This is a genomic window from Methylobacterium sp. Gmos1, from assembly GCF_053764715.1.
On sequence record NZ_JBSNCC010000001.1, the window covers coordinates 166,480 to 392,980 of the forward strand.

195 protein-coding genes and 5 tRNA genes (1 of these 200 cut by a window edge) are annotated in these 226,501 nt (G+C 72.1%); 81 read left to right on the forward strand and 119 right to left on the reverse strand.

The window, feature by feature from the left end:
- Window positions 1–26 precede the first annotated feature (26 nt).
- Window positions 27–2,045, reverse strand: coding sequence for a protein meaA (locus tag ACS5PV_RS00795; RefSeq protein WP_455393486.1), 2,019 nt, complete (start codon window positions 2,043–2,045; stop codon window positions 27–29).
- A gap of 201 nt (window positions 2,046–2,246) precedes the next feature.
- Here ACS5PV_RS00795 and ccrA point away from each other — a divergent pair, with 201 nt between their 5' ends.
- From ccrA to ACS5PV_RS00810, 3 genes are all read left to right on the forward strand, one after another.
- On the forward strand, window positions 2,247–3,557 hold the full coding sequence (ccrA, locus tag ACS5PV_RS00800; protein WP_455393487.1) for a crotonyl-CoA carboxylase/reductase: 1,311 nt from the start codon (window positions 2,247–2,249) through the stop codon (window positions 3,555–3,557).
- Between the two features lie 137 nt (window positions 3,558–3,694).
- Window positions 3,695–4,297, forward strand: coding sequence for a 3-isopropylmalate dehydratase small subunit (gene leuD, locus ACS5PV_RS00805; protein ID WP_455393488.1), 603 nt, complete (start codon window positions 3,695–3,697; stop codon window positions 4,295–4,297).
- A 260-nt stretch (window positions 4,298–4,557) separates the two neighbouring features.
- On the forward strand, window positions 4,558–5,757 hold the full coding sequence (locus ACS5PV_RS00810) for a lytic murein transglycosylase (protein ID WP_455393489.1): 1,200 nt from the start codon (window positions 4,558–4,560) through the stop codon (window positions 5,755–5,757).
- A 337-nt stretch (window positions 5,758–6,094) separates the two neighbouring features.
- On the opposite strand, the gene ACS5PV_RS00815 is transcribed toward ACS5PV_RS00810, so the two are convergent.
- The 12 genes from ACS5PV_RS00815 to ACS5PV_RS00870 all read right to left on the reverse strand — a co-directional run bounded on the left by ACS5PV_RS00815 (window position 6,095) and on the right by ACS5PV_RS00870 (window position 17,742).
- A complete protein-coding gene (locus tag ACS5PV_RS00815) occupies window positions 6,095–7,315 on the reverse strand; it encodes an MFS transporter (RefSeq protein WP_455393490.1) in 1,221 nt (406 codons plus the stop codon).
- 138 nt (window positions 7,316–7,453) lie between these two features.
- A complete protein-coding gene (locus ACS5PV_RS00820; RefSeq protein ID WP_455393491.1) occupies window positions 7,454–7,882 on the reverse strand; it encodes a helix-turn-helix domain-containing protein in 429 nt (142 codons plus the stop codon).
- Entirely contained in the window at window positions 7,879–9,579 is a 1,701-nt protein-coding gene (gene lnt / locus ACS5PV_RS00825) for an apolipoprotein N-acyltransferase (protein WP_455393492.1), read from the reverse strand. The genes ACS5PV_RS00820 and lnt overlap by 4 nt, the downstream gene beginning before the upstream one ends.
- 105 nt (window positions 9,580–9,684) lie before the next feature.
- Window positions 9,685–10,722 carry a hemolysin family protein gene (locus ACS5PV_RS00830; RefSeq protein WP_455393493.1) on the reverse strand — a complete coding sequence of 346 codons (1,038 nt, stop codon included), beginning with the start codon at window positions 10,720–10,722 and terminating at the stop codon, window positions 9,685–9,687.
- A gap of 33 nt (window positions 10,723–10,755) precedes the next feature.
- Complete coding sequence (ybeY, locus tag ACS5PV_RS00835) at window positions 10,756–11,241, reverse strand: rRNA maturation RNase YbeY (RefSeq protein WP_455393494.1); 486 nt, start codon at window positions 11,239–11,241, stop codon at window positions 10,756–10,758.
- Window positions 11,238–12,368 (reverse strand): PhoH family protein, encoded by a 1,131-nt coding sequence (locus ACS5PV_RS00840; protein ID WP_455393495.1) that lies wholly within the window; start codon window positions 12,366–12,368, stop codon window positions 11,238–11,240. The genes ybeY and ACS5PV_RS00840 overlap by 4 nt, the downstream gene beginning before the upstream one ends.
- 11 nt (window positions 12,369–12,379) lie before the next feature.
- Window positions 12,380–13,753, reverse strand: a complete 1,374-nt coding sequence (gene miaB / locus ACS5PV_RS00845) for a tRNA (N6-isopentenyl adenosine(37)-C2)-methylthiotransferase MiaB (protein ID WP_455393496.1) — start codon at window positions 13,751–13,753, stop codon at window positions 12,380–12,382.
- A 72-nt stretch (window positions 13,754–13,825) separates the two neighbouring features.
- Complete coding sequence (locus ACS5PV_RS00850; protein ID WP_455393497.1) at window positions 13,826–14,701, reverse strand: lysophospholipid acyltransferase family protein; 876 nt, start codon at window positions 14,699–14,701, stop codon at window positions 13,826–13,828.
- Window positions 14,702–15,104: 403 nt separating this feature from the next.
- Window positions 15,105–15,587 carry a GNAT family N-acetyltransferase gene (locus tag ACS5PV_RS00855; RefSeq protein ID WP_455393498.1) on the reverse strand — a complete coding sequence of 161 codons (483 nt, stop codon included), beginning with the start codon at window positions 15,585–15,587 and terminating at the stop codon, window positions 15,105–15,107.
- 11 nt (window positions 15,588–15,598) lie between these two features.
- Complete coding sequence (tsaB, locus tag ACS5PV_RS00860; RefSeq protein ID WP_455393499.1) at window positions 15,599–16,297, reverse strand: tRNA (adenosine(37)-N6)-threonylcarbamoyltransferase complex dimerization subunit type 1 TsaB; 699 nt, start codon at window positions 16,295–16,297, stop codon at window positions 15,599–15,601.
- 249 nt (window positions 16,298–16,546) lie between these two features.
- The gene (locus ACS5PV_RS00865; protein WP_455393500.1) at window positions 16,547–17,113 is read right to left on the reverse strand and encodes a NifU family protein; all 567 of its coding nucleotides are present in this window, start codon (window positions 17,111–17,113) and stop codon (window positions 16,547–16,549) included.
- A 125-nt stretch (window positions 17,114–17,238) separates the two neighbouring features.
- Complete coding sequence (locus ACS5PV_RS00870; protein WP_455393501.1) at window positions 17,239–17,742, reverse strand: universal stress protein; 504 nt, start codon at window positions 17,740–17,742, stop codon at window positions 17,239–17,241.
- 437 nt (window positions 17,743–18,179) lie between these two features.
- On the opposite strand from ACS5PV_RS00870, the gene ACS5PV_RS00875 reads away from it, so the two are divergent.
- From ACS5PV_RS00875 to ACS5PV_RS00890, 4 genes are read left to right on the forward strand one after another with little or no spacing between them, the layout of a single operon-like run.
- Entirely contained in the window at window positions 18,180–18,734 is a 555-nt protein-coding gene (locus ACS5PV_RS00875; RefSeq protein WP_455393502.1) for a SiaB family protein kinase, read from the forward strand.
- Between the two features lie 11 nt (window positions 18,735–18,745).
- Window positions 18,746–19,132, forward strand: a complete 387-nt coding sequence (locus tag ACS5PV_RS00880) for a DUF1987 domain-containing protein (RefSeq protein ID WP_455393503.1) — start codon at window positions 18,746–18,748, stop codon at window positions 19,130–19,132.
- Window positions 19,129–20,022 carry a GGDEF domain-containing protein gene (locus tag ACS5PV_RS00885; protein ID WP_455393504.1) on the forward strand — a complete coding sequence of 298 codons (894 nt, stop codon included), beginning with the start codon at window positions 19,129–19,131 and terminating at the stop codon, window positions 20,020–20,022. Before ACS5PV_RS00880 ends, ACS5PV_RS00885 begins: the two co-directional genes overlap by 4 nt.
- Window positions 20,019–21,683, forward strand: a complete 1,665-nt coding sequence (locus ACS5PV_RS00890) for a SpoIIE family protein phosphatase (protein WP_455393505.1) — start codon at window positions 20,019–20,021, stop codon at window positions 21,681–21,683. Before ACS5PV_RS00885 ends, ACS5PV_RS00890 begins: the two co-directional genes overlap by 4 nt.
- Before the next feature lie 98 nt (window positions 21,684–21,781).
- Here ACS5PV_RS00890 and ACS5PV_RS00895 read toward each other — a convergent pair whose 3' ends face one another.
- Genes ACS5PV_RS00895 through ACS5PV_RS00910 form a run of 4 tightly spaced genes read right to left on the reverse strand, consistent with a single transcriptional unit; the run spans window position 21,782 to window position 24,823 of the window.
- Window positions 21,782–22,618, reverse strand: coding sequence for a class I SAM-dependent methyltransferase (locus tag ACS5PV_RS00895; protein ID WP_455393506.1), 837 nt, complete (start codon window positions 22,616–22,618; stop codon window positions 21,782–21,784).
- A 40-nt stretch (window positions 22,619–22,658) separates the two neighbouring features.
- Window positions 22,659–23,060, reverse strand: a complete 402-nt coding sequence (locus ACS5PV_RS00900; RefSeq protein ID WP_455393507.1) for a GFA family protein — start codon at window positions 23,058–23,060, stop codon at window positions 22,659–22,661.
- Entirely contained in the window at window positions 23,057–24,430 is a 1,374-nt protein-coding gene (locus ACS5PV_RS00905) for an MATE family efflux transporter (RefSeq protein ID WP_455393508.1), read from the reverse strand. Before ACS5PV_RS00905 ends, ACS5PV_RS00900 begins: the two co-directional genes overlap by 4 nt.
- A 6-nt stretch (window positions 24,431–24,436) precedes the next feature.
- On the reverse strand, window positions 24,437–24,823 hold the full coding sequence (locus tag ACS5PV_RS00910) for a DUF6460 domain-containing protein (protein WP_455393509.1): 387 nt from the start codon (window positions 24,821–24,823) through the stop codon (window positions 24,437–24,439).
- 270 nt (window positions 24,824–25,093) lie between these two features.
- Between ACS5PV_RS00910 and ACS5PV_RS00915 the strand changes: the two genes are divergently transcribed.
- Entirely contained in the window at window positions 25,094–26,044 is a 951-nt protein-coding gene (locus tag ACS5PV_RS00915; RefSeq protein ID WP_455393510.1) for an alpha/beta hydrolase, read from the forward strand.
- Window positions 26,041–26,943 carry a DMT family transporter gene (locus tag ACS5PV_RS00920; RefSeq protein ID WP_455393511.1) on the forward strand — a complete coding sequence of 301 codons (903 nt, stop codon included), beginning with the start codon at window positions 26,041–26,043 and terminating at the stop codon, window positions 26,941–26,943. The genes ACS5PV_RS00915 and ACS5PV_RS00920 overlap by 4 nt, the downstream gene beginning before the upstream one ends.
- Before the next feature lie 120 nt (window positions 26,944–27,063).
- Here ACS5PV_RS00920 and ACS5PV_RS00925 read toward each other — a convergent pair whose 3' ends face one another.
- The 3 genes from ACS5PV_RS00925 to ACS5PV_RS00935 all read right to left on the reverse strand — a co-directional run bounded on the left by ACS5PV_RS00925 (window position 27,064) and on the right by ACS5PV_RS00935 (window position 32,906).
- Window positions 27,064–29,724, reverse strand: a complete 2,661-nt coding sequence (locus ACS5PV_RS00925; RefSeq protein ID WP_455393512.1) for an MHYT domain-containing protein — start codon at window positions 29,722–29,724, stop codon at window positions 27,064–27,066.
- A gap of 166 nt (window positions 29,725–29,890) precedes the next feature.
- Entirely contained in the window at window positions 29,891–30,937 is a 1,047-nt protein-coding gene (locus ACS5PV_RS00930; RefSeq protein WP_455393513.1) for a CorA family divalent cation transporter, read from the reverse strand.
- A gap of 100 nt (window positions 30,938–31,037) precedes the next feature.
- The gene (locus tag ACS5PV_RS00935) at window positions 31,038–32,906 is read right to left on the reverse strand and encodes a M3 family oligoendopeptidase (RefSeq protein WP_455393514.1); all 1,869 of its coding nucleotides are present in this window, start codon (window positions 32,904–32,906) and stop codon (window positions 31,038–31,040) included.
- Window positions 32,907–33,173: 267 nt separating this feature from the next.
- Here ACS5PV_RS00935 and ACS5PV_RS00940 point away from each other — a divergent pair, with 267 nt between their 5' ends.
- From ACS5PV_RS00940 to ACS5PV_RS00960, 5 genes are all read left to right on the forward strand, one after another.
- Complete coding sequence (locus tag ACS5PV_RS00940; protein WP_455393515.1) at window positions 33,174–34,661, forward strand: sigma-54-dependent transcriptional regulator; 1,488 nt, start codon at window positions 33,174–33,176, stop codon at window positions 34,659–34,661.
- A 254-nt stretch (window positions 34,662–34,915) separates the two neighbouring features.
- Complete coding sequence (locus ACS5PV_RS00945; RefSeq protein ID WP_455393516.1) at window positions 34,916–37,006, forward strand: L,D-transpeptidase family protein; 2,091 nt, start codon at window positions 34,916–34,918, stop codon at window positions 37,004–37,006.
- Window positions 37,007–37,198: 192 nt separating this feature from the next.
- Window positions 37,199–37,609 carry a response regulator gene (locus ACS5PV_RS00950; RefSeq protein ID WP_455393517.1) on the forward strand — a complete coding sequence of 137 codons (411 nt, stop codon included), beginning with the start codon at window positions 37,199–37,201 and terminating at the stop codon, window positions 37,607–37,609.
- A complete protein-coding gene (locus ACS5PV_RS00955) occupies window positions 37,606–38,262 on the forward strand; it encodes a chemotaxis protein CheX (RefSeq protein WP_455393518.1) in 657 nt (218 codons plus the stop codon). The genes ACS5PV_RS00950 and ACS5PV_RS00955 overlap by 4 nt, the downstream gene beginning before the upstream one ends.
- Before the next feature lie 28 nt (window positions 38,263–38,290).
- Complete coding sequence (locus ACS5PV_RS00960) at window positions 38,291–40,744, forward strand: PAS domain S-box protein (protein ID WP_455393519.1); 2,454 nt, start codon at window positions 38,291–38,293, stop codon at window positions 40,742–40,744.
- Between the two features lie 305 nt (window positions 40,745–41,049).
- Here the strand turns inward: ACS5PV_RS00960 and ACS5PV_RS00965 are convergent, their stop codons facing one another.
- A complete protein-coding gene (locus ACS5PV_RS00965; protein WP_455393875.1) occupies window positions 41,050–42,633 on the reverse strand; it encodes a DUF882 domain-containing protein in 1,584 nt (527 codons plus the stop codon).
- 367 nt (window positions 42,634–43,000) lie between these two features.
- Here ACS5PV_RS00965 and ACS5PV_RS00970 point away from each other — a divergent pair, with 367 nt between their 5' ends.
- On the forward strand, window positions 43,001–44,104 hold the full coding sequence (locus ACS5PV_RS00970) for an extracellular catalytic domain type 2 short-chain-length polyhydroxyalkanoate depolymerase (RefSeq protein ID WP_455393520.1): 1,104 nt from the start codon (window positions 43,001–43,003) through the stop codon (window positions 44,102–44,104).
- A 45-nt stretch (window positions 44,105–44,149) separates the two neighbouring features.
- Window positions 44,150–44,659, forward strand: a complete 510-nt coding sequence (locus ACS5PV_RS00975; RefSeq protein WP_455393521.1) for a hypothetical protein — start codon at window positions 44,150–44,152, stop codon at window positions 44,657–44,659.
- 22 nt (window positions 44,660–44,681) lie between these two features.
- Here ACS5PV_RS00975 and ACS5PV_RS00980 read toward each other — a convergent pair whose 3' ends face one another.
- The 6 genes from ACS5PV_RS00980 to ACS5PV_RS01005 are packed head-to-tail and all read right to left on the reverse strand — an operon-like array spanning window position 44,682 to window position 52,165.
- Window positions 44,682–44,945: a hypothetical protein gene (locus ACS5PV_RS00980; RefSeq protein ID WP_455393522.1), complete on the reverse strand. Its 264-nt coding sequence runs from the start codon at window positions 44,943–44,945 to the stop codon at window positions 44,682–44,684.
- Window positions 44,942–46,972: a chemotaxis protein CheA gene (locus ACS5PV_RS00985; RefSeq protein ID WP_455393523.1), complete on the reverse strand. Its 2,031-nt coding sequence runs from the start codon at window positions 46,970–46,972 to the stop codon at window positions 44,942–44,944. Before ACS5PV_RS00985 ends, ACS5PV_RS00980 begins: the two co-directional genes overlap by 4 nt.
- Window positions 46,965–47,831, reverse strand: coding sequence for a CheR family methyltransferase (locus ACS5PV_RS00990; RefSeq protein WP_455393524.1), 867 nt, complete (start codon window positions 47,829–47,831; stop codon window positions 46,965–46,967). Before ACS5PV_RS00990 ends, ACS5PV_RS00985 begins: the two co-directional genes overlap by 8 nt.
- Window positions 47,828–48,928, reverse strand: a complete 1,101-nt coding sequence (cheB, locus tag ACS5PV_RS00995; protein WP_455393525.1) for a chemotaxis-specific protein-glutamate methyltransferase CheB — start codon at window positions 48,926–48,928, stop codon at window positions 47,828–47,830. Before cheB ends, ACS5PV_RS00990 begins: the two co-directional genes overlap by 4 nt.
- Window positions 48,925–50,214: a chemotaxis protein CheW gene (locus ACS5PV_RS01000; protein ID WP_455393526.1), complete on the reverse strand. Its 1,290-nt coding sequence runs from the start codon at window positions 50,212–50,214 to the stop codon at window positions 48,925–48,927. The genes cheB and ACS5PV_RS01000 overlap by 4 nt, the downstream gene beginning before the upstream one ends.
- A complete protein-coding gene (locus ACS5PV_RS01005; RefSeq protein WP_455393527.1) occupies window positions 50,207–52,165 on the reverse strand; it encodes a methyl-accepting chemotaxis protein in 1,959 nt (652 codons plus the stop codon). Before ACS5PV_RS01005 ends, ACS5PV_RS01000 begins: the two co-directional genes overlap by 8 nt.
- 200 nt (window positions 52,166–52,365) lie before the next feature.
- On the opposite strand from ACS5PV_RS01005, the gene ACS5PV_RS01010 reads away from it, so the two are divergent.
- Complete coding sequence (locus tag ACS5PV_RS01010) at window positions 52,366–52,677, forward strand: DUF2934 domain-containing protein (RefSeq protein ID WP_455393528.1); 312 nt, start codon at window positions 52,366–52,368, stop codon at window positions 52,675–52,677.
- A gap of 165 nt (window positions 52,678–52,842) precedes the next feature.
- Here the strand turns inward: ACS5PV_RS01010 and ACS5PV_RS01015 are convergent, their stop codons facing one another.
- Complete coding sequence (locus tag ACS5PV_RS01015; RefSeq protein ID WP_455393529.1) at window positions 52,843–54,066, reverse strand: MFS transporter; 1,224 nt, start codon at window positions 54,064–54,066, stop codon at window positions 52,843–52,845.
- Between the two features lie 301 nt (window positions 54,067–54,367).
- Here ACS5PV_RS01015 and gyrA point away from each other — a divergent pair, with 301 nt between their 5' ends.
- Window positions 54,368–57,127, forward strand: coding sequence for a DNA gyrase subunit A (gene gyrA / locus ACS5PV_RS01020; RefSeq protein WP_455393530.1), 2,760 nt, complete (start codon window positions 54,368–54,370; stop codon window positions 57,125–57,127).
- A gap of 251 nt (window positions 57,128–57,378) precedes the next feature.
- Here gyrA and ACS5PV_RS01025 read toward each other — a convergent pair whose 3' ends face one another.
- Both ACS5PV_RS01025 and ACS5PV_RS01030 read right to left on the reverse strand, forming a co-directional pair.
- Window positions 57,379–58,470, reverse strand: coding sequence for a L,D-transpeptidase family protein (locus ACS5PV_RS01025; protein ID WP_455393531.1), 1,092 nt, complete (start codon window positions 58,468–58,470; stop codon window positions 57,379–57,381).
- Between the two features lie 125 nt (window positions 58,471–58,595).
- Window positions 58,596–59,465 (reverse strand): extensin-like domain-containing protein, encoded by an 870-nt coding sequence (locus ACS5PV_RS01030; RefSeq protein ID WP_455393532.1) that lies wholly within the window; start codon window positions 59,463–59,465, stop codon window positions 58,596–58,598.
- Window positions 59,466–59,638: 173 nt separating this feature from the next.
- Here ACS5PV_RS01030 and ACS5PV_RS01035 point away from each other — a divergent pair, with 173 nt between their 5' ends.
- On the forward strand, window positions 59,639–61,696 hold the full coding sequence (locus tag ACS5PV_RS01035; protein ID WP_455393533.1) for a M3 family metallopeptidase: 2,058 nt from the start codon (window positions 59,639–59,641) through the stop codon (window positions 61,694–61,696).
- A gap of 3 nt (window positions 61,697–61,699) precedes the next feature.
- Here the strand turns inward: ACS5PV_RS01035 and ACS5PV_RS01040 are convergent, their stop codons facing one another.
- Genes ACS5PV_RS01040 through ACS5PV_RS01050 form a run of 3 tightly spaced genes read right to left on the reverse strand, consistent with a single transcriptional unit; the run spans window position 61,700 to window position 64,499 of the window.
- The gene (locus tag ACS5PV_RS01040) at window positions 61,700–62,422 is read right to left on the reverse strand and encodes an ABC transporter permease subunit (protein ID WP_455393876.1); all 723 of its coding nucleotides are present in this window, start codon (window positions 62,420–62,422) and stop codon (window positions 61,700–61,702) included.
- Window positions 62,423–62,433: 11 nt separating this feature from the next.
- The gene (locus ACS5PV_RS01045) at window positions 62,434–63,600 is read right to left on the reverse strand and encodes an ABC transporter permease subunit (protein WP_455393534.1); all 1,167 of its coding nucleotides are present in this window, start codon (window positions 63,598–63,600) and stop codon (window positions 62,434–62,436) included.
- Window positions 63,597–64,499, reverse strand: coding sequence for a glycine betaine ABC transporter substrate-binding protein (locus ACS5PV_RS01050; protein WP_455393535.1), 903 nt, complete (start codon window positions 64,497–64,499; stop codon window positions 63,597–63,599). Before ACS5PV_RS01050 ends, ACS5PV_RS01045 begins: the two co-directional genes overlap by 4 nt.
- A gap of 221 nt (window positions 64,500–64,720) precedes the next feature.
- Between ACS5PV_RS01050 and ACS5PV_RS01055 the strand changes: the two genes are divergently transcribed.
- On the forward strand, window positions 64,721–65,107 hold the full coding sequence (locus ACS5PV_RS01055) for a response regulator (RefSeq protein WP_093564427.1): 387 nt from the start codon (window positions 64,721–64,723) through the stop codon (window positions 65,105–65,107).
- Between the two features lie 205 nt (window positions 65,108–65,312).
- Here ACS5PV_RS01055 and ACS5PV_RS01060 read toward each other — a convergent pair whose 3' ends face one another.
- The 3 genes from ACS5PV_RS01060 to rsmI all read right to left on the reverse strand — a co-directional run bounded on the left by ACS5PV_RS01060 (window position 65,313) and on the right by rsmI (window position 67,055).
- A complete protein-coding gene (locus ACS5PV_RS01060) occupies window positions 65,313–65,528 on the reverse strand; it encodes a hypothetical protein (RefSeq protein WP_455393536.1) in 216 nt (71 codons plus the stop codon).
- A 191-nt stretch (window positions 65,529–65,719) separates the two neighbouring features.
- Window positions 65,720–66,106, reverse strand: coding sequence for a YraN family protein (locus tag ACS5PV_RS01065; protein WP_455393537.1), 387 nt, complete (start codon window positions 66,104–66,106; stop codon window positions 65,720–65,722).
- Window positions 66,090–67,055, reverse strand: coding sequence for a 16S rRNA (cytidine(1402)-2'-O)-methyltransferase (gene rsmI / locus ACS5PV_RS01070; protein ID WP_455393538.1), 966 nt, complete (start codon window positions 67,053–67,055; stop codon window positions 66,090–66,092). The genes ACS5PV_RS01065 and rsmI overlap by 17 nt, the downstream gene beginning before the upstream one ends.
- A 150-nt stretch (window positions 67,056–67,205) precedes the next feature.
- On the opposite strand from rsmI, the gene ACS5PV_RS01075 reads away from it, so the two are divergent.
- Window positions 67,206–68,444 (forward strand): penicillin-binding protein activator, encoded by a 1,239-nt coding sequence (locus ACS5PV_RS01075; RefSeq protein ID WP_455393539.1) that lies wholly within the window; start codon window positions 67,206–67,208, stop codon window positions 68,442–68,444.
- A gap of 115 nt (window positions 68,445–68,559) precedes the next feature.
- Here ACS5PV_RS01075 and hemW read toward each other — a convergent pair whose 3' ends face one another.
- The 3 genes from hemW to yciA all read right to left on the reverse strand — a co-directional run bounded on the left by hemW (window position 68,560) and on the right by yciA (window position 70,635).
- Window positions 68,560–69,723, reverse strand: a complete 1,164-nt coding sequence (gene hemW, locus ACS5PV_RS01080) for a radical SAM family heme chaperone HemW (RefSeq protein ID WP_455393540.1) — start codon at window positions 69,721–69,723, stop codon at window positions 68,560–68,562.
- 169 nt (window positions 69,724–69,892) lie between these two features.
- A complete protein-coding gene (locus tag ACS5PV_RS01085) occupies window positions 69,893–70,219 on the reverse strand; it encodes a YkgJ family cysteine cluster protein (protein WP_455393541.1) in 327 nt (108 codons plus the stop codon).
- Window positions 70,216–70,635, reverse strand: coding sequence for an acyl-CoA thioester hydrolase YciA (gene yciA, locus ACS5PV_RS01090; RefSeq protein ID WP_455393542.1), 420 nt, complete (start codon window positions 70,633–70,635; stop codon window positions 70,216–70,218). The genes ACS5PV_RS01085 and yciA overlap by 4 nt, the downstream gene beginning before the upstream one ends.
- A 146-nt stretch (window positions 70,636–70,781) precedes the next feature.
- On the opposite strand from yciA, the gene ACS5PV_RS01095 reads away from it, so the two are divergent.
- Window positions 70,782–71,150, forward strand: coding sequence for a hypothetical protein (locus ACS5PV_RS01095; RefSeq protein ID WP_455393543.1), 369 nt, complete (start codon window positions 70,782–70,784; stop codon window positions 71,148–71,150).
- 51 nt (window positions 71,151–71,201) lie between these two features.
- On the opposite strand, the gene ACS5PV_RS01100 is transcribed toward ACS5PV_RS01095, so the two are convergent.
- The gene (locus tag ACS5PV_RS01100; protein WP_455393544.1) at window positions 71,202–72,485 is read right to left on the reverse strand and encodes an ArgE/DapE family deacylase; all 1,284 of its coding nucleotides are present in this window, start codon (window positions 72,483–72,485) and stop codon (window positions 71,202–71,204) included.
- A gap of 256 nt (window positions 72,486–72,741) precedes the next feature.
- On the opposite strand from ACS5PV_RS01100, the gene ACS5PV_RS01105 reads away from it, so the two are divergent.
- A complete protein-coding gene (locus tag ACS5PV_RS01105; protein ID WP_455393545.1) occupies window positions 72,742–74,028 on the forward strand; it encodes a c-type cytochrome in 1,287 nt (428 codons plus the stop codon).
- Window positions 74,029–74,059: 31 nt separating this feature from the next.
- Here ACS5PV_RS01105 and ACS5PV_RS01110 read toward each other — a convergent pair whose 3' ends face one another.
- The 3 genes from ACS5PV_RS01110 to ACS5PV_RS01120 all read right to left on the reverse strand — a co-directional run bounded on the left by ACS5PV_RS01110 (window position 74,060) and on the right by ACS5PV_RS01120 (window position 77,332).
- Window positions 74,060–74,524: a hypothetical protein gene (locus ACS5PV_RS01110; RefSeq protein WP_455393546.1), complete on the reverse strand. Its 465-nt coding sequence runs from the start codon at window positions 74,522–74,524 to the stop codon at window positions 74,060–74,062.
- Window positions 74,521–75,222 carry a hypothetical protein gene (locus ACS5PV_RS01115; RefSeq protein ID WP_455393547.1) on the reverse strand — a complete coding sequence of 234 codons (702 nt, stop codon included), beginning with the start codon at window positions 75,220–75,222 and terminating at the stop codon, window positions 74,521–74,523. The genes ACS5PV_RS01110 and ACS5PV_RS01115 overlap by 4 nt, the downstream gene beginning before the upstream one ends.
- 130 nt (window positions 75,223–75,352) lie before the next feature.
- Complete coding sequence (locus tag ACS5PV_RS01120; RefSeq protein ID WP_455393877.1) at window positions 75,353–77,332, reverse strand: 4Fe-4S binding protein; 1,980 nt, start codon at window positions 77,330–77,332, stop codon at window positions 75,353–75,355.
- Between the two features lie 216 nt (window positions 77,333–77,548).
- Here ACS5PV_RS01120 and ACS5PV_RS01125 point away from each other — a divergent pair, with 216 nt between their 5' ends.
- From ACS5PV_RS01125 to ACS5PV_RS01180, 12 genes are all read left to right on the forward strand, one after another.
- Window positions 77,549–78,184, forward strand: a complete 636-nt coding sequence (locus ACS5PV_RS01125; RefSeq protein ID WP_455393548.1) for a biotin/lipoate--protein ligase family protein — start codon at window positions 77,549–77,551, stop codon at window positions 78,182–78,184.
- Window positions 78,181–78,741 (forward strand): DUF6505 family protein, encoded by a 561-nt coding sequence (locus ACS5PV_RS01130; RefSeq protein ID WP_455393549.1) that lies wholly within the window; start codon window positions 78,181–78,183, stop codon window positions 78,739–78,741. The genes ACS5PV_RS01125 and ACS5PV_RS01130 overlap by 4 nt, the downstream gene beginning before the upstream one ends.
- On the forward strand, window positions 78,738–79,745 hold the full coding sequence (locus tag ACS5PV_RS01135) for a DUF6352 family protein (RefSeq protein ID WP_455393550.1): 1,008 nt from the start codon (window positions 78,738–78,740) through the stop codon (window positions 79,743–79,745). Before ACS5PV_RS01130 ends, ACS5PV_RS01135 begins: the two co-directional genes overlap by 4 nt.
- On the forward strand, window positions 79,745–80,266 hold the full coding sequence (locus ACS5PV_RS01140; RefSeq protein WP_455393551.1) for a DUF3305 domain-containing protein: 522 nt from the start codon (window positions 79,745–79,747) through the stop codon (window positions 80,264–80,266). Before ACS5PV_RS01135 ends, ACS5PV_RS01140 begins: the two co-directional genes overlap by 1 nt.
- Window positions 80,263–81,093, forward strand: coding sequence for a DUF3306 domain-containing protein (locus ACS5PV_RS01145; RefSeq protein ID WP_455393552.1), 831 nt, complete (start codon window positions 80,263–80,265; stop codon window positions 81,091–81,093). The genes ACS5PV_RS01140 and ACS5PV_RS01145 overlap by 4 nt, the downstream gene beginning before the upstream one ends.
- A gap of 132 nt (window positions 81,094–81,225) precedes the next feature.
- Window positions 81,226–81,822 carry a TorD/DmsD family molecular chaperone gene (locus ACS5PV_RS01150; protein WP_455393878.1) on the forward strand — a complete coding sequence of 199 codons (597 nt, stop codon included), beginning with the start codon at window positions 81,226–81,228 and terminating at the stop codon, window positions 81,820–81,822.
- A gap of 34 nt (window positions 81,823–81,856) precedes the next feature.
- On the forward strand, window positions 81,857–82,093 hold the full coding sequence (locus ACS5PV_RS01155) for a formate dehydrogenase (protein ID WP_455393553.1): 237 nt from the start codon (window positions 81,857–81,859) through the stop codon (window positions 82,091–82,093).
- Between the two features lie 8 nt (window positions 82,094–82,101).
- Window positions 82,102–85,044, forward strand: coding sequence for a formate dehydrogenase subunit alpha (locus ACS5PV_RS01160; RefSeq protein ID WP_455393554.1), 2,943 nt, complete (start codon window positions 82,102–82,104; stop codon window positions 85,042–85,044).
- A 15-nt stretch (window positions 85,045–85,059) separates the two neighbouring features.
- Entirely contained in the window at window positions 85,060–85,656 is a 597-nt protein-coding gene (fdh3B, locus tag ACS5PV_RS01165; RefSeq protein ID WP_048442646.1) for a formate dehydrogenase FDH3 subunit beta, read from the forward strand.
- A gap of 9 nt (window positions 85,657–85,665) precedes the next feature.
- Window positions 85,666–86,667: a formate dehydrogenase subunit gamma gene (locus ACS5PV_RS01170; RefSeq protein ID WP_455393555.1), complete on the forward strand. Its 1,002-nt coding sequence runs from the start codon at window positions 85,666–85,668 to the stop codon at window positions 86,665–86,667.
- A 21-nt stretch (window positions 86,668–86,688) separates the two neighbouring features.
- Window positions 86,689–86,916 carry a hypothetical protein gene (locus tag ACS5PV_RS01175; RefSeq protein ID WP_455393556.1) on the forward strand — a complete coding sequence of 76 codons (228 nt, stop codon included), beginning with the start codon at window positions 86,689–86,691 and terminating at the stop codon, window positions 86,914–86,916.
- Entirely contained in the window at window positions 86,913–87,425 is a 513-nt protein-coding gene (locus ACS5PV_RS01180; protein ID WP_455393557.1) for a hypothetical protein, read from the forward strand. The genes ACS5PV_RS01175 and ACS5PV_RS01180 overlap by 4 nt, the downstream gene beginning before the upstream one ends.
- A gap of 269 nt (window positions 87,426–87,694) precedes the next feature.
- Here ACS5PV_RS01180 and ACS5PV_RS01185 read toward each other — a convergent pair whose 3' ends face one another.
- Window positions 87,695–89,554: an ABC transporter ATP-binding protein gene (locus ACS5PV_RS01185; RefSeq protein ID WP_455393558.1), complete on the reverse strand. Its 1,860-nt coding sequence runs from the start codon at window positions 89,552–89,554 to the stop codon at window positions 87,695–87,697.
- A 123-nt stretch (window positions 89,555–89,677) separates the two neighbouring features.
- Here ACS5PV_RS01185 and ACS5PV_RS01190 point away from each other — a divergent pair, with 123 nt between their 5' ends.
- From ACS5PV_RS01190 to ACS5PV_RS01205, 4 genes are all read left to right on the forward strand, one after another.
- Complete coding sequence (locus ACS5PV_RS01190; RefSeq protein WP_455393559.1) at window positions 89,678–90,133, forward strand: tRNA (cytidine(34)-2'-O)-methyltransferase; 456 nt, start codon at window positions 89,678–89,680, stop codon at window positions 90,131–90,133.
- A gap of 90 nt (window positions 90,134–90,223) precedes the next feature.
- A complete protein-coding gene (gene hemF, locus ACS5PV_RS01195) occupies window positions 90,224–91,120 on the forward strand; it encodes an oxygen-dependent coproporphyrinogen oxidase (protein WP_455393560.1) in 897 nt (298 codons plus the stop codon).
- A gap of 7 nt (window positions 91,121–91,127) precedes the next feature.
- Window positions 91,128–92,024, forward strand: a complete 897-nt coding sequence (locus ACS5PV_RS01200; protein WP_455393561.1) for a DMT family transporter — start codon at window positions 91,128–91,130, stop codon at window positions 92,022–92,024.
- Window positions 92,025–92,056: 32 nt separating this feature from the next.
- Window positions 92,057–93,232, forward strand: a complete 1,176-nt coding sequence (locus ACS5PV_RS01205; RefSeq protein ID WP_455393879.1) for a vWA domain-containing protein — start codon at window positions 92,057–92,059, stop codon at window positions 93,230–93,232.
- Between the two features lie 4 nt (window positions 93,233–93,236).
- Here ACS5PV_RS01205 and ACS5PV_RS01210 read toward each other — a convergent pair whose 3' ends face one another.
- The 3 genes from ACS5PV_RS01210 to ACS5PV_RS01220 all read right to left on the reverse strand — a co-directional run bounded on the left by ACS5PV_RS01210 (window position 93,237) and on the right by ACS5PV_RS01220 (window position 95,316).
- Entirely contained in the window at window positions 93,237–94,289 is a 1,053-nt protein-coding gene (locus ACS5PV_RS01210) for a methyl-accepting chemotaxis protein (protein WP_455393880.1), read from the reverse strand.
- A gap of 246 nt (window positions 94,290–94,535) precedes the next feature.
- Window positions 94,536–94,856, reverse strand: coding sequence for a 2Fe-2S iron-sulfur cluster-binding protein (locus ACS5PV_RS01215; RefSeq protein ID WP_455393562.1), 321 nt, complete (start codon window positions 94,854–94,856; stop codon window positions 94,536–94,538).
- Window positions 94,857–94,998: 142 nt separating this feature from the next.
- A complete protein-coding gene (locus tag ACS5PV_RS01220; protein WP_455393563.1) occupies window positions 94,999–95,316 on the reverse strand; it encodes an Hpt domain-containing protein in 318 nt (105 codons plus the stop codon).
- Between the two features lie 433 nt (window positions 95,317–95,749).
- Here ACS5PV_RS01220 and ACS5PV_RS01225 point away from each other — a divergent pair, with 433 nt between their 5' ends.
- Window positions 95,750–105,799 carry an apolipoprotein A-IV repeat region-like domain-containing protein gene (locus ACS5PV_RS01225; RefSeq protein WP_455393564.1) on the forward strand — a complete coding sequence of 3,350 codons (10,050 nt, stop codon included), beginning with the start codon at window positions 95,750–95,752 and terminating at the stop codon, window positions 105,797–105,799.
- A gap of 146 nt (window positions 105,800–105,945) precedes the next feature.
- Here ACS5PV_RS01225 and ACS5PV_RS01230 read toward each other — a convergent pair whose 3' ends face one another.
- Window positions 105,946–107,136, reverse strand: a complete 1,191-nt coding sequence (locus ACS5PV_RS01230) for a glycosyltransferase family 2 protein (RefSeq protein WP_455393565.1) — start codon at window positions 107,134–107,136, stop codon at window positions 105,946–105,948.
- A gap of 61 nt (window positions 107,137–107,197) precedes the next feature.
- On the reverse strand, window positions 107,198–107,956 hold the full coding sequence (locus ACS5PV_RS01235) for an exopolysaccharide biosynthesis polyprenyl glycosylphosphotransferase (RefSeq protein WP_455393566.1): 759 nt from the start codon (window positions 107,954–107,956) through the stop codon (window positions 107,198–107,200).
- A gap of 368 nt (window positions 107,957–108,324) precedes the next feature.
- Between ACS5PV_RS01235 and ACS5PV_RS01240 the strand changes: the two genes are divergently transcribed.
- The gene (locus tag ACS5PV_RS01240) at window positions 108,325–109,713 is read left to right on the forward strand and encodes a polysaccharide biosynthesis/export family protein (RefSeq protein WP_455393567.1); all 1,389 of its coding nucleotides are present in this window, start codon (window positions 108,325–108,327) and stop codon (window positions 109,711–109,713) included.
- A gap of 11 nt (window positions 109,714–109,724) precedes the next feature.
- On the opposite strand, the gene ACS5PV_RS01245 is transcribed toward ACS5PV_RS01240, so the two are convergent.
- Complete coding sequence (locus tag ACS5PV_RS01245) at window positions 109,725–110,057, reverse strand: hypothetical protein (protein ID WP_455393568.1); 333 nt, start codon at window positions 110,055–110,057, stop codon at window positions 109,725–109,727.
- Between the two features lie 153 nt (window positions 110,058–110,210).
- Between ACS5PV_RS01245 and ACS5PV_RS01250 the strand changes: the two genes are divergently transcribed.
- The 3 genes from ACS5PV_RS01250 (at window position 110,211) to ACS5PV_RS01260 (ending at window position 113,316) form a co-directional block, all read left to right on the forward strand.
- Entirely contained in the window at window positions 110,211–111,431 is a 1,221-nt protein-coding gene (locus ACS5PV_RS01250) for a GNAT family N-acetyltransferase (RefSeq protein ID WP_455393569.1), read from the forward strand.
- A gap of 130 nt (window positions 111,432–111,561) precedes the next feature.
- A complete protein-coding gene (locus tag ACS5PV_RS01255) occupies window positions 111,562–112,731 on the forward strand; it encodes a M20 aminoacylase family protein (protein WP_455393570.1) in 1,170 nt (389 codons plus the stop codon).
- A gap of 153 nt (window positions 112,732–112,884) precedes the next feature.
- Window positions 112,885–113,316 carry an HIT family protein gene (locus tag ACS5PV_RS01260; RefSeq protein WP_455393571.1) on the forward strand — a complete coding sequence of 144 codons (432 nt, stop codon included), beginning with the start codon at window positions 112,885–112,887 and terminating at the stop codon, window positions 113,314–113,316.
- A 165-nt stretch (window positions 113,317–113,481) separates the two neighbouring features.
- On the opposite strand, the gene rpsD is transcribed toward ACS5PV_RS01260, so the two are convergent.
- From rpsD to murI, 3 genes are all read right to left on the reverse strand, one after another.
- The gene (rpsD, locus tag ACS5PV_RS01265; protein WP_048433566.1) at window positions 113,482–114,099 is read right to left on the reverse strand and encodes a 30S ribosomal protein S4; all 618 of its coding nucleotides are present in this window, start codon (window positions 114,097–114,099) and stop codon (window positions 113,482–113,484) included.
- 181 nt (window positions 114,100–114,280) lie between these two features.
- Window positions 114,281–115,084 carry an alpha/beta hydrolase gene (locus ACS5PV_RS01270; RefSeq protein WP_455393881.1) on the reverse strand — a complete coding sequence of 268 codons (804 nt, stop codon included), beginning with the start codon at window positions 115,082–115,084 and terminating at the stop codon, window positions 114,281–114,283.
- Between the two features lie 19 nt (window positions 115,085–115,103).
- Complete coding sequence (murI, locus tag ACS5PV_RS01275) at window positions 115,104–115,994, reverse strand: glutamate racemase (RefSeq protein ID WP_455393572.1); 891 nt, start codon at window positions 115,992–115,994, stop codon at window positions 115,104–115,106.
- Between the two features lie 213 nt (window positions 115,995–116,207).
- Between murI and egtB the strand changes: the two genes are divergently transcribed.
- The 4 genes from egtB (at window position 116,208) to ACS5PV_RS01295 (ending at window position 120,009) form a co-directional block, all read left to right on the forward strand.
- Entirely contained in the window at window positions 116,208–117,461 is a 1,254-nt protein-coding gene (gene egtB, locus ACS5PV_RS01280) for an ergothioneine biosynthesis protein EgtB (RefSeq protein WP_455393573.1), read from the forward strand.
- A 67-nt stretch (window positions 117,462–117,528) separates the two neighbouring features.
- Window positions 117,529–118,515 (forward strand): L-histidine N(alpha)-methyltransferase, encoded by a 987-nt coding sequence (gene egtD, locus ACS5PV_RS01285; protein WP_455393574.1) that lies wholly within the window; start codon window positions 117,529–117,531, stop codon window positions 118,513–118,515.
- A gap of 7 nt (window positions 118,516–118,522) precedes the next feature.
- Window positions 118,523–119,221: a VWA domain-containing protein gene (locus ACS5PV_RS01290; protein WP_455393575.1), complete on the forward strand. Its 699-nt coding sequence runs from the start codon at window positions 118,523–118,525 to the stop codon at window positions 119,219–119,221.
- 41 nt (window positions 119,222–119,262) lie between these two features.
- Complete coding sequence (locus tag ACS5PV_RS01295) at window positions 119,263–120,009, forward strand: DnaJ domain-containing protein (RefSeq protein ID WP_455393576.1); 747 nt, start codon at window positions 119,263–119,265, stop codon at window positions 120,007–120,009.
- Between the two features lie 290 nt (window positions 120,010–120,299).
- Here ACS5PV_RS01295 and ACS5PV_RS01300 read toward each other — a convergent pair whose 3' ends face one another.
- Window positions 120,300–121,787, reverse strand: coding sequence for an SPOR domain-containing protein (locus ACS5PV_RS01300; RefSeq protein WP_455393577.1), 1,488 nt, complete (start codon window positions 121,785–121,787; stop codon window positions 120,300–120,302).
- A 312-nt stretch (window positions 121,788–122,099) separates the two neighbouring features.
- Between ACS5PV_RS01300 and ACS5PV_RS01305 the strand changes: the two genes are divergently transcribed.
- The 4 genes from ACS5PV_RS01305 (at window position 122,100) to ACS5PV_RS01320 (ending at window position 126,267) form a co-directional block, all read left to right on the forward strand.
- Window positions 122,100–122,552 carry a phasin family protein gene (locus ACS5PV_RS01305; RefSeq protein ID WP_455393578.1) on the forward strand — a complete coding sequence of 151 codons (453 nt, stop codon included), beginning with the start codon at window positions 122,100–122,102 and terminating at the stop codon, window positions 122,550–122,552.
- A 325-nt stretch (window positions 122,553–122,877) separates the two neighbouring features.
- On the forward strand, window positions 122,878–123,255 hold the full coding sequence (clpS, locus tag ACS5PV_RS01310) for an ATP-dependent Clp protease adapter ClpS (RefSeq protein WP_048433572.1): 378 nt from the start codon (window positions 122,878–122,880) through the stop codon (window positions 123,253–123,255).
- A 69-nt stretch (window positions 123,256–123,324) separates the two neighbouring features.
- Window positions 123,325–125,802, forward strand: a complete 2,478-nt coding sequence (gene clpA / locus ACS5PV_RS01315) for an ATP-dependent Clp protease ATP-binding subunit ClpA (RefSeq protein ID WP_455393579.1) — start codon at window positions 123,325–123,327, stop codon at window positions 125,800–125,802.
- Between the two features lie 192 nt (window positions 125,803–125,994).
- Window positions 125,995–126,267, forward strand: coding sequence for a hypothetical protein (locus ACS5PV_RS01320; protein ID WP_455393580.1), 273 nt, complete (start codon window positions 125,995–125,997; stop codon window positions 126,265–126,267).
- Window positions 126,268–126,526: 259 nt separating this feature from the next.
- Here the strand turns inward: ACS5PV_RS01320 and ACS5PV_RS01325 are convergent, their stop codons facing one another.
- Both ACS5PV_RS01325 and ACS5PV_RS01330 read right to left on the reverse strand, forming a co-directional pair.
- On the reverse strand, window positions 126,527–127,225 hold the full coding sequence (locus ACS5PV_RS01325) for a class I SAM-dependent methyltransferase (RefSeq protein WP_455393581.1): 699 nt from the start codon (window positions 127,223–127,225) through the stop codon (window positions 126,527–126,529).
- Between the two features lie 277 nt (window positions 127,226–127,502).
- Entirely contained in the window at window positions 127,503–128,315 is an 813-nt protein-coding gene (locus ACS5PV_RS01330) for an inositol monophosphatase family protein (protein ID WP_455393582.1), read from the reverse strand.
- Window positions 128,316–128,697: 382 nt separating this feature from the next.
- Here ACS5PV_RS01330 and ACS5PV_RS01335 point away from each other — a divergent pair, with 382 nt between their 5' ends.
- A complete protein-coding gene (locus ACS5PV_RS01335; RefSeq protein ID WP_455393583.1) occupies window positions 128,698–129,231 on the forward strand; it encodes a DUF6101 family protein in 534 nt (177 codons plus the stop codon).
- Between the two features lie 16 nt (window positions 129,232–129,247).
- On the opposite strand, the gene ubiA is transcribed toward ACS5PV_RS01335, so the two are convergent.
- A complete protein-coding gene (gene ubiA / locus ACS5PV_RS01340; RefSeq protein ID WP_455393584.1) occupies window positions 129,248–130,189 on the reverse strand; it encodes a 4-hydroxybenzoate octaprenyltransferase in 942 nt (313 codons plus the stop codon).
- Window positions 130,190–130,229: 40 nt separating this feature from the next.
- Window positions 130,230–130,712, reverse strand: a complete 483-nt coding sequence (locus ACS5PV_RS01345; protein WP_455393585.1) for a hypothetical protein — start codon at window positions 130,710–130,712, stop codon at window positions 130,230–130,232.
- 273 nt (window positions 130,713–130,985) lie between these two features.
- Here ACS5PV_RS01345 and ACS5PV_RS01350 point away from each other — a divergent pair, with 273 nt between their 5' ends.
- Together ACS5PV_RS01350 and ACS5PV_RS01355 are read left to right on the forward strand one after the other, a co-directional pair.
- Entirely contained in the window at window positions 130,986–131,747 is a 762-nt protein-coding gene (locus ACS5PV_RS01350) for a 16S rRNA (uracil(1498)-N(3))-methyltransferase (RefSeq protein ID WP_455393586.1), read from the forward strand.
- 159 nt (window positions 131,748–131,906) lie between these two features.
- Complete coding sequence (locus ACS5PV_RS01355; protein ID WP_455393587.1) at window positions 131,907–133,046, forward strand: carboxylate-amine ligase; 1,140 nt, start codon at window positions 131,907–131,909, stop codon at window positions 133,044–133,046.
- 208 nt (window positions 133,047–133,254) lie between these two features.
- On the opposite strand, the gene pucL is transcribed toward ACS5PV_RS01355, so the two are convergent.
- Both pucL and ACS5PV_RS01365 read right to left on the reverse strand, forming a co-directional pair.
- A complete protein-coding gene (gene pucL, locus ACS5PV_RS01360; RefSeq protein ID WP_455393588.1) occupies window positions 133,255–134,091 on the reverse strand; it encodes a factor-independent urate hydroxylase in 837 nt (278 codons plus the stop codon).
- Between the two features lie 15 nt (window positions 134,092–134,106).
- Window positions 134,107–135,507 (reverse strand): nucleobase:cation symporter-2 family protein, encoded by a 1,401-nt coding sequence (locus tag ACS5PV_RS01365; RefSeq protein WP_455393589.1) that lies wholly within the window; start codon window positions 135,505–135,507, stop codon window positions 134,107–134,109.
- A 250-nt stretch (window positions 135,508–135,757) separates the two neighbouring features.
- On the opposite strand from ACS5PV_RS01365, the gene rnhA reads away from it, so the two are divergent.
- Window positions 135,758–136,456, forward strand: a complete 699-nt coding sequence (gene rnhA, locus ACS5PV_RS01370) for a ribonuclease HI (protein WP_455393590.1) — start codon at window positions 135,758–135,760, stop codon at window positions 136,454–136,456.
- A gap of 236 nt (window positions 136,457–136,692) precedes the next feature.
- Here rnhA and ACS5PV_RS01375 read toward each other — a convergent pair whose 3' ends face one another.
- The 5 genes from ACS5PV_RS01375 to ACS5PV_RS01395 form a co-directional block, all read right to left on the reverse strand.
- Entirely contained in the window at window positions 136,693–138,993 is a 2,301-nt protein-coding gene (locus ACS5PV_RS01375) for an MHYT domain-containing protein (RefSeq protein ID WP_455393591.1), read from the reverse strand.
- Between the two features lie 196 nt (window positions 138,994–139,189).
- A complete protein-coding gene (locus ACS5PV_RS01380; RefSeq protein WP_455393592.1) occupies window positions 139,190–140,218 on the reverse strand; it encodes an aldo/keto reductase in 1,029 nt (342 codons plus the stop codon).
- Window positions 140,219–140,349: 131 nt separating this feature from the next.
- The gene (locus ACS5PV_RS01385; RefSeq protein WP_455393593.1) at window positions 140,350–141,504 is read right to left on the reverse strand and encodes a GGDEF domain-containing protein; all 1,155 of its coding nucleotides are present in this window, start codon (window positions 141,502–141,504) and stop codon (window positions 140,350–140,352) included.
- Window positions 141,505–141,772: 268 nt separating this feature from the next.
- Window positions 141,773–143,485, reverse strand: a complete 1,713-nt coding sequence (locus ACS5PV_RS01390; protein WP_455393594.1) for a heparinase II/III family protein — start codon at window positions 143,483–143,485, stop codon at window positions 141,773–141,775.
- Between the two features lie 236 nt (window positions 143,486–143,721).
- Window positions 143,722–145,071, reverse strand: a complete 1,350-nt coding sequence (locus tag ACS5PV_RS01395) for an RsmB/NOP family class I SAM-dependent RNA methyltransferase (RefSeq protein ID WP_455393882.1) — start codon at window positions 145,069–145,071, stop codon at window positions 143,722–143,724.
- A 200-nt stretch (window positions 145,072–145,271) separates the two neighbouring features.
- Between ACS5PV_RS01395 and ACS5PV_RS01400 the strand changes: the two genes are divergently transcribed.
- The 3 genes from ACS5PV_RS01400 to ACS5PV_RS01410 all read left to right on the forward strand — a co-directional run bounded on the left by ACS5PV_RS01400 (window position 145,272) and on the right by ACS5PV_RS01410 (window position 146,269).
- Window positions 145,272–145,478, forward strand: coding sequence for a DUF1674 domain-containing protein (locus ACS5PV_RS01400; RefSeq protein WP_455393883.1), 207 nt, complete (start codon window positions 145,272–145,274; stop codon window positions 145,476–145,478).
- A gap of 12 nt (window positions 145,479–145,490) precedes the next feature.
- A complete protein-coding gene (locus tag ACS5PV_RS01405) occupies window positions 145,491–145,865 on the forward strand; it encodes a PH domain-containing protein (RefSeq protein WP_455393595.1) in 375 nt (124 codons plus the stop codon).
- Window positions 145,866–145,930: 65 nt separating this feature from the next.
- Complete coding sequence (locus ACS5PV_RS01410; RefSeq protein WP_455393596.1) at window positions 145,931–146,269, forward strand: cupin domain-containing protein; 339 nt, start codon at window positions 145,931–145,933, stop codon at window positions 146,267–146,269.
- 4 nt (window positions 146,270–146,273) lie between these two features.
- On the opposite strand, the gene ACS5PV_RS01415 is transcribed toward ACS5PV_RS01410, so the two are convergent.
- From ACS5PV_RS01415 to ACS5PV_RS01425, 3 genes are all read right to left on the reverse strand, one after another.
- Entirely contained in the window at window positions 146,274–146,780 is a 507-nt protein-coding gene (locus tag ACS5PV_RS01415) for a L,D-transpeptidase (protein ID WP_455393597.1), read from the reverse strand.
- A 211-nt stretch (window positions 146,781–146,991) separates the two neighbouring features.
- On the reverse strand, window positions 146,992–148,068 hold the full coding sequence (locus ACS5PV_RS01420) for an alkene reductase (protein WP_455393598.1): 1,077 nt from the start codon (window positions 148,066–148,068) through the stop codon (window positions 146,992–146,994).
- Window positions 148,069–148,105: 37 nt separating this feature from the next.
- Window positions 148,106–149,521: a phosphatase PAP2 family protein gene (locus ACS5PV_RS01425; protein WP_455393599.1), complete on the reverse strand. Its 1,416-nt coding sequence runs from the start codon at window positions 149,519–149,521 to the stop codon at window positions 148,106–148,108.
- Between the two features lie 254 nt (window positions 149,522–149,775).
- On the opposite strand from ACS5PV_RS01425, the gene ACS5PV_RS01430 reads away from it, so the two are divergent.
- Window positions 149,776–150,966 (forward strand): Fic family protein, encoded by a 1,191-nt coding sequence (locus tag ACS5PV_RS01430; RefSeq protein WP_455393600.1) that lies wholly within the window; start codon window positions 149,776–149,778, stop codon window positions 150,964–150,966.
- On the opposite strand, the gene ACS5PV_RS01435 is transcribed toward ACS5PV_RS01430, so the two are convergent.
- Window positions 150,947–152,179 carry an NAD(P)/FAD-dependent oxidoreductase gene (locus ACS5PV_RS01435; RefSeq protein WP_455393601.1) on the reverse strand — a complete coding sequence of 411 codons (1,233 nt, stop codon included), beginning with the start codon at window positions 152,177–152,179 and terminating at the stop codon, window positions 150,947–150,949. The two genes, ACS5PV_RS01430 and ACS5PV_RS01435, sit on opposite strands and share 20 nt — an antisense overlap.
- Window positions 152,180–152,331: 152 nt before the next feature.
- Between ACS5PV_RS01435 and ACS5PV_RS01440 the strand changes: the two genes are divergently transcribed.
- The 3 genes from ACS5PV_RS01440 to ACS5PV_RS01450 all read left to right on the forward strand — a co-directional run bounded on the left by ACS5PV_RS01440 (window position 152,332) and on the right by ACS5PV_RS01450 (window position 153,592).
- On the forward strand, window positions 152,332–152,844 hold the full coding sequence (locus ACS5PV_RS01440) for a metallophosphoesterase family protein (protein WP_455393602.1): 513 nt from the start codon (window positions 152,332–152,334) through the stop codon (window positions 152,842–152,844).
- A 187-nt stretch (window positions 152,845–153,031) separates the two neighbouring features.
- The gene (locus ACS5PV_RS01445) at window positions 153,032–153,352 is read left to right on the forward strand and encodes a hypothetical protein (protein ID WP_455393603.1); all 321 of its coding nucleotides are present in this window, start codon (window positions 153,032–153,034) and stop codon (window positions 153,350–153,352) included.
- Between the two features lie 96 nt (window positions 153,353–153,448).
- Window positions 153,449–153,592, forward strand: coding sequence for a hypothetical protein (locus ACS5PV_RS01450; protein WP_203154909.1), 144 nt, complete (start codon window positions 153,449–153,451; stop codon window positions 153,590–153,592).
- A 22-nt stretch (window positions 153,593–153,614) separates the two neighbouring features.
- On the opposite strand, the gene ACS5PV_RS01455 is transcribed toward ACS5PV_RS01450, so the two are convergent.
- A complete protein-coding gene (locus tag ACS5PV_RS01455; protein WP_455393604.1) occupies window positions 153,615–153,872 on the reverse strand; it encodes a hypothetical protein in 258 nt (85 codons plus the stop codon).
- A 166-nt stretch (window positions 153,873–154,038) separates the two neighbouring features.
- Here ACS5PV_RS01455 and flaF point away from each other — a divergent pair, with 166 nt between their 5' ends.
- Entirely contained in the window at window positions 154,039–154,404 is a 366-nt protein-coding gene (flaF, locus tag ACS5PV_RS01460; RefSeq protein ID WP_455393605.1) for a flagellar biosynthesis regulator FlaF, read from the forward strand.
- Between the two features lie 162 nt (window positions 154,405–154,566).
- Here the strand turns inward: flaF and ACS5PV_RS01465 are convergent, their stop codons facing one another.
- The 3 genes from ACS5PV_RS01465 to ACS5PV_RS01475 all read right to left on the reverse strand — a co-directional run bounded on the left by ACS5PV_RS01465 (window position 154,567) and on the right by ACS5PV_RS01475 (window position 156,437).
- Entirely contained in the window at window positions 154,567–154,899 is a 333-nt protein-coding gene (locus tag ACS5PV_RS01465; RefSeq protein WP_455393884.1) for a hypothetical protein, read from the reverse strand.
- A gap of 248 nt (window positions 154,900–155,147) precedes the next feature.
- Window positions 155,148–155,525 carry a Rap1a/Tai family immunity protein gene (locus tag ACS5PV_RS01470; protein WP_455393606.1) on the reverse strand — a complete coding sequence of 126 codons (378 nt, stop codon included), beginning with the start codon at window positions 155,523–155,525 and terminating at the stop codon, window positions 155,148–155,150.
- A gap of 237 nt (window positions 155,526–155,762) precedes the next feature.
- Window positions 155,763–156,437: a hypothetical protein gene (locus ACS5PV_RS01475; RefSeq protein WP_455393607.1), complete on the reverse strand. Its 675-nt coding sequence runs from the start codon at window positions 156,435–156,437 to the stop codon at window positions 155,763–155,765.
- Window positions 156,438–156,726: 289 nt separating this feature from the next.
- On the opposite strand from ACS5PV_RS01475, the gene ACS5PV_RS01480 reads away from it, so the two are divergent.
- Window positions 156,727–157,566 carry a trypsin-like serine peptidase gene (locus ACS5PV_RS01480; RefSeq protein ID WP_455393608.1) on the forward strand — a complete coding sequence of 280 codons (840 nt, stop codon included), beginning with the start codon at window positions 156,727–156,729 and terminating at the stop codon, window positions 157,564–157,566.
- Here ACS5PV_RS01480 and rsmD read toward each other — a convergent pair.
- Window positions 157,556–158,113, reverse strand: a complete 558-nt coding sequence (gene rsmD / locus ACS5PV_RS01485; RefSeq protein WP_455393609.1) for a 16S rRNA (guanine(966)-N(2))-methyltransferase RsmD — start codon at window positions 158,111–158,113, stop codon at window positions 157,556–157,558. The two genes, ACS5PV_RS01480 and rsmD, sit on opposite strands and share 11 nt — an antisense overlap.
- Window positions 158,114–158,122: 9 nt before the next feature.
- On the reverse strand, window positions 158,123–160,141 hold the full coding sequence (locus ACS5PV_RS01490) for a pseudouridine synthase (protein WP_455393610.1): 2,019 nt from the start codon (window positions 160,139–160,141) through the stop codon (window positions 158,123–158,125).
- Between the two features lie 86 nt (window positions 160,142–160,227).
- Here ACS5PV_RS01490 and ACS5PV_RS01495 point away from each other — a divergent pair, with 86 nt between their 5' ends.
- The 3 genes from ACS5PV_RS01495 to ACS5PV_RS01505 all read left to right on the forward strand — a co-directional run bounded on the left by ACS5PV_RS01495 (window position 160,228) and on the right by ACS5PV_RS01505 (window position 163,136).
- Window positions 160,228–160,692, forward strand: a complete 465-nt coding sequence (locus tag ACS5PV_RS01495; RefSeq protein WP_455393611.1) for a nucleoside deaminase — start codon at window positions 160,228–160,230, stop codon at window positions 160,690–160,692.
- Between the two features lie 90 nt (window positions 160,693–160,782).
- A complete protein-coding gene (locus ACS5PV_RS01500; protein WP_455393612.1) occupies window positions 160,783–162,117 on the forward strand; it encodes an Nramp family divalent metal transporter in 1,335 nt (444 codons plus the stop codon).
- A 161-nt stretch (window positions 162,118–162,278) separates the two neighbouring features.
- Window positions 162,279–163,136: a transglutaminase-like domain-containing protein gene (locus ACS5PV_RS01505; protein WP_455393613.1), complete on the forward strand. Its 858-nt coding sequence runs from the start codon at window positions 162,279–162,281 to the stop codon at window positions 163,134–163,136.
- Window positions 163,137–163,574: 438 nt separating this feature from the next.
- On the opposite strand, the gene ACS5PV_RS01510 is transcribed toward ACS5PV_RS01505, so the two are convergent.
- The 3 genes from ACS5PV_RS01510 to ACS5PV_RS01520 all read right to left on the reverse strand — a co-directional run bounded on the left by ACS5PV_RS01510 (window position 163,575) and on the right by ACS5PV_RS01520 (window position 166,611).
- Entirely contained in the window at window positions 163,575–163,937 is a 363-nt protein-coding gene (locus ACS5PV_RS01510; protein WP_109974604.1) for a DUF2794 domain-containing protein, read from the reverse strand.
- Between the two features lie 698 nt (window positions 163,938–164,635).
- Window positions 164,636–165,796, reverse strand: a complete 1,161-nt coding sequence (locus ACS5PV_RS01515) for a YihY/virulence factor BrkB family protein (protein ID WP_455393614.1) — start codon at window positions 165,794–165,796, stop codon at window positions 164,636–164,638.
- A 131-nt stretch (window positions 165,797–165,927) separates the two neighbouring features.
- The gene (locus ACS5PV_RS01520) at window positions 165,928–166,611 is read right to left on the reverse strand and encodes a GntR family transcriptional regulator (protein WP_455393615.1); all 684 of its coding nucleotides are present in this window, start codon (window positions 166,609–166,611) and stop codon (window positions 165,928–165,930) included.
- A gap of 171 nt (window positions 166,612–166,782) precedes the next feature.
- Between ACS5PV_RS01520 and dctP the strand changes: the two genes are divergently transcribed.
- The 5 genes from dctP (at window position 166,783) to ACS5PV_RS01545 (ending at window position 173,145) form a co-directional block, all read left to right on the forward strand.
- On the forward strand, window positions 166,783–167,802 hold the full coding sequence (gene dctP, locus ACS5PV_RS01525; protein ID WP_455393616.1) for a TRAP transporter substrate-binding protein DctP: 1,020 nt from the start codon (window positions 166,783–166,785) through the stop codon (window positions 167,800–167,802).
- Complete coding sequence (locus ACS5PV_RS01530) at window positions 167,799–168,437, forward strand: TRAP transporter small permease (RefSeq protein WP_455393617.1); 639 nt, start codon at window positions 167,799–167,801, stop codon at window positions 168,435–168,437. The genes dctP and ACS5PV_RS01530 overlap by 4 nt, the downstream gene beginning before the upstream one ends.
- On the forward strand, window positions 168,434–169,786 hold the full coding sequence (locus tag ACS5PV_RS01535; protein WP_455393618.1) for a TRAP transporter large permease: 1,353 nt from the start codon (window positions 168,434–168,436) through the stop codon (window positions 169,784–169,786). The genes ACS5PV_RS01530 and ACS5PV_RS01535 overlap by 4 nt, the downstream gene beginning before the upstream one ends.
- 166 nt (window positions 169,787–169,952) lie before the next feature.
- Entirely contained in the window at window positions 169,953–171,359 is a 1,407-nt protein-coding gene (locus tag ACS5PV_RS01540) for a malonyl-CoA decarboxylase (protein ID WP_455393619.1), read from the forward strand.
- A 262-nt stretch (window positions 171,360–171,621) separates the two neighbouring features.
- Window positions 171,622–173,145 carry a malonate--CoA ligase gene (locus ACS5PV_RS01545; RefSeq protein WP_455393620.1) on the forward strand — a complete coding sequence of 508 codons (1,524 nt, stop codon included), beginning with the start codon at window positions 171,622–171,624 and terminating at the stop codon, window positions 173,143–173,145.
- A gap of 205 nt (window positions 173,146–173,350) precedes the next feature.
- Here ACS5PV_RS01545 and ACS5PV_RS01550 read toward each other — a convergent pair whose 3' ends face one another.
- Entirely contained in the window at window positions 173,351–174,259 is a 909-nt protein-coding gene (locus tag ACS5PV_RS01550; RefSeq protein WP_455393621.1) for a LysR family transcriptional regulator, read from the reverse strand.
- A 117-nt stretch (window positions 174,260–174,376) separates the two neighbouring features.
- Between ACS5PV_RS01550 and ACS5PV_RS01555 the strand changes: the two genes are divergently transcribed.
- The 4 genes from ACS5PV_RS01555 to ACS5PV_RS01570 all read left to right on the forward strand — a co-directional run bounded on the left by ACS5PV_RS01555 (window position 174,377) and on the right by ACS5PV_RS01570 (window position 178,624).
- Window positions 174,377–175,687 (forward strand): CitMHS family transporter, encoded by a 1,311-nt coding sequence (locus ACS5PV_RS01555; protein ID WP_455393622.1) that lies wholly within the window; start codon window positions 174,377–174,379, stop codon window positions 175,685–175,687.
- Between the two features lie 103 nt (window positions 175,688–175,790).
- Complete coding sequence (locus ACS5PV_RS01560; RefSeq protein WP_455393623.1) at window positions 175,791–177,149, forward strand: acyclic terpene utilization AtuA family protein; 1,359 nt, start codon at window positions 175,791–175,793, stop codon at window positions 177,147–177,149.
- 11 nt (window positions 177,150–177,160) lie between these two features.
- A complete protein-coding gene (locus ACS5PV_RS01565; RefSeq protein WP_455393624.1) occupies window positions 177,161–177,466 on the forward strand; it encodes an AtuA-related protein in 306 nt (101 codons plus the stop codon).
- Between the two features lie 330 nt (window positions 177,467–177,796).
- A complete protein-coding gene (locus tag ACS5PV_RS01570; protein WP_455393625.1) occupies window positions 177,797–178,624 on the forward strand; it encodes an SGNH/GDSL hydrolase family protein in 828 nt (275 codons plus the stop codon).
- Between the two features lie 162 nt (window positions 178,625–178,786).
- Here ACS5PV_RS01570 and ACS5PV_RS01575 read toward each other — a convergent pair whose 3' ends face one another.
- The 6 genes from ACS5PV_RS01575 to ACS5PV_RS01600 form a co-directional block, all read right to left on the reverse strand.
- On the reverse strand, window positions 178,787–180,172 hold the full coding sequence (locus tag ACS5PV_RS01575; protein ID WP_455393626.1) for an amidase: 1,386 nt from the start codon (window positions 180,170–180,172) through the stop codon (window positions 178,787–178,789).
- 10 nt (window positions 180,173–180,182) lie between these two features.
- Complete coding sequence (locus ACS5PV_RS01580) at window positions 180,183–181,799, reverse strand: ABC transporter substrate-binding protein (RefSeq protein WP_455393627.1); 1,617 nt, start codon at window positions 181,797–181,799, stop codon at window positions 180,183–180,185.
- 73 nt (window positions 181,800–181,872) lie between these two features.
- Window positions 181,873–182,634, reverse strand: a complete 762-nt coding sequence (locus tag ACS5PV_RS01585) for an ABC transporter permease (protein WP_455393628.1) — start codon at window positions 182,632–182,634, stop codon at window positions 181,873–181,875.
- On the reverse strand, window positions 182,631–183,557 hold the full coding sequence (locus tag ACS5PV_RS01590) for an ABC transporter ATP-binding protein (RefSeq protein ID WP_455393629.1): 927 nt from the start codon (window positions 183,555–183,557) through the stop codon (window positions 182,631–182,633). Before ACS5PV_RS01590 ends, ACS5PV_RS01585 begins: the two co-directional genes overlap by 4 nt.
- A 266-nt stretch (window positions 183,558–183,823) precedes the next feature.
- Window positions 183,824–184,354, reverse strand: a complete 531-nt coding sequence (locus ACS5PV_RS01595) for a hypothetical protein (protein ID WP_455393630.1) — start codon at window positions 184,352–184,354, stop codon at window positions 183,824–183,826.
- A gap of 332 nt (window positions 184,355–184,686) precedes the next feature.
- Window positions 184,687–184,762, reverse strand: a tRNA-Lys gene (locus ACS5PV_RS01600).
- A 129-nt stretch (window positions 184,763–184,891) separates the two neighbouring features.
- Between ACS5PV_RS01600 and ACS5PV_RS01605 the strand changes: the two genes are divergently transcribed.
- The gene (locus tag ACS5PV_RS01605) at window positions 184,892–185,956 is read left to right on the forward strand and encodes a hypothetical protein (protein ID WP_455393631.1); all 1,065 of its coding nucleotides are present in this window, start codon (window positions 184,892–184,894) and stop codon (window positions 185,954–185,956) included.
- Window positions 185,957–185,999: 43 nt separating this feature from the next.
- Here ACS5PV_RS01605 and tgt read toward each other — a convergent pair whose 3' ends face one another.
- A complete protein-coding gene (tgt, locus tag ACS5PV_RS01610) occupies window positions 186,000–187,133 on the reverse strand; it encodes a tRNA guanosine(34) transglycosylase Tgt (protein ID WP_455393632.1) in 1,134 nt (377 codons plus the stop codon).
- Window positions 187,130–188,218, reverse strand: coding sequence for a tRNA preQ1(34) S-adenosylmethionine ribosyltransferase-isomerase QueA (queA, locus tag ACS5PV_RS01615; RefSeq protein WP_455393633.1), 1,089 nt, complete (start codon window positions 188,216–188,218; stop codon window positions 187,130–187,132). Before queA ends, tgt begins: the two co-directional genes overlap by 4 nt.
- Before the next feature lie 204 nt (window positions 188,219–188,422).
- Between queA and ACS5PV_RS01620 the strand changes: the two genes are divergently transcribed.
- Entirely contained in the window at window positions 188,423–188,626 is a 204-nt protein-coding gene (locus ACS5PV_RS01620; protein ID WP_455393634.1) for a hypothetical protein, read from the forward strand.
- Between the two features lie 23 nt (window positions 188,627–188,649).
- On the opposite strand, the gene acuI is transcribed toward ACS5PV_RS01620, so the two are convergent.
- The 31 genes from acuI to ACS5PV_RS01775 all read right to left on the reverse strand — a co-directional run bounded on the left by acuI (window position 188,650) and on the right by ACS5PV_RS01775 (window position 223,524).
- Window positions 188,650–189,639, reverse strand: coding sequence for an acrylyl-CoA reductase (NADPH) (gene acuI / locus ACS5PV_RS01625; RefSeq protein ID WP_455393635.1), 990 nt, complete (start codon window positions 189,637–189,639; stop codon window positions 188,650–188,652).
- A gap of 222 nt (window positions 189,640–189,861) precedes the next feature.
- A complete protein-coding gene (locus ACS5PV_RS01630) occupies window positions 189,862–190,479 on the reverse strand; it encodes a hypothetical protein (protein WP_455393636.1) in 618 nt (205 codons plus the stop codon).
- A 471-nt stretch (window positions 190,480–190,950) separates the two neighbouring features.
- The gene (locus ACS5PV_RS01635) at window positions 190,951–192,156 is read right to left on the reverse strand and encodes a cell wall hydrolase (RefSeq protein ID WP_455393637.1); all 1,206 of its coding nucleotides are present in this window, start codon (window positions 192,154–192,156) and stop codon (window positions 190,951–190,953) included.
- A gap of 147 nt (window positions 192,157–192,303) precedes the next feature.
- Complete coding sequence (locus tag ACS5PV_RS01640; RefSeq protein WP_455393638.1) at window positions 192,304–194,040, reverse strand: adenylate/guanylate cyclase domain-containing protein; 1,737 nt, start codon at window positions 194,038–194,040, stop codon at window positions 192,304–192,306.
- A gap of 250 nt (window positions 194,041–194,290) precedes the next feature.
- Window positions 194,291–196,969 (reverse strand): pyruvate, phosphate dikinase, encoded by a 2,679-nt coding sequence (gene ppdK / locus ACS5PV_RS01645; RefSeq protein WP_455393885.1) that lies wholly within the window; start codon window positions 196,967–196,969, stop codon window positions 194,291–194,293.
- Between the two features lie 248 nt (window positions 196,970–197,217).
- Window positions 197,218–197,922 carry an ABC transporter ATP-binding protein gene (locus tag ACS5PV_RS01650; RefSeq protein ID WP_455393639.1) on the reverse strand — a complete coding sequence of 235 codons (705 nt, stop codon included), beginning with the start codon at window positions 197,920–197,922 and terminating at the stop codon, window positions 197,218–197,220.
- A gap of 110 nt (window positions 197,923–198,032) precedes the next feature.
- Window positions 198,033–199,343, reverse strand: coding sequence for a lipoprotein-releasing ABC transporter permease subunit (locus ACS5PV_RS01655; protein WP_455393640.1), 1,311 nt, complete (start codon window positions 199,341–199,343; stop codon window positions 198,033–198,035).
- 4 nt (window positions 199,344–199,347) lie between these two features.
- A complete protein-coding gene (proS, locus tag ACS5PV_RS01660; protein ID WP_455393641.1) occupies window positions 199,348–200,682 on the reverse strand; it encodes a proline--tRNA ligase in 1,335 nt (444 codons plus the stop codon).
- A gap of 462 nt (window positions 200,683–201,144) precedes the next feature.
- Window positions 201,145–201,477, reverse strand: coding sequence for a DUF1467 family protein (locus ACS5PV_RS01665; RefSeq protein WP_455393642.1), 333 nt, complete (start codon window positions 201,475–201,477; stop codon window positions 201,145–201,147).
- Window positions 201,474–201,878: a methylmalonyl-CoA epimerase gene (gene mce, locus ACS5PV_RS01670; protein ID WP_455393643.1), complete on the reverse strand. Its 405-nt coding sequence runs from the start codon at window positions 201,876–201,878 to the stop codon at window positions 201,474–201,476. The genes ACS5PV_RS01665 and mce overlap by 4 nt, the downstream gene beginning before the upstream one ends.
- Window positions 201,879–202,209: 331 nt before the next feature.
- Complete coding sequence (locus ACS5PV_RS01675; protein ID WP_455393644.1) at window positions 202,210–203,883, reverse strand: ribonuclease J; 1,674 nt, start codon at window positions 203,881–203,883, stop codon at window positions 202,210–202,212.
- Between the two features lie 203 nt (window positions 203,884–204,086).
- Entirely contained in the window at window positions 204,087–204,887 is an 801-nt protein-coding gene (locus ACS5PV_RS01680) for a biotin--[acetyl-CoA-carboxylase] ligase (protein ID WP_455393645.1), read from the reverse strand.
- 4 nt (window positions 204,888–204,891) lie between these two features.
- On the reverse strand, window positions 204,892–206,337 hold the full coding sequence (nuoN, locus tag ACS5PV_RS01685; RefSeq protein ID WP_455393646.1) for an NADH-quinone oxidoreductase subunit NuoN: 1,446 nt from the start codon (window positions 206,335–206,337) through the stop codon (window positions 204,892–204,894).
- Window positions 206,338–206,347: 10 nt separating this feature from the next.
- Window positions 206,348–207,868: an NADH-quinone oxidoreductase subunit M gene (locus tag ACS5PV_RS01690; protein ID WP_455393647.1), complete on the reverse strand. Its 1,521-nt coding sequence runs from the start codon at window positions 207,866–207,868 to the stop codon at window positions 206,348–206,350.
- A 22-nt stretch (window positions 207,869–207,890) separates the two neighbouring features.
- Window positions 207,891–210,050, reverse strand: coding sequence for an NADH-quinone oxidoreductase subunit L (gene nuoL, locus ACS5PV_RS01695; protein ID WP_455393648.1), 2,160 nt, complete (start codon window positions 210,048–210,050; stop codon window positions 207,891–207,893).
- A gap of 82 nt (window positions 210,051–210,132) precedes the next feature.
- Entirely contained in the window at window positions 210,133–210,438 is a 306-nt protein-coding gene (gene nuoK / locus ACS5PV_RS01700) for an NADH-quinone oxidoreductase subunit NuoK (protein WP_048425446.1), read from the reverse strand.
- 105 nt (window positions 210,439–210,543) lie between these two features.
- Window positions 210,544–211,164 (reverse strand): NADH-quinone oxidoreductase subunit J, encoded by a 621-nt coding sequence (locus ACS5PV_RS01705; protein WP_455393649.1) that lies wholly within the window; start codon window positions 211,162–211,164, stop codon window positions 210,544–210,546.
- A 162-nt stretch (window positions 211,165–211,326) separates the two neighbouring features.
- Complete coding sequence (nuoI, locus tag ACS5PV_RS01710; RefSeq protein ID WP_048431985.1) at window positions 211,327–211,815, reverse strand: NADH-quinone oxidoreductase subunit NuoI; 489 nt, start codon at window positions 211,813–211,815, stop codon at window positions 211,327–211,329.
- 23 nt (window positions 211,816–211,838) lie between these two features.
- Complete coding sequence (gene nuoH, locus ACS5PV_RS01715) at window positions 211,839–212,861, reverse strand: NADH-quinone oxidoreductase subunit NuoH (protein WP_455393650.1); 1,023 nt, start codon at window positions 212,859–212,861, stop codon at window positions 211,839–211,841.
- 13 nt (window positions 212,862–212,874) lie between these two features.
- The gene (gene nuoG, locus ACS5PV_RS01720) at window positions 212,875–214,956 is read right to left on the reverse strand and encodes an NADH-quinone oxidoreductase subunit NuoG (RefSeq protein ID WP_455393651.1); all 2,082 of its coding nucleotides are present in this window, start codon (window positions 214,954–214,956) and stop codon (window positions 212,875–212,877) included.
- Between the two features lie 99 nt (window positions 214,957–215,055).
- Entirely contained in the window at window positions 215,056–216,357 is a 1,302-nt protein-coding gene (nuoF, locus tag ACS5PV_RS01725; RefSeq protein WP_099905378.1) for an NADH-quinone oxidoreductase subunit NuoF, read from the reverse strand.
- Between the two features lie 46 nt (window positions 216,358–216,403).
- Complete coding sequence (gene nuoE, locus ACS5PV_RS01730; protein ID WP_455393652.1) at window positions 216,404–217,492, reverse strand: NADH-quinone oxidoreductase subunit NuoE; 1,089 nt, start codon at window positions 217,490–217,492, stop codon at window positions 216,404–216,406.
- A gap of 59 nt (window positions 217,493–217,551) precedes the next feature.
- Window positions 217,552–218,742 (reverse strand): NADH-quinone oxidoreductase subunit D, encoded by a 1,191-nt coding sequence (locus ACS5PV_RS01735; protein WP_455393653.1) that lies wholly within the window; start codon window positions 218,740–218,742, stop codon window positions 217,552–217,554.
- Between the two features lie 6 nt (window positions 218,743–218,748).
- Window positions 218,749–219,411 (reverse strand): NADH-quinone oxidoreductase subunit C, encoded by a 663-nt coding sequence (locus ACS5PV_RS01740; RefSeq protein ID WP_455393654.1) that lies wholly within the window; start codon window positions 219,409–219,411, stop codon window positions 218,749–218,751.
- Window positions 219,412–219,420: 9 nt separating this feature from the next.
- A complete protein-coding gene (locus ACS5PV_RS01745) occupies window positions 219,421–220,002 on the reverse strand; it encodes a NuoB/complex I 20 kDa subunit family protein (protein WP_455393655.1) in 582 nt (193 codons plus the stop codon).
- A 51-nt stretch (window positions 220,003–220,053) separates the two neighbouring features.
- Entirely contained in the window at window positions 220,054–220,419 is a 366-nt protein-coding gene (locus ACS5PV_RS01750) for an NADH-quinone oxidoreductase subunit A (RefSeq protein ID WP_048431993.1), read from the reverse strand.
- 319 nt (window positions 220,420–220,738) lie between these two features.
- Entirely contained in the window at window positions 220,739–221,293 is a 555-nt protein-coding gene (locus tag ACS5PV_RS01755; RefSeq protein WP_455393656.1) for a CAP domain-containing protein, read from the reverse strand.
- 87 nt (window positions 221,294–221,380) lie between these two features.
- Window positions 221,381–223,048, reverse strand: coding sequence for a methyl-accepting chemotaxis protein (locus ACS5PV_RS01760; protein ID WP_455393657.1), 1,668 nt, complete (start codon window positions 223,046–223,048; stop codon window positions 221,381–221,383).
- A 142-nt stretch (window positions 223,049–223,190) separates the two neighbouring features.
- Window positions 223,191–223,267, reverse strand: a tRNA-Asp gene (locus tag ACS5PV_RS01765).
- A gap of 58 nt (window positions 223,268–223,325) precedes the next feature.
- Window positions 223,326–223,402, reverse strand: a tRNA-Asp gene (locus ACS5PV_RS01770).
- Window positions 223,403–223,447: 45 nt separating this feature from the next.
- Window positions 223,448–223,524: transfer RNA gene (locus tag ACS5PV_RS01775), tRNA-Asp, on the reverse strand.
- A gap of 225 nt (window positions 223,525–223,749) precedes the next feature.
- Between ACS5PV_RS01775 and ACS5PV_RS01780 the strand changes: the two genes are divergently transcribed.
- Window positions 223,750–223,825 (forward strand) — tRNA-Val (locus ACS5PV_RS01780).
- A 200-nt stretch (window positions 223,826–224,025) separates the two neighbouring features.
- Here the strand turns inward: ACS5PV_RS01780 and tpiA are convergent.
- Window positions 224,026–224,787 (reverse strand): triose-phosphate isomerase, encoded by a 762-nt coding sequence (gene tpiA / locus ACS5PV_RS01785; protein WP_455393658.1) that lies wholly within the window; start codon window positions 224,785–224,787, stop codon window positions 224,026–224,028.
- Between the two features lie 209 nt (window positions 224,788–224,996).
- Between tpiA and ACS5PV_RS01790 the strand changes: the two genes are divergently transcribed.
- On the forward strand, window positions 224,997–226,501 hold the 5' portion of the coding sequence (locus ACS5PV_RS01790; RefSeq protein ID WP_455393659.1) for a SurA N-terminal domain-containing protein. Its footprint extends 400 nt past the window's final position; the window shows 1,505 of its 1,905 coding nt (coding positions 1–1,505); the start codon lies at window positions 224,997–224,999; the stop codon falls past the right edge of the window.

The following is a 226,501-nucleotide window of genomic DNA, read 5'->3' on the forward strand; positions in this document are numbered from 1 at the left end:
ACTTCCTCCCCCGGGCGTGCCCCGCGTCAGAACACCTCTTCCCGCCGCGGCGCCGCCTCCTCCGCCTCGCGCCGGGCGATCGAGCGCTCGACCACCTTGGCGAGGCCGACCATGATCGTGTCGAGGGCGTAGTCCTTCGGGGTGTAGATCGCCGCGACCCCCATGTTCTTCAGCACCAGCTCGTCCTCGGAGGAGATAATGCCGCCGACGACGACCGGGATGTGGTCGAGGCCTTCCTGGCGAAGCCGCGCCCGGACCTCGCGCACCAGCGGCACGTGCGAGCCCGACAGGATCGACAGGCCGATGATGTGGGCGCCCCGCTCGCGCGCCTTGGCGACGATCTCGGCCGGGGTCTGGCGGATGCCGTCGTAGGTCACGTCGAAGCCGACGTCGCGGGCGCGCAAGGCGATCTGCTCGGCGCCGTTCGAGTGCCCGTCGAGGCCGGGCTTGCCGACGACGAGCTTGGGCGCCTCGCCCAGACGCTCGCCGAGATCGGCGATGAGCAGCCGCGCCTCCTCGGCCGCCCCCGAGGTGACGGTCTCCGGCGTCACGCCGGTCGGCGCGCGGTACTCGCCGAAGACCTGGCGCAGGCGCTCGCCCCACTCGCCGGTGGTGACCCCGGCCTTGGCGCAGGCGATCGAGGCCGGCATCACGTTGCGGCCATCCCGCGCCGCGGCCTCGAGCTCGTCGAGGGCGGCGGCGACCGCCGCCGCATCGCGCTGCGCGCGCCAGGCCTTGATGCGGGTCTGCGCTTCCATCTCGACCGTCTCGGAGACGGTGAAGATCGCCCCGTCGCCGGCGGTGAGCGGCGAGGGCTCGCCGTTCTGGAACTTGTTGACGCCGACCACGACCTGCTCGCCGCGCTCGATCGCCGCGATGCGCTTGGCATTCGATTCGACCAGCGCCCGCTTCATCAGGCCGGTCTCGATCGCCGTCACCGCGCCGCCGAGCGCGCCGATGCGGGCGAGCTCCGCCCGGGTCTCGGTCTTCAGGGCCTCGACCTTGGCGTCGATGGCGGTCGAGCCGTCGAAGATGTCGTCGTATTCCAGGAGATCGGTCTCGAAGGCGAGGATCTGCTGCATCCGCATCGACCATTGCTGGTCCCACGGCCGCGGCAGCCCCAGCGCCTCGTTCCAGGCCGGCAGCTGCACCGCGCGGGCGCGCGCCCGCTTCGACAGGGTGACGGCCAGCATCTCGATCAGGATGCGGTGGACGTTGTTCTCCGGCTGCTGCTCGGTTAAGCCCAGCGAGTTCACCTGCACGCCGTAGCGGAAGATGCGCTTTCGCGGGTCGTCGATGCCGTAGCGGTCGCGGGTGATCTCGTCCCAGAGATCGCAGAACGCCCGCATCTTGCAGATCTCGGTGACGAAGCGCATGCCGGCGTTGACGAAGAACGAGATGCGCCCGACCACGTCGGCAAAGCTCGCCTCGTCGAAGGCGGGGTCGTCCCGCACCGTGTCGAGGACCGCGATGGCGACCGCCAGCGCGTAGGACAGCTCCTGGACCGGCGTCGCCCCCGCCTCCTGCAGGTGGTAGGAGCAGACGTTCATCGGGTTCCACTTCGGAACCTGGCTCGTCGTGAACAGGATCACGTCCTTGGTGAGCCTTAAGGAAGGCCCCGGCGGGAAGACGTAGGTGCCCCGCGACAGGTATTCCTTGATGATGTCGTTCTGCGTCGTGCCCTGCAGCGCCGAGAACGGCGCGCCCTGCTCTTCCGCCACCGCGAGATACAAGGCCAGCAGCCAGGGGGCCGTGGCGTTGATGGTCATCGAGGTGTTCATCTGCGACAGCGGAATGTCCTGGAACAGGGTCCGCATGTCGCCGAGATGCGCGATCGAGACGCCGACCTTGCCGACCTCGCCGCGGGCGAGCTCGTGGTCGGGGTCGTAGCCGGTCTGGGTCGGCAGGTCGAAGGCGACCGAGAGGCCGGTCTGCCCCTTGGCGAGGTTGCCGCGGTAGAGCGCGTTCGATTCCGCCGCCGTCGAGTGGCCCGCATAGGTGCGGATGATCCACGGCTTGTCGCGCTTGACGTCCGGTTCGCCCATCTCCCGCCCTCGCCCTTCGTTGTCCCGTCGCCCGCGGGTCCGGATGCCCGCCGCGGACCGGGATGGTAACCACACCCGGCTTGGCCGTCATCCTTGACGTAAGGCCGTCAAGTAGGCCACGCCGCCAAAAGGGCTATTGAGGCCCCCTGGAACGACGCTAGAATTCACGGTGCAGTGCATCATTTCAAGGGAGGGGACGTGATGGCAGCGAGCGCCGCGGTGGAACCGGTGGCCAAGGCTGGGCCCGACAAGGGCGGGCCTGAGCTGAAGGATCTGTACGAGATCGGCGAGATCCCGCCCCTCGGCCACGTCCCGTCGAAGATGTACGCCTGGGCGATCCGGCGCGAGCGGCACGGCCCGCCGGAAACCTCGATGCAGATCGAGGTGCTGCCGACCTGGTCGATCGGCGACGACGAGGTGCTCGTCCTCGTGATGGCCGCCGGCGTCAACTACAACGGCGTCTGGGCGGGCCTCGGCGAGCCGATCTCGCCGTTCGACGTCCACAAGGCCGACTTCCACATCGCCGGATCGGACGCCTCGGGCATCGTCTGGGCGGTCGGCGCCAAGGTGCGGCGCTGGAAGGTCGGCGACGAGGTCATCGTCCACTGCAACCAGGACGACGGCGACGACGAGGAGTGCAACGGCGGCGACCCGATGTTCTCGTCGACGCAGCGCATCTGGGGCTACGAGACCCCGGACGGCTCGTTCGGCCAGTTCTGCCGGGTGCAGTCGCGCCAGCTGATGCGGCGGCCCAAGCACCTGACCTGGGAGGAGAGCGCCTGCTACACGCTGACTCTCGCCACCGCCTACCGGATGCTCTTCGGCCACGCGCCGCACACGATCAAGCCGGGCCAGAACGTGCTGATCTGGGGCGCGTCGGGCGGCCTCGGCGTGTTCGGCGTGCAGCTCTGCGCCGCGGCCGGCGCCAACGCCATCGCGGTGATCTCCGACGAGTCGAAGCGCGACTACGTCATGAGCCTGGGCGCCAAGGGCGTCATCAACCGCAAGGACTTCAACTGCTGGGGCCAGCTGCCCAAGGTCAACTCGCCCGAGTTCAACGAGTGGACCAAGGAAGCGCGCAAGTTCGGCAAGGCGATCTGGGACATCACCGGCAAGGGCAACGACGTCGACATCGTGTTCGAGCACCCGGGCGAGGCGACCTTCCCGGTCTCGGCGCTGGTGGTGAAGCGCGGCGGCATGGTGGTGTTCTGCGCCGGCACGACCGGCTTCAACATCACCTTCGACGCCCGCTACGTCTGGATGCGCCAGAAGCGCATCCAGGGCTCGCACTTCGCCCACCTGAAGCAGGCGGCCGCCGCCAACCAGTTCGTCATCGACCGCCGGGTCGATCCGTGCATGAGCGAGCTCTTTCCCTGGGACAAGATCCCGGAGGCCCACACCAAGATGTGGAAGAACCAGCACGCGCCGGGCAACATGGCGGTGCTGGTGAACTCGCCGCGGCCGGGCCTGCGGACCTTCGACGACGTGCTGGAGCTGTCGGGGTCGCGCTGACGCGGTTTCGCTGACGCGGACTCGGTTTCGCCGGCGCGGCCTGCGCTTCCCGCCGCATCGGCGACTTGCTAGAACACCTCCGAACTGACGCCGCGCGGGGCCACACCCCGCGCGGCGCGCATCTCGGGCGAAGATCAATGGAAAAGTTCACCGTGCTGGAGGGCGTCGCGGCGCCGCTGCCGATCGTCAACGTCGACACCGACCGCATCATCCCCAAGCAGTACCTCAAGACGATCAAGCGCACCGGCCTCGGCAAGGGCCTGTTCTCCGAGATGCGCTACCGCGACGACGGCTCGGAGAACCCCGACTTCGTCCTCAACCAGCCGGCCTACCGCAACGCCAAGATCCTGGTGGCGGGCGACAATTTCGGCTGCGGCTCCTCGCGCGAACACGCGCCGTGGGCGCTCGCCGATTTCGGCATCCGCTGCATCATCTCGACGAGCTTTGCCGACATCTTCTTCAACAACAGCGCCAAGAACGGCATCCTGCTGATCACGGTGAGCCCGGAGGACCTGGAAAAGCTCCTCGACGACGCCGATCGCGGCGCCAACGCGACGCTGACGATCGACCTCGAGAACCAAGTCATCAAGGGCCCGGACGGCGGCACGCTGCACTTCGACATCGATCCGGGCCGCAAGCACAACCTCGTCAACGGCCTCGACGACATCGGCCTGACCCTCGAGAAGGCGCCGGCGATCGACGCCTACGAGCAGAAGCTCGCCGAGCGGCCCTGGGCCTGAGCGCCCCCTCGGGTGGGCTGACCGACCTGCGACCCTCCGTGTCATCCCGGGGCCGCGCAGCGGAACCCGGGATGACACGGAGAGGTGGCAGCCCACGTCGGCTTGGCCGACGGTCTCCTCACGAAAATAATCCCGCCGGGCCGGAGGGCGGTTCGCCGCGGCGGATCCTCCTCCGGTCGCCGGTTCCGTCAGGTTTTTGTTAACCCTGATGCCGCCCTATTCCGGTGCTCGGATCGGCGAAACGGGAGAGACTTCTGCTCATGACGCGGCGCGCGACCCTCAAGGCCGCCACCCTGCTCTGCCTCGCCGGGATCGGCCTGCCGCAGGCGGCGCTGGCGGATTTCCGCTCCTGCCTCGCCGGGATCGGCCAGGACGCGGCGGCGGCCGGCGTGTCGCCGGCGGCGTTCCAGGCGGCCACGGCCGGCATCGCCTTCGACGACAAGGTGATCGAGCTGTCCCAGGCCCAGCCCGAGTTCAAGACCCCGATCTGGGACTACATGGCCGCCCTCGTCGACGACGAGCGGGTCGATGACGGCCGCGCCGCCATGCGCCAGCACGGCAACGCCCTGGCCCAGGCCGAGGCGCGCTACGGCGTCGACCGCTACACCATCGCGGCGGTGTGGGGCGTCGAATCGAATTTCGGCAAGAACCTCGGCAAGATGCCGCTGGTGCAGTCGCTCGCGACGCTGGCCTGCGGCGGCACCCGCCGGCGCGAGTTCTTCCGCAGCGAACTGATCGCCACCCTCAAGATCATCGACCGGGGCGACATCGCGCCCGAGCGCCTGACCGGCTCCTGGGCCGGCGCCTTCGGCCAGACCCAGTTCATGCCGACCACCTACCAGCGCCTCGCGGTCGACCTCGACGGCGACGGGCGCCGCGACGTGGTCGATTCGGTGCCGGACGCGGTCGGCTCCACCGCCAACTTCCTGCGCGTCGCCAAGTGGCACAACGGCCAGCCCTGGGGCTACGAGGTGCGGCTGCCCTCCGGCTTCAACGTCGCGGCGGCGGGGCGCAAGAACAAGAAGCCGGTGGCGCACTGGGCGTCGCTCGGCGTCACCCGGCTCGACGGCCGGCCGCTCTCGGCCGAGGGGCCGGTGGGCATCCTGGCACCGGCCGGCGCCAACGGCCCGGCCTTCCTGGTGACCAAGAACTTCGACGCGATCTACTCCTACAACGCCGCCGAGTCGTACGGGCTCGCCATCGCGGTCCTCTCCGACCGCCTGCGCGGCAAGGCCGGCGTGCAGACCGCCTGGCCGACCGACGACCCGCCCCTGTCCCGGGCCGAGCGCCGCAGCCTCCAGAGCGCGCTCGCCGCCCGCGGCTACGACGTCGGCGAGCCCGACGGCCGGGTCGGCGCCAAGACCCGCGAGGCGATCAAGGACATCGAGCGCCGCCTCGGCATGCCGCAGACCGGGCGGCCGGGGGCGAAGGTGCTCGAGGCGCTGGTGCGCGGCAACTGACAAGTTGCTGAGTTAAGCCGGTGTAGTTCGAATCCTCCGCGTCATCCCGGGGCCGCGGCAGCGGAACCCGGGATCCATAACCGCCGACGGCTCAGGACGAGGCGGGCCGCGATCCGCTTGGTCTGGCACCCCTCAGCGGTCGTGGATCCTGGGTTCTCGCTTGCAGCGAGCCCTAAGCAGACTTGCGTTGGCAGGCCGACGCTTCGTCCGCTTAGATTCTTGTTTTGCCGCAGATTTTTGGCGCCGAACCGGCAACCACTTCGGCGATATCTGCTTAGGACGACGCGGAGAGATGTCGGCCAGTCGGCCAGCCGTCGATGTCTGGGGGTCGCCTCTTTCAGACCCGCACCGTCCGGTCCCGCGCCGCGAACAGCCCGAAGCTCCCGGCCGACAGGCACAGGATCGCATAGAGCAGGGCCGGCAGGCCCCATCCGCCGCTCAGGTCGTGCACAATGCCGACCAGGAACGGCCCGAGGGCGGCAAAGCAGTAGCCGACGCCCTGCGCCATGGCGGAGAGCTCGGCGGCGGCGCGGGGATCGCCGGCGCGCAGCACGATCAGCGTGAGGGCAAGGCCGAAGCAGCCGCCGAGGCCGAGGCCCAGCAGCAGCGCGAAGCCCCAGGCCAGCGCCAGCGGGCCGAGCAGGAGCCCGGTGAAGCCGACGAGCGGCAGGCTGACCACCAGCACCACCCAGGGGCGCTGGTCGGGCCGGCGCGCGGCGAGGGTCGGCACCACGAGGGCGAGCGCGCCCTGCGCCAGCGCCGAGACCGAGGCGACGAGCCCAGCGGTCACGAGGTCGAAGCCCCGGTCGACCAGGGCGGCGGGCAGCCAGCCAAACACGATGTAGGCGAGCGACGATTGCAGGCCCATGAAGGCGGTGACCTGCCAGGCCAGCGGGTCGCGCCAGAGCCGGCCGCTCGGCCGCGCGGCCGTGCCGGAGGGCAGCGGCCGGCCGCGCACGAAGGGCAGCCAGGCGGCGGCGGCGACGAGAGCCGGCGCGGCCCACAGCATCAGGGCGCCGTCCCAGCCGAGGTCGAGGGCGCGGCGCGCCGGCACGGTGAAGCCGGCCCCGGCGGCGGCGCCCAGGCACAGGAGCGCGGTGTAGAGCCCGGTCATCAGCCCGGCCCGGTCGGGAAAGTCGCGCTTGACGATGCCGGGCAGGATCACCCCGACGATCCCGATCGCCGCGGCGGCGACCACCGAGCCGAGGAAGAGCAGCGGCACCCCGCCGAGGCCGCGCAGGCCCAGGCCGAGCGCCAGCACCACGAGCGCCGCCAGCACGCCGGCATCCGGCCCGATGCGCCGCACCAGAAGCGGTGCGAGGCGGCCGAACACCCCGAGGCACAGGACCGGCAGGGTGATGAGAGCCCCGGCGAGCGCGCCGGACAGGCCGGTCTCGGCCCGGATGCCGGGCAGGAGCGGACCGACGCTCGACAGGGCGGGCCGGAGGTTGAAGGCGACCAGCATCAGCCCGAGGCCGATCAGGACCGGATGGAAGCCGGGCTCCGCCCTTCCCGGCCGCGCGCGCTGCGCGCCGGGCTCCCGTTCGATGCTCCGCAAGGCCATCCCTCCCCGTCGCGCCTGCGCGCGAGTGCGTCGCGCGTGTCGCGCGCGTTCGGGAGGGTCATACCGCGGCGGCGCCGGGGTGGGCAGCGCAACCTGTGCAATCCCGGTCCGCGGGCGGCCTCGTGCCGATCCTCACTCCGTGGCGGCGGACGCCGCGGTGGCGGTACCGGTGCCGATCGCCTCGACGAGGCTGATGATGCGCCGGCGCACCTGATGGTCGGTGATACGCTGGAAGGCGCGCACCAGTTGCAGGTCCTGGCTGGTCCAGAACACGTCGTGGGCGGCGATGTCGGAGTCGGGCTCCGTCGCCGCCTCGTCGCGTCCGCCGTCCTGGCGCGGCGCCCCTTCGTAGAAGAAGCTCACCGGCACGCTCAGCATGTCGGCGATCTGGCGCAGCCGGCTGGCGCTGATCCGGTTGGTTCCCTTCTCGTATTTCTGGATCTGCTGGAACGTCACGCCGAGGGCATCGCCCAGCTTTTCCTGGCTCACGCCGATGAGAAGCCGCCTGACACGCACGCGGTGCCCGACATGACGATCAACCGGATCGGGTGCCTTCTTCACATTGACGCTCCGCGGGGCGGGACGGGCGCGCGCCGAACGCGCGCCGCCAGGGCCATTGCTCCGCACCCTAAGAGCATGATGATGAAAAAGACATCTCCGAATCGTACGTACGCTGTGCTTTCCCTAAGGTTTCTCGGCAGGTTGCGATCGAGGACGCCCTCGGTGCCGACGGACAACATGCCCGTCACGCGTCCGTAAGGATCGACCACGGCGCTGATCCCGGTATTGGCGGCGCGCACGAGAGGAATTCCTTCCTCCACCGCGCGCAGGCGCGCCTGCGCGAAGTGTTGGCGCGGGCCGGGCGTGTCGCCGAACCAGCCGTCGTTGGTGACGTTGAGGAGGACGCCCGGACGCTCCCGGTGCGAGGCGACGGCGCCGGGGAAGATCGCCTCGTAGCAGATCGAGGGCGCCACCGGCGGCAGGCCCGGCACCGCGAGCGGCGGCCGCTCGTGCGCCTCGCCGGCGGTGAAGCCCCCCGGCACCGCCACGAACTGCTTGAGGCCGAGCGCCCGCAGCAGGCTGTCGACCGGTCCCGGCAGGTACTCGCCGAACGGCACGAGGTGGAGCTTGTCGTAGCGTCCGCCGACGAGGCCGTCCTGCCCGATCATCAGGATCGAGTTGTAGAAGTGCAGCCGCTCGCCGGGCAGCGGCTCGTCGGCCCGGGCGGCGCCGGTGACGAGGAGCGTGCCGGAGGGCAGCGCGCTGCCGATCCGCCGCAGGGCCTGGGGATCGCGCTGGATCAGGAACGGGAACGAGGATTCCGGCCAGATCAGGTGGGTGACATCGCGCAGGCTCTGGCGGTCGGGCGCGGTGGCGCTGTCGCTGAGGCCCAGATACCGCTCGAGGATGCCCTCGCGGTTGCGCGGGTTGAAGCGGGCATCCTGCGGGATGTTGGCCTGGACGAGGCGCAGGCGCACGCCGGGCACCTCCGGCATCGGGCCGGCGGGCAGCCGCAGCGCCCCGCCGACGCCCAGGGCCGCGAGCACGAGGAGCGCGCCGGTAAGCGGTCCCCATCGCCGCGCGGGCCCGCCCGCATCGGCGAGGGTGGCGGGCGCCGCGGCGCAGAGCACCGCCAGCACGGTGAGCCCGTAGAGCCCGACGACCGAGGCCGCCTGCATCAGCCACAGGTTCTGGCCGAGCGCCATCCCGAGGGTGTTCCAGGGAAAGCCGGTGAACAGGTGGCCGCGCAGCCACTCGGCGCCGGCGATCCCGAAGGCGAGCGCGGCGATCCGGCCCGGGCCCGGCGACCACAGGAGACGCGCGACGGCGAAGCCCGCGCCGTAGAACAGCCCCAGGACCGCCGGCAGGCCGAGCACCCCGAGCGGCATCAGGTAGGCGAACTGGTCGGCCTCGACCAGGAAGGCGGCGCCGAGCCACCACAGGCCGGCGGTGAGGTAGCCGAAGCCCCAGGCCCAGCCGATCAGGCCGGCGGCTAGCGCCGTGCCGGCCCGCCTGCCGAGGCGCGAGGGGGCGGTGGCCGCCCCGTCGAGCAGCCACACCGCCGGCACCAAGGCGACGCAGAGGGCCGGCAGGATCCCGAAGGGCGGCATCGCCAGCGCCCCGCAGGCACCGGTGAGCCAGGCCAGGGCGAGGCGGGTCCAGCCCGCGGTGAGGGCGACGCGGTGGGCGAGCGGCGCCAGGCCGAAGCTCGCTGCCGGGACGGCGAGCGCCGCCCCGCCGGTATCGGTGTCGTGCATGAAGCGGGCTCGTGGGCGGTCCCTAAGCGGAACAGCGCGGCCCGCTCCATCTCAGGTCAGTGTTTCTGCATCATGGCTGTCCCGGGCTCCGGCCCGGGACCGGGATCAGGCGGCGGAATCGGCCCGCACGATCTCCCCGCCGGGCGGCGGCAGGGCGAGGGGCGTCTCCGGGCCTTCGAGCCGGGCAAGGCCGCGATGCATGCGCAGGCGCTTGATCCGCCGCGGATCGGCATCCAGCACCTCGACCTCGAAGTCGCCCGGCACGGCGATGACCTCGCCCCGGGCCGGGACCCGCCCGGCGAGGGTGACGATCAGGCCGCCGAGGGTGTCGACCTCCTCGGCCGCCTCCCCCACCGCCGCCGCGAGGTCGACCCCGGTCGCCTCGGCGACGTCGTCGAGGCTGGCGCGGGCATCGGCGACGAAGATCTCGCTCTCGCCGTCGACCTTGAGCACGCGGTGGGTCTCGGCGACGTCGTGCTCGTCCTCGATGTCGCCGACCACCACCTCGATCAGGTCCTCGATCGAGATCAGGCCGTCGGTGCCGCCGTACTCGTCGATGACGAGGGCCATGTGGGTGCGGCTGGCCTGCATCCGGGCGAGCAGGTCGATCGCCGGCATCGAGGGCGGCACGAACAGCACCGGGCGCAGGATGCGGGTGGTGGCGAGCGTCGCCGTGAGGTCGACTTCGGCGAGGTCGGGCAGGCGGTCGCCGCCGGCCTCGGCCCGGCTCGCCATGTAGTCGACGAAGTCGCGGATGTGGACCATGCCGCGGGGGTCGTCCAGGCTCTCGCCGTAGACGGGCAGGCGGGAATGCCCGGCGCCGCGAAAGACCTTGAGCAGGTCGCCCAGCGCGGTGTCGATCGAGACCGCCACCACGTCGGAGCGGGGGATCATCACGTCGTCGACCCGCACCCGGTGGAGGCTGAGCACGTTCTTGAGCATCGCCTGCTCGACCGCGGAGACCGGGTGGTCGCCGTTCTGCACCTCCGCCAGGGCGTCCGCGAGGCCGTCGCGCTGGGCGTCGCGGGCTTTCAGGTGGAAGATGCTGAGAAGGCGATCATACCAGGGTTCGCGCCCCGGACTGTCGTCCTCCGGGATCGCCTGCGCGGTCGCGGCGGCGCTGCGACTTCGATCGTTGCTCATGTCTCTCGCGTCTGGGGTGAGGGCGTCCGGGCCTTAAACCGCCGGATCGCCATAGGGGTCCGGCACGCCGAGGCGCCGCAGGGCCTTGACCTCCAACGCCTCCATGGCGTCGGCCTCGGCGTCGCCGAGCTCGTGGTCGTGACCGAGGAGGTGCAGCGTGCCATGAACCACGAGATGGGCGAGGTGGTGGTCGAGGGGCTTGGACTGCTCCCCACTCTCGCGCAGCATTGTGTCATACGCAAGAACCACGTCGCCCAGCAGGCGCGGGCCCCCGCCATGCGGCTGCTCGTTGGGGAAGGACAGCACGTTGGTCGGCTTGTCCTTGCCCCGCCAGGTCCGGTTCAGCTCCTGCACCGCTGGATCGTCGGTGAGCACGATGCTGATCTCGATCGGGCCGCCCGGCGGCACGATGGCGAGCGCCGCCTCGACCGCCTTCGCGACGAAGCCTTCGAGGTCGGGCGCGACGGTCTCCCAGCGCTCGTCCTCGATCGCCACATCGATCTCGTTCTCGTCACTCACGGCAGCGGCCCCCGGCGCGGCGGCGTCGGCCGCTGGGCCGTCTCGTCGCGGTGCTCGTGCGCGTCCGACTCGTAGGCCGTGACGATCCGGCGCACCAGGTCGTGGCGCACCACGTCGACGTCCCGGAAGGTGACCCGGCCGATGCCCTCGACGCCGTCGAGGATGCGCACCGCCTCGACGAGGCCGGATTTCTGGCCCGGCGGCAGGTCGATCTGGCTCGGATCGCCCGTGACGATCATCCGCGAGTTCTCGCCGAGGCGCGTCAGGAACATCTTCATCTGCATCGAGGTGGTGTTCTGCGCCTCGTCGAGGAGCACCACCGCGTTGGTCAGCGTCCGCCCGCGCATGAAGGCGAGCGGCGCGATCTCGATCATGCCGGTCTGCAGGCCGCGGTCGACGTGGCGCGCCTCCATGAAGTCGTAGAGGGCGTCGTAGATCGGCCGCAGGTACGGATCGACCTTCTCGCGCATGTCGCCGGGCAGGAACCCTAAGCGCTCGCCGGCCTCGACCGCGGGCCGAGACAGGATCAGCCGCTCGGCGTGGCCTTGCTCCAGGAGCGAGACGGCGTAGCCGACGGCGAGCCAGGTCTTGCCGGTGCCGGCGGGGCCTTCGGCGAAGACCAGCTCGTGGGCGCGCAGCGCCTTGATGTAGGCGTCCTGCGCCGCGTTGCGGGCCCGCACGCCGCCGCGGCGGCGGGTGGCGATCTGGTCGAAGGACGGCCGCTCGCCGTTCGCCGGCGCCTCGGCCGGTGAGAACAGGTTCCCCTGGAGCGAGGATTCCTGGATCACCCCGTCGACGTCGCCGAGCGTCAGCGGCGTCCCGCCCCCGTCGCGGACGCGGGCGTAGAGCAGCTCGAGCACCCGGCGCGCGCGCTCGGTCGAGTCGGGCGGGCCCTTGACCACGACGTGGTTGCCCAGCGCGGTCGCCACCACGCCGAGCCGCCGCTCGAGATGGGCGACGTTCTGGTCGTACTGGCCGAAGACCAGGCTCGCCAGGCGGTTGTCGTCGAAGGTGAGCGCGATCTCGGCCGCCTCGCTCAGGCCCGCTACCGCCCGCGGCGGAATCTCGCGCTCGCGCGCAGGCTCGCGCCCTCTCGGGCCGCGCCCGCCCGCCTCTCCCGTCGCCATCCTGTCGTTCCTCACGCGGCGGCCGTCGTCGCGGCCGCACCGACCGTCGTGGCGGCCGGGGATTGGGGGATCGCCTCGCCGAACAGGCTGTTCGAGCCCGCCCGGGTGATCCGCACCGGGATCACGGTGCCGATCGCGGACACGTCGCCCTCGATCTGCACCGCCTGGAGATAGGGCGACTTGCCGGCGACCTGGCCCGGATGGCGCCCGGGCTTCTCCAGCAGCACCGGCACGGTGCGCCCGACCGTGGCGTGGTTGAAGTCCTGGCGCTGGCGCTCCAGCAACGCCTGCAACTCGGCGAGCCGGGCGCTCTTGACGGCTTCCGGCACCGCGTCGTCGCTCTCGGCCGCCGGCGTGCCGGGGCGCGGGCTGTACTTGAACGAGAACGCGCTGGCGAAACCCACATCGGCGATCAGCCGCATCGTCTCGGCGTGGTCGGCGTCGGTCTCGCCGGGGAAGCCGACGATGAAGTCCGAGGACAGGGCGACGTCGGGCCGCGCCGCCCGCACCCGGTCGATCAGCCGGCGATAGGTGTCGGCATCGTGCTTGCGGTTCATCGCGTGCAGGATCCGGTCCGAGCCCGATTGCACCGGCAGGTGCAGGTAGGGCATCAGGGCCGGCAGGTCGCGATGCGCCGCGATCAGGGCCTCGTCCATGTCGCGCGGGTGGCTGGTTGTGTAGCGCAGGCGCAGGACCCCCGGGATGGCGGCGATGCGGTGGAGCAGTTCCCCGAGCGTCCAGTCACGCCCGTCCGGGCCGGTGCCGTGATAGGCGTTGACGTTCTGGCCGATCAGGGTCAGCTCGCGGGCGCCGGCCGCCGCCAGGCGCTCGGCCTCCGCGACGATCTTGTCCACCGGGCGCGAAACCTCCGCGCCGCGGGTATAGGGCACGACGCAGAAGGCGCAGAACTTGTCGCAGCCCTCCTGCACCGTGAGGAAGGCCGAGACGCCGGGGGTGCGACGCGCCGGCAGGTGGTCGAACTTGTCCTCGACCGGGAACTCGGTGTCGACGACGCGCCCGTCCTTCGAGGCCGCGAGCAGCTGCGGCAGGCGGTGGTAGCTCTGCGGGCCCACCACCACGTCGACGCCGGGGGCGCGGTTCAGGATCTCGCGGCCCTCGGCCTGCGCGACGCAGCCCGCCACCACGACGGTGGTCTCGCGGCCGGCCTCCGCCCGCTCGCCCTTCAGGACGCGCAGCCGGCCGAGCTCGGAATAGACCTTCTCCGCCGCCTTCTCGCGAATGTGGCAGGTGTTGAGGACGACGACGTCGGCCTCCTCGACGGCGCCGGTCTCGACGAAGCCCTCGCGGCCGAGCAGGTCGACCATCCGCGAGGCGTCGTAGACGTTCATCTGGCAGCCGTAGGATTTGACGAACGCTTTCTTCAACGAACCGGCCCTGGAGGATGACGATGATCGGATGCGGCGGGGGCGGCCCGTCCGCGGGCCGCATCCCGTCATTTAAGCCGTCGCGGCCGGAATGAGAATAGGCGGCGCCTCGTGCGCGGGGCGCGGGATGGCCGCGGGCCGAGGCTCGGGCGCCGGCGGGCGGCCGGTCACCGCCTCCTGGAGGGCGCGGCGCACCGAGGCCTCGGCCAGCGCCGTCGCGGCCTTGCGGTCGGTGCCGGCGGCGAAGGCGACCGGCTCGCCCCAGGTCACCCGGACGTCGATCGGGCCGCGTTCGAAGAACAGCTTGACGCTGGGGCCGAGCTCCATGTCGCCGTACCAGGCGATGTCCGGCCGCTCGGCCCGGGTCAGCGGCAGGCCGTTGCGGCCCGTATAGGCGATGCAGAGCGGCTGGAGCCGCACCCGGTCGAGGCCGCCCTCGGTGATCGCCGCACGCGCTGCGCCGACGAGCGAGGTGCGGAACGGCAGGAGCCGGGTCCCGTCGCCGGTGGTGCCCTCGGCAAACAGCACGATCAGCTCGCCGTCGCGCAGGCGGCGGCTCATCTCGGTGTTGACGACGGCGGTGTGGCGCTTGCGGGCGCGGTCGATGAACACCGTGCGCTGGAGCCGGGCGAGCGTGCCGATCACCGGCCAGCCGGCGATCTCGGACTTCGCCACGAAGGAGAGCGGGCGCAGGGCTCCCAGCACCGGGATATCGAGCCAGGAGATGTGGTTGGCGATGACGAGCGCCGCCTCGCCCGGCGCGGGCGGCGTTCCGGTGACGGTGATCCGGATCTGGAACAGGCGCAGGAAGACCCGGTGCAGCCAGGCCGGCGCGTGCCCGGCGAGGTGGCCGCGCCCGAGCTTCAGGACCAGCCAGTGCGGCCCGGTGAGGAGCGCGAAGGTCAGGGCGTAGGCGAGGAGCCGCAGGCCGGCGACGAGGTACGTCATGGTTCGGGCGGCGGGGGCTCGGCTCGGGAAGGTCGTCTGATGGGATGCACGGTTCGGGCCGCGCGTCCCTCGCCGCATACCAAGTCCGGCCCGGCGCTGTCCATCGCCTGGGTCGGTCCGTCGCCCAGGGGTTGTTCGGAAATGGAAAAGGCGCAGCCTTCCCCTCTCCCCGCGGGTGGGGAGAGGGCTCCGGCGACCCTGTCTTCGACGGAGCTAGCGCAGGCGAAGCCGGAGCGAGGGTGAGGGGGTCTCGACGAGTGAGACTCCTTCGGAAACACCCCCTCACCCCCGCCCTTCGGGCTCCCTGAGCCCCTTCGGAGCTCAGGCCTCTCCCCGCCCGCGGGGAGAGGGGGGGTTCCGAGCCACTCTTAGATCTCGGACAGCCCGAGTTCCTCCGCCACCCCTACCCCAAAGCCGCCTGCATCATGATCGCGTTGGCGCGGCTGCCGTCGGGCCGGGCGTAGTAGCTCGCCCGGCGGCCGGTCTCGGAGAAGCCGAGCCGCCGGTACAGGGCGAGCGCCGGGGCGTTGCCGTCGTCGACCTCGAGATGGACCCGGCGCACGCCGGCATCCTCCAGGGCGACGAGGTGCGCGCGCAGCAGCTGGCGGCTCAGGCCCGCGCCGCGGGAGGCCGGGCCGAGAACGATGGTGAGGATCTCGGCCTCGTCGAGCACCTGGCGCGACAGCACGAAGCCGCCGATCACCGTGCCGAGCATCAGGGCGTGGGCGGCGTGGCCGCGCTCGCACAGCATGCGCTCGAACTCGTCCGCCTCCCAGGGCCGCGCGAAGGCGGTGGCGTGGAGCGCCGCGAGCTCCCCGGCCCGGTCGGCCGAGATCAGGGGCGCGACGTGGGCGGTCGGGGGGGAGCGGAACGGCATCCACTTCATCGGGGTCTCCGTCAGCGGCGGGCGAGGCGGGCGTGGTCCTGCGGCTGGGCGTCCGGCCCGCGCAGGTACAGGGGACGGGCGAGCGCGTGGGCCGGGTCGGCGACGAGGCCGAGGGAGGCGACCCAGGCGATCTGCGGGGCGATGTGGCCTTGCGGCACCACGGCGCGCTGCCCCAGGCCCGTCGCCGCGGCGGCGAGCGCCGGGGCGGCGGAGCCGGCGAGCGCCGCGGGGCCGGGTCCGAGGAGCCGCACGGCCTCGGCCAGCGGCAGCAGGGCCGGCGGCACGGCGATGCCGCCGTCCTGGCTCAAGGCCTGGAAGTAGACGTGGCCGTGGCGGGCGTCGATCGCGGCGGCCAGCAGGTAGCCCTGGCCGAGGTAATCCTCCTCGGCGGCCAGCAGCGGCGCCAGCAGGGCCGACAGGGTGGTGACGCCGACGACCGGGATGCCGCAGGCCAGGCCCACCGCGCGGGCGGCCGAGAGCCCGACCCGGAGGCCGGTATAGGAGCCGGGGCCGACCGTGACGGCGACCCGGTCGAGGCTCTCGAACCCGCCCTCGACCCGGGCCGTCACCCGCTCGACGAGGGGCAGGAGCGCCTCGGCGTGGCCGCGGGCGAGGTCCATGCTCTCCTCGGCCAGGGGCTCGGGCGAATCGTCCGCCATGATGCAGGCCGCGCAGCGCTCGAGCGCCGTGTCGATGGCCAGGATCCGCATCACCGTCAGGCTCCGCCCTCTCGCCGCCCGCGGGTTTTCAACGCCGCGGCCGGGTCCGTGCCGCCGGCCGCGCCGGGTCGCTCGTCGACCCGCCGCCAGAGTCCCAGCTTGGCACGTACAGGTTAACACAAGAAGGACCGCCCCGCGTCAGGCGGGGCGGCCCGGTTCGGCTCAGCCTTTAGATCATCCGCCGCGGCTGAGGAAACCGCCGACGGTGGAAAGCGGCGCCGTTTCGGGCGCCGTACCGGCTCAGGCGACCGCCTGGACCTCGCGCACGTCGGGCAGGAAGTGGCGGAAGAGGTTCTGCACGCCCTGGCGCAGGGTGGCGGTGGAGGACGGGCAGCCGGAGCAGGCGCCCTTCATCTCCAGGAAGACCACGCCGTCGCGAAATCCCCGGAAGGTGATGTCGCCGCCGTCGCCGGCCACCGCCGGGCGCACCCGGGTCTCGAGCAGGTCCTTGATGGTCGCGACCGTGTCGGCGTCGGCCTCGTCGAAGAACTCCTCCGCCGCCTCCTCCGGGGCGTGGCCGGCCTCGAGGACCGGGGCCCCCGACATGAAGTGCTCCATGATCGCGCCGAGCACCGCGGGCTTGACCTGCGGCCACCCGGGCTCGCCCTCGGCCTTGGTCACCGAGATGAAGTCGTGACCGAGATAGACGCCGGAGACGCCCTCGACGCTAAACAGCGCGCGGGCGAGCGGCGAGCGCGAAGCGGCGCCCTCGTCCCGCGCCTCGAAGGTGCCGTCGGGCAGCACGACCTTGCCGGGCAGGAACTTCAGGGTGGCGGGGTTCGGGGTGGCTTCGGTCTGGATGAACATCGGTGATCCTCGAAAGAGTTCTCTGCGCCGGTTCAAGGCCGGCCGGGAACGGCGCGGGACCGCGAGGGGACGCGCGCCTGCCCGCAGATGTGGACCCGAACGGGCGAAAGCTCAATGGAGCGCGCTCATCCGGCGAGCGCGGTGATCTCCGCCTCGCTCAGGGCGCCCGGCACGATCACCACCGGCACCGGGAAGCTGCCGGCGCTGCGCCCGGCGATCGAGGTGACGAGCGGGCCCGGCCCGTCGCTGCCGGAGGCGGCGGCGAGCACCAGGAAGCCGATATCCTCGTCGGCCTCGATCTGGCGCAGGATCGCGTCGGCGCGCTCGCCGGTGCGCACCACGAGTTCGGGGTCGACGCCCGCGGCCTGTCGCGCGGCCGCCGCCAGCGCCTCCAGGCGCGCGGAGGTCTCGGCCTCGGCCTCGGCCCGCATCGCGTCGCCGACGCCGAGCCATTCCATCGTCTCGGGCGGCTCGGCCACCGCCAGCATCACCACCCGGGCCCCGAGCCGCGCCGCCCGGCGCACGGCGAAATGCACCGCCCGGTCGCATTCCGGCGTCTCGTCGACCAGCACCATGAACTTCAGCCGATGCCCGGCCTCGAAGGACCGGCGCCGCTTGATCTCGACCATGCCCGGACGCGCTCCGCCGACGCCGCGATGCTGCCCGCGCGGCCGGCCGGCCGCAAGGGGCGCGGGAGACGGCGCTGATCCCGGCATCGGACGGGCGAATCGGCCGCCGAAGAACTCCCCGGTGCGTGACGTCGGCCCGACGCGACCCCGGCGCACCGTTTTGCCCGTACCATGTCCGCGCTTCAGGAACGACCTCGGCTGCACAACTAGAAAGCAGATCGCAAATATTTTCATCGCATCCTGGACGAAAACCGCTCCCGGGCGATCGGGCGATGAATTTTTCGTCGACTTGTTGCAGGACATCCCTTGACCCGCGCAGTAACACTCTGGTCAGCCTCTGTGGGCTAACATTGTGTCCGGCCGGTCCGCACCCGCAGCGCGGACGGTCCGGGCGAAGGGCTTTTCCGGCCGGCAGCGTCCCCGAGCGGGAGAGAGCGGTGCTCGCAACTGACTTCCTGGCGTTCCACGAGGCGTCCCGGCGCAACGGCATCATCCTGTCGTTCGGCGGCGACCTGTCGGAGAACGTGCTGTTCTCCCTCGGCGAGGTCCTGAAGCTGCGCATGCAGCAGGGCGAGACCGACGCGGGCGTGTCCAAGCGCGTGTTCTCGATCTTCGTCGAGCAGGCCCAGAACGTCATCCGCTACTCCGCCGACAAGCTCGTGCCGCACGGCTCGCCGAGCGGAGGCATGGTGAGCGCCGGCCTGATCGTGGTCGGGATCGAGAACGGGCGCTTCTTCGTCGCCTGCGGCAACGAGGTCCCGGGCGAGCACGTCACGGCCCTGCGCGCCCGGCTCGACCACATCGCCGGCCTGTCGGGCGACGAGCTGAAGAAGTACTACCGCGAGCGGCTGCGCCAGCCCGCCGACGAGGGCAGCCTCGGCGGCAGCATCGGGCTGATCGAGATCGCCCGGCGCTCCAGCGCCCCGGTCGAGTACGACTTCCAGGCTCGCGGCGACGACCGCTCGTTCTTCTGCCTCAAGGCCTTCATCTGAGGCGCCGCGACATGGACCGGATCCAGATCCCCGCCACCAGCCGCTCGCCGCTGGTCGATTTCGACTTCGCCGCCGGGCGCCTGCTCCTGCGCGGCGAATCCTACCCCGAGGATGCGGCGGCCTTCTACGGCCCGCTGCTCCAGGCCCTGCGCGCCTGCCTCGACGAGGAGGGCGGCGCGCTCACCGTCGACGTCGCCCTGTCGTACTTCAACTCATCGAGCGCCAAGGCCTTGATGAACCTGTTCATGCCCCTCGAGGACGCCGCCGAGGCCGGCCGCCACGTGACGATCCGCTGGCTCTACGCCGAGGGAGACGACACCATCGCGGAGGCCGGCGAGGATTTCGCGGCCGACTTCTCGCATGCCCGGTTCGAGATGGTGCAGGAGACGGCGGCATGACGACCAGGGCGGGCCCGGGCGGGCGCACGACCGGCGGCGGCGCGCCGCCGGAGCCCGACGGAGGCGGGGCGGAGGGCGGCCCGCGCGCCGGCGGGCCGGCCAACGTCTTCAGCCTGTTCGACAACGAGGAGGCCGTCCTCGACCGGACCGAGGTGATGCTGACCCAGCTCGCCGCGGTGGCGGACGGGGTGAAGGTGCTGGCTGAGGCCTATCGCCGGGGCTACCGCGAGCAGCGCCGGCTGGTGCGCCTGAGCGACCGGATGCAGGCCGACCTCCAGAAGGCCAACAAGCGCCTCGCCGAGCAGCAGCGCGACCTGCAATCCCTCAACGAGGCCCTGTCGGGCGAGATCGAGACCAGTGCCCGCCTGGAGGCGGAGCTGCGCCGGCTCGCCGACACCGACCCGCTGACCGGGGCCCTCGCCCGCCGGCGCTTCCTGGAGGTCTGCGCCCGCGACTGGCCGCGCCGGGCCGGTCAGGGCGCCTGCCTGCTGATGCTCGACATCGACCGGTTCAAGCTCGTCAACGACAGCCACGGCCACGCCGCCGGCGACGCGGCGCTGATCGCCTTCGTCGCCGCCTGCCGCTCGGCCCTGCGCTCCCTCGACGCCGTCGGGCGGCTCGGGGGCGAGGAATTTGCGATCCTGCTGGTCGAGACCGGGCTCGAGGACGGGGCGGTGATCGCCGAGCGCATCCGCGCGGCCGTGGCGGCCAACCCCGTCGCCACCGAGGGCGGGCCGATCGGCATCACGGTCAGCATCGGGCTCGCCGCGGCGGCGCCGGAGGAGAGCCTCCAGGCGGCGATGCGCCGGGCCGACGCGGCGCTCTACGCCGCCAAGCACGGCGGCCGCAACCGGGTCGAGCGGGCCCCCGCGCCGGAGGCCGCGGGTTGAGCGGCGAACCCCTGGCGCAGGAGGCACCCCGCCGCGGCGGCTCCTTGCGCGGCGCCGGGCCGATGCGCCGGGGTGACGCGCGCGCCGGTCCCGGCCTCGCCGGGGTGCCGACGACGCAGGACGGCGGCGCCGACACGATGCGCCCCGGGGCCCTGCGCGGCGCGGCGCGGGGCCGCAACCTCGACGGCCTCGCCCACACCCTGTTCCTGCGCCTGTCGCCGGTGATCGCCGCGGTGGTGCTGGCGACCCAGGTGGTGATCGCCTGGGTCAATTACGGCGACCAGATCCGGATCGAGGGTGAGCGCGCCCAGATGATGGCGGACATGACGGCCCGGGCGCTCGCCCGCCCGGGCTGGCCGTCCGATCACCGGCCCCAGCTCCAGGCGCTCGCCCTCGATCCCGCCTTCCGCTTCGCCCTGCTGCGCGACGCCGCGGGGGGCGTCGTCGGGCGGTTCGGCGACGAGCCGCGGGGGCGCAGCTTCGAGCGCATCCAGGTCGCGGCCGAGATCGATCCCGGCCCAGCCGACCAGCCCGCCGGCAGCCTGACCCTGGTCCTGTCGGCGGAGGGCCTGCGGGCCAACGCCGAGAAGCAGATCGTGATGGTGCTCTGCGCCAGCCTGGCGCTGATCCTGGCCTTCGCGCTCTCGTTACGGCTGGCGGTCGGCCGCCACGTGCTGGCGCCGTTGCGCCGGCTCCTCGCCGCCATGGGGCAGGTCGAGCACAAGCACTGGGTCACCGTCGACCTCGCCGGACGCCGCCGGCCGAGCCGCGAGATCGCCGACATCTCCGCCGCCTTCAACCGCATGGTCGAGGGGTTGAGGAGCGGCGACGAGGCCCGCCACCTGCTGGCCGAACTCGAGCGCACCCATGCGCAGCTGGCCGAGGCGAACGGCCTGGTGATGGAGAGCTTAGGTTACGCCCGCCGCATCCAGCAGGCGGTGCTGCCGGGGCCCGCCGCCCTGCGCGACAGCGGGCTCGAGGTCGCGGTTCTGTGGGAGCCGCTGCACGTCGTCGGCGGTGACTATTACTGGATCGAGGAGATCGACGGCCTCGGCATCGTGGTGGTGGCCGATTGCACCGGCCACGGCGTGCCCGGCGCCTTCCTGACCCTGATCGTCGCGACCGCCCTCGACCGGATCCTGCACGATCAGGCCATGCGCCGTCCGGACGAGATCCTGGCCGCCCTCGACGGCGTGGTGCGGGTGCGGCTGCGACAGGAGACGAGCGCACCCGACGGGTCGGATGACGGGCTCGATTGCGGGATCTGCGTCGTCGACCGGGCGGGCGGCGTCCTGCACTTCGCCGGCGCCGGCCTCGCCCTGACGCTGCTGACCGATCGCGAGACCACCCGGATCAAGGGCCGGCGCCACGGCCTCGGCTACCGGCGCACGGGGCGGGAGGAGCCGTTCGCGGCGGTCGCGGTGCCGCTCCGCGACGACCAGACCGTCTTCCTGATGACCGACGGGGTCAGCGACCAGATGGGCGGGGCGTCCCGGCGCCTCCTGGGCCATCGCGGCGTCGCCGAGATCCTGGGGCGGCACCGGGACCTGCCCCTCGCCGGCCAGGTGGCGGCCCTGGAGGCGGCGCTCGCCGCCCATCGCGGGGACGAGCCGCGCCGGGACGACATGGCCCTGGTGGCGTTCCGGCCGAAGGCGGGGTGAGCGGACGGGCCGCCCTTCGGGCTCCCTCCCTCGGTCCGGCCTGGTTCTCAGGGGCGCGGAGGTGAGAGGGCTTCCAGGTACGCCTGGACCTCGAACCCTCACAATTCCGGGTTCGTCGGCTCGGTGCGCCGCGCCACGACCGTGTAGCAGAGCCGCTTCTGCCCGAGCAGCGACTGGCGGTGATAGGTCACCACCGACTCGCCGAAGCCCAGGATCGCGAGGAATTCCTGCATCGTGGTCGGCGCGATGGTCCACCAGGCGTCGAAGCGGATCCGCTGGTCGGAGCGGGGCAGCAGGAACACCGGCAGGCCGAGGCTGCGCGGCAGGTAGCGCAGGAACTGCAGCGATTTCGGCAGCATCTCGGTCACCACCACGGTCTCGCGGGTGAGCCGCAGGGCGCCGTGGAGGGCCCGGAACGGGTCGCGCAGGCGCGTGAGCGCGTTGCCGAGCACCGCGACGTCGACGGGGCCGACCGCCGTTGGCACCTCGTAGAGCGAGCCGCCGGCCCGGCGCGAGCGCGAGCCGAGCGCCGCGTGGGCGTACCAGTAGGCGTTCTCGAACCGGCGCAGGTGGTTGCGGATCTCCGGCGCGATCACCGCGCGCTCGAAATCCGGATACGGCACCATCTCCCAGCAGGCCTCGCCGGCGAAGTCGTAGGAGACCACCTCGGCCCCGCGCGCCTCCATGGCAAAGCCGAGGAAGCCGCTGGTGGCGCCGAAATCGAGCACGCGCTTGCCCGCCACCGCGACGTGGCCGAGATACGCGTCGAGCCCCGCCCGCAGGTCCCAGGCCCCCTCCACGGTGCCGTGGCCGGGCAGGTCGATGGTGTGGTTGAAGGTGCAGGCCGCCGGGTCGTCGACCGCGCGGGGGGCCAGGTAGGGAGCCGGGTACGGCGCGTCGGCCTTCAGGGGAGCGGTCGGGTCCGCCATCGTCATGCGGGATCGTCTCGTGCGGCGGAGTCTTCGGGGGAGCCGTTCAGGATTCGCGCGCCCGCGGATAGGCCGGCAGCCCGGGCGGCAGCGCGACCCAGGACAGGCGGCGCGAAACCCAGACATGGTCGCGCGGGGGGAAGCGCTCCGGGTCGTCGAGGCTCGCGAGCGTCAGGTCGATCTCGCCCGGCAGGTCGTCGGCCCGGTAGGCGAGCGGCGTGCCGCAGGCCGGGCAGAAACCGCGCTCGGCACGCGGGCTGGAGCGGAACCAGGCCGGATCCGCGCTGAAGCGGCAGGATTCCCGCCGCACGGTGAGCCAGCCGACCATCGGCGCGCCGGTAGCGCGGCGGCAATCGACGCAGTGGCAGACCGTGACGTTCCAGGCCTCGTCCGCCGCCTCGTAGCGCACCGCGCCGCACCGGCATCCGCCCGAGATCGTCGCGTTCATCGCACCGCCTCCGTCAGGGTCCCGACCCGCGGGCGCGGGAAGGCGCCGGCCGAAAGCCGGGGATAGAGCGCGGCCTGGCCGAGGCCGCGGGCGGCGAGGAAGGTCAGCATGGCGAGCCACAGCCCGGTATTGCCGAGGTCGCGCGTCGCCGCCAGCATCGCGGCGTCGACCGCGAGCGCCGCCAGCATCAGGTTGCGCATCGCCCGGGTCCAGGTCGCCCCGATATAGACGCCGTCGAACGCGAAGGCGGCGGCCGCCGCGAGCGGCGTCAGGGCGGCGAAGACGAGGTAGTCGCGCGCGAGCCCCCGCACCTCCGGCGCGGTGGTGATGGCGTCGATGAACGGCCCGCCGACGACGAGGAAGAGGCCGGAGACTGCCAGCGCGAAGCCGAGGCACCAGGCGAGCGAGAGGCGCACCGCGCCCCGGAACGCGCCCTCGTTCCGGGCGCCGAGCGCCTGCCCGCACAGCACCTCGGCCGCGGTGGCAAAGCCGTCGAGGAAGAAGCTGCCGATCAGGAAGAGGTTCTGGAGCACGGCGTTCGCCGCGAGCGTCGCGTCGCCGGCCCTGGCCCCGAGCCCGGTGAACAGGGCGAGCGCGGTGATGAGCGCCAGGGTGCGCACCATCACGTCGCCGTTGACGGAGAGCATCCGGGCAAGGCCGGCGCGCTCGACGATCTCGGGAAGAGGCACGCGCCAGGGCCGCGAGCCGAGGCGGCGCAGCACGACGAGGCCGAGGATCGTGCCGGCGACCTCCGCCAGCAGGGTGGCGAGCGCCGCACCGGCGACGCCGTAGCCGAGGCCGAGGACGAAGAGCAGGGTGAGCGCGACGTTGACCACGTTGATCGCGACCTGCAGCCCGAGGCCGAGATCGGTGCGGCCGCGCCCGAGGGTCGAGCCGAGGATGGCGTAGTTCGCGAGCGTGAACGGCGCGCACCAGATCCGGATCGCGACGTAGCCGGCGAGCGCCGCGTTCACCGCCGGGCTGGCGCCGAACAGCCGGATCGCCACCGCCCCGAGCGGCCCCTGCGCCGCCACCATGACGAGGCCGACGGCGAGCGCCACCGCCAGCGCCCGGGCGAGGGCGCGGTCGATCTCCGCGCGATCCCCCGCCCCGGTCGCCTGCGCGGTGAGGCCGGCGGTGGCCATGCGCAGGGCTCCGAAGGTCCAGAACAGGTAGTCGAACACCACCGCGCCGAGCGCCAGCGCCCCGAGCAGGGACGCGTCGCCGAGCCGCCCCACCGCCGCCGTCCCGACGAGGCCGAGGAGCGGCGTCGTGACGTTGGCGAGCGTCATCGGCAGGGCGAGCGCGAGGATCCGGCGGTGCGTGACCTCCGGGCTCTCGCCGGGCCGGCTCGGGGCGGCAGGCTGCATCGCCGGTCAGCGCCCGCGGGCGAAGACGCGCGACAGGAGCCAGAGCGGCACCACCACCACGGCGCCGGCGACGAACCAGCGGCCGGCATCGTGGAAGGTCTCGAAGCCGAGCGCGATCAGCGAGTGGATCGTGTCGTAGGCCTGGGCGAACAGGAGGCCGGGCGTCACCCCCATCATCGCCATGCCGGCGCCGACGAGGAGCGACAGGAAGACCAGCCGCACCAGCACCGCCCCCGGCGAGCCGCCGAGGAAGCGGTGGAGGTTCGAGCGCTGCTCCGGCCGGTAGCCCTCGCCGTACGGCCCGTTGCCGTAGGGGTCCTGGCCGAATTGCGGCCCGACGCGGGGATCGGGGCCCTGCCCGCCGAAGGGCCGGTGGAATCTCTGCTCGCTCATGCTTCCTCGCGACCCTGCCGATGCGGCGTGGTGGTGAACCGTGACGCAACGCCCCCAGAGCGTTGCGGGATTGTCACATCCTGGACGAAACCCGGCGCGGCCCGGCGCATTGCACCGTTTGGCAATCCGGACCTGAGATGGCAACCTCCGCGGATTATCCCAAGATACCCGGTGTGCCACACCGGGCAGGACGGTGGCCCGCCCGCAACCCCGAGACGCTCCGCCGCCCGACGGCCGGCGGCGCAGCGCCGCGAGATTGATACCCCGAGCATGATCGACCACGCGCTCTTCGACCCGGCGAAAACCGATCCCGACGCCGAGCGGCTGAACCGGGAGATCATCGCCGCTCAAGGCCAGGCGCCGGACCCCTGGTCCATGCCGGTGGCCGAGGTGCGCGAGCGCCGCCGGCGCGGCAGCCTCGCCTATCCGGCGATGCCCCGCAGCGGCCGGGCCGAGACGATCACGATCCCGGGGCCCGGCGGGCCGCTGGCGCTCAGGGTGATCCGGCCGCAGCGCAAGGCCCGGGGCGCCTACCTGCACATCCATTCCGGCGGCTGGATCTGGGGCGGGGCCGACGAGCAGGACCCCTGGCTCGAGCGCATCGCCGAGCGCTGCGGCTTCGTCTGCGTCTCGGTCGAGTACCGGCTGGCGCCCGAGCACCCCTACCCGGCCCCGATCGACGATTGCGAGGCCGCCGCGCTCTGGCTCCACCACGAGGGCCGCAAGCTGTTCGGGGTCGAGGCGCTGACCATCGGCGGCGAATCGGTCGGCGCGCACTTGAGCGTGATGACGATGCTGCGCCTGCGCGACCGCCACCGGCTGCCGAAGGCCTTTCGCGGTGCCAACCTGTTCTCCGGCCTCTACGACCTCGGCGTCACCGCGAGCGCCCGCAACTGGGGCGACGAGCGCTTGGTCCTCAACTCCACCGACATCCGCCGCTTCGCCGACGGCTTCGTGCCGGAGGGCGTCGCCCGGCGCTCGCCCGACGTGTCGCCGCTCTACGCCGACCTCGCCGGCCTGCCCCCGGCCCTGTTCTCGGTCGGCACCCGCGACCCGCTCCTCGACGACACCCTGTTCATGTCGATGCGCTGGGCGGCGGCCAACAACGGCGGCTACACGTCGGTCTATACCGGCGGCTGCCACGTCTTCATCCGCTACAACCTCGCCATGAGCCAGCGGGCCCTGGAGCTGATCGAGCGCTTCCTGATGGCGCTTGCGTGAGGAGAACGTCGGCCGCGACGGCCTACGCGCTTCTCGCCTTCGCCACGTTTCTCTGGGCCGGCAACGCTGTGGCGAGCAAGGTCGCGGTCGGCCTCGTCTCGCCGCAGGCGCTGGTGGCGCTGCGCTGGTCGATCGCGCTGACGGCGATCGCCGCGATGGCCGGGCGCGAGACCTGGGCCCACCGGCGCACCCTGTGGGCGCACTGGCCGCTGATCCTGCTGATGGGCGGCGTCGGCTATACCGGCTTCAACGCGCTCACCTACGAGGCCGGCGCGCTGACGAGCGCCGTCAACCTGTCCTTGATCGAGGGCACGATCCCGGTCCTGGTGCTGGTCCTGAACTTCCTCGTCCGCGGGGTCGCGGTGCGGGGCGGCCAGGTCGTCGGCGCCGCGATCACGCTTGCCGGGGTGGTGCTGGTGGCAAGCCACGGCGATCTCGCGCGGCTGCGGGCAATGGATTTCAACCGCGGCGACCTCCTGGTGCTGCTCGCCTGCCTGTTCTACGCCGGCTACACCATCGCCCTGCCCTCGCGGCCGGCGGTGCCGGGCCTCGCCTTCTTCGCCGCCATGGCGGTCGCCGCCTGGGCGACCTCGGTGCCGCTCCTCGCCGCCGAATGGGCCGCCGGCCGCACCCTGTGGCCCGGCGCCGCCGGCTGGGCGCTCATCGCCTTCACGGCGCTCGGGCCGTCGCTGGTCGCGCAGCTCGCCTACATGCGCGGGGTCGAGACGATCGGCCCGAACCGCGCCGGGCTGTTCAACAACCTGGTGCCGGCCTTCGGGGCGATCCTGGCGGTGGGGCTGGTGGGCGAGCCGTTCGGCCTCGTCGAGGCCTCGGCCCTCGCCCTGGTGCTGGGCGGGATCGCGGTGGCGGAGGTGTCGGGGCGGCGCAAGGCGGCGTAGGGCCGGGGCCCGGTTGGCTCGGGCGTATCCGGGACCGCTCTCGCCCCTCGGCAGCCTTCCGCAAAGCCGAGCTCGTCATCCCGGCACCACAGTGTCTGTCATCTCCCGGATCCATCGACGTCAATTTCGCGACGACCTCTGGCCTGCAGTCGCTGGTTCCGTATCCATCTGGCGGTTGTCGATCTTGCGCAGTTCGGTAGCGATGTCCTGCAAGCTGGCGTCGCCCTTGCGCAGCACCCGATCGGCCTCGGACAGGCGATCGCGTTCCGCTGCGGTGATGCTGCGGGCGCTGAGCACTACCACGGGGACATCGGCGCAGCCGGGCAGGAGCCGGAGCTGGTCGAGGAACGAGAACCCATCCATCACCGGCATGGTCAGGTCGAGGAGCACGAGCCGGGGTACGCCGTGCCGGACTTGGTCGAGCGCCTCGCATCCGTTCCCGGCCTCGCTGACGGTCCAGCCGTTGCGCTCCAGCACCGTTCTCAGGCGGTGACGCATATCGGCATCATCGTCGACCACGAGCACATCGCCCTCTGCGGCCCGGAACTGGTCCAAGATCGTCCGCAGGCGGGTCCAGTCGACCGGCTTCGGCACCGCCTCGACTGCCCCGAGGGAGACGCTGAGCGCCGCATCGGCGACGAAGCTGACCATCACCACCGGGATGCCGGCCGTCTCCGGGTCAGCCTTCAGGGCGGCGAGCACCGACCAACCGTCCATCTCCGGCATCATCACGTCGAGGAGGATGGCTCGCGGCCGGAGCGACCGCGCCAGATCGAGTCCGGTGCGCCCATCGCCGGCGGTGCGAACGGCGAATGATTGACGCTCGAGGAACCGGGTCATCAGCTCACGCTGGCTGGCTTCGTCGTCGATCACGAGCACGAGGTCGCCCGACGTGAACTGGTTCTCCGAAGCCGCCGGCTCCCCCTCGCTGCTCGGCTCCGGGGCCACCGCCGGAACCCGGAGGGTGAAGCTCGTGCCTCGACCCTCGACGCTCTCCACCGTGATGTCGCCGCCGAGCAGCTGCGCGAAGGCGCGGCTGAGCGCCAGCCCCAGGCCGGTCCCGCCGTAGTTGCGCGTGGTGCTCTCGTCGGCCTGGGTGAAGCGCTGGAACAGGCGCCCGACCTGCTCCGGGCTCATGCCGATGCCGGTATCCTGAACGGTGAACCGGAGCCATTGGCTGCCGGCGTCAGCCTCACGGCCGGCCCGCAGGGTGATGGTCCCGCCCTCGGTGAACTTCGCCGCGTTCGAGAGCAGGTTGAACAGGCACTGACGCAGCTTCACCGCATCCGTTCGCGCTTGGCCGACATCGCTACCGACGTCGAGCACCAGGACGTTGCCCTTCTTGCCCACCAGGGCGTCGACGGTGGCTGCCGCATCAGCGACGAAGGTGGCAACGTCGATGTCCTCGGGATAGATTTCCATCTTTTCCGCCTCGACCTTCGACAGGTCGAGGACGTCGTTGATCAGGCCGAGCAGATGCTGCGCGTTCGATTTGATCTTGCCGAGATCCTTCAGGAGGCTGTCCTGGCCGAGTTCCTCGGCTTCCTCCTCCAGCATCTCCGAGTAGCCGATGACCGCCGAGAGCGGCGTGCGCAGTTCGTGGCTCATGTTGGCGAGGAAGCGGCTCTTGGCGCGACTATGCTCCTCTGCCGAGTCCCGCGCCTCCTTCAGGGCTTGCTCGTGCGCGTGGCGTTCGGTGACGTCCGTGTGGACGCCGACCCATTCCCGGATCGACCCCTCGGCGTCGCGCACGGGCACGGCCCGCACGGAATAGTGCCTCCATGATCCGTCAGGGGACCGAAGCCGGTGCTCGACGACGTAGGACGTTACGCTCCGGACCGCCTCCCCCCACACCCGTTGCGTCTCCGCCAGGTCCTCGGGATGGACGGCGGCCGACCAACCGCCGCCGCGGTACTCGGCCAGGTTCTGGCCGGAGATCGTCTCCCAGCCGGGCTGCTCCTCGACGAAATTGCCGGAAGCGTCGGCCGTCCACATCACCCCGTCCACGGCTTGCACCGCCGACCGGAAGCGTTGCTCGCTGATGTGCAGGCGCTGCTGCGCCCGGCGCTGGTCGAACGAGCCTGCCATCATCGCCAAGAACAGGATGACGAAAGTCACACCGGCCACGGCCAGCGCCAGATTCTGCTGATTGACGCCGAGCGCGGTCGCGTGCGCGGCGTGCGCACCCGCTTCCTCGGCGGTGAAAGTCCCCGCCGCCATGCCGGTATAGTGCATTCCAGCGACCGCCAGGCCCATCACGCAGGCCGCGGCGAGCTTCTGCCACGGCTTGTTCCTGCGGAACGCCAGCCACAGGGCAGCTGTCGCGGCCGTCACTGCGATGGCGACAGAAGCCGCGACGATGGCCGGATCGTAGGCGAGGTTGCCCGGCACCCGCATCGCGGCCATGCCGGTGTAGTGCATGGCCGCCACCCCGACGCCCATGAGCGGACCCGCGATCAGCAGCGACGAGATGCTGGTTCCCCGAAGCCCGACCCAGGCAAAGCCTGCGGCCGTCGATCCGATCGCGATGACGAGCGACAGCAGCGTCAGGCCGAGATCGTAGGCGGCCGGCATGCCCATCTCGAAGGCCAGCATGCCGACGAAGTGCATCGACCAGATGCCGCCGCCCATGGCGATGGCCGCCCCGGCTCCCCATGCCCAGCGTGGCCCGGCGTTCCGACCGCTGACGCGAGAGCCGAGGTCGAGTGCGGCGTAGGACGCGAACACCGCGATGATGACGGAGAGCACGACGAAGGCGGGGTTGTAGCCGGTATGGACCATGAGACTTCCGGTGAGTTAGTCCGGGGAGGCATGGCACATAAACGCAGCGGTATTGGGTCAATCCCCGCTTCGTGAACGAAGTGGCCGGTGTGGCATCCTGACCGAGGCATGGGGCGACGTCCCTTGAGAGACTTCGGTCGCTGATCGAGCTTGATGTGCCGTCGCCTCAGCCCCTCTGCCCGCCGAGCCCGAGCCGGCGAATCAGCAGGAAGGCCGCCGCCGCCGATAGCGCGGCAATCCCGATCGCCACCGTCGAGCCGTCGTCCCACTCGGCGAAGGGCAGGTTCTTGGTGTTCATGCCGAACAGGCCGGTCACCAGGGTCGGCGGCAGGAACAGGGCGGTCAGGATCGACAGGGTGTGGAGCTGGCGGTTCGACTGGCGGGCGAGCAGGCCGGACAGCTCCTCCTGCAACAGCCGGCTGCGCTCGGCCAGCACCACCATGTCGCGATCGAGGGCGTCGAGGCGCTGCGCGATGCGGGCGGCGGCCTCCAGCGTCTCCTCGGGCAGGTCCTCGCCGTCCTCTTCCAGGCGGTGGAACACCGCTCGCAGGCCGTTGAGCTGGCGGTGCAGCCGCACGGCGTCGCGGCGGATCGGACCGAGCTGGCGGGTCTCGTCGCGGATGCGCTCGTCGAGGATGTGGTCCTCGATCCCGTCGAGGCGCTCGGAGAGGGCCGCGCCGCGGGCGCCGATCGCCGCGGCGACCCGGCCGATCAGGGTTTCGAGGAGAGCCACCGGCCCCGGCAGCGCCCTGCCCTCGGCGATCGCCGCGCGCACCGCGTCCGGCCCGACGATCGGGTGCCGGCGGCCGCTGACGAGGTAGTTCGGGCCGAGCACGAAGTGCAGCCGCCCGGCGGCGTCGGGCAGGCGCTCCGGCGCGGCGGGGGCCTCGGTGTCGCGGGCGAGGTCTGCGTCGCGGGTGAGGTCGGCGATGACGCCGCCGACCTGGCCGTCCTCGATCGTGACCCGCTGGTGGGGATCGCTGGCGAAGGCCGCCGCCGCGAGGTCCGGCGGGCCGAGGCGCCCCTCCGCCACCAGGGCCGGGACCCGCGCGTCGTTGAGGTTGACGTGGAGCCAGACGAAACCCTCGCCGAAGCGGCCGAGCGCCGGAACCTCTTCGCCGGGCCCGACCAGCTGCCCGCGCCCGGCCCCGTCGAACCGCATCGCCCAGATCAGGCCCGGCAGGGCGGGTTCGTCGCTGAGGAGGGGCGGCATCGGGCGTCGTTCGTCCCCGCTTGGCTGTGCGGGAGCGACCGGAACGCCGCCGCACCCGGCCGCCGTCGCTAGGGGCCGGGCGCGACGATGCGATGACGGCTCACGCCTCCATCGCCTCCAGCTCGGCGATCATCCCCTCGATCATCGACAGGCCGATCTGCCAGAAGGCCGGGTCGCGGGCATCCAGCCCGAACGGCGCCAGCAACTCGCCGTAGGGCTGGCTGCCGCCGGCGGCGAGCAGGGCGAAGTAGCGCGCGACGAAGGCCTCTTCCGCCGCCGGATCGCCGCTCGCCCGCTGGTAGACGCCGTAGAGCGAGTTCACCAGGCAGTCGCCGAAGGCGTAGGCGTAGACGTAGAACGGCGAGTGGATGAAGTGCGGGATGTAGGCCCAGTACGGCTCGTAGCCCTCGTCGAGGCGGATCGCCGGCCCTAAGCTCTCGGCCTGCACCGACATCCACAGGGCGTTGATCTTCTCGGCGGTCAGCTCGCCCTCGCGGCGGGCGAGGTGGACCTTGCGCTCGAAGGAGTAGAACGCGATCTGGCGCACCACCGTGTTGATCATGTCCTCGACCTTGGCGGCGAGCATCGCCCGGCGCTGGACCGGGTCGGTGGTGGCCTCGAGCACGCGGCGGAAGGTCAGCATCTCGCCGAACACGCTGGCGGTCTCGGCGAGCGTCAGGGGCGTCGGGGCCATCAGGGCGCCGTTCGGGCCCGCCAGCACCTGATGCACGCCGTGGCCGAGCTCGTGGGCGAGCGTCATCACGTCCCGCGGCTTGCCCTGGTAGTTCACCAGCACGAAGGGGTGGGCCGAGGGCACGGTCGGGTGGGCGAAGGCGCCCGGCGCCTTGCCGGGCCGCACCGGCGCATCGATCCAGCCGCCGTCGAAGAAGCGCCGGGCGATCTCGGCCATCTTCGGCGAGAACGCGCCGTAGGCCGAGAGCACGGTCTCGCGCGCCTCGGCCCAGGGGATCGTGCGCTGCTCGACCTTCGGCAGCGGCGCGTTGCGGTCCCAGTAGGCGAGGTCGTCGCGGCCGAACCACCGCGACTTCAGCTTGTAGTAGCGGTGCGACAGGCGCGGATAGGCGGCCTGGACGGCGGCGACCAGCGCCTCGACGGTGTCGCGCTCGACCCGGTTGGCGAGGTGGCGGGCATCCGACACGTCGGTGAAGCCGCGCCAGCGGTCGGAGATCTCCTTGTCCTTGGCGAGCGTGTTGGTGATGAGCGTGAACACCCGCAGGTTCGACCGGAACACGGTGCTGAGCGCGCCCGCCGCGTCCCGGCGCACGGTCTCGTCCGGGTCTTGGAGCTTGTTGAGGGTGGGCTCCAGCGTCAGTTCCTCGCCGCGCAGCGGGAAGCGCAAGGACGCGATGGTCTCGTCGAACAGCCGGTTCCAGGCGGCGCGGCCGGTCACCGACTTCTCGAGGAAGAGCTTCTCCGCCTCGTCGCTCAGCTGGTGGGGCTTCTCGCGGCGGATGTCCTCGAGCCAGGGGCGGTAGCGCGCCAGCGGCGGGTGGGCGGCGGCGGCGTCGATGCCCGCGTCCTCGACCCGGTTGAGCTCGAGGGTGAAGAACAGGAGGTCGCTCGCGGCGTTCGTCAGCCGCTCCTGGGTGTCGCCGTAGAACTTCGCCCGCGCCGGATCGGTGGTGTCGCCGGAATAGACGAGGCCGGCATAGGACATCAGCCGGCCGAGCCGGTCCTCGATCGCCTCGTAGGCGGCGACCGCGGTCCCGAGGCGGTCGGACGCGCCCTCGCCGGAGACGAGGTCCCGGACCCGGCCACGGTAGCTCTCGGCGAAGCCCCGGCACTCGGCCTCGGCCTTGGCGAGGTCGTCGGCGAAGGCCGGGTCGTCGAGGCCGGCATAGAGGTCCGACAGGTCCCATTCCGGCAGCGGCCCGAGATCGACGGCGCGGGCGGTGGCCTTCGCGGTGCTCAGGGCGCTGTCGGACGGCGCGGCGGCACTCAGCGGCATGGACGATGTTCCTTCAGGCGCAAGCGATGCGGGGGGACATATCGGCCCCGACCGGCCCGCGATCAACCGAGGCGGCGGCGATTGCGGCGCGGTCGCCTCACGCCCCGGTAACCTCTCGTTGGCGTTAAGAGCCACTTTACGCTTGTGACGCAGCATGCGGCTCGAAACGAAACAGCCGCGTGATTCGCCCGCTGCCCGCGCGCCGGGCGCCGACGCGAGAGGCCTTGAGGGCGGCGCCCCGGCGCCGGTCCTCTCCGAGGAGCACAGATGACCACCACGGTCCTCATCGTCGACGACGATCCCGTGCAGCGCCGGCTGGCGGAGGCCATGGTGCGGCGCCTCGGATACGAGGCCCTGGTGGCCGAGAGCGGTGCGGCCGGCCTCGACGCGATCCGGGCGCCCGATTCGAGCATCGACGTGGTGCTCCTCGACCTCGCGATGCCGGGTGGCCTCGACGGGCTCGGGGTGCTCGCCGAACTGCGCAAGGCCGGCATCGACACCCCCGTGATCGTCCAGACCGCGAACGGCTCGATCGACGCCGTCGTCAACGCCATGCGGGCCGGCGCGATCGATTTCGTGGTCAAGCCCGCCGGGCCCGAGCGGCTCCAGGTCTCGATCCGCAACGCGCTCCAGGTCGACCAGCTCCAGGACGAGATCCGGCGGATGCGCCGGCGGGCGTCCGGCGCCCTCTCCTTCCGCGACCTCACCTCGAAGAGCCCGGACATGGGCCGGGTGATGCGGCTCGCCGAGCGGGCGGCGAAATCGAACATCCCGGTGCTGATCGAGGGCGAGTCCGGCGTCGGCAAGGAGGTGCTGGCCCGCGCGATCCAGGGCTCGGGCGAGCGCCGCGGCAAGCCCTTCGTCACGGTCAATTGCGGGGCGATCCCCGACAACCTCGTCGAATCGACCCTGTTCGGCCACGAGAAGGGTGCCTTCACGGGCGCGACCGAACGGCATCTCGGCAAGTTCGTCGAGGCCTCGGGCGGCACGCTGTTCCTCGACGAGATCGGCGAATTGCCCCTCGACGCGCAGGTGAAGCTCCTGCGGGCGCTGCAAGAGGGCGAGGTCGACCCGGTCGGCGGGCGCAAGAGCGTGCGGGTCGACATCCGGCTGGTCTCGGCGACGAACCGCTCGCTCCTCGACCTCGTCAAGCAGGGCCGCTTCCGCGAGGACCTGTACTACCGCCTCAACGTCTTTCCGATGACCCTGCCGCCGTTGCGGGCCCGGCGCGAGGACATCCCGGACCTCGCCCGCTCGTTCTGCGCCCGGTTCGCGGCTGAGGAAGGCAAGCGGGTGCGCGGCATCGCGGCGGAGGCGATGGCGCTGATCACCCGCTACGACTGGCCCGGCAACGTGCGCCAGCTCGAGAACGCGCTGTTTCGCGCGGTGGTGCTCGCCGACGGCGACGAACTGACGATCGCGGAGTTCCCGCAGATCGCCGCCCAGGTCCAGGGCTTCGACGTGCGCATCCCGGCCGCGCCCGCAACCTCCGAGCCCGGCACCGGGCCGGCCCCGGTGCGCGAGATCGTCCGGGTCGAGGTGCGCGACCCCCACGCCCTGTCGCTGGTCGCCGAGGAGACCGGCGAGATGAAGACGATGGAGGGGCTGGAAGGCGAGATCATCCGCTACGCCCTGCAATTCTACCGCGGGCGGATGTCGGAAGTCTCGCGCCGGCTCGGCATCGGCCGCTCGACACTCTATCGCAAGTTGAAGGAACTCGGCCTCGACGACGAGAAGGCCGAGGACGCCGCCTGATCTTGGCGCCCGCGCGATGGCTCGTCCGAAGAAAACCGCATTTCGGGGGTCTTGGGCGGCCGACCTCGGTCGCCGTCTCCGGTTTTCCCCCGCGATCACCGTCGCGGGTGCGCCGGAACACGTCGCGGACGCCCAAGGTTGCATGCCGCCCGGGTGTGGCTGCCGTGCGATGGCACGGCCTGCGCGGGCGTGTTTACTAGTCTAGATTGACCAGCGTGGCCGCCGTTTTCGGCCGCGGCTTCGAGGAGAGGACCATGGCTCCCAGGCGCAGGACCGGCCGGAACGCGGGCGCGGCGGCGACCCTCGCGGTGCTGCTGGCGGCGCAAGCCGGCCTGCCGGCGGCGCGGGCCGAGGGCGTCGCCGCGGCGGCGCCGGGAGCCGTGGCCGCGACGCCGCCTCCCGCGATCACGGCGATCTCGGACGCGCCCAAGGACGCATCGAAGGGGGACGCATCGAAGGATGCGACCCGCGCCGGCATCGACGTCGTCGCGCCCGGCACCGAGGATTTCAGGCCCGTCACGGCGCCCCCCAAGCCCGGCGATGCGCAGAGGTCCGGCGATGCGCAGAAGCCCGCCGCGACCGAGCCCGCCCAGCCCGCGGAACCCCCCGCCCCGGCGGAGGCCGCAGCCCCCGCCCTGCCCCCGCCCGCTCCCGGCGACCCGGTCGCCGAGGTCGTGGCGGCGCGCCTCGCCGATCCGAGCTTCACGCTGATCCGCCGCCTGTCCCCCAGGCAGCGCGAGGCGATGCAGGCCTTCTACGCGCTCGGCGCCTTCAAGTCGGTCTGGCTCACCGAGGCCGGCTGGAGCGACGCCGCCAAGGCGGTGATCGCCCGGCTCCAGGCGGCGGGCGAGGACGGGCTCGACCCCCTCGCCTACCCGATCCCGCTCCTCGACCCGCCCCACGCCAAGCCCGCCGACCTGGCCGAGGCCGACCTCAAGCTCTCGGCGGCGGCGGCGCTCTACGCCCGCGACGCCCGCGGCGGGCGCATCGAGCCCTCGCGCCTGTCGCGGTTCATCACCCCGAAGCTCGACCTGCCCGCCGCCGACGCGGTGCTGACCCGCCTCACGCCAGCGGGCAGCGGCGCCGGCGCCCTGCTCCAGGCCTACAATCCGGGGCAGCCCGGCTACCTCGCCCTCAAGGCGAAGCTGGCTTCCTTACGCGCCCAGCAGCCGAACCGCGCCGTGCCGATGGTGCGCCTGCCCAAGGGCCCGGCGCTCAAGACCGGGATGCGCGACCCGCGTGTGCCCTTGATCCGCGCCCGGTTCGGGCTCGGCGGCGCGACCGATGCCACCGCCTACGACGAGGGCGTGGCGACGGCGGTGGCGAGCTTCCAGCGCCAGCGCGGCATGAAGGCCAGCGGCGTGCTCGATCCGGCCACGGTGGCGGCGCTCGCCGGCCCGACGCCGGACCGGCAGGAGGCCGACCTCCTCGCCAACATGGAGCGCTGGCGCTGGCTGCCGGCGGATCTCGGCCGCACCCACGTCTTCGTCAACATCCCCGAGTACAAGGTGCGGGTGATGCGCGACGGCCGCGTCCTCGACGAGGCGCGGGTGATCGTCGGCAAGCCCGATTCGCCGACGCCGATCTTCTCCGGCGAAATGACCTACGCGGTGGTCAACCCGTCCTGGACGGTGCCGCCCTCGATCCTCAAGAGCCAGTTCCTGCCCGGGCTCGCCCGCGACCCGAACTATGCCGCGCGCCTCGGCTACCAGGTGGTCCGGCGCGGCAACAGCATCGCCATCCGGCAGCCGCCGGGCGAGCGCAACGCGCTCGGCTTCATCAAGTTCATGTTCCCCAACGACCACGCGGTCTACCTGCACGACACGCCGAACCGCTCGCTGTTCGCCCGCTCCGAGCGGGCGCTGAGCCACGGCTGCGTGCGCGTCGACGATCCGTTCCGCTTCGCGCAGGTGGTGCTCGGGCCACGCTGGCCGACCGAGCGGCTGAAGGCGCTGATCGGCAAGGGCGAGCGCACGGTGATGCTGCCCGAGAAGCTGCCGGTGCACCTCGCCTACTTCACCCTGGAGGCCGACGGCACCGGACCCTTGCGCAGCCTGCCCGACCTCTACGGCGTCAACGCCCGGGTGAAGGTGGCGCTCGGCCTCTCGACCGAGGCGCTGCCGCCGGAGGCCGGCCACAAGCCGAAGGTCGCCGGGCAGGCGCCCGGCGCGAGCCCCGGCACGGCCCCGCGCCCGCACCGCGATCTGGCGCAGCAGCAGGCCGCGCCCCGTCCGGCCCCGCGCCGCCCGGTCGCCACGGCGACCGAGCGGGAGGAGCCGGCGGTGGTGCAGCCGGCGCCGGACTATTTCGGCGAGACCGGGGCGATCCGGCGCGGGTGGTGGTAGCCGGATCCCGGGCATCGCCGGGGCGCCGCTGACCGCCCGCCCCGGAACGGGGAGCGAGATGCGCCTTCCGGGGGTATTTCGGCGATGCGGGACCGCCCTTCCGCTAGGCAAGGGCGCGCTCCATCGTGCATGGTCGCCGCAATGACCGCCGCCTCCATTCCCCTTTCGGCGAAAACCGCCTAGATGCTCACCATGTCGCAGCCTCCGACCGCCCCACAGCCCGTCACCGTCCTCGTCGTTGACGACAGCAAGCTCGCGCGCGCCGTGGCCGTGCGGCTGCTGCGCCAGGCCAGGCCGGACTGGGCGGCGCGCGAGGCGGCCAATGCCGAGGAGGCCGCCGCCATCGTGGCGGCCGAGCCGGTCGACGTGGCGCTCCTCGACTTCAACATGCCGGGCAAGGACGGCCTCGCCCTCGCGCAGGAGCTGCGTGCGGCCCGGCCGGGACTGCCGATCGCGGTGATCTCGGCCAACATCCAGGACGAGGTGATCGCCCGCGCCCGCGAGCTCGAGGCGACGTTCCTGGCCAAGCCCCTCACCGGCGAGGCGCTGGCGGGCTTCCTCTCGGGCGCGGCCCTGCGCCTGCGCCGAGGCGGCACGCCGTGACCGGCGAGGCCCCGGATGCCGGCGCGACGGTCGGCCTGACCGAGCTGCAGCAGGACGCCTTCACCGAGCTCGTCAATATCGGGATCAGCCGCGCCGCCGCGAGCCTGCGCCAGATGATCGGCACCCAGGTGCTGCTCTCGGTCCCCTCGGTCGAGATCGTCTCGCGCCAGGCCGCCGCCCGGCTGATCGGCCAGCGCGAGGCGGCGCCGCTCGTGGTGGTGCACCAGGATTTCGAGGGCGCCTTCGCGGGCCGCGCCCTGCTGATCTTCCCGCAGGAGAACGGCCGCGAGCTGGTCCGCGCCGTCGCCGGCGAGGAGCTGTCGCCGGAGGAGGTCGCCGCCCTGGAGGACGAGGCGCTGGCCGAGACCGGCAACATCATCCTCAACGGCTGCCTCGCCACCATGGCGAACATGCTCCAGCGCACGCTCACCATGTCGCTGCCCGGCATCGCGCGCGGCGACGGCCCGCGGATCTTCGGGACCGAGACGGGCGGGGCGGATTCCCTGGTGCTGTTCCTCTACATCGACTTCTCGGTGAGCGAGCGCGACATCCGCGGCTACCTGGCGATGCTGATGGACCTGCCGTCGCTGGAGAACCTGCGGGGGCTCGTCGACGAGTTCATCGCCCGCGCCCTCGGCGACCTCGACGCATGACCACCCGCCCCCACCCCGGACGAGCCGCGTGAGCGCGCCCGGCAGCGACGGCGCGGCCGGCCTCGCGGCCTCCATCGCGGCGGCGCGCGGGCGCGCCGGGCCGTTCCTCGTCGCGCTGGAGCATTCGCGCCAGCCGATGCTGATCAGCGATCCGACCCTTCCCGACAACCCGGTGGTCTTCGCCAACCAGGCCTTCCTGACCCTGTCGGGCTACGACGCCTCCGAGGTGATCGGGCGCAACTGCCGCTTCCTGCAAGGACCGGACACCGATCCGGGCGCGATGGCGGCGATCCGCGAGGGCCTGCGCGAGGAGCGCGTCGTCCGGGTCACGATCCTGAACTACCGCCGCGACGGCAGCCGGTTCTGGAACCAGCTGCTGATCTGCCCGATCCGCGACGAAGCCGGGCGGCTGGTCAACTACTTCGCCTCGCAGGTGGACATGTCGCATGTCCACGAGGCCGAGACCGGGCGCGAGCGGCTCGCCGACATCGAGCGGCGGCTCGCCGAGGCGCAGCGCCAGCTCTCCCTCACCCTGTCCTCGGCCGGCATCGCCGGCACCTGGGACTGGGACATTCCGGGCAAGCGCCTGCACGTCGACGGGCGCTTCGCCGCCCTCACCGGGCTCACGCCGCCGCCGCGGCCCGGCACCGTGCCGCTGAGCCCCGGCCCGCTGCCGGCGAGCGCCTTCTTCACCGGCATCCACCCCCTCGACCGCCTGCGGCTGCGGCTGGCGGTGAGCGGCATCCTCGGCGGGGCCGAGGTGTTCGACAAGGAGTACCGCCTGCTCGCCCAGGACGGCTCGGTGCGCTGGGTCCATGCCCGCGGCCGCTGCCATTTCGGCGCCGACGGCCGGCCCGCCCGCTTCACCGGCGTGCTGGTCGAGGTCACCGAGCAGAAGCGGGTCGAGGAGCGGCTGCGCATCGCCCAGTCGGCGGGCCGCGTCGGCGCCTTCGAGCACGTGCCGGGCTTTGCCACCGTGGCCGCCTCGCCGCAATTCTGCAGCCTGCTCGGCCTCGTGCCCGCCCGCACCGTGGCGGCGAGCGCGGTCAACGCCCTCGTGGTCGAGGGCGATCCTCCGCTGCTGGCGCCGGACCAGCGCCACGAGGGCGAATTGCCGCCGATCGAGACCCGGGTGCGGCTCGCCGATACCGGCGAGGTGCGCTGGCTGGTGCGCCGCGGCGAGGCGATCCGCGACACCGAGACCTCGGGCCTGCGCCATGTCGGGGTGATCTACGACGTCACCGAGTCGAAGCGGGCCGAGGTGACCCTGCGCGAGCTCAACGACACCCTGGAGGCGCGTGTGCGCGAGGCGGTGGCCGAGCGCGAGCGGGCCGAGGAGCAGCTGCGACAGTCGCAGAAGATGGAGGCGGTGGGCCAGCTCACCGGCGGCATCGCCCACGACTTCAACAACCTGCTCACCGGCATCGTCGGCTCCCTCGACCTGATGCAGACCCGCATCAACGAGGGCCGCACCGAGAACCTCACCCGCTATGCCGGCCTCGCCATGGCCTCGGCCCAGCGCGCCGCCGCGCTGACCCATCGCCTGCTCGCCTTCTCGCGGCGCCAGCCGCTGGAGGCGCGGGCGGTCGACGCCAACCGGCTGGTGAGCTCGATGGACGAGCTGATGCGCCGCACGCTCGGCGAGCGGGTGCAATTGGAAGTCGTGGTCGCCGGCGGCCTGTGGCTGACGCTCTGCGACCCCAACCAGCTCGAGAACGCGATCCTCAACCTCGCGATCAACGCCCGCGACGCGATGCCCGACGGCGGGCGGCTGACCATCGAGACCGCCAACGCCCACCTCGACGACGCCTACGCCTCGCGCGAGATCGGGGTGCGGGCAGGGCAGTACGTCTGCATCGGCGTGACCGATACCGGCACCGGCATGCCGCCGGAGGTGATCGCCCGGGCCTTCGATCCGTTCTTCACCACCAAGCCCCTGGGCCAGGGCACGGGCCTCGGCCTGTCGATGATCTACGGCTTTGCCAAGCAGTCGGAGGGCAACGTCAAGATCTACTCGGAGCCCGGCCAGGGCACGACGGTCAAGCTCTACCTGCCGCGCTACCACGGCGAGGTCGAGGCCGCCGCCGAGGCGCGGGGCGAGGCACCGCGGGCCGAGCGGGGCGAGACCGTGCTAGTGGTCGAGGACGACCCGACCGTGCGGGCCCTGGTGATCGAGGTGCTGCACGAGCTCGGCTACCGCACCCTGGAGGCCGGCGACGGGCCGGCGGGCCTGCGCCTGCTGCAATCGGCCTCCCACATCGACCTGCTGGTGACCGATGTCGGCCTGCCGGGCTTGAACGGCCGCCAGCTCGCCGACCAGGCCCGGCTGGTGCGCCCGGCCCTGAAGGTGCTGTTCATGACCGGCTATGCCGAGAACGCCGCCTTCGGCAACGGCCATCTCGGCCCCGGCATGCAGATGATCACCAAGCCGTTCCCGGTCGAGGGACTGGCGACCAAGATCCGCTCGATCATCGAGGGGTGAGGGGAAGGCGACCGGTTCGGCGGCCTCGGCGGATCGTCCATCCTCGGCGTCGCCCCTGACCCGTGCAGCGGGCCCCGGAACCGGGCGTTCAGGTCGGAGAGGTGAGGCCGAATGCTGGAGCATCGTCCGGCCCCGCTGTGGTCCGGGACATAACGATGAGATTCGCCGGACAGAGGGCCCTCGTTCCAGCTCTCCCCTTTCCCGGACCTCCTTCCGCTGACGCTCCAGTCGTCCGGGAAAGGGGAGAGTGAAACACCCGCCCGATACACGCGGGCCGCCGACGGGCCCCGTGCCGGCAACGCCGCTCAGCGCCGTCCGACCGCCGATCCGCTGAAGCGGCCGGCGCCGGGCGCGTCCTCGGGCGCGCCGCTGTGGAAGCGGGTCGACACCGCGCCGGCGGGCGCCGAGACGAGGCCGGCGGGCGGGGTGCCGCCCTTCGGCCGCTGGATGATGCGAACGGTCGCGGCCTCGACCGCCGGCGCGGCCGCCGCGGCGCTGAACAGGGCGCGCAGCTGCGCCTTCTGGTCGGTGGGCGCCGGTGCGGGCGGCACGGGCGCCGTCCGGAGGCGCGGCTGGAGCATGGCGCCGAGCGCCGCCGGATCGGCCTCGGCCGAGGCGACCTGGATCGAGGCCGGGCGGGCGGGCGGCAGCGGCACGGTGACGGGCGGCGGCGCCGCGACCAGGGCCTCCGCCAGGGCGGCGAATTCCGACGGGCGCCGGGGCGGCAGCGGGGTGGAGGCGAGCGTGGTCCTGGCAGGTGCCTCGGGGGCCGGCTCGGCGGCGCGCGCGTCCGGCTCGGGCGCGGCGGGGGAAGCCTCCGCCGGGGCGGGCACCGGCTCCGGCAAGGCCGCCTGGCGCGGGACCGGCTGCGGCAGCAGGGCCGTGGGCGCGGCCGGCGCGGCGTAGGCCAGGGCGTCGCGGGTGCCGGCATCCTCCGGCTGGGCGCTCGCCAGCGCCACCGGGCGGACGCGGCCGGCCCGGCCGGACAGCACCACCGGCGCGGGCGGCGGGGCGGCGGGCTTCGATCCGCCGAACAGCATCGCGAAGAACTGGCCGACGACGTTCGGGCTGTCCTCCTCGTCCGCCGCGGCGATCGCCTGGCTCACGCCCATCACGCTGCCGCCGCGGGCCAGGATCTCCGCCTTGGCGACCTCGTAGCCCGGCATCGGCCGGCCGTCGGCGGGCAGGTGGACGGTGCGGCCGTCGGGAAACAGCCGGGCGAGCTGGTCGTGGCTCATCCGCGGCCAGGAGCGCACCGAGCCGACATCGAGATGGACGAAGGGGCTGTTGGCCTGCGGGTACCAGCCGACGCCGCCGCGCTGCATCCGCATGCCGATCGCCCGGATCTGGTCGATCGAGACGTCGGCGAGGTAGAAATCCATCGCCTTGCCGAGCATGTGCTGGCTGTGCTCGGCCACCGCGCGGGAGCGACGGCGGAGCGCCGCGTTGGTCTTCGGCGAGCGGTAGGCCGAGACGACGTGGATCGCGTCCTGCGAGCCGACGGCGCGGTGGGCCTCCCACACCACGTCGAACAGGCGCGGGTCCATCTTGGTCGGCTCGTCGAGGCGCCAGTCGCGCAGGAGCCAGTTCAGCTGCTCCAGGGCGGCCCGGTCGTAGCGCCCGTCACGCTTGAACGTGATCGCGGCGCTCTCCTTGGTGTGCTCGTGGAAGATCGAGATCGTGCGGGTGTCGCCGTTGGCGACCGCGTCCTGGGTGCCGCTGGTCGAGCCGAGGACCGCCGTCAGGCAGGCGACGAGCGCCAGCGCGCCGCGGCGGCAGCGACGGGATCGACGAGAGAGGGGGTCCCGGGCCGGGTCGGCCGCCCCGCGGCCGGCACGCTTGAGCGCTCGCACGATCCCTCTTCCTCGCTCGGGCCGCGTGGCCGCCATGGTGAACACAAGGTTGCCGAGAACCGTCAACAAACGGTTACCCAGGTCCCCGCGCCAGGGTTGGCCGCAGGGCTAAGCCGCAACCATGGCAAAAATCGGCCCGCCTTCACGATCTCGTGCGCCCGAGGGAAAGAACAGCAAGGGCGTCACCTCGGGCGCCGCGCCCATCATCCCGGGGATCGGTGCCAATGGTCTTACAGCATCGCTCGCAAGTGACCCGTGTCGTGGTTCGCGCCTCATCACTATCCCCCACGGGAGTTTTCTGGCGCTGCAAAAATCTTCCCCCGTTTTCGCACTTGCGAGACGATGCCGACCGTGCTCTGGTCCGGAAGCGTCTCGGCGACCAAGAGTTTCCGAGGTGAGAGACATGTCGGACGGGCGCGACGTGTCGGGAGATCAAGACATGGGCTACCAGGGCCAGATGGCCGAACGCCTGACGCGATACGACGTCAGGCCGGGCGAGAGTTTCATCTCCGGCTTGTCTTCCGGAGCGTTCATGACGGTGCAGCTGCACCTCGCTCATTCGCGCAAGTTCAAGGGCGCGGGAATCATCGCGGGCGGGCCGTTCCGCTGCGCGGAATCGTTCCGCGGGGCGGCTTTGCTCGCCGCCGACGCCTTCCAGCTCGGCGCGCTCGCCATCGGGATGAATCCGCTGATCCCGCAGATGGCGCCGGATGCCGGCGATCTCGCGGCCCTGGCCCGGGACGCGGCGGGCGACCGCCTGATCGACCCGCTCGACGGTCTCGCCGATCACCGGCTGTACATCTTCACCGGCCGGTCCGACTGCGTCGTCTATCCGGACGTGGTGAGCCGCACGCGGGAGTTCTACCTGCACCTCGGCGTCGACCCCGCCAACATCCTGTACGACGACGTCGTCGATGCCGGCCACGCGATCATCACCGACAACCTCGAGGATTCGGCGCTCGCGGACAACCGGCCGCCCTACATCAACAACGGCAACTTCATGCAGTCGCATGCGATTCTCCGGCACATCTACGGCCCGCTGAACGAGCCGGCGGAGCACCTGATGGGGCGGCTGATCCGCTTCGACCAGAGGGAGTTCTTCGGCGGCAGCAAGCGCGCGAGCATGAGCGACTTCGGCTACGCCTACGTGCCCTCGGCGGTGCTGGCCGGGCGGGCCCAGGCCCGGGTGCACGTCGCGCTGCACGGCTGCAAGCAGGGCTACAACTACGTCAGCTACGTCCGCGGCCTGCCCGACACCGCCAATCAGCCTCCCTACGGCAACCGCTACATCACCACGACCGGCTACAACCACATCGCCGAGAGCAACGACATCATCGTGCTCTACCCGCAGGTCGAGGGGAGCGACGGCGGCGAGCTCCAGAACCCGGACGGGTGCTGGGACTGGTGGGGCTACAGCTCGTCCAACCCGCACAACCCCGACTACTACTCGAAGGACGCCGTCCAGATCCAGGCGATCGCCGCCATGCTGGAGCGCCTGGGTGGCTGAGCGCCGGACGTCGCACGAGCCAACCTCCCGCACAGGAATGTCGAGATGACCTTCGAGACCACACCGCCCGGCCCGTTCCTTCCGTTCGCCGCCTTCGTGAAATCGGCCGTGAGCGCGACCGAGCAGGCGCCGGTCGCCGCGACGCCGGTCGCCGCGCCCCTGCGCCACACGGTGCTCGTCGGCGAGCTCGCGACGCGCAGCACCGCCAACGCCGTCGGGACCGCGCAGCTCCTGTCGGAGAGCCCCGACTCGGACACGATCGGCGAACTCTACGAGATGCACGGCGCCTTCGTGAAGCAGCTCTGCAAGATCGACCAGGACTGGCGGGCCGGCTTGCTGCGGGTCTACGAAGGCTCGCTCCAGCTGCGCAAGGCCAACACCCTGTCGAAGGTCATCGAGCAGGAGTACAACCTGATCGGCCAGTACGGCGACCTGGCGACGAACTACATGACCAGCGTGACCACCCTGATCGACAACACGACCGTCGGATACTCGTACTGGCTGAGCAAGAAGATCCAGGCGGCGCGCTCCGCGAAGGCCACCGCGGCGGCGTGACGGGTCCGGCCGCCGGCGCCGCTCAGCCGGTCCGCTCCTGACCCGGGGCCGGCGCCGCCAGGAGCGGCGCGAGCCAGCGGGCCGCGAAGGGGTCGCCGCAGGGGCCGTGGAGCGGCGGGCGCAGCCGCAGCAGCACCTGGATCACCGCGCTGTGCAGCCCGGTGCAGGCGCTCCACTCCACCCCCGCGCCGGGATCGGCGAGGAGCAGCGCGGCCAGGGTCTCGGCCTCCTCCACCGGGCAGGCGCCCTCGAGGCGGATCAGCTCACCGTCGCGGCGCACGCTCACGGCGCCCCCTCCCCTTGCCCTTGCCCCTCTCCTTGCCCGACCAGGGTGTCCGGATCGAGCACCAGCAGCACCTGGCCGTCGCCGGCGAGCGTGGTGCCGGCGAGGCCCGGCAGGGCGGCGAGACCGGGCAGCGGCCGCACCAGCCCGTCGAGGCGGCCGGCGAAGCGGTCGACCTCGACGGCGACGCGCTCGGTCCCGAGCCGCAACACCGCCAGCCGCGCCTCGGCGGGTGCCGCCCCGGTGCCTGCCTCGAGCAGGTCGGCGAGGTGGAGCACCGGCACCGTCCGGCCGCGCAAGACCGTGGCGGCGCCGAAGCCGTGGTCGCGGATGGTATCGCGGCTCACCCGTGCGAGCTCGTCCACCGCCTCCATCGGCAGGGCGTAGAGTTCCGGGCCGATCCCGACGAGCAGCAGCCGGGCGAGGGACTGGGCGCGGGGCAGGATCAGCCGGACCGTGGTGCCCTCGCCGATCCGGCTCTCGACGGTGCAGCGACCGCCGAGGCGCGTGACGGCCTCGCGCACCGCATCCATGCCGACGCCGCGGCCGGAGACGGCGCCGACCTCCAGGGCCGTCGAGAAGCCGGGGGCGAAGATCAGGTCGATCACCCCGGCGGCGTCGAGGGCGGCTAGGTCAGCCGGCGCCATCAGCCCGCGGGCGGCGGCGCGGGCGCGGATCAGGGTGGGATCGAGGCCGCGCCCGTCGTCCGACACCGAGACCACGACCCGCTCGCCCCGGCTCTCGGCCCGCAGGACGATCCGGCCCGCCGCCGGCTTGCCGGCGCGGGCCCGCGCCTCGGGCGGCTCGATGCCGTGGTCGACGGCGTTGCGCAGGAGGTGCAGCAGGGGCTCGAACAGCCCCTCCGCCACGTCCCGGTCGACCTCGGTCCCCTCGCCCTCCAGGCCCAGCGCCACCTCCCGGCCGAGCCCGCGGGCGATGTCGCGCAACGGCCGCGGGAAGCGGCGGAAGACCCGCGCCAGGGGCTGGAGCCGCAAGGCCACCGCCTCCCGGTGCAGCTCGGCCGAGAGCCGCCCGATGCGCTCGTCGCTCGCCCGCAGGGCGGGGAGCAGGGCGGCGGCATCGACTCCGGCAGCCGCCCTGGCGACCACCGCGCCGAGGGCCGTACGGGCGGTGGCGAGATCGTCGGCCAGGGCCACCAGGGCGTCGATCCGGCCGGCATCGACCCGCAGGGTCCTGGGCGCCGTCTCGGCGCCAAGGGCCGTCTCGGCGCCAAGGGCCGTCTCGGCGCCGGTGGCTGCCTCGGCCGGCGCCGGCTCCGGCGCCAGGGTCACGGCCGTGACCTGGTCGCGCACCAGGCGGAACACCGCGTCGACCTCCCCCCGCGGATCCGTGGTGAGCAGCGTCAGCGCGAGGTTGCAGGCGAAGACGTCGAGGGTTTCCGCCGGCGGCCAGGGGGCCGCGGGGGCGATGTCGAGGGCGACGAGCCCGGGCAGCCGGCGCACCAGGCCGACGGGGTCGTCGCCGCCGAAGAAGCAATCGGCCCGCGGGACGTAGCGCAGGGCGACGAGGGCGCGGTCCGGCCGCGCGGACAGACCCGCCAGCAGGCCGGCGGCCCAGCCGGGGACCGGACCGGAGATCGCGTCGGCCGGCGTCGGATCGGGGGGCGCACCCGCCGCCAGCAGGGTCCGGAAGCCCGCGACGATCCGGGCCGATTCCGCCGCGCTTCCCGAGGGCAGCGCCCCGGTCGCGGCGATCGCCTCGGTCCAGCGCGCCGCGGCGTCGAGGGTGGCGAGCGCCGCGTCGACGAGGGCGGGGCCGGTCGCGAGCCGCCCGGCGCGGGCGGCGTCGAGCCCGTCCTCGGCGGCGTGGAGCGCCGCGAGCATGTCGGGCCAGTCGAACAGGGCGGCCGAGCCCTTGAGGGTGTGGATGGCGCGAAACACCCGGTTCAGCACCGCCGGATCGGGGGCGCCTTCGAGGGCCAGCAGGTCGTCGGCCGCGGCCTGGATCAGCTCGCGCGCCTCGGCCACGAAATCCGCCACCATGTCGTCGGCGCGGCCCGCCTCAGCCATGCGCGTCCTCCGGGCGCTGGTAGACGATCGCCTCGGGGAAGCGGCGGGTGAGGAACCGCGACGGGATCCGGGCCATCGATTCGGTGTGGCCGAGGCAGAGGAAGCCGCCCGGCCGCAGGGCGGCGAACAGGTTGGCGGCGGCGGTTCGCCGCGAGGCGTCGTCGAAGTAGATCAGAACGTTGCGGCAGAACACGATGTCGAAGCGCCCCTCCTGCGCCATCCCGGCCCCGTCGACGAGGTTGCGGCGGCTGAAGCGCACCGAGCCGCGCAGTTCCGGCAGGATGCGCCAGGACGGCGCGCCCGCCCTCCCCTCCTCCGGCGTGAAGTAGCGGTCGACCAGGGCGGGCGGCAGCCGGCCGAGCGCCCGGGCGCCGTAGCGCCCGGCCTCCGCCGCGGCGAGCGCCCGGGTGTCGATGTCCGAGCCGACGATCTCGATCTCCCACGCGTCGACCGCCGGCCAGTGCTCCAGGAGCCAGATCGCCAGGGAGTAGGGCTCCTCGCCGGTGGCGCAGGGCATCGACCAGATCCGGATCGGATCGCCCGGATCCCGCCCGGCGGTGATCGCGGCGAGGAGCGAGCCGGTGAGACAGTGCAGCTGGTGCTCCTCGCGGTTGAAATAGGTCTCGTTGACCGTGAAGGCGTTGACGAAGAGCTGCACCTCGCCGTCGATGTCGGCCTGCAGCCGGGCGAGGTAGGCCGGCAGGGCGTCGGCGCCGGTGGCGCGCATCCGCTCCAGCACCCGGCGCTCGACGAAGGCGCGCCGGTTTCCCGGCACCAGGATGCCGGTCTGGCGGTAGAGCAGGTCGCAGACCCGCGCCAGGTCGGGCTCGGCGAGCGTCGCGTCGATGTCCGACGTCATGCGACGAGCGCCGTCAGCTCGGCCGCGATGGCCTCGAGCGGCGCGACCACGCTGGCGCCGCCGGCCCGCACCAGCTCGCCCGGCATGCCCCAGACCACCGCCGTCGCCTCGGCCTCCGCGATGGTGCGCCCGCCGCGCGCCCGCAGATCCGCCATGGTGCGGGCGCCGTCGCGGCCCATGCCGGTCATCAGCACCCCGACGAGGCGCTGCGGCGGCACGAGATCGAGGGCGCTCGCCACCAGGCGATCGACGCTCGGATGCCAGGGATAGTCGGCCTGGGCCGGGGCCGGCGCCGCCATCAGGCCGCCGGGCCGGCGCACCACGATCACGTCGGCGTCGCCGCGCCCGACATAGACCCGGCCCGGCACCAGGGGCACTGGCGCCGTCACCTCCTGCACCTGGAGCGCGCAGAGCCCGTCGAGCCGGCGGGCGAGCGGCCCGGTGAAGGTCGCCGGCATGTGCTGGGCGACGACGATCGGCCAGGGGAAATCCCCGGGCAGCTCACCGAGGAGGGCGGTGAGCGCCGGAGGCCCGCCGGTCGAGGTCCCGACCAGGACGAGGCCGCCGGCCTGGTCCGCCGGCACGGACGGGGCCGGCTCCGGGGCAGGATCCATCGCTGGCGATACTGTCCGCGCTGCGGGGCGCGGGGCGAGATCGGCGTGGCGCGCGCGCAGGCGCGCCGCGAGCCCGTGGGCGGTGCGCGGCCGGGCGCGAGCGGCCGCCCGCACCTTCTGCACCAGCAGCGGCGCGAACCGGTCGAGGTCGAGCGACACCGCGCCGGCGGGTTTTTCGAGCACGTCGACCGCGCCCCGCGCCAGGGCGTCGAGGCTTGCCTCGGCGCCCTCCCGGGTCAGCGAGGACAGCATCACCACCGGGCAGGGCCGCTCCAGCATGATCCGGTCGAGGCAGGCGAGCCCGTCGAGCCCCGGCATGGTCACGTCGAGGGTCACGACGTCGGGGGCGAAGCGGGGCAGGAGGTCGAGGGCGTCGAGCCCGTCGCGGGCGAAGGCCAGCTCGAAATCGCCCTCGGCGGCGAAGATGCCGCCCAGGACCTTGCGCATCAGCGCCGAGTCGTCGACCACGAGGAGGCGGATCATGCAGCAAGCCTCCCGGCGAACGCGGCACGGAGGAGGAGCGCGGCGGGGTCGATCAGCGGCAGCGGCCCGTCCGGCAGCTCGGCGACCCGGGTCACGGCGGGGTGCCCCTCCGGCGCCGGCCGGATCGCCCCGGTCCGCGGCCGCACCAGCCGCGCCGCGCCGTCGACGAGGAGGCCGGCCTGCGCGCCTCCGGCCTCAACCACCACGAGGCGCTTGAAGCTGCCGCCGGGCGGCAGGCCGAGGCGCCGGCCGAGGTCAAGGATCGGCAGCGCCCCGCCGCGGACCGCCAGCATCCCGGCGAGGTCGTCCGGCGCCCGGGGCACCCGCACGAGCGCGTCCGGCGCCCGCTCCACCCGGCGCACCGCCCCGGCGGGCAGGCCGTAGGCGCGCCCGGCGAGGTCGAGGACGACGACCGCCTCGCTGCCGGCGGTGACGGGGACCGCCCGGGCTGGCTCGGCATCCTCGGCGAGGCCTTGCGGCGACAGGAGGCAGACGAGGCTCCCGTCGTCGAGGCGCACGAACCCGGCCGCGAGATCGCCCGCCGGGCCGGCGCGGCGCAGGGCCCGGGGTACCGGGTCGATCGTCTCCGGCCGCACCCGCAGCACCGGCCCGATGCGGTCGGCGACGAGCCCGACGCCGCCGAGCACCGCGACCCGGGTGCCGGCTCCGCCCGCGAGCCCGAGCCGGGCGGCCAGGCCGACGAGCGGCAGCGCGCGCCCGCGCCACGGCATCGTGCCGAGGGAGGCGGAGCCCGCATCGGAGGCCGGCACGACGGCATCCGACCGGCGCGTCACCGCCTCGACCGCGTCGAGCGGCAGGGCGTAGGACCGCCCGGCGGCCGTGAGCGCCAGGAGGGAGACCCGCGGCGGCTCCGGGGGCGCGGCCTGGCTGCGGGACGTGCCGGCCTCGCCGGCGCCCCCCGCCCGCCGCGGCAGGAGGCTCGCGACGAGCCCCGGCAGGTCGAGGATCGCGGCTCCGCCCGGATCCGCCGCGAGGCCGACGATCCCGGCGACGAGGAGCCCGACCGGCCCGTCCACCTCGGCCACCACCATCCGGCCCGGTGCCGCCGGCGCCGAGGACGGCGCGCGCAGCCGGGTGAGGTCGAGGACCGGGAGCGTCGCGCCGCGCGTCTCGGCGAGGCCGGCGAGGAATGCCGGCGCGCCCGGCACCCGGGTGAGCGCCGGGACCGGCGCCAGGGCGCGCACGCGCGCGGCCGGGAGGGCGACGCGCGTGCCGTCCCCGCCGAGGGCGACGAGAAGGACGCGCTCTCCTCCGGCCTCAGCCATCCGCCTGCAACTCGTCGGCGAGCAGGGCGATCTCCTCGACCGCCGCCGCCAGGTCCTCGGCCCCGCGGGCCTGCTGGCGGGCGGCGGTGGCGGCCTCGCTCGAGGCGCGGTCGGCCTCCTCGGCGGCGGCGGCGATCTGGCGGGCGCCCGCCGCGATGCCGGCGGCGGCGGTGAGGATGTCGTCGGCCCCGCCGGCGATCTCGCGGTTGGCCTGCTCCAGCTCGGCCACGTCGGCCGCGACCGCGGCGAGGCCGGCGGTCAGGGCCCGGTTCTTCGCTACCTCGGCCTCGGCGGCGGCCACTGCGCGTTCGAGCGCCCGGCGCAGGGCGGCGGCGCCGTCCCGGATCGACCGCAGGGTGGCGCGGATCCGCTCGGCCCCGGCGCTCGCGTCGCGCGACAGCGCCCGGATGTCCCCTGAGACGAGCGCGAAGCCCTGGCCGGCCTCGCCGGCGCGGGCGGCCTCGATCGCGCCGCTCACCGCCAGCATGCCGATCTGCACCGCCACGAGGGCGATGCCCTCGGCGATCGCCTCGATGCGGCCGGCGCCGTCCTCGATCGTGCCGAGGCGGTCGAGGGAGGCGCGCATCCCGTCGAGGGCCTGCCCGACACCGTCGGCGAGGCCGCCGAGGGTGGCGCGGGCCTCGCGCAGGGCCTCGGCCAGGGCCGCGACCTGCGCCAGCGCGCCGTCGGCGCCGGTGCGGGCCTGCGTGGCGGCGCTCTCGACCTGCGTCATGGCGGCCGCGGATTGCCGGGCGGCGGCGCTCTGGACGGTCAGGCCGCGGCTGATCTGCTCGATCGCCGCGAGAATCTGGGCGGCGGCGCCAAACAATTCCTGGATCGAGGCCGAGAGCGCGTCGGCGGCGCCGGCGATCGCCTCGGGGTTGGCGCCGGCCGCGTCCGCCTTCTCGGGGGCTGCGCGGTCCGCGCTGCCGCCGCCCAGGGTCTCGGCGAGGGCGGCCAGCGCCTCGGCGGTGGCCTGGCCCTGGTCGAGGGCTTCCGTCTGCTGGGCCACCGCGCGCTGCGCCTCCGCTGCCGCGGCCGCCTGCTCCTCGGCCGCCGCCGCAACCTGCTCGGCGCCGTTCTGCGCCTCGCGGGTGGTCGTCTCCGCCCGGAGCGCCGCCGCCAGGATGGCCTGCGCGCCCTCGGCCAGGATCCCGAGATCGGCCCGCGCCGCTTCGAGCCGCCGGGCAGCCCCCGCCCCCGAGGCGGCCTCCGCCACCGCCCGCGCGGCGGCGTCCCGGATCGCGCCGCCGAGGGCCCGGATCTCGGCCCGGATCGCCTCGGCGCGCTCGCGCACCTCGCCGGCGCCGGCCTCCACGGTCTCGGCCAGTGCCCGCACCTCGTCGGCGACGACCGTGAAGCCGCGGCCGTGCTCGCCGGCCCGGACCGCCTCCAGGGCGGCGTTGAGGGCGAGCAGCCCGGTCTGGTCGGCGATCTCCGCGACCGTGCCGGTGACCTCGCCGACGCTCGCCGCCCCGCGGTCGAGGTCGTCGGCGATGGCGACCGTCGCGGCCTGGCGCTCGGCCTCGGCCTCGATCGCCGCGACCGACTGGTTCGCCTGGACGCTGGCCTCGGCGAGGACGGACTGGAACGCGGCGGTGCGCTGGCGCGACAGGTCGGCCCGCTCCCGCGCCTCGCGGAAGCGCCCGACGATCGCCGCCACCGCGGCGAGGGACTCTTGCGCGGCACCCGCGGCCTCCTCGGCCCCGCCGGCGATCTGCTCCATCGCCCGGCGCAGCTCCTCGGCCGCCGCGGCGGCCTCGGTGACGCCGGCGGCCAGCTCCTCGGTGGCGGCACCCAGGCGCTCGGTCGCCTTCTGCCGGCGCGTATCCACCGGCTCGCGGCGCGTGCCCGTCCGCTCGCGGGTCCGGCCCGGCCGGGGCGCCTCCGCCTCCGGCGCCGCGGGCGTAGCGTTCCGCGCCGCGAGCTTCGCCTTCTTCACCAGTGCCATCGCAGCCAAACAACCCGCTCGCGCCTGCGCCGGTGTGCCGGAGGCGCGGCCCCGCGGCAAGCGCGACGGGGATCTCCGGCTGGGGAGCGTGTCGCGGAATCCCGCTCCTCGTGCCGGCAGGGCGCCCGCGCCGCATCGGTTAGGGCTTCCTTAACCACGAGCCGCGATGGTCCGCTCAACTGAACACCGAGGAGGTCGGGATGGATCACTTCGAGACGAGCATTCGCGAGCGGGCCTACGCCCTGTGGGAGCGGGACGGCTGCGCGCCGGGCCGCGACGAGCATTACTGGCGCCTGGCCGAGCAGGAGCTCACCCGGGAGGAACTGCGGGCCGAGGCCCCGGTCGCCGAGGCGGTCGCCGCCAAGCCCGTGCGCAAGCCGGCGGCCCGCAAGCCGGCCGCCGCGAAGAGCGCCGCGGCCAAGGTCGTGGCCGAGGTGTCCGAGGCCGCCGCGAAGCCGGCCCCGCGCCGGCGCCGCGCGACTGCAGCGGCCGAGAACGTCACCACGCATTAACAATCGATGTCGGGCGCGAGCCGCGTCCGACCCGGTTATCATACCAAGTGGCCCAAGATGCTGACGCATCGGGCCATCGATCCATCTCAAATTTTCGACACTAAGCCAAAGGCTTAGCGAAAATTCGAGAACGGAACCAAAGGTCGTTTGCAACGACCGTTGGTATCAGCCCCTTCCGCCCTGCGGGAGGGGTTTTTCGTCTAGGGCCCCGGCCGGGACCGCGCCGCGGCGCCTCACCCGCCACAGCAGCCCGACGAGGGCGACGTCGATCAGGCCGAGGATCGCCAGGGCGCCGAACGTCGCGTCGGCGCCCGCATGCGCGATGAGGTAGGCGCCCACGGACGGCGCGACGGCCTGGGCGGCGAGGCTCGGCTTCGCCAGCCGGCCGAGCAGGGCGGCGTAGCGCTCGGGTCCGAACAGGGCGAGCGGCAGGGTGCCGCGGCCGATCGAGTAGAGCCCGTTGCCGGCGCCGTAGACCACCAGCACCAGGCCCGGCGCCGGCAGCCCGCTCCCGAGCAGCGCGAGGCCGGCCGCCATCAGCACCACCGCGACGGTGAGCGTCCAGATCGGGTGGTGCCGGCTGCGATTCGCCACTTCGAGGAGCCGCGCCCCGACCTGCGACGGCCCGACCAGGGTGCCCAGCGACACCGCCGCCGCCAGCGACAGGCCGCGATCCTGCAGCAGCGTCAGCAGGTGCACCGAGAAGATCGAGGTGGCGATGCCGGTGCAGGTCACGATTCCCGCCAGCACCAGGAAGACCGGCCGCTCGGCGGGATCGAGCGCCACCGCGTCCGACCGGCCGCTCCCTGCCGCCGGCCGCGGGTCGGCGGACGGGACCGCGCCCAGGATCAGCGGCAGGCACACGCCGAGCTCCAGGGCGGCGTAGGTCAGGCAGGTGCCGCGCCAGCCGAGATGCGCGAGCAGGAAGGCCGAGAGCGGCCAGCACAGGGTGCTGGAGAACCCGCCCCACAGGGTCAGCGTCGTGATCGCCGGGCGCGCGTCGGCGCCGTAGAGCCGCCCGAGGGTGGCGAAGGCGGCATCGTAGAGCCCCGACCCCATTCCCGCGCCGATCACCAGCCAGCCGAGGGCGAAGACCGGCAGATTGGGCGCGAGGCTCAAGATCACCAGCCCGGCGGCGAGCAGCAGGGTCGAGACCGTCAGGACCGGCCGCCCGCCGCGACGGCCGATCGTCCGGCCGGCGAACGGCGCGACGAGGCCCGCCGCCAGCATGCCGGCGGTGAGGCTGCCGAAGATCCAGGGCAGCCCCCAGCCGGTCTCCGCCGCGATCGAGGGCCCGAGCACCGTCAGCAGGTAGTAGCTGCACCCCCAGGCGAGGATCTGCACGATGCCCAGCGCCGAGATGACCGGCCAGCGCCGCTGCGGGATCATGGGAGGCCCGGCCCCCAGACCGGTGCGCGATCCACGAAAACGTCCATCGGTGGCGGCCTCCCGCGGCGGACATTGCCGATGGCCGGCGCCCGTCCCCCGCATCCTTTGCCAATCTCTAACGAGTTCGCGGGACACTCGTCCACAGGAGTCCGGCGGGGTTGTGGAACATCCCCGGAACGCCCATCTAAGATGCTGATTTGCTTTGCCCTTCCGTGCGTCGTGCTGGCACCCGGGGCGCAAATCGGCTAAGCCGTCCGGCGAGAGAGTGTGAGCCCGCGCGGGCCGCGACGAGAGACAGACCTTGGCAGAGAACGACCCGACCGGCGCCCCCCCGCCCGCGACCGACATCAAGCCCGTCTCGATCACCGACGAGATGCGCCAGTCCTACCTGGCCTACGCGATGAGCGTCATCGTCAGCCGGGCCCTGCCGGACGCGCGCGACGGCCTCAAGCCCGTGCATCGCCGCATCCTGTACTCCATGTACGAGAACGGCTACCTGCCGGACCGCAAGTACGTGAAGTCGGCCCGCATCGTCGGCGACGTGATGGGCCAGTATCATCCGCACGGCGACCAGTCGATCTACGACGCCCTCGTCCGCATGGCCCAGGACTTCGCCATGCGGCTGATGCTGGTCGACGGCCAGGGCAACTTCGGCTCGATCGACGGCGACCCGCCGGCGGCGATGCGCTACACCGAATCGCGCCTCGCCAAGCCCGCCATGGCGCTGCTCGAGGACATCGACAAGGACACCGTCGACTTCAACCCGAACTACGACGAGTCGAAGGACGAGCCGGCGGTCCTGCCCGCCCGCTTCCCCAACCTCCTCGTCAACGGCGCCGGCGGCATCGCGGTCGGCATGGCGACCAACATCCCGCCGCACAACCTCGGCGAGGTGATCGACGGCTGCATCGCCCTCATCGACGATCCGGCGATCACCATCGAGGGCCTGAACGACATCATCCCGGGGCCGGACTTCCCCACCGGCGGCTCGATCCTCGGGCGCTCGGGCACCCGCTCGGCCTACATGACCGGCCGCGGCTCGGTAATCATGCGGGCGAAGTCGCACATCGAGGAGCTGCGCAAGGAGCGCGAGGCGCTGGTCTTCACCGAGATCCCGTATCAGGTGAACAAGGCGTCGCTGGTCGAGAAGATCGCCGATCTGGTGCGAGAGAAGCGCGTCGAGGGCATCGCGGATCTTCGCGACGAATCCGACCGCGACGGCATGCGCATCGTGGTCGAGCTGAAGCGCGACGCCGTCGCCGACGTGGTGCTGAACCAGCTCTACCGCTACACCCCGTTGCAGACGAGCTTCGGCTGCAACATGGTGGCGCTGAACGGCGGGCGCCCGGAACTCCTCAACCTCAAGGACCTGATCCAGGCCTTCATCGACTTCCGCGAGGAGGTCGTGTCGCGCCGCACCAAGTTCCTGCTGAACAAGGCGCGCGAGCGGGCGCACGTGTTGTGCGGCCTCGCCATCGCGGTCGCCAACATCGACGAGGTGATCCGGCTGATCCGCACCTCGCCCGATCCCAACACCGCCCGCGAGGCCCTGATGGCCCGCGACTGGCCGGCGGAGGACATCGCGCCGCTGATCGCGCTGGTGGACGACCCGCGCCACCGGGTGAGCGAGGACGGCACCTACCGCCTGTCCGAGACCCAGGCCCGCGCCATCCTCGACCTGCGGCTGCAGCGCCTGACCGCGCTCGGCCGCGACGAGATCGGCGACGAGCTGAAGCGGCTCGCCGACGAGATCGCCGACTACCTCGACATCCTGCGCTCGCGCGCCCGGATCATGGGCATCGTCAAGCACGAGCTCGCCGAGGTACGGGCCGAGTACGCGACGGCGCGCAAGACCGAGATCCTGGACTGGGATTCGAGCGTCGAGGACGAGGACCTGATCCAGCGCGAGGACATGGTCGTGACCGTGTCCCACGCCGGCTACATCAAGCGCGTCCCGCTCTCGACCTACCGGGCCCAGCGCCGCGGCGGCAAGGGCCGCGCCGGCATGTCGATGCGCGACGAGGACTTCGTCACCCGGCTGTTCGTCGCCAACACCCACACCCCGGTGCTGTTCTTCTCCTCGCAGGGCCAGGCCTACAAGGAGAAGGTGTGGCGGCTGCCGCTCGCGGCGCCGAACGCGCGCGGCAAGGCGCTCGTCAACATCCTGCCCCTCGACCAGGGCAAGGAGCGCATCACCACGATCATGCCGCTGCCCGAGGACGAGGCGTCCTGGGAAACCCTCGACGTGATGTTCGCGACCGCGTCGGGCAGCGTGCGCCGCAACAAGCTGTCCGACTTCGTGCAGGTCAACCGCAACGGCAAGATCGCCATGAAGCTCGACGAGGGCGACCACATCGTCCACGTCGAGATCTGCACGGAAGCCGACGACGTGCTGCTGACCACGGGCGCGGGCCAGTGCATCCGCTTCCCCGTCACCGACGTGCGGGTGTTCAAGGGCCGCGATTCCACCGGCGTGCGCGGCATCAACCTCGCCAAGGACGACGAGGTCATCTCGATGACGATCCTGCGCCACTTCGAGGCCTCGCCCGAGGAGCGCCAAGCCTACCTCAAGCGCGCCAACGCCGACCGTCGCGCCACCGGCGAGGCGATCGAGCTGCCGGCGGCGCCCGAGCCCGAGGGCGAGGAGGCCGCGGCCTCGATCGACCTCGAGCAGGACCGCTACATCGCCATGGGGGCGGCCGAGCAGTTCGTCCTCACCCTGTCGGAGCGCGGCTTCGGCAAGCGCACCTCGTCCTTCGAGTACCGGACCTCCAACCGCGGGGGCAAGGGCATCAAGGCGATGGAGGTCAACGCCCGCAACGGCACCCTCGTCGCCTCGTTCCCGGTCGAGACCAGCGACCAGATCATGCTGGTCACCGATGCCGGCAAGCTGATCCGCGTGCCCGTCGACGACATCCGGGTCGTGGGGCGCGCCTCGCAGGGCGTCACGGTGTTCAACACCGACAAGACCGAGAAGGTGGTGTCGGTCGAGCACATCGAGGGCGAGGGCGAGGCGGAGGCCGAGATCGAGGGTGATGGCGGGGAGGTCGAGGGGGGCTGATCTGATCGTAGTTTCGACCAAACTCTCAACGTCTAAAACCAGAGCGCGATTCCCCTCTCCCGTGTGGGAGAGGGGTTAGGGGTGAGGGTGACACGCTCCAGTGTGAAACTCAGACTGTTGTGCGGGTAGCTCAACTGTCGAGTTCTATTCTGAACCGTGTCACCCTGCGCGATCTTCGATCGCCCCTACCCCTCTCCCAAACGGGAGGGGGGATCCCGCGATTTCCTGAAGTCATTCAGTGCAGCGTCCGATCACTTCCCGAAATCGACCTTCGCGCCCTTCTCGACGTGCTTCGCAAGATCGCGCGCGTCCCAGTTCGTCAGCCGGACGCAGCCGTGCGACTCGGTCTTGCCGACCTTCTCCGGCTCGGGCGTGCCGTGGATGCCGTAGCCGTCGTTGCCCGAGAGATCGATCCAGACCACGCCGACCGGGTTGTTCGGGCCGGGCTTGATGGTGAACTTGTGCTTCGCCTCGACGCCCTTGAACTCGTATTTCGGGTTGTAGGTGTAGGTCGGGTCGAAGGCGACGCCCTCGACCTTCAGCACGCCGCTCGGGGCCGGCTTCTCCTCGCTGCCGATCGAGGCCGGGTAGAGGTGGACCAGCGCCCCGTCCTCGGCGTAGGCGCGGACCTGGAGCGCGTCCTTGTCGACCTCGATGCGGGTGACCTTCGGGGTCTGCGGCAGTTCCTTCGCCGGGATGCGCCCGGTCTCCAGCGGCGCCACCGCCGCGACCGTGATCACCGTGCCGGCCTTGGTCAGGGCCGCGTCGGGGTTGAGGGCCTCGAGCAGGCCCTTGCTCATGTGGAAGCGCTCGGCCAGCATCTCGGCCGGCGAGGTGTAGGACATCGCCTTCAGGTCGGCCTGCTCCTCCATCTTGGGCGGAATCTCCTCCACGAACGGGCCGGAGACGTCCTGCTCGGTCAGCGTGTACTGCGTCACCGCCGGGTCCTGGCTCGTACCGGACAGGGCCTGCCACAGCGGCGCGTCGAGATCCTTCGCGGTGGGCATGCCCTTGGCCTTGGCGAAGCCCGCGAGCGCCCCGCGCAGGTTGTCGCCGTCGCGCCCGTCGATGGCGCCGGGCGAGAAGCCGGCCCGGTCGAGGAGCACCTGCACCCGCACCATCAGCGGGTCGGCGCGCTTCTCGGCGGCCTTCGCCTCCTTCTTTCCTGCCTCCTTGCCGGCCTCCTTGCCCGTCTCCCGGCCCTTCTCCTGCCCGTCGGGCGCCGCGGCGCCGAACTGCGCCTGGTTGATCGCGTCCGCCGTCAGGCGAGCGTCCGCGGCGCCGGCCGCGCTCGACAGACCCACAACCAGCAGAGCCGCCCCGAGCCTCGCCGTCCCCCGCATCGGACACACTCCCGCTCATGAAGCCGGCCAAGGAGCCGGCCAAGAAATCAGCCGAGAAACCAGCCTGGAAATCAGTTGACCCTAGAAGCGCTGGAAGCGCCCTCCCGTTCCCGTCATCGTCGCGCTCACTGGCACAGGCGGTGGCCAGCGGGGCGCTCGCGCTCGTCGAGGTGGAGGTGGTTGGCGTGGGCGGCGTCGGAGCCCGGCCCGAGCACGGTGCGGAAGAAGCCGCAGGCGCGGGCCCGGACCGCGGCCTCGAACGCCGCCTCCGGCGTGCCCTCCCGCGTCGCGCCCACCATCACCGGCGCCCGGCCCTCGACGGTGAAGCCCATCACGTCGACTCCGTTGGCATAGGCGTGCTCGCTGAGCTTGGCGGTCGGATCGTGGTTCTGGCCGCGGCACTCGTAGGAGCCGCCGATCTTGAACGTCTGGGGCGCCTTGCCGAGGGTCTGCTCGGCGATCACCCGCACCTCGGTGCTCCAGCGGCCGAGCGCCTCGGCGGCGACGCAGGTGAGCGTGGCGGCGGGCGCGAGCGCGACACCGTCGGGCAGGGCCGTCACCCGCAGGGGCTTGGCCGCCCCGCACAGGCCGTCGGAGAGCGGTGCCACCGGCTCCGCCTTGACGCCGAGCCGGTCGAGCCGGCGCAGGCAGGCGGTGTCGTCGGGCACGATCGTGGCGGGGGTCGGCGCCGGGCCGGAGGGCACGTCGGTGGGCCGCTCGGGCGGCAGCGGCGCCGGTTCGGGGATGGGCGGCGCGTCCTTGGCGGCGTCCTTTGCGGTGTCCTTGGCAGGCTCCTTGGAAGCACCTTCCTTCGCCGGTTCGGTGGCCGTCGGGCCCTTCGCCTCCTCGGGCCGGGGTGGCGGCAGCGGCACCTGCTCGGCCGGAACCCGGCTCAAGGCTGGTGGAGCGGCGGGTGCCTGGGCCGCGGCCGGCCCTGCCAGGATCACGCCCCCAGCCAGCGCGGCGAGGATCCGCCCCATGATCGTCCCCGGCATCGCACCCTCCCCCAGGCCCGCTTCCCGTCGCGCGCTTCCCGTCGCCCGCTCCTCAACGGGCATCCAAGCGTGGCCGTTCCCGCGCACCATGCCGCGCTCGCGCGATCCCGGCCGCGCTTGCGCGCCCCGCCCCAGGGTCTATCGTCGCCCGCCCAATCAGCGAGAGGACCAGCATGCGCGGCGTCACGGCGGAGCACGAGCCCAACCCCTTCTCCGAGCCGGCCTGGACCACGCCGCACGGGCTGCCGCCCTTCGAGCGCATCGCGCCTGCGCATTACGAGCCGGCGTTCGAGCGGGCGCTCGCCCAGCACGTCGCCGAGATCGAGGCGATCGCCGGCAACCCCGAGCCGCCGACCTTCGCCAACACGATCGAGGCGCTGGAGCGCTCAGGCCAGGCCCTGCGGCGGGTCTCCTCGACCTTCTTCAACCTCACCGGCAGCCACACCAACCCGGACCTCCAGGCGGTGGAGCGGGCTGTGGCGCCGCGGCTCGCCCGCCACGGCAGCGCGATCTACCTCAACCCCGATCTGTGGGCGCGGGTCTCGGGCATCACCGAGGACGGCCTGTCCGACGAGCAGAAGCGGGTGCGCGAGCGCTACCGCCTGCGCTTCCGCCGCGCCGGCGCCGAGCTCGACGCCGAGGCCAAGGAGCGGATGGCGGCGATCGCCGCGCGGCTCGCCGAGCTCGGCACCCAGTTCAGCCAGAACCTGCTCGCCGACGAGGCCGCCTTCGCGCTGGAGCTGAAGGCCGAGGACGACCTAGCCGGCCTGCCGCCCTTCCTGCGCGCCGCGGCGAGCCGGGCGGCCGAGGAGCGCGGGCTGCCGGGCAGCCACGTCGTCACCCTGTCGCGCTCGCTGATCGACCCGTTCCTGGTGTTCTCGACCCGCCGGGACCTGCGCGAGCGCGCCTACGCCGCCTGGATCCGCCGCGGCGAGAACGGGGCCGAGACCGACAACCGGGCGATCATCATCGAGACCCTGCGCCTGCGCGCCGAGCGGGCGCGCCTTCTCGGCTATCCCAGCTACGCCGCCTACCGCCTCGACGACACGATGGCGGGCAGCGCCGAGGCCGCGGTCGGCCTCCTGGAGGAGGTCTGGGCGCCGGCCCGCCGCCGGGCGCAATCCGAGCGCGACCGGCTCCAGGCGCTCGTCCGCGAGGACGGCCACGGCTTCGACCTCGCGCCGTGGGACTGGCGCCACTACGCCGAGCGCCTGCGCCGGCGCGAGCACGCCCTCGACGAGGGCGAGATCAAGCCGTACCTGTCCCTCGAGGGCATGATCCAGGCCGCCTTCGACACCGCGCACCGGCTGTTTGGCCTCTCCTTCCGCGAGCTGCCGGACGTGCCGCGCTACCACCCGGAGGTGCGCGCCTGGGAGGTCGCCGACCGGGACGGGCGGATGATCGGCCTGTTCCTCGGCGACTACTTCGCGCGGGCGAGCAAGCGCTCGGGCGCCTGGATGAGCGGCTTCCGCTCGCAGGAGCGCCTGACCGGCGAGGTCACGCCGATCATCGTCAACGTGATGAACTTCGCCAAGGGCGGCGAAGGCGAGCCGGCGCTCCTGTCCTTCGACGACGCCCGCACGCTGTTCCACGAATTCGGCCACGCCCTGCACGGTCTGCTTTCGAACGTGACCTACCCGATGCTCGCCGGCACCGCGGTGGCGGGCGACTTCGTCGAACTGCCCTCGCAGCTTTACGAGCACTGGCTGGAGCAGCCGGAGGTGTTGCGGGCCCATGCCCGCCACTACCGCACCGGCGAGCCGATGCCCGAGGACCTGCTGGCCCGCCTGCTCGCCGCCCGCACCTTCAACCAGGGCTTCGCCACGGTGGAGTACACGGCGTCGGCCATCGTCGACCTCGACCTGCACCTCTCGGGGCAGGCCGAGAGCGGCATCGATCCGCTGGCCTTCGAGGCGGAGTCGCTACGCCGCATCGGCATGCCGGCCGAGATCGCGATGCGCCACCGCACGCCGCACTTCCAGCACATCTTCGCCGGCGAAGGCTACGCGGCGGGCTACTACAGCTACCTGTGGTCCGAGGTGCTGGACGCCGACGCCTTCGACGCCTTCCGGGAGGCCGGCGACATCTTCGATCCCGCCACCGCCGAGCGCCTGCGGACCTACGTCTATGGCGCCGGCAACCTGCGCGACGCCCGCAGCGCCTACACGGCGTTCCGCGGCCGGCTGCCGAGCACCGGGCCGCTCCTGCGCAAGCGGGGGCTGGCGGCGTAACCGCTACCGTCGCAGCAGCCGGCCCATGCCCGCCGAGGCGGCTAGCCACGCCGCCTCGGTCAGGAAGGCGAGCGCGGCGGCCGCCGCCGCGCCCTGGACCAGCGCCAGGTTGTTCTGCGTCTGCAACCCGACCACGATCGGGGTGCCGAGGGTCTGGGCGCCGGCGAGCGCCCCGACCGCGGCGGTCGCGACGGCCAACACGAGCACCACCCGCAGCGATTCGAGGATCGGCCCGGCGGCGAGCGGCAGCTCGACCCGGAGCAGCGTCTGCGCGGGCGTGAGCCCCAGCCCGGTCGCCGCCCGGCGCACCTCGTCGGGCACGGTGGCGAGGGCGCCGACGGTGCCGCGCATCACCGGCATCAGCCCGTAGGCGGCGAGCGCCAGGAGGATCGGGGCCGCGCCGAAACCGATCACCGGAAGCGCCAGCGCCACCACCACCACCGGGGGGGCTGCCTGGGCGGCGGCGGCCAGGGTGTCGAGGGTGGCGCGCGAGGAGGCCCCGGCGCGGGTCGCCAGGATGCCGAGGGCGAGCCCGGCCCCGCCGGCGAGGCAAAAGCCCGCGAGCGCCAGGACGAGGTGCTGGCGCGCGAGCCAGGCCAGGCGCCCGGCCGGCACCGGGGTGCCGGCCTGGAGGCCGAGTGCCCGGACGACGAACCCGGCGACCTCCGGCAGGCTCAGGCCGGCGAGGCTCAAGCCCAGCAGCAGGGGCAGGAGGGCGCGGTGCATGCGAGCGCGGGTCACGCCGGCGCCCTCCCGCTGGCGAGGAGCGCGAGCCCGGCATCGACCGCGAGCGCCAGCCCGATCACCGGGAGCGCCCCGAGCAGGATCAGGTCCTGGGCGAACTGCGCCATGCCCTCGAAGACCAGCGCCCCGAGACCGCCGGCCCCGACTAGGCCGCCGAGGGTGGCGAGCCCCACGCTCTGCACCGCCGCGACCCGCAAGGACCCGATCAGCACCGGCGCGCCGAGCGGCAGGCGCACCCGCAGCAGTACCTCGCGCGGCGTGAGGCCGATCGCGCGGGCGGCGGCGAGCACGTCGGGATCGGCGGCGGCGAGGCCGGCGGCGAGCCCGCTCACCAGCGGCAGGGCGAGGTAGGCGGCGGTGCCGATCACCGCCGGCACCGGCCCGATGGCGGAGAGGCCGAGGCCGCGCAGGGCCGGAACGAGGGTGAGGAGGCCGGAGAGCCCCGCCACCAGGGCGGCGAACAGCGCGAGCGCCGGCACGACCTGGATCCCGCCGACGAGCCCGTCGACGAGCCGCGAGCCCGGCCCGTCGCGCAGGCGCAGCAGCGCGAGCGGCACGGAGACGACGAGGGCGAGGAGGAGCGAGGCGGAGGCGAGCCCGAGATGCTGCACGACGGCCCCCGCCACGGCGCCTGCCCGCGCCCGGTACTCGACCGCGAGCGAGAGGGAGTCGAGGAGCCCCGCCCCCGCGATCGCCAGCGCGAGGCTCAGGCACAGCAGGGCCCCGATGAGACCGCCCCGGCGCGGCAGGGCGGTCCTGGCCGCCTCTCCGGCGAGGCCCGAGAGCGCCAGGAGCGCGAGCCAGGCCCCCGATCCGAGGGCGGCGCGGGCCGCCGGCGGCTTGCCCGCGAGGAGCGAGGCCGCCCCCTGCCCGGCCCCGAGCAGCAGCGCGCACCAGGCGGCGAGCACCGCTGCGAGCGCGATCCACCCGCGCCACGGCCGCGGGGGACCCGCGAGCAGCACGGACGCGGCGACCGCGAGCCCGCTCGCCGCCATCCCCGCAACACCGCTTCCGACCGGGCTGCCCGGCACGAGGCGGTTCGGCGCTAGGGTGAGGAACGGCAGGCCGGCGAGAGCCGCGACGGCGAGGCCGGCTGCCGCCAAGGGCAGCCAGGCGACGGGTCGCTTCGGGGTGTCGACCGTGAGGGTGCCTGACGTCATGGGGACAGGGTTCCGAGGTAGCGGCGGGCGACCACCTCCGGGGTGTCGCCCTCGACGGCGATCTGGGCGTTCAGCCGCCGCAGGGTCGCGAGGTCGAGGCCGGCGAAGATGCGGTCGAGGGCGGGGGCGATCCCCGGATAGCGCTCGAGGACCGCGGTGCGGAAGACCGGCGCCGGCTCGTAGACCATCTGGGCGCCTTCCGGATCGCTCATCACCGCGACGTCGAGGGCGGCGATCGCCCCGTCGGTGCCGTAGACCATCCCGGCATTGACCCCGCTGATGCCCTGCGCCGCGGCCCGCAGGGTGACGGCGGTGTCGCCGCCGGGCAGCATCACGATCCGCTCCCGCGGCATCACGAAATCGTAGGCCCGCTCGAAGGACGGCAGCGCCGCCGGGCTCTCGACGAACTCGGCGGAGGCGCAGAGCTCGATCAAGCCGCGGCGGACCGCGCCGGCGAAATCGGCCATCGTGGCGAGGCGCTCGGCCCGGGCGAGGTCGCCCTTCACGGCGATCTGCCAGGTGTTGTTGGCGGGGGCGGCCTTCAGCCAGGTGAGGCCCCGCCCAGCATCGAAGGCCTTCGCTCCCACGTAAGCCGTGTCGGCCCGGCGCCAGCGCGGATCGGCGTCGGTGCCGGAGAAGAAGGCGGCGTTGCCGGTATATTCCGGGTAGGCGTCGATCTCGCCGGCGGTGAGCGCGGTGCGCACGATGCGGGTCGGGCCGAGCTGGAGCCGGGCCGTCACCGGCACGCCGAGCCGCTGGAGCACCATCACCATCAGGTGACCGAGGAGCGTGCCCTCGCCGTCGACCTTCGAGGCGACGACGACCGGACGGTCGGCCCGCGCGCCCGTGGCGAGGGTGAGGCCGGCGAGCCCCCCCGCGATCAGGGCCCTCCGATTCAAGGGGTGGGGAGTATCTGGCCGCCGCTGCATCGCGTCCCAGGTCCGTGCGCTTGACATGTCTGGCTTTCCGGGCGACGGCTCACCGGCGCAGGTCCTGGCGGCCGGCGCGGACCCGCCTGGGTTGCGGGCGGAGGGAACCCCTGACGGTCGAGCGGTTGCCGCTGCGGCAGGGACAGGTCGATCGGGCCTCGATACGGGGCGATGAGGGAAAGAACTCCGGCGTGGGCACGGACACAAGCGAAGACCTCCTGAACGGTGCCCGCGTCCTCGTCGTGGAGGACGAGGCGGCGATCTCGATGCTGCTGGAAGACATGCTGCTCGATTTCGGCTGCGAGGTCGTGGGTCCGGCGGCCCGGCTGAGCAAGGCGCTCGAGATGGCCGAGAGCGAGAGCTTCGTCGTCGCGATCCTCGACGTCAACGTCGCCGGCGAGCCGATCTACCCCGTCGCCGAGGCGATCGTGCGCCGCGGCCTGCCGCTCGTGTTTTCCACCGGCTACGGCGGCGCCGGCATCCGCGAGCCGTTCCGCGACCGCCCGGTGGTGCAGAAGCCGTTCAGCCAGCAGGACCTCAAGCGTACCCTGATCGCCGCGATCGCCGCGGGGGGCTGAGGCGCGGGCGCTCGAGGAGCCCGGATGTCCGAGGGTTTTTCGAGGCTGCCGGTCCGGTAAGCGTGATCTCGAGCGGCCCTGCGCAAGCGCTGGATGAGAACCGGCGCCTCTTCCTGTCTCCGGGCAGCGACGCGTCACCGGGACGACGTCGCGAGACGTTCGCGCGCCCACCCGTCCTTCGACATCGTCCCAGACCGAGGCCGCCTCAGCGCCCGACCCGCTGCGCCGCAGCGACCGCCCGCCGCTCCGCCGGCTCGCGCGCGTCGGCCGCCTCCTGCGCCTCGACGCGACGCTTGAACGCGCCCCAGGCCATCAGCGTGCAGCCGCAGCCGTCGCACCGGATCATCGCGTCGTCGGTGAGGTCGGCCGGCAGGCGCACCCCCGGCGAGCCGCAGGACTCGCATCCGAAACCGCTCCGCATCTCGTGCCCCCCTGCTCCCGGTCCCACCGCGCCTGCGAGCTTAAGCATGCTGCGCTGCACGCGAGATGAACGGAATCGGGAAATTCGGGTTAGAGCATTTTCCGACGAAGTGGATACCGGTTCGTCGTAGAAAATGCGGCACAATCAAAGACCTAGAGCGCTTCGCGATTGCAGCGCGATCGTGAAGCGCTCTAGCGGCCCATCTCCAGCTCGAAGGCCGAGACGACGTGGCGGGGCCAGCGGCCCGGCGCCACGAACACCGCGTCGGCCCTCAGCGTGAGCCCGGCGCTCCACGGCGCGCGGGCGATCCAGGCCCGGGCGGCGCCGGAGAACAGACGGCGCTTGCGCGCGTCGATCGCGTCCTGCGCCGCCGCGAGGGTCGGCCGCGCCTTGACCTCGACGAAGGCGATCGTGCCGCCGCGGCGCACGATCAGGTCGATCTCGCCGCCGCCGAGGGAGACGCGCCAGGCGAGCGGCCGGTAGCCCTTGAGGACGAGGGCGAGGGCCGCCAGGAGCTCGGCCCGCCGGCCGCGGGCGAGGTCGAGCCGGCGGCGCGCGGCGTCACGCCTCGCCGGCATCGTCGGCGCGTCGGGCGAGCACGAGGGCGCGGGCATAGACCTCGCGCCGCTTCAGCCCGGTCTCGTCGGCGACGAGGCTGGCGGCGTCCTTGATCGAGTGGCGGGCGAGCGCCGCCTCGATCCGCGCGTCGAGGTCGGCGTCGTGTTCCGGCCCCGGCGCGTCGTCGGGCGCGGTGCCGATCACCACCACCACCTCGCCCTTCGGCGGGCCCGCCGCCGCGTACTCGGCGGCGAGTCCCGCGAGGTCGCCCCGGCGCACGGTCTCGAACAGCTTGGTCAATTCGCGCGCCACCGCGACGGGGCGCGTGCCGCCCAGAACCTCGGCGGCGTCGGCCAGCATCTCGGGCAGGCGGTGGGGGGCCTCGAACAGCACCAGCGTGCCGGGCACGCTGCCGAGCACCGCGAGGCGGCTGCGCCGCGCCCCGCTCTTCTGCGGCAGGAACCCCTCGAAGAAGAACCGGTCGGTCGGCAGGCCGGCGGCGACGAGCGCGGTGATCGCCGCCGAGGGGCCGGGGATCGGGGTCACGGCGAGGCCGGCCTCGATCGCCGCCTGGACCAGCTTGAAGCCCGGATCCGAGACCAGCGGCGTGCCGGCATCCGAGACCAGCGCCAGGGCCTCGCCGTCCTTGATGCGGGCGATCATCCGTTCGCGCACCCCCTCCCCCGAATGCTCGTGATAGGCCACGAGCGGCGTGGTGATGCCGTAATGGGCGAGCAGCGTGCGGGTGACGCGCGTATCCTCCGCCAGCACCGCGTCGGCGGCGGCGAGCGTCGAGAGCGCCCGGAAGGTCACGTCCTTCAGGTTGCCGATCGGGGTCGCCACCACGTGCAGTCCGGGGGACAGGGGCTCGGCCTCGGCGGCGAGGCCGAAGGCGGTGTAGACGGCCGGCCCGCGGCCGGTCGCGCGGCCGGAGGTACGTGGGCGGGAATCATCGCTGCGCTGGGTCATCGCCGCCATCATGCCACGCCCGGCCGGCCCCGCGCCACGGCGCGGCGGCAAAAGAGCGGTCGTTTACTTTTCGTCGGCAGACTTTATGCACCGGGCATGGATGTTGCTGCGAGGTTGCCGGCGCCGATTCGCGGGGCCGACTCGCCGCGCATGGAAGCCGGACCGGGGGAGCGGGCGATGGGGGGCATCGGCCTCGACACTCTGAGGCGTTTCGGACGGAACGCCCTGGCGCTCGCCGCGCTGGCGGGCCTCGCCGCCTGCGGCGGGGTCGACAGCCCGGTCGTCGCCACCCGCACAGCGCCGCCGGTCGAGGCGCCGGCCGCACCCTCCGGCGATGGGACGACGCTCGGTACCGGCAGCGTCAAGGTCGCGCTGATCCTGCCGCTCTCGGGGCCCGGCGCGACGGTCGGCGCCGCCTTGCGCAACGCCGCCGACCTCGCGCTGCAGGAATCGCAGAGCCCCGACCTGAAGATCCTGGTGAAGGACGACCGCAGCACGCCGGAGGGCGCCCGGGAGGCCGCGGCGGCGGCGCTCGCCGAGGGGGCGGAGCTGGTGATCGGCCCGCTCTTCTCCGCCACGGTGCAATCGGCCGCCGCCACGGTGCGGCCGAGCGGCAAGCCGGTGATCGCCTTCTCGACCGATACCAGCGTCGCGGCGCGCGGCGTCTACCTCTTGAGCTTCCTGCCGCAGACCGAGGTCGACCGGATCATCGACGAGACGACGGCGGCGGGGCGGCGCTCGTTCGCGGCCCTGATCCCGGATTCGACCTACGGCCGCGTCGTCGAGGCGCAGTTCCGCGAGGCGGTGGCCCGCCGCGGCGGCCGCGTGGTGGCGATCGAGCATTATCCGCCCGGCAACCCCGCCGCCTCGGTCGGGCGCCTCGCCCCGCTGGTCTCGGGCCCGGCGCCGCAGGCCGACGCGCTGTTCCTGCCTGACACGCCCGAGGGCCTCGCCGCCGCAGGCAGCGCGCTCGCCCGCGCCGGCTTCAGCCCGGCCCGGGTCAAGCCGGTCGGCACCGCGGTGTGGAACGATCCGCGGGTCTTCGCCCTCCCGGCCCTCCAGGGCGGCTGGTTTTCCGCCGCCGATCCGGCGGGCTTCACCGGCTTCAGCCAGCGCTACCGGGCGAAGTTCGGCTCGGACCCGGTGCGGGTCGCGACGCTGTCCTACGACGCCGTGTCCCTCGCCGCGGCGCTCAACCGCCAGTACGGGTCGCAGCGCTTCGCCGACACCACCCTGACCAACCCCTCGGGCTTTGCCGGGATCGACGGCACCTTCCGGTTCCGCCCGGAGGGCACCAGCGACCGCACGCTCGCGGTGTTCGAGATCCGCGGCGGGGCTGCGACGATCGTCAGCCCGGCGCCCCGGGCGCTCGGGCCGTCGGGGACGTAGCGAAGCAGATTTCGCCGAGGTGGTTGCCGGTTCGGCGCCAAAAATCTGCGGCAAGACAAGAACCCAAGACAAGAACCTGAGCGGACGAAGCGTTGGCCTGCCAACGCGAGTCTGCTTAGGCCGCCAGCTCCGCCACCACCGCGTTGAGCACCGGCGCGCCCTTCGGCGTCGCGGCCAGCCGCGCGTCCGGCGTCCGGGCGACGAGCCCGGCCGCGACGAGCCCGGCAACGCGCTCGGGGTCGAGGGGCCGGCCCTTGAGCGCGGCGTAGCGGGCGGGGTCGATGCCCTCGCGCAGGCGAAGGCCCATCATCAGGAACTCGTCGGCCTGGTCGCTCCCGCTCAAGCGCTCCGTCTCGACGATGCCGTGGCCCGCGCCCTCGGCCCGGGCGAGCCAGGCCTCCGGGTTGCGCTCGGTCGAGGTGCCGGTGCGGCCCTCCGGCAGCACCAGCCGGCCATGGGCGCCGGGGCCGATGCCGGCATACTCGCCGTAGCGCCAGTAGAGCAGGTTGTGGCGCGACTCGGCCCCTCGCCGGGCGTGGTTCGAGATCTCGTAGGCCGGCAGGCCGGCCGCCGCACAGACCTCCTGCGTCACGTCGTAGAGGATCCGCGCCGTGTCGTCGTCCGGCACCGTGAGCTTGCCGGCGGCGGCGAGCCCGTAGAACGGCGTCCCTTCCTCGATAGTGAGCTGGTAGAGCGACAGATGTTCCGCCGCCCGGGATATCGCCTCGCGCAGCTCCATCGCCCAGGCCTGCGGCGTCTGGTCGGGGCGGGCGTAGATCAGGTCGAACGAGTAGCGCTCGAAATGCGCCGCGGCGGTCGCCACCGCCCGCATCGCCTCCTCGGTGCTGTGCAGCCGGCCGAGCTTTTTCAGCGAGGCGTCGTCGAGGGCCTGCACCCCGAGCGAGACCCGGTTGACCCCCGCCGCCCGGTAGCCGCGGAAGCGCCCGGCCTCGACGCTGGTCGGGTTGGCCTCGAGCGTCACCTCGACGTCCGGCGCCACATTCCAGGCGCCCGCCACCGCGTCGAGGAGTGCCCCCACCGTCTCGGGCTCCATCAGCGAGGGCGTGCCGCCGCCGAGGAAGATGCTGGTGACGGTCCGCCCCGGCGCGAGGGACGCCGCGTGGGCGATCTCGCGCGCGAAGGCGCCCCGCCACCGTGCCTGGTCGAGGCGTCCGTGGCGGACATGGCTGTTGAAGTCGCAATAGGGGCACTTCGCGGCGCAGAAGGGCCAGTGCAGGTAGACCCCGAAGCCGACGTCCCGGGTCGGATGATCGATCATCCGGCGGATGTGCCGGCCTTAGGCCTCCGGCGCAAGGGGGCCTGCGGCGCGAAGGGGCTGCGGCGCCTCAGCAGATTTCGCCGAAGTGGTTGCCGGTTCGGCGCCAAAAATCTGCGGCAAAACAAGAATCCAAGCGGACGAAGCGTTGGCCTGCCAACGCTTCGTCCGCTTAGACCGGCAGGCCGTGATGCCGCCGGGCGATCAGGCATTCCGGGTCGCCGGGCTCGCAGGTGCGGCAGACCTCGGGGCGGACCGCATAGACCTTGCACGCCACGCGCTCCCCGACACGGCCGTCGAGGGCCGAGCAGCGCTCGCCCTCGCAGCGCATCCGCCCGGCCGGATCGTCGACGTAAGCCGCCGGAATCCGCGCGATGTCGGCATCGTCCTCGGTGCTGAAGCGCGGCCACTCGGCCGAGTAGGCGCAGCAGGCGCCGCATTCCTGGCAAGAGAATCCTTGGGCGGCGAAGGCGGCGGGATCCGCGTGTCCTTGCGTCACGGGCTCAAGGCCTGCGCCACCGCCGGGATCGGGCGCGGCCGGCCGTCGTCGTCGATCGCCACGAAGGTGAACACCCCCACCGTCACCTTCTCGCGGGTCTGGGTGCGGAAGCGCCGGGCCCAGGCCTCGATCTGGATCCGCATCGAGGTGCGGCCGGTGCCGACCACCTGGGTATAGACGCACAGCACGTCGCCGACCCGGACCGGGCGCAGGAAGGTCATGCCATCGACCGCCACCGTGACGACGCGACCTTGCGCCCGCTCGACCCCGGCGATGCCGCCGGCCTGGTCCATCTGCGACATCACCCAGCCGCCGAAGATGTCGCCGTTGGCGTTGGTGTCGGCCGGCATCGCGATGGTGCGCACCGTCAGTTCACCCTGCGGGCGCACCGCCTCGGTCGCCGTGTCCGTCGTCATGATGCTCGCTCCCCCCTGGTCTCGCGGGCGAGCATAGGGCATCGAGGCGCCGGAGTGCGAGCGCCCCGATTCGAAGGCCCCCACGGTTTCTTCCTCCCGTGGGCGGCCCTAGTTTCGGCGCCAAGCCATCAGCCGGAGGACGCATCATGATCCAGGGCCATCCCACCAGCGGCGCCGAAGCCGACCGCGACTGCCCGGTTCCGCTCGCGACCCTCGGGGAGATCTACCGGGCCGAGCCGGAGGACCTGCCGGACCTCCTGAACGCCCTGCCGGTGCAGACCCGCGCCAAGCTCGCGGGCTACCTCTACGCCAAGAGCCACACCCACAAGCTCGGCCTCGTCGTCGCCCGCACCTGCGACAAGGACGACCTGGTGAAGGCGCTCGGCGAGATCGGCGCCGTGGTCCACGGCCAGGCCCACCTGCCGCCGCCCAAGCCGGTCCAGGCCGCCCCGGCGGCGCCCCAGACCCGCAAGATCAGCCTCGGCGGGTCGGGCGCCAAGCGGAGCTTCGACTAAGTCGGCGCAGCGACGATCGACCAGCGCGCGGGCCCGCGAGGGCCCGCCCCTTCAGGCGGCCTCCGTCCCGCACCACTCGGCGACGAACAACGCCATCGCCGTCGTGATGCGCTTGAGCGAGGCGAGGCTGACCCGCTCGTCGAAGCCGTGGATGTTCTCGCTCTTCGGGCCGTAGCAGAGCGCCGGCACCCGGTCGTAGAGGGCGTGGACCCGGGTATCGAGGTAGCCGGCGGTCATGAAGCTCTTCAACGCGCTGTTTGTCGCCGTCTCGTGCGCCCGGCCGAGCACGGCTTCCGCCTCCGAGCCCTCGTCGAGCACGTAGCCCTCGGCGAAGAAGCCGTGGAAGGTGACGCTCGGCGGGCTGTTCGAGAGGAACGCGTCGTCGCGGGCGAAGGACGCCACCGCCGCCTCGATCTCGCGGGCGGCCTCCGCGGCGCTCACCCCGGGATAGATCGCGATGCGGCAGTCGATCCGGCACCAGGCCGGCACCGAGGAGGCCCAGTCGCCGCCCTCGATCCGCCCGATATTGAGGTTGATCGGGTGCGCCTCGCCCTCGAAATGCGGGCGCCCGGCCTTGTCGGCGTTCCAGCGCGCTTCCAGCCCGCGCAAGGCCCCGATGACCCGGTAGGCGGCGTCGATGGCGTTCGCCCCCGTGCCCATCTCGCGCACGTGGACCGGCCGGCCCCGGACCTCAACCCGGAACCACAGCACGCCGGTATTGGCGCGCACCAGCATCTCCTCCTCGGGCTCGGGGATCAGCACCGCGTCGGCCCGGTAGCCGCGCAGGTGGGTCATCAGGGCGCCGTTGCCGGTCGATTCCTCTTCCACCACCGATTGCAGCGTCACGGTGGCGGCGGGCTGGAGCCCGATGCGGCGCAAGCCGTCGAGGGCGAACAGGTTGGCGGCGTGGCCCGCCTTCATGTCGGCGCCGCCGCGGCCGTAGAGCCAGTCGCCCTCCACCACCGGCTCGAAGGGCGGGTAGGTCCAGAGATCGGCGGGGCCCGGCGGCACCACGTCGACATGGGCCTGGAGGATCAGCGAGCGCCCCCGCTCCTCCCGCGGCCGGTGGATGCCGACGACGATCGGCGCCTCGGAATGCTCCGGGCTGAACGTCGCTCCGCCCGGATGCGCCTCGATCCGCGCCCGGTCCATTGCGAAGCGATCCATGGCGTAGCCGCGCTCGCGATACTGGCGGAACACGAAGTCCTGGATCGCCTGCTCCTGCCCGCGGGTCGAGGGGAAGCGGATCAGTGCCTGGGTGTGGGCGATCTGGTCGGAAAAGCCGTCGGCGACGGCCGTAACGATGCGGTCGCGCAGGGCGGGGTCCAGGGACATCGGGAGCTCCTTCGAAGCGGGCGTCCCGTCATAGCCCGGGAGGACGGATGCGACCTATGCGCGGGGCACGCGCGGCGTTGCGCGGCCCGTCCGCGTCGGAGGCTCGAAACGGCTCCGCGATCTGGCCCGCGCGCGTCGCGGTCGCCGTCTCGTCCGTCCGTCCGGCCGATCCGGTGCGGGGCCGTGGCGTTCCGGCCCCTTCCCGGCCCGGGATCCGGGCGCGTAGACCCGGCACACGCCGCCCGGACCTGCCCGCATGCCCGCTCTCTTGTCCCTCCTCCTCGCCGCCCTCCTGAGCCTCATGCCCGTCGCGGCCCGCGCCGAGGCGCCGATGCGCGGCCATGGCGGCCCGGTGCGGGCGCTCGTCGTGACGGCGGACGAGAGCCGGGCGCTGTCCGGCAGCTTCGACGGCTCGGCGATCCTGTGGTCGGTCGAGGACGGCACGGCGCTCCGGGTGCTGCGGGCAGAGGACGGGGCAATGAGCGGGGCGGTGAACGCCGTCGCGCTCCTGCCCGATGGTGGGCTTCTCACCGGGGCCGAGGACGGGCGCGTCGCGCTCTGGCGCGAGGGATCCGAGCCCGAGCGGATCCTCGCGACCCATGCCGGCCCGGTCTCCGGCCTCGCGGTGGCACCCGACGGGCGGCGGATCGCCTCCGCCTCCTGGGACGGCACCGCCCGGATCACGCCCCTCGATGGCGGCCCCGTGCTGGTGCGGCAGGGCCACCAGGGCAACGTCAACGGCGTCGCGTTCCTGCCCGACGGGCGCCTCGTCACCGCGGGCTACGACGCGACCGTGCGGATCTGGCCCGAGGCCGGCCCCCCGCTGACGGTGCAGCTCGAAGCCCCCGTCAACGCCGTGGCGGTCGCCCCCGACGGCGAGATCGCGGCGGCGGGCGCCGACGGCGCCCTGCACCTGCTGCGCCTGGACGGCGCCATCCGGGCACGGATCGAGATCGGTCCCCGGCCGGTGGTGGCGCTCGCCCTCTCGCCCGACGGGCGGACGCTCGCCGCCGCGACGGTCGGCGGCGCGGTGGCGGTGGTCGACCGGGCCGGGGCGCGGGTGCGGCTGACCCTGGTCGGGCCCGGCCTTCCGGTCTGGTCGCTGGCCTTCCGCGGCGCCGACGAACTCGTCACCGGCGGCGGCGACCGGCTGGTGCGGCGCTGGGACCTGTCCACCGGCGAGCCGATCGGCCCGCTCGCCATGGCCCGCCCGGCCGATCCGCTCGCGGGTTTCGCGGGCGACCGGGGGGCGGAGGTCTTTCGCGCCTGCGAGGCCTGCCACACCCTGACCCCCGACGGCGGCAACCGGGCCGGGCCGACCCTCCACGGCGTGTTCGGCCGCCGCATCGGGACGGCACCGGGCTACCCCTACTCCCCGGCCTTCCGGCAGCTCGACATCGTGTGGACGCCCGAGACCGTCGCCCGCCTGTTCGAGGTCGGCCCCGCCCGCTTCACCCCCGGCACCCGGATGCCGGAGCAGACGATCGGCGCGGCGGAGGACCGGGCGGCGCTGATGCGGTTCCTGGAGAAGGCGACGCGGTGAGGTGAGCGCCCGATCTGGCCAAGACTCTTCCTCAATCGACGTGGAACGTGCCGATGATCGTCTCCAGCCGTGCCGCGACATCTGCGACGTCGTAGGGCTGCGTCCAGTCCCCGCCATGCCCGATGCCGTTGCGGCTGTCATAGAGGCGACGGATATACGCGTATTCGGCCAGCGACTTGTCGAGCAGCAACTGGACCCGGATCAGGAACGCGACGTCCGCGAGCTTGCTCCTCCGCACCGTCTCCCAGACGCGACGCTCCGGCCAGGGGCTGGAAGCGGTGCAGCGGGCAGAGAGCAATCGTCCCACCGCCTCGTTCACGGCGTTCTCGAACCGGGTGAACAGATACAGGAAGTAGGCGCGATCGTTGTGTTCGCGCTGCCGCACCGCGAGATCGTAGGCGCCATCGTCGTCTTGCGCGAAGGCCTGGCTCTCCAGCGCCGCGAAGGTACTGTCCGTGATCGCATATTGATCCGCGAGCTCGCGGAAGACGCTCACGGGAGATCGCCGGTTTCGACCACGTGACGAAACACCTCGCCGTCGAAGGAGACGCCACGCGTTCTGTCCCGAGGCCTGTAGACCGTCCATCGGGGCGGGGAGCTCAACGGCTCCGAGCGGTCGACGAGGATCAGCGCGGAAGCCGGCGTGACGAGGTCGACCCGGCCGTTTCCGCCGAGGGTCCACAGACCCTTGGGCTGGCACCGGACGGCGCGGCGGCGTTGCGAGAGCACGTCGAAGGACGGCATGGCACGCGCTTCGACGCCGTATTCGCGCATGAGGTCTTCGTTCATCGGGACAGGGGGGCGGTCGACGATCTCGATGAGCGGATCGTCGGCGGTCCAGCGACCGATCTGCGCCTTGAGATCGTCGAGCCGCCGGAGCCAGTCCTCCACGCGGCGCTCGACGCGCTGGCGCCGCGCCTCGCGCCGAAGCGCGGTCCAGGCCGCCTCGGCCGAGCGATCGCTGCGGAAGCGGTCCAAGTCGTAGGCGATCGCGATCGTGTCGGTTTCCGTCTCGATCTTGTGGCTTTGAAGGTCCGCCCCGCGATAGCCGTGGCCGCGCAACGCCGCCGAGAGCGCGGGCATCGAGAGGTCGGCGGCGTCATCTGCCGCGACGAGATCCGCATAGTCCACGATACCGTCACGGTTGAGGTGAGCGGCGAGCGTGTCGAGGACGTCGTCCGTCGGTCGGTCCATGGCGGCGGAGCCCACAACGATTCCGGACTGGAAAAAATCGGGTGAGCGAAAGGTTAGCGAGTCAGCGGCGGCACGTCCATGTCGCATGACCCGACGGGACGATCCCGCACGCTCGTTGGGCGGCGCGGGCTCACCCCTCCCGCGCCCGGAAGTAATCCTCCGAGGTCCGGGGCCGCCGGTCCTCCGCCTCGTGCGGGTCGAAGCCCTGGTTGAGGACGTGCGAGACCCGGCAGGTGTCGCACATCATCAGCGCCTTGATCCGCTGCTCCCCCGCCGGTCCGGCGAACATCCAGTGCCGGTCCTGCAACCGGCCGATCACCCGCTCGATGGTGCTGCGGGTGCCGAAGGGCTTGCCGCAGGTGACGCAATCGAACGGCTCCTCCTCCTTGAGGACCCGGCGCGGCGCGGCCCAGGCGGCGAAGTCGAGCTGCGGCACGAGGCCGATCGCGTCCTCCGGGCAGGTCGCGGCGCACAGACCGCACTGCACGCAGGCGCTCTCGGCGAAGGTCAGGCGCGGGCGGTCGGGATCGTCGGCGAGCGCGCCCGTCGGGCAGGCGCCGACGCAGGCGTGGCACAGGGTGCAGGCCTCCGCCTTGAAATCGAGGCCGCCGAAGGGCGCGCCGGGGTCGAGCGGCACCCGGTCGACGGGCCGCGGTGCGGCGTGGTGCAGCTCCGAGACCGCGAAGCGCAGGACCCCGCGCACGTCGCCGTCCGGCATGAAGCCCGACGGCACCGGCGCCGGCGTGCCGCGGGCGCTGGCGGCCAGCGCAGCGCCCAAGGCGTCCGGGTCGTCGGTCTCGATCAGCGAGACGACCACGCCGCCCTCCGCCGGCCCGTAGCCGAGGGCCCGGGCCACCGCGTCGAACCGGGCGGCGTTGCGCAGGAGGGCCGCGACGTCGTGCTTCGGTCGTGCCCGGACGAGGAACCGCACCCCGGCCGCGCCGTAGGCCAGCGCCGCGGCGATCGTCTCGGGGCCGACCTGCGTCACCTCGTTGACCGGGAACGGCAGCACGTCCGACGGCAGCCCGTCGCCGAAGCGGGATAGCGCGTCGATCAGGGGCGCGCCGTGCGCCTCGTCGTGGACCAGCAGCACCGGGGCGGTACCGCCCGCCCGGTGGAAGGCGGTGAGCAGGGTGCGCAGGCGCCGCATCAGCGCGTCGGCCGGCGGCAGGGCGTAGGCCGCGGCCCCGGTCGGGCAGACCGAGGCGCAGGAGCCGCAGCCGGCGCAGACATGCGGATCGATGGCGACGTGGTCGCCGGCAGGCAGGATGGCCCCCGTCGGGCAGACGTCGAGGCAGCGGGTGCAGCCGGTGATGCGCGAGCGCGAGTGCGCGCAGAGGTCGGCGTGGAAATCGACGAAGCGGGTCTTGTCGAAGGTGCCGACGAGGTGGGAGGCCTCGAACAGTACCCGCTCCAGGGCCGCCGGGTCGCCGGGATCGGCGCGCAGGTAGCCGCTGCGCAGCTCGTGGCCCGGGAAGAGCGGCGTGCCGCCGGTGAGGTCGACGATGACGTCGCAGGTCGAGGTCGCGCCGTCCCGCGCCGGCCCGAAGGCGAGCACCCGGCGCGAGGAGGGCAGCGGCAGGGCGGTGTCGTCGACCTTGAGCGAGAAGGCGCCGAGATGGCCGCTCGCCGCCCGCACGGTGCCCTTCAGCACCGGGATCTCGCCGGTGCGCGGCGGCGTCACATCGCCGGGGCGGGAGAGCAGCACCGTGACGTCGAGATGGTCGGCGAGACGCTGGCCCGCCTCGATCGCGACCTCGTCGCGGCCGTAGACCAGGGCGACGCCCCGGCTCTCGAAGCTCACGCTCGCCGGGGACGGCATCGGCTCGGCGGCGGCGGCGAGCAGGGCCGCCATCTTCGGCCCCGCCGCATCGGCCTCGCGCGACCAGCCGGCGGTCTCGCGGATGTTGGCGAAGGCGACGCGGTCCTCGGCGCCCAGCTCCTCGGCCACCTCGCGAAACAGCGGCGCCTTGAGGGTGCAGGAGACGGTGACCGGCATCCCTGAGGCCATCGCGGCCCGCACCCGCTCCAGCTCGCGGCCGCAGAGCTGGTCGCCCGTCTGCAACGATCCACCGCAGGCCTTGCCGATCGCCGCCGCGTCGAGGGGCATGCTGCCCTCGCAGGAACAGGCGATCACGATCCGATCCGACACCACACGCGTCTCCGACCGGGCGCGCGGCCGGACCTGCCGGGCGCCGCCCCCTGGGGCGTCATGCCCCTTGTTCACCGGTCCAGCGCTATATACGAGCCGTTAAAAAGAACGACCCGACACGTGCGCGCAGGCACCGCCATCCCCCTCATGACCCTCGCGGATCCCCAAGGCCTGATGTTGCCGCCCGCCTTCCGGCTCCTGCGCGCGAGCGCCGCCGAGACGGCGCACGACCGGGCCTGCGCGCTGGCGGCCGACGACGACGGGGCCGCCGGCACCCTGGTGCTCGGCGCCCGGCCCGGCACGATCGAGGTCGCGGTGGTGCTGGCGCCCGAGGAGCCGCTGGCGACCGCCCGCCTCGTCGGGCTCGTCGGCCTCACGGCGCTCGCCGAGGCGGTCGGCAGCCACGCCCCGCCCGACAAGCCGGTGACGCTGGACGCGGGCGGCGCCCTGCACTTCGACCGCGCCCGCCTCGGCGGCGGGCGCCTGGCCTGGGCCCGCGATTGCGCCGAGGACGCGGTGCCGGACTGGCTCGTCTTCTCCGCCATGCTGATCGCCTCGAAGCGCGAGGCGGGCGATCCCGGCCACACCCCCGATTCGACCTCGCTGGAGGAGGAGGGCTTCGAGACCGGCGCCGACGCGCTCGTCGAGAGCTTCGCCCGCCACCTCCTGCGCGGCCTCTCGCTCTGGGCCGAGGACGGGCCCGCGTCGGCCCTCGCGCGGGCCCGCGACACCCTCGATGCCGATCCGGCGATGCTCCGCCTCGACGGCACCGGCTGGTTCGATCCGACTCGGGGAGGCCCGCGCCTGTGAGCCTCAAGCTTCCCCGCACCCTGCGGCTCGACCCCTCCGATACCCTGGTCTTCCCCTTGGCCGCCCCGCCGGGCGAGTGGGCGGTGACCGGCAGCTTCCTGTTCCTCGACGGCGATCCGGCGGCGCTCGCCGGCAAGGAGCGGGCGGCGTTCCGGGCCGGCTTCGTCGGGATCGACTCGTTCGGCTTCTCGACCCTGGTGATGGTGAGCGAGGCGAGCCGGCTCGAGCGCGACGCCGCGACCGCGGCGCTGGCGGCGCAGTTCGAGGCCCGCCTCGGCGCGCCGGACCGGGACAGCGCGCTTGCCGCCGCCCGGGAGGAGATCGCGGTCGCCGAATCGCTCTGCGGCCCGCCGGTCGGCACGGTGCTGGCGCTGCACCGCACGCTGGAGGACGGCGAGATCCGCGAGCGGTTCCGGGCCCTGCGCCCGCGGGAGGACGCGGTGCCGGGAAGCGACCGGCGCCACGCCTATGCCCGCGCCTTCGATTTCTACGAGTCCGACGAGGCGCCCGAGGAGCGGGTCGACCTCGCGGGTCTGCTGGACGGAAAACCCCGATGACCGAGTTCTGGGTCTCGAGCGGGCACCACCTCACCCGGCGCGACGCGGGCGGCGGGCTCGTCGTCACCGACGAGTTGCTGCTGGCCTACCTCGCCCGGCCCGAGCTGGTGCCGCCCGACGAGGCCTGCGCCGCCGAGCGGGCGCTCCACGCCGCGCTGCTCGCCGATCCCCGCCGGCCGGTCACGCCGGCCGAGATCGCGGCGCTTGAGGATGCCGACGCGCGCGAGAACTGGGCGATGATCCTCGCCTTCCGCGACCGGCTGCTCGCTGCCCGCACCGTCGAGGCGGCCTATCTCGACCTCGTCCGGCGCGGGAGCGCCGGCACCCCGATCCTGTTCCTCAACCAGCTCGTCCACCTGATCCTGCGCAACGCCCTCGACGGCTGCGACGACCCCCATACCTTGCGCGCCGCCGAGCTGTTCTTCCGCCCGCAGCGGGCCTCCGTGACCGACGGGTCGCTGCTGCTGGCCGATGCCGAGCTGATCGACGAGGCGGAGGGGGCCGGGCGCCAGTCGCCGCTCGTCGCGATGCTCGGGCGCGAGCCGGTCTCCGAGCTCGACGTCCTGACCGCCGACAACGCCTGGACCTACTGGAGCCGATCGGACGCCTTCAGCATGGCGCTCAACCTCGGCTCCGACCCGAGGAGCCGCGAGGGGCTGGCGCGGGCGATTCGCGCCTTCGTCCACCACCTCATGGCGGTCGAGGTCGAGGTCGCGCCGGTTCCGGCGATCGAGGACCGGGACTGGCGCTGGTTCGTCGGCCTCGACCAGGAGGGCACGCGGATCGGCAACGCCCTGTGGCGCGGGGAGACCGTCGAGCCGGGTGCCGCCGAGCGGGTGATCGCGCTGTTCCGGCTCGTGATCCGCGATGCGGCCCGGGCCGACCCGCGCGTCGGCGACCGGCCGGTCTACCTGATGCTCGCCATGACCCCGGACCGCCTCGTGACGATGAAGCCGCAGAACCTGGTCGCGGGCCTTCCCGTTGTCCAGGCGGGAGAGGCCTGATGAGCACGCAGCTGATCTCCGTCGGGGTCGTCGTCGCCAAGCGCAAGCTGAAGGGGCCGTGGGCGAGCCACGCCTGGCTTCCCGTCGCGGTGCTGCCGGGGCTGCCCGGTACGGCGCCCTGGACCCGCCTCTCGGCCTCCGAGGACGAGGAGACGTTCTACGCCGGCGCCTACGAGATCGAGCTGCACCCGGCCGAGACCGCGCATTACGGCGACAACCTCGCGGCGGCGCAGCCCTCGCTCTGGGTCGCCCTGCGCGAGACCAGCCCTGAGACCTACGCCGTCGCGACCGTGACGGCCGATCCCTACGAGGGCGAATCGCTCGCCGAGGGCATCGGCGAGATCGTCGAAGCGGTGCCGATGCCGCCGGAGATCCAGGCCGAGGTCGGGGCGTTCTACCGGGCGTTCCACGTCGAGCGGGTCTTTCACAAGCGCAAGCGCGACCGGGCCGATCCGGAGGCCCTGGCGCGGCAAGGCGCCCACCAGGGGGCCGGCGGGCGGCGCCGGCCGGAGGAGCCGTGAGCGACGGCTTCCTCGCCCGCTGGTCGCGACGCAAGCGCGACGAGGCGCGCCGGCCGGCGGACGTCGCCCCCGAGGCCGTGCCGGCCGAGCCCGCTTCTGTGCCGCCCGAGGACGAGGCCGGCCTCACGCCCGAGGAGCTGGCGCAGCTCCCCTCCCTCGACGCGCTGACCGCCGCGACCGACCTGACGCCGTTCCTGCGCGCCGGCGTGCCGCGGGCGCTGCGCAACGCGGCGCTCCGCCGGATGTGGTCGGTCGATCCGGCGATCCGCGATTTCGTCAGCGAGGCGCGGGAATACGCCTACGACTGGAACACCCCCGGCGGCGTGCCGGGGACGGGAGGCCTGATCTCCGCCGAGGAGGTGCGGGCGATGGTGGAGCGGGTGTTCGGCGGTGGGGAGGAGAAATCCTCCGCGGTCGCCGACGAGGGCGACGTTTCCGGAGACGTCGCGCCTTCCCCCTCTCCCCGCGGGCGGGAAGAGGCCTGCACCCCCCTCGTCGGGGGTGAAGGGAGCCCGCGCAGCGAACCGCAGGTTCGCCGCGAGGGTGAGGGGGTCTCGACGGACGAGGTTCCCCCGGAACCACCCCCTCACCGTCGGGTCGAGCCCTACGGGATCGATGCGCCGCCTCGCTCCGTCGACGACGAGGTCGCCGGAGCCCTCTCCCCGCCCGCGGGGAGAGGCGACGCGCATCTCCCCCTCGCCTCCTTGCCTCCGTTGGACGGAAGCCCGCGCCTCGCACCGGCCGGTCGGGAGCCGGAAGCGGAGCGGGAGTCATCGCCCCCCTCCCCGCCCCGCCTGCGACGTCATGGCGGGGCCGTACCGATTTGAAGCGTTAGAAAGTAGAATTGTGCGCCATGGATTCCCCGGTATGGTGCCGGCCACGGGGTGCTGCATCCTCCAAATGATGGAGAGGATCGAGCGTCGGCAGCCCCGGGGAACGAAGCCGCGTTGCGCGAGGTGATGGTGAACCAGGGCCCCGGTCCGACCGACGAGATCGACGCTCTGCGCGCGCAGGAATACGACCTCCTGGCGGCGTTGCTCGGCCGCGCGCCGGCACCGGACCTGCTCGCCGGCCTGCAAGGGCTCGACGGCGACGGCTCGCCGCTCGGCCAGGCCCACGCCGCGCTCGGGCGTGCGGCCCGCGAGGCCGACCACCGGGCCGTCGGGCGCGACTACTTCGCGCTGTTCGTCGGCGTCGGGCGCGGGCTGATCATGCCCTACGCCTCGTACTATCTCACCGGCTTCCTCAACGAGCGGCCGCTCGCCCGGGTGCGCCAGGACCTCGCCGAACTCGGGCTCGAACGGGATCCGGGATCGAGCGAGCCGGAGGACCACGCCGCCACCCTGCTCGAGGTGATGGCGACCCTCGCGGGGCGGCGTCTGCCGGCCGAGGACGGGGCCGATCACCGCTTCTTCGAGCGGCATCTGAAGCCGTGGATCGGGCGTTTCTTCACCGACGTCGCGGCGCAGGCCGCGACGCCGTTCTACCGGGCCGTCGGCGAACTCGGCGAGGTGTTCACGACGGTCGAGGCCGAAGCCTTCGCCATGGAGGCGTGAGGTGGACGGCGCGGTCACACAGAGGAGAGCCGCGATGCGGCAGGACGACGATACCCGGAAGGACGGCGCGGGGCTCGGACGGCGGCAGTTCTTCCGCGCCCTCGGCGGCGGCACCGCCGCGGCGGCGGCCGCGGTCGCCTCCGTGCCGCTCACGCCCACCGAGGCGCAGGCCTACGACCCCGGCAATGCCGAGACCCGGTCGCGCTACCGCGAGACCGATCACGTCAAGGCCTTCTACCGCACCAACGGCTACGAGACGCTGAAGAAGTGAGACCGTCGATGCTGACCAAGCGCAGGAACGGCGTGGCGGGCCGCGGCAGCCACCAGGCCCTCGCCGCGGGCCTGACCGCCCACACCCTCGACCGCCGCGGCTTCCTGCGGAAATCGGGGCTGGCCGCCGGCGGGCTCGCGGCCCTCGGCACGGTGCGGCTCGGCGCGGTGCGGCAGGCCCAGGCCGCCGGCTCGTCCGCCGACCCGGCCCAGGCCGTGATCCGCAAGAACGTCTGCACCCACTGCTCGGTCGGCTGCACGGTGACGGCCGAGGTCGTCAACGGAGTCTGGGTCGGCCAGGAGCCATCCTGGGCGAGCCCGATCAACCGCGGGGCGCATTGCGCCAAGGGCGCGGCGATCCGGGAGCTGGTCCACAGCGACCGCCGCCTGCGCTACCCGATGAAGATCGTCAACGGCGAGTGGCAGCGGATCTCCTGGGACCAGGCGATCACCGAGATCACCGACAAGCTCCAGGCGATCCGCAACAAGAACGGTGCGGATTCGGTCTACTGGCTCGGCTCGGCCAAGTTCACCAACGAGGCCTCGTACCTGTTCCGCAAGTTCGGGGCGTACTGGGGCACCAACAACGTCGATCACCAGGCCCGCATCTGCCACTCGACCACGGTGGCGGGCGTGGCCAACACCTGGGGCTACGGCGCCCAGACGAATTCCTACAACGACATCCGCAACGCCAAGACGATGATCATCCTCGGCGGCAATCCCGCCGAGGCGCACCCGATCTCCATGCAGCACGTGCTGTCGGGCAAGGAGATCAACCGCGCCAACATGATCGTCATCGATCCGCGCTTCACCCGGACCGCCGCGCACGCGACCGAGTACGTCCGGATCCGCTCGGGCACCGACATCCCGGTGATCTGGGGCATCCTCTGGCACATCTTCCAGAACGGCTGGGAGGACAAGGCCTTCATCGAGCAACGCGTCTACGCGATGGACGACGTCCGCAAGGAAGTCGCCAAGTGGACGCCCGACGAGGTCGAGCGGGTCTCCGGCGTGCCGGGCGAGCAGCTGAAGCGCGTCGCCGAACTGTTCGCCAAGGAGAAGCCCGCCACCCTGATCTGGTGCATGGGCGCGACCCAGCACACCGTCGGCACCGCCAACGTGCGGGCGCTCTGCATCCTGTGCCTCGCCACCGGCAACGTCGGCAAGCCGGGGACGGGCGCCAACATCTTCCGCGGGCACACCAACGTCCAGGGCGCGACCGATCTCGGCCTCGATGTGACGACGCTGCCGCTCTATTACGGCCTCGTCGAGGGCGGCTGGAAGCACTGGGCCCGGGTCTGGGAGGTCGAGTACGACTGGCTCCAGTCGCGCTTCGACGAGGTGCCCGCCAGCGCCGGCCGCAAGGCGCGCTCGCGCAAGGAGAACATGGAGACCCCCGGTCTCACCTCGACCCGGTGGTTCGACGCGGTGAGCCTGCCGGCCGACCAGGTCGACCAGCGCACGCCGCTCAAGGCCATGATGGTGTTCGGCCACGGCGGCAACACCGTGACCCGGATGCCCGAGGCGGTGAAGGGCATGGCCGAGCTGGAGCTGCTCGTCGTCGCCGACCCGCATCCGACCACCTTCGCGGCGATGGACGCCCGCAAGGACAACACCTACCTCCTGCCGATCTGCACCTCGCTCGAGATGGACGGGTCGCGCACCGCCTCGAACCGCTCGCTCCAGTGGGGCGAGCAGATCGTCAAGCCGGCCTTCGAGTCGAAGAATGACTACGAGGTCATCTACCGGATGGCCCAGAAGCTCGGCTTTGCCGACAGTCTGTTCAAGAACATCAAGGTCGTCGACGGCGTGCCCGACGCCGAGGACCTGCTGCGGGAGATCAACCGCGGCGGCTGGTCGACGGGCTATTGCGGCCAGAGCCCCGAGCGCCTGAAGGCGCACATGAAGAACCAGCACAAGTTCGACCTCGTCACGCTCCGCGCGCCGAAGGACGATCCGGAGGTCGGCGGCGACTATTACGGCCTGCCGTGGCCGTGCTGGGGCAAGCCCGAGCTGAAGCATCCGGGCACCCACATCCTCTACAACACGTCGCTGCACGTGAAGGAGGGCGGCAGCACCTTCCGGGCCCGGTTCGGCACCGAGCGCAACGGCCAGACGCTGCTGGCGGAGGATTCCTTCACCAAGGATTCCGACCTCACCGACGGCTACCCCGAATTCACCTTCGGGGTGTTCCGCAAGCTCGGCTGGGACAAGGACCTGACGGCGGACGAGCTCGCGACGATCCAGCGGATCGGTGGCAACAACCCGGATACGGTCAGCTGGGCCACCGACCTGTCGGGCGGCATCCAGCGGGTCTGCCTCGACCACGGCGTGATCCCGTTCGGCAACGGCAAGGCGCGGGCGAATGCCTGGAACCTGCCCGACCCGGTGCCGGTCCACCGCGAGCCGATCTACTCGCCCCGGCCCGACCTCGTCGCCAAGTACCCGACGCGGCCCGACGAGCGGCAGTTCCGCATGCCGAATGTCGGCTTCTCGGTGCAGAAGGCGGCGGTCGACCGCGGGGTGGCCAAGGAGTTCCCGATCATCCTCTCGTCCGGCCGCCTCGTCGAGTACGAGGGCGGCGGCGAGGAGACGCGCTCGAACCCCTGGCTCGCCGAGCTGCAGCAGGACATGTTCGTCGAGGTCAACACCCAGGACGCCGCCGAGCGCGGCATCAAGGACGGCCAGTTCGTCTGGGTCTACGGTCCGGAGAACACCTCGAAGGCCAAGGTGAAGGCGCTCGTCACCGACCGCGTCGCCAAGGGCGTGGCCTGGATGCCGTTCCACTTCTCGGGCTGGTTCCAGGGCAAGGACATGCGCGACTTCTACCCGAAGGGCGCCGACCCGGTGGTGCTCGGCGAGAGCGTCAACACCGTCACCACCTACGGCTTCGATCCCGTGACGGGCATGCAGGAGACCAAGGTGACCCTCTGTCAGATCAGCGCGGCGTAAAGGGAGGGGATCCTCATGGCCAGAATGAAGTTCCTCTGCGACGCGGACCGCTGCATCGAGTGCAACGCCTGCGTCACCGCCTGCAAGAACGAGCACGAGGTGCCGTGGGGCATCAACCGTCGCCGGGTCATCACCCTCAACGACGGCAAGCCCGGCGAGCGCTCGGTCTCGATGGCCTGCATGCACTGCACCGACGCGCCCTGCGCGGCGGTGTGCCCGGTGAACTGCTTCTACACCACGGCCGACGCCGTGGTGCTGCACTCCAAGGACCTGTGCATCGGCTGCGGCTACTGCTTCTACGCCTGCCCGTTCGGGGCGCCGCAATATCCCCGCGTCGGGAACTTCGGCTCGCGGGGCAAGATGGACAAGTGCACCTACTGCTCGGGCGGCCCCGAGGTCGACCTCTCGGTCGCCGAGTACGAGAAGTACGGCTCGAACCGCCTGGCGGAAGGCAAGCTGCCGCTCTGCGCCGAGATGTGTTCGACGAAGTCGCTGCTCGCCGGTGACGGCGAGATGATCGCCCAGATCTACAAGGAGCGGGTGATCAAGCGCGGCTACGGCTCGGGCGCGTGGGGCTGGAAGACGGCCTACCGCGAGACGATCGCGATCTGAGGGATACCGATGCGCAGGCTGACCTCCATCGCCCTCGTGGCGGCGACCCTGATGCTGGCGGGCCCCGCCGGCGCCCAGGTGCGCGCGCCGGACGGCGCCCCGAACCCGACCGCCTCCTCGGTCAACGAGGAGCTTCTGTTCAAGCAGGATCCGAAGATCCACGGGCGGATCTCGATCCCGAACCCGACCGCCGCCAACCTGATCCAGCCGCAGGGGCGGGAATGGCGCGAGTTCCGCGAATCCTGGCTGCCGTGGATCGGCGCGCTCGCCGTGCTCGGCATGATCGCCGCGCTCGGCCTGTTCTACTTCACCCGCGGGCGCATCCGCCTCGAGCACAGCGAGGAGTCCGGCAAGAAGCTCCTGCGCTTCAACAGCTTCGAGCGCTTCTCGCACTGGATGACGGCGAGCTGCTTCATCATCCTGTCGCTGTCGGGCCTGAACTACATCTTCGGCAAGCGGCTGCTGATGCCGATCATCGGGCCGGAAGCGTTCGCCACCCTGGCGCAATACGCCAAGTACGCGCATATCTATCTCGCCTGGCCGTTCATGCTCGGCGTGGTGTTCATGCTCGTGCTGTGGGTGCGTGACAACATCCCGGGCAAGATCGACTGGATCTGGCTCAAGCAGGGCGGTGGCCTGCTCGGCGACGCGCATCCGAGCGCCGGGCGCTTCAACGCCGGCCAGAAGATGGTGTTCTGGATGGTGGTGGGCTTCGGCTTCGCCATGGGCGCCACCGGCCTGATGATGATCTTCCCGTTCGCGTTCACGGACATCAACGGGATGCAGATCATGCAGGTGATCCACTCGCTGATCGGCGTGGTGTTCATCGCCGGCATCCTGGCCCACATCTACATCGGGTCCCTCGGCATGGAGGGCGCCTACGATGCCATGGGCAGCGGCCAGGTCGATCTCGCCTGGGCCAAGGTCCACCACGACCTCTGGGTCGAGGAGCAGCAGGCGAAGACCGCGAGCGGGCCGCAGCTCGGCCGTGGTCAGGTTCCGGCGGAATAAGGACAAGGTGCGGAGACAGCGATGAAAGCCTTCCTGATCGCCGTCGTGGCGGCGGTCGTCCTGGCGACCGCGGCGAGCTTCCTGCTCGCCGAGAACCAGCGCTTCGCCTATCAGGCCTTCGCCACCTCCGGCGCCCGGGTCTCGGATCCGGGCACCAACCTCGTCGGCCCGCGTTGGACCGGCGACATCAAGGAGCCCGGCCAAGGCACCCACAAGCCGGCCGGCCACAAGGCGGAGGCGGGATCGTGAGCCGCGTCAGCATCATCCTGGCCGCTGCCGGCCTCGCCGTCTCGGTCGGTGCCGCGCAGGCCGCCGGCCCGCCGGCCAACCTGTGCCAGGAACTCGTCGCCTTCGTGCACCCGAAGGCACCCGACGCACCGGCAGGCGGCGCAGCCCAGCCGGCCCCCGCCGCCGTGCAGGCCCCCGACAAGGGCGCGGCGCAGCAGCCGAGCGGCGGCGCCGGCGAGGTCCAGCAGAAGTCGGGCCTCAGCGGCCCGGTGGCGCAGACCGGGCCCGGTGCGGCCGGGCCGCAGGGCCAGGCGCAGGCTCCATCCCAGGCCGCACCCGCCCCCAGCGGCGCGCCGGCGCAGAAGGGCCCGAGCCCGGAGCAGGTGGCGCAGGTCGACGCCGCGGCAGGAGCCAACGATGTCCAGGCCTGCCGCGCCGCGGCGCGGGCGATGCGCAAGGCCGGGGTGGTGATGCCGGCGCCGCTGCTGGCGCTGTCGGCGCTCGATCCGAAGTTCTTTGCGCAACAGTGATCGACGCCGGCGGGTCGTTGAGCGTTCTCCGCCAGTCCCGATGACCCTCGACGTCATCCCGGGGCTCGCCGGAAGGCGAGAACCCGGGATCCATAACCGCTGACGTTGCAGGACGGAGCGGAACGCACGCCGATTTCTTTTGAGCCCTCGGCGGTTATGGATCCCGGGTTCCGCTGCGCGGCCCCGGGATGACGAGGAGGGCGGCAATACGGGCGCGTGATCGAGGAGAGCGTGCCGGCGTTCGGATTGCTGTACGCGAGGCCGCTCCCCTACTCCGCCGCCACCCGCTCCTCGTCCTCCCCCAAAAACCCTCCGGATTGCCGCGCCCACAGGCGCGCGTAGAGCCCGCCGGCCTTCACGAGGTCGGCGTGCCGCCCCTCCTCGACGATCCGCCCGCGATCCAGCACCACCAGCCGGTCGAGGGCCGCGATGGTCGAGAGGCGGTGGGCGATGGCGAGCACGGTCTTGCCCTGCATCAGCCGGTCGAGGGAGTTCTGGATCGCCGCCTCGACCTCCGAATCGAGGGCCGAGGTCGCCTCGTCGAGGATCAGGATCGGCGCGTCCTTCAGGATCACCCGGGCGATGGCGATGCGCTGGCGCTGCCCGCCCGACAGCTTGACGCCGCGCTCGCCGACCTGGGCGTCGTAGCCGCCGCGGCCCTTGTGGTCGGTCAGGTCGCGGATGAAGGCGTCGGCGTGGGCGGCTTTCGCCGCCGCGACGATCTCGGCCTCCGTCGCGTCCTCGCGGCCATACGCGATGTTGTCGCGGATCGAGCGGTGGAGGAGCGAGGTGTCCTGCGTCACCACGGCGATCTGCCGGCGCAGCGAGGCCTGCGTCACCCCGGCGATGTCCTGCCCGTCGATCAGGATGCGCCCGCCCTCGAGGTCGTGCAGGCGCAGGAGAAGCGAGGTCAGGGTCGTCTTGCCCGCCCCGCTCGGGCCGACGAGCCCGACCTTCTCGCCGGGTGCGATCCGCAAGCTCAGGTCCTCGATGATCCCGGCCTCCTCCCGGCCGTAATGGAAGCTGACGCGTTCGAACTTCACCGCGCCGCCGGTCACCGCGAGGTCGCGGGCGCCCGGCGTGTCGGTCAGCGCGTGGGGCAGGGCGATGGTCTTCATGCTCTCCTGCACCACGCCGATATTCTCGAACAGCCCGCGCACGGTCTGCATCACCCAGCCCGACATCGCGATCAGCCGCAGCACCAGGGCGAGGCCCGCCGCGCCCTCCCCCGTCGTCATCTGCCCGTGCGACCACAGGGCGAGCACCACCCCGGCGGTCGCCACGATCAGGATGCTGTTGAGGAGCGAGAGCGTGCCGGTGACCGCGGTGATGAGGCGGAACGAGTGCAGGTAGGCGTCGGTGTGGTCGACCGTGGCGGATTGCACCGCCGAGCGCTCCTCGCGGTCGCGGGCGAACAGCTTGACGGTCAGGATGTTGGTGTAGCTGTCGACGATGCGCCCGACGAGGACCGAGCGGGTGTCGGCGACCTTGAGCGAGCGCGCCCGCGCCCGCGGCACGAAGTAGGTGGTGAGCCCCGCATAGGCGAGGATCCACGCGACGACCGGCAGCATCAGCCACGGGCTGATCGAGCCGAACAGGCTGACCGCGGTGACGGCGAAGATCGCCACGTAGAGCAGGGTGTCGATCACCACGATGGCGAGTTCGCGCACCGCCACGCCCACCTGCGTCACCCGGTTAGCGAGCCGACCGGCGAAGTCCGCCTGGAAGTACGACAGGGCGTGGCCCAGCGTGTAGAGGTGCGTGCGCCAGCGGATGAGCGACGTGGTCTGCGGCACCACGTACTGGTTCGACAGCACCTCGTGCAGCCAGGCGAGGACCGGGCGCACCACCAGGATCAGGCCGGCGGCCAGCATCAGCCCGGTGCCGTGGTCGCGCCACAGGGTGCCGGGCCCGGACCGGGCCAGGATGTCGACGAACCAGCCCATCAGCAGGTAGAGCGAGGCCTCGACGCTGCCGGCGGCGAGCGCGACGCAGAACAGGATCGCGAGCGGCCCCCGCACCGGCCGCAGGTAGAACCAGGCGAAGCCCGCCACCGTGTCGGGCGGGCGCTTGGCCTCCTCGAAGGGGGCGAAGGGATCGATGCGGCGCTCGAGCCAGTCGAGGAACATGGGGACTTCCGAAGGTGACGGAGGTCTCAGCTATGGGGGGTTGCGTCCCCGCCAACCGGGGGGCGATGCCGCAGGCGCAAGACGAGGGTATGACGGGGCATCGTCCCCGCTGATCCCGGACCCATGCTGCGCCTCGCCCTCTACCAGCCCGACATCCCGCAGAACACCGGCACGATGCTGCGGCTGGCCGCCTGCCTCGGCGTTGCCGTCGAGATCATCGAGCCGGCCGGGTTCGACGTCTCGGACCGCCATCTGCGCCGCTCCGGCCTCGACTACCTCGACCACGTCGCGATCACCCGCCACCGCTCCTACGCCGCCTTCGACGCCTGGCGCCGGGAGGCCGGGATCCGGCTGGTGCTCGCGACCACGCACGGATCCGTGCCCTACACCGCGCACGCCTTCCGGGACGGCGACTGCCTGATGGTCGGGCGCGAATCGGCCGGGGTGCCCGACGCGGTCCACGCCGATGCCGAGGCCCGGGTGGCGATCCCGATGCGGGACGGCCTGCGCTCGCTCAACGTCGCGGTGGCGGCCGGGATGATTCTCGGCGAAGGCTTGCGCCAGCTCGGCGCCGTCTGACGGCTCGGCTGACAGGATACCTTGGCCGATGGGATCCCTTGGCCGACAGGATCTCTTGGCCCTGGCCCGCCGGTATGGGATGAGAGGGCCATGACCGACGCCGCCCCCGACATCGCCGCGCTCAAGACCGAGGCGACCACCTGGTTCTCCGCCCTGCGCGACCGGATCTGCGCCGCCCTGGAGCGGCTGGAGGAGGAGGCGACAGGGCCCTTCGCGCCGGAGGCCGGCGGGCCGGGGCGGTTCGAGCGCACGCCCTGGGAGCGCCGGGACCATTCCGGCGCGGCGGGCGGCGGCGGTACCATGGCGATGCTGCGCGGCCGGGTGTTCGAGAAGTGCGGCGTCCACGTCTCGGCGGTGCACGGCGAGTTCGCCCCCGAGTTCCGCGGCCAGATCCCGGGCGCGGCGGAGGATCCGCGCTTCTTCGCCACCGGCATCTCGCTGATCGCCCATCCGTGGAACCCGCACGTGCCGACCGTGCACATGAACACCCGCTTCGTCGTGACGACGAAGACCTGGTTCGGCGGCGGGGCCGACCTGACCCCTGTCCTCGACCGGCGCCGTCGCCAGGACGATCCCGACACGGTCGCCTTCCACGCCGCCTTCGAGCAGGCCTGCGCCAGGCACCCGGCGGCGGACTACGCCCGCTACAAGGCGTGGTGCGACGAGTACTTCCACCTGAAGCACCGCGACGAGCCGCGCGGCATCGGGGGCATCTTCTACGACTACCACTGGACCGGCGACCCGGCGGCCGACCTCGCCCTCACCCGCGAGGTGGGCGAGGCCTTCCTCGGGGTCTACCCCGAGATCGTGCGGCGCAACGTCGAGACGCCCTGGACCGAGGCCGACCGCCACGAGCAGCAGGTCCGCCGCGGCCGCTACGTCGAGTTCAACCTGCTCTACGACCGCGGCACGATTTTCGGGCTGAAGACCGGCGGCAACGTCGCGTCGATCCTGTCCTCGATGCCGCCGACGGTGCGGTGGCCCTAGATCCACGGTGAGACCCCTCCCCGACCTCGCCGCTGTCGTCCTGTGGATGGCCGGCGCCCTGCTGTCGTTCTCGGCCACGGCAATCGCGGTGCGCGAGGTGGCGCCGGCGCTCGGGCTGTTCGACATCCTGGCGGCCCGGGCGGGGGCCGGGGTGGCGATCGTCGGGCTGGTCGCGCTCCTGCGCCGCCGGCCGCTGCCGGCGCGGCGGCTCCCGCTGCACCTCGCCCGCAACCTCGTCCACTGGGGCGGCAACTACGCCTGGTCGCTCGGCGTCACGCTGCTGCCGCTCGCCGTCGTCTTCGCCCTCGAATTCACCACGCCGGCCTGGGTCACGCTGCTCGCCGTCCTGATCCTGCGCGAGCGGCTGACCGCGAGCCGGGTCGCCGCGGTGGGGCTCGGCTTCCTCGGCGTGCTGGTGGTGCTGAGGCCGGGCGTCGCGGCGTTGCAGCCGGCGAGCCTGGTAGTGCTCGGCGCGGCCGTGATGTTCGCGCTGACCGCGGTCGCAACCAAGACGCTGACCCGGACCGAGAGCGTACTGTCGATCCTGTTCTGGATGAACCTGATCCAGCTGCCGCTCAACCTCGCGGCCGGCCGCCTGTTCCCGGCGGTGCCGGCGCAGGCCTTCGAGGGGCGGCACGGGCTGGCGCTGGCGGCGCTCTGCATCGCCGGGCTCACCTCGCACTGGTGCCTGACCAGCGCCTATCGCCGCGGCGACGCGATCCTGGTCATGCCGCTCGACTTCCTGCGCATTCCGCTGATCGCGCTCCTCGGCTGGCGCTTCTACGGCGAACCCCTCGACCCGTGGCTGTTCCTCGGCGCCGGGCTGATCGTCGGCGGCATCGTCTGGAACCTCGCGGCGGAGGCGCGGCGACGCGACCCGGTGCCGGTCCCGAACAGGGCTTGACCAATCGCCGCGCCGGCGCGTTGATCGGCGCCATGCTGCTGACCCTCTTCACCGAGCTGCGCGCCGCCAAGGTCCCGGTCTCGCTGCGCGAGTATCTGACCCTGCTCGACGCCCTCGACCGCGACCTCGCCGACAAGCGGGTGGAGGACTTCTACTACCTCGCCCGCACCGCCCTGGTGAAGGACGAGCGCAACCTCGACAAGTTCGACCGGGTGTTCGGCCGCGTCTTCAAGGGCGTGGTCAGCCTGGGCGAGGCGGTGGAGCCGCAAGCCATCCCCGAGGAGTGGCTGCGCAAGCTCGCCGAGAAATACCTCACCGAGGAGGAGCGGGCGCAGATCCAGGCCCTCGGCTGGGACAAGCTGTTCGAGACCCTGAAGCAGCGACTGGCCGAGCAGAAGGGGCGCCACCAGGGCGGCTCGAAGTGGATCGGGACGGGGGGCACCTCGCCCTTCGGCGCCTACGGCGCCAACCCGGAGGGGATCCGCATCGGCCAGGACGGCAACCGCAACTTCCGGGCGGTGAAGGTCTGGGACCAGCGCACCTTCAAGGACCTCGACGATTCGGCGGAGCTCGGCGCGCGCACCATCCGGCTGGCTTTGCGCCGCCTGCGCCGCTTCGCCCGCACCGGCGCGGCGGAGGAGCTCGACCTCGACGGCACGATCCGCGAGACCGCCCGCCACGGCATGCTGGATCTGCGCCTGCGGCCGGAGCGGCGCAACGCCGTCAAGGTGCTGCTGTTCCTCGATGTCGGCGGCTCGATGGACTGGCACGTCGAACTCGCCGAGCAGCTCTTCTCCGCCGCCCGCTCGGAGTTCAAGCACTTCGAGCACTTCTACTTCCACAACTGCCTCTACGAGAAGGTCTGGAAGGAGAACCGCCGGCGCCACACGGAGGCGACGCCGCTCCTCGACGTGATCCGCACCTACCCGTCCGACTACCGGGTGGTGTTCGTCGGCGACGCCGCGATGTCGCCCTACGAGATCGCCATGGCGGGCGGCTCGGTCGAGCACTGGAACGAGGAGGCCGGCCGGGTCTGGCTCGAGCGGGTGCTGGCGCATTTCCCGAAGGTGGCCTGGCTCAACCCGGTGCCGCAGGCGCAGTGGGGCTACTCGCAGTCCAACGCGATGATCCGGCAGATCTTCTCCGACCGGATGTATCCGCTGACGCTGGAGGGGATCGACCAGGCGACCCGGGCGCTGCTGCGCTGAGGATCTACGCCCCCTGCACGATCACCCCGTACCAGCCGAGGCCCCGGTAGGTCTCGTAGCCGGGCGTGCGGTGATAGGCGACGAGGCCCTGGCCGCCCGCCGTCGGCACGACGCCGCTCTCGGGGCCGGCGAGGTCGAGACGCAGCCGCTCGGTGAGGAGGCCGGCGCCGTCGCTCGCGGCGATCACCCGGTGGGCGGCGTCGACGAGCAGCACCCGCGTGCGGGCCCGGTCCTCGGGCGCCACCCGCACGCCCTGGACGATCGCCCGGGCCTGCGGCGCCCAGTCGAAGTGGATCGCCAGCACGCCGAGAGGGCGGCCCGCGGCCTCGCCGTCCCGGCGCACGCTGGCGCAGTAGGTCGCGACCTGGGCGCCGCCGAGGCGGCCCTCCGCCCGGATGTCGGCCGCCGTGTACTCGTCGCCGGAGGCGAGCGCGGCGGCCTGGCGGAACCAGGGCTCCCCCGCCACGCTCGCGCCGCGCAGGCCCGGGAAGCGGTCGGGCCGGCCGGTGGCGAGGATGCGGCCGTCGAGGTCGCACAGCCAGAGATCGAGATAGACCGTGTAGGCCGACAGGATCACGCCGAGGCGCTTCGCCGCGAAGGCCGCGGCCTCGGCGGAAGGGCTCGCCGCGCAGGCGACCACCGCCGCGTCGGTCGCCCACCACCGCACGTCGCAGGTCCGCTCGTAGAGATTGCGGTCGATCAGCTCCACCGCGTTGAGGGCGAGGTCGACCAGGCGCTCCCCCTGCGCCCGGGTCACCAGCCGGGAGACCTGATCCTGCAACCCGACGATGCGCCCGTCGACGTCGGCCTCCAGCTCCCGGGCGAGGCCGGCGATCGCCTCGCCGACGGCCCCGACCTCGTTGGCCACCACCGTGAAGCCGCGCCCGTGCTCGCCGACCCGGCTGCTCTCGATGCGGGCGTTGAGGGCCAGCATCTTCACCTGGCTGGTGATCTGGCGGATACGCTGCGTCTTGTCGTGCGCGGCCTGGCGCAGGGTCGTCGCCGCTGCGGCGATGTCCGACAGGGCGCAGCCCGCCCCCGCTCGTTCGGCGCCCATCTCGCGGGCCTGGTTCGTCACGGCGCATCTCCCGATCCGGGTCTCGGCCCTGGATGTCGGTCGATCTTCGAACGACGCTGCTTAACAAAGTGCGCGATTGGCACGGTCTAGGCCGCTTGACTGATCAGCCCCGCGCGGGATGTCTTCCTGTGGTCGGGACTGAAGTCGGGCCTTCTCGCCGCTCAACCGCAGGTGAGGCGTGCCGTTCCCCTGCGGAACGAGAGGTCGTCGGCCGCACCCGATGCCTCAGCCCTGGCGGGCCGGGGTGGTCACGGTGAGGCCGTCGAGCTCGGGCTTGAGGCGGATCTGGCACGACAGGCGGGAGCTCGGCCGCACGTCGGAGGCGAAGTCGAGCATGTCCTGCTCCATCGGCTCGGCCGGGCCGACGGCTTCCGCCCACTCGTCGCCGACATAGACGTGGCAGGTCGCGCAGGCGCAGGCGCCGCCGCATTCCGCGTCGATGCCCGGCACGTTGTTGCGGATCGCGGTCTCCATCACGGTCGAGCCGACCTCGCCCTTGACGGTGCGGGGCGTGCCGGCGGCATCGACGTAGGTGATCTGGACCATCTGGGACTCCGGAAGCCTCGAGCGCGGCCGCGGATCGGACGTAACGACGCGGCGGGGTCTGATTGGCGGCTGCCGCCCCGGAATGCAAGCGCGCCGTGCGTCGCGCGGCACACGCGCCGCAGCATGGCCCGCGGCCGGAGGCTCACAGCAGCGCCAGCGTCTCGCGCACGGCCTGCATCAGCGCCGGCACAATGGCGCGCGCGCCTTCCGCGTCGCCGGCCCGCAGGGCCGCTTCGAGCCGCCCGGCGAGCGCCGCCACCCGGGCGGCGCCGACGCCGAGGGCAGAGCCCTTCAGGGTGTGGGCGAGGTCGGCCCGGGCCTCGGGCGCCAGGTCCGGATCGGCCAGTCCGGGCATCAGGCGGTCGCACTGGCCGGAAAACAGCCCCAGCACCTCGCGGGCGAGGTCGGCGTCGCCGAAGGTCTGGCGGTCCAGGTGCGCGCGGTCGAGGAGCGTCTCCATCGGGCGTCTCGTCGTGGGTTCCGGTGGGAAGGCAGCGGGCGGGATCCTGCAAGTCCGGGCCGGGCGCAAGGTCGTGCACGGCGCGCGGCTGTGGGCGGCGCGGTTCCGGCGGATCCGGTGGAACGCTGTCCACAGCGTGCTCGGCGTGCGTCCCCGACCCTCCTCCCGCCGACAAAGCCGAGATTCTGCGGCAGGATAGCGGTCCCCCGCGCGGCGCGCCGGACACATGGTAACCATTCCGTTAAGCTTTTTGGGAGGGTTGGCGCGCTCCGGGTATCCGGCTGGTACTCCTTGCGTCTAAGGTTCTCGTGGTAAACCGCTGAGATCGCGTCGGCTGGCGGCACGGCGCGGGTTTCGCGGGATCTCGGGGATGATGCGGCGCGGCGGCCCTGACGGGCCGCCCGGCGGCGTTCACGGCGTAACGAGGCGTTCGATGGCGACGGAAAAGAAGCTCAAGGATCCGGCGGAAGCGGCGCTGTCGGCGATTGAGCAGGCCCTGAACCTGGACCATCCGGCGGGCTCCGATCCCCGCTCGCCCGACCCCCGCGCGATGGACCCCGAGGGCGCCCGCGTCGAGCCGCGCCTGCCCGACGTGCACGATTCCGACCCCCTCTCCGACCCCCTGGCGGGTGCCGCCCGCGAGCCCGGCTTCGACGGCAGCCCCCTGCCTGCCGCCCGCGACGGCCGCCGCGAGGGCGGGCTCCTGCCGCCCGACCGGTCCCTCGTCGCCAACGACGACCGCCGCAGCGTCGGGGCCCTGCAGCAGACCCTGCGCATCGAGCCCTCGCGCGCGCCCTACCTCGTCGCGAGCGTCGCCGCCCTCGCCTGGCTCGCCGGCTTCGCGGCGCTCGCATGGAGCCAATCCGGCGGCGACCTGCGGGGCTTCGCCGCCGGGCTCAGCGGCCTCCAGGGCGCGGTCGGTGCCGCCGCCGTGCTCGCCCCGGTGATGCTGTTCTACATCGCCGCGATGCTGGCGGTGCGCGCCCAGGAGATGCGCCACGTCGCCCGCGCGGTCGGCGAGGTCGCGATCCGGCTCGCCGAGCCCGAGGGCTTCTCGACCGACGCGGTCCTGACGATGTCGCAGGCGGTCCGGCGCGAGGTCGCGGCGGTCGGCGACGGCGTCGAGCGGGCGCTCGCCCGCGCCGGCGAGCTGGAAACCCTGGTGCGCGGCGAGATCTCGACCCTGGAGCGCGCCTATTCGGACAACGAGATCCGCATCCGCTCCCTCGTCGAGGAGCTGGTGGCGCAGCGCGAGTCGATCGTCGCCAACGCCGAGCGGGTGCGCGGCGCGATCCAGGGGTCGCACCAGAACCTGACCCAGGAGCTCGACACCGCGGCCGAGCGGATCGTCACCGCCGTCGACGGCGCCGGCGAGCGGGTGACCGCTGCGCTCGGTGCCCGCGGCGAGGCGATCACGGCGGCGATCGGCGACCGCGGCGACGCGGTGACCGCGGCGCTCGCCGCCACCGGCGACCGGGTGGTCGAGGCGGTGGCCGGCCGCGGCGACGACCTGGTGCAGCGCCTCATGGCCACGAGCGAGGGCGTGAAGAGCGACCTCGGCAGCGTCGGCGACTCGTTGAGCCGCGCGCTCGAGACCCGTGCGGTCGAGGTCACGGAGGCGTTCGAGCGCACCGGCGGCCTCCTCACCCGCACGCTCGCGGAGAATGCCGGCACCGTCGCCCGCACGCTCGCCGAGACCGGAGCCGAGGTGATCGAGGCCCTCAACCGCGAGGGCGCGCAGGTCCGCGACACCTTCGAGCGCTCGGCGCAGGGGCTGGAGGAGCGCTTCCTCGCCCGCGGCACCGACCTCACCGAGCGCTTCGCCGAGACCGGGGGCGCCATCACCGAGCGTTTCGCCGCCTCCGGCAGCGCCATCGCGGCCCATATCTCCGACCGCGGCATCGCCCTGCGCGAGGAGATCGAGCAGGCCGGCAACGGCGTCGCCGTGGCGATCGAGGCCCGGGCCGCCGCCGCCGAGGCCGGGCTCGCCCGCGCCAGCGACGGCGTCATCACGGCCTTCGGCGACCGCGCCACCAAGGTGCGCGACGACCTCTCGACCCTGGTCGAGGATGCAGCCCAGGCGCTCGGCGTGCGCGGTGCCGATCTCGCGGCCCGCCTCGAGGAGACGATCGGGCGCGTCGAGGAAGTGCTGGTCGGCCATGGCGGCAGCCTGGAGCGCAGCCTGGACCAGACCGGCGAGCGCGTCGCCGCCCTGGTGGCCACCCGCACCGGCGAGGCCGAGGATCGGATCGGCCAGGCGCTGTCCGGTCTCAGCCTCGCCTTCGAGACCCGCAGCCGCGACCTCGCCGACGGCCTCGACCAGCGCACCCGCGAGACGCAGGCTGCCTTCGCGCTCGCCGCCGACACCCTCCAGGGCGGCTTCGAGGCCCGCACCGCCGGCGCCGGCGAGGCCCTGCGCCGCACCGCGGACGAGATCGGCGCCGACCTCGACGCCCGCGCTGCCGCCCTGGCCGACCGCTTCCGCGAAGCCGCCGAGGCGGCGACCGGCCACGTCGGCGAGCAGGCCGGGGAGGCCGCGACCGCCTTTGCCCGCGCCGCCGACGAGGCCGGCCGCACCCTGGCGACCCGCGCGCAATCCATCGACGAGTCCCTGCGCGGCACGATCGATCACCTGACGCGCCAGGCCGAGGACGTCTCCGCCGCCCTGGCGCTCGCCGCCGAATCCGCCACCGGCGCCCTCGACGGACGCAGCGCGGCCGCGGCCGCCGCCTTCGTGGCCGCGGCTGAGGAGGCGAGCCGCCTGATCGGCGAGCGCACCGAGATCGCCGACACCTCCCTGCGCACCGCGCTTGCCGGCCTCGCCGAGCGGGCCGAGGCCGCCGCAGCCGCCCTCACCTCTTCGGCCGACACGGTCGGCGACGCGCTGCAAGGCCGCTCGACGGAAGCCGCCGAGATCATGCGCCGGGCCGCCGAGCAGGCGACGGGTGCGCTCGGCACGCGCACGGTGGAAGTGGCGCACATCTTCCGGCGCGCCGTGGAGACCACCGGCGCCGAGTTGGACGCCCGCAGCCAGGAAGCCGCCGCGCTGTTCCGGCAAGCGACGACCGCGACGACCGGCGAGCTGGGCGCGCGGGCGGAAGAGGCCGCCGAGGTGCTGCGCCGTGCCGCCGAGACGGCGACGGGGGCGGTGGGTGCGCGCACGGCGGAGAGCGTCGAGGCGTTCCGGCAGGGTGCGGAGGAGGCCACGGGTGCGCTCCAGGCGCGCCTGGCCGAGGCGGCGTCGTCCTTCGCCCGGGTGGCGGAGGAGGCGGCCGAGCTGATCGGGACGCGGGCGGGTCAGGCCGACACGGCGCTTCACGGCGCCGTGGTGGGTCTGGCGGGCCGGGCCGAGGAGGCCGCGCTCGCCATCGGCCGCGCCGCCGAGACGGCGACCGACGCCCTCGACGCGCGCACGCTGGCCGCGACGAACGCCTTCGCGCAGGCCGCGGACGCGGCCGGGCGCCTCGTGTCCGAGCGGGCCGGCGCGGCGGATGCCACCCTCCGAGGTGCGGTGGACGGCCTCGCCGAGCGGGCCGAGGAGGTCGCTGCGGCGATCACCGCCGCCGCCGAGCAGGCGACCGGGCATTTCGATGCCCGCACGCTGGCGGCGGCCACGGCCTTCGCCCGCGCCGCCGAGGAGGCCGGCCGCCTGGTGGCCGAGCGCACCGAGACCACCGACGCGACCCTGCGCGGCGCGGTCGATCACCTGACGCGCCAGGCCGAGGACGTCTCCGCCGCCCTCGCGCTCGCCGCCGAATCCGCCACCGGCGCCCTCGACGGACGCACCGTCGCGGCGACCGCGGCCTTCGCGGCGGCCGCCGAGGCGGCCGGCCGCATGATCGCCGAACACGCCGAAACCGCCGACGCCTCCCTGCGCACCGGTCTCGCCGGCCTCGCCGAGCGGGCCGAAGCCGCCGCTGCCGCCCTCACCTCGTCGGCCGACACGGTCGGCGACGCGCTGCAAGGCCGCTCGACGGAAGCCGCCGAGATCATGCGCCGGGCCGCCGAGCAGGCGACGGGCGCGCTCGGCACGCGCACGGTGGAAGTGGCGCACATCTTCCGGCGCACGCTGGAGACCACCGGCGCCGAGCTGGACGCCCGCAGCCAGGAAGCCGCCGCGCTGTTCCGTCAGGCGACGACCGCGACGACCGGCGAATTGGGCGCGCGGGCGGAAGAGGCCGCCGAGGTGCTGCGCCGGGCTGCCGAGACGGCGACGGGGGCGGTGGGTGCGCGCACGGCCGAGAGCGTCGAGGCGTTCCGGCAGGGTGCGGTGGAGGCGACGGGTGCGCTCCAGGCGCGTCTGGCCGAGGCGGCGTCGTCCTTCGCCCGGGTGGCGGAGGAGGCGGCCGAGCTGATCGGGGCGCGGGCGGGTCAGGCCGACACGGCGCTTCACGGCGCGGTGGTGGGTCTGGCGGGCCGGGCCGAGGAAGCGGCCATCGCCATCGGCCGCGCCGCCGAGACCGCGACCGAGCACTTCGACGCGCGCACCCTGGCGGCGGCCTCGGCCTTCGCCCGCGCCGCCGAGGAGGCCGGCCGCCTGGTGGCCGAGCGCACCGAGAGCACCGACGCGACCCTGCGCGGCGCGGTCGATCACCTGACGCGCCAGGCCGAGGACGTCTCCGCCGCCCTGGCGCTCGCCGCCGAATCCGCTACCGGCGCCCTCGACGGACGCAGCACGGCCGCGGCTGCCGCCTTCGTGGCCGCGGCGGAAGAGGCGAGCCGCCTGATCGGCGAGCGCACCGAGATCGCCGACACCTCCCTGCGCACCGCGCTTGCCGGCCTCGCCGAGCGGGCCGAGGCCGCCGCTGCCGCCCTGACCTCGTCGGCCGACACGGTCGGCGACGCGCTGCAAGGCCGCTCGACGGAAGCCGCCGAGATCATGCGCCGGGCCGCCGAGCAGGCGACGGGCGCGCTTGGCACGCGCACGGTGGAAGTGGCGCACATCTTCCGGCGCACGCTGGAGACCACCGGCGCCGAGCTCGACGCCCGCAGCCAGGAAGCCGCCGCGCTGTTCCGTCAGGCGACGACCGCGACGACCGGCGAGCTGGGCGCGCGGGCGGAAGAGGCCGCCGAGGTGCTGCGCCGTGCCGCCGAGACGGCGACGGGGGCGGTGGGTGCGCGCACGGCGGAGAGCGTCGAGGCGTTCCGGCAGGGTGCGGAGGAGGCCACGGGTGCGCTCCAGGCGCGCCTGGCCGAGGCGGCGATGTCCTTCACCCGGGTGGCGGAGGAGGCGGCCGAGCTGATCGGGACGCGGGCGGGTCAGGCCGACACGGCGCTTCACGGCGCCGTGGTGGGTCTGGCGGGCCGGGCCGAGGAGGCCGCGCTCGCCATCGGCCGCGCCGCCGAGACGGCGACCGGCGCCCTCGACACCCGCCTCGCCGAGGTCGGGACCGCCTTCGAGGGCCATGGTCGCGCGCTGACCGACCTGATCGGCCGGCACGCCGAGGAGACCCACACCCGCCTCGCCGCGACGGGCCGCGACATCGTCGTGGCCGTGGCGAGCCAGGGTGCTCGCGTCAACGACGCGCTCGACAAGACCGGCACCGCGCTCGCCAGCGCCGCCGAGAACGGCGGCCGGGCCATCGACGAGGTCCTGACCAACCGCCTCGCGGCGCTCCAGGACGCGATCGCCCGCGGCGACATCCTCGCCGACCGGATCTCCCGCGACACCCACGACCTCACCGCGAGCGTCTCGGGCCGCCTGGAGGAGATGGACCGCCTCATCACGGTCCAGGGCCGCGCCGTGGCCGAGACCATCGCCGAGCGCACCCGCGAGGCGCGCGAGGCCGTCGAGGCCCAGCTCGGGGCGCTCGAGGACCGCTCGGCCAAGCGCACCGCCGAGATCGGCGCGACCTTCAGCACCATGGTGGCCCATGTCGACCAGCATATCGGCGCCCGCGCCACGGCGCTGAACGAGGCTCTGATCGTGCGGGCCGGCGAGATGGCCCGGGTGATGGCCGAGGGCGGCCGCGAGGTCGCCCAGGCCCTCGACGGCCGCGCCGACGAGCTCGCCCGCGCCATCACCGCCCGCAGCCAGGCGATGAGCGACGCGCTGACCGCCCGGGTCGGCGAGATCGGCGACGAGCTCGGCCGCCGCACCGAGGAGCTGACGCGCTCCCTCGACGCCGGCGCCGCCCGCTTCGACGAGCGGGTGATCGCCCGCCTCGACGGCCTCGCCCAGGCCCTCGACGAGCGCGGCCGCATCGTCGACGAGACCTTCGGCGTGAAGGCCGAGGAGGCCCTGCAGCTGATCGAGAGCCGCACCCGCCGCCTCGACGAGGAGCTGGGCGCCCGCACCCGCGAGCTCGTCACCTTCGTGGAGAACCACAGCGGCGAGGCGAGCCGCGACCTCGCCGAGAAGGCCGAGGCGATCCGCGCCGCCTTCGAGGGCCGCAGCGAGACCCTGGCGCTCCTCGTCGACGAGCGCACGGCTGCCATGGCGCAGGAGATCGACGAGCGCGGCCGGGCGATGGTCGGGACCCTCGCCGGCCGCATGACCGAGCTGGCGCGGCTGTTCGACCGCGGCGGTACGGCGCTCTCCGACCTCGTCGGCAAGCGCGGCGAGGCCGTGCTCGGGGCGCTGCGCGAGACGATCGAGGAGGCGGACCGGGTCCTCGCCGAGGGCTCGGGCCGCATCGAGACCATCGTCGGCGAGCGCGGGACCGCTCTCGCTACCCTGCTCGACGGCCAGTCGGCGGCGCTCCATGCCGGGCTCGACGACCGGATCCGCGCCCTGCACGACGTGCTGGAGCAGCGCGCCGGCGCGGTGCGCCAGGTCCTCGACGAGCAGGCCGGCGCACTCGGCGCCGTGCTCGACGACCGGGTCGGGACCCTGCGCGGCGTGCTGGCCGAGGGCGGCGACACCCTGGCGGCGACGCTGGAGGAGCGCGTCGGCCGCGCCGTCGGCACCGTCGACCAGCGCACCCACGCCCTCTCGCGCCTGTTCGACGACCGCCTCGCCGCCCTCGACCACCTGGTCGAGAGCCGCGGCGCGGCCTTCGCGGAGGCGGTGGAGGCCCGCGCCCAGGCGCTCGCCGGGATGCTCGACGACCGTGCCGAGGCCTTCGCCCGGGCGGCGCAGTCCGGCGGAACCAGCCTGTCGGGCCGCATCGAGGCGGCGCTCCGCGACCTCGACGGCCTGATCGAGGCCCGGTCGCGGGCGCTGGAGACCCGCCTCGGCGAGCGCGGCGAGGCGATGGCCGGCCTGATCGCGGCGAGGGGCGAGGAGGCCGCCGGCCTGCTCGAATCCCGCGTCGCGACGCTGGGCGACGCGGTGTCGCGCAGCGCGCAGGCCGTGTCCGGCCTCCTCTCCGAGCGCCAGGCCGGCCTCGGCGACGCCCTCGACGGGCACCGGACGGCGCTGGCCCAGACCCTCACCGAGCGGGTGGAGGCCCTGGCGGCCCTGCTGCGCGAGCGCGAGGCGGCCATCGCCGGCACGATTGAGCAGGGCGGCGGCAACCTTGTGCGGCTGATCGACGGGCGCCAGCGGGCGCTGGCCGAGCTGACCGGCGCCGGCGACGTGCTGGCCCGCCGGGTGCAGGAGCGCATCGACGTGCTCGCCGCGACGATCAGGAGCGGCGGCGACGCGCTCGCCGGCCTGCTCGACTCGCGCAACAGCGATCTCGCCGAGACTTTCGACGGCCGCGGCGCGGCGCTCGCCGCCCTGCTCGACGCCCGCGTGGCCGAGCTGTCCGGGGCACTGGAGCGCAGCCGCGCCGCCCTCGACGCGGTGCTCGGCGGCCAGGTCGAGGCGCTGGGCCAGCGGCTCGATGCCGGCGGCGCGGCGGTCGCCGCCCGCCTGCACGAGAGCGTTCAGATCCTCGACGGCACCGTCGAGGAGCGGGCCGCGGCCTTCGGCGCGCTCGTCGATGCCAAGGCGGCGGAACTCGCCGCGCTGATGGCGGCCCGCACCGAGGCCCTGTCGGGCAGCGTCGACGAGCGCTCCGCCGCCTTCACGGCCCGGATCGACGGCCGGATGCGCGCCTTCGCCGCCCTGGTGGCGGCCCGCGGCGAGGCCCTGGCCGACGCCTTCGACGACCGCAGCGACGCCTACGCGGCGCTCGTCGACGCCCGCACCGCGGCGCTCACCGCCGCCCTCGACGAGCGGGTCGCGAGCCTGCACGGCGCCATGGACGAGCGCTCCGCGGCGCTCGCCGCGGCGGTGGACGAGCGCAGCGCGCAGCTCAGCTCCGGCTTCGACCGCCGGGCGGCGGCCTTCGCGGCGCTGATCGACCAGCGCGGCACCACCCTGACCCGGGCGCTCGCCGAGACCGCCCGCGACCTGACCCAGGCGATCGACGGGCGCGGCGGGGAGCTGAACCGCGGCCTCTCCGAGACCGTCGAGACCCTGCGCCAGATCGTCGACGAGCGCGGCGGTGCGCTCGGCCAGACCCTCGCGGCGACCACCGCCTCGCTGCAGCGGACGATCGACCAGCGCGGCGGCGCGCTGGTGGCGGCGCTGGCTGCGAGCGGCGAGACGGTCGACGGGCTCGACCGCCAGGTGGCGCAGCTGCGCGACCTCGTCGACGGCCCCGGCAGCGCGCTGGTGACGGCGCTGACCGAGCGCAGCGAGGCGCTGGAGCGGGCGGTCAACGAGGGGATGGGCGGCGCCGTGGCGGCGCTGGGCGAGCGCGCCGAGACCCTGGCGGCCCTGTCCTCCGAGGCGGCCGAGACCCTGCGCCGGGCGGCCGACCAGGGCGCGGCCCGGGCGGCCGAGGTCCTGGCCCAGGTCAACCAGCGCCTCGGCGGCGAACTCGGCGGCCTGATCGGCCGCATCGAGGCCGCTTGCGGCGCCCTCCAGGACCTCATCGGCAAGTCCGGCGAGAACCTGTCGGCGATCGAGGGCGGGCTGTCCGGCCGGGTGCAGGAGATCCAGTCGGCCCTGGCCGAGATCGCCGCGGAGACCGGCAAGGCCTCCGATCGGGTCGCCGAGCAGGTCGGCGCGCTCCAGGGCGCGGCGACCGGGGCGCTGCGCCAGGCTTCCGGCCTCGCTGCCACCCTCGACGCCCGCGGCAAGGCCCTGACCGAGACCGCGCGCCAGCATATCGGCGACCTCACGGCCGCGGCCGGCGCGCTGGAAGGCGCCGAGGGCCGGGTCAACGCCTCGCTCGGCGAGCGCCAGGCCGAGATCGACGCCCTGCTCGGCAGCATCGACGCCCGCTCGACGGCGCTCGCCGCCGCCACGGAGGGCGTCGGCGCTCGGGTCGAGGCGACGCTCAAGACCATCGAGGCCCGCACCCAGGCGCTCGGTCGCGAGATCGAGGCCAGCGCCCGCCAAGCCGGCAGCGCCGTGACGGAGGCGTTCGAGCGCCTGCGCTCCGGCACCGGTCAGGAGGGCGAGCGGGCGGCCGAGACGGTCCGCCAGGCGGTGGCGGGCGCCTCCGGCGAGATGCGCGAGGCGTTCGGCGATGCCGCCGAGCGCTTCCAGGGCACGGTGGAGGCCATGCGCGGCATGGCCGGCGAGATCCGCCGCACCCTGGAGGAGATCCGCGGCGACCTGCAGCGCGGCGTGGTCAGCATCCCGCAGGAGGCCCAGGACGCCACCGGCGAGATGCGCCGGGTGGTGGCCGAGCAGATCAAGGCCCTGAACGAGCTCTCGGCCCTGGTCCAGCGCTCGCCCCGCGCCGTCGATGTCGCGCAGCCCCTGGCGCAGTCCCGCGTCGCGGAAGCCGGCCGGTCGGCCGCGGCGGTCGCAGGCCCGGTGGTCCAGAAGCCGCAGGCCCAGAGCCCGCAGACCCCGAGCCCGCAAGTCCAGAGCCCGCAAGTCCAGGCGCCGGCGCAGCCCGCTCCGGTGCAGGCCGCCAGGCCGACGGCGCCGAAGCCTTCGGCCCAGGCTCCGGCCCAGCCGGCGCCCCAGGCTCCCGCCCAGGCCGCCGTCCCCGCGCGCCCGGCTCAAGCTCCGGCTCAAGGCTCGGGCCGTCCGGCACCGGCGCAAGGCGCGGCCCGTCCCACCACGCCGCAGGCCCCGACCCGGCCCGCCGGCGAGGCGCGGCGCGACGCCGCCCCGCCCCGCGCCGGGTCCGGCGGCTGGCTCTCCGACCTCCTCTCCCGCGCCTCGCAGGAGGACGAGGACGAGGTGCCGGCGGCCGGCAAGGCCGCGGGCAAAGCCGGCCAGGGCAACGGCGCCGACCGGGCGGGGGCTGCCGCGATCGACTCGATCTCCAGCAACATCGCCCGGATGATCGAGCACCCGGCCGCGGTGGACCTGTGGGATCGCTACCGGCGCGGCGAGACGGACCTGTTCACCCGCCGCCTCTACACGCCGGAGGGCCAGCAGACCTTCGACGAGATCCGCCGCCGCTACCGCGCCGAGCCGGATTTCCGCCGGACCGTCGACCACTACGTGCGGGAATTCGAGCGCCTGCTCGGCGAGGTCTCCCGCACCGACAAGGACCCGCGCCGGGCCAACGCCTACCTCACCTCGGAGAGCGGCAAGGTCTACACGATGCTGGCCCATGCCAGCGGGCGCTTCGAGGGGGCGTGAGCCCCCGCGGTCTCCGCCCGAGACCGCACTGACCGAACGACGAGCCGCCCCCCGGTCCTGCGCGATCCGGGAGGCGGCTTCGTTTCGGAGGACGGGCTTCCCCGCTCCACTGCGGTGTTCCGTGCTCGCTCGCCCCTCGATCGCCCCTACCTCCCCTCCCCGGCCCGCTCGGTCCGCACCCATTCCGTCTGCCGCCGCACCGCGAACCGGCGCAGGATTCCGGCCTTGCCCGCGACGAGGCGCGGCAGGGCCGCGACGTCCTGCCAGCGCAGGATCCCGCCGCCCCAGCGCCGGGCGGCGAGGACGAAGGCGAGGACGAGGAGGGCGAGGCTTGCCGCCGAGATCAGCAGCGGCCCGGCGCCGCCTCCGACTGTCCACCAGACGAGGCCGAGGCCGGTAAGCCCGGTTTCGGCGAGCGCCAGGGTCACGAGCGGCAGCACGCACAGGTCGAGGGCCATGGCGGCGAGCCGGGCGTCGCCCCGGTGCAGGGCGGCGCGGAGAAGCGCGCCGGCATAGGGCAGGATCAGCGACAGGTGGCCGTGCTCCCAGCGCGTCTGCTGCGCCCGCCGCGCCGCCGCGCCGGCGGGCAGCGCGCTCGTCACCTCGGCCTCCGGGCAGAAGCGCGGCGGATGGCCGGCGAGCGCCAGGTCGAGGCCGAGCTTCAGGTCCTCGGCGAGGTGCCCGTTCGCCAGCCCGACCGTGCCGAGCAGCCGCGTCGGCACGGCAAAGCCGGTGCCGGAGATGCCGCAGGGCCAGCCGAGGCGGCTGCCGCCGAGCGGCCGGCCGATCTGCTTGACCACCGTCGCCACGGTCGCGAGGCGCAAGGCGGAGGAGGCCTGCGGCGGGGGCGCGAGGCGGTACGCCGCCTGGACCGGCCCGTCGAGGGCGGCGCTCAGGCGCGCGATCCGGTCGAGGGCGTCGGGCGCCAGCGCGCAATCCGCATCGACCACCACCAGGGTCTCGGGCAGGCCGGTGCGGGCGAGGTGGCGGGTGCCGCAATCGAGGGCGTAGCCCTTGCCGCGCCGCTCGGGGTCGTGGCGCTCCACCACCTCGGCGCCGGCATCCCGGGCGATGGCAGCGGTGGCGTCGCGGCAATTGTCGGCCACCACCAGCAGGCGGTCGCCGGGGCGCAGGCCGGGGCGCAGGGTCGCCACCGTGGCGGTGATCTGCCCGGCCTCGTCATGGGCGGGCACCAGCACCGCCAGGGACGGCCGGCGCGCCGGCGGTGGTGCCGGGCGTAGGGCCGGCAGCGAGGCCACGACCTGCGCGGCGAAGACCAGGACCGGCACCGCTCCGGCGAGCGCGAGGGCGCAGAGGACGAGATCGAAGAGAGGCATCGGCGCAAAGGATCCTCGCCCGGCCGCGCGGGTGCGCAGCCGGGACGCGACGGGGGAAGGGTCAGTAGGCGGCCTGCGAGCGGAGGATCTCGCGCACGGTCATCGCGAGGATGACCAGGTCGAGAAGCAGCGACCAATGCTCGATATAGGCGAGGTCGAGATCGACCCGGCGCTGCATCGCGGCGGCGGTCGGCGTCTCGCCGCGGCAGCCGCGCACCTGCGCCCAGCCGGTGATGCCCGGGCGCACCGCGTGGCGCTCGGCGTAGCGGGCGACCGTGCCGGTGAACTGCGCGTCGTGCGCCACCGCGTGCGGCCGCGGCCCGACCAGGGACATCGAGCCGAGGAGCACGTTCACGAGCTGGGGCAGCTCGTCGAGGCTGGTGCGGCGCAGCACGCGCCCGACGCGGGTCACCCGCGGATCGTCGCGCCGGGCCTGGCGGATCACGGCGCCGTTCTCGCAGCAGGTCATGGTGCGGAACTTCCACACCTGGAACGGCCGGTTGCCGAGACCGATGCGGCTCTGGCGAAACAGCACCGGCCCGCGCGAATCGCACTTGATCAGCACCGCGACGACGACGAGGAGCGGCAGCAGCAGGACGAGGCCGAGGCCGGCGCCCACCACGTCGAGGACGCGCTTGGCGAGGAGGCCCGCGCCGGGCCGGATGGCCGGCGCCGGACGGACCCGCGCGACGGCCGGCGTGCTGGTGGCGTCGACCGCCGGCGAGAGAGCCAAGGCTCCCGTCGTCACGCCTGCCGGTACCAAGGCTCCCGGCGCCAGCAGCCCCGGGGCGAGCAGGAGCGCGAGGCCGCCGGCCGGCACCGCACTCCCGAGCCCGCTTCCTGCGAGCCCGTTACTGCCAAGTTCATCTCCACCGCCCACGCGGGATTGCGGTCGTGCTCCACGAGCCATGCGCCGTCTCCACCGTTAACGAGCGGTTAACGATAGGCAGAGGCGCGATACTCAGGTCAATTTCACCACAATATCACGCGGATAAACGTTGCTTCATCTTTGATTACCTCGTTCTGGTGGGAGCCTTACCTCCTAGGAAGCGCAGGTGAACACGCGGCGACGAGACAAGGCGCGGGGGGTGGAGCAGCTGCTACCGCTTATTGGGAGGCTGCGCTGCGCGGCCGGACCGACGAGGGTTCCCAGCCGTCACCGCACTGGGACGAGAAGGCCTGATCCGCATGCGAGCCGCACACCGTCTTCCCGCCTGCCTCCGGCGCGGGCTCCTCCTCGGCGCGATGGTCCTGCCGGCGGGGCTCGCCGGCGCGGCGAACGGCCCGCGTCCCGCGCTCCCCGCCCCGCCGCCGGCCCCCGCCCCGGCGGCGGCGAGCTCTCCTGCGGGGAGCCTCGCGGGCTACGCCCTCGGGCCCCTCGACCGGATCCGGCTGCGGGTGTTCGAGTGGCGGGCGAGCCGCGACGAGATCTTCGCCTGGACGGCGCTCAACGACGAGTTCACCATCGGGGCCGACGGCACGCTGTCGCTGCCGATCGTCGGCGACATCCCGGTCGCCGGCCTGCCGACCCGGGAGGTCGGGCGGCTGGTGGCGCGGCGCCTGCGCGAGCGGATGGATCTCGCCGACCCGCCCGACACCGCGGTCGAGATCGCCGTCTACCGGCCGTTCTACATCAACGGCGCCGTCGACAAGCCCGGGGAATACGCCTTCCGCCCGGGGCTCACGGTCGGCAAGGCGGTGGCGCTCGCCGGCGGACCGCCGCGGGTCACCGATAGCGGGCTCCTGCGCCTGGAGCGCGACGCGATCAACGCGCGCGGCGACCTCGCCACCCTGCACAAGGACCGCGACCAGCTCACCCTGCGGCTCGCCCGCCTCGCCGCCGAGCGCGACGACAAGCCGAGATTCGAGCCGCCGAAGGAACTGGCCGGTCGCCCGGATCCCGGCCTTGTCGCGCTCGTCGAGCGCGAGACCGCGATCTTCGAGGCCCGCCGCAAGGCGCTGGCGACCCAGGTCGACGCCATCGAGGACCTCAAGCGCTTCCTGCGCCAGCAGATCGACGCGCTGAACGGCCAGCTCGCCACCATCGACACCCAGATCAAGCTGATCGCCACCGAGATCCGCAGCAACGAGCAGCTCGCCGAGCGCGGGCTCGCCACGCAGCAGCGCACCATCGCGTCCGGTCGCGCGATGGCGCAGATGGAGAGCGAGAAGCTGCGCACCACCACCGACCTGCTGCGCGCCCGCGAATCGATCTCGCGCGCCGACCTGTCGATCCTCGACCTGCGCAGCCGGCGCGCCACCGAGGTCACCGCCGAGGCGCGCGACACCCAGCGCCAGCTCGAGCAGCTGAAGCCCCGGATGGAGGTGGCCGAGCGGCTGATCCTCGAGGCCGAGGTCTCCGCCCCACGCTTCCTCGCCGACCGCGTCCAGGCCCGGCGGGCAAAGCCCACCTACCGCGTCAGCCGCCAGGGCGGCGCGGGCGTGCAGGAGATCGTGGCCGAGGACGCCACGACGCTGATGCCGGGGGATTCGGTGACCGTCGAGCTGCCCAACATCGACCTGCCGGCGGTGTCCTGGCCGGCGCCGCGGACGGGGGCGATGACGTCGTTGAACTGAACGCCGCTCGCTCAGCCGCGCCCGCGCCACCACGCGACGACCCGCGCCCACTTCGCCTCCAGCCAGCGGGCCGCGCGCTCCAGCCCAGGTTTCATCCCCGGCAGGTCCTCGCTGAGGAGGGCGAGGCCGAGCGGCAGCATCCACAGGCCGAAGACCGGCAGGATCGCCAGGAAGCCGCCCACGATCAACGCCAAGGCGGCCGGGATGCGGACCCAGCGCCGGGACGGGGCGCGCAGCCAGGCGATCGCGTCGCCCACTCGCCGGGGCAGGAGGTCGAGCAGCCGGGCGATCCGGTCGTCCCATGCCTGGGCGAGCGGGTTCGGGGAGCCTGGCGGGTTCGGCACCGCGGCGGGGACGCGCGGTCGCGTGGAATCGTCGGTAATCATGGTGAGAAACAAAGCGGCAAAGCGGCCGTACGGTTCCTTGGAGCCTGGTTCCGCACCTGCGAGGCCGCGCCGCATTGCCGAGCCCGCGGCCGCGACCTACCTCCAGGCCCCATGGAGACAACCGGCGAAGCAGGGTGCGGCGCCACCCCGGCGGCGGGCACCTTGCAGGTCCGCGTCGTCCAGCGCATCTCCGAGATCGCCGCGGCGGACTGGGACCGCTGCGCCCTCTCGGCCGAATCGCTCGCGGGGGCGGCCGAGAGCCACAACCCCTTCGTCACCCACGCCTTCCTGTCCTCCCTGGAGGAGGCCGGATGCGTCGGCGGCCGCACCGGCTGGATGCCGCTGCACGTCGCCGCCGAGCGGGACGGCCAGGTGATCGGCTACGCCCCCTGCTACCTGAAATCCCACTCGCAGGGCGAGTACGTGTTCGATCACGGCTGGGCCGACGCCTTCGAGCGCGCCGGCGGCCGCTACTACCCGAAGCTCCAGGTCAGCGTGCCGTTCACGCCCGTCACCGGCCCGCGCTTCCTGATCGCCCCGGGCGAAGACCCGGGCGAGGCCACCGCCGCCCTCGTGGCGGGCCTGCGGGCCCTGCGCCGGCAGGTCGAGGCCTCGTCGATCCACGCGACCTTCCTGCCCGAGGCGCAAGCCGAGCGGGCCGGCGAGCTCGGCTTCCTGCGCCGGGTCGACCAGCAGTTCCACTGGGACAATGCCGGCTATTCCAGCTTCGACGACTTCCTAGCGGCGCTCGCCTCGCGCAAGCGCAAGGCGATCAAGCGCGAGCGGCGCGACGCGCTGGCGGCCGGGCTCACCATCGAGTGGGTCACCGGCTCGGACCTGACCGAAGCCCACTGGGACGCCTTCTACCGGTTCTACATGGATACCGGCTCGCGCAAGTGGGGCCGGCCCTACCTCAACCGCCGCTTCTTCTCGCTCATCGGCGAGCGCATGCCCGAGCGCATCCTGCTGGTAATGGCCCGGCGCGAGGGCCAGTACGTGGCGGGCGCCATCAACCTGATCGGCGACCGCGCCCTCTACGGCCGCAACTGGGGCTGCATCGAGGACCATCCCTTCCTGCATTTCGAGGTCTGCTACTACCAGGCGATCGACTTCGCGATCGCCCGCGGCCTCGCCCGGGTCGAGGCCGGGGCGCAAGGGGAGCACAAGCTCGCCCGCGGCTACCGCCCGGTCATCACCCACTCCGTCCACGACATCGCCGATTCCGGACTGCGTGCGGCCATCGCCGACTACCTCGCCCGCGAGGCGCGCCACGTCGAGGCGGCGGCGGACGCCCTCGACGAGGCGACGCCGTTCCGCAAGGGCGACGACTGACGCCCCTTTCCGGGTTGTCACACCTTGCGCGAGTCATGCATCCGCGTGCCTGGACTTCGGTCTGCCGGCGCCGGAGGATGCGCGCCGTCCGGCCCCTTGTCCGGGTCGAAGTCCGGAGCGTTTTCGCCGCATGTCCCCGATCGACCGCATCTCCGCCGACCTCGAGGCGCTCACCGCCATCCGGCGCGACTTCCACGCCCATCCGGAACTCGGCTTCGAGGAGGTGCGCACCTCCGGCATCGTGGCCGAGAAGCTCGCCTCCTGGGGGATCGAGGTTCATCGCGAGGTCGGCCGCACCGGCGTCGTCGGGATCCTGAAGGGCCGCGGCACCAGCGAGCGGCGCATCGGCCTGCGCGCCGACATGGACGCCCTGCCGATCGAGGAGGCGACGAACCTCCCCTACCGCTCGACCGTGCCGGGCAAGATGCACGCCTGCGGACATGACGGCCACACCACGATGCTGTTGGGGGCCGCCAAGTACCTCGCCGAGACCCGCGACTTCGACGGCACCGCGGTGTTCATCTTCCAGCCCGCGGAAGAGGGCCTGGGCGGCGCTCGCGCCATGCTGGCCGACGGGCTCTTCTCGCGCTTCCCCTGCGACGAGGTCTACGGCCTGCACAACAACCCGAGCGGGCGGACCGGCGAGCTGTCGGTGCGCCCCGGCCCCGCCATGGCGGCGGCCGACTTCTTCGACATCCGCATCGTCGGGCGCGGCGCGCACGGGGCGCAGCCGAACCGCGGCATCGACCCGGTGGTGGTCCAGGCCGCCCTGGTCCAGGCGCTCCAGACCATCGTCAGCCGCAACGCCGACCCGCTGCAATCGGCGGTCCTGTCGATCACCCAGGTCCATGCGGGAGCGGCCTACAACGTGATCCCCGAGGAGGCCCACCTCGCCGGCACGGTCCGCACCTTCGACGACGGCGTCCGCGCGCTCGTCGCCAAGCGCATGCGCGAGATCTCGGCCGGCATCGCCGCGACCTTCGGGGCCGAGATCACGGTCGACATCCGCGACATCTTCTCGGTGCTGCGCAACAGCGAGGTGCAGACCCGCGCCGCCGCCGAGATCGCCACCGAGCTGTTCGGCGCCGCCAAGGTCGACACGACGCCCGAGCCCAAGATGGGCAGCGAGGACTTCGCCGACATGCTGCACGCGGTGCCGGGCGCCTATGCCTGGCTCGGCGGCAAGGCAGGCGCCAACCTGCACAACGCCGCCTTCGACTTCGACGACGCGATCATCCCCCTCGGGGCGGCGTACTTCGCGCGGCTGGTCGAGCGGCGCTCGGCGGCCGCCGCCGGCTGAGGCCGGTTCCGGGCGGGCGATCGTTCGGATAAGCTCCTGGCGACGCCATCCCCTTGCGTCATCCCGGGTTCCGCCGTCGCGGCCCCGGGCTGGCCCCGCAGGGCGGCCGCGACGGTGATCGAGCCGTCGCGATCCCCGACAGGACACCGTGCGATGACTGAAACCGCCTACGACCCCCAGAACATCTTCGGCAAGATCCTGCGGGGCGAGGTGCCCTGCCACAAGGTCTACGAGGACGCGCACGTCATCGCCTTCATGGACGTGATGCCCCAGGCCGACGGCCACACCCTGGTGGTGCCGAAGGTGCCGAGCCGCAACCTCCTCGACGCGGACCCGGTGACGCTGGGCCACCTCTACGCGGCCGTGCAGCGCGTGGCGCGGGCGGCGAAGGCGGCCTTCGCGGCCGACGGCGTCGCGGTCTACCAGTACAACGAGGCGGCGGCTGGCCAGACCGTGTTCCATCTCCACGTCCACGTCCTGCCCCGCCACGAGGGCGTGGCGCCGCGCCGGCACGTCGAGGGCATGGCGGATCCGGCCCTGCTGGCGCAGCATGCAGAGAAGATCCGGGCGGCGTTGGCGGAGTAGATCGGGTCCCTCGAAGTAGAAGCAGTTAAGTGAAAGGCGCGCCCCTCTCCTGTTCGGGAGAGGGGCGCGCCTTATTTCGAGAACGATGTTTGTCCATCGTGCGAAAAAAGAAAAGCCGCCCTCTCGGGCGGCTCTCCAGCATTCTCGACGTCTGTGTCGCTCAGATCAGCGCGAGTAGAACTCGATGACCAGGTTCGGCTCCATCTGCACCGGGTACGGGACCTCGGACAGGGTCGGCACGCGGGTCATGCGGGCGGTCATCTTGCCGTGGTCGACCTCGATGTAGTCGGGCACGTCGCGCTCGGCGAGCTGGCTCGCCACGACGACGATCTCGAGCTGCTTGGACGACTCCTTGATCTCGATCACGTCGTCCGGCTTGACGAGGTAGCTCGGGATGTTGACGCGCACGCCGTTCACCCGGATGTGGCCGTGGTTCACGAACTGGCGGGCGGCGAACGGGGTCGCCACGAACTTCGAGCGGTAGACCACCGCGTCGAGGCGGCGCTCGAGCAGGCCGACCAGGTTCTCGCCCGAGTCGCCGCGCAGGCGGATCGCCTCGGCGTAGTAGCGGCGGAACTGCTTCTCGGTGATGTTGCCGTAGTAGCCCTTGAGCTTCTGCTTGGCGCGCAGCTGCGTGCCGAAGTCGGACATCTTGCCCTTGCGGCGCTGGCCGTGCTGACCCGGGCCGTACTCGCGGCGGTTCACGGGGCTCTTCGGGCGGCCCCAGATGTTCTGGCCCATGCGGCGATCGAGCTTGTGCTTCGCCTGAACGCGTTTCGACATCGCGTGTCCTCTAGAACTGTTTTCATCACGTATGAGAGGAACGCGCCCTCCTCCCCCCGAATCCGGGGCGACAGAGCGGCCGTGACGAGCCGCTCGCGGGTGCGCAAAATGTTGACGGGGCCCCGAACCGGAGCCCCGCGAACCGGGCGCTCTTAGGCGACAAAGCGTGTGGGGTCAAGGCTCAAGGGGTCGGCCGGAACCGTGCCTCGGCCTCTGCGTCCCGGCTCCCCAGGATCGAGACGTGATCGCCTGGCACCGCGACGAAGTCGGCATTTGCCGCGCGAGCGAGCCGAGCGCCGTACTTCGCCGGGATCACCGGATCGGATTCACCGTGCACGATCAGGACCGGGACGGAAAGCGTGCCGACGATCCGGTCGGAGTGCCAGGTGTCGGACAGCAGGCCCGCCGGCAGGAGGCGGAAATGGTGGCGCGCCATCGCGGTCATCGAGTCGAACGGCGCCTCGAGATAGACGCCGCGCACGCCCCCCGCCCCGGCGCGGGCCGCCACCGCGACCGCCACCGCCGCGCCGAGGGAGTGGCCGTGCAGCAGGACCGGGGCGCCCGGTGCCCGGCGGCGCGCCTCGGCGAGGGCCGCGAGCCCGTCGGCGATCAGCCCGGCCTCGCTCGGCCGCCCGGTGGAGCCCGGATAGCCGCGATAGGCCGGCGCCATCACGCCCCAGCCATGGGCCCGCCACGGCCCGGCGGCGAAGCGCTCGGCGTGCCATTCGGGAAGCGAGGCGTTGCCGTGGAAGGTGACCACCACCCCGGCGCCCGGATCGGGCGCGAGCCAGAGCGCGCGCAGGCGCTCGCCGTCCGGCGTCGCGATCGGGATCGTCTCGACGCCTGCCGGCAGGCGCGCGCCGGTCGCCGGCACCGGGCCGCCCTGCCCGGGATAGATCAGGCTGCGCTGGAACCACCAGAACGCCGCGATCACCGCGCCGTAGAGAACGAGCAGCAGGCCGGCCGCGATCAGCGCGGCCCGCATCAGGGTCAAGGGACCGGCCTTACTGGAGAACGAGCGGCATCGCCTGGAGCGCCACCTCGGCGATGCCGCGGTCGCCGAGCGCCGCGCGCAAGGCCGGCGTAAGCCGGTCGCCGGAGGTGAAGGAGGCGAGAACCGGGCCCGGCACGTCGTCGCTCGATAAGCTGTGACCTGGACCGCGGGCGGGACCGCCGATCAGCTGGGTCATGCGCCGGGCGATCGCCGGGGCGGGGTCGATCCAGGTCACCGGCCAGGGCGCGATCGCCTGGTAGCGGGCGAGCAGCAGGGGGTAGTGGGTGCAGGCGAGCACCACCACGTCGGTGCGCCCCGCCTCGCCCTCGACGAAGCACGGCCCGATCTCGGTCCAGAGGTCGGCGTCCGAGACCGGCAGCCCGGAGAGCGCCGCCTCGGCGAGCGCCGCGAGGCCCGTCGCCCCGACGAGCGTCACCCGGCAGCCGGCGGCGTAGGTGGCGATCAGCTCGCGGGTGTAGTCGCGCCGCACGGTGCCGGGCGTCGCGAGCACGCTGATGTGGCCCGATCGGGTCGCGGCCGCCGCCGGCTTGATCGGCGGCACGGTGCCGACGAACGGGATGTCGAAGCGCTGGCGCAGCGCCGGCAGCACCAGGGTCGAGGCGGTGTTGCAGGCCACCACCACGAGGTCGGGGGCGTGGGCCGCGATCAGCCGCTCCATGACGGCGACGACGCGGGCCACCAGCACCGGCTCGGCAAGCCCGCCATACGGGAAGGCGGCGTCGTCGGCGGCGTAGACCACCCGTGCGTCGGGCCGGGCGCGCCGCACCTCGGCGAGCACCGTGAGGCCGCCGAGGCCGGAATCGAACACCAGGACCACCGGCGCGCGGGTGATCGGCGCCAGGGGCGCCGCGGCAGTGCCGGCCATCAGATCGAACCGCATGAGAGGCTTTGACCGAGAGGGATGGAGAGTTGCCGGCGAGAGTCCGGCGGGCTCGTTAACGCCTGGTCAAAGCGGCGGCAAAATGGCCCCGCTTCCCCCGCGATGCACCGCTGTGCCGGCCCCCAAGCTGCGCGGTAACGCCGCGCCGGAGAAACGAGTTCCCCGGACCCGCGTTGAGCGTGGACAATCAGTCTACGCATAAGGGACGATCCGATGGCAGCGACCGCGACCGCGCAGGTCACAGACACGCGCCCCGCGTTTCCCCCGCCCCCCGTCGGTGCCCGCCCGGTCGACCGGGGGGCCTGGATCGCGGCCTTCCGCTACGTCCGCGACGAGACCGAGCGCCGCGCCGCCCCGCTCTCCCCGGAGGACCAGCAGGTCCAGTCGATGCCGGATGCGAGCCCGACCAAGTGGCACCGCGCCCACACGACCTGGTTCTTCGAGCAGTTCCTGCTCACCGCGATGGTGCCGGGCTACACGGTCTTCGACGAGCGCTTCTTCTACCTGTTCAACTCCTACTACGTGCAGGCGGGTCCGCGCGCGCCGCGAATCAGCCGCGGCCTCGTCACCCGGCCGACCTGCGACGAGGTCGCGGCCTACCGCGCCCACGTCGATGCCGCCGTTGCCGACCTGATCGGGAGCGCCCCGGAGCGGCGGCTGCCGGAGATCGTCGGCATCGTCGAGATCGGCCTGCACCACGAGCAGCAGCACCAGGAGCTGATGCTCACCGACATCCTGCACGCCTTCGCGCAGAACCCGCTCCTGCCTCCTTACGACGAGGGTTGGCGCTGGCCCGCCCTGTCGCAGCGCTCGGGGCAGGTCGCCCTCGAGGGCGGCGTGACGCAGATGGGACATAAAGGCGAGGGCTTCCACTTCGACAACGAGGAGCCGCGCCACGACGTGCTCCTGCGGCCGGTCACCCTGGAGCGCGCCCTCGTCACCAACGGCGAATGGCTCGAATTCATGCAGGACGGCGGCTACGCCAAGCCGGAGCTGTGGCTCTCGGACGGGTTCGTGGCGGCGCAGAACGAGGGCTGGGAGGCGCCGGGATACTGGCGCCAGGCCGACGGGGTGTGGTCGAGCATGACGCTCGCCGGATTGAAGCCCGTCGATCCGGCCCTGCCGGTGACACATGTGAGCTACTACGAGGCCGACGCCTTCGCCCGCTGGGCCGGGCGCGACCTGCCGACCGAGGCCGAGTGGGAGGCGGCGGCCGGTTCGCTCGACGCGGCCTTCGGCCATGTCTGGCAATGGACCCGCAGCGCCTATTCCGCCTATCCGGGCTACCGCCCGCTGCCCGGCGCGCTCGGCGAGTACAACGGCAAGTTCATGGTCAGCCAGTTCGTGCTGCGTGGTTCCTCGGTGGTCACACCCCAGGGCCATAGCCGGCCGACCTACCGGAACTTCTTCTATCCCCACCAGCGCTGGCAGTTCACGGGCCTGCGTCTATCTCACTACAGCGCGTGAGGCGCGGCCGGACGTGCCTCGACACGGGCGCCCCGGGGCGCCCGCCCGACTTCGGAGATTGCTGCCCGTGAACGCTCCCGTTCCCCACCTCGCGCCCGCCGCTCCCGTCGAGGGCATCGACCGCGGCTTCCTCCAGGACGTGCTCGCGGGCCTGCGCGCCCCGCGCAAGACGCTCTCCGCCAAGTACTTCTACGACCGGCGCGGCTCGGAACTGTTCGAGGCGATCACCCGGTTGCCCGAATACTATCCCACCCGCACCGAGCTCGCGATCCTCGACCGCTACGGTCCCGAGATCGGCGCCGGCCTGCCACCCGGCTCAGGCCTCGTCGAGTTCGGCAGCGGCTCCACCGCCAAGGTGCGCCGCCTGCTGCCGCACCTGCCCGACCTCGCCGCCTACGTGCCGGTCGACGTCTCGGAGGAGTTCCTGCGCAGCGAGGCGGACGAGCTCGGCCGCGACTTCCCGCGCCTGCGGGTCGAGCCGGTGGCGGCGGACTTCACCAGGCCTTTCCCGCTGCCCAACGACCTCAAGGACGCGCCGAAGGCCGGCTTCTTCCCCGGCTCGACGATCGGCAATTTCGAGCCCGAGCTGGCCGCGGGCCTTCTCGGCAGCTTCGCCCGCACGCTCGGACCCGGCGCCACGCTCATCGTCGGCATCGACCTCGTGAAGGACAAGGCGGTGCTCGACGCGGCCTACGACGATGCGGCCGGGGTGACGGCGGCGTTCAACCTCAACCTGCTCGCCCGGATCAACCGCGAGCTCGGCGCCGATTTCGACCTCGACGCCTTCGCCCACCAGGCCTTCTTCGACGAGAACCTCGGGCGGATCGAGATGCATCTCGTCAGCCGGCGCAGCCAGCTCGTCACGGTGGCGGGCGTGCCGTTCCATTTCGGCTCCGGCGAGACCATCCACACCGAGAACAGCTACAAGTACACGGTGCCGGGCTTCCGGGCGCTCGCCCGCGGCGCCGGCTGGGAGCACAGGAACGTCTGGGTCGATCCCGACGGCCTGTTCTCGGTCCACGCGCTCACCGCCAGCACCATCCGCCGGCACTGAGCCGGCGATGGGCGGGTCCCGCGACCTCGATCGCGCGCCGGGCGCCGCCATCGACGCCTTCCTGGAGACGGCGCGGCAGGTCGCCGCGCCGGCCGCGGATGCGCCGCGGCTGATCTTCGCCCTCGACGCCACGATGAGCCGGCAGCCGACCTGGGACCTCGCCTGCGGGGTCCAGGCCGGGATGTTCGAGGCGACGGCCCGGCTCGGCGGGCTCTCGGTGCAGCTCGTCTACTTCCGCGGCTTCGACGAGTGCCGGGCCTCGCGCTTCGTCGCCGACGCCCGGGCGCTGACCGGCCTGATGCGGGGCGTGACCTGCCAGGGCGGGCAGACCCAGATCGGCCGGGTCCTGCGCCACGCCCGCAACGCCGCCTCGCGCGGGCCGGTCAAGGCGCTGGTGCTGGTCGGCGACGCGATCGAGGAGGACATCGACGACCTCTGCGGCGTCGCCGGCGAGCTCGGCCTGCTCGGCCTGCCGGCCTTCTGCTTCCACGAGGGGCCGGACCCGGACGTCGCCGCGGGCTTTTCCGAGATCGCCCGGCTGAGCGGGGGCGCCTCGGCGCGCTTCGACCTCGCGGCGCCCGAGGTGCTGGCCGCGCTGCTGCGCGCCGCGGCGCTCTACGCCACGCGGGGACTCGACGGATTGCGTCTCGCCGCGCATGAGGATGCGGCGGCGCGCCGGCTCCTCGCCGGCATGAGAGGCGGGTAGAGACGAGTTCCCCCGCGTGACCCGAGGGTGATGGAAGACGGATGATCGCCCTCGGCCTCGGTGTCCTGGTCCTCGTCGGCCTGTGGTGGCTCGGCCGCCACTACTCCACGGCGAACCCCGCCACGATCGCGCGGGTGATCCGCCAGGCCGGCGGCTGGCTGGCGCTGGCGGCGGCAGCCCTCCTGTTCCTGCGCGGGCGCTTCGACATGGCCGGCGTGCTCGGCCTCGGCGGCGCCTGGCTGCTCGGCTGGCGCCAGGGCTCTCCCCTGCCGTTCGGGCTCGGCAAGGTCGGCGGCTTCGGCAAGTTCGGGCTCGGCCGGGCCGCGCCGCGGGCGGACGTCTCGCGGGTGCGCTCGGCCCTGCTCGAGATGGAGCTCGACCACGCCACCGGGGCGATGCGCGGCACGGTGCTGGCCGGTCCGCTCGCCGGTCAGGCCCTCGACGGGTTGGGTCAGCCGCGCCTCGTCGCGCTGCTCGCCGAGTGCCGCAGCGGCGATCCCGACGGCGCCCGCCTGCTAGAGGCTTATCTGGACCGCCGGTTTGCCGGATGGCGCGTAGACGCTCAAGGAGACCACGACCCGCGGCCGGGCGGCGCGGCGCAGCCAGGGCCGATGACGGAGGAGGAGGCCTATCAGATCCTGGGGCTTCAGCGCGGGGCGCCCCTCGAGGAGGTGCGCCGGGCGCACCGCACCCTGATGAAGCGGCTTCACCCGGACCAGGGCGGGTCCGACTACCTGGCGGCCCGCGTCAACGCGGCCAAGGACTTTCTGCTCAACCGACATCGCTGATACTCCACGCGCGTGTCGACGAAGCCGCGGCAGGAACGGGCCGCGGCGGGGATATGGTTCTGACTGTGACGGATCCGGCGCGGGATCCCCTCTCCCGTCTGGGAGGGGGTAGTGGTGAGGGTGACACGCTTCGGAGCGAGGCGCCGAGCGTGGTGCTGGCAGCGTGACGGTTTCAGATCGATCCGGAGCCGTCGGCACCCTCACCCCTGTCTCCTCTCCCACTCGGGAGAGGGGGACCCGCGACTTTGCGTTCTGCGCGGGACCCTGCCTTTACGGGGCGGGAAAGCCCCTCAGCTCCGGGTCGCGAAGCAGGTGAAGCCGTTGCGCTTCAGCGCCCGGCAGGCGTCCTGCGCGGCCTCGGCCTCGGAGAAGCCGGAGAAGCGGGCGCGGAAGAGCGTGGTGCCGCCATGGGTCACCCGCTCGGTGAACGGAGCGGCCTTGCCCAGCGCCGAGCCGCCGCGCTGGCGCGCATCGGCGAGCATCGACTTCGCCTTGCTCTCGTCGTCCATGGCGCCGAGCTGGATCACCCAGGGCGTCACGGTGACGGGCTTTGCTGCGGGCGCCGCGGCCTCGCGCGGGGCCGGGGCGCGGGCCTCGCCGGGCTCGGTGGCCGGCAGGCGCGAGGCGTACTTGCCGTTCGCCGCCGGGAAGGCGGCGGTCGGGGCGGGCGCGTAGGCCTGGGCGCTCGCCGGCACCGCGCCGGGGGCGCCGGCGCGCCACTTCGGCGAGGATTGCGGCGTGGCGCCGCCGCGGGGGGCGATGTCGAGGGGCTGGCCGGTGGAATTCGTGGTCTCGACCGCGTCGTCCTCGTCGGCGGAGGCGACCAGCGTGCGGGTCGCGACCGGGCGCTCGGCGACGACGGCCGGGCGCGGCCGCTCGGCGACCTCGACCACCGGGGCCGCGGTGCGGGCGCCCGCATAGGCCACCGGCAGGTTGGCCTGGACGAGCTTGGCCATGATGTTGTCGCGGCTCGCCACCGACTTGCCGCCGAGCACCACCGCCACGATGTGGCGGCCGTCGGTGCGGGCCGAGGTCATCAGGTTGAAGCCCGAATCGCGGGTGTAGCCGGTCTTGATGCCGTCGACGCCCTCGACCCGGCCGAGCAGGTGGTTGTGGTTGCCGATCACCCGGCCCTTGAAGGCGAAGGAGCGGGTCTGGAAGTAGCGGTAGTATTTCGGGAACCGGTCCTGGATCGCCCGCGCCAGGATCGTCAGGTCGCGCGCCGTGGTGATCTGGTCGGAATCCGGCAGGCCCGAGGCGTTGGCGTAGTGGGTGCGGCTCATGCCGAGCGAATGCGCCTTGCGGGTCATCATCTCGGCGAAGGCGGGCTCAGAGCCGGCGATGTTCTCGCCGATGGCGCAGGCGATGTCGTTGGCCGACTTCGTCACCAGCGCCTTGATCGCCTCCTCGACCGTCACGGTCGAGCCCGGGCGCACGCCGAGCTTCGAGGGCGGCATCCGGGCGGCGTTGGCCGAGACCGTCAGCGGCGTGTCGAGGTCCATCTTGCCGCGCTCGAGCTGCTCGAACAGCAGGTAGAGCGTCATCACCTTGGTGATCGAGGCCGGGTGGCGCAGGGCGTCCTCGTTGACCGCGTGCATCACGCGGCCGGTCTTGGCGTCCACCACCATCGCGGCGTAGGGCGGGTTGTAGCCGCCCCCGCCGCCGTGATGGGCGCGCCGGCGCGCCTCGGCAGGCGAGGCGGTGAGCGCCGTCAGCACCGCCGCGGCGGCGAGCACGGCCGGCAGCGCGGGTCCAGATTGGCCGTGAACGCAACGCATCACGTTACTACCCCGTTCGACGAAAGGGGGCGGCCGCGACCTGGGCGGCGCCCTCAAGACCGATGGCGCCTCCCCGGAAACGGCGTGGCGCAGCGGCATCACTGTCAATCAGGCTAGGGAGGTGCGGTTACGCCCCGGTTAACCGGGCGCAAATTCCGATGCTCGAATTCGTGCATTGTGCGGTGCACAATCGACCCTTGACGAATTTTGTGCGCTGCACATATTGCCGCTCAGCGGGGCGCGACGCGCGGGTGCCCTGCCGATGCCCCGCACGCCGCGCGAGGAGGGGCGCCCCCGAGGCGCCGCCACACCATGAACCAGCAGAACATCAACCAGCAGGCCGAGGCGGCCCAGAAGTTCGGCAAGGACGGCATGGACGCGATGCTGCGCAGCTTCGGCACCCTGTCGAAGGCCAGCCAGGCCATCGCCGTCGAGGCGACCGACTTCGCCAAGCAGTCCTTCGAGCACGGCACCGCCACCCTCGAGAAGCTCGCCGGCGTGCGCTCGCTCGACAAGGCGCTCGAGATCCAGACCGAGTACATGAAGACCTCGTACGAGCGTCTCGTGGCTCAGAGCCAGAAGATGACCGAGCTCTACCAGAACCTCGCCAAGGAGATGGTGAAGCCGTTCGAGGGCTTCGCCGCCAAGGCCCAGGAGCAGGCGTTCAAGGCCCAGGACCGCGCCGTCGGCATGGCCAAGGACGGCCTCAACAAGGTCGAGCACGAGGCCAACAAGGCCTACGACGAGTCGAAGAACGCCGCCTGAAGGAACGCCGCGTAAGGACGCGGCGCGAACAGAGCGATCGGCGGGCGGCCCTCCGGCCGCCCCTCCCCCTCCGCGACCGGCACGGGATCCCGTGCCGGTCGCGCGCGTTTCGGGGCTTCGATTCGGGGTCCTGTTTCAGGGGCCTCCGGCGGCCTGCACGACAAGAGCGCGCAGCCGACTGGCGAAGCGCCGACTCGGCCTATAGATTAGGCTCGGCACCGGCAGCCGACGTGATAGGCTGCCGTCCCGCACCACCACCCGGGGCCCCTCGAGGGAGCCCGGCGCGGATCGGCGCGGTCGCCAGAGCGAGGTCGGTACGATTCAGATGGCTCAGGTCCCGAGGCAGGGAGAACCCTCCACAAGGCCGGTCGCGGCCAATCCCCGCGCACCCGGCAACGGCGACGGGCGATCGGGGACCGCCGTGATCACGCGGACGAAGCCGCGCACCAAGCGGCCGAACCTCTACCGCGTGCTGCTGCTCAACGACGACTACACGCCGATGGAATTCGTCGTCCACGTGGTCGAGCGCTTCTTCAACAAGTCGCGCGAGGACGCGACCCGCATCATGCTGCACGTCCACCAGAACGGCGTCGGCGAGTGCGGCATCTTCACCTACGAGGTCGCCGAGACCAAGGTGACGCAGGTCATGGACTTTGCGCGGAAACACCAACATCCTCTGCAATGCGTCATGGAAAAGAAATAGGCACCAGCCGCGACGGATCACAGCCGAGACCAGCGCCCACCAAGACAGGCACCAGCAAAGAGGCCCGCTTTGCCCAGCTTCTCACGCAGCCTTGAACAAGCTCTTCACCGCGCCCTGGCGCTGGCGGGCGAGCGCCGACACGAATACGCCACGCTCGAGCACCTCCTGCTGGCCCTGGTCGACGACCAGGACGCGGCCGCGGTCATGCGGGCCTGCAACGTCGATGTCGACCTGCTCAAGCGCAACCTCGTCGAGTACATCGACACCGAGCTCGCCAACCTCACGGGCGACGGGCGGCAGGACGCCAAGCCCACGGCGGGCTTCCAGCGCGTGATCCAGCGCGCGGTGATCCACGTGCAGTCCTCCGGCCGCGAGGAGGTCACCGGCGCCAACGTGCTGGTGGCGATCTTCGCCGAGCGCGAGAGCCACGCCGCCTACTTCCTGCAAGAGCAGGACATGACCCGCTACGACGCGGTCAACTACATCAGCCACGGCATCGCCAAGCGCCCCGGCCTGTCCGAGGGCAAGCCGGTGCGCGGCGCCGACGAGGAGGGTCCGACGGAACGTCCCAGCGGGGCCGAGGACGAGCGCGGCGGCCAGAAGAAGAAGGGTGACGCGCTCGACGCCTACTGCGTCAACCTCAACAAGAAGGCCCGCGAGGGCAAGATCGACCCGCTGATCGGTCGCGAGAACGAGGTTCAGCGCACGATCCAGGTCCTCTGCCGCCGGCAGAAGAACAACCCGCTGCTCGTCGGCGATCCCGGCGTCGGCAAGACCGCGATCGCCGAGGGGCTGGCGCGCAAGATCATCCAGCACGAGGTGCCGGAGGTCCTGGCCGACGCGACCGTCTTCTCCCTCGACATGGGCACGCTGCTCGCCGGCACCCGCTACCGCGGCGACTTCGAGGAGCGCCTCAAGCAGGTGATGAAGGAGATCGAGGCGCATCCCAACGCCATCATGTTCATCGACGAGATCCACACGGTGATCGGCGCCGGTGCGACCTCGGGCGGCGCGATGGATGCCTCGAACCTCCTCAAGCCCGCGCTCGCCTCCGGCGGTCTGCGCTGCATCGGCTCGACCACCTACAAGGAATACCGCCAGTACTTCGAGAAGGACCGGGCGCTCGTTCGCCGCTTCCAGAAGATCGACGTCAACGAGCCGTCGATCCCGGACGCGATCGAGATCCTGAAGGGCCTGCGCCCGTCCTTCGAGGAGTTCCACAAGCTCAAGTACACGACCGAGGCGGTGAAGGCCGCGGTCGAGCTGTCGGCCCGCTACATCAACGACCGCAAGCTGCCGGACAAGGCGATCGACGTGATCGACGAGACCGGCGCCTCGCAGATGCTGGTGCCGGAGGGCCGTCGCAAGCGCACGATCGGCGTCAAGGAGATCGAGGCGACCATCGCCACGATGGCCCGCATCCCGCCGAAGACCGTCTCGAAGGACGACGCGGAGGTGCTGGCGCACCTCACCGACAACCTGAAGCGGGTGGTCTACGGCCAGGACGCGGCGATCGACGCGCTGACCGCCTCGATCAAGCTGGCTCGCGCCGGCCTGCGCGATCCCGACAAGCCGATCGGCGCCTATCTGTTCGCTGGCCCGACCGGCGTCGGCAAGACGGAAGCGGCCAAGCAGCTGGCCTCCAGCCTCGGCGTCGAGATGCTGCGCTTCGACATGTCGGAGTACATGGAGCGGCACACCGTCTCGCGGCTGATCGGCGCTCCTCCGGGCTATGTCGGCTTCGACCAGGGCGGCCTCTTGACCGACGGCATCGACCAGCACCCGCACTGCGTGCTGCTGCTCGACGAGATCGAGAAGGCGCATCCGGACCTGTTCAACATCCTGTTGCAGGTGATGGATCACGGCAAGCTCACCGACCACAACGGCAAGCAGGTCGATTTCCGCAACGTCATCATCATCATGACGACGAATGCGGGCGCGGCCGACCTCGCCAAGGCGGCGTTCGGCTTCACGCAGAACAAGCGCACCGGCGACGACCAGGAGGCGATCAACCGCCTGTTCGCCCCGGAATTCCGCAACCGCCTCGATGCGACCGTGTCCTTCGGCCACCTGCCGAAGGAGGTGGTGGCCAAGGTCGTCGACAAGTTCGTGCTCCAGCTCGAGGCGCAGCTCGCCGACCGCAACGTCACGATCGAGCTGTCCGACGAGGCGCGGGACTGGCTGGTCGAGAACGGCTACGACGAGGCCATGGGCGCCCGCCCGATGGCCCGCCTGATCCAGTCGACCATCAAGACCCCGCTCGCCGACGAGGTGCTGTTCGGCAAGCTCAAGGACGGCGGCGCCGTCCGGGTGATCGTCAAGCGGCCCGACGGCGAGAAGCCGAGCCTCGGCTTCGTCTTCCCGGCCGGCCCGGTGACGCCGCGGCCCGAGAAGGACGTGACGATCGCCGCCAAGAAGGCGGCGAAGAACGCCGCCAAGAAGCAGAAGCGCCCCCGCGCCGCCCCGAAGAAGCCGAAGGACGGCGGCTCGGGCGGCGGCGAGGGCGGGGTCCGCACGGTGCCGAAGGTGCCGCTGGTCCGGGCCTGACCGGAACGGGATCGGGGTACCCCCCTCGATCCCGGACCGCCTCCCGTGTATGAGGCTCCACGAGACGCGCATCCCGGCGGGGCCTCCTCGCCGGGATGCGCTATTTGAGGCCCGGGCCGTCCTCCCGGGCCCTCGTGACGGACGGCGCGAGGGCTTCAAGGCCCCGCGCCCAGGAAGCGTGAGACGATCTCCATGAGCGGTGATCTGAACGAGGGTCCCCTCGCCCCGGCCGCGACGGTGACCCCGCCCTCCCCGAAGCTGACGGGACGCGAGAAGCGCCGCCAGCGTCGCCGCCGCCGCAAGATCGGCGAGGAGATCCTGGGCTGGATCCTGGTCCCGGTGATCCTGTTCGCCTGCTACTGGTCGATCAACGCGGGCTTCGCGTTCTTCGGCACCACGCCGAGCGCGGTGTTCGACCAGCTGAAGCAGGTGAAGACCCAGCTGGAGAAGCGGGAGGCGCGGTAGACTTCGGGGCCTACGGCCAGTCGAGGCAGGGCTTCCGCAAGCTTCCGTACCGCCGGCCGATCCGGGGCCGTGCGGCTCGTTTCTACCCGGTCCGCGACCGCAGGATGAGGTCGTGGGCGGACGAGATCTGTCGACCGGTCAGACAGGATCTACGGTCAAAACTCAATCAGCTTGACCCTGCGGGGGTCTGCTCCCGGCTCTCCTCGGACGTTGCCGTCGATGATGCGCCACGAATACAGTGTCAGAAATGGATCCAGTGTCAGGGATTGTGAGCTCTCACTACCCACACCGACGCTGTGAGGCTGACATTCGCGGGATCACCCAGCTTCGCCAATGCCGCCCTCAGTCGTGGTTCAACTTCCGCTCGTCGGGCTGGCTGCTCGCGAATGATTTTCCCGAGTGGGCCAACCTTCAGCAACACCTCGGTCATCGCGTCGAGGTCGCCGCTCGACACCGGCTCGCTGTGCGCGCGAACTTGAATTTCCTGGAATCCTGCTTGTCCGAGGACATCGTCGATGACGCGCGGATCGGCGAAGCTGAAGGGAGCATCGTCATTGACACCCGGCATGCCTGCGGCGGCCAGTGGCATGGAGTCAAGCTCGTTCCTGTCCAGGGCCTGCCAGCAGACGAAAGCAAGCCTCCCGCCTGGCCTGAGCATCCTGCGGAAATTAGTGAAGGCTGCGACGGGATTCGGGAAACCCATCACGCCGAAACGCGAATAGATCGCGTCCACACTCCCGGACGGCAGGTCGAACATTTGGGCATCGGCCTCGATCAATCTGACGTTCGGGAGTCCCTGAGTGCGCTGTGCGGCTATGGCGAGGAGTGGTTCAGCCACATCGACGCCGATGACCTGGCCGCTGGGTCCCACGATCTCGGCGAGTTGGCCCAGGGTCTGGCCGGCGCCGCAGCCGATGTCGAGCACCGTGGCGCCCGGTGAAGGCGCGAGGGCCGTCATGGCCTTCAATCCCAGCGGCGAAAGCTGCCGGTCGATGAGGGGATAGGCTTCGGCCCACGCTCGCGCGTGGAGCGCGCGCGATAGCGGACCGGCAGGCGTGCTCGGATCAGGCATGAAAGCCAGCGTAGCGAGATGACAGCGGAACGTCTGCAACCCACCCGGGGCAGTCCTTCGCCCACGGCGCCCCTTCGCACGGTCAAGTTGCCTGGTTCAGGCCGTGGGACTGGCAAGATGCCCGACTCGCGGACATCTCGCTCCTTGCGGCCGTCTCGGCCGCTCAGGCCAACCCCGCCAGCACCGCCTCCCGCAACCCCTGCGGCAGCGCCACCAGCTCGCCGTGGATCGGCTCCCGCCGGTTGTAGACCGGGACGCCGCCGTCGAGGCCCAGCACGGCGCCGCCGGCCTCGCGCAGGATCAGGTCGGCCCCGGCGAGGTCCCAGTCGCGGGCATCCGACGAGACCAGCCCGACATCGACCAGGCCTTCGGCGACCCGCACCAGGCGGAGCGCCAGCGAGGGGATGCGGGGCAGCCGCACCAGCGCCCCCGGCGTGCCGGAGAGCCCGCTCTGGCGCTCGAGCCGGTCGGCCATGGGCTTCGGGCCGGTGACCCGGGCGCCCGCCAGGGCCTCCTGGGCGGAGACCCGGATCGGCACGCCGTCCTTCGTCGCCCCCTGCCCCGCCACCGCCTCGTAGAGGGTCGCGGTGACCGGCTGCGCGACGTGGCCGAGCACCGGCTCGCCGCGGGCCAGCAGCGCCACGGCGATCGACCAGTCCGGATCGCCCGACAGGAAGGCGCGGGTGCCGTCGATCGGGTCGACGATCCAGACGAGGTCGTGGGCGAGGCGGACGGGATCGTCGCGGGTTTCCTCGGAGAGCCAGGCGGCGCCGGGGATCAGCTCGCTCAGGCGCACCTTCAGGAAGGTGTCCACCGTCACGTCGGCCTCGGTCACCGGCGAGCCGCCGGCCTTGTTCCAGACCCGGGCGCTGGTGCGCTCGCCCTGCCGGAAATACGGCAGCGCCAGCAGGGCCGCCTCGCGGATGATCGCCCGAACCTGGGGCAGAAGCGGACGCACGTCGTCGGGGAAAGGCATGGTGGCGGCCGCCGAAGGTTCGAGAAGAGGCGCCCGGCGGACCCGCGGCGGGCACGGGCGAGCACGGAGCAAGATCGATTCCGTTGTAGGCCCCGCCACCCGGCCCCACAAGGACGCCGCGGCCGCGATGCGGCGGCGGCGATGCCGCATTGTCTTAGCGAAGCGTTTCGCGCCCGGTGGAGGCCATGTACTGGCGGTGAACGATAAATGAATCGGGCCGGGACAAGGATCCGTTGAGCATTCGGCGCATCTGCCTCGCCACAACCATCGCTTAACGCTGCCTTTTAAGGCGTTCTGGGCCGGGGGCGGTCCATAGTCGTGACAACAGCGGACGACACGACAGAGGTCGCCGCCTCACGCGAACAGGGCGTCGAGCAGATCCATGGTCACCCGATTTCCTTCCTCGAACCGCAAGTCCTCGAGCAGCATGGCCGCCCGCCGCGACCTCGGCTTGCCCGTCATCCACCGCGGCCCGGTTCAGGCCGAGCCGTCGGCGCTGCCGATCGTCGGCCGCCTGCACGGCGCCAGCGCCGCCGGCAGCGTCGCGCTCTGCCTCGACGGCGACGCCAGCGACGCCGCCGGGGAGGACCGCTTCACCGTGACGGTGCTCGACCGCAGCGGCGACCCGGTGATGCGGCTCGGCACCTACGGCGACGACGAGGTGGTGGCGGTGTGGCGCCGGATCGGTGCCGAATCGGGCCTGCCGCTGGTGGTGATCCAGGAGGACGGCGCGGTCTCCCCGATGGGCGAGCAGATCGGCCGGGTGAAGCTCGGCGCGGTGCGCATCCGCCGCCGGCACGGCCTGCTCGCCCACCGCCGCCCGCGCTTCCTCACCCGCCGCAAGACCGGCTCCCTGCCGCTGCGTCCGCTCGTCTACCGCGACGAGGCGCTGATGACCGAGGGCGAGTGCGTCTGACGGCTACATCAACCGGCTACATCAAGCCTTGCCAGAGCGCGTCGAGGGCCAGCCCGCAGAACAGGATCAGCCCCGCATCGCGATTGCTGCGAAACAGCCGCAGCGCCTCCGCGCCGTCGCGGGGATCGAGCCGCCCGACCTGCCAGGCGAGGTGGCCGGCAAACAGCGCGAGACCGGCAAGCCCGATCGGGCCGGCCCCGGCTCCGGACAGGGCGAGACCGATGAACAGGACGCAGGCCAGGAAGCAGCCCGCCACCGCGAGCCGCACCCGCGTGCCGAAGAAGCGGGCCGAGGACTTGATGCCGGCGATCTCGTCGTCCTCGATGTCCTGCACCGCGTAGATCGTGTCGTAGCCGATCACCCAGGCGATGGCGCCGGCATAGAGCCAGTAGGCCGGGGCGTCGAGGCGGCCGAGCAGGGCGACCCAGCCCATCAGCGCCCCCCACGCGAAGGCGAGGCCGAGCACCAGTTGCGGCACCGGCATCACCCGCTTCATGAACGGGTAGATCGCGACGGGCGCGAGCGAGGCGATGCCGACGAGGATTGCCGTCGCGTTGAACTGCAGCAGCACCGCGAGGCCGACGAGGGCCTGCGCGACCAGGAAGATCACGGCGTGGCGCACGCGCACGCGGCCCGAGGGCAGCGGCCGCAGGCGGGTGCGCTCGACGCGGGCGTCGAGGTCGCGGTCGGCGATGTCGTTGTAGGTCGAGCCCGCCCCGCGCATCGCGACCGCGCCGACGAGGAACAGGGCGAGGTGCCACAGGCTCGGGCCGGGCCGGCCCGCCGCGATCGCCGCGATCGCCGCCGACCACCAGCACGGCAGGAGCAGCAGCCACCAGCCGATCGGCCGCTCGATGCGCGCGAGGCGCAGGTAGGGGCGGACCGCCTCGGGGGCGTGCCGGTCGACCCAGTGCCCGGTGACCGCGTCGGCGACCGGACGATCGGGGGCAGAGTTCATGCGCGGGGGCAAGGGACCGGAAACGTGACCGGCGCCCAGCTCACAGCGCGCCCTGCGGCACCCGGAAGCTGCCGGTCAGGCCGGGGCCACCGAGGAGGCCGCCGCCGCCCTGCTGCTGTTGCTGCGCCTGCATGGCGCGGGCCTTCTTCTCCATCGCCGCCTGCTGCACCGCCGCCTGGCAGACCTTGGTGCGCAGGGACGAGACCCGGCCGTGATCGGCCTTGAAGCCCTCGACGAAGGAATCCGGGATCGAGCACCAGTCCTTGTTGGCGGTGATCCACTTCAGGCCCTCGTTGCCGTTGGCCTGGAGTTTGGTGAACAGGCTGCAGGCGGCCGCCGCGGTGATCTTCGCCTTCTTGCCCTGGGAGGCGGCGTTGACCTTGCCGACGATGTCCTTGCGCTCGGTCAGGGTCTTCTGGATCGTCGAGCAATCCGCGCCCTGGGCCTGGGCGGCCCCGCCAAGAAGCGTCGCGCCGAGCAGGCTTCCGGCCAGCGCCGCCACGGTCACACGCATGCGAGTCATCTCCCAACCCCCCAAAGCTCCGGCCCCGAACATCCTGGCCCCGACATTTCCGGTCTGCTGCCGGTCCGGCCGCACTCTCGGCGGCGGGTCCGACATACGTAAGAATCCCTTGCCGCTCCCGGCCTCGTAGCGCTTTCTGCACAGGAATGTGGCGCCATCGTGCGGGGGAGCGTCCGCGGCCACCGGTCCGGCCGCTCTCGCCGGCCGCTGTTGTGCAAGCGCAACAGTTCGGGCGATTGACATCCCGCCCCGATCTCGGCGAGCAGGGCGGCCATGGCGGCCTACGATTTCAACGCTCCCCGGCTCTTCCTCGACATCCCGATGCACGAGGGCGCGCGGCATACCCTCGACCGGGCGCAGGCCAACTACCTGCTCTCGGTGCTGCGGCGCGACGCGGGGGAGCCGGTCCTGGTGTTCAACGGCCGCGACGGCGAGTGGCGCGCCGAGATCGAACCGACTGGCCGCAAGGCGGCGGACCTGGTGCTGCGGACGCGGACCCGGCCGCAGACGCCGGCGGGCGACCTGCACTACCTGTTCGCTCCCCTCAAGGCGGCGCGCCTCGACTACGTCGCCCAGAAGGCGGTGGAGATGGGCGCGAGCCTGATCCTCCCGGTGGTGACGCGGCGCACGCAAGGCGACCGGATCAAGCTCGACAAGTTGCGCGCCAACGCGATCGAGGCCGCCGAGCAGTGCGGGATCCTGAGCCTGCCGGAGATCCGCGACGCCGCGCCGCTGGCCGCCGCGATCGCCGGGCTCGCGCCGGAGCGCCTTCTGGTGTTCTGCGACGAGGATGCGCCCGTCGCCGATCCGGTCGCTGCCCTGCGCCAAGCCGTTCCCGGGAACGGCACGGTTCCGCTGGCCGTTGTGATCGGACCGGAGGGGGGGTTCACGCCGGAGGAGCGCACCCTGATCGGAGACCGTCCCAACACCGTCCGCCTCTCCCTCGGCCCGCGGATCCTGCGCGCCGACACCGCCGCCGTGGCGGTGCTCGCCCTGGTCCAGGCCGTGCTCGGCGACGGGCGGCGGAGCGCGTGACGACGGGGGCCTGATCCGCCCCGTGCCGCGGCGCCGACCCGGTCGGGCTCGCGCCGCAATTCGAGAGACTTGATGACCGAGCCGCCCCGCGGCCGTCGGCCGATTCGCGGCCCGCGGCCGTCGGCGCGTCGCGGACCGCTGTTGCCGGAGGTGTTGCGTATGCGAGCGGATTTCGACGTCTGCCTCGAGGAGGAGGTGTTCATCAACGATGCGGGCAAGCGCGACGCCGCCCGGGCCCGCACCCGCGATTTCCTCGCCGCCTGCCGGGCCGGATATCCGGGGGTGCGCACCGAACTGATGGAGCCGCAGCTCGTCTGGTCGACCGAGCCGGCGAGCGACCTCGGCGAGGCCAGGCGCGCCCTCGCCTCCTTGCGCAGCGGGCTCGGAGCGCTGGCGTCCGCCCGCGGCCTCGCCCTGATGGCCTCGGGCACCCACCCGCTCGCCCTGTGGAGCCGGGTGCGCCCGCCGCGCGAGCAGGCCGCCCAGGGCCGGGTGCTGCGCGACCTCCAGATGGTCGGCAGCCGCAACGTGGTCTGCGGGCTCAGCGTCGGGGTCGGCGTGCCGGCGGGCGTGTCGCGGGTCGACCTGATGAACCGGATGCAGCCCTACCTCGCCCTGCTGCTGGCGCTGTCGACCTCCTCGCCGTTCTGGCAGGCGCAGCGCACCGGGCTGCTGGGCTACCGCCTCGCCGCCGCGCGGGAATTGCCGCGCAGCGGGCTGCCGCCGCTGTTTCGCGACGAGGCCGATTACGACCGCTACCTCGACACGGTGATGGGCTCGGGCGCCCTCGACGACCCGCGCCATGTCTGGTGGGTGATCTGCCCCTCGCCCACGACCCCGAGCCTCGACCTGCGCATCGCCGACAGCTGCACCCGGCTCGACGACGCGCTCGCCATCGCGGCGCTCTACCGCTGCCTGGTGCGGCGCCTCGCCCGGGAGCCGGAGCGCCACCGCGACCTCACCGGCGCCTCGCAGGCGATCGCGGCGGAGAATTGCTGGCGGGCGCAGCGCTACGGCATCCACGGCAGCTTCGTCTGCGAGGCGACGCGGGCGGCGCATCCGGTGGCGACGGTGCTCGCCGACACCCTGGCGCTCGTCGCCGAGGATGCGCGTGCTCTCGGCTGCGAGGCCGAGCTCGACCTCGCCCGCTGGATCGTCGCCCGCGGCACCAGCGCCGACCGCCAGCTCGCCCTGTTCACCGAGGCGCAGGGGCGCGGCTTGCCCCCCAGGGAGGCGCTGGCCGAGGTGGTGGACTGGCTCACCGCCGAGACGGTGGGGGCGAACCCGACGCGGCATTGAGGGAGTGGGCCACCTCCGCCGACGCCCGACGTCTGTCCCACCCTCAACCTCATCCTGAGGTGCGACTGGAAGGAGCCTCGAAGGAGGCGTCCAGAAGTCTCTGCGATCTCTGGAGGCCTCCTTCGAGGCCTCCGCTTCGCTCGGGCACCTCAGGATGAGGGGATGGGTGGGAGTATCGTGCCTTGAGCCAAGCAGGCTCAGTTCGCCGTCACCGCCCCACCGTGCACTCGATCTGCCCGTGCGGTTCGTCGGTCGCGACGAACACCTGGTTCGGGTTGTCGAGGCCGAACGGGGTCAGGTTCGCCAGGAGGTAATGCTTGTTCGGGCAGGCGAGCGTGATCGTGGCGATCTCCGGCACCGCCTCGAGGGCGGCGGTGCCCATGCGGTAGAGGCTGTCCTGGAGGCTGTGGCTGTAGCTGCCGGAGAACACCCGCAGCAGCGTGTCGAGGATGCGGGCGTTGGCGGCCTCGTAGTCGGCCGGCTCGGCGGTCCAGAGCCAGGACGCCTCCATGCTGGTGGCGGCGATGCGGTCGTGGGTCTCGGGGATGGTGGTGTAGGGATCCTTGACGTAGTTGGCCCAGCCCGATTCCGTGCTCTTCAGGAAGGTGAAGCCCGACAATCCCGATTCCACCACCGCGCCGCCGCGCGACAGCTCCACCCGGGCGAAGGGCTGGCCGTTGCCGTCGAGGGTGAAGGCGTGGGGATGGGCGACGCCGTCCACCGCGAGCCGGTTCCAGCGGGTCTCGTGGCCGCTGACGGTGGCGGTCTCCATCTGCGGGTAGGTGTCGAGGAGGCGCTGCGCCACCGCGCGGCAGAACGCCTCCGGCGGCAGGTCCGGGCACTCGCGGGCGACGACGTAGACCACGTTCTTGATCGTGTCGGTCGAGACGGTGTCGCGGTTGTCGGCGTGGGTGAAGGTGCGCTCGAAGGCGCCGGTCAGCATCGCCTTGACGGTCAGTTCGCGCACCTCGTGCCGGTCGCCGTCGCGGTGGACGCGCATCACCCGCACCCGCCCCTTGCCGTAGGTCTTGTGCAGCAGGGTCATCGATACCTCGTGGGGTCAGACGTGTTCGGCGGCGGTCGCCGCGGCGGAGGCGTCCCGGCCCGCCTGCTCGGCGCTGCCCAGGCCGTTGAAGAAGGCGTTGAGCACGACCGCGGCGATCGAGGCGAGCAGGATGCCCGATTCGAGCAGCGGGTGCAGCGCGTGCGGCAGGTTGCGGAAGAAGGTCGGCGCCACGAGCGGGATCATGCCGAAGCCGACCGCGATCGCCACCACGAACTGGTTCTTCGGCTGACCTCGGAAATCGACGCCGGTGAGGATGCGCGCGCCGGTGGCCGCCACCATCCCGAACATCACGAGGCCGGCGCCGCCGAGCACCACCTGCGGCACCGCCTCGACGAGGGCGGCCATCTTCGGCAGCAGGCCGAGGGCCAGCATGATCACCCCGCCGGCCACGGTGACGTAGCGCGAGCGCACCCCCGTGACCCCGACGAGGCCGACATTCTGCGAGAACGAGGTGTAGGGGAAGGTGTTGAAGATGCCGCCCAGGAGCGTGCCGAGCCCGTCGGCCCGCAGGCCCCGGGCGAGGTCCTTCCGCGAGACCGGCCGGCCGGTGATCTCGCCGAGCGCCAGGAACATCCCGGTCGATTCGATCATCACCACGATCATCACGACGCACATCGTGGCGATCGGCACCAGGTGGAATTGCGGCCAGCCGAAATGGAACGGCAGCACCGGGGCGAACCACGGCGCCGCCGCGACCTTGTCGAGATGCATCAGCCCGAGGAAGGCCGCCAGCACCGAGCCGGCGACGATGCCGAGCAGCACAGCGACGTTGGCGAGGAAGCCCCGGCCCCAGCGGATCAGGGCGAGGATCGTCAGCAGCACCAGGAAGGCGATGCCGAGGCCCCCGGCCTGGGCATAGTTCGGGTTCGGGATCGCCGCGGGCACGCCGTCGACGATCTTCGTCAGCGTCGGCTGGCCGCTGCCGGCCCAGTTGATGCCGACCCGCATCAGCGAGATGCCGATGACCAGGATGATGGTGCCGGTGACCACCGGGGGAAACAGCGGCAGCAGGCGGCTGACGAAGGGCGCGACCAGGAGGCCGAAGACGCCGGCGGCGATCACCGAGCCGTAGATGCCCAGAAGCCCGATCCCGGGTGTCGCCGCCATCGACAGCATCGGGCCGACCGCCGCGAAGGTCACGCCCATCATCACCGGCAGGCGGATGCCGACGCCCGGAAATCCCGCCGACTGGATCAGGGTCGCGAGGCCGCAGGCGAACAGGTCGGCGCTGATGAGGAACGCGACCTCCTCCGGCGGCAGCCCGAGCGCCCGGCCGATGATCAGCGGAACCGCGACGGCGCCTGCATACATCACCAGCACGTGCTGCAACGCCAGCGGCACGAGGCGGGCCGGCGGCAGCATCTCCTCGACGGCGTCGGCGGGCTCGACTGGCATGGGGTGCGTCTCTTCTTGGCGTTTGCGAGGGCAGCGCGATTGGTCCGACTGGACGCCCCTTGCGTCGCGCCGGCGCCTCATCGTCGCGCATCATGCGGGAGCCGCAAGCGCCGTGCCAGCGCCCGAGCGGGTTGCGCCGCCACGCGCCTGGGTATTTGTTCACCATTCCGGGCCGACACTGCCCACGCGGCCGGCACCCCGATCCGGGAGACGGCCGCTTTCCGTTATCGACGTTCAGGCAAAGGCAGCCATGCGAACCATCGTGTACGCCGACGGCGGCTGCGATCCCAATCCCGGCCCGGGCGGCTGGGGCGTGGTGATCCAGGCGCCGGAGGGCACCGTCGAGCTGTGCGGGGGCGATCCGCAGAGCACCAACAACCGCATGGAATTGACCGCGGCGATCCGGGCGCTGGAGCATTTTCCCGAGGGCGCGGCGATCGAGATGCGCTGCGACAGCCAGTACGTGGTGAAGTCGGTCACCGAGTGGATCCGCGGCTGGAAGCTCAAGGGCTGGCGCACCACCACCGGCCCGGTGAAGAACGTCGAGCTGATGCAGCGCCTCGACGAATTGGCGGCGCGGCGCGACGTGCGCTGGGTCTGGGTCAAGGGCCATGCCGGCGAGGCCGGCAACGAGCGCGCCGACCGGCTGGCGGCGCAAGGGCGGCGCCAGGCCCTCGGCCTGGCACCCCGGGCCGACATCGCGCCGGCCAAGGTTCCGGCCAGGGTGCCGGCTGCCTCCCCGGCCGTGCCCGCGCCGGAACCGGCGCCCCGCGGCACCTCGATCCCGGTGGACGGGGCCCTGGGCCTGCGCCTCTCGCGCGCCGCCAAGCAGGCCGGCACCACGCCGCAGGCCTATGCCGACGAGGTCCTGCGCCTCGCGCTCGATCTCGGGCCCGAGGGGCTGGCGCTGCTGCGCGAGGCGAAGGCGCGCAAGCTGCCGGCGGCGTGAGAGGCTGCTCGATCGGTTCTGCGATCGATCCGGAGCGTAGGTCAGTCTTTCTCGACGTCATCCTGGGGCTCGACGATGTCGAGAACCCGGGATCCATAACCGCTGATGGTACAGGGTAAGGTGGACGCGCTCCGACTTCTTCGGGGGCCTCAGCGGTTATGGATCCCGGGTTCCGCTGCGCGGCCCCGGGATGACGCAGTGAAGTGAGGAACCGTAAGCCAAAAACCCTTTGCCCCTCACGCGCTCTTGGGGAACGGCACCACCGTATCGCCGGCCGGTCCCTCCGTCCCCCGCACCACCGCCTCGATCATCCGCGCCAGCGTCGCCTGGTCGTAAGGCTTGGCGAGCCGCGGCAGGCGGGCGGCCTCATCGGGCGTGAGGTCGGCGTAGCCGGTGGCGAGGATCAGCTTGAGGCCTGGCCGCTCGGCCTCGATCCGGGTTGCGAGCTGGAGGCCGGTCATCTCCGGCATGGCGTGGTCGGTGAGCACCAGGTCGAGGGTGCGGGCGCGGCGCATCAGCTCCAGCGCCTCCTGGCCGGAGCGGGCCTCGATCACCCGGTGGCCCAGGTCCTCCAGCATCGCGGCGCTGTTCTCCAGCACCAGAGGATCGTCGTCGACGACGAGGACGACCTGCGACGCCACGGTCCGGGGCAAGGCGCGGCGGGCGGGCGCCTCGTCGGGGGGCGCGGCGATGCCGGGCGCGGCCACCGGCAGCCAGATCTCGGCGGTGGTGCCGGCGCCCTGGCGGCTGCGCAGCACCAGGCGCCCGTGCGACTGCGCCGCCAGGCCGTGCACCATCGAGAGGCCGAGGCCGGTGCCGCGCCCGACGCCCTTGGTGGTGAAGAACGGCTCCTGCGCCCGGGCGAGCGTCGCCTCGTCCATGCCGGTGCCGGTATCGGCGACCGAGAGGCAGAGCATCGGAGCGCCCTCCCCGTCCCCCGGCTCGAGCCGCGCCGCGACCGTGACGGTACCGCCCTCCGGCATCGCGTCGCGGGCGTTGACCACGAGGTTGAGGAGCGCGAGCTCGAGCTGGTGGGCGTCGACCAGGGCCGGCGGCAGGCCGACGGGAAACCGCGTCTCGATCCGGATGCCCGGGCCGATCGAGCGCTGGAGCAGGTCGGTCATGTCGCGCACCAGGCGCGCGAGCTCGACCGCGGCGGGCTTCAGGTCCTGGCGCCGGGCGAAGGCGAGCATCCGCTGGGTCAGGGCCGCGCCGCGCTCGGCGCCCTGCACCGCGTTGTCGAGCAGGCGCAGCAGGCGGGGATCGTCGGGCAGGCGCTTGCGCAGCAATTCCAGGCTGCCCAGCACCGCCATCAGGAGGTTGTTGAAGTCGTGGGCGACGCCGCCGGTGAGCTGGCCCACCGCCTCCATCTTCTGCGCCTGGGCGAGCGCTCCTTGCGCCTGCTCCAGGGCGTCCTGCGCGCGCTTGCGCTCGGTGATGTCGCGGGTGACCTTGGCGAAGCCGACGAGCCGGCCGCCCTCGCCGACGATCGGGTCGATGACGACGCTCGCCCAGAACCGGGTGCCGTCCCGGCGCACCCGCCAGCCCTCGGCCTCGAACTTGCCGCGCTCCGCCGCGGTGGCGAGCGCGCGGGCCGGCACGCCCGCCGCCCGGTCCTCCTCGGTGTAGAAGCGCGAGAAGTGGGTGCCCACGATCTCCCCGGCCTCGTAGCCCTTGATCCGGTGGGCGCCGGAATTCCAGTTCGCCACCACGCCGTCGCAGTCGAGCATGAAGATCGCGTAGTCGGTCACGCTCTGGAGGAGCAGGCGGTAGCGTTCCTCGCTCTCGCGCAAGGCCGCCGCCTCGCGGGCGGCGCGCTGCGAGACCCGGCGGTCGATCGCGGCGGCGAGCAGGGCGAGGGTGAAGACCAGGAAGGTCACCGCCGTGACCCCGACGGCGAGGCGGACCTGGTCGACCCCCGCCCCGGCCTGGTCCTCGCCTGCGAGGTGCGAGACGTGCAGGCCCTGCATGGCGGCGTAATGCATGCCCGCGATGGCGAGCCCCATCGCCCCGGAGGCCGCGACCCGCAATGGCAGCCCGGTCTCGCCGAGCGCCAGCCGGATCGCCACCGTGGCGGCTCCCCCGGCGATCAGCACCGAGGCGGCGACCCAGGCCGGGTCGTAGTGGATGGCGGCGGGCAGGCGCAAAGCCGCCATGCCGGTATAGTGCATCGAGACGATGCCGAGCCCGGTCACCAGGCCCGCCGCGACGACGGCCCCCGGCCCGGCGCCCGGCTTCTGCGCGACGGCGAGGCCGAACGCCGTCACGACGATCGGAAGCGCGAGGGAGAGCAGCGTCAGGCCGAGGTCGTAGGTGACCTCGACGCCCGGCAGGCGGAAGGCCAGCATCGCCACGAAGTGCATCGACCAGACGCCGCCGCCGAGCACCAGGGCGGCGGTCACCAGCCAGGCCCCCCGGGCCCAGCCGGCCGACGCGGTCATCCGGCCGGCCAGATCCAGCGCCACGAACGACGCCAGCATCGCGATCGCGATCGACAGGGCGACGAGGACGGGATCGTGAACGCCGGCATGCGTCATCGGTGACCTTGAGGCTCGCGCGGGCGGCCGCCGGAATGGGGGCCGTCCACCCCCGGCTCGGCCGAGCCGGGGGGCTTCGAGCCGCAAGTCATAACGCAGGATGGGATTTCGGGCGATGCACGAAACCCGGGTTGCGGCCCTCGATCATAACATTTGTTGGTTGTGGCTCATCCGGCGTTCGACCGTGTCGTCGACGCTACCAGGTCGTCGGCTTCGGGTTGCGCTCGTCGAAGCCCTTCTGGTGCCAGTAGGGGTAGATCGGCGTCTCGTGGCTCGCCGCGTCGAGGCGGGCGATCTGGGCCGGGTCGAGGGTCCAGCCGACGGCGCCGAGATTCTGCTTCAGCTGCTCCTCGTTGCGGGCGCCGATCACGATGTTGGCGACCGTCGGGCGGCTGAGGAGCCAGTTGAGCGCCACCTGCGCCGGCTTACGCCCGGTCTCGGCGGCGAGTTCGTCGAGGACGTCGACGATCCGGAACAGCGCCTCGTCGGCGACCGGCGGTCCGCCCTCGGCACCGCCCGATGCGATGCGCCCGCTGGCATTGGCGCCGCGGCGGATCTTGCCGGTGAGCCTTCCCCAGCCGAGCGGGCTCCACACCATCAGGGCGACGCCCTGGTCGAGGCCGAGCGGCATCAGCTCCCATTCGTAGTGGCGGCCGACGAGCGAGTAGTAGCCCTGGTAGGCGACGTAGCGGGCGAGCCCGTAGCGCTCGGAGGTGGCGAGCGCCTTCATCAGCTGCCAGCCGGAGAAGTTCGAGGCGCCGATATAGCCGATCTTGCCCGCCCGGACGAGGTCGTCGAGCGCACGCAGGGTCTCGTCGACGGGGGTGAGCGCGTCGAAGCCGTGCATGAAGTAGACGTCGATGTGGTCGGTGCCGAGGCGCTTCAGGCTCGCCTCGCAGGCGCGCACCAGGTGGTAGCGCGACGAGCCCTTGTCGTTCGGGCCCTCGCCCATCGGGAAGGTCGCCTTGGTGGAGATCAGCGCCCGGTCGCGCTTGCCCTTCAGCGCCTGGCCGAGGATCTCCTCGGAGGCGCCCTGCGAGTAGATGTCGGCGGTGTCGAAGAAGTTGACGCCGGCGTCGAGGCACAGGTCGACCATCCGGCTCGCCTCGGCGACGTCGGTCTGGCCCCAGCGCTGGAAGAACTCGTTGCTGCCCCCGAAGGTGCCGGTGCCGAGGCTCAAGGCGGGGACCTTGAGGCCGGAGCGCCCGAACTGCCGATACTCCATGGGTCTGGCCCTCATCTGGCGCCGGGCCGCGTGCCCGGGCGGGGTGTGATGGAGGGTGTCTTAGGAGCCGGTGAAGCGACGACAACCCGGGTGGATGCCGGTTGGGGATGCGTTGGGACGCGCGGACTTCCTCACGCCACCTGGCGCAGCTCCGGCGCGGCGAGCACGACCCGGTCGCGCCCCTGCGCCTTGGCCTGGTAGAGCGCCCGGTCGGCGAGGCCGAGCAGGGTGTCGAAGTCGCCCGTGCCCGTGTCACCCGAACTTCTGGCGACCCCGATGCTGACGGTGAGGCCAGGGACCGGATCGGGGCGCATCGCCGACACGGCGAGGCGGACGGCCTCGGCGGTGGCCGCCGCCTCGGCGGCGCCGGCCCCCGGCAGCAGACAGGCGAATTCCTCGCCGCCGAGGCGCCCGAACGCGGTCCCCGCGGGCAGGGCTCGGCGGGCGGCGTCGCAGAAGCCGACCAGCACCGCGTCGCCGACGGCGTGGCCGAATGTGTCGTTGACCCGCTTGAAGTGGTCGAGGTCGAACAGCAGCAGGGCGGTCGGCCCGGCCGCCAGCGCCCGGCGGGCCTCCGCCGCCAGCGCCCGGCGGTTGGCGATTCCGGTGAGCGGGTCGGTCTCGGCGACGCGGCGCTGCTCGGCCTCCAGGCGCTCCTTGGCCATCGCCATGAACAGCACCGAGACCGCCACGGTGTAGAGCAGGGCGACGAAGGACAGGACCGCCACCCAGAAGGTCTGCTCCGGCGTGCCGGTCGGCGGCACCGGCAGGACCAGGGTGGCGGGAATCCGCACCCAGAGCAGCATCGCCTCGCTGGCGAGCAGGATCGCCGCCGGGATCCGCGATGGAAGCCGCTCGCCGCGGTGGCGCCAGAGGGTGCGGGCGGCGAGCGCGCAGGCGAGGCCCGCGACCGTCGAGGACAGGATCACCCGGGCGCCGAGGGAGGCGTAAAAGGGTGGCACCAGGCAGGCGGCGAGCCAGACGAGCGGGCCGGCGGCGAGCCAGGGCAGCGGGACGGGTCGCCCCTCGAACGAGCGGGCGCCGCCCCAGATCAGCCCGTAGGCCCCGAGCATCACCGCGTTGGCGAGGCCGACCGACAGCCAGTCCGGGATGTTCCCGCGCAGGCCGAACAGCGCGACCGCGACGGCGCCGACGAGCTGGGCGGCCCCGAGGAAACCGAGCGCCCGGGTCTGCCGGGCCTGGCTCCAGGACAGCAGGTACAGCGCGCCCATCACGACCATCACGAAGACGGTTACGGCCATCAGGGTCGGCGCGTCCAGCCTCATCGCGTGCGTCCCGCCCCTCGCCACCCGGTCCTGATGTGTAGCACGGCCGGTTGCCCGAAGAATGCGTATTCGGGGCTGCGAAACCCCCAAATGGGGGAGAGACGAAGAAAATTATCCGCCGGCGCAGTCGACAAAAGACTAACAGGTGGACCTGTCCGCCAGGCTCAGGTCGCGAGGTCGGAGCCGCCGGCCCTGCTCTCCCAAGATCCGGCCGGCCGAGGTTCACTCCGCCGAGGAATTCCTCGGCCAAGGGATCCTCTGCCAAGGTTCACTCGGCCAGGCGCCGGAAGCGCCAGGCCACCCGGGTGCCGTCCGCCGCGGTGAGGTGGAGCACGATCTGCTCGGTACGGCGGGCGCCGTTGAGGGCGGCGAAGAACACGCTCTCCTCGATCACCGGGTCGATCTCGTCGGCCTCGAACAGCCAGGGCGCGCCGGCGCCCGAGAGCCGCACGCCGCGCCCGACCCGGCTCGCCCGCACGCTCGGGTGGAGGTGGAAGCGGATCGCCGCCTCGGTAGGACCGCCCCGCCCGCTCGGGTCGCGCAGGAAGCCGTCGTCGCCCTCCAGCAGGGCGCCGTCCGGGTGCAGGCGCCAGCGCCGCTCGTGCAGGAGGCCGAGCGTCGGGGCGTAGCCGTCGTGCCGGGCGGCGAGCACCGCTGCGCCGGCGGCGTCGGAGCCGCGCTCGACCGTGACCTCGGCGGGCCCTCGTACGACGACCGGCCCCATCCGGCGCTTCAGCCAGGCGGCGAGCGGGTGGATCACGCTCGGCTGCGGCAGGGCGAGGAAGCGGCAGGAGGAGGAATCGGCAAGGCACGCCGTAGAGTGGGCGGCGGTGGTGCGGGCGAGTTCGCGCATCTCCTCGCCGGTCGCCGGCATGCCGCAATTCACCACCAGCCGCTGCGGCCCGCAGGACAGTTCGAAGGACAGGCAGCCGGCCCCGGCCGCGGCGGAGTAGGCCGGCGGGGGCGCCGCGCCGATATCGGCGACGACCAAGGTTCCGCCGCCGCCCTCGAGCCGGGCGTAGCCGGTGTGGGGGGCGTGCATCAGGGGCTTGGCGAGCGCCCCGTCATAGACCAGCAGGGTCGCGAGCTGGTCGGCGGCGGTCGCCCCCATGCCGTTGTGGTGGCCGAGCGAGGCGTCGCCGTGGCGCAGGAGGCGCAGGAGCGGCAGCATCCGGTCGATGGCGTTGAGCAGGGCCTCCGGCGGGGCGATGTCGCGGCTCAGAAAGCTCTGGCGCAGGGGCAGGAGGTCGAGGAGCAGGTCCTTGGCAAAGCCCGGATCGCGGCTGCGGTGGCCGCCATCGGGCAGGATCTGGCGGGTCAGCTCGCGGTGGAGGAGCCGCGTGCCCCGGCGCAGGACCGGCTCGAACCCCTCGCAGCACAGCCCCGCATAGGCCAGCGCCACCGCGGCGACGAGCCGGTCGCGGGGCACGACGCCCCGGCGCAAAGCCCGGTCGAGGCTGCGGGTCGAGCGGCCGATCAGCTTCAGGAAGGCCTGGTAGAAGGCGTGGTCGGCCCCCTCCAGCACCAGGGGCGACTGGCACAGGAGCGAGATCAGCCTCCGCGCCACCACGGCGGGGCGCTGCGCGAGCGCCTGGTCGCCGCGCCCGGCCATGAAGTCCTGCACGAAGGCGCGGGCGTTCGAGCGCGACAGCGCGCTCTCGGCGGCGCGCAGGTGGCGCAGCCAGCCGAAGCCGTACAGGTCCTCGCCCCACTGGGCCGAGGGCGGCGCGAAATCGAACGGGGAGCGCCCGCCGGTGGCGAGCGCCCGGCCGGCGAACACGAACAGGCCGGCATAGATGTCCGCCGCGATGGTCGCGTCGCTGGTGTGCAGGTCCTGCGGCGCGATGACGAGGCCGGTCGGGCGCAGGCGCGCGAGCGCCGACGGGCGCGAGGTCGCGCGCACGGCCGCCCCCCGCAGGACGCGTCCCGCCTCGTGCCCGACGAGCCGGTAGAATCGCCAGCGGTCAGGCCCCCAACCCACGCCACCTCCTGCCACGCAGGTTTCGCAACAAGGACCGCCGGTTTCGCGACGAAGACCTGCGGCAGAACGAGAGCCCGCGCGGTCGACGCGTCGGCGCGCCGATGCGGGTCCTCCCGGGCCGCCGATGCCGGGCGGCCGCCCCCGTCAAGGAATGGTCAAGGATCATCGCGGGGTCAAACGGCCGGATCGCCCCGTGAACAGATTCCTCACGCGTTCCTTCCCGACGAGCCCTCGCCTCACGCCTCCCGGCGCTCCAGCCGCACGGCGTAGAAGCCGTCGAGCCCGCCGCGGCCCTCGTCGGGCCAGTGCGACGGCAGGGTGCGCAGGTCGCCCGCGGCGGTGACGAGGGCGGGGTCGCCCACCTCCTCCGGGGCGATCGGCCGGCGGGCGAAGTCCGGGTGGCGCTTCAGGAAGGCCTCCCCTTGCGCCTCGCCCTCCTCCGGCTCCAGCGAGCAGGTGCAGTAGACGAGGCGCCCGCCCGGGCGGACGAGCCGCGCCGCCTTGTCGAGGAGCCGGGTCTGGAGCGCGGTGAGGCGCAGGAGGTCGCCCTCCTGCTTCGACCATGCGACGTCCGGGTGGCGGCGCAGGGTGCCGGTGGCGCTGCACGGCGCGTCGAGCAGCACCGCGTCGAAGGGCTGGTCCTCCGGCAGCGTCAGGGCGTCGAGGGCGCGCACATCGGCCGAGAGCCCGAGCCGGGCGAGGTTCTCCTCGAGCCGCCGCAGCCGCGGGGCCGAGCGGTCGACCGCCACCACCCCGGCGCCCGCCGCGGCGAGCTGCGCGGTCTTGCCGCCGGGCGCGGCGCAGAGATCGGCGACCCGCTCGCCCGGCCGCACCTCGAGGAGGTGGGCCGGCAGGGCCGCGGCGGCGTCCTGCACCCACCAGGCGCCGTCCTGGAAGCCCGGCAGTTCCGGCACGGGCGTGCGGGCGTCGTCGAGGCGCAGGCTCAAACCACCCGGCAGGCGCCGGCCGTCGAGGCCGTCGTGAATCGGGGCGCCGGGGCGCAGCGTCAGGTCGAGCCCCGCCCCGCGGGCGTTGGCGGCGGCGATCGCCCGGGCGGTCGCCTCGCCGTAGGCGGCGATCCAGCGCCGCGCGAGCCAGCCCGGCGTGTTGAGGTGCAGGGCGTCGGCGTCGCCCTCCTGGCGGATCGCGTCGCGCTCGCGGGCGATCCGGCGCAGGACCGCGTTGGCGAGCCCGGCGAGGTGCTGGAGGCCGGGCTCGGCCTTGGCGAGGCGCACGGCCAGGTCGACGGCGGCGTGGTCCTGGACGTTGAGGTAGAGGATCTGCGCCGCGCCGGTGGCGAGCAGCGCGACGAGGCCGGGCTGGTCCTGCGGCAGGCCCTTCGTCAGGCGCCGGTCGAGGGCGTGGAAGATCACCCCGAGATGCCGGAACGTCGTGGTGGCGATGGCGCGGGCGAGGCCCGCATCCTGGGGCGGCAGGGCGGCGCGATGGACGACCGGCTCCATCGCGTCCTCGAGCGCGGTGCCGCGGTTCTTGCCGAGCAGGTCGGCCACGATCCCCCAGGCGAGGCGCCGCGCCGGCAGGCCGGCGGCCTCCAGTCCTGCTGCCCCCTTGTGCTGTCCGTCCATCCTCACCCCGCCGCGCCGCTCGCGCGGATCCTTGATCGGCCCGGAGACGGGCCCGACCTTGACGCTGCCGCCCGCGCCCTCCACCTCGGAGGGACCGGCGGCCTTCGCGTCCGGGGTGGCACCCGGCCGCCCGAGATGCAAGCGCCGCGATCGAGATGCGATCGAGAGTCGACCCCATGAGCGGACCCATCAGCGGACCCATGAGCGAGAGCGAGGCCCCCGCCCCCGAGACCCGGACCCTGTCGCCGGCCGCCCGGCGCGCGCTCGCCGAGGCCGAGGCCCGGCGCGCCGAGATCGACGCCCGGGCCGAGGAGATCCGGCGCGAACGCGAGATCAACGGGCGCGGCGGGCTGGAGCCGGTGCGCTACGACGACTGGGAGGTGAAGGGCCTGGCGACCGACTTCTGAGGGCTTGGCGCGATGGGATTCCTCGACGGCCTGCTCGGCCACGGCAGCGACGTGGCGCCGGAGGCGGTGGCCCAGGAGCTCGACGGGATGCTGATCCCGGGCGAGACGGTGCAGGTGGCGTTCCGGGTGATCCGCGACCTGATGGTCTTCACCGACCGGCGGATGATCCTGGTCGACAAGCAGGGCTTGACCGGCCGCAAGGTCTCCTACCTCACGGTGCCGTACCGGGCGATCACCTCGTTCTCGATCGAGAATGCCGGCAGCTTCGACCTCGATTCGGAGCTGACGATCTGGGTCTCCGGCCGGGCCGACCCGATCTCCCGCACCCTCAAGCGCGGGGCCGACATCCGCGGCATCCAGCGGGCGATCGCCGCGACGCTCCGGTAACCCACGGGAACGTCCCCGATCCGCTCCCGTTGGGGTCGCGAGACGTCCCCGACAGGAGCAGGACCATGGGCGATACGACGATCAAGAAGGTGTCCGGCGGGCAGTCGCCGCAGGGGCCGGACGGCCAGCGCTACCTGGCGTCGGGCAAGCACGTCGCGATGCGGCTGTGGGTCGACGAGCCGCCGACCGACGACAAGCCGAGCGCCGCCCGCGACTACGAGACCGTCGGCTACGTCATCGCGGGCCGGGCCGAACTGGTGGTCGAGGGCCAGACCGTGCGGCTGGAGCCCGGCGATTCCTGGCTGGTGCCGGCGGGCGCGACGCACACCTACCGCATCATCGAGACCTTCACGGCGGTCGAGGCCACCTCGCCGCCCGCGCAGGTGCACGGGCGCGAGGGCTGACCCGTCAGCGCGTCACCACCACGGTGGCGCCGACCTGGACGCGGCCGTAGAGGTCGGCCACGTCCTGGTTGTACATCCGGATGCAGCCATAGGACGCGAAGGTGCCGATCGAGCCCGGCCGGTTGGTGCCGTGGATCGCGTACTCGCCCCGGTCGAGGGTGAGGGCCGCGGCCCCCATCGGGTTGCTCGGCGAGCCGCCGGCGATCACGTCGGGCAGGCGGGGATTGTCCCGCTTGACCTCGTCGGGCGGCGACCAGGCTGGCCGGAGGTATTTTCCGTCGATGCGGGCGTAGCCGGTCCACTGCTTGCCGGCCTTGCCGACCGCGACCGGGTAGCGGATCGCCGTGCCGTCCCCGTTGATGAAGTACAGCCGCCGCTCGGCGGTGCGCACCACCACCGTGCCGGCTTCCGCCGTCGCGTCGAACGCGACCAGCTCCCGCGAGGCGGCCGGACCGGCCGCCATAGTCGCCGCGACGATCGTCGCCGCGGCCCATCCACTCTGCTTGTGCATCCCTGCGGTCCTCGAGCGTGACCTTGTCAGCCCCGTGATAATCCGCCGGGAAACCTGTCGTTCCGGTTGGCAAAGATGCTTGCCGGGGGGTGAAGAGCGGGATGGCGAGCGGAAGCGTTAAGGCTTGGTGTGTGCCGACGTCCACCCTCGCGGGGATGCCGGCCCCCTGCCCTATCGCCGGCCGGCTCCGAGACCGGCGCGCCGTCGCCCCTCACGCCGCCGGCGGGTAATCCACGTAGCCCCGCGCCCCGCCGGTGTACCAGGTCTCGGTATCGTCGGCCGACAGCGGCAGCCCCTCGGCGATCCGCCGCGGCAGGTCGGGATTGGCGATGAACGGGCGGCCGAACGCGATCGCGTCGGCGGCGCCGGCATCGAGGGCGGCCTGGCCGCGCACGCCGTCGTAGTCGGAATTGAGCACGAAGGCGCCCCGGAACGCCGCCCGCATCCGCGGCGCCACCGGCGGGCGCTCGGCCTTGCCGTTGGTGCCGTCGTAATCAGGCTCGCGCACCTCCAGGAAGGCGATGCCGATCTCGGAGAGCGCCGCGGACGCCGCCTCGAACAGCGGCTCGGGGTTGCTGTCGTTGACGCCCTGGCGCTCCTCGTTCGGCGACAGGCGAACCCCGGTGCGCTCGGGGCCGACGATCTCGGCCACCGCCGCCACGACCTCGCGCAGCAGCCGGATCCGGTTCTCGATCGATCCGCCGTAGCGGTCGGTGCGGAAGTTCGCGTTGTCGCGCAGGAACTGGTCGATGAGGTAGCCGTTCGCCGCGTGGATCTGCACGCCGTCGAAGCCGGCCTCGATCGCGTTGCGGGCGGCCCGGCGGTAATCCTCCAGGACCGCCCGGATGTCGTCCTCGGTCATGGCGCGCGCCTCGACGTAGGGCGCCTTGCCCTCGTAGGTGCGCGCCAGCCCCGGCATCGTCGTCGCCGAGGACGAGACCGGCTGGCCGCGCCCGGGCAGGCTCGGATGGACCACCCGGCCCATGTGCCAGAGCTGCGACACGATCGATCCGCCCGCCTCGTGCACGGCGGCGGTGATGGGCCGCCAGGCCTCGACCTGATCGGCGTTCCAGATCCCGGGCGCGTAGGGCCAGCCGAGCCCCTGCGGGCTGATCCCGGTCGCCTCGGAGATGATGAGGCCGGCGGAGGCCCGCTGGGCGTAGTACTCGACCATCATCGCGGTCGGCACGTGGTCACGGGTGGAGCGCGCCCGGGTGAGCGGCGCCATGAGCACCCGGTTGCGCGCTTCGAGCGCGCCGAGGCGGATCGGGTCGAGGAGGCTGGGCATCGCGGGCTCCGCTGCGCGGGTCGAGGATATCGGGGCGTCAGCGGGTCGGCTGCTGCGGGCGCTTCGTGGCGGCGAGCGCCGCCGCCTTGCCGGCGGCGGCGTAGAGGTTCAGGCGCGAATAGACCCCAAAGGCCGAGCCGTCGTCGAGGAATCCGCCGCCGGGCCCCTGCGTCTCGGTCAGGATCGCGTTCGCCTCGGCCAGGCTCAAGGCGGGGAAGGCCGCGGTCAGCAGGTGGCCAGCCTCGGGGGCGAGCTGGCCGACATCCTCGACGGTGCCGGCGGTCTTCGGATGGACCACCGGCAGGCCGTAGGTCTGCGTGGTGTTGTAGAAGGCCTCGTTCGCCGCGGCATCCTTGAACCGGCCGGTATCGGTGGCCGCGCAGGCCGCGACCGCGTCGCCGCAGGCATCCTTCAGCACGAGGCCGAGATCGCTGCGCGCCTTCTCCAGGGCGGCGCGGTAATCGGTGACCGCGACCGTGGCCTTGGCCTGCGGGCTCATCTCGACCGGGACCGCCGGGTTCGTGCGGGTCTGACCGACATAGGCCGGATCGTTGGCGAGCAGGTGCGCGACGGCGTGCAGCGCCACCGCGCGCCCGCCGATGACGTCCATGGCGTAATGCGCGCCGACGACGATGCGGTTGTTGCCGTACTCGGCCGCCCGCACGATCATCTGCTGGTAGCGCTCCGGCACCAGCAGCGCCAGCACGAGGGACTCGGTGTAGCCGTAGGTGGTGTGGCCGCTCGGGTAGGACGGGCTGTTGGTCAGGGGCTGGCTCGGCCCGTGCAGCCAGTCCAGGCTGTGCGAGGGGCGCTTGAAGTAGTCGTCGCCGCGATAGGCGTAGAGCCGCGGCAGGGTCTGGAACGGCCGGGAATTGCCGTAGGCGTCGGCCCCCTTGCTGCCGCCCGGGCGATCATAGGCCCGGCCGAACACGTCCGGCACGCCGCCCCGGCCTGCGAAGATGCCGGCGGCCGCCTCGGAGACGGGTTTCTTGCCGTCGGTGGTGCCGTTGGCGAAGAAGTATTTTCCGGAGTTCGAATCCGACTTCGTGATGTTGTTGGTGTAGCCGATCAGGTCGGCGACCGATTGCGTCGCGCTGGTGAACGTCTCGGGGTCGGTGTAGCGCGCCTTGTCCTGGTAGATCGCCGCGAGCCGGCTGCCGAGGCCGTCGGCGAGCTCGGTGGCGTTGCCGTCGGTGATGAAGCAGTCGCGCAAGGCGAGCTGGCGCTGCTGGTCGAGGGGCAGCAGGTGCGGCTGCGGCTGGGTGCCGAACTGGATGTCGCCGGTCACCTGGAGGTTGGCGGCGAGCGCCGCCTTGCCCTCGGGCGTGCCGTGCAGGGCGCTCACCGGGGCAAGGCCCTGGAGGGCGACGAGGTTCGTCGCGGTCTGCGCCGCCGCCGCGCCGGGCAGCGCCAGGCAGAGAATCGCCGTGACCTGGATCGTGCCCTTGCGCATCGTGTCGTCCCCCGGGTGGTTTCTTGTCGGGCGCCAGGAAACGACGACGGGCGCGTCCTGTCCAGCCCGGGCGAGCGGTCCGGGGCTCGGCGGAGGGCCGAAGGCCACGGTCCAAATCCCTTCATACAGAGCCCGTCGCGTGGTCTTGCTAGGCTTTTTGATAAAAAACCATATCATGGGCGGCGAACCGGCGCCGTCCGTGGCTTTGTTCGATGAACCGTCAGCATCTCGCCCATGCCGTCCGCGAGCGTCTGGTGCGTTTGCCGGCCCCCTACGACCATCATTACGGCGTCGTCCCGGCCCCGCCGCCGGAGGACGTGTCGTGTCCCGGTGCCCTGGACCGGCTCGTGGCCGCGAGCGCAGCGCTCGCGCAGGTTCGGACGATCGCGCAGGAGATACCCGACCCCTACCTCATCAGCCGCATCCTCACGCGCCGCGAGGCCGTCAGCTCCTCGGCCATCGAGGGCACCCACAGCACGCTCGACGAGCTGCTCGCCGTCGACGATGCGGGCGAACCCGACGCGATGCAGCGCGGAGCGGTCCGGCAGGTGCGCGACTACGCCCTGTCCCTCGATCGTCTCGTGCCGCAGGCGCTGCAACAGGGCCCCGCCCTCTTCGACCTCGACCTGATCCGGCGCCTGCACGCCGATGTCATGCGGGCCGATCCCGACTTCGCGGACGTCCCGGGCGAATGGCGCCGCAGCGTCGTGTGGATCGGCGGCACGGGCAACATCGCCTACTCGACCTGGAACCCGCCGCCGCCCGACCGGATCGCCGGCTGCCTCGCGGAGACGGGCGACTATCTCAGGAACGAGGGAATGCAGGCGATGACGCAGAACCTCGTCGTGCGGATGGCGGTGGCGCACGCGCATTTCGAGGCGGTGCATCCCTTCCGGGACGGCAACGGCCGCGTCGGCCGGCTGCTGCTTCCGCTGATGATGGCGGCCGACGGCGAGATTCCGCTCTATCTCTCGCCCTACATCGATGCGCACAAGGACGCCTACTACGCGGCGCTCAAGGGCGCGCAGCAGCGCCTCGACTGGGCGGCGATCATCGGCTTCGTCTCGGACGCGGTCGTGGCGAGCGTCGACGAGCTGATGGTCACGCGTCGAGCCCTCGGCCGGCTTCGCGTGGACTGGGTGACGCGGCGGCGCTTCCGGCACGGATCGGCCTCGCTGCGAACCCTCGACCTGCTGCCGCACTATCCGGTTCTGACGGTGAGGCGGCTGGCTTCGCTCCTCGCCGTCACGGTCCCGCAGGCGGGCCAGGCCGTCGACCAGCTCGTAGCGGCCGGGATCCTGGCGGAGCGGACCGGCTACGCCCGCAACCGCGTCTTCGCCGCCGGAGAGGTGCTGGCGGTCGTCAATCGTCCCTTCGGCGCAGCGCCGATCCTGCCGGGCCCGGACGGTGGGGGCGAAGCCGGGCTCAGCGCCGCCCCGGCCTGAACGGGGCGGCCTCGACCATCGTCGCCTCACCCATCATCGCCTCGGCCAGAAGGCGTCCGGAGGCCGGCCCGAGGGTGAAGCCCTGGTGGCCGTGGCCGAAATGGAACCACAGGCCGGAATGGCGCGGCGCCGCCCCGATCACCGGCAGCATGTCGGGCATGCAGGGGCGGATGCCCGACCAGGGCGCGTTCTCGCGCGGCGCGCCGAGATCGAGGAGGGCGCCCGCCGCGGCCTCGGCGCGGGCGAGCTGGACCGGGCCGGTCGCGGCCTCCGGCCCCGCCAGCTCGGCCCCGGTGGTGAGGCGCAGGCCCGCCGCCATCGGGGCGAGGACGTAGCCGTTTTGCGCGTCGAGGAGCGGCAGCTCCAGGGTGCGGGCGGGGCGCCAGTGCCGGTGGTAGCCGCGCTTGCGCACCATCGCGATCCGGTAGCCGAAGCGGCGCACGAGGTCCGGCGACCACGGCCCGAGCGCCACCACCGCGGCCTCGGCCTCGTGCGCCCCGTCCGCGGTCAGCACGCGCCAGCCCCGCCCGGCCGGCACGAGGCTGTCCGCGTCACCCTTGAGCACGATCCCGCCGCGCCGGGCGAAGAGGGCGGCGTAGGCCGCGACGAGCGCGCCCGGATCGCGGACCGACCACGGATCCTCCCAGTGGATCGCCCCCGCCCCCGTCTGCCTCAAGGCCGGCTCGGCCGCGGCGAGGTCGGCCGGCGACAGCGCCCGCGCGCGGACCCCGTAGCGCGCCCGTAAGCGCTCGGCCTCGGCCACTGCCTCGTCCATCGCGTCGCGCTCGCGCAGGAGCACGCGAAAGCCGCCGCGGCGGACGAGGTCGGCGGCGCCCGCCGCCTCGATCAGCGCCGCGTGCTCGGGGACGGCGTGCGCGATCAGGCTCGCATGGGCGCGGGAGGCGGCGGCGTGGCGGCGCGGGCTCGAATGCCACCAGTAGCGCAGGAGCGGCCCGGCGTGCCGGTGGAGGGAGCGCAGCTCGTAATGGACGTCGTTGCTGCGGCCGGTCGCGATCGCCCACAGCGTCGCCCGGTCGCGCGGCATGGCGTAGGGCTCGACCGCCTCGCTCTGGATGATCCCGGCATTGCCGAAGCTCGTCTCCCGCCCCGGCTCGCCCCGGTCGACGAGGGCGACCGACCAGCCCCGCTGCTGCAGGTGGAGGGCGGTGCCGATGCCGACCATGCCGGCGCCCAGGACGATCGCGCTACGCAAGCTTGCTGCCTCGGGAGGGTGGAAGGGGTTCGAAGGCCGCGGTCACGATACGCGGGACGCAGCCCGGCGCAACGGCGAGACCGGGGCCGGAACCCCGCCGCCCGCCGCGCTTTCCGGAGGGCTACCTCCGGATCCCACACGATCGCCGCCCCATGACCACCTACTTCACCAGCGACACCCATTTCGGCGACCCGCGGGTGCTGCGCATCGACCGCCGGCCCTTCCCCGACCTCGCGACCCACGACGCGGCGCTGGTCGAGAACTGGAACGCCGTGGTCGAGCCCGACGACACGGTCTGGCATCTCGGCGACTTCGCGCTCGGACCGCCGCCGGAGCGGGTCCAGGCCCTGCTCTCGGCGCTCAACGGGCATAAGCACCTGATCGTCGGCAACAACGACGCCCCGGCGACGCTCGCGGCGCGCGGCTGGCTCAGCACCGCGCACTACGCCGAGATCGACGTCGACGGGCAGCACCTCGTCCTGTGCCACTACGCGTTTAGGACCTGGAACCGGATGGGCCGGGGCGTCGTGAACCTGCACGGCCACTCGCACGGCAAGCTGAAGCCCGCGACGCGGCAGTACGACGTCGGCGTGGATGCCTGGGAGTTCCGGCCGGTGACGCTGGAGACGATCCGCGCGACGCGGCGCCGGGGCACGACGACCTGATGGGTCACGCCCGCACCTCGCGACGCTCGGCCGGGCGCGTGCGGTGCAACCCATCTGAGCAGTTTTACGCGGAACCCCGCGGGCGCCCCCGACGTTCCTCGGTCACAATAAGCAAGCTTGGCATCACGCTTCATCCTTGGGGCCGATCGCCGCAGCTGCTGATCCCACATCGTTCACGAGTTCAGCGATGACCACACCGCGTCGTCTCCCGTTCGGCTGGCCGCTCGCCACCGCCCTCCTGGTCCTCGCCGGCCCGGCCCTGGCCCAGCCGGCCTGCATCGGTGCCCAGCGCAAGATCGACGAGGCCGGCGCCCTGCGGTTTCAGGCCCGCCAGGACGCCCGCATCGGCGACAAAGACCGGGTCTGCGACAACCTCGGCGACGCCGAGGACCGCTACGAGGATGCCCGCGACCGCCTGGACGATTGCGGCCTTGGCGTCGCCTCGGTCGATCTCAAGAGCGCGCTACGCTCGGTGCGCCAGGAGAAGCGGTTCTTCCGCTGCGACTGAGCGCGTGCCGTAGCGCACACCGTTTCATCCCCGATTCACCCATCCCTCTCACCGGGCGCTGCCGCGATGTCGGCGCGCCGGATCGGAATCTTCGCCATGACCAGCGCCAGCCAGACCTCGACCGAGTCCCGCCTCTCTGCCCCGACCGCGGGTGCCCACTCCTTCACCGCGGCGCTCTGCGGCTTCCTTGGCTCGACCGCGGCGACGACCGTGGTGATGCTGCTGCTCAGCAGCGTCTGAGGTCCTCTCTAGCCTCCGGCGCTTACGGCGCCACCGACCAGAACCGGCGCCGGGCAAACAGCATGTCCGGCTGGCCGACCTGAGGGCTCCCGGCCTGGATGTGGGTCTGCACCGCCGGCGGCGGCGGGCAGACCGGATCCGGGCGCCGCGTCTGGATCGTCACCGGCTCGGGCCGCACGAGGCCCATCCTCACCTGGACGTCCGGATTGCGCAGGGCCGCGACCGTCGCGACGGCGGCCATCAATGCGCCCGCGATGGCGCCGAGAAGGAAGTTCAGCATAGCGGCCGGTCCTTGCGCCGACATCGTAGCGGTTTGAGGGCGATTCCCCGGCCTGTGGAGCAGTCCGGGTGCCGCGACGTCGCCCTTCTTTCACAACCCTAGCTTAACAAATCGATGGCAGACCTGCCTCCGGGCCCGCTTCAGCGGCCAGCCGGAGAGGCAGACGATGAGCTACGCGGCGAACGCCTACGCGCGAACGGCCCAGGTGGCGCTGACACCCCGCGAGGCAGAGGCTGCGGTCCTGATCAAGGCGGCGGCCCGCCTGCAGATGATCCAGGACAACTGGGACGTCCAGCAGACGACGCTGAACGACGCGCTCGGCTTCAACCGCAAGGTCTGGACACTGCTCTCCTCCGCCGCGACCGAGCCGGACGCGCCCCTGCCGGAGGAGATGAAGACCGCCATGGCCCAGCTCGGCGCCTTCGTGTTCAGCCGCACCCTCGATGCGATGATCGAGCCCAGCGCCGACAAGCTGACGGCGTTGATCAACATCAACCGCGAGTTGGCGAACGGGCTGCGGGGCAATCCCTGACCGTAAAGATCAGGTCAACCACATTGGGCTGCCCGGATGATCTTTGATCGTCCGGGTCATTCATAGGCCGGAGCGAGCCGAAGCGCGGTCTCCGTCGGCTCGCGAAGAAGCCCTCGTCCCCGGTGGAACGAGGGCTCCATAAGCCGAGAGCGAACCCCCGCCCTACTTCTGCTGCCGCCGCGCCAGCTCGCTGTCCTCGCCGGAGCCCGTGGTCATCGGTGCTTCCAGGCCGCTGGTGTTGCCGCTGGTGTTCTGCTCCGCCCCCGCGGGCATCGTCTGGTCGAAGTTGCGCCGGTTCGACGCGTGGTCGTGGTACTGCTCGGTCTGGACGTGCTTGCTGTCGAGGCCGCGCGCCGCCCCGTGCTGGGACTTGTCGCGGTTGCTCAGCACCATGTTCTCCTCGAGGATGCCCTCGGGCAGCTCGGTCATCGCGCCGGTGCCGGAGCCCTTGCCCTGCGCCCCGGGACCCATGTTGTGCCTGTCGGCCTTGGCCATGTTCATCCTCCGATCGAGCGGTTCGCGGGGGAGGCGCCGGCCATCGGCCGCGCCCCGTCCCACCTACTCCATAAGAGTATGAAGCGCGTCGGCCGGAGCAAGCGCAGCCGCAGCAAATATTGTCGGGAACCTTTAGGCGTTAAAAGCGATACTACCGGCTCTATCGTATTCGGCTGACTATCGCCGACGGCGCGGCGATTCCGCTCCCGAGCGCGGAAACGCCGCGGGAGCGGGACGGCCGATCGATCCTAGTCTTTCCGGCACGGGAACGCGTCGCGCAGGGCGAGCAGCGCCAGGACGCCGGCCTTCTCGCGCAGGGCCGGCGGGTGGGCGGCGCCGTAGGTCACCACCGCCCGGACGAGCTGGAGCCGGTTGCCGTCGGGCGGCAGGCAGGCGCCGAGGATCGGCGGCTGGCTGGCGGTGTCGGCGACGCCGGCGAGGTCCTGCACCGCACCCATGAAGGCCCAGCAGCCGACGGTCTCCGGGTCCTGGCGGAACTCGACCTCGCCACCCCGCACTTTGGCGCCGCGCAACAGGCTCTTGCACTGCGCCACCAGCACCGCGCCCTCGGCGGCGCGCACGGGCGCCGCGAAGGCCCCGGCCGCCAGGAATGCGGCCAGGCTCAAAGCCGCAGCGCGGAGGAGGTCGGGGAACGGTAAGATGTTGCTGGGGAACGGCGCGCGGTTCAGGACCCTGCCCGGACGGTTCGGGAACCTGCTCGGAATCGACATGCGGACACAACTCGACGCGGGAGGCCGCCTGCCTGGGGCCCACCGCATCCTAGCAAGCGGAGCGGGGCTCCGCCCCGCGCGCCGCGCGCCGAGTCACACCCTCGTTGCCGCAGGGCCCCGCGACGGGGCCGGTCAGCGCGCCGGATAGACCACCCGGGCGAGCGCCGCCTCGACGCGCGGCGTCGAGACCGCCGGGGCGGAAGCCTTCTGGTACTGCGCCATCATCCGGCGGGCGGCATCGGCGGGAAGCGCGCCGATCGGCGCCGTCATCGCCAGGAGTTCCTTGCGGGTCTTGGCCGCGACGACCCCGGGACGGTTCACGTCCTGGAAGTCGCTCATCTTGTGCTTGTCGGAATCGGGGGTGCCGTGGAACACCCGCGGGCCCTCGGGCATGATGACGATGTCGCCCGGGCGCAGGGTCGGGTCGCGCAGGAGCGCGGTGCGGGCGTCGAGGGACTTGAGCGGCGACACCGAGAGCTGAAGGGGCTTCTCTTCCTTCGCCGGCTTCACCTCGGCTTTCGGCAGCGCGACGTAGCGGGTGCGCCCGCGCAGGGCCTTGGCCTGGACCGCGAGGCGGTTGCGCCGGGTCGCGCGCTGGCGGATCGGCGCGTCGTAGGGCTGGACTACGTAGGGCTGCGCCACCGGCGCCGGGGCGGCGGAGGGCCCGCCGAACATCTGGCGCAGGAAGTCCAGGCCGTCATTCTCCGCCCGCGCCCCGGCGCTCGAGGCGATCAGCAGGCATCCGGACGTCATCGCCAGGAGAAGGGCGCGGAGCCGGGCAGCCGGCATGGTCTGGTGCAGCGGCATCGAGCCCCCCAGGAACGTGGTGGTGACGGAGTGTGGCGGTGGTCTTGAGAAATCTGTACTGGTACCCGGCCGATTAACCTCCACCGCAGCCTGACAGTTCCGGGCTTTTCGCCAAAGATGAACAATTTATGATCGCGCCGTCCCGCCCCCTCGCCGATCGGATGAGGCGGGATCGCGCGGGCGCGGCGCCGGGCCGGGTGACGGCCCGGACGATCGCCATCTCCCGCCGTCGTCTTGGATATAGACCCCCGAACACTGACCCTGACCTGGTGCGAGGCGTGGAGCATCGATGACGCAACGACAATCGACGCCGGGATGCGGCGCGCTGCGACCGGCCCTCGCCCTCGTCCTGGCACTCGCGGGCATCCCCGCCGCCGCGCAGGCGCCTGCCACGTCCCCTGCCCCGGACAAGCGCGTGCCGATGGAGCCGACGGCCTGGCCGTTCACGGCGATCGGGCGGGTGAACGTGGTGCAGGGGCCGGCACACCGCAGCCACTGCACCGGCACCCTGGTCGGACCGCGCCACGTGCTGACCGCCGCCCATTGCCTGTTCGACGCCCGCCTCGACACCTGGGTCAAGCCGCACCAGGTCCACTTCGTCGCCGGACAGGCCCGCGACCTGAACGCCGGCACCGCCGAGATCGAGGCGTTCCGCCTCGCGCCCGGCATCGATCTGCGGACGGCAGGACGGCCGGCCCCAGGCGCGATCGCCCCGGAGATGGTCGGGCGGGACTGGGTGATCCTCACCCTGCGCCAGCCCATGGCCTTGAAGCCGGTACCGTGGCGCGTGCTGTCGAACGCCGACCTGCCGGGGAGCCGGCCCGGCGCGGTGGTGGCGCTCGCCGGCTACGCCGCCGACCGGCCCTACCTGCCGGTGATCCATCGCGGCTGCGCGGCCCGGATCGACGCGCCGGCCGCGGGCATGCTGAGCGATTCGTGCGAGTCGATGTCGGGAGAATCCGGCGCGCCGGTGCTGCTGCTCGAACCCGATGGCGGCGCGGCGCTCGTCGGGATCCACACCGCGGTGACGGGGGGCACGCGGGTCGGGAGCGCCTACCGCTCGGCGAGCGGGGTCGGGGTCGCGGCCGGCAGCTTCGCCGGCACCCTCGCCGAGATGATCAGGCCGTGAGGCGCCAGAACGCCACCTGGGTGTCGCCGTAGGTCCGGCGCTCCAGTTCCGAAAAACCCTCCGGCGCGGGGAGGGTGGCGGAGGCCGCCTCCTCGACCACCGCGAGGGCGTCGCGCCTCAGCCAGCCGCCCTCGCGCGCCGCGGCGAGCGCCTGCGGGGCGAGATCGCGGCCGTAGGGCGGGTCGCAGAAGACGAGGCCGAAGGGCTCGCCGGGCGGGGCCGGGCCGAGCCGTGTGGCGTCGCGGCGAAACAGCTGCGTCCGGCCGCCGAGCCCGAGGGTATCGAGATTGTGGCGGATCACCCCGCGTGCCTCCGCCCCCTCGTCGACGAGGAGCGCGAAGGCCGCGCCGCGAGAGATCGCCTCGCAGGCGAGCGCCCCGGTGCCGGCGAACAGGTCGAGGACGCGGGCGCCCGGGACCGGATCGTCGTAGGCGTGAGCGAGCACGTTGAACATCGCCTCGCGTAAGCGGTCCGAGGTCGGCCGGATCGCGTCGCTGCGCGGCCCGGCGAGGCCGCGGCCGCGCAGGTCTCCTCCGACGATCCGCATCGCTCAGGCTCAGCCGCGCGGCGGCCGGCCGCCGCCGGGACGCGCGCCGCGCCCGCCGGGCTTCCCCCCGCCACCGGCGCCGCCGGACCGGAAGCCGCCGCCGGGCTTGCCGAAGGGCTTGCCCCCCGGGCGGCCGCCGCCACCGCCGCCGGGACGGCCCTCGCCCTTGCCCCCGAAGGATTTCCCGCCGAAGGACTTGGCCCCGAAGGACTTGCCCCCACCGGGCTTGCCGCCGAACGATTTCGCCCCGCCCGGCTTCGCCCCGAACGAACGGCCCTCGCCGGAGCGCCCCTCGAACGAGCGACCGCCGCCACCGGGACGGCCCTCGCCGCCGAAGCCGCGGCCTTCGCCGCCGCCCGAACGGCCCTCGAAGGACCGGCCACCGCCGCCGGGACGGCCCTCGCCCTTGCCGGCGAAGGATTTCGCCCCGAAGCCGCGATCCCCGCCGCCGAACGAACGGCCACCGCCACCGCCACCGCGGTTTTCACCACCGTAGGAACGGCCCTCGCCGCCGGAGCGGCCCTCGAACGACCGACCTTCGCCGCCACGGCCCCCGAAGCTCTTCGCTCCAAAGCTCTTGGCCCCGAACCCGCGGCCCTCGGCGCCGTCCGGGCGTCCGCCCGACCGGCCGAAGCCGCGTCCGCGGCCGCCGTCCTCGGCGAGACCCGCCTTGGCCCCACCCCGCGGGGCACCGCCGTCGCGGTCGCGGCGCATCGGGCGGTCGTCGCCACCCGGGCCGCGGCCGGGGGCGTCGTCCCGGTCGCCGCGGAACTTGGTGCGGCGGTGCGGCGCCGCCTCCTCCTGCGGCTGCGCGACCAGGCGCTCGACCAGCACCCGGCGGTCGCCGGAGGTGATGGCGCCGACGCGCTGGCGCGGCGCGTCGGCGGTGGCGGCGCGGATTTCCTGCGGGCTGTCGCCGCGCCGGTGCACCCGGCCGCGATTCGGCAGGTCGCCGGCGGCATCGGCCTCGGGATCGCGCCAGACCGTGCGCACCGGCGCCCGGCGGGCGGCCGGCGCCGTCGGCGGCTTGCCGAATTGCGGCCGGGCCGGGTCGCGCCCGCGGGGTGCCCCGTCCTGCGCCGCCCGGGCGGCGGCCTTCGGCGAGCCGAACGGCGCGATCGGCTCGCGCACCGGGCTGGTGAAGTCGACGCCGGCCTGCTCGGACAGCGTGGTGCCGAGCTGGTCCTTCAGCACCCGGGTGCGGATCTCCTCGACCAGCCCGACCTCGAGGTCGCCGAGCTGGAACGGCCCGAAGGAGAGCCGGATCAGCCGGTTCACCGACAGGCCGAGATGCTCGAGGATGCGCTTGACCTCGCGGTTCTTGCCCTCGCGCAGGCCGAGCGTCAGCCAGACGTTGTCGCCCTGCGCCCGGTCGATCGTCCCCTCGATCGGGCCGTACTCCATCCCGTCGATGGTCACGCCCTTGCGCAGCGCATCGAGCTGGGCCTGGTCGACGTCGCCGAAGGCGCGCACACGGTAGCGGCGCAGCCAGCCGGTCTCCGGATGGGCGATGACCTTGGCGAGACCGCCGTCGTTGGTGAGGAGCAGCAGCCCCTCGGTGTTGATGTCGAGCCGGCCGATCGCCACGACCCGGGGCATGTCCTCGGGCAGCACGTCGAACACCGTCTGGCGCCCCTCCGGGTCGCGGGCGGTGGTGACGACGCCGCGGGGCTTGTGGAACAGCCACAGGCGGGTGCGCTCGCGGGTCGGCAGCGGCTCGCCGTCGATCGTGATGCGGTCGCTCGGTGTCACGTTCACCGCCGGGGAATCGAGGCGCACGCCGTTCAGCGTCACGCGGCCCTCGGCGATCATCGCCTCGGCGTCGCGGCGCGAGGCCACGCCCGCCCGGGCGATCGCCTTGGCGATGCGCTCCGGCTCCGGCTCGGCAGGGTCTGCCTTGGATGGAGCTGCCTTGGACGGGGCTGCCTTGGCCGGTCCACGCTTGGAAGCCTGCCCCTCCGGGGATGCCTCGTCCCGTCCGCGACGCCGCTGCGGCGCCCCGGTCTCGTCGTCGTTGATGTCGTTCATGCGCGCCTGATACCAGACGGGGTGGGGCGACGCGAGTGGAACCGATGCGCGATTTTGCAAGGGGGGCCCCGGGCGAGAGCGGGGTCTTGGCCGAGAACGGGGCCCCGCGGCCGGATCCGCTCGGCCTCGCCTTCGAGGCGGCGCGCGAGGCGGCGGCCCGCGGCGAGGTGCCGGTCGGCGCCGCGCTGGTGCGCGACGGGGTCGTTCTGTCGGTCGCCGGCAACCGTCCCCGGGCCGACCGCGATCCCACCGCCCACGCCGAGATCCTGGCGATCCGGGCGGCCTGCGCGGCCCTCGACGACGAGCGCCTGACCGGCTGCGACCTCTACGTCACCCTGGAGCCCTGCGCGATGTGCGCCGGCGCGATCAGCTTCGCGCGCATCCGCCGGCTCTACTTCGCCGCCCCCGACCCGAAGGGCGGCGCGGTCGAGAACGGCCCGCGCTTCTTCAACCAGCCGACATGCCATCACGCCCCGGAGGTCTACGGGGGTTTTCGCGAGAGCGAGGCCGCCGCGCTCCTGCGCGATTTTTTCCGCGACCGACGCGTCTGACACCCCTCGAATTCAGCCTTCTCAAATCAATATAGCAGTGGCTATATGAGCCGGCCCGAAGCGGGGCGGGTGCGAGGGAGCATGGGGCCGATGCGGGACGGACGGGCGTGGCGCGCCGGCGGCGAGGCGGCGGAGCCGAGCCTCGGGGCGATGAACGCGAGCGTGCCGGTGCAGGCCACCGGCTCCTGGCCGCGGCGGCTGCTGGCGTTCCTCGGGCCCGGCTACATGGTGTCCGTCGGCTACATGGACCCGGGCAACTGGGCCACCGACATCGCCGGGGGTGCGCAGTTCGGCTACACGCTGCTCGCCGTCATCCTGCTCTCGAACCTGATGGCGGTGGTGCTCCAGGCGCTCGCCGCGCGGCTCGGCATCGCCACCGGCCGCGACCTCGCTCAGGCCTGCCGCGACGCCTATTCGCGGCCGGTGGGCATCGCCCTCTGGCTCGCCTGCGAGGCGGCGATCATCGCCTGCGACCTCGCCGAGGTGATCGGCACCGCCATCGCCCTGAAGCTGCTGTTCGGCCTGCCGCTCATCGCCGGGGCGATCCTGACCGGGCTCGACGTGCTGCTGATCCTGCTGCTGATGCGCCGGGGCTTTCGCGCGCTCGAAGCCTTCGTGATCGCGCTCCTCACCATCATCTTCGCCTGCTTCGCGATCCAGATCGCGCTGGCCGCGCCGCCCGTGCGCGAGGTGCTGGCGGACTTCGTGCCCTCGACCCAGATCGTGACCGATCCGGCGGCGCTCTACCTCGCCATCGGCATCCTCGGCGCCACGGTGATGCCGCACAACCTCTACCTGCACTCCTCGATCGTGCAGACCCGGGCCTACCCGCGCGACGAGGCCGGCCGGCGCAGCGCGCTGCGCTTCGCGGTGGCCGATTCGACCATCGCCCTCACCCTCGCGCTGTTCGTCAACGCGGCGATCCTGATCATGGCGGCCAAAGTCTTCCACGGCGCCGGCCAGACCGGCGTGCAGGAGATCGAGGAGGCGCACGCCCTGCTCTCGCCGCTCTTAGGGGTCGGCCTCGCCTCGACCCTGTTCGCCCTCGCGCTCCTGGCCTCGGGCCTCAACTCCACCGTCACCGCGACGCTCGCCGGCCAGATCGTGATGGAGGGCTTCCTGCGGCTGCGCCTGGCCGACTGGGCGCGCCGCCTCCTCACCCGCGGCATCGCCATCGTGCCGGTGGTGATCGTCACCGGGCTCTACGGTGACGAGGGGACCGCGAAACTCCTGGTGCTGAGCCAGGTCGTGCTGTCGATGCAACTGCCCTTCGCGGTGATCCCGCTCGTCCGGTTCGTCTCCGACAAGAGCAAGATGGGAGTCTTCGTCATCCCGCCCTGGCTCAAGATCCTGTCCTGGACCATCGCCGCGGTGATCGTCGTCTTGAACCTGAAGCTCCTCGTCTCGACGTTCAGCGGCGGGTGACGCCGGGGACGGCGAGAGTCGGGAAGCAGACGCAAGCGCAGACATGTGGCATTTGCACAACATTTAGGCGAAACCAGCGCGACGAACTGGGCGAGAACTCGGAACAACGGGGCCGATTCGGACTTTACGCTCCACGTTTTTCGAATTGCGTGGACGCCACGATGAAGATCCGCACCGGCTACTCGATCGCCTTCGACACGCCCGGCCCAACCCCGATGGTCCTGATGCTCAACGTGCATCCCGACCGCGCCGGCGACATGATCACGCCCGACACCATGACCATCGACCCGCCGGTCCCCGCGCACCAGTTCGTCGACTCGTTCGGCAACATCTGCACCCGCGTCACCGCCCCGGGCGGCCGCATCACCTTCTCGGCCGACTTCCTGGTGCAGGACAGCGGGCAGGTCGACGACTACGCGCCCGACGCGATCCAGCACCCGGTGCAGGACCTGCCCGACGACGTGCTGCCCTTCCTGCTCGCCAGCCGCTACTGCGACACCGACAAGCTGTCGGATACCGCCTGGCAGCTCTTCGGGAACACGCCGGAGGGCTGGGCTCGGGTGCAGGCGATCGTCGACTACGTCCACAACCACATCCGCTTCGACTACCAGCGTGCCGACTCGACCCGCTCGGCGCTCGACGGCTTCAACCAGCGCGAGGGCGTCTGCCGCGACTTCGCCCATCTCGCCGTCACCTTCTGCCGCTGCATGAACATCCCGGCGCGCTACTGCACCGGCTATCTCGGGGACATCGGCGTGCCGGCGGTGCCCGATCCGATGGATTTCTCGGCCTGGTTCGAGGTGTACTTAAGCGGGCGCTGGTACACGTTCGACGCCCGCCACAACAAGCCGCGGATCGGCCGCATCGTCATGGCGCGCGGCCGCGACGCCACCGACGTGGCGATCTCGACGAGCTTCGGCCCGGCCTGGCTCGCCAAGTTCGAGGTCCACACCGACGAGGTGGTGGAGCCGGCGCCGCAGGCGCTGCCGGAAACGGAGTGGCTCCAGGCGGCGGAGTAGGAACGGCGCGCGGAGGGCTCCCCTCCCCGCCGTGAACCGGGTGGTGCATCCGGCGTCAGGCGAGCCGGTCGCCTGAGAGGAACGATGTCGGAGGGCGCCTTCTCACTGGGGATGGCTGCCCTTCGAACATCGATCCGGCAAGCCTCGCGCCGCCCGGCCCGAGGCTAAGTGCAGCGGGAGCGTGGCGTCGCCGTCCCACTCGGGCGTGCGATCGAGCGACCTGCCGTCGGCTGTGGAATCGGAGTTCGGCAGCCCTACCTCTGCGCGATCGGCGACGTCGCGGCGCAGGGCTGACGTGGGTGGAGCGGTGCCGATCGTGAGGCCGCCCGTCACGATGATTGCGGCCTCACCGGAAGCGCCGCCCTCTCCCGCACGATTGTCGTTGAGGCGCCGTCCCCGCCGAGGGGGAAGGTTCGGAGGTGGCGCTCCTCCAGGCCCTCACACGACCCGGAGCGGCTTCTCCAGCACCCGCAGCACCTGCGCCAGGTCGTGGCCGCGCTTCAGGATGCGTCCGGTCTCGGCGATCACCGCGTAGGCGCCCTGGCGCCGGGCGAGGCGCGGGTCCTTCTCGATGCGGTAGAGCGGTCGCTCGGAGGTGCGGCGGTGGATGGCGAACACCGCCTTCTCGCGGGTGAAATCGATCGTGTAGTCCCGCCATTCGCCCTCGGCGACCATCCGGCCGTAGAGGTTCAGGATGATGCGCAACTCGTCGCGATGGAACGACACCTGCGGGACGGTGCGTGGGAACGGCACCACGTGCGCGCCGGCGCTCCGGCTATCGGCCGTCTCTCCTTCGCTCATCGTGTCTCCTGGATATCCGGGGGGTGACTCGCGGGGTGATTCGCGCCGGACGGCGCTGCGTTCCGGGGCGCGGCGGTGACGAGCCGGCGAACGACCCGGGTCCGACCATGATGGGATGGCGTCGACGGCCCCGCAAGGGTTGCGTTGGAGAGACAGTGTGCCGGCAACTCGCCGAGGCGAAGCGGAAATACGAGAGAAACGGCGAGAGCGCCCATAAACCGCCACAATCACGCCCCGCGCCGGCCTTGATGCGCGCGTAGGGGTGAAACGACCTCATGGCCCGGCCTGTCGGCCGCTCCGGTACCCAGCCCCCCAGCCCCCCAGCCCCCGCGATGCCGGCGGGCCGGGCCTCCTCCGAGGTTTCGAGACCCAAACCACTTCAGGGCCGCCTCCTCGGAGCGCGGTCCTTCTTTTGAGCCCCGGGCTCGATCTCGGCGTTGGCTCTTCAGGCTTCCTTGCAGTGGGCGAGGCCCAGGGTGGCGGGGCGCCGGGATGCGAGACGCATCCGGGCGGGCGCATCCGAGAAGGTCGGTTGCACCTTCAGGCGGGACGAACGGCGCGAAGGCCGGGACGCGCCCGGTGAAACGGGCAAGGCCGGGCATGGCGGTGTCTCTCGGTCGAAACAGCGCCAGCCTTCCCCTCGCGTCCTCCGCCCGGGCCGACCCCGGACGCACCGGCCACAATGGCCGAGGTCGAGCTTAAGCCGGCGCCCCGACCGTGTCGGCCATCCGGGCGCGGCGCGTACCCATCGGCTCCTCCGGCCCGGTGGTGGTGTCGCGGGCGGTCTGGTGCTCAAGCTCGGCGTTGATCTCGCCGCCGACGAGCACGATCGTCGAGGAGATCCAGATCCAGGTCATGAAGCCGATCGCGGCGCCGAGCGAGCCGTAGGTCTCGTTGTAGCTGCCGAAATGCGCGACGTACCAGGAGAAGCCGATTGAGGCGGCGAGCCACACCACGCCCGCGGTGAGGCTGCCGGGCGTGACCCAGCGCCAGCGCGGCAGGTCGCGGCTCGGGCCGTAGCGGTAGAGGAGCGCGAGCGCGAACAGCAGCACCGCGAGCAGGGCCGGCCAGCGCAGGAGCGCGATGTACCACGCGGTCGGGCTGATCCGGATGCCGAAATTGCCCAGAAAGTTCAGCGCCACCGGCAGCACCACGATGCAGCCGAGCGCCACGATGACGAAGACCAATGCGCCGAAGGTGAAGGTGAGCGAGCGCAGGTTGAGCTGGATGAAGCTGCGCTTCTCCTGCTCCTCGTAGACGATGTTGAGCGCATCGAACATCGCCTTCATGCCGGCATTGGCGCTCCACAGCGAGATCGCGAGGCTGGTGAAGAAGGTGATGCCGAGCGTGGTGCCGCCCTTGGCGGTGATGCGCTTGACCTGGTCGCCGATGATCTCAAGCGCGCCCGAGGGCAGCACGCCCTGGAGCAGGGACAGGTGGTCGTTGATGGTGCTCGGATCGGTGAACAGCCCGTAGAGCGAGACGAGGGCCGCCACCGCCGGGAAGATGGCGAGCAGGGTGTAGAAGGTGACGCCGGCGGCCACCGACAGCACCCGGTCCTTCTGGAATTCGAGGTAGACGCGGTAGAGCACGTCCTTCCAGCCCTTCGGGGGGATCTCGGTCGGGGTCTCGGCCTTGCGCCCGCGGTCGCCCTCGGTGTCGGCGACCCACTGGGCCGGGCGCCCGGAATACGATTTGGCGCCGCGGCCGAGATGCCGCGTCGGGTCCGGCGCCGCCTCCATGACGCCGTCCGGCCGCCGCGCCGTGACGAGGCGGACGAGGGCGAGGCCGAGGAAGACGGTCCACAGGGTCGAGGTCACGCCGGACGGGGCGGAACCGGAGCGGGGTTCGGGCGGCATCGCGACACCGGGAGCAAGGAGGATCGGCCGGGCCCACAAGCGTGGGCGCTCGGGATTCACAACGTCGCGCCGCGGGGAGCGTTCCGGTTCCGATAAAGTGCCTTCGGGTCAATGACTTGACCCTGGGTACGCTAGGCCGCCGCGCTGCCGCCGGCCAGTCCGCGGATCAGCTCGGCGAAGCGGTCGCCCTGAACCAGCACGTGGGCCCGCAGGCGCTCGCCGGCCAGCGCGTCGTCCCCGGCCAGAATCGCCTCGACGGCGCCCTCGTGCTCGGCCAGCGACTGGCGCAAGCGATTGCGGGCCCGGAGCTGGATGCGCCGGAACGGTGCCAGGCGCCGGCTCAACGACACGGCCTGCTCGCACAGGAAGCCGTTGCGCGACGCGCGGTAGATGACCGCGTGGAAGACCGCGTTCTCGGCGTAGTAGGCCTCGGTGTCGCCGGCCGCGGCCGCCGCCCGGCAGGCGTCGAGCGCCGCGACGAGTTCGTGCTGGTGCGCATCGGTGAGCCGCCGCGCGGCGAGGCGGCCGCAGGCGGCCTCCAGTTCCGCCATGGTCTCGAACATCTCGATGAGCCGGGCCGGCTCCGGCGTGCTCACCACCGCGCCGCGGCGCGGCTTGACCTCGATCAGGCCGGTGACGGCGAGTTGCAGCAGCGCCTCGCGGATCGGCGTGCGCGAGACCCCGAACCGGGCGGCGAGCTGGACCTCGTCGAGCCGGTCGCCGGGGCGCAGCACCCCGTCCACGATCTCGTCCTCGATCGTCTGCCGCAGCCGTTGGGCGTGGTTCCGGGGAGCATGACTCGGAGCATGACTCATGGCGCCTCCCTCCTCCGGGCGCATGGGATACGACTTCCGCAGAATATGCACGCCGGTTGACAAAATATACAAGATGGGAGTCTTTTCCGATCGAGACGCAGCGGTCCCCTCGAGAAGGCCGCGCTTCAACGACGGATCCGGAGCCGACGCGCTCCCGACGGAGGAAACGCCATGGCTCTTACCCGCCGCACGATCGTGGCCGCCGGCCTCGCCGCGCCAGCCCTGGTCAGCCTCGGCCGCGCCGCGCAGGCCGCCACCATCCTGAAGCTGTCGCACCAGTTCCCGGGCGGCACGGTCGACGAGGGCGATTTTCGCGACCGGATGTGCCGCAAGTTCGCCGCCGCCGTGAAGGAGCGCTCGAAAGGCGCGCTCGACGTCCAGGTCTATCCCGGCTCGTCGCTGATGAAGACCAACGCCCAGTTCAGCGCGATGCGCAAAGGCGCGCTCGACATGAGCCTCTACCCCCTGCCCTATGCCGGCGGCGAGGTGCCGGAGACCAATATCGGGCTGATGCCGGCTCTGGTGACCTCCTACCAGCAGGCGATGGCCTGGAAGACGGCGCCGGTCGGACGCAAGCTCACCGAGATCCTGCAGGCGAAGAACATCGTGCTGGTCTCCTGGGTCTGGCAGGCCGGGGGTGTGGCGAGCCGCGACCGCCCGCTGGTGCGGCCGGAGGACGCCAAGGGGATGAAGGTCCGCGGCGGCTCGCGCGAGATGGACCTGATGATGAAGGCGGCGGGCGCCGCGACGCTCAGCCTGCCCTCGAACGAATCCTACGCGGCGATGCAGACCGGCGCCTGCGACGCGGTCATCACCTCCTCGACCAGCCTGATCTCGTTCCGGTTGGAGGAACTGTCGAAGTCCCTCACCTCGGGCCGCGGCCGCTCGTACTGGTTCATGCTCGAGCCGATCATGATGTCGAAGGCGATCTTCGACGGCCTGCCCAAGGACCAGCGCGACCTCGTCATGGCCGTCGGCGCCGAGCTCGAATCCTTCGGCCAGGAGGGCGCGCAAGCCGACGACACCCGGGTCGAGCAGATCTTCGGTAAGGCCGGCGCCAAGGTCGAAACCCTCGACGAGGCGACGCTTGGCCGCTGGCGCGACATCGCCCGCGATTCGGCCTGGAAGGACTACGCGGCGAAGTCCTCGTCCTGCGCCGAGATGCTGAAGCTCGCGGAGGCGGTCGCGTGAGCCACGCCTTCGACGCGGCCTCCGCCACGCCTGAGCCGGAGCGCGCCGCGGCGCGGGTCCGGCTTCCCGGCCCGCTGGCGGCGATCGACGCCGCGATGGCGGGCTTGAACCGGCTGATCCTGCTCCTCGGCGGCGTCGCCCTCGTCGCCGCCTGCCTGGTCTTGAGCTACAGCGTCGTCGTGCGCTACTTCCTGAAGATCCCGACCGAGTGGCAGGACGAGACGGCGGTGTTCCTCATCGTCGGCGCCACCTTCCTGTCGGCGGCGGGCGTCCAGGCGAAGCGCGGCCACGTCGCCATCGAGGCGCTGACCGGCCTGCTGCCGCCGCGGGCGAACCGCCTGCGCCTGCTCTTTGCCGACATCGTCAGCCTCGCCTTCGTGGCCTTCTTCGCCTGGAAGAGCTGGACCCTGCTGCACGAGGCCTGGGAGGACGGCCAGATCTCGCAATCGACCTGGGGCCCGCCGCTCTGGATCCCCTACTCGCTGATGGCGTTCGGCATGACGCTGCTGACGCTGCAATTCCTGCTCCAGATCGCCGAAGGCCTCGCCCGCGGCCCGGCGGCGGCCGGCTTCGCCGACCCGAAGGTGGGCTTGGGCGCCGACCTCAAGACCCCGCCGAAAGGACCCGCCCGATGAGCACCGCGATCATCGGCACCCTCTACGCCGGGGCCACCCTCGGCGCGATGCTCGCCGGCATCCCGATCGCCTTCGCGCTCGGCGCGGTGGCGCTCCTGTTCATGCTGGCCTTCATGCCCGGCGCCTCCCTCGATACCGTGGCGCAGAACGTCTACGAGGAGATGGCCTCGATCACGCTCCTGTCGATCCCGCTCTTCATCCTGAAGGGCGCGGCGATCGGCCGGTCGAAGGCGGGCCAGGACCTCTACTCGGCGATGCATGCCTGGATGCACAAGATCCCGGGGGGTCTCGGCATCGCCAACGTCTTCGCCTGCGCGCTGTTTGCCGCCATGGCGGGGTCGAGCCCGGCGACCTGCTCGGCGATCGGCTCGGCCGGCATCCCGGAGATGCGCAGGCGCGGCTATTCCGGGGGCTTCGCCGCCGGCATCATCGCGGCGGGCGGGACGCTGGGCATCCTCCTGCCGCCCTCGATCACCATGATCCTCTACGCGGTGGCGGCCGAGCAGTCGCTCGGCCGGCTGTTCCTCGCCGGCATCGGCCCGGGCCTGCTGCTCGTCCTGCTGTTTGCGGCTTACGCCGCCTGGCGCTTCCGGCGCGAATTCGCCATGGCGCGCGCCGCCTACGCGACCGGCGGACCCGAGCACCCGATCCTGGCGGAAGACCGCTACTCGATGGCGCAGCGCTTCTCGACCCTGCCGCGGGTGCTGCCCTTCGTGGTGCTGCTCACCGGCGTCATGGTGGCGCTCTACGGCGGCTACGCCACACCCTCCGAGACGGCCGGCCTCGGCGGATTGCTGGCGCTGGCGCTGATCGCCGCGATCTACGGCGTGTGGCGGGCCCGGGACGTCAGCCCGATCCTGATCGCGACCTTGCGCGAATCGACCATGCTGATGCTCATCATCGGCATGTCGCTGCTCTACGCCTACGTGATGAGCTATCTCCACATCTCGCAGGCCGCGGCGGCCGCGATCGTGGCGATGCACCTCTCGCCGTGGCTCCTGCTGCTGACCATCCTGCTGCTCGTCGTCGGCCTCGGCTTCTTCCTGCCGCCGGTCTCGATCATCCTGATGACCGCGCCGATCATCCTGCCGCCGCTGCGGGAGGCGGGGTTCGACCTGGTCTGGTTCGGCGTGGTGATGACGATCACCATGGAGATGGGGCTGATCCACCCGCCGGTCGGCCTCAACATCTTCGTCATCAAGAACATCGCGCCCGACATCCCGCTCTCCGAGATCATCTGGGGCACCCTGCCCTTCGTGATATTGATGGCGGTGGCGATCCTGGTCCTGTGCGTCGCCCCCGGCATCGCGCTGTGGCTGCCGGATCTCCTCTTGCCCTCGACCAAGTAGAGGCGCCACCATGCGCGATGCGCCGCCGGGACCCGCCTGCGACACCCGGCGGCGCTCCTCTCTCCTCTCCGCTGCCGCAGCGGAGCCCTATCTGATGACGGGCGGCGCGACGGATTCCGGCAGCGGATCCCGGGCGACCGCGCAACGCGACGGTGAGCAAGGCCCCATGGCGGCGATCTCGTTCCTCGGCGACCTCCTCCAGAGCATCTCGGACCGGGGCCGCGGGCTGATCGCCTTCGGCCGCGACGATCCCGCCAAGGCGAGCGTCGCCGAGGTGGTGAAGCTCTGCGAGGACCTGATCTCCCGGCGCGGCGAGGCCTCGGGGGTGGCGCTGGCCCGCATTATCCTCGACCGCTACGACAGCTTCGGGCGCGCCGACCGCCACGATTTCCTGCGCCGCATCGCCCTCGATTTCGGCGCCGACCACGCGGCGGTCGAGGGCGCCATCGCGGCCTACGGGAAGGCGCCGTCCCGGGCCGCCCTCGGGCGCCTGCACGAGGCCGCCGAGCCGCGCTCGCAGGAGCTGATCCGCCGCCTCAACCTCGCCCGCGACGGCACGATCGCGCTGGTGCGGATGCGCGAGGACCTGTTCACCCTGCGCGACGCCGCCCGCAAGGCCGACAAGCCGGACCCGGCTTTGGCCGAGGCGGTCGAGAGCCTGGATTCCGACTTCGAGCACCTGTTCGCGTCGTGGTTCAACCGCGGCTTCCTAGTCCTGCGCCGGATCGACTGGACGACGCCGGCCCACATCCTCGAAAAGATCATCCGCTACGAGGCGGTGCACGCGATCTCGGACTGGGACGACCTGCGCCGGCGCATCGCGCCGCCGGACCGGCGCTGCTTCGCCTTCTTCCACCCGGCGCTCCTCGACGAGCCCTTGATCTTCGTCGAGGTGGCGCTCACCACCGGCATCGCCGCGGCGATCGCCCCGATCCTCGCCGACGACCGCCGGCCGACCGACACCAGCGAGGCGACGACCGCGATCTTCTACTCGATCTCGAACTGCCAGAAGGGCCTGGCCGGCATCACCTTCGGCAACTTCCTGATCAAGCAGGTGGTCGAGGACCTCTGCCGCGAGATGCCGGCGCTGAAGACCTTCGTCACCCTCTCGCCGGTGCCGACCTTCCGGTCCTGGCTCGACCGCGAGCGCCGGGCCGACGCCCCGCAGGGGATCACCCGCGAGGACGTCGAGACCCTGCGCCTCCTCGACCAGCCCGACTGGCACGCCGACAAGGCCAAGGCCGACGCGGTGAAGAAGGCCCTGCTGCCGGCCGCCGCCTACTACTTCCTGCGTGCCAAGACCCCGCGCGGCAAGCCGGTCGACCCGGTGGCGCGGTTCCACCTCGGCAACGGCGCCCGGCTGGAGCGGCTGAACTTCCTGGGGGACGTTTCGCCCAAGGGCCTGTCGCAGGGCTACGGTCTGATGGTGAACTACCTCTACGACCTCGCGGCGATCGAGAAGAACCACGAGACCTACGCCAATCTCGGCACCGTCTCGGCCTCGCTCACCGTCAACCGCGAGTTGCGCCAGAACCTGCCGCCGGCGCGGTCGGTGGCGCTGGCCGAGGCGTGAGCATTTTCTCCTCTCCCCGCGGGCGGGGAGAGGGCTGTTGACCCCTTGTCGGGTCAACAGCGAGGCGGCAGCCGAGGGTGAGGGGGAGATGCCGGATATGGCTCCTCTTTCGGAAACACCCCCTCACCCTCGCCCTGCGGGCTTGCCGTACCCTCTGAACGAGGGCACGGCCCTCTCCCCGCCCGCGGGGAGAGGAGAAGTACCCGCGTTCTTCGAGTGGATGGCGCGACCGCTCTTCACGCCGACAATCCAAGAGTCCCCCATGTCCAACCACTTCTTCGACATCGTCCGCTCCCGCCTCCCCGCCGATCCCTCGGCCAAGGTCTTCCTCGAGACCCCCGAGGGCCTGCGCTGGAGCTACGCGGATCTTATCGCCGAATCCGGCCGCTACGCCGCGGCTCTGGTCGGGCTCGGCGTCGCCCCCGGCGACCGGGTGGCGGTGCAGGTCGAGAAGAGCCCGGCGGTGATCGCGCTCTATCTCGGCTGCGTGCGGGCCGGCGCGGTGTTCCTGCCGCTCAATACCGGCTACACGCCCTCCGAGATCGCCTACTTCCTCGGCGACGCCGAGCCGGCCCTGTTCGTCTGCGATCCGGGCAAGCTCGACGCGCTGAAGCCGGTGGCCGAGGCGGCGAACGTCAAGCAGGTCGGCACCCTCGACGCCGGGGGCGAAGGCACCATGGCGGCCGAGGCCGCGGGCCAGACCGGCGACTTCGCCGACGTGGCGCGCGCCTCGGACGACCTCGCGGCGATCCTCTACACCTCGGGCACCACCGGGCGCTCGAAGGGCGCGATGCTCACCCACGACAACCTGTCGTCGAACGCGCTGACGCTGGTCGATTACTGGCGTTTCACGCCGGACGACGTGCTGATCCACGCGCTCCCGGTGTTCCACACCCACGGCCTGTTCGTCGCCACCAACACGGTGCTGATGTCAGGTGCGGCGATGATCTTCCTCCCCAAGCTCGATCCGCCGCTGATCCTGTCGCTGATGGGCCGGGCGACCGCCCTGATGGGCGTGCCGACCTTCTACACCCGCCTCCTCAAGGAGCCGGGCCTGACCCGCGAGGCGACCGCCGGGATGCGCCTGTTCGTCTCCGGCTCGGCCCCGTTGCTCGCCGAGACCCATCGCGAGTGGCAGGAGAAGACCGGTCACGCGATCCTCGAGCGCTACGGCATGACCGAGACCAACATGAGCACGTCGAACCCCTATGACGGCGACCGGGTCGCCGGCACGGTCGGGTTCCCGCTGCCGGGCGTGTCGCTGCGGGTGGTCGATCCGGAGACCGGCCGGGGACTCGCCGCCGATCAGGTCGGCATGATCGAGGTGCGCGGGCCCAACGTGTTCAAGGGCTACTGGCGCATGCCCGAAAAAACCGCGGCCGAGTTCAAGGCCGACGGCTTCTTCATCACCGGCGACCTCGGCAAGGTGGACGAGCGCGGCTACGTCCACATCGTCGGGCGCGGCAAGGACCTGATCATCACCGGCGGCTTCAACGTCTACCCGAAGGAGGTCGAGACCGAGATCGACGGGCTGCCCGGCGTGCTCGAATCGGCGGTGATCGGGGTGCCGCACCCGGATTTCGGCGAGGGCGTCACCGCCGTGGTGGTGCCGCGCGGAACGGAGGCCCCGAGCGAGACCGCGATCCTCTCGGCCCTCGAAGGCCGGCTCGCCAAGTTCAAGCTGCCGAAGCGCGTCATCATCGCGGACGAGCTGCCCCGCAACACGATGGGCAAGGTGCAGAAGAACCTGCTGCGTGACACGCACAAGGGGTTGTACGGGGGCTGAGGGATCCCATTCGACCGTCGCTTCTATCCCACCCACCACCTCATCCTGAGGTGCGAACGAAGTGAGCCTCGAAGGAGGCTTCCAGGGGCCATCGAGATTTCTGGAGGCCTCCTTCGAGGCCTCCGCTTCGCTCCGGCACCTCAGGATGAGGCCGCGGGTGGGTTAGGATCGGTTCTTGTGGTTTTCGAGCGAGCAACCCAGCCCTTCACCCCACCCCGGGAAACTCCGCCGCCAGCGCCGGCACCAGCTCCCCCAGAAAATCCTCCGCCGCGGCCGGCAGCGTGCGCCCGGCCTTGGCGATCAGGCAGACCGGGCGCGAGAAGCTCGCCTCGGCGATCGGGCGCGAGCGTAAGGAGGGCTCGGCCCGGATCTCGCGGGCGGAGCCCGGCAGGATGGTGAGGCCGAGCCCGGCCCGCACCATGCCGACCGCCGTCATCATGTAGGTCGCCTCGCAGGCGGTCACCGGCAGCCGGCCGGCGGCGACGAAGGCGGCGTCGACCACCGCGCGCACGCTGGTCTCGGCATCCATCAGCACCAGCGGGTACTCGGCCAGCGCCTCCAGCGTCACGCTTCCGACCTCCCCGATCGGGTGGCCGGCGGGATAGACCACGTGCAGGGCGTCCGCCGCGCGGGCGAGCACCGTGACCTCCGCGTCGCGCACCTCGCCGCCGGTGACGCCGAGATCGACCTCCTCGCGCCGCACCAGCCCCAGCACCCGCTCGGCGATGGCATCCTTGACGACGAAGCCCATCCGCGGATGCGCCGCCCGGAAGGCCGCGATGGCGTCCGGCAGCACCCCCGCCGCCACCGAGGGCAGGGCCGCGATCCGCACGATGCCGTGGCGCCGCGCCGCGAGGTCGCGGGTGTCGACGACGACGCTGTCGAGCTCGCGCAGCACGCGCTGGAACACCGGCAGCAATTCGCGCCCGACTCGGGTCGGCTCGACGCTGCGGCTGTTGCGGTCGAGGAGGCGCACCGCCAACGCCTCCTCCAGCCGGCGGATCTGCACCGTCAGCGCCGGCTGCGACAGGTTCAGGAGCGCGGCCGCCCGGGTGAAGCTGCGCAGGTGGGCCACCGACACGAAGGCGCGAACGTGGCGCAGGTTGAGATCCATAACGGATGGTTATCGGGACGATCCGATCTTTTCAATTGCCGGATCGACGACCTCTTGGTGTGATTTGGTCGAACAGAACGGCGCCACGTCCGAGCGCCGAACCCCCGGGAGGAAACGATGCTGGCCCTGCTTGGCCTGTGCACGATCGCGCTGCTGCTCACCGCCATCCTGACCAAGCGCCTGTCGCCCCTCGTGGCGCTGATCGTGATCCCGGTCGCCGCCGCCCTCGTCGGGGGATTCGGGCTCGACACCGGCAAGTTCGTGCTCGCCGGCATCCAGAGCCTGGCGCCGGTCGTCGGGATGTTCGTGTTCGCGATCCTGTTCTTCGGCATCGTCAGCGATGCCGGGCTGCTCGACCCGATCATCGACAGGATCCTCGCCACCGTCGGCACGCGGCCGAGCCGGATCGTGCCCGGCACGACTCTGCTCGCGCTGCTGATTCACCTCGACGGCTCGGGCGCGGTGACCTTCCTCATCACCATTCCGGCGATGCTGCCGCTCTACGACCGGGTCGGGATCGACCGGCGCATCCTCGCCTGCGCGGCCTCGCTCGCCGCGGGCGTGAACTTCCTGCCCTGGACCGGGCCGATGATCCGGGCCTCCGCGGCGCTCAAGCTGCCGATTCCCGACATCTTCACGCCGCTGGTGCCGGTCCAGGCGGTCGGCCTCCTGTTCATCTTCGCCGTCTCGTACTGGCTCGGCCTGCGCGAGGAGCGCCGGCTGAAGCATGCCGGAGCCGGGACGGCCGAGGCGGTCGCCGCCGGCGGGCGCTCCTTGAGCGATGCCGAACGGTCCTTGCGCCGGCCGGACCGGTTCTGGCCGAACCTCGTCCTCACCGTCGCGGTGCTCGGCACGATGGTGCTGATGGCCGAGAAGATCCCGCCGGCCCTGATGTTCATGCTCGGCACCGCGCTGGCGCTGATCATCAACTACCCGAGCGTCGACGCGCAGCGCCAGCGCATCGACGCCCACGCCAAGGCGGCGATCCTGATGGCGTCGATCCTGCTGGCGGCGGGCGTGTTCACCGGCATCATGCAGGGCACCGGCATGCTCAAGGCGATGGCGCAGGGCGCGGTCGCCTTCGTGCCCCCCAGCCTCGCCCCGCACATCCCGTTCGCCCTCGGCCTCGTCTCGATGCCGCTCAGCATGCTGTTCGACCCGGACTCGTTCTACTTCGGCGTGCTGCCGGTGGTGGCCGAGGTCGCCCACCAGCTCGGCGTGCCGCCGCTCCAGGTGGCGCAGGGCGCGCTCCTCGGCCAGATGACCACCGGCTTCCCGGTGAGCCCGCTCACGCCGGCGACGTTCCTGGTCTGCGGCCTCACCGGCATCGACCTCGCCGACCACCAGAAGTTCACCTTCCCGTTCCTCCTCGCGGCCTCCGTGGTGATGACCTTCGCGGCCGTCGCCTTCGGGGTCTTCCCACTCTGATCCCCCGGCACCCGCAAGGGTGCCGGCCAGCCCGAATGGGCGCCGGCGCCGAATGCGCCGGACGCCTTCGCCGTAAGGCGAAGGCCACCTAATGAGGACAATCATGAGAACCATTCGCCTCGGCGCCGGGGCCGGCTATGCCGGCGACCGGATCGAGCCCGCCCTCGAGCTCGCCGAGCACGGCGCCCTCGACTACCTCGTTTTCGAGTGCCTGGCCGAGCGCACCATCGCGCTCGCACAGCAGGCGCGCCTGCGCGATCCCGCCGCCGGCTACGACCCGCTGCTGGAAGCCCGGATGCGGGCGGTGCTCGAGCCGTGCCGGCGCAACGGCACCCGCATCGTCACCAACATGGGGGCGGCCAATCCGCTCGCCGCGGCGGAGAAGACCCGGGCGATCGCCCGCGACCTCGGGCTCTCCGGCCTGAAGGTCGCGGCGGTGATCGGCGACGACGTGCTGGAGGCGGTCGGCGCCGGCGACTACGAGATCCTGGAGACCGGCGGCCGGGTGCGCGACCTCGGCAACCGGGTGATCTCCGCCAACGCCTATCTCGGCGCCGGGCCGATCGCCGAGGCGTTGGCCCGAGGCGCCGACGTGGTCGTCACCGGCCGGGTCGGCGACCCGGCGCTGTTCCTCGCCCCCCTCATCCACGCCTTCGGCTGGCCATTCGACGACTGGGACCGGCTCGGCCGCGGCACGCTCGCCGGCCACCTCCTCGAATGCGCCGGCCAGATCACCGGCGGCTACTTCGCCGATCCCGGGTTGAAGGATGTCGCCGGCCTCGCCCGCCTCGGCTTCCCCATCGGCATCGTCGACGAGGAGGGCGGCATCGAGATCACCAAGGTGCCGGGCTCGGGCGGGCAGGTGACGCTCGCCACCTGCAAGGAGCAGCTGCTCTACGAGGTGCACGATCCCGCCCGCTACCTCCAGCCCGACGTGGTGGCGGATTTCTCCGACGTGACCATGGAGGCGGTCGGCCCCGACCGGGTGCGGGTGACGGGAGGGCGCGGCGGGCCCGCGACCGGGCTCCTCAAGGTCTCGGTCGGGCTGATTGATTCCTATATCGGCGAGGGCCAGATCTCCTACGCGGGCCCGGGCGCCGCGGCCCGCGGCCGCCTCGCCCTCGACATCGTGCGCGAGCGCCTGACGCTGACCGGTGTTCGAGCGAGCGAGCTGCGCTTCGACCTGATCGGCGTCGATTCCCTGCATGGGGCGCGCCTGGCCGGAGATGCGTCCCGCCTCACCGAGGTGGCAGAGCCGTACGAGGTGCGCATCCGCGTCGCCGGACGCTGCGACAGCCTGGCTGAGGCGGCGCGGATCGGCAACGAGGTCGAGACGCTCTACACCAACGGTCCGGCCGGCGGCGGCGGGGCCTGGAAGTCGGCCCGCGAGGTCGTCGGCGTGCTCTCGGTGCTGGTGCCAGCCGCGCTCGCCCGGCCGAGCGTGCGGATGATCGAGGCGTGAGGGAGACGACGATGAAGCTGCGCGCACTCGCCCATTCCCGCACCGGCGACAAGGGCAACACCGCCAACGTCTCGCTGATCGCCCACGATCCGGCCGACTACCCGCGCCTGGAGCGCCACGTCACCGCCGAGCGGGTCCGGGCCCACTTCGCCGGCATCGTCCAGGGCGAGGTGACCCGCTACGCGCTCCCGCGCCTCGGCGCCCTCAACTTCGTCATGACGGGCGCGCTCGGCGGCGGCGTCACGCGGTCGCTGGCGCTCGACGCCCACGGCAAGGGCTTGAGCGCGGCGCTGCTGGACCTGGAGATCCCGGACTGACGCGGCCCGCCTCCCGGAAGAAGAGCCGACGATGATGTGGAGGACGGCCGGCCGGGGATTGCCGGCCGGTCTGCCATCGCGTCCCTTCTCTTCATGCCGATCGAGGTCGCGCGCAGACGACGGGTCGTCAACGCCGGCTCAAGCTTAACCGGGGGTGAGCCGAACCCGCGCGTTTCTCGGCGATCGCCACCGCTTTCGCTGACCAGCCGAACAGAGCGTCGGGTCTCGACTTGGCTCAGCTTCATTTTGGGCTGGATCGGCGGTAACGCACATGTTACCCGACAAGTACGGAACCGATCCGGTTCACCTCTCCCTCTACCCGGAACTGCCATGCTCTCCCGGTTTCACCTGGGCCGGATGGCCTGCCTCTCGGCGGCCCTCCTTGCCGGTCACCTCGTCGCGGCCCGGCCAGTGGCGGCCTGCCCGGCCAGCCTGCCGGCGGCGGCGGAGCGGATGAGCCTCGAGGTGACCGAGGCCCACGTGGCCCGGCGCGAGGCGGTGCGGGTGCTCGCCATCGGCTCGTCCTCGACCGAGGGCATCGGCGCCTCGGCGCCGGACCGGACCTACCCGCACCTGCTGGAGCAGTCCCTGCGCACCGCCTGGCGCGGCACCCCGGTCGCCGTCACCAACGCGGGCATCGGCGGCGAGACCGCCGACCAGACGCTGGCGCGCCTCGCCGAGACCCTGGCGCAGCCGGTCAAGCCCGACCTGGTGATCTGGCAGGTCGGCACCAACGACGCGATCACCGGCGGCAGCGAGGCGGCGTTCCGCACCCGGCTCGAGCAGGGCATCGCGCTCGTGCGCGCCGCCGGCAGCGACCTCATCATCCTCGACCAGCAGTATTATCCGGCGATCCCCGACCACGCCCGCTACGAGCGCTTCGTCGGCCTCGTCGCCACGGTCGCGACCGGGGCCGAGGTACCGGTCTTCTCGCGCTACGCCCTGATGAAGGACTGGAACCGCCAGGATCCGGGCCTGCTCGACGGCATGCTGTCCTCCGACAAGTTCCACATGGGCGACCAGGGCTATGCCTGCCTCGCCCAGGCGCTCGGCCGCGACATCCTCGACGCCGTCACCCCGCGGCCCGACCCGCTCCAGGCCGTCGCCCGCGCCAAGCGCCAGCCGCTGCCGGGGAGCGTGGGGCTGAAGCGGGGCTGAGGAGGCCTCACGGCTCGCGGCGGCGGATCGGCGCCCTCGGACGGATCCCGCCGGGGGCGTCGTCTTTTTCGAGCCGTGCGACGGCTCTGCGAGCCATCCCATCCACCACCTCATCCTGAGGTCGCGGGTGGGATGGAAATGGTCTCCGCCGGTTCTGAAGACCTACAGCGCCGGCCCCCGCAGGTGCCACTCCGTCGCCCCCTGATACGCCTGCCCGATACGGAGCGCCGTCGCCTCGTCGTAGCCGCGGCAGACGATCTGGAGCGAGAGCGGCAGGCCGGCCGCCGTGAACCCGTTCGGCAGCGCCAGGGCGCAGAGTTCCAGCAGGTTGCCGAAGCGGGTGAAGCGCGAGGGCATCACCGACTGGTCGACGGCGTCGAGGGGGATCGCCGCGCTCTCGGTGGTCGGGGTCAGGAGCGCGTCGATGCCCTCCATCGCCCGGGCATAGGCTACCTTCATCTCCTGCTGCATCCGCTTGGTGCGCAGGTAGTCCTGCGCGCTCACGCGGGCGCCGGCGAGCGTGCGCAGGCGGACGTCCTCGTCGAGGCGCGAGGCGGGATCCTCGGACAGGGTGCCGTTGAAGAAGTAGCACTCGGCCTGCACGATCGCCGCGGCGGTCACGAGATCGACGAAGCGGAACGGCAGGTCGATGTCGACGATCTCGGCGCCGAGCCGCGCCAGGGCCTCCAGGGCGGCGTCGTAGGCCTCCAGCATCTCAGTCGACACGCCCTCCCGCTCGATTGCGGGCATCCGGGCGAGCCGCAGGCCGCGCACGCCGCGGTGGAGCACCGGCATCGGGTCCTCGGGGGTGATGCCCCGCGTGTTCGGGTCGCGCGGGTCGGGCCCCGACAGGATCGTGTAGAGGAGCGCCACGTCCTCGACGCTGCGCGCCATCGGCCCCGGCGTGTCGAGGCTGGTGCTGAGCGGCACGATGCCGGCGGTGCTGACGCGGCCGATCGTGACCTTGAGGCCGGTCAGCCCGCAGAACGAGGCCGGCAGCCGCACCGAGCCGCCGGTATCGGTGCCGATCGCCCACGGCGCCATCCGGGCCGCTACCGCGACCCCTGAGCCGCTCGACGAGCCGCCGGGGGTGCGCGGGGTCGCGAGGTCCCAGGGGTTCCACGGCGTGCCCATGTGCTGGTTGGTGCCCCAACCGCCATAGGCGAACTCGACCGTGTGGGTCTTGCCGAGCACGATCATGCCCTGCGCCAGCATGCGCCGGGCGATCGTGGCGGTCTCCGTCGCGCGTCGATCGCGAAAGTGCGCCGAGCCGCCAGTGGTGATCCGGCCCTCCAGGTCGATCAGGTCCTTGAGCGCCACCGGCACGCCGTGCAGCGGGCCGACGGCGTGGCCGGCGCGGATCATCCGGTCGGCGCCCTCGGCGGCGAGCCGCGCGTCGTCGGCATAGACCTCGACGAAGGCCTGGAGCTTCGGCTCCAGCCGGGCGATCCGGGCGAGATGCGCCTCCACGGCCTCGACCGACGAGATCTTTCGGAGCGCGATGGCGCGGGCAAGGGCGTGCGCGGGAAGCTCGGCGGGATCGGTCACGCAAAAATCCTCACTGCACGCTGATCCGGGCCAGGTCGACGAACCACGACTGGGGCGAGACGAAGTTCTTCACCCGCGGCGACATTGCCCTGGGGTTGAGGTCATGCACGATGTACAGCCAGGGCGGATCATCGACCAGGCGCTCGTGCGCCGCCCGCGTCGCCGCGGCGATCGCCTCCGGGTCGGTCGCCCCGGCGAGGTCCTTGAGCGCCGCGTCGAAGCGGGCATCCGCCCATTGCGGGAAGTTGAAGCCCTTCGGCGAGACGTTGGCGGAGGAGAAGTAGCGCGCCATCACGGCGACGTCCGAGGACGGCGAGGAGACGTTGAGGGCGTTCGCCCCCTGGAGCGCCGGCGAATCCGGCGCCGCCCGCCCGGCATTGAGCAGCACCTGCCACTCGACCACGTTGAAGGTGACGTCGACGTTGCAGGTCTGCTTCAGGTTCTCCTGCAGGAACTCGTTCATCGGCAGCGGCTGCATCTGGCCCGAGCCGGAGGTCGAGATCATCACCTTGAGCGACAAGGGCTTCGTCTCGGTGAAGCCGGCCTCGGCGAGGAGCGCCCGGCCCTTCTGGGGATCGAGGCGGTAGCGGTTCTGCGGCGCGCCGAAATTCGGATCGGCGGCCTTCAGCCAGCCGACGGCCGGCTCGGCGGTGCCGTTCAGGAAGGTGACGAGCCCCTCCCGGTCGATGCAGTAGTTGAGCGCCTGGCGCACCCGCACGTCCTTCAGCGGGCTGTTGGCCGCGCCGATATTGTAGAACCACGGCCAGACATGCGGGTAGGACCCGGTGGTGATGGTGAACCCCGCCTGGCGCAAGGAGGCGAGCCCGTCCGGCGCCGGCGCCTCGATCCAGTCGACCTGACCCGCGCGGAGCGCCGCGAGGCGGGCATTGGCCTCCGGGATCGGCATCAGCCGCACCCGGTCGACCTTGGCGCGGTTCTCGCCGTCCCAGTAATCCGGGTTGCGGGCGAGTTCGACCGCCTCGCGCGGCCGCACCCCGGTGATGCGGAACGGCCCGGTGCCGGCGGCCGGCAGCATCCCGACCTTGGCCCAGTCGCGTCCGGCCGCCTCGAACGAGGCCGGCGAGGTGAGCAGCAGGTAGACCACCATGTAGGGGAAGTACGAGGCCGGCGTCGCGCTGGTGATGGCGATCGTGCGCGCGTCGATCTTGCGGTAGCTCGCCAGCAGCGGCGCCCGCGCCCGGGTGATGCCGGCGGCCGGCGGTTCGTAGTGCGGGCTGTCCGACTTGAAGTAGCGGTCGAGGTTCCAGATCACCGCGTCGGCGTCGAAGGCGGTGCCGTCGTGGAAGCGCACGCCCTGGCGCAGGTGGAAGATCCAGGTCTTCGGGTCGTCGGGCGCCTGCTCCCATCTTTCGGCCAAGCCCGGCCGCAGGGTCGCGAGCCGGTCGGTGCGCGAGAGGTCCCACAGCACCAGCCCCTCGAAGACCGGGTAGCCGAGGAAGCGCATCCCCTCGAAGCCGTTGTTCGGCATGCCGGTGGTGGTCGGCACGTCGGCGGCGGTCATGCCGATGCGCAGGACCGATTCGGCCCGGGCCGGCAGCGTCGCGAGGAGGAGAGCGGAGAGGGTCGCGGAGAGAAAGAGCGGGCGGGAGCAGAGCGGGCGTGACATGGCGGCGGGCTCCGTGAGGGCTTGCCCGCCGCAGCAAGAGCTGCGCCATTCCGGCTCCTGGACGGCGCGAGGGTTAGCTCTTGAGCCGGTACCCCGTCCGGAAGATCCACGCCACCGCCGCGAGGCACGCGACCAGGAACACCACCGCCATGGCGAGGCTAACCGCCGGGTTGACGTCCGAGTGGCCGTAGAAGCTCCAGCGGAAGCCGCTGATCAGGTAGACGACCGGATTGACGAGGCTGACCGCCCGCCACAGGGGCGGTAGCATGTCGATCGAGTAGAAGCTGCCCCCTAAGAACGTCAGCGGCGTGACGATGAGGAGCGGCACCAGTTGCAGCTTCTCGAACCCGTCGGCCCACAGGCCGATCACGAAGCCGAACAGGCTGAAGGTGACGGCCGTGAGCACCAGGAACAGCACCATCACGAACGGGTGCTCGATGCGCAGGGGTACGAACAGGGCCGAGGTCGCCAGGATGATCAGCCCGAGCATGATCGACTTGGTCGCCGCCGCCCCGACATAGCCGGCGACGATCTCGACCGCCGAGATCGGCGCCGACAGGATCTCGTAGATCGTGCCGGAGAAGCGCGGGAAGTAGATGCCGAACGAGGCGTTGGCGATGCTCTGGGTCAGCAGCGTCAGCATGATCAGCCCCGGCACGATGAAGGCGCCGTAGGGCACGCCGTCGACCGAGGTGATCCGCCCGCCGATCGCGGCGCCGAACACCACGAAGTAGAGCGAGGTCGAGATCACCGGGGCGACGATGCTCTGGAGCAGCGTGCGGAAGGCGCGGTGCATCTCGAAGCCGTAGATGGCGCGGATGGCGGGCCAGTTCATGCGCGGTCCCTCACCAGGTCGACGAAGATGTCCTCGAGCGAGCTCTGCCGGGTCTGGAGATCGCGGAAGCGGATGCCGGAGGCGGCGAGATCGGTGAGCAGCGTCGTGATGCCGGTCCGCTCCGCCTTGGTGTCGTAGGTGTAGGTCAGCGCGGTGCCGTCCTGCGACAGGGCCAGCGGATGGCCGGCGAGCGCCGGCGGCAGGCTGGCCAGCGGCTCGTGGAGCTGGAGCGTCAGCTCCTTGCGGCCGAGCTTGCGCATCAGCTCGGCCTTCTCCTCGACCAGCACGATCTCGCCCTTGGCGATCACCCCCACCCGGTCGGCCATCTCCTCGGCCTCCTCGATGTAGTGGGTGGTGAGGATGACGGTGACGCCCTGGTCGCGCAGGCGCCGCACCAGGCGCCACATGTCCTGGCGGAGCGCCACGTCGACGCCGGCGGTGGGCTCGTCGAGGAACAGGATGCGCGGCTCGTGCGCGAGCGCCTTGGCGATCAGCACCCGCCGCTTCATGCCCCCCGACAGGGTCATGATCTTGGCGTCGCGCTTCTCCCACAGCGAGAGGTCGCGCAAGGTCCGCTCGATATGCGCGGGGTCGGCTTTCAGCCCGAACAGGCCGCGGCTGAAGCTCACCGTCGCCCACACCGTCTCGAAGGCGTCGGCGGTGAGCTCTTGCGGCACCAGGCCGATCAGCTGCCTGGCGGCGCGGGGCGCCGCCAGGATGTCGTGCCCGCCGACCGTCACCGTGCCGGTGCTCGGCGTGACGATGCCGCAGATGATGCTGATGAGGGTGGTCTTGCCGGCGCCGTTCGGCCCGAGCAAGGCGAAGATCTCGCCCTGGCGGACACTCAGGTCGACGCGCTTGAGCGCGGCGTGACCCGAGGCGTAGGTCTTCGACAGGTTGTCGATCGCGATGATGGGCGTCATCCGGTCCCGGATTGTCCTTGGGCTGACGGTGTCGCGCCTCACCTAGGCCGGAGAGGGCGGGAGGGCCACCATCCGTTGCCGGCAATTTGGCTCCCGGCCGGTCGTCCGCCGGCAAGTCGTCCGCCGGCAAGTCGTCCGCCGGCAGGTCGCTCGCGGCCACGTCGTCGCGCCCGGGCCCGGGCGCGACGCGAAACCGGTTCGGTGCGGCGCGGTATGCGCCCCTTCCCGCGCCGGGTTGGTGCGCAAGCGCACCCGGCGGTCACGGCTCAGGCGGCCTTTCCGGGGCCGTCCCGGTCCGGGCCGTCCTCGTCGTCGAGGCCGTCGCCGTCATAGGCGTCCTCGTCGGTCTCCGGGCGCTCGGCCTCGTCGTCCTCCGGCGCCTCGGGCCCGTCGTCCCGGCCTCGGACCTTGGTGTAGAAGTTGCCGACGAGCAGAGCCTCGCCGGCCGTCACCATGGAGCTGAGATAGGCGTTGATGGTCGTCGGCGCGGCGTCGGGCAGCGCACGCAGGATCTGCGGCTGCGACAGGCCCTGCGGCCCGGCGCCGTCGATCAGCGCCTTGAGGCGGCCCTTGGTCGAGTTCGCCCGCGGCCCCCGCGGGCCGCGACGCCCGCCTGCCCGCGGCTCGCCCCGGTCCGGGCCGGAGGCCGGACCCGGCGAGGGCAGCGACAGGCCGAGCTCCTCGATCGGCGTATCCTCGATGATCGCCCGGAGCGCGTTCTCGGCGAGACGGAGCTTGGCCAGCTCCGCTCCGATGCGCTCGTACTCGGCCTCGAGCGCCGCTCGCCGTTCGCTCACATCAGCCAAGGCCTTCATGAGCGCATCATTCCCCGACATCGCCCCTCCAGATCATCCGGGCACCGGCTCCTTGCACAGGCGGCCACGCTCGTCAACGAAGAGGGCGACGATGTCCGCGCTGGAAATCAGGGAGCGCGATCCGCCGTTTGGGGAAGCCCGTTCATACGGAGAGGCCGCCGATCGCCCGACCCCGCCGCGTCGGCCGGAGCAGATCCGGGCAGGACTGCCGCACCTTGATGCAGCCGTCGCCGTCACGGGCGGATCACCGTAGGCCCGGTGGCCAGACGAAGCACACCGCCCGTTCGTGTCAGGGTCGATCCGGTCGCGAGATGTGGTGAGCGCGCTGGGACTCGAACCCAGGACCTACAGATTAAAAGTCCGTTGCTCTACCAGCTGAGCTACGCGCCCGTGCCCCATGGATGGCGGCGCGGCGCTGGCGGGCCGGCCCAGGTCCTGTTCGGAGCAGTCGCGGACATAGGGGGTTGACGCGGCCGGGTCAACCGGGAGACCAGGGCCGCCCACACATGTCCCGCGTCGATGCCGCCTGACACCGCCCCCCCCGCCGATCCGGCCGCGACCTGGCGGCGCTTCACGGGCCTCCTCCTCGGGGCGGCCGGGCTGATGGCTGCCCTCGTGCTCGCCTTCGTGACCGTCCTCGATCCCTACGGCCTGCGCGCCGCCCCCGGGCGGGCGCCGGGGCCGATCATGGATCTCAACCAGCGCTTCATGTACCCGCAGGTGGTGCGCAGCGGGGCGTACGATGCGGCGGTGTTCGGTACCTCGACCGCCCGCCTCCTCGATCCGCGGGCCCTCGACCAGGCCTTCGGCGGGCATTTCGCCAACTTCGCGATGAACGCCGCGACGCCCTGGGAGCAGGCGCAGCTCGCCCGGCTGTTCCTCGCGCGGGCGCCCGCGAAGGCGGTGCTGTTCGGTCTCGACGCGCCGTGGTGCGAGTCCGACGCGGACCGCAAGCGCCTGACCTTCCGGGCCTTCCCGCCCTGGCTCTACCGCGAGCCCCCGGCCTGGAGCGCGGTGTTCCACCAGTGGAACCAGCAGAGCGTCGAGATCGCCGGGCGCGCGCTGCTCCACCGCCTCGGGCGAATGCCGGTCCGCATCCGCGGCGACGGCTACGAGGTCTTCACCCCGCCGGAATCGCGCTACGACGCCGCCCGCGCGGCCGCCCACATCCACGGCGACGCGCCCGTCCCCGAGGGGCGGCCGGAAGCGGATCCGGGCACGCCCGCCCTCCCCTGGCTCGACGAACTGCTGGGCCTCGCGCCGGCGGACGCGCTCAAGCTCGTCGCCTTCATGCCGGTCAACGTGGCGGCGCAAGCCCGGCCCGGCAGCGCTGCGGCCGTCCGGGAGGCGGCGTGCAAGGCGCGGGTGGCGGAGATCGCCCGCCGGCGCGGCGCGCTCGCGGTCGATTTCCGCATCCCCTCGCCGGTCACGCGGGACGACACGAATTACTGGGACGCCCTGCATTACCGCCTGCCGGTCGCCGCGCGGGTCGTCGACGCCCTGCGCCGGGCGGTGGACGAGCGCCGCGACGACCCGGACGGCTTCTACCGGATCCTCGCCAGCCCGCCGGCGGCGGAGCATTGAGGCGGCGTCGACCGGCCCGCCGGAGCCGGTCGACGGGCATCGATCACGCCGCCCGGTCGCGCTCCGCCTTCTGCCAGCCCTCGCGGGTCTCGCCGATGAAGTCGTGGAGCCGCCCGGCCGCGATGGCCTTGCGCAAGCCCGCCATCAGGTCCTGGTAGTAGGACAGGTTGTTCCAGGTCAGCAGCATCATGCCGAGAATCTCGCCGGCGCGGACGAGGTGGTGCAGGTAGGCCTTGCTGTAGAGGTTCGCCGCCGGGCAGGTCGATTCCGGGTCGAGGGGCGTGTTGTCCTCGGCAAAGCGCGCGTTGCGCAGGTTGAGGCGGCCGTGGCGGGTATAGACCATGCCGTGGCGGCCGGCCCGGGTCGGCATCACGCAGTCGAACATGTCGATGCCGCGGCTCACCGCCTGCACGATGTCGTCGGGCGTGCCGACGCCCATCAGGTAGCGCGGCTTCTCCGTCGGCAGGTGCGGCTCGACGGCCTCGATCATCGCGAGCATCGTCGCCTGCGGCTCGCCGACCGCGAGCCCGCCGATCGCGTAGCCCTTGAGGTCGAGATCGACCAGCGCCCGCGCGCTCTCGACGCGCAGGCCTGGGATGTCGCCGCCCTGCACGATGCCGAACATCGCCTTGCCGGGCTGGTCGCCGAAGGCGATGCGGCAGCGCTCGGCCCAGCGTAGGGATAGCCGCATCGCGCTCTCGATCGCCGATTCGGGCGCGGGCAGGCGCACGCACTCGTCGAGCTGCATCTGGATGTCGGAGCCGAGCAGGCCCTGGATCTCGATCGAGCGCTCGGGGCTCAAGAGATGCGTCGAGCCGTCGAGATGCGACTGGAACCGCACGCCGGTCTCGTCGAGCTTGCGCAAGCCGGCCAGCGACATGACCTGGAAGCCGCCGGAATCGGTCAGGATCGGGTAGGGCCACTGCATCATCGCGTGCAGGCCGCCCAAGCGCGCCACCCGCTCCGCGCCCGGGCGCAGCATCAGGTGATAGGTGTTGCCGAGCACGACGTCGGCGCCGAGCGCCTTCACCTGCTCGGGATACATCGCCTTGACGGTGCCGGCGGTGCCCACCGGCATGAAGGCGGGCGTGCGGATCACGCCCCGCGGCATCCGGATCTCGCCGGTACGGGCGGGGCCGTCAGTCGCCGCGACGGTGAAGCTGAACTGGTCGGTCATCGCGTCTCTGCCCGGAACAGCAGGCTGCTGTCGCCGTAGGAATAGAACCGGTAGCCGCGCGCGATCGCGGCGGCGTAGGCCGCCCGAATCGGCTCGAGCCCGGCGAAGGCCGAGACGAGCATGAACAGGGTCGAGCGCGGCAGGTGGAAGTTGGTCATCAGCACGTCGACCGCGCGGAAACGGTAGCCCGGTGTGATGAAGATCTCGGTGGCCCCGGTCCAGGGCCGGATCGTGCCGTCGGGCTCGGCGGCGCTCTCGAGGAGCCGCAAGGCCGTGGTGCCGACCGCGACGATCCGCCCGCCCGCGGCGCGGGCGCGGTTCAGGGCCTCGGCGGCCTCCCGCGTGATCTCGCCGATCTCGGCGTGCATCCGGTGCTCGTCGGTGTCGTCCGTCTTGACCGGCAGGAAGGTGCCGGCGCCGACATGCAGCGTCACCCGCACCTGCGAGAGCCCCGCGGCGTCGCAGGCCGCCAGCAGTTCGGGCGTGAAGTGCAGGCCGGCGGTGGGAGCCGCCACCGCCCCGGGCTCGCGGGCGTAGACGGTCTGGTAGTCGCTGGCGTCCTGCGCATCGGTCGGGCGCTTGGCGGCGATGTAGGGGGGCAGCGGCAACTCGCCGAGAGCCGCCACCGCCTCGTCGAGGGCGGGCCCGGCGAGGTCGAAGGCGAAGGTGGTCTCGCCCCCCTCCCCGCGCGCGACGATCGTGGCGTCGAGGCGGGTCATGGCGCAGGTCTCGCCCTCCCCGGCCGCGCCGAAGCTGACCCGGTCGCCGACCCGCAGGCGCTTGGCCGGCCGCGCGAAGGCGCGCCAGCGGTCCGGCGCCTCGCGGAGATGCAGCATCGCCTCGAGGCGGACGGTAGGGCCGTCCGGCCGGTGGCGCAGGCCGCGCAGGCGGGCCGGGATCACCCGGGTGTCGTTGAACACCAGGACGTCGCCGGGACGCAGCAGGCCCGGCAGATCGCGCACCACCCGGTCCTCCGGGGGGGATCCAGGGTGCAGCAGCATCAGGCGGGCGCCGTCCCGCGGCACCGCGGGCCGGAGGGCGATGCGGTCCTCCGGCAGGTCGAAATCGAACAGGTCCACGCGCATGCGGCCCTTCAGCCAGGATTCCGCCGCCGGATCAATGGGGGCGGACGCCGTTCGGCCGATCGACGCCCCTGCGCGCCGGGACCTCGCGTCCCGCACCATCCGCGCGTCCGCGAGGTGATCCGCACCCGACGGGCCGGTGGCATGACGGGCCGCCCCGCCCCATCTGGAGCGGTACCGGTCCCGACCGTCGTGGAGTTCCTCGTCATGGCCAGCCATCCGACCCTCGATGCCGAGCTCGTCGTCTGGTGGGAGTGCGAGGCCGAGCGGCTGGAGAGCCTCGCGGCCTCCGCTCGCTTCGGCTTCATGCGCAACCACTACGCCCGCAAGGCTGCCTCGGCCCGGGCGCGGGCGCAGGTGAGCCGCCTGCGCGAGCAGGCCCGCACGCCGAGCCGGCCGGCCACCGCCTGAGCCGGCCCGGGGGCGACGGCGCCCTACGCGATCGTCACGACGACCCGGCCGCGGGTGCGCCCGGCCAGGATCTCGGGCCCGCGATCGATCACCTCGGCGAGCGGCACGGTGGTGGTCATCGCCGAGAGGGCGGCGGGGTCGAGGTCGCGGGCGAGCCGGGCCCAGGCCTCGCGGCGCAAGGAGAGCGGCGCCATTACGCTCTCGATGCCGTAGAGCGCGACGCCACGCAGGATGAACGGCGCCACCGAGGTCGGCAGGTCCATGCCGCCGGCGAGCCCGCAGGCCGCGACCGCACCGCCGTAGCGGGTCATCGCCAGCGCGTTGGCGAGCGTGGTGGAGCCGACCGCATCGATCGCCGCGGCCCAGCGCTCCTTTCCGAGCGGTTTTCCCGGCTGGCTCAGCTCGGCCCGGTCGATGATCTCGGCGGCGCCCAGGCCGCGCAGGTACGCGGCCTCCTCCTCCGCCCGCCCGGTCGAGGCGATGACGTGCCAGCCGGCACGCGCCAGGAGCGAGACCGCCACCGAGCCGACGCCGCCGGCCGCGCCCGTCACCAGGGCCGGGCCGGATTCGGGGGTCAGGCCGTGGCGCTCCAGCGCCAGCAGGGCCAGCATCGCGGTGTAGCCGGCAGTGCCGACCGCCATCGCCTGCTCGGGGGTGAGAGTGGCCGGCAGCGCCACCAGCCAGTCGCCCTTGACGCGGGATTTCTCCGCGTAGGCGCCGAGATGGGTCTCGCCGGTGCCCCAGCCGTTGAGCACCACGGCGTCGCCGGGCTTCCAGTCCGGGTGGGAGGAGGACTCGACCACGCCGGCGAAGTCGATGCCGGGGATCATTGGCCAGCGCCGCACCACCGGGGCCTTGCCGGTCAGCGCCAGCCCGTCCTTGTAGTTCAGGGTGGAGTGGGTGACCCGAACGGTGACGTCGCCGTCCATCAGCTCGGATTCGTCGAAATCCTTGAGCGCGACGCGCTGGCCGCCCTCGCCCTTCTCGATCACCACCGCCTTGAAGGTGCCCACGCTCCGCCTCCCTGGTCGCGCGCGGATCCGGCCGCGTTCGCGTCAGCCAGGGTTGTGGTGCGGCAGTGCCACCGCGGCAAGGCCGTGCGGCCCGGGCGAGGCCCGGGCCGCGTGTCGGGCTCTAGAGCATTTTCCGACGAAGTGGATACCGGTTCGTCGAAGGTATGCGGCAAAATCAAAGACCTGGAGAGCTTCGCGATTGCAACGCGATCGCGAAGCTCTCTAGTAGCCGTCGTAGATGCTGCCGCCGCCGAAGACGAGGCCGGTGCCGGCGCCGACCGCCGCGCCGGCAAGACCGACGCCCGCCCCCGCCAGGCCGAGGCCCGCGCCGACGATGCCGCCCGGGGCCGGGCCGGCGCCGTAGCCGCCGCCATAGCCGCCGCCTTGGGCCGGGACCCAGCCCGAGCGGCCGGGCTCGACCAGGACGCGGCGTTGGTAGGAGGCGTAGGCCGGCGGGATCACCTGCGGCACCACCTGGGCCGGGCGCACCAGGACCCGGCGGGTCTGGGTGGCGTAGCGCGGGGGAATCGTGACCCAGCAGCCGACGGTCTGGCCGTAGGCGTCGACTGAGGTCTGCCACACCCGGCGGGCCGGGGAGACCAGCACCTGCTCGGAGACGGTGTCGTAGACCGGCGGCACGACGTGGTTCACCGTGCGCGGCGGGCGCACCATCACCTGCTCGGACACCGTGCCGTAGACCGGCGGGGTCGCGACGTGGCGGTAGCAATCGGTGGTGCAGCCGTAGCCGCCGGCGACGGCCGGGGCGGCGAAGAGCAGGCCGGCCGCGAGGGCGGTCGCGGCGGTAACGCGGGTGGTGGCACGGGTGACCCGGGCGGGCATGGTCGGGCTTCCTCAAGGAGGCGGGGAATGGGTCGGCGCGGGGCTCGCCAGCGCCACGCTTGCCCGTGAGAGAAGCCGCTCGGATGCCCTCCAGGCAAGCCGAAAGCCCGAAGAGGGTAAAATTGCCCTCGGGATTTACTACGTATTTCGGCGAAATACGGAGGGAATCACGCAAGCCTGAGAGTCGATCGGCGGGCGGGACTCGGGAACCCTCAAATTGTCCTGTGCCGATAGTGTCGGTGTAAACCATGACACGGGAAGAGGCGGGGGAAATCCGGGCACCCGCCGGAAGCGCGCCGAGGGCTTTCGGCCAACACAACGCCCCCCGGTGTCGTCCCGCGGGTCCGGCTCTGGACAGCCCCGGGACGACGCCGGAGGGCGTCGAGGTCATCGATCGATCAGTGGGCCGCCCGTTCGGCGCGGGGCGGGGACAGAACCCGCCCGCGCCACCGGACCCTGCGCGTCAGGGAATCACGTCTGCCCCGGCCGCAACTGGTAGAAGATGTGGCGGCCGATCACGTCCATCTTGCGCAGGCGGCGCGACCAGCGCGGCTTGACGTAGTCGGCGTGGTAATGCGTCGCCCCGCCGACATCGGCGAGGTAGGTGCGGCCCTCGACCACCGACTGGGCGACGCGGGTCGCGGTCTGCCAGGAGGCATCGTCGGTGATGCGCAGCGACTTGCCCTCGCAGGCGAAGGAGAACTGGCAACCCATGTAGCGGTGGCGGTTCTGGTAGACCACGCCGCAGATGTTGGCCGGATACAGCCCGCTCTTGGCGCGGTTGAGCACCACCTGGGCGACCGCGGCCTGGCCCTGCTCGGGCTCGCCGCGCGCCTCGAAGTAGACCGCTTCCGCGAGGCAGCGCTGCTCCTTCTCGGCGTTCTCCGGGGTGATGAGGTCGGCGTAGCGGCGCCTGGCGTCCTCGCTCGGCAGGGCCTCGGGGGCGATGCGGGCGGCGGTCGTGATCGCCGCCTTGGCGTCGCGGTCGAGGCGCGGGGAAATCTGGCCGCCGGCGGCGATCTCGACCGGCGTGGCGTCGGCGGGCGCCGGCGTCGTCGAGGACAGGGCGACGGCGCGGGGCACCGCCGGGGTGCTGCCGCCCTGGCTCCCGCGCTCGCGGGCCTCGCGGGCGGCGTCGGCGGTCTGCCCGGCGGCGGTCGCGCCGCGGGTCGGCGCCGAGGCGCCGGCCGCCGGCGAGCTGGCGCCCGCCTCGCCGGCATCGGCCTCGGGGAACGGCACGAAGCCCTCCTGCGGCTCGATCTCCGGGTTCCAGGTCGCGGGCCCCGGCGTGAAGGTCGAGGCGACGCTCGGGCCGCTGCTGCCGAGCCAGCCGGCAGTCACCGGAGACGCGCGGCCGGCACCGCCGACCCGGGCCGGCACCAGGGCGTCGCCCTTGTGGGTGCGCTGCGCCTCCGGCCGGGTGCGGGCGTCGACCTTCAGGTCGGGGCGCAGCGGCTCGGCGTCGAGGGCGAGGCGCAAGGGGCCGGTCAGGCTGACTTGTGACCAGGAGACTTGCGTGATCAGGCCGCGCTCCGGCAGCGGCGGCGTCATGCGCGGCACGAGGCGCGCGACGGCACTCGACCCGAGCGACGATTCGTAGCCGGCCGAGGCGGTGAACGACACCAGGACGCCGAGGCCGACGGCCCAGGGCGCGACCGCCGCGGCGAGCCAGCGCATCCCCTTGGTCCGTTGGACCTGCCGTCGGCGCAGGTCGCGCTTGCGCAAGTACCGCCTGCCCACAGCCCCGACCTCACTCTCGCACGCCCGGCCCGCGCGGGACCGAAAACCTGAGCGTGAGTGTCGCGGGGTATGGTTGAGCGTTGGTTAAACCGGTGCGGGCGCGCGCAACCGCCCGGCGAGATCGGCGGCGCGTGGGGCGTAGATCACGGGCAGTTCCGCCCGCACGCCCCGTACCGCCACGGTCTCCACCCGCAGGCCGTCGAGGGCGATGCCGGCCCGCTGCGCGGCCTCGGCCGAGGCGACGAGCTGCACGTCGGCGGCCTTGGCGAGGGATTCGAGCCGGCTCGCTAGGTTCACCGCCGGGCCGATCACCGACATCCCCCGGCTCGCGCCGTAGCCGAGGCGGCCGAGCACCAGAGGGCCGGCATGCAGGCCCATCGCCATGCGCAAGGCCGCCGGCAGCTCGCCGGCGAGCCGCCGGTTGAGCTCGGCCACCGCATCGTCGATGCGGCCGGCAGCCGTGAAGGCGGCGCGGCAGGCCGGGCCGATCCCGTCCGGATGGGTGAACAGCGCGAGCAGGCCGTCGCCGGCATAGCCGCCGATCCAGCCCCCCGCCGCCTCGATCTCGCGGCCCGCCGCCTCGAAGAAGTGGTTGAGGATGAACACGACGTCGAAGGGCAGCTTGCGCTCCGACAGCGGCGTGAAGCCGCGGATGTCGACGAACAGGATCGCCACCTCGCGCTCGATCCCGGCGATGTCGGTGCTCGCGAGGTGCTGGTCCGCGCTCTCGCGGCGGGCGTCGAGGATGCGCACCACCGCCACGTCGCCGGAGGGCCGCGCCTGGCAGGCGAGGCGCACGTTGGCGGGCGCGCCGATCGCCCGCAGCGCCGCGGCTTCCTGGGTGCTGACCGCCGACAGGTTCGCCTCGCCGCCGACCACCAGCACCCGGCAGGTCGAGCAGCGCCCGCGCCCGCCGCAGACCGAGACGTGCGGCACCCGGTTCGCCCGGCTGATCTCTAGGAGGGTCGGTCCCTCCAGGCTCTTCACGGTCGGCCCATCGACGTAGGCGACGCTGAAGCGCCGGGCCCGCAGGCTCGCGGCCGCCCGGACCAGCACCACCCCGAGCGCCAGGGCGACCGCGGCGTAGATCGCCCCGGTGACGGTGTCGCCCCAGGCGGCGATCGCCGGATCGGTGCTCGGCACCGGCCAGCGGGCGTCGAGGTCGGGCGCGTCGAAGCGGCGCGCCAGCACCCGGTCGCGCTCCATGATCCGCCCCTGCGCGACGATGCCGGCGAGCGCCGCGGCCGGCAGGCCGACGGCCGGCACGGCGAAGAGCGGCGCCATCCGCCGGTACAGCGGCGACAGGCGCAGCCAGGCATGGAGCCCGAGGCAGCCGTGCAGCCAGACCACCAGCAGCAGGGCGGTCTGGAAGCCCATGCCGTCGGGCCAGATCCGGGCAATCACGTAGGCGTAGGTGGTGCGTGTGCCGTCGACGAGGTTGGTGACCCGGGTGCCGAGCACGTGCGGCACCAGGAGGAACGGGATCGCGAAGCCGAGCACCGTCTGCGCCGCCTCCCAGGGCGGCATCCTGAGCGTCCGGCGCTCGGCGAGCTTGACGAGGGAGAAGGCGACGTGGGCGAGGAGCGAGAGGCCGAGGATCAGGCTGCCCGGGACCGAGCGCGTGACCGCGACCCGCCAGCGGGCCACGTCCATCATCGTGTCGAGGCCGACGAGGCCGAGCGCGTGGTTGGCGAAATGCGTGCCCGCGAAGGCGAACAGGACCAGCCCCGAGACCAGCCGCAGCCGCTGCGCGAGCGAGCCGCGCCACAGGCGGGCGCCGGCCTGCGGGTCCGGGCCGACGGCCTGTCGCGGTTCGCGCATCGGGTCATTCTTCCTGGCGCGGGCCTCCCCTCTCCCCGCGGGCGGGGAGAGGCCTGAGCTCCGAAGGGGCTCAGGGAGCCCGAAGGGCGAGGGTGAGGGGGAGGTACCGGAGGAGTCTCACCCGGCACCTCCCCCTCACCTTCGGCTACCGCCTCGCTGTATCACCTGAACGGTGACACGGCCCTCTCCCCGCCCGCGGGGAGAGGGTAATGCTCACGGACCGAGGTGCGAACCTCGGGCCGTGCATCGCTCACGCCTCGCCGCGGCCCTTCACCTTGAGCGCCGCCTGCGCCGCCGCGAGCCGGGCGATCGGCACGCGGAAGGGCGAGCAGGAAACGTAGTCGAGGCCGGTATCCTGGCAGAAGGCGATCGAGGCCGGGTCGCCGCCGTGCTCGCCGCAGATGCCGAGCTTCAGCTTGTCCCGCACCGCCCGGCCGCGCTCGGCGGCGAGCCGCACGAGTTCACCCACGCCCTCCTGGTCGATCGACACGAAGGGGTCGGAGGCCAGGATGCCGCGCTGCGTGTACGGCCCGAGGAACCGGCCGGCATCGTCGCGGCTGATGCCGAGCGTCGTCTGGGTCAGGTCGTTGGTGCCGAAGGAGAAGAACTCCGCCGTCTGGGCGATGTCGCCGGCCCGCAGCGCGGCGCGCGGCAGCTCGATCATCGTGCCGACCTGGTACTCGACCTCGCTGCCGGTTTCGGACGCCACGGCCTTCGCCATGGCGTCGATGCGGGCCTTGACGAGGTCGAACTCGGTGCGGGTGAAGACCAGCGGCACCATCACCTCGGCGATGATCGGCGTGCCGGTCTGCTTGGCCGCTTCGACGGCGGCCTCGAAGATCGCGCGCGCCTGCATCTCGGCGATCTCCGGGTAGAGGATCGCGAGCCGGCAGCCGCGGAAGCCGAGCATCGGGTTGAACTCGTGCAGCTCGTTCATCCGGCGCCGCACCTTGTCCTCCTGGACGCCGGTGGCGGCGGCGACCTCGCCGATCTCCTTGTCGGAATGCGGCAGGAACTCGTGCAATGGCGGATCGAGGAGCCGGATCGTCACCGGCAGGCCCGACATGATGGTGAACAGCTCGACGAAGTCCTGGCGCTGGTACGGCAGGAGCTTGGCGAGCGCGGCGCGACGGCCTTCCGCGTCATCAGCCAGGATCATCTCGCGCATCGCGACGATGCGCTCCTCCTGGAAGAACATGTGCTCGGTGCGGCACAGGCCGATCCCTTCCGCGCCGTACTTGCGGGCGGTGCGGGCGTCGAGCGGGGTCTCGGCGTTGGTGCGGACCTTCATGGTGCGGACCTTGTCCGCCCATTCCATCAGCGCCGCGAAGTCGCCGGACAATTCGGGCTCGACCATCTCGACCGAACCCTGCATCACCTGGCCGTTCGAGCCGTCGATGGTGATCCGGTCGCCGGCCTTCAGCGTCACGCCGCCGACCGACAGGGTGCGGGCGGCGTAATCCACCCGGATCTGGCCGGCGCCCGACACGCAGGGCTTGCCCATGCCGCGGGCGACCACCGCCGCGTGCGAGGTCATGCCGCCGCGGGTGGTGAGGATGCCTTCCGCGGCGTGCATGCCGTGGATGTCCTCCGGCGAGGTCTCGATGCGCACCAGGATGACCTTGCGCTCGGCCTTCTTGGCGGCTTCCGCCTCCTCGGAGTTGAATACGATCTCGCCGGACGCCGCGCCCGGCGAGGCCGGCAGGCCGGTGGCGATGACCTTGCGCTCGGCCTTCGGATCGATGGTCGGGTGCAGCAGCTGGTCGAGTGAGGCCGGCTCGACGCGGCCGACCGCCTCCTCGTGGGTGATGAGGCCTTCGGCGGCCAGTTCCACGGCGATGCGGAGCGCGGCCTTCGCCGTGCGCTTGCCGTTGCGGGTCTGCAGCATCCAGAGCTTCCCGGTCTCGACCGTGAATTCCAGGTCCTGCATGTCGCGGTAATGGTGCTCGAGCATCCCGTAGATGCGCACGAGCTCTGCGTAGGCCTCCGGCATCGCCCGCTCCATCGAGGGCTTGTCGGAACCGGATTCCTGGCGCGCGGCCTCGGTGATGTCCTGCGGGGTACGGATGCCCGCCACCACGTCCTCTCCTTGCGCGTTGATCAGGAACTCGCCGTAGAGCGCCTTCTCGCCGGTGGAGGGGTTGCGGGTGAAGGCGACGCCGGTGGCCGAGGTCTCGCCCATGTTGCCGAAGACCATGGCCTGGACGTTGACCGCGGTGCCCCAGCTCGCCGGGATCGCGTGCAGCTCGCGGTACTTGTTGGCGCGCGGGTTCATCCACGAGCCGAACACCGCGCCGATCGCGCCCCAGAGCTGGGCCTGGGGATCCTGCGGGAAGTCCTCGCCGAGCTCGCGCTTCACCAGCGCCTTGTACTCGCCGATCAGGTGCTTCCAGTCGGCGGCGGCCAGCTCGGTGTCGAGGGTCAGCCCCTTCTCGTCCTTGTAGCGCTCCAGCACCTCCTCGAAGGAGTGGTGCTCCACGCCGAGCACCACGTTCGAGTACATGGTGATGAAGCGGCGGTAGCTGTCGTAGGCGAAGCGCTCGTCGCCGGCGCCGCGGGCCAGCGCCTCGACGGTGGTGTCGTTGAGGCCGAGGTTGAGCACCGTGTCCATCATGCCGGGCATCGAGGCCCGGGCGCCGGAGCGCACCGACACGAGGAGCGGCGACTCGGCGTCGCCGAAGCGGCGACCGGTCAAGGACCCGACGGCCTGGAGCGCCGCGTCGACCTGATCCTTCAGCTCCGGCGGATATTGCCGGCCGTGATCGTAGTAGTAGGTGCAGACCTCGGTCGTGATGGTGAAGCCCGGCGGCACGGGCAGGCCGAGATTCGACATCTCGGCGAGGTTCGCGCCCTTGCCCCCGAGCAGGTCGCGCATCGCCGACTTGCCCTCGGCCTTGCCGTCGCCGAAGGTGTAGACCCACTTCACCATGTCACTTCCGGCCATGTCACTCGTCCGTTCGTAGCGGCTGCCGCCTGACGTTCCCGCCGGGTTGGACCATTCGCAACCCCAACGCAAGCTGAACGGTGACACCGTCCAGAGCCCTCGTGCGCGGAGACATCCGTCGTTTCCGTCCCGGTCCTGGACTGTAGCGCCCGGCGGCCCCGCGGCGAAGGGGTCATGCGATCCGCGGCGATCCCTGCGGCATCGCTCCCGCGATGCGGAAGATCGGCTTGGCTTCAGGCGAGCTGGACGATGAGCCCGTTCTGGATCGTCACCCGCCGGTCCATCCGGGCGGCCAAGTCCAGGTTGTGTGTGGCGATCAGCGCCGCGACGCCCGACGCGCGCACCAGCGAGACCAGGATCGCGAAGACGTGGCCGGCGGTCTGCGGGTCGAGGTTGCCGGTCGGCTCGTCGGCGAGCAGCAGCCGCGGGCCGTTGGCGAGGGCGCGAGCGATGGCGACGCGCTGCTGCTCGCCGCCGGACAGTTCCGCCGGGCGGTGGCTCAGGCGCTCCTTGAGGCCGAGGAATGACAGCAGCTCCGAGGCGCGCGAGCGCGCCTCCCGCGCCGACAGGCCGCGGATCAGCTGGGGCAGCACCACGTTCTCCAGCGCCGAGAATTCCGGCAGCAGGTGGTGCGACTGGTAGACGAAGCCCATCTCCTCGCGCCGCATCCGGGTGCGGGCGGCGTCGTCCATCCGGGCGCTCGGCTGGCCGCCGATATAGACCTCGCCGCCGTCGGGCCGCTCCAGCAGGCCGGCGACGTGGAGCAGGGTCGACTTGCCGGTGCCGGACGGCGCGACGAGGGCCACGATCTCGCCGGGCCAGATCGCGAGGTCGGCCCCGCGCAGGATCTCGAGATGGCCGGCGCCTTGCGCGTAGCGGCGCTCGACCCGGGCGAGGAAGAGCGCCGGGACCGGCTGCTGCTGGGTGTCGTCCGTCAAGGTCAGGCGCCCCTCGCTGGATCGCGCGGGGCGGGAATCGGGGGACAGACGGGTCGCGGCATCCGGTGCGTACTCGGGAACAGGGTCGGGGGGGGCGAGCGCCCGAAGGATCAGCCGTAGCGCAGGGCCTGCACCGGGTCGAGCCGGGCGGCGCGCCAGGACGGGTAGAGCGTGGCGAGGAGCGACAGCACCATCGACATCAGGACGACGGCGACGACCTCGCTGGCGTTGGTCTCGGACGGAATCTCCGACAGGAAGCGCACGGTGGGGTCCCAGGCGCCGGGAAACAGCGTGCGCTGGATCACCGTGAGGTTCGCCGAGAAGACGAGCCCGAGGACGAAGCCCGCGAGCGTGCCGAGGATCCCGATCGAGGCGCCGGTGATGAGGAACACCCGCATGATCGCGCCGCGCGTCGCCCCCATGGTGCGCAGGATCGCGATGTCGCTCGACTTGTCCTTCACCAGCATGATGAGGCCCGACACGATGTTGAGCGCCGCGACCAGCACGATCAGCGTGAGGATGATGAACATCACGTTGCGCTCCACCTCGAGGGCGGAGAAGAAGGTGCGGTTGCGCTGGCGCCAGTCGGTGATCAGCACCGGGCGCTCGGCCGCCAGTTCCAGCTCTCCCCGCGCCTCCCCGACCGAATCGGCGTTGTCGAGGAAGATCTCGATCACCGAGACGTCGCCGTCGCGGTTGAAGAAGGCCTGCGCTTCGGAGAGCGGCATGTAGACGAAGGTGCCGTCGAACTCGGACATGCCGACCTCGAACACCGCCGCCACGTTGTAGCTCTTGATGCGTGGCGCGGTACCGAACGGGGTCGTGGCGCCCTTCGGCGTCGCCAGCGTGATGGTGTCGCCGGCTTGCAGCCCGAGGGATTCGGCGAGCCGCTTGCCGATGGCGACGCCGCCGCCGGTGTCGAAGTTCTCCAGCGTGCCGCCCCGGATCGTCTTGGCGACCGAGGGGATCTTCTGGAGGTCGTCGGCGCGCACGCCGCGCACCAGCACGCCCGAGCCGCCGAACTGCGACGAGGCGAAGGCCTGTCCCTCGACCATCGGCAGGGCGAGGTGGACGCCTGCCACCTTGCCGAGCCGGTCCGACAGGTCGGCGAAGTCGGTCAGCGGCCGGTCGATCGGCGCGACGAAGATGTGGCCGTTGATGCCAACGATCTTGCTCAAGAGCTCCTTGCGGAAGCCGTTCATCACCGAGAGCACGATGATGAGGGTGGCTACGCCCAGCATGATCCCGAGGAACGAGAACAGGGCGATGACCGAGACGAAGCCTTCTTTCCGCCGAGTGCGCAGGTAGCGCCCGGCGATCGTCCACTCGAAGGGAGCGAACGGAAGGGTGGCGCCCTGCCTACGCCCCGCGAACAGGGCACCGACATTGGGGATGCGGTCGCGGATCGCGGCGAGGGCCATCGGGTCAGGCGGTCCGGTTCTGGCGCAGGAACGCCGGCACCGCGTCGGGCGCCACGGTCTCGCGGGCACCGGTCGCGCGGCGCTTCACCTCGACCTTGCCCTCGGCGAGACCCTTCGGCCCGACGATGACCTGCCAGGGCAGGCCGATCAGGTCGGCGGTGGCGAACTTTCCGCCCGGGCGCTCGTCGCGGTCGTCGTAGAGCACGGTGAGGCCGGCGGCCTCCAGCTCGCCCTGGAGCTTGGCGCAGGCCGCGTCGGTCCCGGCATCCCCGACCTTGAGGTTGAGGAGCGCGACGTCGAACGGCGCCACCGCGTCCGGCCACACAATGCCGGCCTCGTCGTGGCCGGCCTCGATGATCGCCGCGACGAGCCGGCTCGGGCCGATGCCGTAGGAGCCCATGTGGACCGGGCGCTCCTGGCCGTCCGGCCCTGTCACCTTGGCGCCCATCGGCTCGGAGTACTTGGTGCCGAAGTAGAAGATGTGGCCGACCTCGATGCCGCGGGCGGCCATCTGCTCAGCCACCGGCACCTCGGCGAAGGCCGCTTCGTCATGCATGTCGGAGGTGGCGGCGTAGCGCGAGGTCCAGTGATCGACGGTGGCCTGCAGGCCGGCGACGTCGTCGAAGTCGGTCGTCGCGTCGGGGGTCGGGAAGTCGAGATAGGCGCGGTCGCAGAAGACCTCGCTCTCGCCGGTCTGGGCCAGGATGATGAATTCGTGGCTGAGGTCGCCGCCGATCGGCCCGGTCTCGGCCCGCATCGGGATCGCCTTGAGGCCGAGGCGCGCGAAGGTGCGCAGGTAGGCCACGAACATCTTGTTGTAGGAGTGCCGCGCGCCGGCCTGGTCGAGGTCGAACGAGTAGGCGTCCTTCATCAGGAACTCGCGCGAGCGCATGGTGCCGAAGCGCGGGCGCACCTCGTCGCGGAACTTCCACTGGATGTGGTAGAGGTTCTTCGGCAGGTCCTTGTAGGAGCGCACCGCCGAGCGGAAGATCGCCGTGATCATCTCCTCGTTGGTCGGCCCGAACAGCATGTCGCGCTCGTGCCGGTCCTGGATGCGCAGCATCTCCTTGCCGTAGGCGTCGTAGCGGCCCGACTCGCGCCACAGCTCCGCCGACTGGATCGTCGGCATCAAGAGCTCGATCGCGCCCGAGCGGTCCTGCTCGGCCCGGACGATGTCGGAGACCCGGTTGAGCACCCTTAAGCCCAGCGGCAGCCAGGCGTAGATGCCGGCCGCCTCCTGGCGGATCATGCCGGCGCGCAGCATCAAGCGGTGCGAGACGATCTCGGCTTCCTTGGGCGTCTCGCGCAGGATGGGCAGGAAGTAGCGGCTGAGACGCATGTCGGACCTTGGCGTGGCAGGCGGGTGGTTGCGCCGGGGCCTCGCCCCGGGGAACGCCCTTTTGCACGCTTCCGGCCCCGTTCGCAAAACATGAAACGCGGCCCGGGGCGCCGGCCGGGCCGCCTCCCCCGCGTCCGGCGCGGGCCGGGAAAGGAAAATGCGGTGGTCATGCAAAAAAACGCATCAACCTGCTCCGAGCCAGGTGACAATGCGAATTCTTCTTCCTATAAGCGTCCTCGCGATGATGCGCAGGCAGGCCGAACGGCGCCGCGCAAGGTCCGAGTCTCGGGAGGAAAAGCCAGCCTCAACGCCCGCACGGGTGAACAATATAATTCAGGCTGGTCAAAACATTCAGAAAGCTAACAAGCAAGGCTCCCGAGCCTTGCTTTTTTATTTTGCGCTTCAGCGATGAGCGTTTGTACTTCGCCAGGGCAAGTCGCGACCTTGAACGGCCGCGACCTGTCACAATCCGGCGAGCGGGAACGCCGCGACCGCCACGATGAACACCACGTCCGACACCAGCGTGGTCCACACCGCCTTGCGGCGCATCTGCGGCTTGTGCGGTGCGCCGAGGTCCTGGCCCGGCACGATCACCTCGCTGCCGTCGGGCGCGGCGCGGAACGGCAGCACGGCGAACAGCACCGTCCACCACACCACGAAGTAGAGCGCCCCCGCCCCGAACCCGCTGAGGCGGAACCCCCAGATCGCCAGCGCCAGCATCGGCAGCATCAGGAGCACGCATGCCGCGAGCGTGCGGGGGATCGAGGCGGTGGCGCGGTCGAGAAGCGCGCTCACGCCTGCTCCAGCTCGACCAGGGTGCCGAGGAAGTCCTTCGGATGCAGGAACAGCACCGGCTTGCCGTGGGCGCCGATGCGCGGCTCGCCCGAGCCGAGGATGCGCGCGCCCTGCGCCTTGAGCTTGTCGCGGGCGGCCAGGATGTCGTCGACCTCGTAGCAGACGTGGTGGATGCCGCCGCCCGGATTGCGCTCCAGGAAGGCGTTGATCGGCGAATCCGCCCCCAGCGGCTCCAGGAGCTCGATCTTGCTGTTGGGGAGCTCGACGAAGATCACCGTCACGCCGTGCTCGGGCTGCGGCAGCGGCGTCGACAGGGTCGCCCCGAGGGTGTCGCGATACACCTTCGCCGAGGCTTCGAGATCCTTCACCGCGATGGCGACGTGGTTGAGCCGGCCGATCATGGGGGTGTTCCTCCGGTGGTCCGTAGAGATGCTCTGGTTCTCGGATCTTGGCGCCACTGGCGCGCCGGCATCAACGGTCTTCAGTGCCTCCACAGCGACCGCTTGAGGCGCGGAAATCTCCCTCCCCCCTCTGCGGGGGAGGGTGGCCCGGCCATGAGGCCGGGTCGGGAGAGGGGAACCACGTTTCCGGACAAAGCTCGCCCGTTCTGAGGGGCGCGCGCTGGATGAGCGTCGCGCTGCCCCTCTCCCGGCCCCCTCCGGGGGCCACCCTCCCCCGCAGAGGGGGGAGGGTTGTCGCGCCAAGTCCGGCCGCGTCAGAGGACGATACCTCTCACACCTCCACCACCATCACGTGGCAGGCCGGCTTCTTGCCCCACACCTCGTTGACGGCCGAGCGGATCGCCCGGTCGACGGCGTTCTCCACCGCTTCCGAGTCCCGCCGCTTGACCCGCGACAGGTTGTTGAGCGTGCGCTCGACCGCGTCGCCGATCACGTCGATGACGACCTCGCCCTTGCGGCCGTAGCTCGGCAGGCCCATCAGGTCGATCGAGGGCTCGCCCTTGATCTCGCCGTTCTTGTCGAGCGCGATCGCGACCGAGACGATGCCCGTGAAGGCGAGCTTGCGCCGCTCCGGGATCGCGCGGTCGTTCGAATCGACCAGCACGTTGCCGTCCTTGTAGATCCGCCCGCTCTTGACGTGGGTGACGATCTCCGGCTCGCCCGGCGCGAGCCGGATCAGGGTGCCGTTGCGGGCCTTGACCACCTGCTCGACGCCCTGCTTGCGGGCGAAGGTGGCGTGCTCGGCCAGATGCAGCGCCTCGCCGTGGACCGGCACGGCGATCTTCGGCTTCGTCCAGCGGTACATCGCCGCCATCTCGTCACGCCGCGGGTGGCCCGAGACGTGGACGAGCTCGGTGCGGTCGGTGATGACCTGGATGCCGGCCTCGATCAGGTCGTTGATGATCGCCCCGACCGCCCGCTCGTTGCCGGGAATGGCGCGCGAGGAGAAGATCACCCGGTCGCCGGGCGAGAGCGCGATCTCCGGGTGCTCGTCGCGCGAGACCCGGGCGAGCGCCGCCCGCGGCTCGCCCTGCGAGCCGGTGAGGAGCGCCACCACCTTCTCCCGCGGCAGGTAGCCGTAGGCCTCGGCGCCGCGGATCTCCGGCAGGCCGTCGAGGTAGCCGCACTCGCGGGCGACGTCGATCACCCGGTCCATGGCGCGACCGACCGCGACGACATCGCGGCCGCAGGCCTGCGCGGCGAGGCAGACGGCGCGCATGCGCGCGACGTTCGACGCGAAGGTCGTGACCGCCACCCGGTGCGGCGAGTTGCGGATCAGCTCGGCGAGGTGGTCGGCGACCTCCGACTCGCTCGGCGAGCGGCCCTCGCGGGTGACGTTGGTCGAGTCGCAGACCAGCGCCAGCACGCCCTCCTCGCCCAACCGGGTGAAGGTCTCCTCCGAGGTGGAGTTGCCGGCGACCGGGGTGTCGTCGAGCTTCCAGTCGCCGGTATGGAGCACCAGGCCGAGCGGCGTGCGGATCGCGAGCGCGTTCGCCTCGGGGATCGAGTGCGCGACCGGCACGTACTCGATCGAGAACGGCCCGAGGTTCAACCGGCCGTCGGCCGGCACCTCGCGCATGTCGACCTTGGGCGCACCCGGCTCGCCGAGGCGGCGGGCCTCGATCAGGTTCTTGGTGAAGCGGGTGGCGTAGATCGGTACCTTGAGCTTGGGCCACATCTCGCCGATGGCACCGATATGGTCCTCGTGGCCGTGGGTGATCAGGATGCCGAGCAGGTTCTCGCGGTGCTCCTCGGCGAAGCTGAGATCCGGGTACATCAGGTCGACGCCCGGCATGTGCTCCTCGCTGGCGAAGCCCATGCCGAGGTCGACCATGATCCACTTGCGGCCCTTCGGCGGACCGAAGCCGTAGAGGCCCGCATTCATGCCGATCTCGCCGACCCCGCCGAGGGGCACGAAGATCAGCTCATCTCCCTTGTTCGACATTCCCAATCCATCGTCACACGGACCGCCGTCGCGGTCCCACTCGAGGAACGGCCTCGTCTGCCGTCACGGTCACGGCGCCGTCATGTTGCGTGTGCGGCCGGAAACGGCCGCGCGGCGGCGACGCCGTGGGGCGCCCCGCCGGGAAGACTTCGATCGTGTCGGGGAGAGCGTCGTCGCCGTGCGGGCGCCGGACAGCCTCCCCGTCAGGCCGCCGTAGCGGCCGCCCCGAAATGCACCTCGCCGGCGGAGACCGCGACCCGGCCCCCCTCCGGCAGACGGACGACCAGCCGGCCGCCCTCGTCGATCGTCTCGAACGTTCCCGTCACGATGCGCCCACCGGACTGGACGCTGACCGGCCCACCGAGACCGGCGGCCGAGGCGAGCCACTCCTCGCGGATGCGCGAAAAGCCCCGGCCCCCGTCCCACAGCAGCTCGGCCTCGACCCAGGCGCCGGTGAGCAGGCGAAACAGTCCCGGCGCGTCGACGGCGTAGCCGGCCTCGGCCAGGGAGGTCGCCGCGTAGGGCAGGCCCGAAGGCGCCCCCGTCACGTTGACGCCGACCCCGACCGTGACGACCGCATTGCGGCCCGGCAGGGTCTCCATCTCCAGCAGGATGCCGACGAGCTTCGCGCCGTCGAGCAGCACGTCGTTCGGCCATTTGAGCCGGAAATCCGGAGTTCTTCCGTCGGTTCCCGGGCCGCAGGCGCGGCGCAGGGCGCGCTCGACCGCCACCCCGGCGACGAAACCGAGGGTCGCGACCCGGTCCGGCGCCAAGCCCGCCGGGACCGGCCAGAGCAGGCTCGCCGCGTGATTGCCGGCAATCCAGCCCCAGCCCTTGCCGCGCCGGCCGCGGCCGCCGGTCTGCTCAGCGGTCACGACCCAGAGCGGCCCCGGCACGCCCTCGCGGGCGCGCGCCAGGGCCTGCGTGCTCGTCGAGCCGAGGCTGTCATGGACCTCGATACGGTATCCCGCGGCGACCGCCGCGGGGTCGAGCACGAAGGTCATCCGCCTAGAACAGCGACTTGGCGGCGGTGCCGGCGATGCCGACGAGCGGCGCGGGGATCAGCCAGAACAGCAGCACCACCACGCTCGACAGGCCGAGCACGATCCGCAGGCCCGGGCCCATCGGCTCGTAGGCCTCGGCCGGCTCGTCGAAGTACATCACCTTGACGAGGCGCAGGTAGTAGTAGGCACCGATGACGCTGGTCACCACGCCGATCACCGCCAGGGTCACGAGGTTCGCCTTGATGGCCGCGGCGAAGACGTAGAACTTGGCGAAGAACCCGGCGAGCGGCGGGATGCCGGCGAGCGAGAACATCATCATGGCGAGCAGGAACGCGACCCAGGGGTGGGTGCGCGACAGGCCCGACAGGTCGTCGATGGTCTCGTACATCTTCCGGCCGCGGCGCAGCGACAGGATCACCGCGAAGGCGCCGAGCGTCATGGCGAGGTAGATCGCCATGTAAATCACCACGCCGCGCACCCCCTCCTGCGTGCCGGCCGCGAGCCCGATGAGCGCGTAGCCGACATTGGCGATGGAGGAATAGGCCATCAGGCGCTTGAGGCTGCGCTGGCCGATCGCCGCGAAGGAGCCGAGCGCCATCGAGGCGATCGACACGAACACGATGATCTGCTGCCACTCGGGCGTGATCACCGGGAAGGCGCCGATGAAGACGCGCACGGCCATCGCCATCGCGGCCATCTTGGGAGCGGAGGCGAAGAAGGCGGTGACCGGGGTCGGCGCGCCCTCGTAGACGTCCGGCGTCCACATGTGGAACGGCACGGCGGCGAGCTTGAACGACACGCCGGCGGCGACGAACACCACGCCGAGCACCACGCCGACGCCCGAGCCCTCGCGCAACGCGGTGGCGATGTGCGGGAACGACACGGTGCCGGTGAAGCCGTAGACGAGCGAGGCGCCGTAGAGCAGCATGCCGGAGGACAGAGCCCCGAGCACGAAGTACTTCAGGCCGGCCTCGGTCGAGCGCACGTCGTCGCGGTGGAACGACGCGATGACGTAGGCCGCCAGGCTCTGCAGCTCGAGGCCCATGTAGAGGCCGATCAGATCGTTGGCCGAGGCCATGATCATCATGCCGATCGTCGAGAGGACGATCAGGATCGGGTACTCGAACCGGGCGATGCGCTCGCGCTCGAAATGCTCCTTGGCGAGCAGGATCGCGGCGGCCGAGCCGATGAGGGTCAGCGCCTTCATCACCCGGGCGAACCCGTCGACGATGAAGGAACCGTTGAAGGTGGTGACCTTGGCTCCGAAGGGCTGGCTGACCACGGCGAAGAGCGCGAGGATCAGCAGGATCAGGGCCCCGACGCTGACGCCCTCGGTGGAGCGTTCGCCCCTGAAGGCCCCGTAGAGGATCAGCACCAGGACGCCGACCGAGAGGATCAGCTCCGGCAGGGCGGGCCCGATGGCGGGCATGACGATCTGAGCGGCGTTCATCGCGAAGAACTCAGTGCGGGACCGGCAGGGCCGCGGCAGCGGTCTGGGTCGTGGAGAGGGCGGCGCGCAGGCCTTGCATCAGCGCGTCGGTCGAGGGCGCGAAGACGTCGAGGATCGGGCCGGGATGGACGCCGTAGTAGATCGTCAGCACCACGAGCGGGGCGAGGATCAGCATCTCGCGGCGGTCGAGGTCGGTGATCCCCTGGAGGCTCGGCTTCTCGAGCTTGCCGTAGACCACCCGGGCGAACAGCCACAGGGCGTAGGCCGCCGACAGGATGATGCCGATGACCGAGAAGAACGACACCATCGGGTTGGCCCGGAAGGCGCCCATCATCGCCAGGAACTCGCCGACGAAGCCCGAGGTGCCCGGCAGGCCGACATTGGCCATGGTGAACACCATCATGGCCACCGCGTAGAGCGGCATGCGCTTCACGAGGCCGCCATAGGCCGAGATCTCGCGGGTGTGCATCCGGTCGTAGATCACGCCGACGCAGAGGAACAGCGCGCCGGACACGATGCCGTGCGAGATCATCAGGAACAGGGCGCCCTGGATGCCCTGCTCGTTCAGCGTGAACAGGCCGAGCGTCACGAAGCCCATATGCGCCACGGAGGAGTAGGCGATCAGCTTCTTGATGTCGGTCTGCACCAGCGCGACCAGCGAGGTGTAGATGATCGCCACCACCGACAGCGTGTAGACCATCGGGGCGAAGTAGTGCGAGGCATCCGGGAACATCGGCAGCGAGACCCGGATGAAGCCGTAGCCGCCCATCTTCAGGAGGATGCCCGCCAGGATGACCGAGCCGGCGGTCGGCGCCTCGACGTGGGCGTCGGGGAGCCAGGTATGGACCGGCCACATCGGCATCTTCACCGCGAAGGAGGCGAAGAAGGCGAGCCAGAGCCAGATCTGCATGTTCGCCGGGAAGCGGGTCTGGAGCAGGGTCGGGATGTCGGTCGTGCCGGCCTGCCAGTACATCGCCATGATGGCGAGCAGCATCAGCACCGAGCCGAGCAGGGTATAGAGGAAGAACTTGAACGACGCGTAGATCCGGCGCTTGCCGCCCCAGATGCCGATGATGAGGAACATCGGGATCAGGCCGGCCTCGAAGAACAGGTAGAACAGCACCAGGTCGAGGGCGCAGAACACGCCGATCATCGTGGTCTCGAGGACCAGGAACGCGACGAAGTACTCCTTCACCCGGTGCTCGATCGAGAGCCAGGAGGCGCCGACGCAGAACGGCATCAGGAAGGTGGTGAGCAGCACCAGCGGCATCGAGAAGCCGTCGACGCCGAGCTTGAACCGGATCGTGTCGGTCAGCCAGGCATGGGTCTCGACGAGCTGGAACTGCGCGGTCGAGGCGTCGTAGCGGCCCCAGGCGACGAGCGACAGCAGGAAGGTGGCGAGCGTCGCGATGAGCGCCGCCCAGCGGGCGTTGCGCCGAACCGACTCGTCGTCGCCGCGAAGCGTCAGGATGAACGCGGCGCCGACGAGCGGCAGGATGAGGAGGCCGGAGAGGATCCCGAGGCCGAGCATGATTCTCTGTTCTCCGGTCAGGTCAGTGGGTGGCCGCGGAGACGCCGGTCATCAGGTACCAGCTCACCAGGGCAGCGACGCCGACCAGCATCACGAAGGCGTAGTGGTAGACGTAGCCGGTCTGGAAACGGACCACGCCGCGGGTGATGTCGACGACGCGGGCGGCGATGCCGTTCGGGCCCATCCCGTCGATGATGCGGCCGTCGCCGACCCGCCACAGGAACTCGCCGAAGCCCTTGGCCGGGCGGACGAAGATCCGGTCGTAGATCTCGTCGAAGTACCACTTGTTGAGCAGGAAGCGGTACAGCAGCGGCTGGCTCTCGGCGAGTTGGTGCGCCGATCCCGGCCGGCGGATGTACATCCAGTAGGCGAGCAGGAAGCCCAGCACCAGCATCACGAAGGGCGAGTTCTGCACCCAGCCCGGCGCGTTGTGGATGTCGTGCATGATGTGGTTGTCGGGGCCGTGCGCCAGCGCGCCCTTCCAGAACTCGTCCATGCCCTCGCCGATGAAGCGGTTCTTGAACACGAGGCCGGCGAAGAGCGCACCCAAGGCGAGGATCGCCAGCGGGATCGTCATCACCTTGGGGCTCTCGTGCGGGGTATGAGCGTGGTGGTCGTGGTGCTCGATCGCCGAATGCGAGGCCGGCTCGACGTCGTGGCCCTTGTTGTCGTGCGCGACGCCCTCGTGGTGGCCCGGCGCGCCGTCGGCGATGACCGAAGAAGCATGAGCCGAAGCATGGGCAAGCACCGGAGCGTGGGCCGCATGCGCGTCGGCGTGGTGGTCGTCATGGCCGTGGGCGTGGCTGTCGCCATGCGCATGGGCGTCCTGCCAGCGGGCAGGCCCCTCGAAGGTCATGAAGAACAGGCGCCAGGAGTAGAACGAGGTGAAGAAGGCCGCGATGACGGTCGCCAGGAAGGCCAGCACGTGGCCCGGCCGGGTCGACATGTAGGCCGCCTCGATGATGGCGTCCTTCGAGTAGAAGCCGGCGGTGAACGGGAAGCCGATGAGCGCGAGCGTCCCGATCGCCATCATGGCGGTGGTGAACGGGATGTAGCGCCGCAGAGCACCCATGTTCCGCATGTCCTGCTCGTGGTGCATCGCGTGGATGACCGAGCCGGCGCCGAGGAACAGCAGCGCCTTGAAGAAGGCGTGGGTGAAGAGGTGGAACACGCCCGCCGCGTAGGCGCCCACACCCAGAGCGACGAACATGTAGCCGAGCTGCGAGCAGGTCGAGTAGGCGATGACGCGCTTGATGTCGTTCTGCACGAGGCCGACGGTGGCGGCGAAGAAGGCCGTGATGCCGCCGATCACCGTGACGACGATGAGCGCGTTCGGCGCGGCGTCGAAGAGCGGCGACAGGCGGGCGACCATGAACACGCCGGCGGTCACCATGGTGGCGGCGTGGATCAGCGCCGAGACCGGGGTCGGGCCCTCCATCGCGTCCGGCAGCCAGGTGTGCAGCAGGAACTGCGCCGACTTGCCCATCGCGCCCATGAACAGCAGCAGGCAGCAGATGGTCAGCGCGTTCCAGTCGTAGCCGAGCAGGTGGAACGTCGCGTCCTTGAACTCCGGCACCTTGGCGAAGATGGCGTCGTAGGAGACCGCGCCGAACAGCACGAAGCAGAGGAAGATGCCGAGCGAGAAGCCGAAATCGCCGACGCGGTTGACGATGAACGCCTTCATCGCCGCGGCGTTGGCCGAGGGCTTCTCGTACCAGAAGCCGATCAGCAGGTAGGAGGCGAGGCCGACGCCCTCCCAGCCGAAGAACATCTGGACGAGGTTGTCCGACGTCACCAGCATCAGCATGGCGAAGGTGAACAGCGACAGGTAGGCGAAGAACCGCGGCCGGTGCGGATCCTCGTGCATGTACCCCATCGAGTAGAGGTGCACGAGCGCCGAGACGCTGTTGACCACGACCAGCATCACCGCGGTGAGCGTGTCGGCCCGGAAGGCCCAGTCGACCGTGAGGCCGCCGGCGGAGAACCAGGTCGCGACGTGGTGCTTCACGGCGCCGTGGCCGTGCCCGCCGGTCACCTCGAAGAAGGCGACCCAGGAGAGCAGCGCCACGAAGACGAGGATGCCGGTGGTCACCACCTCGCTGGCCCGCGGGCCGATGCGGCGCCCGAACACGCCGGCGATGAGGAAGCCGATCAGGGGCAGGAAGACGATCGCGTGGTACATGCTCGGGGTCCGGCCTCGCGTGGCTCTTGCCGCTGCGGCTCTGGTTCAGGGGTAAAGGGCTGTGGGCTCTGGCGGAGCCGCGTCAGCCCTTCATCATGTTGACGTCCTCGACGGCGATCGAGCCGCGGTTGCGGAAAAATACCACCAGGATGGCGAGGCCGATCGCGGCCTCGGCGGCGGCGACCGTCAGGACGAACAGGGCGAAGACCTGGCCGACGATGTCGCCGAGATGGGTCGAGAACGCCACCAGGTTGATGTTGACGGCGAGCAGGATCAGCTCGACCGACATCAGGATGACGATGATGTTCTTGCGGTTGATGAAGATGCCGAGCACCCCGAGGGTGAACAGGATCGCGGCGACCGTCAGGTAATGGCTCAAACCGATCATCGTGCCTCTCGGCCGCGGGCGGCCGCCTTCCCGTCGCGAGGCGCGAAGCGCCCCGCCGCTCGTGTCGTCATCCTCGCGAGGCTGCCAGAGCCCCGCACGAACTTCTCAGACCTCGACGCCCTGGCCCGTGGGCACGTGGCGCACCTCGACGGCGTCGGCCTGGGTGCGGGCGTTCTGGATCGCGATGTCCTGGCGCTTGACGCCCGGCCGGTCGCGCAGGGTCAGCACGATCGCACCGATCATCGCGACCAGCAGGATCAGGCCGGCGACCTGGAAGAAGAAAAAGTAGTTGGTGTAGAGAACGAGACCCAAGGCCTGCGTGTTGGTGATCGCGTCGGGGCCGGGCGTCACCGCCAGCGGGCCGTGGACGAGGCCCGGATCGATCGTCCAGGAGCCGACGACGAGGAGCAGCTCGACCAGGAACACCGCGCCGATCAGCCCGCCGACCGGCAGGTAGTCCTGGAAGCCCTGGCGCATCGCCGCGAAATCGACGTCGAGCATCATCACGACGAAGAGGAACAGCACCGCGACGGCGCCGACATAGACCACGACCAGGAGCATGGCCAGGAACTCCGCCCCCATCAGCACGAACAGCCCGGCGGCGTTCACGAAGGCGAGGATGAGGAAGAGCACCGAAACGACGGGGTTGCGCGAGGCGATCACCATGAAGCCCGAGGCGACGGTGATCGCGGCGAACAGATAGAAGAAGGCGGCGGCTGCGGTCATGCGCTGAATTCATGCCGCCTGGCGGCGGCCTCCTGCCCGACCCCCGGAGCGTGCCGGCGGCTCGTCTATAGAACCCGCCCCCGCGGCGCACAACCGGGGAGCGGCGAATGTCTCGTCGGTTTTATGGAGGGAGGGCGCGGCGCCCACCCCCGGCTCGCGGCGCTAGCGGTAGGGCGCGTCGGCCGCGATGTTGCGGGCGATCTCGCGTTCCCAGCGGTCGCCGTTCTCGAGAAGCTTGGCCTTGTCGTAGAGCAGCTCCTCGCGGGTCTCCACCGAGAACTCGAAGTTCGGCCCCTCGACGATGGCGTCCACCGGGCAGGCCTCCTGGCACATGCCGCAATAGATGCACTTCACCATGTCGATGTCGTAGCGCGTGGTGCGCCGCGTGCCGTCGTTGCGGCGCGGGCCGGCCTCGATGGTGATGGCCTGGGCCGGACACACCGCCTCGCACAGCTTGCAGGCGATGCAGCGCTCTTCCCCGTTGGGGTAGCGCCGCAGGGCGTGCTCGCCGCGGAAGCGCGGGCCGCGATGGCCCATCTCGAAGGGGTAGTTGATCGTCGCCTTGGGCTTGAAGAAGTAGCGCATCGCCAGGGCGAACCCGGTGACGAACTCCTTCAACAGCAGGCCGCGGGCGACCTGGTCGAGCTTCATGGCTCGTTCTCCGACGGTTGGGGTCAGGAGACCGGCGCGAGGCCGGTCAGCTTCAGGACGAAGGCGACGACGAACACCATGACGAGCGAGAGCGGAAGGAAGACCTTCCAGCCCAGCCGCATGAGCTGGTCGTAGCGGTAGCGCGGCACCATGGCCTTCACCATGGCGATCATGAAGAACAGGAAGCTGGCCTTGAGCGCGAACCAGATCAGGCCCGGCACCCAGGTGAAGGGCGCGAACGGGATCGGCGAGAGCCAGCCGCCGAGGAACAGGATCGTGCCGAGAGCGCACATCGTGACGATGGCGACGTACTCGCCGAGCATGAACAACAGGTACGGGGTGGAGGAGTACTCCACCATGTAGCCGGCGACGAGCTCGGATTCGGCCTCGGGCAGGTCGAAGGGCGGGCGGTTCGTCTCGGCGAGCGCCGAGATGAAGAACACCACGAACATCGGGAACAGCCACAGCCAGTACCAGCCGAGGACCCCGAGCGAGGTGTCCTGCGCCCGCACGATCTGCGACAGGTTGAGTGAGCCGGCGCACATCAGCACCGTGACGATCACGAAGCCGAGGGAGACCTCGTACGACACCATCTGGGCCGCCGAGCGCAGCGCGCCGAGGAAGGCGTATTTCGAGTTCGAGGCCCAGCCGCCCATGATGACGCCGTAGACGCCGAGCGACGAGATCGCGAAGATGTAGATGATGCCGACGTTGATGTCGGCGATCGGCCAGCCTTCGGCGAGCGGGATCACCGCCCAGGAGGCGAGCGCCAGGGTGGCGAAGATCAGCGGCGCCAGCAGGAAGAGGCTCTTGTTGGCGCCCGCCGGTATCACCGGCTCCTTCAGCACGAACTTTAGGAGGTCGGCGAAGGACTGGAACAGGCCCCAGGGCCCGACCACGTTCGGGCCGCGGCGCAGCTGCACCGCCGCCCAGATCTTGCGGTCTGCGAGCAGCGCGTAGGCGATGAAGACGAGCAGTGCCACCAGCAGCACGACGCTCTTCAGCGCAATGAGGAGGACGGTGCCGAGCACCTCCCAGACGGTCATCGGTCGGTGCTCCTCATTCCGCCGCTTCGAGGGCCCGCCCGCGGGCGAGACCCGAGCACTCGGCGAGCACCCGCGAGGCGCGGGCGATCGGGTTGGTGAGATAGAAATCGGCGATCGCGGGCCGGAACGGCTCGCGGCCGGGCTCGCCCGACAGGCCGGCCAGGGTCGCCAGCGCGGCGACGCCGTCGCTCGGTGCGATCTGGTCGATGCCGGCGAAGTGCGGGTGCGCGGCGTAGAGCGCCTTGCGCAGCGTCGGCAGCGAGTCGAACGGCAGGCGGTGACCCAGCACGTCCGACAGGGCGCGCAGGATCGCCCAGTCCTCGCGGGCGTCGCCCGGCGGGAAGGCAGCCCGGTTGGCGAGCTGCACCCGGCCCTCGAGGTTGACGTAGGTCGCCGACTTCTCGGTGTAGGCCGCGCCCGGCAGGATCACGTCGGCGCGGTGGGCGCCCTTGTCGCCGTGCGTGCCCTGGTAGATCACGAAGGCGCCCGGACCGACCTCGACCTCGTCGGCGCCGAGGTTGAACAGCACGTCGAGGGCGCCTCCTTGCGCCATCTCGGCGAAGGTCAGACCGCCCTCCCCCGGCACGAATCCGAGATCGAGGGCGCCGACGCGGGCGGCGGCGTTCTGGAGCATGCCGAGCCCGCTCCAGCCCTCGGCCTTCGGCCCGAGACCCTGCACCATCTTGGCGACGGCGGCGAGGAGCGCCGCGCCATCCGGACGGGCCAGCGCCGCCTGGCCGACGATGACCAGCGGCCGCTCGGCGGCCTTGAAGCCTTCCGCGAAGCTGTGACGGCCCGCCGCCACCTCGGCCAGCGTCTCCGGCCCGGCCCCGAGATAGGTGTGGGGATAGGTGAGGTCGACGTCCTCGCCGATCACGCCGATCTGCATCGGCGACAGGCGCCAGCGCTTGCGGATGCGGGCGTTGAGGAGCGAGGCCTCGGTGCGCGGGTTGGCGCCGACGATCAGGATCGCGTCCGCCTGCTCGATGCCGGCGATGCCCGGCCCGAAGGTGTAGGAGGCCCGGCCCCAGGCCGGATCGATCATCGCGCCGTCCTGGCGGCAATCGAGATTCTGGACCTTGAGCGAGCCCATCAGGGTCTTGAGCGCGAAGATCTCCTCGACGCCCGCGAGGTCACCGACGATCGCGCCGACGCGCTTGGGGTCCGCGCCTTTGAGCTTGGCCGCGATGGCGCCGAACGCCTCGGCCCAGGAGGCGGGGCGCAGGCGACCGTTCTCGCGCAGGTACGGCCGGTCGAGGCGCTGGAGGCGCAGGCCGTCGACGACGTGACGGGTCTTGTCGGAGATCCACTCCTCGTTGATGTCCTCGTTCACCCGCGGCTCGATCTGCATCACCTCGCGGCCGCGGGTGTCGACGCGGATCGCCGAGCCGACCGCGTCCATCACGTCGACGGACTCGGTCTTGTTCAGCTCCCAGGGGCGGATGTTGTACGATTGCGGCTTGTGCACGAGCGCGCCGACCGGGCACAGGTCGGCGACGTTGCCCTGCAGCTCCGACTCCATCGCGCGCTCGAGGTAGGAGGTGATCTCCATGTCCTCGCCGCGGCCGATGGCGCCGAGATCCGGCACGCCGGCGACTTCTGCCAGGAAGCGGACGCAGCGGGTGCAGTGGATGCAGCGGTTCATCGCGGTCCGCACGAGCGGGCCGATATACTTCTCCTCGACGGCGCGCTTGTTCTCGCCGTAGCGGGTCGAGTCGACCCCGTAGGCCATCGCCTGGTCCTGCAGGTCGCAGTGGCCGCCCTGGTCGCAGATCGGGCAGTCGAGCGGGTGGTTGATGAGGAGGAACTCCATCACCCCCTCGCGGGCCTTCTTGGTTAGGGCCGACTTGGTCGACACCGCCGGCGGCTCGCCGTTCGGGCCCGGGCGGCAATCGCGCACGGCCCAGGCGCAGGAGGCGACGGGCTTGGGCGCGCCCTTCAGCTCGACCAGGCACATGCGGCAATTGCCGGCGATCGACAGCCGCTCGTGGAAGCAGAAGCGCGGGATCTCGGCGCCCGCGACCTCGCAGGCCTGGAGCAGGGTGTAGTCCGGCGGGACATCGACCTCGATGCCGTCGACGAGGATCTTGGTCATGCGGTCAACTCTCGGGCGAGGTCCGCGGCGCGCGCGTCTCCGCGCGCCAGGCCGGCGAACCGTGAAGGCGACACAAGGTGGGTGCTCAGCGACACGGGCTCACTCCGCCGCCATCGGCACCGGGGTTGGGTGCGGGTTGGCGGTGTAGCGGTCGATGCGCTTCTCGATCTCCGGGCGGAAGTGCCGGATCAGGCCCTGGATCGGCCAGGCCGCGGCGTCGCCGAGGGCGCAGATCGTGTGGCCCTCGATCTGCTTCGTCACGTCGAGCAGCATGTCGATCTCGCGCTTCTGCGCCCGGCCTTCGGCCATGCGCAGCATCACGCGCCACATCCAGCCGGTGCCCTCGCGGCACGGGGTGCACTGGCCGCAGGACTCGTGCTTGTAGAAGTACGCGATGCGGGCGATCGTCGCGACCATGTCGGTCGACTTGTCGAACACCATCACGGCGGCGGTGCCGAGACCCGACTTCAGGTTCTTCAGCGTGTCGAAGTCCATCGGCGCGTCGATGATCTCGGCGGCCGGCACCAGCGGCACCGAGGAGCCGCCGGGGATCGAGCAGAGCAGGTTGTCCCAGCCGCCGCGCATGCCGCCGCAATGCCGGTCGATCAGCTCGCGGAAGGTGATGCCGAGTTCTTCCTCGACGTTGCAGGGCTTGTTGACGTGGCCCGAGATGCAGAACAGCTTGGTGCCGGTATTGCCTGGCCGGCCGAGGCCCGCGAACCACGCGCCGCCGCGGCGCAGGATCGTGCCGGCCACCGCGATCGACTCGACGTTGTTCACCGTCGTCGGGCAGCCGTAGAGGCCCATATTGGCCGGGAACGGCGGCTTCAGCCGCGGCATCCCCTTCTTGCCCTCCAGGCTCTCGATCAGCGCCGTCTCCTCGCCGCAGATATAGGCGCCGGCGCCGTGGTGGACGTAGATGTCGAAGGGGTAGTCGTGGACGTTGCTCTCGCCGACGAGGCGGGCGGCGTAGGCTTCATCCACCGCGCGCTGGAGCGCGTGCTTCTCGGCGACGTACTCGCCGCGGATGTAGATGTAGCAGGCATGCGCGCCCATGGCGAAGCACGCCAGCATGCAGCCCTCGATCAGGAGATGCGGGTCGTGCCGCATGATCTCCCGGTCCTTGCAGGTGCCCGGCTCGGACTCGTCGGCATTGACCACGAGGTAGTGCGGCCGTCCGTCCGACTTCTTCGGCATGAAGGACCACTTCAGGCCGGTGGGGAAGCCGGCGCCGCCGCGGCCGCGCAGGCCCGATTTCTTCATCTCCTCGATGATCCAGTCCCGGCCCTGCTGGAGCAGGAACTTGGTGCCGTCCCACGCGCCGCGTTTCTTCGCGGCCTCGAGACCGGGGGAGTGGAGACCATAGAGGTTGGTGAAGATCCGATCCTGATCGGCGAGCATGGCGATCGTCCTACAGGCCTGCTGTGAAAGGGGACATCATATCGAATTATTTCGCCTTGGGGCCCGGCGGGCCCTTGTCGGCAGCCTTGTCCGCGTTGGTGATGCCGACGGGCTTGGCCTGCGATCCGTCGGTCTTCCCCGGTGCGGTCGCCGGCTCGGCGCCGGCCTCGGGCGTCGTACCCTTCGCCGCCGCCACCGGACGGCCCTCCTCGGGCTTGACCGGGGTCATGGTGTAGGAGCGCCCGCTCTGCGGCGCGCCGACGGTCTCGGGACCTGTGCGGGGCACCGCGACCGTGGTGCGGTCCGGCGTCACCTCGCCCTTGTCCGACTTCGGGTCGACCGCCCCTTGAGCCGGGGTCGCCGCCGCCTTGCTCTCCATCGGACGGCCGGCATCGGGACGGGCCGCCTTCGGGCTCTCGGCCGCGGAGGCCTCGGTGCGGGCCTTCTCGCCGGTCGTGTCGGCGCCCTGCTCCTTCAGGCCCTCCTCCTCGAAGCGCTTGCGCCAGGCGCCCACGCGCGAGCCGTCGAACAGGGTCTCGTCCTTGAGGGTCGTGACCGCGTCCTTCGGCTCCGAGGAGACGCGGCCGATCTGCGAGCCGGTCTTCACCGGGCGGCCGGCCGCGAGGTCGTCCATGAGCTTGCCGAGGAGCTCAGGCGTGAGATCCTCGTAGTAGTCGTGGTTGATCTGCGCCATCGGGGCGTTGCAGCACGCGCCCAGGCACTCGACCTCGAGCCAGGAGAAGTTGCCGTCCGGGCTGACATGGCCCGAGGGGCCGAGCCGCTCGTGCAGGTACTGCTTCAGCTCGCGGGCGCCGCAGACGTCGCAGGGCGCGGTGCCGCAGACCTGGATCCAGTAGCGGCCGACCGGCTCGAGGGCGAACATCGTGTAGAAGGTCGCGACCTCCAGCACGCGGATATGCGGCATGCCGAGCTGGTCGGCCACCGCCTCGATCGCGGCTCGAGGCAGCCAGCCGCCGTTCTGCTCCTGCGCCTTCCACAGGAGCGGGATCACCGCCGAGGCCTGGCGCCCCTCCGGGTACTTGGCGATCTGCCCCTTGGCCCATTCGGCGTTCTCAGCCGTGAACGCGAAGCTCTCGGGCTGCTCGGATACCGGGGCAAGTCTGCGGTTGGCCATGTCTCAAACGTCCATGTCTCATACGTCTCCGGCGGGTGCGGGCACGGGCGCGAACGCCGTTACCGGTCCACCTCGCCGAACACGATGTCGAGCGTGCCGAGGATGCACGACACGTCCGCCAGCAGGTGGCCGCGGCACATCCAGTCCATCGCCTGGAGGTGGGCGAAACCCGGAGCGCGGATCTTGCAGCGGTACGGCTTGTTGGTGCCGTCGGCGACGAGGTAGACGCCGAACTCGCCCTTGGGCGCCTCGACCGCGGCGTAGACCTCGCCGGCCGGGACGTGGAAGCCCTCGGTGTAGAGCTTGAAGTGGTGGATGAGCGCCTCCATCGAGCGCTTCATCTCGCGCCGCGGCGGCGGCGCGACCTTGCCGTCCTGCGTCGCGATCGGCCCCTGGCCGGCCGGCTCGCGCAGCTTGGCGATGCACTGCTTCATGATGCGCACCGACTGGCGCATCTCCTCCATGCGGATGACCTGGCGATCGTAGGTGTCGCCGTTCTTCCCCACGGGGACGTCGAACTCCATCTCGGCATAGGCCTCGTAGGGCTGCGACTTGCGCAGGTCCCACGGGATGCCGGAGCCGCGCACCATCACGCCCGAGAAGCCCCAGGCCAGCGCCTCCTCGACGGTGACGATGCCGATGTCGACGTTGCGCTGCTTGAAGATGCGGTTGCCCATCACGAGGTGGTCGAGGTCGTCGACCACCTGCGGGAAGGTCTCGCAGAACGCCTCGATGTCGTCGATCAGGCTCGGCGGCAGGTCCTGGTGGACGCCGCCCGGCCGGAAGTAGTTGGCGTGGAGCCGCGCACCCGACGCGCGCTCGTAGAAGATCATCAGCTTCTCGCGCTCCTCGAAGCCCCAGAGCGGGGGCGTGAGGGCGCCGACGTCCATCGCCTGCGTGGTGACGTTGAGGAGGTGCGACAGGAGCCGGCCGATCTCGCAGTAGAGCGTGCGGATCAGCTTGGCGCGGCGCGGCACCTCGACGCCGAGCATGCGCTCGATGGCGAGGCAGAAGGCGTGCTCCTGGTTCATCGGCGCGACGTAGTCGAGCCGGTCGAAGTACGGCGTGACCTGGAGGTAGGTCTTGACCTCGATCAGCTTCTCGGTGCCGCGGTGGAGGAGGCCGATATGCGGGTCGACCCGCTCGACCACCTCGCCGTCGAGCTCCAGCACGAGGCGCAGCACGCCGTGCGCCGCCGGGTGCTGCGGGCCGAAGTTGATCGAGAAGTTGCGGATGCTGTGCTCGCCCATGTCGGCTCAGCCTTTCGCCGGTGCCTTGTCGGCCTTCTCGTCGCCCGGCAGCACGTAGTCGGTGCCTTCCCAGGGCGAGAGGAAGTCGAAGTTGCGGAATTCCTGCGTCAGTCGCACGGGCTCGTAGACAACCCGGGCCTCGTCCTGGTCGTAGCGGACCTCGACGAAGCCGGTGAGCGGGAAGTCCTTGCGCAGCGGATGGCCCTCGAAGCCGTAATCGGTGAGCAGCCGGCGTAGGTCCGGATGACCCGAGAACAGGATTCCGTAGAGGTCGTAGGCCTCGCGCTCGTACCAGTTCGCCGCCGGGAAGACCGGAATCGCGGTCGGGACCGGGGTGCGCTCGTCGGTCTGCACCTTCACGCGGATGCGCCGGTTATGGCGCATCGACAGCAGGTGGTAGACGACGTCGAAGCGCTTGGCCCGGCCCGGGTAGTCGGCGCCGCAGATGTCGATGAAGGTCGAGAAGGCGCAAGCTGGATCGTCACGCAGGTGGGTGAGCACCCGCACGATCTCGGAGCCCTCGACGATGAGCGTCAGCTCGCCGAAGGTCAGCGCGCGATCGGTGATCGCTGCGCCCAGGGTCTCGGCGAGCCGGTCGGAGAGGGCGCGGAGCGCGTCGTCGCCGGCCTCGGTCTGGGTATGGGCGCGGATGGTGATGCCGTTGCTCATGGGCCAGCCTCAGCGCTCGATGGTGCCGGTGCGACGGATCTTCTTCTGCAGCAGCAGCACGCCGTAGAGCAGCGCCTCGGCGGTCGGCGGGCAGCCCGGAACGTAGATGTCGACCGGCACCACCCGGTCGCAGCCGCGCACCACCGAGTACGAGTAGTGGTAGTAGCCGCCGCCGTTGGCGCAGGAGCCCATCGAGATCACGTAGCGCGGCTCCGGCATCTGGTCGTAGACCTTGCGCAGCGCCGGCGCCATCTTGTTGGTCAGCGTGCCGGCGACGATCATCACGTCGGACTGGCGCGGCGAGCCGCGGGGCGCGAAGCCGAAGCGCTCGCAATCGTAGCGCGGCATCGACATCTGCATCATCTCGACGGCGCAGCAGGCCAGCCCGAAGGTCATCCACATCAGCGAGCCGGTGCGGGCCCAGGTGATGAGATCGTCGGCGGTGGTCAGCAGGAAGCCGCGATCGGCGAGCTCGTCGCTGATCGTCAGGAAGGTCGGGTCGTTGGCGCCGATCGGCTTGCCGGTGGCGGGATCGAGGATCCCCTTCGGCTGCGGCGCGATCGTCGGGGCGCGGACGGTGGTGAGGGACATGGCGGGGTCCGGTGCTTCTCGTCTCGGGGGCGGCTGCGACGGTCTAGGCTTCTAGTCCCACTCGAGGGCGCCCTTGCGCCACTCGTAGACGAAGCCGACGGTCAGCACGCCGAGGAAGACCATCATCGACCAGAAGCCGAACCAGCCGAGGTCCCCGAAGGTGATCGCCCATGGGAACAGGAAGGCCACTTCGAGATCGAAGATGATGAACAGGATGGCGACGAGGTAGAAGCGCACGTCGAACTTCATGCGCGCGTCGTCGAAGGCGTTGAACCCGCACTCGTAGGCCGAGAGCTTCTCTGGGTCCGGGCTGTTGTAGGCCACCAGGAAGGGGGCCACGAGGAGCGCCGCCGCGATGAAGAGGGACACGCCGATGAAGATCACCAGCGGCAGGTAATCCGACAGGAGGCCGTTCATCGAGCATCCTCAAGGGTAGGCGCGAGGCCTTGGGTGAGCGCGAGCCTTGGCGCGTGCCCGGGCAAAACCCGGCCGCCGGGGCCGTTCTCGGAACGGTTCCAAAGCCCGGAAGGTGCGCGAGGCTTAAACGAGCGGGTATTACGAAACAAGGGGCGTTCGCACCGCACAAACCGCGAACGTCTGCACGCAAGATAGGGGCTCATGCCTCACGCACAACGCCCGGAAGGGACCAGCGGGCGGGGAGGATCGTCGCAGGCCCCTGCCCTTCCGGGGTGTTTTGCGGGCTTTTCACCCGATCTCGCGCTGCGGCGGCGCTCGTTCAGCCGTCCGACAGGATCAGTGCCCAGAACCGCTTGTAGCGGCTGCCGGGCGCATCGACCCGGGCGATGCCGACCCGCTTGACCTGCGGCATCAGCATGTTCCGGTTGTGCTCGGGCGAGACCTGCCAGCGCTTCAGCACCTCGTCGAAGGTGGCCGATCCCGCGCTCAGGTTCTCGGCGGCGTAGCGACCGCCGAAGCCGGCGCGCTTGAGGCGCGCGTCGAAGGTGCCGCCGACCTCGTGCGAGAGCTGGCCGGCCCGCGCATTGGATTCGGCCTGGTAGGAGGCGGCGCGGATCAGCGAGGAATCGATCACCACCGGCCCGAGGCCGTGGCTCGCCCGGTAGCGCGAGATCGCCGCCGCCGCCGCCGCCTCGTCGAGGATCACCGGCGTGGTCGGCAGGTCGGGCGCGGGCAGGATCGCCGAGCCGCTGCACCCGGCGAGCACCAGCGCCGCGGCGCCGAGGGCACCGGCGAGAACGGTCGTCGCGAGGCCGCGCCGCGGCACGCCTGCCGTGGGATCAGCGGGAACCGTCGAACGGAACGGATGCGACATCGTCTCTCGAAGCCCTGGACACGCGGCGGCGCGCGAGGGCGCCACCTGTCGGGCGATTGTGGAGATTTTCGGGGCGGTCCCGTCGCATCACGCGGCCCGGAGCGTCGCGAGGAAGCGGTTCACCTCGGCCCCGATGCTGGCCGATTGCCGCGCCACCGTGCCGGCGGCGGCGAGCACCTGCCGGGCGGACTCGCCGGTCGCCTCCGCGTCGAGGGCGAGCCCCTCGATCGAGCCGCTCACATGGGCGGTGCCGGAGGCGGCCTGCGCCACGCCCGACACGATCGTCTGCGTGGCACCGACCTGCGCCTCGACCGCCGCGGCGACCCGGGTCGAGACGCCGCTGATCGCGCGGGCCTGGGCCGCGATCTCGCCCATCGCGCCGGCGGCCTGGCGCGTCGTGTCCTGGATCGCCGCGACCTGGGCGGCGATCTCCTGCGTCGCCCGGTCGGTCTGCCCGGCGAGCTGCTTGACCTCCGCGGCGACCACCGCGAAGCCGCGCCCCGCCTCCCCGGCTCGTGCGGCCTCGATCGTGGCGTTCAGCGCCAGCAGGTTCGTCTGCGAGGCGACGCCGGCGATCACCGAGACCACGTTGCCGATGCGGCCGGCCGCCTCGCTCAGGCTCTGCATCACCGCCGCCGTGCGGTCGGTCCCGGTCACCGCGTCCCGCGCCATCGCCGCCGCCTCGCGCACGTCCGCGCCGACCGCCGCGACCGAGCGGCCGAGTTCGTCGGCCGCCTCCGCGAGGCCGCCGGCCTCGCGGGACGCCCCCGCCGCCGAGGTGGCCGCCGTGCCGGCCCGCCCGGCCGCGGCGGCTGCGGTGCCGGACAGGACGCGCGCCGTCGCGTCGAGGTCCCGGGCTGCGGCATCGACCTGCGCCAGCACGTCCGCCACCTTGCTCTCGAATGTCTCGACCGACCGGCTCATCTGCGTGGCGCGGCGGGCCTGCGCCTCGCTGGCATCGCGCTCGGCCGCCAGCGTCTCGCGCTCCATGAGGACGATCCGGAAGCCGTCGATGGCGCGGGCGATGCCGCCGATCTCGTCGCGCCGCCCGGTGCCGGGCACCGCGAGGTCGTAGCGGCCCTGCGCGAGTGCCGCGGTGGTCCCGATCAGGCCTTCGAGCCCGCCGACGATGGAGCGCCAGCCGAGCACCCCGAGCACGCCGACGCCGACGAGGGCCGCGCCCGCGATGGCGCAGAGCCACAGGGCGTCGTGCCAGAACGCGGCCTCGATGTCGTCGATGTAGACGCCGGTGAAGATCGCGATCGCCCACGGCGCGAAGCCCTGGATGTAGCTCAGCTTCGGCTCGTGGGTGGTGCCGCCCGGGCGCGGGAAGACGTAGCGCAGGGTGCCGGGCGTGCCGGACCGGGCAATGTCGGTGATCGCCTTGACGAGGAGCATGCCGCTCGCGTCCTTCAGGCCGCTCATGTCCTTGCCGACCCATTCGGGCTTGGGCGGGACCACCAGGGCGGTGCCGGCGAAGTCGTAGACCGCGATGTAGTTGTCGCCCTCGAAGCGCATGTCGTTGGCGCGGCTGCGGAACGCCGCGAGCGCCGCCTCGCGGGTCATCGCGCCGGCCCTGACCTGCGCCTCGAGGCTCGTGGCGGCGGAAAGCGCCACGTCGGAGAGAGCACGCATCTTGGCGACCCGCTCGACGATCAGGCTATCGTAGTTGGCCCGCAGGGCGTAGGCCGCCACGGCACAGAAGCCGATCACCGCCGCCGCCATCATCACGGCGAACTTCCGGCTCACGCTCATGTGCGACCAGGATACCTTCGACGACCAAGACACCCGCGACCAAGACATCGTCGATCCCCACCTCATCCGGCGGGACCATAGGGCAGCGATGCTTGAGAGTGCCTTACCCCAACGTCAGATCGGCGGAAGAATATGGATCGAGTGGCGCGGGCGACGGGGCTCGAACCCGCGACCTCCGGCGTGACAGGCCGGCACTCTAACCAACTGAGCTACGCCCGCGCGGCGTGCTCGCATGAACCCTTCAGCCCTCGGGCTGACCTTCCCACGACGAGGGAAGTGGCGCGGACGACGGGGCTCGAACCCGCGACCTCCGGCGTGACAGGCCGGCACTCTAACCGACTGAGCTACGTCCGCACAGGGCGCTATGCACTACAGAAACGCCTTTTCCGTCGAGGGAAGTGGCGCGGACGACGGGGCTCGAACCCGCGACCTCCGGCGTGACAGGCCGGCACTCTAACCGACTGAGCTACGTCCGCCCGGCGTCTCGCAGTGCTGCGATGGCCGCGGTGTATGGGGAGCCCCCTACCCTGTCAAGCCGCCGGCTCAAGAAAGTCGGGAGGGGGTCGGCGAGGGGCCGGAGACCGGGCACTGCCGCCCCTCGCACGCGACCCGCCCGCGCGCGCGAGGTGCCGTAGACGCGAAGCCTTGCACACACGGAACCTTGCACTCGCGGCAAAGGCGCCTTAACGATGCCCGCATCCGGGCGGTTAGCTCAGTTGGTAGAGCATCTCGTTTACACCGAGAGGGTCGGCGGTTCGAGCCCGTCACCGCCCACCAGGATTTCCGCGGCGCGCGTCCTCCATCGGTACCGGTTGGTCGGCCGAACGACGACCGAGCGGCGCGACAGCCGAATGCCCGCTCACGGTCTCTTGACGGTCCCCCGTCGCCCCGGGCTCCGCTGCCGCGGCTCCGGGATGACGGGGAGAGCTGGCAAGTGCAGGCGGGATCCCGTGCAGGCGGAATCCCGAGGGCCGACCTCAGCGATACGCCGCCGCGATCCCCAGGAAGTCCTCCGCCTTCAGGCTCGCCCCGCCCACGAGCGCGCCGTCGACGTCGGCGACGCCCATCAGCTCGGCCGCGTTCGAGGGCTTCACCGAGCCGCCGTAGAGGATGCGCACCTTGGCGCCGTCCGCGCCGAGCCGGCCCTCCAGTTCCTTGCGGATCAGCGCGTGCACCTCGGCGACGTCGTCCACCGTCGGGGTGAGCCCGGTGCCGATCGCCCAGACCGGCTCGTAGGCGATCACGGTATCGGCGCTCGTCGCGCCGTCGGGCAGCGAGCCGGCGAGCTGGCCGCGCACGATCTCGAGCGTCCGCCCGGCCTCGCGCTCCTCGCGGGTCTCGCCGACGCAGATGATCGCCGTAAGCCCGGCCCGGCGGGCGGCGAGCGCCTTGGCGCGGATGTCGGCGTCGCTCTCGTGGTGGTAGGCCCGGCGCTCGGAATGGCCGACGATGGTGTAGGTGGCGCCGAGATCCGCCAGCATCTCGGCCGAGACGTTGCCCGTGTACGCCCCGCTCGCCTCGGCGTGCACGTCCTGCCCGCCGACCTGCACGGCCGAGCCCTTCAGTGCCGCAGCGATCGCGCCCACCAGGGTCGCGGGCGGGCAGACCAGTACGTCGATGCGGTGCTTGAGCCCGGCATCGAGGCCGTCGCGGACGGCCTCGGCCACCTTCAGCGAGGCCTGGAGGCCGTTCATCTTCCAGTTTCCCGCCACCAGCGGGCGCGGCCGTTCGGTCGTCATCGTCTCTCCCCGGATCGTCACCAAGCGTCGTCATCGACGACGCCGTCGTCGCCAAGCGTTGCCGGGTAACAGGTCCGTTGCCGGGCGGCAAACCGGCTCCGAGCCCCGGTCCTTGCCCCGCACTTTGCCTTGCGGCGCTTATGCGGTATCGCGGCCGGATCGGGCGCCCCCTCGCGGCAGGCGCCCCCATGGTTTCTTCGAGGATCGCGATGCTCCAGGGGTTCCGCGCCGCCAGCCAGAGCTGGCTCGGCAAGATCGTGGTGACGGTGGTGTTCGGCCTCCTGATCGCGGGCCTCGCCATCTTCGGCATCGGCGACATCTTCCGGGGCGGCGGCAGCAACGCGGTCGCCACCGTCGGCAGCACGCAGATTCCTGCCGAGGCCCTGCGCACCGCCTACCAGAACCAGCTCCAGCGCCTGTCGCGCCAGAGCCGCCGGCCGATCACCCCGGACCAGGCCCGGGCGCTCGGCCTCGACCGGCAGGTGCTGGCCCAGCTCATCACCGAGGCCTCCCTCGACCAGAAGACGAAGGACCTCGGGCTCCGCATCCCGGACGCCGCGGTGGTGCGGCTGATCCAGGAGGAGCCGGCCTTCAAGGGCCCGAACGGCACCTTCGACGTCAACACGTTTCGCGATACCCTGCGCCAGGCCGGCCTGACCGAGCAGGGCTTCGTGCAGGAGCAGCGCGCGGTCGCCGCCCGCCTCCAGCTCGCCGACGCGATCACCGCCGAGCTGCCGGTGCCGCTCGCCGCCCGCGAGGCGATCCACCGCTACACCGCCGAGCGCCGCGCGGCGTCCTACTTCACCCTGCCGGATGCGGCCGCGGGCGAGATCCCGGCCCCGACCGACGAGGAGGTGAACACCTTCTACACCGAGCGCAAGAGCGCCTTCCGGGCGCCCGAGACCCGCAGCGTGAACCTGCTCGTCCTCGACCCGGCGACGCTGGCAAAGACCGACGCCGTGACCGACGCGGAGGCCCGCGCCCGCTACGAATCCGAGAAGAGCCGCTTCGGCACTCCCGAGAAGCGCTCGATCCAGCAGATCGTGTTCCCGAACGACGCCGACGCGGCGGCCGCCCTCGCCCGCATCCGCAGCGGCGAGGCGACCTTCGACCAGGTCGCGACCGAGCGCGGCCTCGACGCCAAGGCGCTCGATCTCGGCACCTTCGCCCGGTCCGAGCTGTTCGATCCGGCGGTGGCGGATGCCGCCTTCGCGGCCGAGCCGAACGCGGTGAGCGAGCCGGTCAAGGGCCGCTTCGGCACGGTGCTCCTGCGGGTGACCGCGGTGCAGCCCGGCGCCCGCAAGCCCTTCGAGGAGGTGGCCGGCGAGGTGCGCCAGGAGATTGCCCTGGAGAAGGCCCGCGACGGCCTGGAGAAGGTCCACGACGCGATCGAGGACCAGCGCGCGGGCGCAAAGCCCCTCGCCGACATCGCCCGCGAGCAGGGTCTGTCCCTCGTCACCGTGCCCGCCGTCGACGCGCAAGGGCGCGACCCGCAGGGCAAGGCGGTCGAGGCGATCCCCGACAAGGACGCGACGCTCGCGGCGATCTTCCGCAGCGACATGGGCGCCGACAACGAGGCCCTGCGCACCCGCTCGGGCGGCTACGTCTGGTACGACGTGACGAAGATCGACCCGGCCCACGACAAGCCGCTGCCTGAGGTCCGCGACGCGGTGGTGGCGCAGTGGAAGGCCGACGAGGTCTCCCGGCGCCTGGC

Coding starts and splice junctions, on each gene's coding strand:
- ACS5PV_RS00795 (WP_455393486.1), bottom strand. CDS start 2,045: ATGGGCGAACCGGACGTCAAGCGCGACAAGCCGTGGATCATCCGCACC.
- ccrA (WP_455393487.1), top strand. CDS start 2,247: ATGGCAGCGAGCGCCGCGGTGGAACCGGTGGCCAAGGCTGGGCCCGAC.
- leuD (WP_455393488.1), top strand. CDS start 3,695: ATGGAAAAGTTCACCGTGCTGGAGGGCGTCGCGGCGCCGCTGCCGATC.
- ACS5PV_RS00810 (WP_455393489.1), top strand. CDS start 4,558: ATGACGCGGCGCGCGACCCTCAAGGCCGCCACCCTGCTCTGCCTCGCC.
- lnt (WP_455393492.1), bottom strand. CDS start 9,579: ATGCACGACACCGATACCGGCGGGGCGGCGCTCGCCGTCCCGGCAGCG.
- ACS5PV_RS00830 (WP_455393493.1), bottom strand. CDS start 10,722: ATGAGCAACGATCGAAGTCGCAGCGCCGCCGCGACCGCGCAGGCGATC.
- ACS5PV_RS00840 (WP_455393495.1), bottom strand. CDS start 12,368: ATGGCGACGGGAGAGGCGGGCGGGCGCGGCCCGAGAGGGCGCGAGCCT.
- ACS5PV_RS00850 (WP_455393497.1), bottom strand. CDS start 14,701: ATGACGTACCTCGTCGCCGGCCTGCGGCTCCTCGCCTACGCCCTGACC.
- ACS5PV_RS00855 (WP_455393498.1), bottom strand. CDS start 15,587: ATGAAGTGGATGCCGTTCCGCTCCCCCCCGACCGCCCACGTCGCGCCC.
- tsaB (WP_455393499.1), bottom strand. CDS start 16,297: ATGCGGATCCTGGCCATCGACACGGCGCTCGAGCGCTGCGCGGCCTGC.
- ACS5PV_RS00865 (WP_455393500.1), bottom strand. CDS start 17,113: ATGTTCATCCAGACCGAAGCCACCCCGAACCCCGCCACCCTGAAGTTC.
- ACS5PV_RS00870 (WP_455393501.1), bottom strand. CDS start 17,742: ATGGTCGAGATCAAGCGGCGCCGGTCCTTCGAGGCCGGGCATCGGCTG.
- ACS5PV_RS00880 (WP_455393503.1), top strand. CDS start 18,746: ATGGACCGGATCCAGATCCCCGCCACCAGCCGCTCGCCGCTGGTCGAT.
- ACS5PV_RS00885 (WP_455393504.1), top strand. CDS start 19,129: ATGACGACCAGGGCGGGCCCGGGCGGGCGCACGACCGGCGGCGGCGCG.
- ACS5PV_RS00895 (WP_455393506.1), bottom strand. CDS start 22,618: ATGACGATGGCGGACCCGACCGCTCCCCTGAAGGCCGACGCGCCGTAC.
- ACS5PV_RS00900 (WP_455393507.1), bottom strand. CDS start 23,060: ATGAACGCGACGATCTCGGGCGGATGCCGGTGCGGCGCGGTGCGCTAC.
- ACS5PV_RS00905 (WP_455393508.1), bottom strand. CDS start 24,430: ATGCAGCCTGCCGCCCCGAGCCGGCCCGGCGAGAGCCCGGAGGTCACG.
- ACS5PV_RS00910 (WP_455393509.1), bottom strand. CDS start 24,823: ATGAGCGAGCAGAGATTCCACCGGCCCTTCGGCGGGCAGGGCCCCGAT.
- ACS5PV_RS00915 (WP_455393510.1), top strand. CDS start 25,094: ATGATCGACCACGCGCTCTTCGACCCGGCGAAAACCGATCCCGACGCC.
- ACS5PV_RS00925 (WP_455393512.1), bottom strand. CDS start 29,724: ATGGTCCATACCGGCTACAACCCCGCCTTCGTCGTGCTCTCCGTCATC.
- ACS5PV_RS00930 (WP_455393513.1), bottom strand. CDS start 30,937: ATGCCGCCCCTCCTCAGCGACGAACCCGCCCTGCCGGGCCTGATCTGG.
- ACS5PV_RS00935 (WP_455393514.1), bottom strand. CDS start 32,906: ATGCCGCTGAGTGCCGCCGCGCCGTCCGACAGCGCCCTGAGCACCGCG.
- ACS5PV_RS00940 (WP_455393515.1), top strand. CDS start 33,174: ATGACCACCACGGTCCTCATCGTCGACGACGATCCCGTGCAGCGCCGG.
- ACS5PV_RS00945 (WP_455393516.1), top strand. CDS start 34,916: ATGGCTCCCAGGCGCAGGACCGGCCGGAACGCGGGCGCGGCGGCGACC.
- ACS5PV_RS00950 (WP_455393517.1), top strand. CDS start 37,199: ATGTCGCAGCCTCCGACCGCCCCACAGCCCGTCACCGTCCTCGTCGTT.
- ACS5PV_RS00965 (WP_455393875.1), bottom strand. CDS start 42,633: ATGGCGGCCACGCGGCCCGAGCGAGGAAGAGGGATCGTGCGAGCGCTC.
- ACS5PV_RS00970 (WP_455393520.1), top strand. CDS start 43,001: ATGTCGGACGGGCGCGACGTGTCGGGAGATCAAGACATGGGCTACCAG.
- ACS5PV_RS00975 (WP_455393521.1), top strand. CDS start 44,150: ATGACCTTCGAGACCACACCGCCCGGCCCGTTCCTTCCGTTCGCCGCC.
- ACS5PV_RS00985 (WP_455393523.1), bottom strand. CDS start 46,972: ATGGCTGAGGCGGGCCGCGCCGACGACATGGTGGCGGATTTCGTGGCC.
- ACS5PV_RS00990 (WP_455393524.1), bottom strand. CDS start 47,831: ATGACGTCGGACATCGACGCGACGCTCGCCGAGCCCGACCTGGCGCGG.
- cheB (WP_455393525.1), bottom strand. CDS start 48,928: ATGATCCGCCTCCTCGTGGTCGACGACTCGGCGCTGATGCGCAAGGTC.
- ACS5PV_RS01000 (WP_455393526.1), bottom strand. CDS start 50,214: ATGGCTGAGGCCGGAGGAGAGCGCGTCCTTCTCGTCGCCCTCGGCGGG.
- ACS5PV_RS01005 (WP_455393527.1), bottom strand. CDS start 52,165: ATGGCACTGGTGAAGAAGGCGAAGCTCGCGGCGCGGAACGCTACGCCC.
- ACS5PV_RS01010 (WP_455393528.1), top strand. CDS start 52,366: ATGGATCACTTCGAGACGAGCATTCGCGAGCGGGCCTACGCCCTGTGG.
- ACS5PV_RS01015 (WP_455393529.1), bottom strand. CDS start 54,066: ATGATCCCGCAGCGGCGCTGGCCGGTCATCTCGGCGCTGGGCATCGTG.
- ACS5PV_RS01025 (WP_455393531.1), bottom strand. CDS start 58,470: ATGCGGGGGACGGCGAGGCTCGGGGCGGCTCTGCTGGTTGTGGGTCTG.
- ACS5PV_RS01030 (WP_455393532.1), bottom strand. CDS start 59,465: ATGCCGGGGACGATCATGGGGCGGATCCTCGCCGCGCTGGCTGGGGGC.
- ACS5PV_RS01035 (WP_455393533.1), top strand. CDS start 59,639: ATGCGCGGCGTCACGGCGGAGCACGAGCCCAACCCCTTCTCCGAGCCG.
- ACS5PV_RS01040 (WP_455393876.1), bottom strand. CDS start 62,422: ATGCACCGCGCCCTCCTGCCCCTGCTGCTGGGCTTGAGCCTCGCCGGC.
- ACS5PV_RS01045 (WP_455393534.1), bottom strand. CDS start 63,600: ATGACGTCAGGCACCCTCACGGTCGACACCCCGAAGCGACCCGTCGCC.
- ACS5PV_RS01060 (WP_455393536.1), bottom strand. CDS start 65,528: ATGCGGAGCGGTTTCGGATGCGAGTCCTGCGGCTCGCCGGGGGTGCGC.
- ACS5PV_RS01065 (WP_455393537.1), bottom strand. CDS start 66,106: ATGCCGGCGAGGCGTGACGCCGCGCGCCGCCGGCTCGACCTCGCCCGC.
- rsmI (WP_455393538.1), bottom strand. CDS start 67,055: ATGACCCAGCGCAGCGATGATTCCCGCCCACGTACCTCCGGCCGCGCG.
- ACS5PV_RS01075 (WP_455393539.1), top strand. CDS start 67,206: ATGGAAGCCGGACCGGGGGAGCGGGCGATGGGGGGCATCGGCCTCGAC.
- hemW (WP_455393540.1), bottom strand. CDS start 69,723: ATGATCGATCATCCGACCCGGGACGTCGGCTTCGGGGTCTACCTGCAC.
- yciA (WP_455393542.1), bottom strand. CDS start 70,635: ATGACGACGGACACGGCGACCGAGGCGGTGCGCCCGCAGGGTGAACTG.
- ACS5PV_RS01095 (WP_455393543.1), top strand. CDS start 70,782: ATGATCCAGGGCCATCCCACCAGCGGCGCCGAAGCCGACCGCGACTGC.
- ACS5PV_RS01100 (WP_455393544.1), bottom strand. CDS start 72,485: ATGTCCCTGGACCCCGCCCTGCGCGACCGCATCGTTACGGCCGTCGCC.
- ACS5PV_RS01105 (WP_455393545.1), top strand. CDS start 72,742: ATGCCCGCTCTCTTGTCCCTCCTCCTCGCCGCCCTCCTGAGCCTCATG.
- ACS5PV_RS01115 (WP_455393547.1), bottom strand. CDS start 75,222: ATGGACCGACCGACGGACGACGTCCTCGACACGCTCGCCGCTCACCTC.
- ACS5PV_RS01120 (WP_455393877.1), bottom strand. CDS start 77,332: ATGCCCCTCGACGCGGCGGCGATCGGCAAGGCCTGCGGTGGATCGTTG.
- ACS5PV_RS01125 (WP_455393548.1), top strand. CDS start 77,549: ATGTTGCCGCCCGCCTTCCGGCTCCTGCGCGCGAGCGCCGCCGAGACG.
- ACS5PV_RS01135 (WP_455393550.1), top strand. CDS start 78,738: ATGACCGAGTTCTGGGTCTCGAGCGGGCACCACCTCACCCGGCGCGAC.
- ACS5PV_RS01140 (WP_455393551.1), top strand. CDS start 79,745: ATGAGCACGCAGCTGATCTCCGTCGGGGTCGTCGTCGCCAAGCGCAAG.
- ACS5PV_RS01150 (WP_455393878.1), top strand. CDS start 81,226: ATGGTGAACCAGGGCCCCGGTCCGACCGACGAGATCGACGCTCTGCGC.
- ACS5PV_RS01155 (WP_455393553.1), top strand. CDS start 81,857: ATGCGGCAGGACGACGATACCCGGAAGGACGGCGCGGGGCTCGGACGG.
- ACS5PV_RS01160 (WP_455393554.1), top strand. CDS start 82,102: ATGCTGACCAAGCGCAGGAACGGCGTGGCGGGCCGCGGCAGCCACCAG.
- fdh3B (WP_048442646.1), top strand. CDS start 85,060: ATGGCCAGAATGAAGTTCCTCTGCGACGCGGACCGCTGCATCGAGTGC.
- ACS5PV_RS01170 (WP_455393555.1), top strand. CDS start 85,666: ATGCGCAGGCTGACCTCCATCGCCCTCGTGGCGGCGACCCTGATGCTG.
- ACS5PV_RS01175 (WP_455393556.1), top strand. CDS start 86,689: ATGAAAGCCTTCCTGATCGCCGTCGTGGCGGCGGTCGTCCTGGCGACC.
- ACS5PV_RS01185 (WP_455393558.1), bottom strand. CDS start 89,554: ATGTTCCTCGACTGGCTCGAGCGCCGCATCGATCCCTTCGCCCCCTTC.
- ACS5PV_RS01190 (WP_455393559.1), top strand. CDS start 89,678: ATGCTGCGCCTCGCCCTCTACCAGCCCGACATCCCGCAGAACACCGGC.
- hemF (WP_455393560.1), top strand. CDS start 90,224: ATGACCGACGCCGCCCCCGACATCGCCGCGCTCAAGACCGAGGCGACC.
- ACS5PV_RS01205 (WP_455393879.1), top strand. CDS start 92,057: ATGCTGCTGACCCTCTTCACCGAGCTGCGCGCCGCCAAGGTCCCGGTC.
- ACS5PV_RS01210 (WP_455393880.1), bottom strand. CDS start 94,289: ATGGGCGCCGAACGAGCGGGGGCGGGCTGCGCCCTGTCGGACATCGCC.
- ACS5PV_RS01215 (WP_455393562.1), bottom strand. CDS start 94,856: ATGGTCCAGATCACCTACGTCGATGCCGCCGGCACGCCCCGCACCGTC.
- ACS5PV_RS01220 (WP_455393563.1), bottom strand. CDS start 95,316: ATGGAGACGCTCCTCGACCGCGCGCACCTGGACCGCCAGACCTTCGGC.
- ACS5PV_RS01225 (WP_455393564.1), top strand. CDS start 95,750: ATGGCGACGGAAAAGAAGCTCAAGGATCCGGCGGAAGCGGCGCTGTCG.
- ACS5PV_RS01230 (WP_455393565.1), bottom strand. CDS start 107,136: ATGCCTCTCTTCGATCTCGTCCTCTGCGCCCTCGCGCTCGCCGGAGCG.
- ACS5PV_RS01240 (WP_455393567.1), top strand. CDS start 108,325: ATGCGAGCCGCACACCGTCTTCCCGCCTGCCTCCGGCGCGGGCTCCTC.
- ACS5PV_RS01250 (WP_455393569.1), top strand. CDS start 110,211: ATGGAGACAACCGGCGAAGCAGGGTGCGGCGCCACCCCGGCGGCGGGC.
- ACS5PV_RS01255 (WP_455393570.1), top strand. CDS start 111,562: ATGTCCCCGATCGACCGCATCTCCGCCGACCTCGAGGCGCTCACCGCC.
- ACS5PV_RS01260 (WP_455393571.1), top strand. CDS start 112,885: ATGACTGAAACCGCCTACGACCCCCAGAACATCTTCGGCAAGATCCTG.
- rpsD (WP_048433566.1), bottom strand. CDS start 114,099: ATGTCGAAACGCGTTCAGGCGAAGCACAAGCTCGATCGCCGCATGGGC.
- ACS5PV_RS01270 (WP_455393881.1), bottom strand. CDS start 115,084: ATGCGGGCCGCGCTGATCGCGGCCGGCCTGCTGCTCGTTCTCTACGGC.
- murI (WP_455393572.1), bottom strand. CDS start 115,994: ATGCGGTTCGATCTGATGGCCGGCACTGCCGCGGCGCCCCTGGCGCCG.
- egtB (WP_455393573.1), top strand. CDS start 116,208: ATGGCAGCGACCGCGACCGCGCAGGTCACAGACACGCGCCCCGCGTTT.
- ACS5PV_RS01290 (WP_455393575.1), top strand. CDS start 118,523: ATGGGCGGGTCCCGCGACCTCGATCGCGCGCCGGGCGCCGCCATCGAC.
- ACS5PV_RS01295 (WP_455393576.1), top strand. CDS start 119,263: ATGATCGCCCTCGGCCTCGGTGTCCTGGTCCTCGTCGGCCTGTGGTGG.
- ACS5PV_RS01300 (WP_455393577.1), bottom strand. CDS start 121,787: ATGCGTTGCGTTCACGGCCAATCTGGACCCGCGCTGCCGGCCGTGCTC.
- ACS5PV_RS01305 (WP_455393578.1), top strand. CDS start 122,100: ATGAACCAGCAGAACATCAACCAGCAGGCCGAGGCGGCCCAGAAGTTC.
- clpS (WP_048433572.1), top strand. CDS start 122,878: ATGGCTCAGGTCCCGAGGCAGGGAGAACCCTCCACAAGGCCGGTCGCG.
- ACS5PV_RS01320 (WP_455393580.1), top strand. CDS start 125,995: ATGAGCGGTGATCTGAACGAGGGTCCCCTCGCCCCGGCCGCGACGGTG.
- ACS5PV_RS01325 (WP_455393581.1), bottom strand. CDS start 127,225: ATGACGGCCCTCGCGCCTTCACCGGGCGCCACGGTGCTCGACATCGGC.
- ACS5PV_RS01330 (WP_455393582.1), bottom strand. CDS start 128,315: ATGCCTTTCCCCGACGACGTGCGTCCGCTTCTGCCCCAGGTTCGGGCG.
- ACS5PV_RS01335 (WP_455393583.1), top strand. CDS start 128,698: ATGGTCACCCGATTTCCTTCCTCGAACCGCAAGTCCTCGAGCAGCATG.
- ubiA (WP_455393584.1), bottom strand. CDS start 130,189: ATGAACTCTGCCCCCGATCGTCCGGTCGCCGACGCGGTCACCGGGCAC.
- ACS5PV_RS01345 (WP_455393585.1), bottom strand. CDS start 130,712: ATGACTCGCATGCGTGTGACCGTGGCGGCGCTGGCCGGAAGCCTGCTC.
- ACS5PV_RS01350 (WP_455393586.1), top strand. CDS start 130,986: ATGGCGGCCTACGATTTCAACGCTCCCCGGCTCTTCCTCGACATCCCG.
- ACS5PV_RS01355 (WP_455393587.1), top strand. CDS start 131,907: ATGCGAGCGGATTTCGACGTCTGCCTCGAGGAGGAGGTGTTCATCAAC.
- pucL (WP_455393588.1), bottom strand. CDS start 134,091: ATGACCCTGCTGCACAAGACCTACGGCAAGGGGCGGGTGCGGGTGATG.
- ACS5PV_RS01365 (WP_455393589.1), bottom strand. CDS start 135,507: ATGCCAGTCGAGCCCGCCGACGCCGTCGAGGAGATGCTGCCGCCGGCC.
- rnhA (WP_455393590.1), top strand. CDS start 135,758: ATGCGAACCATCGTGTACGCCGACGGCGGCTGCGATCCCAATCCCGGC.
- ACS5PV_RS01375 (WP_455393591.1), bottom strand. CDS start 138,993: ATGACGCATGCCGGCGTTCACGATCCCGTCCTCGTCGCCCTGTCGATC.
- ACS5PV_RS01380 (WP_455393592.1), bottom strand. CDS start 140,218: ATGGAGTATCGGCAGTTCGGGCGCTCCGGCCTCAAGGTCCCCGCCTTG.
- ACS5PV_RS01385 (WP_455393593.1), bottom strand. CDS start 141,504: ATGAGGCTGGACGCGCCGACCCTGATGGCCGTAACCGTCTTCGTGATG.
- ACS5PV_RS01395 (WP_455393882.1), bottom strand. CDS start 145,071: ATGGACGGACAGCACAAGGGGGCAGCAGGACTGGAGGCCGCCGGCCTG.
- ACS5PV_RS01400 (WP_455393883.1), top strand. CDS start 145,272: ATGAGCGAGAGCGAGGCCCCCGCCCCCGAGACCCGGACCCTGTCGCCG.
- ACS5PV_RS01405 (WP_455393595.1), top strand. CDS start 145,491: ATGGGATTCCTCGACGGCCTGCTCGGCCACGGCAGCGACGTGGCGCCG.
- ACS5PV_RS01410 (WP_455393596.1), top strand. CDS start 145,931: ATGGGCGATACGACGATCAAGAAGGTGTCCGGCGGGCAGTCGCCGCAG.
- ACS5PV_RS01415 (WP_455393597.1), bottom strand. CDS start 146,780: ATGCACAAGCAGAGTGGATGGGCCGCGGCGACGATCGTCGCGGCGACT.
- ACS5PV_RS01420 (WP_455393598.1), bottom strand. CDS start 148,068: ATGCCCAGCCTCCTCGACCCGATCCGCCTCGGCGCGCTCGAAGCGCGC.
- ACS5PV_RS01425 (WP_455393599.1), bottom strand. CDS start 149,521: ATGCGCAAGGGCACGATCCAGGTCACGGCGATTCTCTGCCTGGCGCTG.
- ACS5PV_RS01440 (WP_455393602.1), top strand. CDS start 152,332: ATGACCACCTACTTCACCAGCGACACCCATTTCGGCGACCCGCGGGTG.
- ACS5PV_RS01445 (WP_455393603.1), top strand. CDS start 153,032: ATGACCACACCGCGTCGTCTCCCGTTCGGCTGGCCGCTCGCCACCGCC.
- ACS5PV_RS01450 (WP_203154909.1), top strand. CDS start 153,449: ATGACCAGCGCCAGCCAGACCTCGACCGAGTCCCGCCTCTCTGCCCCG.
- ACS5PV_RS01455 (WP_455393604.1), bottom strand. CDS start 153,872: ATGCTGAACTTCCTTCTCGGCGCCATCGCGGGCGCATTGATGGCCGCC.
- flaF (WP_455393605.1), top strand. CDS start 154,039: ATGAGCTACGCGGCGAACGCCTACGCGCGAACGGCCCAGGTGGCGCTG.
- ACS5PV_RS01465 (WP_455393884.1), bottom strand. CDS start 154,899: ATGGCCAAGGCCGACAGGCACAACATGGGTCCCGGGGCGCAGGGCAAG.
- ACS5PV_RS01475 (WP_455393607.1), bottom strand. CDS start 156,437: ATGCCGCTGCACCAGACCATGCCGGCTGCCCGGCTCCGCGCCCTTCTC.
- ACS5PV_RS01480 (WP_455393608.1), top strand. CDS start 156,727: ATGACGCAACGACAATCGACGCCGGGATGCGGCGCGCTGCGACCGGCC.
- rsmD (WP_455393609.1), bottom strand. CDS start 158,113: ATGCGGATCGTCGGAGGAGACCTGCGCGGCCGCGGCCTCGCCGGGCCG.
- ACS5PV_RS01490 (WP_455393610.1), bottom strand. CDS start 160,141: ATGAACGACATCAACGACGACGAGACCGGGGCGCCGCAGCGGCGTCGC.
- ACS5PV_RS01500 (WP_455393612.1), top strand. CDS start 160,783: ATGCGGGACGGACGGGCGTGGCGCGCCGGCGGCGAGGCGGCGGAGCCG.
- ACS5PV_RS01505 (WP_455393613.1), top strand. CDS start 162,279: ATGAAGATCCGCACCGGCTACTCGATCGCCTTCGACACGCCCGGCCCA.
- ACS5PV_RS01510 (WP_109974604.1), bottom strand. CDS start 163,937: ATGAGCGAAGGAGAGACGGCCGATAGCCGGAGCGCCGGCGCGCACGTG.
- ACS5PV_RS01515 (WP_455393614.1), bottom strand. CDS start 165,796: ATGCCGCCCGAACCCCGCTCCGGTTCCGCCCCGTCCGGCGTGACCTCG.
- ACS5PV_RS01520 (WP_455393615.1), bottom strand. CDS start 166,611: ATGAGTCATGCTCCGAGTCATGCTCCCCGGAACCACGCCCAACGGCTG.
- dctP (WP_455393616.1), top strand. CDS start 166,783: ATGGCTCTTACCCGCCGCACGATCGTGGCCGCCGGCCTCGCCGCGCCA.
- ACS5PV_RS01535 (WP_455393618.1), top strand. CDS start 168,434: ATGAGCACCGCGATCATCGGCACCCTCTACGCCGGGGCCACCCTCGGC.
- ACS5PV_RS01540 (WP_455393619.1), top strand. CDS start 169,953: ATGGCGGCGATCTCGTTCCTCGGCGACCTCCTCCAGAGCATCTCGGAC.
- ACS5PV_RS01545 (WP_455393620.1), top strand. CDS start 171,622: ATGTCCAACCACTTCTTCGACATCGTCCGCTCCCGCCTCCCCGCCGAT.
- ACS5PV_RS01550 (WP_455393621.1), bottom strand. CDS start 174,259: ATGGATCTCAACCTGCGCCACGTTCGCGCCTTCGTGTCGGTGGCCCAC.
- ACS5PV_RS01555 (WP_455393622.1), top strand. CDS start 174,377: ATGCTGGCCCTGCTTGGCCTGTGCACGATCGCGCTGCTGCTCACCGCC.
- ACS5PV_RS01560 (WP_455393623.1), top strand. CDS start 175,791: ATGAGAACCATTCGCCTCGGCGCCGGGGCCGGCTATGCCGGCGACCGG.
- ACS5PV_RS01565 (WP_455393624.1), top strand. CDS start 177,161: ATGAAGCTGCGCGCACTCGCCCATTCCCGCACCGGCGACAAGGGCAAC.
- ACS5PV_RS01570 (WP_455393625.1), top strand. CDS start 177,797: ATGCTCTCCCGGTTTCACCTGGGCCGGATGGCCTGCCTCTCGGCGGCC.
- ACS5PV_RS01580 (WP_455393627.1), bottom strand. CDS start 181,799: ATGTCACGCCCGCTCTGCTCCCGCCCGCTCTTTCTCTCCGCGACCCTC.
- ACS5PV_RS01585 (WP_455393628.1), bottom strand. CDS start 182,634: ATGAACTGGCCCGCCATCCGCGCCATCTACGGCTTCGAGATGCACCGC.
- ACS5PV_RS01590 (WP_455393629.1), bottom strand. CDS start 183,557: ATGACGCCCATCATCGCGATCGACAACCTGTCGAAGACCTACGCCTCG.
- ACS5PV_RS01605 (WP_455393631.1), top strand. CDS start 184,892: ATGCCGCCTGACACCGCCCCCCCCGCCGATCCGGCCGCGACCTGGCGG.
- tgt (WP_455393632.1), bottom strand. CDS start 187,133: ATGACCGACCAGTTCAGCTTCACCGTCGCGGCGACTGACGGCCCCGCC.
- queA (WP_455393633.1), bottom strand. CDS start 188,218: ATGCGCGTGGACCTGTTCGATTTCGACCTGCCGGAGGACCGCATCGCC.
- ACS5PV_RS01620 (WP_455393634.1), top strand. CDS start 188,423: ATGGCCAGCCATCCGACCCTCGATGCCGAGCTCGTCGTCTGGTGGGAG.
- ACS5PV_RS01630 (WP_455393636.1), bottom strand. CDS start 190,479: ATGCCCGCCCGGGTCACCCGTGCCACCACCCGCGTTACCGCCGCGACC.
- ACS5PV_RS01635 (WP_455393637.1), bottom strand. CDS start 192,156: ATGCGCTGGCTCGCCGCGGCGGTCGCGCCCTGGGCCGTCGGCCTCGGC.
- ACS5PV_RS01640 (WP_455393638.1), bottom strand. CDS start 194,040: ATGCGCGAACCGCGACAGGCCGTCGGCCCGGACCCGCAGGCCGGCGCC.
- ppdK (WP_455393885.1), bottom strand. CDS start 196,969: ATGGTGAAGTGGGTCTACACCTTCGGCGACGGCAAGGCCGAGGGCAAG.
- ACS5PV_RS01655 (WP_455393640.1), bottom strand. CDS start 199,343: ATGGCCCTCGCCGCGATCCGCGACCGCATCCCCAATGTCGGTGCCCTG.
- proS (WP_455393641.1), bottom strand. CDS start 200,682: ATGCGTCTCAGCCGCTACTTCCTGCCCATCCTGCGCGAGACGCCCAAG.
- mce (WP_455393643.1), bottom strand. CDS start 201,878: ATGATCGGCCGGCTCAACCACGTCGCCATCGCGGTGAAGGATCTCGAA.
- ACS5PV_RS01675 (WP_455393644.1), bottom strand. CDS start 203,883: ATGTCGAACAAGGGAGATGAGCTGATCTTCGTGCCCCTCGGCGGGGTC.
- ACS5PV_RS01680 (WP_455393645.1), bottom strand. CDS start 204,887: ATGACCTTCGTGCTCGACCCCGCGGCGGTCGCCGCGGGATACCGTATC.
- nuoN (WP_455393646.1), bottom strand. CDS start 206,337: ATGAACGCCGCTCAGATCGTCATGCCCGCCATCGGGCCCGCCCTGCCG.
- ACS5PV_RS01690 (WP_455393647.1), bottom strand. CDS start 207,868: ATGCTCGGCCTCGGGATCCTCTCCGGCCTCCTCATCCTGCCGCTCGTC.
- nuoL (WP_455393648.1), bottom strand. CDS start 210,050: ATGTACCACGCGATCGTCTTCCTGCCCCTGATCGGCTTCCTCATCGCC.
- nuoK (WP_048425446.1), bottom strand. CDS start 210,438: ATGATCGGTTTGAGCCATTACCTGACGGTCGCCGCGATCCTGTTCACC.
- ACS5PV_RS01705 (WP_455393649.1), bottom strand. CDS start 211,164: ATGACCGCAGCCGCCGCCTTCTTCTATCTGTTCGCCGCGATCACCGTC.
- nuoI (WP_048431985.1), bottom strand. CDS start 211,815: ATGAAGCTCGACCAGGTCGCCCGCGGCCTGCTGTTGAAGGAGTTCGTC.
- nuoH (WP_455393650.1), bottom strand. CDS start 212,861: ATGACCGTCTGGGAGGTGCTCGGCACCGTCCTCCTCATTGCGCTGAAG.
- nuoG (WP_455393651.1), bottom strand. CDS start 214,956: ATGACCAAGATCCTCGTCGACGGCATCGAGGTCGATGTCCCGCCGGAC.
- nuoF (WP_099905378.1), bottom strand. CDS start 216,357: ATGCTCGCCGATCAGGATCGGATCTTCACCAACCTCTATGGTCTCCAC.
- nuoE (WP_455393652.1), bottom strand. CDS start 217,492: ATGGCCAACCGCAGACTTGCCCCGGTATCCGAGCAGCCCGAGAGCTTC.
- ACS5PV_RS01735 (WP_455393653.1), bottom strand. CDS start 218,742: ATGGGCGAGCACAGCATCCGCAACTTCTCGATCAACTTCGGCCCGCAG.
- ACS5PV_RS01740 (WP_455393654.1), bottom strand. CDS start 219,411: ATGAGCAACGGCATCACCATCCGCGCCCATACCCAGACCGAGGCCGGC.
- ACS5PV_RS01745 (WP_455393655.1), bottom strand. CDS start 220,002: ATGTCCCTCACCACCGTCCGCGCCCCGACGATCGCGCCGCAGCCGAAG.
- ACS5PV_RS01750 (WP_048431993.1), bottom strand. CDS start 220,419: ATGAACGGCCTCCTGTCGGATTACCTGCCGCTGGTGATCTTCATCGGC.
- ACS5PV_RS01755 (WP_455393656.1), bottom strand. CDS start 221,293: ATGTCGCATCCGTTCCGTTCGACGGTTCCCGCTGATCCCACGGCAGGC.
- ACS5PV_RS01760 (WP_455393657.1), bottom strand. CDS start 223,048: ATGAGCGTGAGCCGGAAGTTCGCCGTGATGATGGCGGCGGCGGTGATC.
- tpiA (WP_455393658.1), bottom strand. CDS start 224,787: ATGACGACCGAACGGCCGCGCCCGCTGGTGGCGGGAAACTGGAAGATG.